The organism is Alteromonas sp. AWQ4_252, from assembly GCF_056158205.1.
The window spans coordinates 1,498,975-1,729,660 of the sequence record NZ_JBSWSV010000001.1 but is presented as its reverse complement, the minus strand read 5'-3'; the positions used below and the strand labels follow the sequence as shown (position 1 = coordinate 1,729,660).

The window sequence follows — 230,686 nt, the reverse complement described above, 5'->3', positions numbered from 1 at the left end:
AGCGTCACGCAACTGGTTGGCGAATTCTACGATCAGGATCCCGTTTTTCGCAGCTAAACCAATCAGCATAACAAGGCCTATTTGACTATAAATGTTTACCGTCATGTCAGATAAATACAAGCCAATAAATGCGCCTACCAGCGCCAATGGAACAGTAAGCATGATCACCAGAGGGTGGATCCAGCTTTCAAATTGCGCAGCCAAAATTAAGTAAGTAACTGCCAGGGCCAATGCAAATACAAAAATAAACGAGTTCCCTGCTTCATGATACAGCTGCGACTCCCCTTTGTAATCAATAGATACCTGATCCGGTAACTCAGTTCGGACGATCTCTTCCAGAAAGCTCAAGGCCTCACCTACAGTATATCCGGGTGCGAGATTGGCTGTTATGGTAATAGCCCGCATCCGATTATAGCGATTGAGCAGTGCCGACGTTGCTTGTTCTTCCACGGTAAGCAAGTTATCCATGGGAATAAGCTGGCCGGTGCGCTGTGAACGAACATAGAGGTTGTCGATACTGCTCGGACTGCGATAGTCAGCTTCTATCCCCTCCATGATGACATCGTATTCTTCACCTCTGTCGAGATAAGTCGACACTCTGCGCTGCCCCAGCATGACTTCCAGTGTGCGGCCAATGTCAGAAATAGACACGCCTAAATCTGCGGCCCTGTCCCGGTCAATGTTGATCAGAAGCTGTGGAGACGTGTCCTTGTAGTCTGAGTCCAGGCGAATAAGCCCAGGGTTTTCACCTGCCTTTTCCATAACAATATCCCGCCAGGCCACGAGGTTTTCATAGGTATCACCTTGCAGTACAAACTGAACCGGCCTTCCAGTTCCACCGCTGATACCACTGCGCATAATGGCAAATGCTCTGACGTCCGGCACGACCTCAAGCTTCTTGGATATCTCATCCATTAACTCAAAAGAGGTAAAGTCGCGCTCTTCCCACGGAATAACCCCGACTATTGCCACCCCGGCATTAGTTCCAAACCCTGGGGTTCTTACCAACAGACGGTTAATAACCCCTTCCTCGCGATAAGGCATAAGAATACTTTCTATCTGACTCAGGTTTTCAGCATTGCTTTCAAAAGACGAACCTTCCTGCCCTTGCATCAGAATAAAGAAATTTCCACGATCTTCGGTAGGTGTAAACTCGCTGGGGATTTTCGCTGACAGCTGCCAAATAAGCACCAGTGCAATGATGAATAGCAAGGTCATGACCCAGGGTTGATGAATAGTTTTATCAAGGCTGTTGTAGTAACCGCTCTCAATGCGTTTAAAGCGGTTATCCAGCCATTTGCCCAGCCCTTTTGAACGGGATTTTTTCTTCAGTAATTTGGATGCCATCATTGGCGATAACGACAGTGCCGTAAAGCTGGAAAATGCCACTGCTGCTGCCATAGCTAAGGCAAACTCGGTGAATAACCTGCCGATATTTCCCTCCAGAAATACCAGCGGGACAAATACGGAGATAAGCACCAACGTAGTCGCTATTACCGCAAATCCGACTTCCTTAGCTCCGCGGTATGCAGCCAGTAACGGCGGTTCTCCCAATTCAATCCTACGATAAATATTTTCCAATACAACGATGGCATCATCTACTACCAGGCCGATGCCAAGTACCATGGCGAGCAATGTCAGTAGGTTGATGGAAAAACCAAGCATGTACATCACGATAAACGCGCCGATCATTGAAATTGGTACTGTTACTGCCGGTATGAGAGTCGCTCTTACATTGCCAAGAAAGAGGTAAATCACCACGACTACCAGGATCATGGCGATAATTAGCGTGTTGTAAACTTCGTTTATGGATTCTTCTATGAAAACTGATGAGTCGTAACTTGGAACAATGAATATATTGTCAGGCAGGGTCTTTTCGATATTGGCAATTTGCGCTTTTGCTGAACGCACAACTTCAAGAGTATTGGCTTTCGACTGCTTGATAACGCCCATACCAATCATATTGACGCCATCACCGCGAAACTCGTTTTCGTCATCTTCAGGGGCCAGCTCTACTTTGGCTATTTCACCTAGTCGGACAAGATAGCCATCAGAACCCACCCCCACGGTAAGTTGTGAAAAGTCATCCGGCGTCAGATAAGAACGCGCTACCCTGACTTCAAAATCCCGATCGTTTGACTCAACTTCTCCAGCGGGCAACTCTACATTTTCAGAGCGGATCACCGATTCCACATCAGTGACAGTAATACCCCGCGCAGCCATGGCATTGCGATCAAGAAATACTTTCATTGCATACGTTCGCCCTCCCCCAAGCCTTACCCTGGCCACGCCGTCAGCAATGGACAAACGGTCTACTAAAAAACGTTCGGCATAATCGGTGAGTTCCATGGAGTTGAGGTTTGTACTGCGCAAGTTAAACCATACAACAACGTCTTCGTCGGAGTTTTCTTTCGACACTTCCGGCGGATCTGCCTGCTCAGGCAAGTTATTTAAAGCACGGCTTACCCGCTCTCTCACATCATTGGATGCCGCATCAATATCGCGACTAAGATTGAACTCAATGGATATAGAAGAGCGGCCGTTTCTGCTAGTAGAGGTGATATTTTTTATCCCTTCAATACCACTAATACGGTCTTCAAGCAGCTGAGTGATTCGGGTTTCAACAATATTGGCTGACGCGCCGTCGTAGTTGGTATTAATTGAAACAATAGGCGGGTCAATATCCGGGTATTCTCGCAGTGACAACATGCTAATTGCGACAATGCCAAAGATCACCACCAACAGGTTTATTACCGATGCAAAAACCGGCCTTTTCACTGAGACATCAGATAGCCACATAATTACTGTCCGCCCTGATTCAGAATACGAACCGCGGAGCCCTGCTGTACTCTCAAGGTGCCTTCGGTAACGATGACTTCACCTTCAGACAAGCCGCTGACTACTTGCACAATACCTGGCTTGCGCTCGCCGATAGTCACTTCTCTTTGCTCAACCGTGTCATCATTGACCACAAAAACATATTGCCTGTCTTGAACCGGCACAAGGGCTTTTTCCGGAATAACCAGGGTTTCGAGGACCCGTTTTTCAAGAGTAATTTGCAATAACATACCCGGGCGCAACTGCTTGTGGTCGTTGGCAATAATAGCCCTGACCATCACTGACCGGGACACCGGATCTATGCGAGAATCGATAGTACTGATGGCACCTTCGAATGAACGCCCTGGATAGGCCACAGAATGGGCAACTACACGCTGGCCGGGTAGTAAACTTGCCAGTTGCCCTTCGGCCACGCTAAAGTCAACTTTTATGACACTGATATCATCCAGGGTTGTAATCACATCACCGGGCTGAACCAAAGAGCCATTACTGATTTCACGTATGCCCAGCACGCCAGCAAAGGGCGCTTTAACCTGTAAATTATCAAGCTGAGCTTTAGCCACATCGCGCTGTGCCTGCAAGCTTTTCACCCGAGCTTGTTGCTCATCTACGATTTGCTCTGACGCAGCCCTCGTCTTCACCAGGTTTTCAACCCGTGCTAATTGTCTCTTTGCTTCGCTGATATTCGCTTCCAGCTCTACAATTCTGGCCAGTTCTTCGGCATCGTTGAGTTGCACGAGACGCTGGCCCGCTTTCACCTCTTCGCCATCGTCAAACAACACGCGTGTAACCCGCTCTGTTTGCTGCGCGGTGATGGTCACAGACTCATTAGCATTGGCTGTACCGAGCGCTTCTATGGTGATTGGAAAAGTTTGCAGATTGACGGTGGTCACTTTAACCGGCGTTGGTCGCTTTGCCCCACTTTGCTTTTCGGTGGTTTCGGGTAAATTGATGTAAACCAGGAAACCTCCCAACACAAGCGCACCCAAAATAAGCGGTGAGAGAATAGCTTTTTTAGACATGTAATGATTCCTATCAACAAACTCAGCCTTGGCGCATAAACGTTCTTAATCACCTTCAAATGCCTGGGCATCCTTACGGGAAAGTCCATGTATATTCGGGCTGGAAATATAATGTAAGTACGGTACGCAACTCGTTTTTTCTTGTTATACTGCCGCGCTTATTCTGTTACTTTAAAATTGCAGCGGCCCTCTTATTGTATGAGCTTTATTTTACCTACTCTTAAGTGTTTTAGGACGCGCTTATCAGTTGTATTGTTACTTTTACCGCTTTTTGGCTGCACAGAGCCTCCCGCCCCTGCGACATGCAGGAGTCAACAGCCGCCACAGCAAGTGAGTGGCACTGCTGCTTGTCTGTTGGTAGCAGACAATTCAGTTCTACTTTTGAAAGATCAGCAGTCGCTGTTGACCCTACCTTCTCTGAATACAACCCACGAACCAGATGCACAATGCGCCCTCCACCAACACATTTGGAATACAACCGGCATAAATGTTGAAGTGGGCAGTGCGCTTCTAATCACGAAAAAAGGGCTTACTATTTATCGCTGCAGTGAAGCGGCAGGACTCGCTGACATCACCGAGCCTTTTTCAACCCCTGGCTGGACGAATAACGATGTTACCTGGGTAAAACGCGACCCGTTTAATCTCACTATTAAAGCCATGCAAAACCGCGATCATTTAGTCCCACTGCGGGATGCCTTGATAAAACGGCAACAATCAAATGCACAAAAGAATAAGTCAGATGATTTCTGCGATTGTTGACCGCGACCTCGTCTGCTACTTTGTATAAATGAGATTGAGTAAGGAATCACTTCCATGTTTGAACTAAACCACAGCAGTTTGAAAGGTAAGGTTTCTGAGGAGGAATGGCAGACACGGGTCGACCTAGCTGCCTGCTATCGCCTCGTTGCCGATATGCGCTGGGGCGATCTGATTTACACCCATATTTCGGCGAAGGTACCTGGTACCGACCATTACCTTGTCAACGCTTTCGGCCTGACTTTTGAAGAGGTCCGGGCGTCCAACCTGGTGAAAGTAGACTTATCGGGTAATATTCTTGATGGTTCACCCTATTCTATCAACCCCGCCGGATTTACCATTCACAGTGCTATTCACGAAGTCAGGGAAGACGCAAAATGTGTTATCCACTTGCACACCAAGGCTACTATTGCTATCGCATCAGTAAAAGGTGGCCTTAAACCGTGGAGCCAATACTCAATGTTTTCTTTATCATCGTTGAGCTATCACGGATACGAAGGCCTTGCCGTTGATGACAACGAGCGTAAACGTCTGCAGGACGATCTCGGTAACACTAACCATATGTTGTTGCCCAACCACGGAGGACTTACCCTCGGGCCAACAGTAGGAGACGCTTTTATGCGCTTCTACGATTTGGAAAGGGCCTGTGACATTCAACTAGCACTGATGCAATCAGGTCAAGAGATTGTTGAAATTCCAGATGCCATTGTTCGCGGTATCTATGAGCAGGCCAATATTGTTCACTCTGGGGAAACAGGCGGTCAGAAAGCCTGGCCTGCTATGCTGAGAAAAGCGTACAAGCTTGACCCCACTTTTTGCGAGTAAGTATCAGGTTTCGAACGAGCGCAATATCTCGTTCAACCGTCGACTTCATATTCAGGATACAGACATGAAAATTACCAAAGTTGAAATATTTGATATTGATTGCCCGGAACGCCCGCCCTGGAACCCGGTATTTGTCAGAATTTACACCGACGAGGGGATAACTGGCGTGGGTGAAGCGGGGCTTGCCTATGACTGGGGGCACTCAGCAGCGGCACATATGATTAAAGAAATTGCAGAAGCCATGCTGATTGGTTGGAACCCTTTCAACACTGAAGGACTATGGGCAAAAATGCTGCGCGAGAGCTTCTGGGGTTTAGGTGGCGGCCCGGTGATCTACGCAGCGATGAGCGCCGTTGATACTGCATTGTGGGACATAAAAGGCAAAGCGCTGGGGTTACCGGTTTACGAACTACTCGGTGGGAAAACCAATGGCAAGCTGCGTAGTTATGCCAGTCAGTTACAATTTGACTGGGACAAAGACATCACCAAACTCATTCAGCCAGAAGAATATGGACGGGCGGCTGAAAAAGCCATGGCCGAAGGCTACACCGCAGTCAAAGTTGACCCAATCGTCTATGACAAAGATGGGAATACTCATTTCGATCGCACCAAAATCATCTCCAAAGCAGAAATGAAGTTGTTCCGCGCACGTCTTCAAGCTATTCGCGATGCCATGGGTGATGAAGGTGACATTATTTTTGAATGTCACAGCTTGCCAGGTGCAACCACCGCGATCCAACTTGGCGAGCTGGTAGAAGAAATTGGTTGTATGTACTATGAAGAACCGGTTAATTATTTGAATTCCAAGCTTCACGACAAAGTAGCCCGCAACGTAAAAGCCCCCATCGCAGGTGGCGAGCGCTTATACAACCGTTGGGGGATCCGCCCGTATCTGGAAGATCAATCCCTGGATGTATTGCAACCAGACGTAGGCTTGTGTGGTGGATTTACCGAGGCGAAGAAGGTATGTGATTACGCCGATATTTACGATGTGCGTATTCAGGCTCACGTATGTGGTGGCCCAGTAGCCACAGCTGCAAGCTTACACTTAGAAACTGCGATCCCCAACTTCCTTATTCACGAGCATCACACTTATGCCACGAAATCGTGGAACCGCGAGTTGTGTATACAAGATCCTCAACCGGTTAACGGCTTTATTGAAGCCCCGGACACACCGGGAATTGGCATCGAGCTCAACGATGACGTGGTGTACCGGTCTCCCAACATGTCAGTAACTGCGCTTAAGTAACCCCCTTCGCGCAATTTACCGCCGCTTATCATCTATAAGCGGCATTTGTTTTTTTAGTTTACTTGTGTTCTAGTTTGAATGACATATAAAGAAATTCTTATTTATTAATTTGACTACCCTGGGAGTAAACATGGCTAAATCTTATAAAACCATTACCAACGACTTAAACCCTTACCTTGCAGAGGTCAAAAAAGGTGTCCCTGAAGTAATGAAAGGCTTCTCACAGATGGCGAAAGCAGCCACCAGCGACGGCGCCTTAGACAAAAAAGCCAAGGAATTAATTGCATTGGCAATCGGCATCGCTACTCGTTGCGATGGTTGTATAGGTTTTCACACTAAAGCGCTGGTTGCGCTAGGCGCCACCCGGGCAGAAATTGAAGAAGTTTGTGGCATGTCAGTGTACATGGGTGGAGGCCCGTCGTTTATGTACGCCGCAGATGCCTTACGCGCGTTCGACGAATTCAGTGAAGACTGAATTTAGTTCATTGACTACACGTTGATGTTGGCTTATTCGACATCAACGCGATACCAGCGCTGGGTATTCAGATACGCGAGCTTCGATTGCAAAGAAGCAGAAATACAATTCAACATTACCATCCAATACTCTGCATATAACATGCGCCAGGTACAAAGTGGGAAATTGCTACCCAGCATAACTCTGTCTTCGCCGAATTGCTGAATAGCCTCGGTTATCCATGGCGCTATACTGGACGCATCCCAATGGCGATCATGCATTTCCCACCCTGATAATTTGATAGCAATATTTTCACAACTGGCTAATGCCTGAAGGCTTGTTTGCCACCCTTTCGCACTTCCTGATAACGGAAAGCCTGCATGATTAATTATCACTGCCAACGTCGGATGTTGTTTTGCAGTGTTAATAAGTGCTTCGACGCCTTCGCCATCCAGGAAGGAAAGCTGTGCATCGAAACTGTATCCGGCTTTCTCTAGCAGCTTGAAATTAACGGAAGCATTTGGGTGTGTCAGAATGTCTTTTGCATGCTCATCCAGAATATGACGAACGCCAACCACAGACTTGCGTTCAAGTAATTTATCCAGCGTTATGTCGCCCCGTCCATCCAGTAAATCAAACCCTGCAACGGCTGAAAAGGGCTTGTTACAGGTTGCCGATAAGTGATCGACTTCGCGCCAGGGCTTTTCGTTGTCAAAACCAGCTTCAACATGTACAAAGCCCGCTAAAGAAAAGGGGGCGTTTAGTGCTAAGTCTCTTTCACAAAAGTCCTTGGCGATGTGTGATTTATCTGGCCAGTAAGGCGGATTTTGGGGCGACAGCCAGGCATAATTACCTGCTTCTAAATCAAATAAATGCAGGTGTGAATCAATAATCTTCATTGCTAATCACTGTGCTGTGTAACCGCCATCAATACTATGCAAACTACCGGTAATGAATTTCGCTTCATCACTAGCAAGAAAGTATGTTAACCCAGCAACTTCCTCAGGCTGCCCCAATCGCCCCAAGGGCTGCGCAGCCTGCTCTTCAGCGTGTACCGCCTGTTTATCAGCACCACTTGTGGCGACGTATTTATCTATTGCGTTGTGATAAAGGGGTGTCTCTATGGTACCCGGGCACACAGCATTTGCACGGATACCATAACTGGCGTAATCCAAAGCCGTGGTTTTTGCCATAGATGCAAGAGCGGCTTTACTCAGGTTGTACGCAAATGAATTCCGTTTTCCCACTAAAGCCTGATCGGACGCCATAATGACAATGGCGCCGCCTAATGCTTTTTTCATCGTGGGCAGAACAGCGCGAATAGCGTGATACGCGCCTTTCACATTCAGTGAGAATACGCTGTCGAACATCTCTGGCGATGTGTCTTCTATGTTTGCAGAATAATGCTTACCTGCATTACTCACCAGACAATCAACCCGCCCTGTTTCTGCCACTATTTCATTTATGACAAGCTGCACTGCGTTGCCATCGGTCACATCACAGCTAACCCAGGTGGCTGGCTCGTCACTATCTTCGAACCCCCGAACATCAAGGTTAAAAACCCGGTAGCCATTTGCTGCGAACTTACGCACTACCGCTAAGCCAATACCCAGGCTTCCTCCTGTTACCACACATACCGAAGCAGGTTGATTCATCGCTTTACATTCCAACTTATTGCAACACTAGGGGCATATTACGCGCTGAAACCCTGAATGACAAAAAAGTAAAAAACATTCACAAAACCTACTCACCCGACAGGATTTGTGCATATAATGTTAAAATTCAAACACCCGTTTAAATTGGAGTGAATTATGCCTAAATATCAGGCTCCCCTCGCTGACTTTCAGTTTCTGTTACGGGACTGGTTGTCTCTGGATTCTCATTACCAGGCTTCAGGACTGGCTGATTTTGACTTCGAACTTGCCAATGAAGTGATGTCACAGGGCGCAAAGTTCGCACAAGACATTGTGGCACCGTTAAATCGCGAAGGCGATGAAACAGGTTGTGCAGTTAACGATGGCAAGGTTACCACACCACCAGGTTTTGCTTCTGCTTATCAGGATTACGTAGCAAATGGCTGGAATGCCATGCTAGGCCCCGTGGACTACGAAGGCCAAGGGCTTCCCTACACCATGGCTGTGCCGGTACACGAAATGCTTAACTCAGCAAACCTGAGTTGGCGCCTTACAACCATGCTTACGGAAAGTGCGGTACTGGCAATGACACGTCATGCCAGTGACGAACTAAAAAGCCAGTACTTGCCTAAACTGGTGTCGGGTGAGTGGACAGGCACCATGAACCTCACGGAACCTCAGGCAGGGACCGACCTTTCGTTGCTTTCTACCAAGGCTGAACCGCAACAAGACGGCAGTTATCGCATAACGGGTAACAAGATATTTATCACTGGCGGCGATCATGACTGGACCAGTAATATTATTCATATGGTATTAGCCAGACTACCTGATGCGCCGTCTGGTGTGAAAGGGATTAGCTTATTTTTGGTTCCCAAGTTTTTACTCAATGACGCTGGCGAACCCGACCAACCCAATAGCCTGTCAGTGGGCAGTATAGAACACAAGATGGGTATCAAAGCCAGCCCGACCTGTGTCATGAATTTCGACGGTGCCACAGGCTGGTTGATAGGTGAAGCAAATCAAGGCTTGGCGTGTATGTTCACCATGATGAATGATGCTCGCTTCCAGGTTGGTTTACAAGGGTTAGGTGCCGCTGAAGCTTCGTTTCAGGGCGCGTTAACCTACGCCAGAGAGCGTCAACAGAGCCGTGCCCCTCAAGGTATTCAACAGCCAAACAGCAAAGCCGATCCCATCGTCTATCAACCGGATGTGGCCAGAATGTTGTTAACCCAGAAAACCCTCACTGAAGGATGCCGGGCGCTGTCGGTACTCTATGCTAAATACATGGATATAGAACACTACGGTGATGACGACGCTAAAAAACATGCCGGCATGGTACTTCAATTTTTGACCCCTGTTTGTAAAGCTTTTTTCACTGACATGGGACTTGAAGCAACAAGCCTTGGCATACAGGTGTTTGGCGGCCATGGTTACATTCGCGAATGGGGCATGGAACAACTGATGCGAGATGTGCGGATTGCGCAACTTTACGAAGGAACAAATGGTATTCAGGCATTAGATCTCATTGGTCGCAAGCTGACACGGGACGGTGGAAAGATGCTAAACGCCACGCACCAGGTTTTTGCGGATATGGTTTCGGCCATCGAGGACGATAACGGGCGTCAGGAAGCTGAAGCTGTATTGGCCCACTGGCACGAACATTCCACGCAATGTTTAGCAATGGCTCCCGCCGACGTGGCCGCAGCTGCATGTGATTACCTTGCCTACACGGCTTACTCGCTACTGAGCATATGCTGGTATAGCATGGCTGATAGCGCACGACGCAGTGATAATGCAACTATTGCTGAGGCAAAATGCAAATGTGCAGAATTCTACAATACTCGTATTCTGCCTCGTCGCGATGCGCACCTGGCCGCAATGAAAAGTGGTGCAGAAAACGTGTTGTCAGTATCTGATAGCGAATTTGATTATCTTTGATACCTTGACGGGGTTCGGTTAATTAACCGAACCCTGCTATTAAAAAGCCATTAACTGTAAATTAAATCTTACTCTTTGTTTAACAACCAAATACGTTTAAAGACGTGTTATTTGTATACCATTTTGCTTATATCCTGCTAAAATCCGGCCCCGCTTTTTAAGCTCCATGTTGTGAATACTAATTCATCGTCTAAGCTTGAAGCGTTAATGTAAGTGCTTAGCCTGAAGCACACCCAACAACTTGATTATAATAATTCTGGTGACACTATGAAGACTCCGACCAAAGCTATGCTGGCACTTTGTGTGCAAGCTGCGCTTCTGAGCCACAATACCAACGCACAGGATTCTGCCAGCGCAGAAACCCAGCAAGCGCTGGAACAAATTACTGTAACTGCCCAAAAAAGGACACAAACCATCAAGGAAGTTCCTTCCAGCGTGGTGGCCATTTCCAACGATAGCCTGCAAGATTACCTTGGCGCAGGTGAAAACATTCGCGCCTTGGCCGGAAGAGTGCCAAGTTTACAAATTGAATCGTCAAACGGACGACAGTCACCGCGCTTTTACTTACGTGGCCTGGGAAATACCGATTTTGATGTTAACGCAAACCAGCCTGTATCTCTGGTTTTCGATGAAGTGGCTTTAGAAAACCCCGTACTCAAAAGTGTACCTTTATTTGATATCGGCCGCGTAGAAGTACTCACTGGGCCTCAGGGCACACTGTTTGGCCGCAACACACCTGCGGGTTTGGTTAAAATTGATAGCGCCGCGCCAGAATTTGATAATTACGGTTATGCACAGGGTGGCTATGGTAGCCGTGGTACAAAATTTGTTGAGTCCGCATACAACCTTGCAATATCTGATGAGTGGGCAGCCCGCGCCTCATTCAAATATCAGGAGCGTGATGCCTGGATAGACAACGTGGTTCGCGACGAGAAAGTGGGTGGTTACGATGAATTCGCCTACCGCTTGCAGTTCTTGTATGACGGCGGCGATACCCGAGCACTCTTCAAATTACACGGCTTCGACCAGGACGGCGACATGCCTCAGGTGTTCTACGGTAACGCGCTTGCCGTAGGTCAAGAAGGGCTTCGTGCAGGTTTTGACGAAACGGTTATCTATCACGATGGGCCAGCTGGCTTCGAGATGGATCACACAGGTATGAGCCTAAAAGTTGAACACGATTTTTCCAGCTTTAACTTTGTCTCTGTTACCGGGTATGACGAGGTGGAAAGCTTCAGTTATGCCGACATTGATGGTGGACAGGGTATTAACGGTACAACTTGTACCTTTGACGGCGTGATAGCTGGTCAGGAAGGCTGCTGGTTTGCTCACGCAGGTTCAGGTGATGGCTTATCCGATCACTACCAGTTCAGCCAGGAATTTAGAATTTCTGCTCAGCGGGACAACTTTTTCTATCAGGCCGGTGTGTTTTTCTTCCGTGAAGACTTCACCGTAGACAGCAAAGATTTCACTACCGAGCTGGACGTTTTGGCGTTTGCTCAGGTAGATCAACTAACAGAGTCACAGGCTATTTTCGGCCAGGTTGAGTATACCCTAAGCGAAGATACCGCGATTACAGCAGGTGTTCGTTATACGTCTGATGACAAAGAGCTCACTATAAACCGGATTGAAAATACCGACCCTGCTCTGGTAGGTACTTCTGAGTACCACGAGAAAGGTGATGATTACATCAACTTCGATATTTCTATCCGCCACGATATTAACGACGAATGGACGGCGTTTTCCCGCTTTGCTAACTCGTCACGTGGGCCGGTCACATTGGGCCGCTTTGGATTCTATTCTGAAGCAGATACAGAAACCCTTAACTCCTTCGAAGTTGGCCTGAAAAGTTTGCTGTGGAACGGCGGCGCTCGGTGGAACATTACTGCCTACACTTACCGCATTGATGATCACCAACTCACTGCCACTGGCGGTGAAGCCAATACGAACTCACTGCTGAACGCAGATAACACCTTCGGCGCGGGTGTTGAAACAGATTTTGAAGCTTACCTTTCTGACGAGCTTCGTCTGAACTTCAACATGAGCTACAACAAAACTGAAATTCGCGATGATGAATTAAAAGCTGAGCGCTGCGCCTCAACACCAACCTGTACTTCATCAGATGAAGTGGCCAATGTTGTACCAGGTCCGTTTGGTCCGGTTACCACGGTGTACATCGACGGAAACCCTCTGCCCCGAGCGCCTGAGTGGATCAGCAATATTTCACTGAATTATGAAACACCATTCCGCGATGGTTACGCTTACGCGCAGACCGATTGGAACTACCGCAGTGAATCTAACATTTTCCTGTATAACGCTGTGGAGTTTGTTGCTGAATCACGCTTAATGGGTGGCGTACGTTTTGGCTATAAGAACGATGATGGCCTCGATTTAGCGGTTGTGGGTCGCAACATTACTAACCAAATAACGGTTGATGGTGCGTTGGATTTCTTAAACCTGACGGCGTTTGTCAATGAACCCCGTTACTGGGGTGTGGAAGCCCGTATCGAGTTTTAAGTTTATCGCCAAAAAAAGCCCCGCAAAATGCGGGGCTTTTTAATTTCTACTAATAAATTAGCGAAGTAATACCGATCTATCTGATGGCGAATTATCGCTATCCTGTCCATCGCCTTCTGTTGCACAACGAGTGCGCGTGCACAACTTACGCATGGCGGCAATATCCCGCGTATTCACACGGCCATCACTGTTAAGGTCAAATGCCATATCAATAGACTCACGGGCAAAAATAGCCAGCATAAATGCGCGAATATCGTCTAAATCGATGTCGTTGTCGCCATCCCAGTCACCGACTAGCCCTTGGCCTGCAGCTTCCAGCGCGTATGTGGCAATAACAGGGTCGTGATCTGAGGCTCTGAAAACTAACTCATTGAGGAATGACGAATCTTTGTATTCCTCGTTGTAATCAAAGATTTCAGGTTCATCACTGTTAATGTGCCACTCTGTCACATCTACCAGCCATGACATTGCTTGCTCATTGGCGAACTGATAATCCAATGTACCCACAAGACCGTCAAAGGTGTAGCTATACGCATCTTCACCGTGAGTGTCCGCAACAATATCTACGAACCCTTCACTAACCAGCACCTGCACAGGATCTTCTTTCGCATATGCGTTGAAGTCACCTAACACAATTACTGCAGTATCGCCGTAAGTCTGCTTCAACCAGGCTGCAACTGCCGTAGCTGCACGCGTGCGTTTGCGGTTACAAGCGCCTTGCTGGAGATCACCGTTCTCTTCACAATCAGAGCTTGCGTTCTTCGATTTGAGGTGGTTCACATCAACCGCAAATTGCTCACCGGTTTCCTGGTGCACAAACAGCTGAGACAGCGAAGGACGGTTTCCAAAATCAACAAACAGTGGGCCTTCATCATCAACGATACTGTTGGCTTCCATAAGTATATCTGGCGAGCCGTCTGGTGTTACCACCGCTGGCTTGTAGATAATGCCCGTTGTGATTGCATCAGTACCTAATTGTTCACCACCTGCGTTTACATAAGCATAAGTGCCCTCACCAGCTTCAGCATTCAATGCATCCACGAGTTGTGCCACTGTACTCAGCGGACCAAAACCGTCATTTTCCAGTTCCATTAATCCAACTACATCGGCATCAATGGCTAACAGGGCGTTAACTATTTTTGCCAGTTGACGCTCATACTCGCTGTAACTATCGGCACCGCGTGAGGTGGGGAAACCACTTTGCGCGCCGTCACCGTTAAACAGGTTAAGTACGTTGAAGCTGGCAACTTTAAGGTTGCCTTCAGCCAGCACAGGTGCTTCTTCACGATAGTTAACTGTAAGCAAGGCTGGTACATCTGTGGGACGAATGCGATAAGCAGAAAAACCATAGTCCATAACACCTGTTACCGATGTAATCATATCGCCGGAACGCAGCGTGTTGTAAGGACTGAATCCACCTGCTGGCAACATCCAGGAAGAAGCAAACCCATCTGCGTTATCGTCGATGATCAGCTTATTCAGTGCATTGCTTTGTGCTAAATCGGCTGCATCCTGAGAACCTGGCGCAAAAACTTGCGTAGGCGTGTACAAACGTTCTGTTGATACCCAGATTTCACCGAAATCGCTGTACGGATAAATATTGCTGATGACCCAGTTTTCACTACTGGTTACCAACATCCCTTCAACGTGCTCAAAGCCTTCTTCATCGGTCATTGGCAGCGCGATTGCAACGGCAGCAACCGTATCTGAACCACAAATGCTTGCTTCTGAAGTAGCTGTAATCATTGTACGGCCGTAGTTCTCGCTTACCGTACCTGCCAGACGCACAACATCGCCGACGGCAACTGAATCAAGTAAGTCCGGCGCTTCTACAAACACACCTTCAGACGTCATGGCATCGCCATCTTCGTCGACAGATTCTTCCTGCAACCAGAACCCGTCAAGGGCTGGGGCAGTATGGGTGACAATCGCTTCAACAATGACGCTTTGACCAACCATAGGAGACGCACTGCCAGAACCCTGCACGGCACTGATATAAGTGGCAGCATCTGCACACATACCCAGCTCATCGCCACCGCCGTTATCATTTGAGCCGTAGCTGCCGATAAAGGTGAAGGTGTCCTGATCATAGGCATCCCACTCAACACTTGGGTCAAAGGCATTGTAAGCATCTTCATCACCAGCAGTTACTGCAGGCTTGCGAACCAATGTACGATTTTGTGTACGCACATCGCCGCCAGACCAGTATGAACCGGGGTCCACGCCAATTTGTCCAATGCTGTCCACAATGATGCCATCGTTGCGTAGCACAACTGCGTCATCACCATTAAACGCCAAAGAGCCTGTGCTGATATCAGCCTGATCTTTTAACGGTGCTTCAGCCGAACTATGGGTTACAACAAAAACGTCACCCGGCGCTAAAACACCAGACAGCGAAATTGTCTGCCCTGCTGTACTGCTTCCATTGAAGTAAACCTGAACGTCATAGAGGGAGAGATCAACGTCGCTCACACCTAAATTGACAATTTCCACGGCCTTGTTGTTGCCGCCGCCTTCAATGTATTCAGAGAAGAATAATTCTGTTGCAGGCAGCACGTAGGTACCCAGTGGCACAGGTGTCGCTGCAGTCGCATTATCAGACTCATTGTCTAACGCATTAGGGCCGGCAACCTGCCAGTTGTTAATATCAAATACAGCAGACGGACCGCCACTTACGCGGTATGCCCAGCTATCCAGATATTCCCAATCTTCGCCTGAGCCGTCAGTGTTAATATCACCGTACAGGTCGACAACAACTCCATCACAGAAGACTTCAATGGCGTCATCACCGTTTATAGATACAGCGTTAGATGTGTAATCCGGTGCAAATCCAAAGAACTCGGTGAAACCCGTTGTATCAGTGGCAATATAAATGAACTCACCGGCTGAAGCGGACACAGCAGGGAAAGTAAACTCTTCACCATCACTACCGCCACCGTTGTTGGCACCACCCACGCCACAAACGCTCAAATCGTCAACGTTCTGAGTTACCAATAACTCGACGCCCTTAGGCACACCACCAGACAGTGGACCGTCGAATACTGCAGTCAACATAACAGGCACGGAACCTGATGGGTTAGGTTCTGGATCTGGGTCCGGGTCCGGGTCTGGGTCCGGATCTGGATTAGTTCCGCCATCGTTACAATTATCTGCCGTGTAGAAAAGACTAATCCATTCAGGATGATCGACAAACGGGTTGCGGTTGCCCTGATATTCGTAAATGCGATCGTGACGGTTTGCTTCTAACTCATCAACCGGGTCAGCATCGCTCCACTGCAACAGTGTACAAAGCTTACCTAATTGAGGGTCACCGCTATTTGTCAGCGTGTTTACCAGCACCAAATCAGGCGTGCTATCACTACCACTGCCTTCATAGCGCATGTCCATGTAAAGCATCATACGTGCTACATCACCTTTCACTGCATCACGTGGCTCGAACGAGTCACTATCAAGGCGGTTTTCCGGTGCTTCAGATAACGGGTTGTCACTGTTGTCGAAATCGAGATTGCCCCGAGCACTGTTCACGGTAATATCTGAAGGTCGAAGGTGATGGATATCTGAATAGGCTTCAAAGCTTGTGCTGTCAAAACCATGGCTCTTAGGCCAGCTGTGTTCGCGGTTCCAGTAATCTGGTTGGCCGGAATCGGTTCCAGAGCCATTTTCAGCTTTAGGGATAGATTTACCAGAGTAAATGAGAAGAATATTATCTGCGTTTGCAGGGTCTTCATCGGTTTCAGTTAATGCTGACCATACTTCAGAATAAGTGAGTACTTTTTGCCCTGAAATGGTGTCACTCAAAACCTGTCGAATAACCGCAGCACTTGAGCCGGCATCAATTTCAGTTTGAACAGCTGCGTAATATGCAGCGGGGTCAAAGGTGCTGGCATCAGCAATTTTACTCAGGTTAGGACAGTTAGTGCAGACACCGCTAAAATCGCCGTCTTCACCTGGATCGCCACCACCGGTGTCACCGCCACCGTTATCGGAGCCAGTGCCATTGTGCATGCCTAGCCCGGAAAAATCATCCTGAGGCAAACCATCCCACTCGGTAGTGTCGTAAGTGTCATTCGGGTTTGTATCACCAGAGGTTACGCTGCTTTTTCTAACCAGCGTATCGTTGGCAGTGGTTACCCCATTGCTGCCCCATGATGAACCTGGGTCAAAGCCCACTTGTCCGATACTGTCAACCACAGCGCCGCCCGATGCAGACAACACAATAGCGTCATCTCCATTAAAGAAGCTTTGTGAGGACGTCACATCAGCCTTTGACAACAAATCAGCACTGCCGTTGTCGTCAGCGATTACCAGCGTTTCTCCAGACGCTAGTGAACCACTTAAACTGATATTGGTTCCCGGTGAGGTTCCCCCATTAAAATAAATGGATAGGGTATAACCTGCCAGTTGTACAGTTTGTTCTGTCGGGTTATAGATTTCTATTGCTTTGTTATTGCTACTTCCTTCTACGTATTCAGAGATGATCAACTCACTGCCTAAGACAGGTGCTGACATGCCTAACACGAGAGGGAGCAGGATTGGTGCTTTCATTATTCTTGCTCCAGCTTGTAATTAGAAACTATCCCAAAGTGCAGTTGAAGAGTATAAAGAATTTACTACAGAGAAATGACAACTTTTTGACCTCCACCGTCACTTTTTTGACCAATCAGTCAGTAACCCTATGGTATTACTGAAAAATCACAGGAAAATTTGACCTGTAAATTAAGCAATAATGTTGTTAGCGACGGTAAATGGCATTGAGTACATTGGTTTACACCCAGTCGTTGACGAGTATACTTCTGAGAATGGGAAACACGTTGTGTGTGAAGTGAATGCCAAAAACCAATAAACGAGAGCACCTTGTTGCTACTGCGCAGCGACTTTTTTACCAAGAGGGAATTAAAGGCACTGGTATTGACAGGATCATCGAGGAAGCCGCTGTGGCCAAGCGGACACTCTATAATCACTTCAATTCCAAAGATGAACTCATCATTGCAGCGCTTCATCGCCGTGATGCTGAGTTTATGACAATGCTAACTACGTTGGTTGAAAAGTATGAAAGTAAACAGTCTGGCGACGCCCGGTTCAATAAGATACTGGCATTCTTCGATGCCATCGAAGAATGGACTCAGTCTCGTCATTTCTCCGGATGCATGTTTATTAATGCCTCAGCGGAATACCCGTCCAGGAATGACCCGGTTCACGCTGTTTGCAGCAGCCACAAGAAATTGGTAATGGCATATCTTGAGGAACTCCTCGCGCCATTGGATATCCAAGAAACGCAACATCTATCGGTACAGCTAGCAATATTAGCTGATGGCGCTATTGTAAATGCACACACTGCGAACATTGCTAACGCCGCATCAATTGCTAAGGAAATGGCTCTGCAATTGTTGGAAGCAACAAAAAAGCGAGCCTGAAAACTCGCGATTCATTACGGGTGAACACTGTTCTAGTCCACCTGATTTTTCACAATAACATCAGCCATTTCTTCCCTGAACCAGTCACGCAACATCACTTTTTCGTAATCGAGAAAATCATTTTGTGCAATGCGGCGCGGATTGTCGATAAACCCCATATCCTTTAATTTAACTTCTGCACTCTTGCGCGCCTTGCCATTGGCATCCGTTAGCGTGTAGCTAAACGTCATCCGCGGTATATCTACTCTTTTAATAATGCGAACGTCTGCGCCAGTTGCGTTGCCGAAAACAAAACTGCTAGGCCAAACCTGGCCGGCCAGGTCCAGGTTGGTTACCGTTATCATGAGCTTCTCATCGGTGGGTAGTTTCTCAGCTAATTTCTCCAGATAATTTTCAAGCGCCTTAAAAGTCCGCTCTCTGAACCTTATTCTGCTTTCATTTGATGGTCGAACATCTGTGTACTTTTCAGGGTTTTCCCAGGTCACCTCAACGGAAGCGGCATTTGTCAGCCCAGAAAAAGACAGTGCCAGCAACAAAACACCCGTTGAAAACAAGCTAAACCAGTTCTTCATGTCGTCCACCCTCCCACTCAATGTTGGTACTAAAACTCTACGCATAACGGTTGGAACAGCAAAGCGCTAAAATGTTCCCCATTTGCAAAATAGAATAGCTGGACAAAGGTGAATGGAAACTGAATCAGTCTTTTCAGCAACGAACGAATGCTGATTTACCCTTTCATAAGAAGAATTTTGGTGTTTTCAATGGTGTGACAGAACTGGTCCAATTCAGCGCCTTTTAAAAACGGGTTAATGGCAGTTTTACCGCAATAGGTTGAATGAAAGCCTTTTATTTCATTACCGTCGTTTAGCAAGCCCACTACATAATCTTGTTGATAGGGGCGCAGCATTGACAGCTGAGGGGCGACTAATTGTTGTAAATCTTCCAGTTCTTTTCGCTCTTGCCAGGTAGCCAGATACTGGAACCACCCCGTAACTTCGATCTGAGCATCCTCAAACAAGTATTGTACAAAAGGCAAACGTAAAAATACTATCAGTAACGCAATCTCTAATAAAACCACTATACTGCGCCGCATGGCTTAGCTTTTCCTTTTCAATAATACAAAACGATAAATGCGAACTGGTATTCACAACCCAAGGAGCATAAATGTATAAAATGTCAACGAAAAAAGGTAGATCACATTTCATACTTATTTATGAAGTTCTATAATTCACTGTTAGTTTGCCCGTAAAATATTGATCTGCATTAAGGGCATGCTTTTTATTGCCCGTATAATGGGGTGCAGAATCACCCGTAGTCATAAGGTTTATCCATGAGCGAACAGATCGAGGTTAAAGACGTCACACCGATTAAGGTTCACAAACCCGCCGGTGGCATGCCGAAAAAGCGTCAGTCTTCCCGTAACCAGATTTATGTCCGCGCCGTTAAGGGGCCCATTGAGTCTTTCAGACGGTTTTTCGGATTTATTTTTCTCGCTGTGTTCGCCGTACTACCCTGGATACAGTACGACGGGCATCAGGCCATACTGTTAGATTTCGTTAGCCAGCGTTTCACTATCTTTGCGATGACCTTATGGCCCCAGGATCTTACACTTCTGGCGTATATCTTTATTGTTGGGGCCTTTGCGCTGTTTTTTGTGACCACTTTCGCAGGAAGGGTGTGGTGTGGCTTCATGTGCCCTCAAACCACGTGGGTATACATGTACATCTGGTGCGAAGAGAAAATAGAAGGGCCGAGAAATAAACGCATCAAGCTTGATGAGCGCGAGATGGATTTCGATAAGTTTTGGCGCAAAACAGCGAAGCATCTGGCCTGGCTGTCCATCGCCCTGTTAACCTCGTTAACTTTCGTCGGATACTTCACGCCCATTGGCCCTTTGTTTATCGACTTTTTTACCTTTAACGCAGGGTTCTGGGCAGTATTTTCTATCCTGTTCTTCACTTTTTGTACCTATGGCAATGCCGGATGGATGCGGGAAATCATGTGCACACATATGTGTCCCTATGCCCGTTTTCAATCAGCAATGTTCGACAAAGATACCTTTACGGTATCCTATGATTTTAACCGTGGTGAAAGCCGGGGCCCCCGTTCTCGTAAATTAAAGCACGAAGATTTAGCTGCAAAGAATTTGGGCGACTGTATAGATTGTAACTTGTGTGTACAAGTGTGTCCCACCGGTATAGATATTCGCAACGGCCTTCAATATGAGTGTATAAACTGTGGGGCTTGCGTTGATGCGTGCAATGGTGTGATGGAAAAAATGAACTATCCCAAAGGTCTCATCAGTTTCACCTCAGAAGAAAGATTGTCCGGTGGAACCACCCATATTGTCAGGCCCAAGCTTGTTGGTTACTTGGTTGTACTAATTGTTATGGTGGCCTTACTCATTGCCGATATAGTCACCCGAACACCTCTTGAAGTTGATCTGATCCGCGATCGCAATTCATTGTATAGAGAAAATGGCAGGGGCAATGTTGAAAATGTATACACTATCAAAATACTCAATAAATCTCAGGACACCCATACCTATACTATCGACGTAAAAGGATTAGCCAGTTACAACATTCTCGGTGAAACAGTGGTCACTGTGGGTGGCGGAGAAGTCTTCAGTATGCCACTATCACTGGAAACCTCACCCAAGAACCTCAGCGAAGCGGTTACGGAAATTTCATTCCACGTAATAACCACTGACGCAGAGGGCAATGTTGTGGAAGTCAATGAACCAACAAAATTCCTCTATAAATAGTGAAAAGCAAACGGATTTTGCTTTTGCAGGGTTAAGCCCGGATACCGTTTTGGATGCCCTTGAGAGCTGCCGGATTTACCCTGAATCCGGCTTGCTGGCTCTGAACAGTTACGAAAACCGGGTATACCAGTTCAAAGCACAAGACGCCGGTCGGTTAGTGGTGAAATTTTATCGTCCCGGTCGCTGGACTGACGAACAAATTCAAGAAGAACACGATTTTGCTAAAGAACTGGCAAACGCTGACATTCCCATGGTTGCACCTATGGAACTCGACGGTAAAACACTCCACCACGCATGCGGTTTTCGTTTTGCGGTATTTGCATCGGTAGGTGGCAGACAGTTCGAAGTAGATAACCTCGATCAGTTAGAATGGATGGGCCGTTTTATTGGTCGTATTCATCGGGTAGCACAGTCATCGCCATTTCAACATCGTCCTTCATTAACACCGTCAGCATTCCTGGACAAACCCCGGCAGATCCTTGCCAACAGCAGTCTTCTGCCCGGTCATTTGAAAACAGCTTTTTTTGCTATTCTCGACCCTCTTATTAATGAAACCCGTCAACGATATATTCAGCCTGAACACATTCGGCTACATGGAGACTGTCACCCCGGCAATATCTTGTGGCGTGACGGCCCTATGTTTGTGGATTTAGATGACTGTAGGATGGGTCCTGCCATCCAGGACATATGGATGATGTTGTGTGGCGACAGACAGCAACAATTGTTGCAACTCGATGTATTGGTTGAAGCATACGAAGAATTTAATACTTTCGACACGGCCCAACTACCTTTAATCGAACCCTTACGGGCCATGCGCATGGTTCACTACATGGCGTGGTTATCACAGCGCTGGGAAGATCCTGCTTTCCCGCGAGCATTTCCATGGTTTGCCGAGGATAAGTACTGGGAAGGACAAATTCTTGCACTAAAGGAACAGCTTGCAGCGCTTCATGAACCGCCGCTTAAACTTGGTTATTAACCTGCCTTTTGCGCGTCTTGTCGCGTATGCTAGTCGTGCGCGGACCACTGTGGTAATCTTTTTTTAATTGAATTATGACGGAAGTACTAACAATGAAAAAAATCTTTTTAGTTCTATTAGTTGCGCTGCTAATACCCTTACAGGCATGTGCAGATGATAGCAAATGGAAAGAAGGCACTCACTATAAAGTGCTTAACCACCCTGAAACAAAGAAGCCTGAAATCTACGAATTCGTTTCGTTCTGGTGTGGCCATTGCTATCGTTTCGAACCTATTGTTGCAGATATTAAAAGTTCATTACCTGAAGGCACTAAGTTCACAAAAATCCATGTAAATTTCATGGGAGGTGCATCTGTTGAGGTACAAGATGAAGCCACTCGTGCAATGATGATTGCCCGCGCCATAAAAGAAGAAGACAAGCTGGTAAACGCTATTTTTAAATACATTCATGAACAACGGGCTCCTGTTACCAGCCTTAATGACTTACGCAGCCTGTTTATTGTAAACGATGTTGATGCAGCCGAGTTCGACAAACTCGCCACCAGCTTCGGTGTAAATAATATGGTCAAGAAAAACAATAAATTACTGGCACAGTATCGCGCTGACGTGAATGCCACACCGTCATTTATTGTAAACGGTCGCTACCAGACAACTTTTGTAAAAGGTATGACGGCAGACGACATTAAAGAGTTGATTGTTTGGTTATCAAAACAATAATCTTATTCAGCTATAAGTAAAACGCGCCTGACGGCGCGTTTTTTATATCAACAAATCAATGCGGTTGAGATCTTAGAACTTGGTGTTAACCCACACCCACAGCTTGTCCGCATCTACTTTTATATCACCGGCTGAATAGCTGCCGTATTTCACACCCAGGGTAAAGTGCTCAGCTACTTTAGTAACGTATTGCACGTTGATTTCACTACCCAGGTCGCTAACTTCGGCTGATGACTCATCTGCCTCAAAGTTGTGATATGCCAACAGCCACTTACCACCTGCGAGGGTGCCACTCAATGAAAATGTGAGATCTTCCAAACCTTGCGCAGGCGTTGCCAGGAATTGGTCGGTCCAACCGTTGAATTTATGCAATGTTGCCAACGGTGTTGAAAATCCGTACATGCCATCATCAGAGCCCAGCACTTCGTACGTTACTTTACCGGTTATACCGGACACCACTGCCCCAGCTTCCAGTTTTAAATAGTCAGCATCAAAACTGTTGGTACCACTGTCAGACGTTTGCGTGGCAAACTCGGCACTGTACACTAACTTCATGCTATCTAACGCTGTACTACCCGCATAGCTAACACCATAAGTGTCCAAGCCATTGTCTGTATCGTTGTCGACTTCCAGTAAATAGGCATAAGCGGTAAATTTACCTATCTCAGACTTATATGACGCGTTGAGCAGGTGATCTTTGCTGTTTAAATCAGCAGCTTCAGCAAAAATTCGATTGCGCTGACTTACATAACCGTAAAACAATGACAAATTGTCCGTCGCATATTTAGCGGTTACTCCGTCAAAGGTTTGCCAATCTTGTCGCCAGCCCACGTGACCTACAAAGCGGTGGCCATCGAGGGTAATAATTTGACGACCACCTTTAATGGTGAGGTTATCATTTTTGTATTGTACAAAGCCCTGATGCAACTCTGTGGTTTCAGGGTCAGCGATCACCGAATACTCACCAGCTTTATAGCCTGCAGGCGGCACTGAGTAATCGCCCTGACCAAATGCTATTCTTACATCTTCCATTTCTGCGGTGATAGAGAAGCCGTTATAGCTTCCGGTGGTTACACCAACCATCGTTCTCAACGTCAACGCATCGGCATCTGCCAGCGCGTTGTCTTGATCGACGGACTCATATCGCAAGTTAAAATTCGCTGTCGCCGTGGTTTCTTTCATTGCCTCGTACCAGTCTGCTGCAGTAGCCGGAAATAGAATACCCGACAGCGCAACGACCAGAAGTGAACGTGTGTAGCGTGCTGATAGTTTCATTGTGTGTTCCTCTATATTTGAGACGAGAATAGCCCGCCCTTCACATCTAGAAGAGCTACCTCTTTGTTTTCTAATAAGTATCTAAACTGTTAAGCTGCGTCTGACTTATTGCCTGATTTACCGTTTTCAGAAGCCTTTGCTGACTTTTTGCTTCCCACCGGTTCTATCTTTTTTTGTTTTTCATACAGGAAGGTTAATACCTCATGGCGATAATGGTTATATTCCGGGTTATCAGCTAAGGCCAATCTATCTCTTGGTCTTGGCAACTTGATATCCAGAATTTCTCCAACAGTAGCTGCGGGGCCATTTGTCATCATTACAATGCGATCAGACAATAAAACCGCCTCATCCACATCATGCGTAATCATGATGACCGTATTGCCCAAGTCTGCATGAATTTCCATGAGTGAATCTTGCAAGTGAGCACGGGTTAAAGCATCAAGTGCCCCAAATGGCTCGTCCATTAACAGCACTTTCGGCTCCATGGCCAGGGCTCTGGCAATACCAACACGCTGTTTCATACCGCCGGATATTTCAGAAGGTAATTTGTCTGTGGCATGGGTCATATGTACAAGCTCAAGGTTGTGCATAACCCAATCGCGAATTTCTTTTTTGCTTTTTCCACGCAAAGTTTGCTTTACCGCCAGTTCCACGTTCTTGTAAACGCTTAGCCAGGGCAGCAGAGAGTGGTTCTGAAAAACCACCGCCCGCTCCGGGCCGGGCTCTTTGACCTCAGCGTTATCGAGAATAACGCCGCCGGTGGTAGCCTGATGTAAACCAGCAACAATGTTGAGAACTGTTGATTTACCGCAGCCCGAGTGACCAATCAGGGAAACAAACTCGCCCTTATCAATTTTAAGGTTCACGTCCGTTAGCGCTGTAAACGGGCCTTTCGGTGTGGGGAAATCAATACCAACCTGGGTTAATTCAAGGTGTTTAGGTGTCATGATTTTGTCTCCAGTTAATTAGCGCAGTACGCTATTTTTGTCCCAGCTCACTAAGCGCTGCAGCATGAGCATTACCCTGTCTAGGATAAAGCCGATAGCACCTATGGTAAGTACTGCCACCATTATTCTGGCCAGTGATTCCGAACTGCCGTTTTGGAATTCATCCCAAACGAACTTCCCAAGACCGGGGTTCTGCGCCAACATTTCGGCGGCGATCAGTACCATCCAGCCAATGCCGAGGGAAAGGCGTAAACCAGTAAAAATCATCGGAATTGAAGCAGGTAAGACAATCTTAGAAAGATGTGTTAGCGGCTTTAATCGCAGTACCCGGCTAACGTTCACCAAATCTTTATCAATATTGGAAACGCCTACCGCAGTATTGATTAGCGTAGGCCATAAACAACACAGGGATACAGTAAATGCTGACGTCACAAATGATTTGGAAAACATGGGGTCGTCCGACACATAAAGGGCACTGACTACCATTGTCACCAAAGGCAGCCAGGCCAAGGGAGAAACAGGTTTAAACAGTTGTATAAGCGGGTTTATGGCTGTGTACGCTGACTTACTTAGCCCACACAGGATCCCCACAGGTACGGCAATCAATGAGGCAATAAGAAACCCCACCATAACCGTATACAAACTAGTCCAAATTTGGTCGAAGAAAGTCGGCGCACCGGTAAACGGCCTGATTTTAGGCTGATAACTCGGATCCTGAGCTACCCGTTTCGCATTGCGCTCTTCCTGGCGAACGTAGAACGCTTCAGCCTGTTCTCGCTGAGCATTATGCTCGTCGATTAGGGTCAGTGTTTGCGTCCACACCTGAGCGGGCCCAGGGAATTGTCCCAATGATGTATCAATGTTTTTTGCTACACCGTTCCAGACAGCCAAAAAGAGCAGCAATCCAATAACGGGAAGCAATAACGCTTGAGTATTGCTCATTAGTGTTTTCAAAGGGTTACCCTCTTTAAGATGTCCGATAGAGGTTACCAGCGACGCCGACTTGCTCATGTTCTTCTCCTGATTCTTACTGTTAAAGGACTTTGTCGCCCTTCAGACCTATGCTGAAGCTTTCCAGATAGACATTAGGTTTAGTACCGTCATAGGTAACACCGTCAATGAATTCTGTTTGCGGGGGTTTAAAGCCTGATTCAGAGTCAAAATCAGGAAAGTCAGCGGCATTTGCTTTACCTTCTTCAATAAGCGCTTTGGCGGCAACTGCGTAGATGTCAGGACGATAGACTTTCTTCGCCATATCCATGTACCAGCTGTCAGGCTTATGCTCTGAAATTTGGCCCCAACGACGCATTTGTGTCAGATACCAAATAGCGTCGCTGTAGTACGGATAAGTGGCGTTGTAGCGGAAGAATACGTTGAAATCAGGAACGTCTCGCTTGTCACCTTTCTCATATTCAAATGTACCAGTCATGGAGTTCGCCAGAACAGCTTCATCGGCACCAACGTAAGTACTCTTCGCTAATATTTTCACAGCTTCAGGACGGTTAGCATTGTTGTTTTCATCCAGCCACATGGCTGCGCGGATCATCGCTTTAACAACGCGAATATGAGTGTTCGGATACTTCTCAGCCCATTCATTGCTCACACCGAATACTTTCTCCGGATTGTTTTTCCAAATTTCATAATCGGTAATAACGGGAACACCAATACCCTTGAATACAGCTTGCTGATTCCATGGCTCGCCAACGCAGTAGCCATAGATAGTGCCGGCTTCCATGGTGGCTGGCATTTGTGGCGGGGGTGTCACTGACAACTGCGCCTGAGCATCAATTAAGCCTGAATTATCATCTTTGTGAGGTGCGTAGTATCCGGGATGGATTCCACCAGCAGCCAACCAGTACCGCAATTCATAGTTGTGCGTAGATACAGGAAATACCATACCCATTTTGAAAGGTTTGCCCTGGGCCCGATAGCTATCTACTACTGGTTTAAGATAGTTAGCTTTAATAGGGTGAACCGGTTGTCCGTTTTCCATGGGAATATGTTTCTTCATCTCTTCCCATATCGTGTTTGAAACCGTAATGCCGTTACCGTTTAAATCCATACTAAATGCGGTAACAATATGCGCTTCGGTACCAAACCCGATAGTAGCGCCTAAGGGTTGACCCGCCAGCATGTGCGCACCGTCTAACTGCCCGTCGATGACGCGATCAAGCAGTACCTTCCAGTTTGCCTGCGCTTCTAAGGTGACATACAAGCCTTCATCTTCAAAAAAGCCTTTCTCGTATGCAATCGCCAAAGGCGCCATATCAGTGAGCTTGATAAACCCAAACTTGAGTTCTTCTTTTTCCGGCCAGCCAATGTCTTCTGCTGCCACACTTTGTGCGCTTAGCCCCACTGTGGTAAAAGCCAGAGTTAGCCCGCAAGCAATGGCTTTCATTTTTTTCTTTAAACCTGTTAAGGGTGTTGACGCAATCATGTGTATTCCTCGTTGCCAAAAAAAAACCCACCAGGTTAATGTTTGACCATTAACCTGGTGGGCTTCGTTGCCTAGCACCTTCTCGGTGTGCGAATTTATTTTTAAATCACCACAACCCTGTCACTTTTGAGCGGATTATTATTATGTTGCGATGAAATGCAAAACTGTGCGACTAATACAAAGCATCAACAATGCCAACATTTAAAACACATATAAATCATAAACTTAAAATAAATCACTATTCATCATTATCGATAATTGATTCATGATTGTGCAAAACCATTGCACTGAATGCGCTGTCATGATGCATGCCCTTTTATTAAGCACAAAGCAAGCGGCACGTTCGCGCAGCTTGCTTTACACTTATTAGCATTGAAATACGTATTGAATTATTTGGTTTTAGCAGGTTCTGTTTCCGGCCCCATCCGATAATCAAGTTGAACAAGCAAACCGGTTTGCCGCTGCGCTTTCCCGCCCTGGACACGGGGTTTGTACTTCCACTGTGCCAACGCTTGCTTCGCACTGTCGTCAAACACTGCCAATGGCTCCGATGACACCACCTCTATGTTTGCAGTATTTCCCTGTTCAGTAATATCAAATCGCAGCACAACCGCGCCTTCTACGCCATGAGCAACGGCGGCATCAGGATAAACTGGGTCAACTCGTTGCACCGGATGCGCTTTATTCACCTCAGCTTTGGGCATACTATCTACAGGTAATTTAGCTAATGCAGTATTACCAATGAGCAGTGCTGCGGCTGTAATAGCAGCGCCAATCATTGGCCTGGTGGTGATTCGAAAGCTTTGCAGCCCGTTTAATCGTTTTATCATAATAGTTTTTCCTCCAAAGGATGGGTAGGGATTGCCCCTGAACGACGCGCGCTCTGCACATAACACCAGTGCTTTTGCGTACGCCAATTTCTCTTTCACTGTTGCGCGATGCAACACGGATTCATCACACGCTCTTTCCTGTGACAACCGAAAAGCACGTAATCCAAACCACACTAAAGGGTTAAACCAAAAGCAGGTTACTACGATAAGTGCCACACCATTCCACAAGTGATCGCGATGCTGTATGTGGGTATGTTCGTGCTGTAATATAAGCGACTGCTGCTGCGCATCGAAAGACGTGTGAAAATGCTTGGGCAAAAGCACTCTGGGCCGAATTACGCCATATAACATGGGTGAATCTACCTCATGAGTTAGGTAGGTATTTTCTGCCACGGCCATACTTTGTGTTAACGCCCGCTTAAACATCCAGTGTTGATAGAGAAAATAGGCAATAAGCAGACTAACGCCACCAGAATATAAGTAACTAAAAAAATAACTATTATCGGACACAACATCAGCCGAAATACCGACGACATAACGGCTGATTTCATGATTATCTAATGCCGCTAGCGGCAGCGGAATATTGTTTAAAATTAACAGCAATGGCACCAACACCCATAACCAGTAGCTCAATCTGCCACTGATAAAGTCACTGCCTGAGTAGGTGATCAACGCAACTACCATTACAGTCGCGCTAACAACAAATTGCTGCTGAATTAACCATTCAATCATTGTTGTCTTCCCATTGCTCAATTAATGCCTTTAACGCCTCAACATCCTGTTTGGATAGAGATTGCTCATTCGCAAAACCCGCCACCATAGGCGCAACCTTGCCTTTAAAAAGGCGACTTATAAAACTAGCGGTTTCTTTTCGATTGTAGTCTTCACGGGCTATTAACGGGGAATACAGGTACTGGCGTTGCTGCTTCTCAAAACTCAATACGCCTTTTTTTAAAAGACGGCTAAGTAGCGTTTTCACAGTTTTCTCGTGCCAAGGCTTGCGACTATTCAAGCGCGCAATAATGTCGCCAGATGTTGCAGGATAACTTTCCCACAGTGCGTCGAGCACCTCGAATTCAGCATTAGAAATATCTGGCATATCTGCCATAGGCTCACCTTTAGGATTACACTTGTAGTCAAAATAAGATTACACATGTAATTCTTAAAAGCAAACATTTGTTTCACAGAAAATTGTAGTGGAGTTTTGAACCTGAAATCAGGTAAGTAAGGAGGAACGAGAATCCCGCCTTATCGCGACGGGAGAAAAAATTACGCCTTGACGCTAAATGGTAATGCGCTTTTATCCCGCTGTTGCCAATAGGTAGTAGCGAGATTAGTGGCGGCTTCGATAGATAACGACTGTGTGAGGATCAAATAGCTCGTCAGTGTCGCTTTAATCGATTGCTGAGCATAAGCGTGCGCTCGCTCTCCTCGCCAAAAGGACAACATGGATGATATATCCATATCTTTGTCTTTAAGCGCCCATGTTTCTGCCATTTCAGGTAGCGCAATGACATCTGTACTGCCACCTCGGGTAACGAAGAGTTCAGTGGGACGTTCTGCGTTCACCTCAGGGTCGCCGCCGTCGCCGCGAAAGCACAAAGACTGAAATTGAGGGAATGCTTCATTCACTCGCTGATGTTTATGATCAAGATGCATGTGATACACCCCCTGCACATTAAATGTCGAACCGGTTGGGTTGAGCAAACGCGCCAGGGTATTTGCACAAGAACGCAATCCAAACACTTCGCGTAATTTAATCAGGGTGTTTAAAGGCGGCAGTACTACGCCTAAATCCAAATACGCCGCATTGTAGGTATTGAGCTGCGCACTTGCTTCATCAACAGTGGATATAGCTGGCAAGCCGAGTTCGGGCAGCGCAAGTGAAGCGTATAGACGACCAGAGCCAGGCTCATGAGCACCGTGTAAAAAAACCCTGACACCCTGTTGTGCCAAACAGGCCACGGCTAATAAATACCAGGGCAATTGTCGGCGCTTGCCTGCATAGCATCCAATATCCAGATTTACACTAATCGTTTTAAAGGTAGCTGGGATGAGTTCCCTGCACGCTTCCACAAAGCCAATGACTTCTTCCGGCGTTTCTTCCCGGGTGCGAAGCAACATTAAAAATGCGCCCCGTTGATCACCCGTCACTTCTCCGGCAAGTAACATTTTCATTGCCGTGTAGGCTTCTTGCCTGGTTAAACTACGGCTTCCTTTTTGACCTTTCCCAATAATCTTTATGTACTGACTAAATTCCTGTGACATGGCTAACCTGTTGAAGAAGTGCTGGCGTGACGCTTTGCCGAGACTTTACCACCTCTCCGAAGATCAACAAAGCAGGACCTTGCAATTCTGCCTCCGCCACCTTTTGTGCAATAGAAAAAACCGTGGCAGTCAACACTTGCTGGTTGGGACAGCAAGCATTTTCTATGACAGCCACAGGAAAATCGTCTGGTAAACCCGCCTTTCGCAATTGTTCACAAATCAATGACAAACGCTTCAACCCCATATAAACCACCATGGTTTGGGACATCATTTGCGCCGCCATTTTACAAAAATCAGGCAGCACATCCTCATCTTTAAAGTGTGCAGTTGTCAGCGTAACAGATTGTGCACAATTGCGATCTGTAAGAGGAATACCGGTATAAGCTGAAGCCCCTGAAGCTGCGGTGATCCCGGGCACAATGGCAAAGGGAATCCCCGCCGATTCCAACGCCGTAGTTTCTTCTGTTGTACGTGCAAAAACGGCAGGGTCGCCACCTTTCAGGCGAACAACGTTAAGGCCAGACAGGGCCAATTCAACCATTCGCTCACAGATGGAATTTTGCGGCATTGAGTGCTTGCCTGAGCGCTTGCCAACGAACTCTGTCTTAACGTGGCGCGGGATCTCCGCTAAAACAGACTGATTCACTAACCAGTCAAACAACACAACGTCAGCTTGTTGCAAACACTTCCAGGCTTTTATCGTAAGTAACTCTGCGTCTCCAGGGCCCGCACCGATAATCATTACTCGTCCTGTTTGACGACGTTCTCTTGCCGTGAACGCGTCAGAGTGCTTATTGCCTTTTGTCGTGCTTTCCATTCCCCGGCGAAAGAGCAGCCCGGGTAATTTAAAAATAGCGGTGTTAATCATGGAGACTTACCCCTTTCTTAAAGAATTCTTCTTGAGAAGATGTTGCCATTTCAGACAAACAGCGTTTGAGCTCAGGTTTACATGACCCGCAATTGGTACCGCACTTGAGCTGTTCGCCCAACGCTTCTACCGATAACGCGCCCGCAGTGATAACATCATCAATAACTTTTCTGCGCACACTAAAACAGCTACAAACCACCGGCCCTTGTAAAAATGATTCGTCTGGCTGACGACGGAGCAAAGATGCCAAATCATCTTGCGTGAGCGCATCCCGGCCCAGGCAATCTTCCAGCCAGCTGTCTGGTAAATCTGTTTGCTGTGGAGCTGTCCATACACCAAGCTTCAACTGATTACTTTCTGTGGCAATCAATGATAATCCACGCTCACCCACTGTGTAAGTAAGCACCCACTTATCGGGTATTATCTGCAATATTTTATTGAGCAAATCAGAAGGCGCATCAGAGGTGGCAAGCATGGCGGATGTTCCACCGTTAAGTGGCAGCATTGCCCAATACTCAAAAATGTCACACACAGACTTCATCGTCTGCGATTCATGTACAACAGCTTTTCCATAGAATGGAAAAGTGACAGGCTTAAGCGCTACGGCTCCCTGCTTGAGTTCTGGTTGACCGGAGATCGGGTCGTGAGAACCGTCGAATAAAGCCCCGATGGTGAGATGTGAGCCCCAGGTTGCAGACCAGTGGATGGGCGCAAAACAGGCGCCTCTGCGCAGTTGGGGGTCAGCCTTTACTGGCAATATAACCGGGCGGTCAGAGCTACAACCACTGTTAACAGAAGTTAAGTCTCCTTCTGTCAGATCTAGTGCAGCCATATCGCTTGGAAACATGTGTAAAGCTGCATGAGGCGTATGCGCTAAAAGCGTTGGGGCACGTCCTGTTCTGGTCATGGTGTGCCACTGGTCACGCAATCTTCCCGTATTCAGAACAAAAGGAAATGCCGCGCTTGTTTGTTGCTGAGGCAAACGGGGAGAAATAGGGACAAAATGAGCCCGCTTATCTGCGGTATAAAAGCGCCCATCGCCAAATAATCGTGAGGGAACATTTGTATATTTTAGATTAACTGGCCACTGAACAGGCGTCAGTGAATCATAAGCTCGTCGACTTAAATCACACAGGCCACTGAGGTCTAGCGCCCGTTCGCCATTGTTCTCAAAGGCCGTTAACGCTGCGTGCTCGGCAAAAATATCTGCAGGGTGACTATAAGAGAACTGGTCTGCGTACCCGAGCTTTTTTGCAACATCGCACAAGGCTTGCCAGTCGTGGCGCGCTTCGCCTGGGGGTGGAATAAGTCCTCGCTGCCGGGAAATACGACGCTCCGAATTAGTTACGGTGCCGTCTTTCTCAGACCAGCCTGAGGCAGGCAACACCACATCGGCAAAGGCTAATGTGTCGTTTTTACTCACAATATCCGACACGACTACCATGTCGCATTTCGCCAATGCTTGCTCCACTTCTTTGCGGTTGGGCATGCTAACTACAGGGTTAGTTGCCATTATCCACACAAATTTTATTTTGCCCGAGGCCATTTGTTTGAACATATCAACGGCTTTAAGGCCAGGTTGCTGACAAATAGTTGGAGACTGCCAGAACCGTTGAACACGTTCCCGGTGAACCGGGTTGTCAATATCCATATGCGCGGCAAGCATATTTGCCAGCCCACCGACTTCCCTGCCTCCCATGGCATTAGGCTGACCTGTGATGGAAAATGGGCCACTGCCTGATTTACCAATTTTTCCAGTAGCCAGGTGGCAATTAATAATGGCGTTACCCTTATCCACGCCAGAAGTCGACTGATTGATACCCATGGAGAAAAAAGAAATCACTTTTTCATTAGCAGTAAAATGCTCGAAAAACTGCAGTACTGCTTGTAAGTCAACATCGCATTGTTCTGCTACTACTTCTGGGGTATAGCTTTCACTGGATTCAATTGCGTCACTGAAACCTGTCGTATGCTGGTCAATAAAACCGCTGTCCAGCGCATTTGATTTGACGGTGTAACGCAATAAACCGTTAAAAAGCACAGCATCGGTGCCGGGCTTTATCTTGAGGTGACAGTCGGCCAGTGTGGCAGTATCCGTTCCCCGTGGGTCTATCAATACGATTTCCAGGGCAGGATTGAGCTGCTTGGCCCGTTCAATTCGCTGAAAAAGTACCGGATGCGTGAAGGCCGCATTGCTGCCAATAAAAATAATACAATCTGCACTTTCTAAATCGTCGTACTGACAAGGAACGATATCTTCTCCAAACGCCCGTTTATGTGCCGCCACTGCAGAAGACATGCACAAACGAGAATTAGTGTCGATATTTGCCGTTCCCAGGAAACCTTTCATAAGCTTGTTGGCAACGTAGTAATCTTCGGTGAGTAACTGACCGGATACATAAAAGGCTACGGCTTTAGGACCATGTTCGCGAACAATGCTGGCTATCTTATCAGCAATGTGAGTGGTGGCTTTTTCCCAGCTTTCCCGCTTGCCATCTATAGCCGGGTACAACAATCGGCCATCCGGGCCGGTTGTTTCCAGCAAATTGGTTCCCTTTACACACAATCTTCCAAAATTAGCAGGATGTTCTGGTGTGCCTTTAAGGGATACAGCTTCAATCGTGCCTTTTTGCGACTGCAGTGTAATATCAACGCCACAGCCCACACCACAATACGGGCACGTCGTTTGCGCCAGAGCCGGTGTCCTGATTGGGTCTGCTAACGAACCTGATGTGTTAACCTGTGTGGTGCGGGCATGATTCATTACTGTGTCCTGTAAAGCGTATTATTACACTGCGACCAGAATGCGGCCATCGCGTAGCTGGATACCAAATGTTTGCAAGCTGACTTCATCTTTTTCAATACAAAGGCCCGTTTCAAGGCTGTAATGATCTTTGTAAAGGGGTGAAGCCACTACAGGTGTTTCACCCACAGAGCCAATAATGCCTCTGTAAATGACGTTCGCTTTTCCGATAGGGTCCCAGTTTGAAACAGCGTATAGCTGACGACTTCCCTGGGTTACCAGGGTGAAAATAGCAATTTGCTGATCTTCAATTAACGCACAGATCCCACTGTTATCAACGAGCTCTGACTCTGCACAGATATCGTGCCAACGAGGTTCTAATGCTGCTTGTGCCTGCATAATAATCTCCTTTATTTAATTTCGACGGGGATGCGCGCTGAGCCAGCAATTTTTTCTGCTTCAGTAGCAGGTCGAATTTGGCCTCGCTCATCCACAAATTGGATATTGGAATCTTCCTTCTTGCTGTTAACAAATTGACGGAAGCGTTTCCTTGCAGATTCAGATTCAAGGGTGGTTTTCCACTCGCACTGATAAGCGTCAACAATGGTTTGCATTTGCGCTTCCAATTCGTCTGCTATACCCAGAGAATCTTCAATAACAACAGACTTGAGGTAGTCGAGCCCACCTTCGAGGTTTTCCATCCACACAGACGTGCGCTGTAACCGGTCTGCGGTTTTCACGTAGAACATGAGTACTCTGTCGATGTATTTAACCAGTGTTTCGCCGTCTAAATCTGTGGCGAATAAGTCAGCGTGTCGTGGTTTCATACCGCCGTTTCCACAAACGTAAAGATTCCAGCCTTTTTCTGTGGCGATAATACCGATATCTTTACTTTGTGCTTCGGCACACTCCCGGGTACATCCGGAAACCGCAAATTTAATTTTGTGCGGCCCACGCAAACCTTTGTAACGATTTTCGATGTTAATGGCCTTGCCTACAGAATCTTGAACGCCATAGCGACACCAGGTACTTCCTACACACGATTTAACTGTTCTCAGCGCTTTCGCATAAGCGTGTCCGGTTTCAAAACCACCGTCAACCAGCGCCTGCCAGATATCTGGAAGCTGCTCAACGCGGGCGCCGAATAAATCGATGCGCTGTCCGCCGGTGATTTTTGTGTACAACCCGTACTGTTTAGCTACCTCGCCGATAAGGATGAGCCCTTCCGGAGTGATTTCGCCACCTGGAATGCGTGGAACAACCGAGTAGGTGCCATCTTTTTGCATGTTACCGAGGTACGTATCGTTGGTATCCTGAAGCGGAAGATTGTGTTGATTGAGAATATAATCATTCCATACAGAAGCTAGAATGGAGCCCACTGCGGGCTTACAGATATCACAGCCCAAGCCGCTTCCGTGTTTGGCTAACAGGTCGTCAAAGCTGCGTATTCCTTCCACTTTAACAATATGGAACAGCTCCTGTCGGGTATAGTTAAAGTGCTCGCAAATGGCCTTTGATACTTCTACGCCACGCTTCTCCAGTTCACTGTCTACTACGTTTTTCAGCAGTGCAGTACACCCGCCACAACCGGTGCTCGCTTTGGTAGCACTCTTAACGTCACCTAAGCTTGTACAACCGTTGTCTAATGCCTGGGTAATGTCGCACTTAGCCACATTGTGACACGAGCAAATGGTCGCAGAATCTGGCAACGCATCCGCGCCAAGCGCTGGCTGCTCCCCAGCTGACGGTAAAATAAGCGATTCCGGATGTTCAGGTAATGCGATGCCGTTCAGGCAATACTGTAACAAGGTGTCATAGTCGCTGGTGTCACCAACCAGAACCGCGCCTAATACGTGCTCTTGGGTGCCATCAACTACCAGCTTTTTGTACACGCCTTCTGGTTGATTGTGGTAGATATAACTCAATGAACCTGGCGTTTTACCATGGGCGTCGCCAATTGAACCAACTTCCACGCCCATGAGTTTTAGTTTGGTACTCATATCTGCGCCGGTAAAAGACGCTTCTTCACCACCAATGTGGCTAGCCACCGTACGAGCCATGGTATAACCCGGTGCGACCAGACCGAAAATTCGGTTATTCCAGAGAGCACATTCTCCTATGGCATAAATGCTTGGGTCGGAAGTCTGGCAATGATTATTGACGACTATGCCGCCCCGCTCCCCAACCTCAAGGCCGGTCTTTTTGGCGAGAAAATCTGAAGGGCGAATACCTGCTGAAAACAGAATCATATCGGTTTCCAGGTGAGTTTCATCGGCAAAATTCATTCGATAGCGACACTGACTGCCGGTCTCGATCACTTGCGTGGCTTTTTGGGTATGAACCGTTACCCCGAGATCTTCAATTTTGTCCTTGAGGACAGTTCCACCAGCTTGATCCAGTTGCACTGCCATAAGCTGGGGAGCAAATTCCACCACATGGGTTTCCACGCCAGCTTCTTTTAATGCATTTGCCGCTTCAAGCCCAAGTAGCCCCCCGCCGACAACCACACCAACTTTGCTGTCTTTCGCTGAGGCTTCGATAGCTTCGAGATCCTCAATAGTGCGATACACCAGACAATGAGGTTGTTCATTCCCGGGAATAGGCGGAACGAAAGGATAAGACCCTGTAGCCAGCACCAATACATCATAAGCAAAGGTTTCAGTAGCCGTAGACACGGTTTTATTTTCACGGTCGATATCTATGACCTGGGCGTCCAATTTGAAGTTTACGCCCCATTGCCGATAGGTGTCTTCGTCAGTCATTGCGAGGTCGTCGGCGGTGCTACCACTAAACCATGAAGATAAATGCACGCGGTCATATGCCAGCCGCTTTTCGCCGCTCAGAACGGTTATGTCACAACCCACCTGGCTGGTGACCAATTGTTCGACAAAGTGGTGCCCCACCATCCCGTTACCTACTACCAGGATTTTTGGATGCGGTGTTGATGTTGTCATTGTTGAACCCTTTTTTGAGCCAAAAAAAAACCCATGACCAGCTATCTGGTCATGGGCTTCGTTGCCTGTTGCACGTTCTTTCGTGCGCGAATTATTTACACAATAACGATTTTGTATGCCTTGTTGTGGTTAATGCGCAAATGCACGCCACTGCTATTATTTTCTTACTGTGATTGATGTTACTACTTACAACATTGATGCTTACAACTTTGATGCCAAATTTTTAAGACATTAAGTTTCAATAGGTTAACGTAAAAAGGGCGGCTACAAAGCCGCCCCTTTTGCACTCAAAAGTCGCACAATGCGCCAATTATGTGCATTTCCCTTACGCCAGTTTATCCGTCGCGACGCGATAACGTGGGTCTTCATTCACGTTAATTTCGACAAACTTATCTGCCTTCTTCAGCAGACTACGACACTCAGAACTAATATGACGGATATGCAGCTTTTTACCCTGTTGATCGTATTTATCGGCCAGAGTATCGAGGGCATCAATACCTGAAGAGTCCCAAATCCGGCTGTTGTGAAAGTCAATCACAACATCCTCGGGATCATTGGCTACATCAAACATTTCCTTGAAATGGCTGATTGAACCAAAGAACACCGGCCCCCTTAATTCGTAGACCTTCCAACCATCATTATCAATATGGGTTTTCGCCTCAATGTAACGTGCCGCTTTCCAGGCGAACACCAAGGCAGAAACAATCACCCCTACCACTACGGCAATGGCCAGATCAGAAATCACAGTGACTGCGGTTACCAGGAAGAGGACAAACGCATCTTCTTTATTTACGCCGCGTATAATACGGAACGATGCCCATTCAAAGGTGCCAATTACCACCACAAACATCACGCCGACTAACGCTGCTAACGGAATCATTTCGATCAAAGGCGCAGCAAATAAAATAAAACCAAGCAGTACCAACGCCGCTGTAATACCTGACAAACGGCCTCGACCACCAGAGTTTATGTTGATCATGGATTGCCCAATCATCGCACAACCACCCATACCGCCGAAGAACCCGTTAACGGTGTTAGCAACCCCCTGGCCGATACACTCTTTATTTCCGCGGCCGCGGGTGTCTGTCATTTCATCAATGAGAGTAAGGGTTAACAATGATTCGATAAGGCCCACTAAACACAGAATGACAGACGTGGGCAGAATAATCATCAGTGTGTCGAGGGTAAATGGCACCATGGGAATGGCGAAAGTCGGTAGTTCACCAGCCAGAGTTGCTGAGGCTTTCTGGTCTTCTGGTAACAGGTCGCGTACAAAGTCAATAACCGTTCTCGCTTCTAAATCGAGGCCGTGAACCAACGCGGTAATAGTAACAATGGCAACCAGTGAGGCAGGTACCGCCTTGGTCAGCTTTGGCAATAAATAAATAATAGCCATGGTAAGTGCGACTAAACCCAGCATGATATAGAGCATGCTGCCTTCCATCCACGTCAGATTGCCCGCTTCGCCTATCACCTTGAACTGACCGAGCTGTGCTAAGAAGATCACAATGGCCAATCCGTTCACGAAGCCAAGCATCACAGGGTAAGGCACCAGGCGAATAAATTTCCCCAACCTAAACACGCCACACAAAATTTGAAGCAAGCCGGCAAGAAGCACTGCCGCGAATAAGTACTGCACGCCGTGTTCCGCGACCAGCGCGACCATTACCACCGCCATGGCACCTGTGGCACCAGAAATCATGCCTGGACGCCCGCCAATAGCGGATGTGATAAGTCCCATCATAAAGGCGGCGTAAAGACCAATCATGGGTTCAACACCAGCCACGAATGCAAAAGCGACAGCTTCCGGCACCAATGCCAGCGCAACCGTGATCCCCGACAGAACATCATTTTTCACGTTGCTGTCTTTGTTATTAATTAAATCAAACATTACGATCCAATTCAGATTAAGGGTTGTTTAAAAAATGGGCGGGGATTCTACCACTAATGTTTTGTAAAGTCCTTTAATAGATTGTTAACACCGAGCGGGTGCCAGGCTGGTATGGCTTGCTGAAAGGTGAACTTCACCTGCACTGGTAAGGGAAATTTGCAATCTGCCGATCACCTATGCACACTGTTGAACTTTTTACCAACTTGGGGAATTGATTAATGGCATATCTGTTGGCGGCAGTAGCGCTAATTCTGGCCTTTGCAATAAATTGGGTAATGCCCCGGCCATTCTGGCGGGCAACGCTGGTATCGGCCGTATCAATTGTTGTGGTTACAACTCTGGGCTTACTCTACCTTCCTCTGGGGGCAGATATCGAAGCAGAAAAAGTGCGCAGATGGGTATGGTCAATACTTCCACTTCTTGGCTTTTTCGGCATTCTTATTTCCGTTTTTGTTGGCTGGTTCCTGCACGTAGTTCGACGATAACCAAACAGGCCCTGTTAATCAGAGCCTGTTGCTGAACCATTAGTAGGTTTTGTACGGCAAAAATTTTCCAGACATAATGACTTTTACCCGGTCGCCTTTTGGATCCGGCTCCCGCGTCAGGTCCATAGAAAAGTCAATGGCGCTCATAATACCGTCACCAAACTCCTCATGGATCAACTCCTTCAACGTTGTTCCATAAACATTAACCAGCTCGTACCAGCGGTAAATTAAGGGGTCAGTGGGTACCGCTGTTGGCAATGAACCTTTGTAAGGTGCAATTTGCAACCATGCTATCGCTTCATCACTCAGTTCAAATAATGCGCCTACGGCCTCAGCCTGCTCTTTTGTCATTGCCATCTGGCCCAAACACGCTGCTGTACTCCATTCTTTCGACTCACCGACCACCTCGGCTACCTGAGACCACTTGATCTGCTTACTGACTTTTGCACTCATGATCATAGCCGTCACTTGCTGTCTATCTGAAATCATAGGATTTTCCTCGGGTTAGTTAACAAAACGCTCTGTAATGAGCACAACAATAAGAATAAGTAATGCACCACTTACACCCTGCCAAAATGCCACTGGGTTTCGCTCAATGAGCGGTGGCCGTTGCTTGGAAACATAAGCAGGGTTTGGATGTCGCAAATCGTAAATAAACTCTGAAAGGGCGTCATAACGTCTGCTGGGGTCAGGGTTAAGGGCCTTTTTCAGCGTGTGATCCAGCCAAAAGGGAATATTTCTTTTTGGATCAAGCACACTGCGATAAACAAGTTTTTTCTGTGCCGATACACTCAATGCTTTGGCGACGTTAGCACCGTACGGATAACGCCCGCTGAGCAGGTAGTATGTCAGCACAGCAAGGGAGAATTGTTCGGAACGCTCACTGCCACCCTGCCCCAGAAAATATTCAGGGGCAGCGTATATCGCTGTACCAGGCACACACGTTTCCTGTTCAAGCCCGGTATTCAAACCAGCCACTGAGGCGGCACCCAAATCTATGAGCACTACTGCCAGATTGTCGTCTACCATAATATTTTCAGGCCGGATATCCTGATGTAAAACATCCTTCCTGTGTAACGCCATCAAGCCTTTCGCGACCTGTTCTACCAGTTGTCTAATGGTTTCCAGATCAGGCGCAGAATTGTCAGCAAGCCATTGGGCCAACGTAACACCTTTAACCCTTTGACTGAGGGTATAAAAAGCGGTTCGCGGGCCAGTATCAGATGGTGCAGCGACCACATGCTGACTACTGATACGCCGCATTACCCACTCTTCCATACAACACCCATTAAGGAATGCTGCGTCGTGGGCCATCTCAACAGATGGCGCTTTTAATATCATTTCCCGCCCGGTAGCTTCATGTCGTACCAGGTAAACGTGACTTCTCGCACTGTGGTATACCGGCCTCAAAACGGTAAGTGCATCAATGGTATCTGACGCTTTCATTACCGGCGGTATCGGCTGTGATGTCTCGCCAATTTCAAGTGGCTCATCTGCAGTACTTTCTACCCAAACCACTTGTACTGATAAGTTATCGTCGCTACCAGCCTGAAAGGCCAAGTCCACCAGTTCGTTCGCCGCAGTTTGTGGGTCGTTGCGATGTTTGCAGATCACATTTTTGATAACATCAGGCGCGATGTGCTCATAAACGCCATCTGTGGCCAGTACAAACCCATCTCCTTGTTGTAAAGGCAATTGAGCAGTGTCTGCTATCACTGGCTGATGAATGCCTAGTGCGTTACTTAAATAATGTCCTTCACCTGGCTTCGGCTGCCTGTGTTGTCGGGTTAGCGTTTCAAGTTGTCCATCTCGCAAGCGAAAAATACACGCGTCGCCAATGTGAAATAAGTAGGCCGTGGCATGACGAAGAATAAGGGCACTAAATGTACAAACATACCCTTTGTCCAACTCGCCGTTGAACGGACTTTCCCGGGTTTGCGCTACTAACCAACGATTTATAGCCTGTATAACCTGCTGGGCAGCACGGGGAACCGACAAGGTGTCAGACGTGCAATAGTAATCATCAAGAAATTGTTTAACCGCAACCTGGGAAGCAATATGACTGACGTCACTGGAACTGATCCCGTCTGCTAGCAGAACACATGCGCCTTTAAAATCCAGACGATCGTTGTTTGGCACGCATGCACCAATACTATCCTGATTTTGCGGTTTCTCGCCCGCGCTGGAAAACTGGCCTATGGAGAGTGTGAGCATGATCTGGATGCACGAGAAGTGTGAAAACAAGCTGATGGTGTCATTAACAACACCATCAGCTTAGCTTTGTTTTGCATTGTAAATTAGTTCGCTGCAACAGGTTTGGTTGCTGATTCAGACGTAACCGGCGGTGTGCCTGTAGCTAATTTACGCTTTGGCGCAGTACGGTAGTGGGTACTGTAAAGGGTTAATCCGGTAAACGCTAAACCGCCCACCAGGTTGCCAAGAGCGGTAGGGATTTCATTCCAAATGAAATAGTCCAAGACAGAGAAGTCACCGCCCATAATGATGCCGAATGGGAATAAGAACATGTTAACAACAGAGTGCTCAAAACCCATGAAGAAGAACAACATGATTGGCATCCACATAGCAAAAATTTTGCCGCTCACATGGGTAGATATCATGGCACCAACGACACCCATTGATACCATCCAGTTACATAGCATGCCGCGGATGAATATTGTCAGCCAGCCGTCAGCACCGTATTGGGCATAACCTAAGGTTCTGGCTTCACCGATACCAGCCACTTTTGAAGCAATAGCACCGCCATCAACGTTGTAACCGTAGGTAAATATAAAGGACATCATAAATGCCACCGTTAAGGCCCCGGCAAAGTTCCCGCAGAACACCAAGCCCCAGTTTCTTAATATCTGAGACCATGTCACCCCCGGACGTTTGGCCAGCCAGGCTAACGGACAAAGCACGAACACGCCTGTGAGCAAATCAAAGCCCATCAGATATAACATACAGAATCCCACCGGAAACAAAATTGCTCCAATGAGAAATACGCCGGTTTGCACCGCGATAGTAATTGCAAATACAGCAGCAAGTGCAAGGATAGCACCTGCCATATAACCTCTGACTAACGTGTCACGGGTAGACATGTAAATTTTGGATTCACCCGCGTCCACCATCTTGGTTACAAACTCGTTGGGTAATAAGTAAGCCATTGTGTATACCTTTAAAGTGAGTGTGTTGGATTATTGCGCGAGTCAACAACATCACAACAAAATGCGGGCACAAAAAAACGCCCAAACCATCGCTCTTCAGCGTGGTATTGGACGTCGTTATCCAAATTTCCATTTTGTTGTACTGCGTCGCACAAGACGCGCTTACTCGTTACAAACTTTCAGCAATTTGAATACAGCAAAGATAAGGCCAAATTTAACTTTTCATTACTTAACAGTGTGTTAGCTTTTTTTCCAACCTCTTGTTCTAATTTCAACCAGCCGTTTCGCACCATGAATGTGCAAGCGCGCACTGATTTGATCGTTTTTCTTCACTTTAACTTACTCAACGGCCACTTCGTCGCAATCAGCATAGTTTTGCAGTGCTTATTGCCAGAGGGTTGTCGGCGCTTTTATCTGCGAATTTAATGCCAGGTAATGAAACGGCACAAAATAAGCTTTACTCCATGTAAGGCATTACACCACCACCCACAAATAGCGTTTTATGGCAACCTATAGCGAAGCGACCAAGCGTTTTCTGCTAGCAGCGAAACACGCGGAAATCCATGCACTGAATCAGTTAGCGTCGAACTGTAAGTTAGTGATTACAGTGGCTGATATGATCCACGAATTACAAAAAGAAAGAGGGGTCAGCAATGTCTTCCTGGCTTCTAGAGGCACCCGCTTTAACACTACTCGAGCAAATCAGGTTAAAACCAGTGAGGAGGCAGAGCAAACACTGAGAAGTCAGTTAAAAGCCTTGTATCTGACTTCTGAAGAAAATACTGCCAACATGAGATTGCTCGCAAGCATTACCATGGCACTGCAAGGCCTAGATAACCTACCAGTTTTGAGAGAAAAAATTGGTTCGCAGGAGGTTACCGCATTATCATCTACCCAAGCGTATTGCCGCTTGGTGGGAGGTTTACTTACCGTTATATTTGAAGCTGCTGATGTGGCCAGTGATCCTAAAATCACCCGTTTACTGGTAGCACTGTTTAATTTCTTACAGGGTAAAGAGTTTGCCGGACAAGAACGGGCATGGGGTGCTATCGGTTTCGCAGAAACACACTTTAACACCTCGCTGTGTGAACGTTTAGTCACCTTGCAAGAAGATCAAAATCACAGTTTCGACATCTTTTGCAGTTTCGCACAAGAAGACGTGGCTACAAAGTGGGCACAAATTACCCAAAGCGATGTGCAACAGGATATATCCCGCCTCCGAAAAATGATTCAGCAACTGGCTGATGGTAGCCCCATCGATGGTCAAATAAGCGAAGTGTGGTTTGATGTTGCCACTAAACGCATAGATGCCATGCGTGACATAGAGGTGAGTTTAACCCGTTCGTTGGTTGAAATGGCAGCCCATCGGGTAGAGGAGGCAGACGCTGAGCTTAAAAATCACCGTAAACGGTTGCGCTACCTCGAACAACAACCCGCACCTTCGGGAAGCCCGCTGACCATGCTCTTCGACCCGCAAATCCCCGGCTTGCGAGGCAGTGATTCGTTAACAGCTCATCAGGTTGCTGAAGCCGAGAATCTCTCCGCCCATCGCTCTTTTTATGATTTGCTATGCGATCAATCTGCGCATATTAAAACCATGACCGCAGAACTCGATGAAGCAAGACAGGCCATTATCGATCAGAAAAATATCGACCGAGCTAAGTTACTCATCATGCAACAATGGCAACTGACGGAGGAGCAGGCCTACCGACGACTACAAAAATCTGCCATGGATCAGAATTGCAGATTAGCTGACGTTGCCCACAAGGTAGTAAAAGCCACCGCGCAAAAACCTAACTGCTAGTGCCCTCAAAACGCATCAATCTCAGTGCTGTTCGCCAGTGCGAGAGGTGAGCGATTTAAGCTTTTCCCCTAACATCAGCAAGGCCGGTGTCAGCAATAAAGTCAAAAAGGTGGCAAAGGTTAAGCCGCCTGCGATGGTGCTCGACAACACTGTCCACCATTGCGCTGAGGGCGCGCCTACAGAAATTTCTCTGCCTACAATGTCGATGGTCAGGGCAAACACCATGGGCAGCAAGCCCAAGATAGTGGTTACCGATGTCAGTAAAACAGGTCGGGCACGCTGTGCCGCTGTGCGCATGATGGCTTCCTGAGCTGACATGCCTTGCGCCTTTAAGGTGTTGTAAGTGTCAATTAATACAATATTGTTATTCACAACAATGCCGGCCAGCGCAATGGTTCCAATTCCGCTCATCACAACTACAAAGGGCTGCGCCGTTACCATTAAACCGATAAGCACACCTGCTGTTGAAAAAATGATAGCGCTCAGTACAACGAAAGCCTGATAAAAACTATTAAACTGCGTTACCAGAATGATCAGCATAAGAAATATTGAGCCGATAAACGCATTGCCCAGAAACGCCATGGATTGCTGGGTGTCTTCATCTTCCCCCTGAAACGAGAGCATAACCCCAGACGGCAGAGGCGATGCTTGCAGTTCATCACGCAATTGCGCCAACTTTTGATCGAGCTGCTCGCCTTTGGCAATTTCCGCTTTTACTGTGTAATTTCTCATGCCATCCAAACGGCTGATCCGGCCTGTTTTCGGAGCCGGTTCAATGGTGACAAAGTTCCCGATAGGTACTGCCCCGTCCGCCGAAGGAATACGCAGTTGATATAACTGCTCTACGTTGCGAAAGTCTTCGGTGAAACGCAGCCGGATTTCCACTTCTTCTTCGGCATCATCGGGGCGATATTCAGCAAGGAGTGCACCGTTGGTGATCAATTTCACCACATTTCCCAATAAGGTCACGTCGACATTGTATTTGGCAGCTTTTTCTCGGTCTACAATTAGCCGCCATTCCACGCTGGGTAATGGCCGGGAATCTTCCACGTCCACAAAGCCGCCTACTTTATCCATTAGCTGCAAGATGTGTTTCACGCTTTTAATTAACGTATCCTGATTGATACCGCTAAGGGCAATTTGCACCGGTTTACCTGCTGTTGGCCCCATATCCGGCAAGCGCACCTGCACCTTAATACCGGGAATGGTACCTACATAGGCGCGGATCTTCGCCATAATTTCAGACGCAGGAGGCCGGGTTTGCCAATCGCTCAACTCAAGTTGTATGACGCCGATGACATCTTCCGGAATATCAGACTGATTGTTACTGCCACCGCCAATGGTTCGCGCGTATACCGAATCAAGGTTATCTTGTTCCAGCAGGAATTGTTCTACTTTGCGAACGAGCTTATCGCGCTCGTAGATAGACAGGTCGCCTCGGGACTGTACCTGAACCTGCAGGTACTCAGGTTCAATGCTGGGGAAAAAGAGCACGCCCCTTCCCAGCGCGCCATAACACACGAAGGTAAGGATCATAATCCCGATAGCAGCCAGTGTGGATTTGCCAGGATGATTCACTATTACCTGTAAAAAACGCAAATAGCGCCCCAGCCATCCTTTGATGGCAGATAGCTCGCCTTTTTCTGCCAAACGAATGTATTTCACCGTGGTGGAATTGGGATCTACGCTGACTTTCCGGGTAATAATACCGCCCAATACCGGAATAAAAATAAGTGCCATGAACAAAGAAGCTGTTAAGGTAATAATAACTGTGAGTGGCAGAAAACTCATGAACTCGCCAACCAATCCGGGCCATACGAGTAACGGAAAAAATACAGTGAGCGTAGTAATGGTGGACGCAATAATGGGCCAGGCCATGCGCTTGGACGCCGAAGCAAAGGCCGTTTTGGGCGGTTCACCTTCAGAGATTTTTCTGTCGGCCAGTTCAATGGTAACAATTGCGCCGTCAACCAACATGCCTACGACTAAAATAAGGCTGAACAGCACAATGATATTCATTGTCATGCCGAAAAAATAGATAACCGTCATGGCCGCCAGGAACGAACCGGGAATAGCCAGGCCCACAAGAATACTCGGCCGAATACCAAGGGCAAACACAATAACAATCATCACCAGTATGATGGCTGTTATGACATTGTTTTCCAAATCCCCCAACATACTTCGAATATCATCGGATTTGTCTTGCAAGTAATCCACCTGAATGGTATCGGGCCATTGGGTTCGGCTCATTTCCACCAGGTTTCTCACCGCAGCAATGGTTTCAATAATATTCGCACCACTGCGTTTAGACACCTCAAGGGCAATGGCATTATCGCCCCGAAGGCGGGCAAAGCTAACCGGATCTTTAAAGGTTCTGCGAATGGTGGCCACATCGTCGAAGGTGATGATGGTATCGCCTACTTTCTTGACTGGCAAAGTAGCGAGATCCTGCATGGTTTCAATCACACCCGGCACTTTAAACACCATTCTTCCCGCGCTGGCATCAATAGCACCGGCAGCCACCAGCCGGTTGTTCTGACTCACGAAGTTAAGTACATCGGGAAAAGACAAGTTATAGGTTTCTAACGCCATTGGGTCGATAACAACCTCTAGTAGTTCTTCTCTGTCGCCGGCAATATCAACCTCCAGCACGCCGGAAAGGGCTTCTATTTCGTCCTGCAAGCGGCGAGCGAGGTTTATCAGTGTGCGTTCTGGCAATTCTCCTGACAACATCACCGTCAATACAGGAAACAGCGACAGATTCACTTCTGTTACTCTGGGTTCTTCACTGCCAGGGGGTAGCTCTGCTTTGGCTAAATCGACTTTTTCACGCACATCCAACAGCGCCTGGTCGGCGTCAAAGCCTGCATCAAACTCTAGGGTAACGGAAGCAAAACCCTGGGATGCGTTGCCTTTCATCTCCTTGAGCCCTTCGATCGACTGGAGTTCTTTTTCTAAGGGTCTTACCAACAAACGTTCACTGTCTTCCGGCGCAATGCCTTCATACACAACAGAAACATAGATAAAAGGAATGGTAATGTCGGGTTCTGACTCTTTGGGAATGGCGAAATAAGCACTGGCACCGGCAATGGTCAGTACGAAAAATACGAGCGCCACCGTGCGGGCGCGGGCAAATGCAGCATCAATAATGGCATTCATCACGGCGCCGCCTTTTCAACAGGCGTTACCGTGTTTCCGGCTTCTACAAATCCTTGCCCAGTGGTTATCAGGTTCACACTTTGGGGCAAGCCTGTAACCCAGACGCCGTCATTATCTGATTGCAGTAAAGTCACCTCGTGAAACACAACCTGGTTGTTGTCATCTACTGACTTCAAGCCGATTTTGCCATCTTCCGTTAGCGAGAAAAGCGCTGGGGAAACATAATGGGCCTTTTTGGTCTCAACCCTTAAGCTCACCGTGGCACTAGAGCCGGATTTCAATCGCCCATCAGCGTTGGGGATACCAATTTCAGCTAAATACGTTCGCGATGCACTGCTCGCCCGTGGCGCCACAAACCGCACCTCGCCGCTTACCTGTTCGCCAGTAGCCAAAGCAATGTCAGCAACAAGGCCCGTTCTCACCTGATTTATCTGCTGCTGGGCAATTTGAACCTCTACCACCAAAACCGAATTGTCAACCAGCTCTAACATTGGATCACCAATGCTCACCACATCCCCCACTTCAGCACTGAGTGATTGCACCACTGCATTAAATGGTGCGGTAGGTTTCACAAAACCGATGTCGGAACGAATGCGGGCGATGGCGGCTTCCGAAGCCTTAACATTGGCAAGGGCAGTATCGAGGTCAGACTCTGATTGATATTGTTTGTTGGCCAGTGTGGATAATCGTTGGTACGTTTTTTTCCGCGCTTCGTACAGGGCTTGTTGCTGTTCCAGTTGAATTAACCTGTCTTCCAGCTCAATGTTGAGAAGTTCATCACCGGCACTGACCTCGTCGCCTTCCTCCACCAGAATTTTTTCTATTCTGCCGCTGGTTTGCGCCTTTACCTGCAACGTGCGCTCGGGCACGGTTTGCCCCTGAATAACAATAGTAACAGGTACGTTTTGAGCTGTAGATGTCGATACTTCAACGGCAAAAGGTTGATCTTTGCTGACGGTTTCACTTTCCTGCTCGCTGTCTTCAACCAACATTCCCGATAGCATCCACCCCACGATTAAGCAGACAAATATCAACGCAAACAAAGAGGATTTATTCATACTACAACCATTCCTTTTGACATCAGTGAAAGCCGGCGACCACGAGTTTCATCACCAACATCCTATACAACCATGACATTATGACCGAACATGGCCGCAGAACCAATTTCAAAGGTCGGAATTGTGTAATTAATCGTGTCAATATGTGTCAGCCATATTCGCTGCAGTATAGCCTAAATAGCAACGCACTATTCCTCCAACTGCCCTTGATTAAAAACACCCATGCCCTGGATGATTTGGTATACTAGCGCCATCTCATTCCATTCGACGCCATTCATGTTTTCATTTGTTATCAGTACGTTAATACCAGTGCTCATTCTGTTGTTACTGGGTTGGTGGTTTTATCGCATCAAATGGCTCAATGAAGGCTTTGTCGAAGCTGGTTCCCGTCTTGTTTTCAATGTTGCACTGCCTGCCTTGTTGTTTTTATCCATAAGCCAGGCAGATTTTGCCAGCACGGCTAATCCGCCACTCATTGCAATTGGCGTTTCTGGCTCGTTGCTGATGTGCTTACTGCTGATGCTGGCGGTGAAATATCTGGTAACAGCGGATGCTGCCAAAGGCGTAGTGGTACAAGGGGGTTTCAGGGCGAACATGGGCATTATCGGTTTGGCCTATTGCGCGAACACCTATGGCAATGAAGGGTTGGCAGCAGCATCGGTTTACATGGGGTGCATCACCATTTTGTTTAATGTGGTGTCGGTTTTTGTCCTGAATTTTTATCAGGGACATCGCCGCTCGCCCATCAACCATCTCAAAGGTATTCTTCGTAACCCCTTGATAATTGCCATCACAGCGGCGTTGCCTTTTTCATATTTTCAATGGACTCTGCCTGCGGTTATTGCCACCACCGGCGAATATTTTGCCCAGCTCACCCTGCCCCTGGCCCTTATTTGTACCGGCGCGTCTTTGCAGTTTCGCTCATTTTCAGGTGACTGGAAGAATCTGGCACTAAGCACTGTAAGTAAATGCTTACTTTACCCAGCGCTATTAGTTTCAATGGCATACCTGGCGGGTTTTAGAGGCATGAACCTGGGTATCGTTTTATTACTTTCCATTGCACCTACAGCCGCAGCCAGTTACGTGATGGTAAGGAATTTAGGTGGCGATCATCGATTGGCTGCCAGCATTATTGCCGTCACCACCCTGGTATCGTTACCGGTGACGGCAATCGCATTTGGTGCACTATCTTCAATGGGGTTGGTGTAAAAAGGTAAGCCTTTTAGCCTTTCTTGCTACCACCTAAACAATCCGGCGATGCCACCACACTTTCCCCTCGTGCTTCCCACTCAGCGGGCGTGTAAGTGTGTAGTGCCAGTGCATGCACCGGGCCAGCTAAAGCATCGGCAAGCAACGCGTTCACTTTTTGATGCCGGGGTACGCGGCGCACATTGTCAAAGGCATCACTCACTACTGTCACATTAAAGTGACTTTGAGCGCCTGCTGGCACATTGTGCCCGTGACTCTCATCCACCACATTGAGGTACTGGGGTGATAGCGCGTTCGTAAGCTGTTCTTCAATAAAGGTTTTTACATCATTCATGGCAACTCCGGCATGGCGGGATAAACATAGCGAAAAGTGAGGTTAATTCTACCACCCAATGGTTTTCTGGTCTTGTTAATACCGTGGTGATAATACCGTTGGGTGTCTTTACTCATAATAAGCAGTGAACCAGGCTCCAGTAACACCCGGGTCGTCACTTTCGTTTTCTTATGACGAAATAAAAAAGGCCGGGCCTGGCCCAAGGTGACAGAGGCAATTATCGGCTGTGGCCCAAGTTCAGGCTCGTCATCGGCATGCATACCCATACTATCCTGGCCATCTCTGTACCAGTTTACCAGTACACTGTTGAAACGGGTTTGGGCTGTTACTTCACATCGCTGTTTTATATGAGCCAGTTCGTCGGTCCAGGGTGAAGGAACCATGGTGAGGCCAGAATAAGAATAGGTGGTGGTGCTATCACCGAACCACGCTTGTAAACGGGAAATTTTCACCGGCTTGCCAAACAGTTTAATGGTATCCTGTCGCCAGTTTACGTTACGACATAACGACGCATAAAGCGCCCTCGCCTCGGTGGCTTCCAGCCAATTGGGGTAATAGCACACGTGAGCACCGGGTAAATCCGGTAGTAATTGAGGCGCGTCGTTGTTGTCGAAAAGCGATTGTTGCATTGTTTTAAGAGCCAGAAACCTATGAGCGATAATACGAATTTTTCCTTTCGCGACCGTCAGTTAACCCTTATTCGCCATCCCGCCAAGCATCAGCATGTAAGCCTGCAGGCATGGGACAGCGCCGACGAACTTATTATTGATCATGTGGCTGAACAGTGCGATGGACAAGTCGGCAGATGCATTATTTTTAATGATGATTTTGGTGCACTGGGGTGCTGGTACGCCGAACAAAAGCCTACGTGGGTATCTGATTCGTGGATAGCGCACCGCTCGCTGGCAGATAACCTGCTTGCCAATACCCATGGAAATATTCAGGGTGTGGTACAAGACAGTGAAGGCAAGGTATATTCACCGGTTCAGGCGTTGGATTCCCTCGCCCCGCTTGCCTCGCCGGTAGACACGGTATTGATAAAGATACCCCGTACTCTGGCGTTGCTTGAACACCAACTTATTGCCCTGCAAGGTGTGATTGCTCCCAACACCCGTGTTGTGGCTGGCGCGAAAGTCAAAACCATTACCCGGGCCGTATTGAACTTATTTGAAAAATACATAGGGCCCACTATTACGTCGCTGGCGAAGAAGAAATCCCGGTTAATTTTCGCTACTGCCAGTGCTGATAAGCTTGCATCACCAACCCCCTCGCCTTTTCCTACCGACTGGCAAGTGCAATTAGCCGGTGGCAAAACCGTAGACATCAGTAATCACGCCAACGTTTTTTCAAGACAATCGCTGGATATCGGCGCCCGTTTTATGCTTGAGCATATGTCTGTGAGCGGCCATGAACGCATTATCGACCTTGGCTGTGGCAACGGCGTTTTAGGGCTGAACGCCCTGACCATTGCCCCGGAAGCTCATGTCACTTTTGTGGATGAATCTTTTATGGCGCTGGCCAGTGCCCGTGACAATGTGGCGCGCAATTTCCCTGATAAACTCGGCCAATGTGAATTTGTGCCTTCCAATTGCCTCGACGCCCTATTGCCGCTGGAAAACGGGCCGTACAACAAGGTGTTTTGCAACCCGCCTTTTCATCAGCAAAACGCCATTACCGACCATATCGCCTGGCAAATGTTTAACGACAGCAAGCAATGCTTAGCCAGGGGCGGCAGCCTGGTGGTGGTAGGCAACCGCCACCTCGATTATCACGTGAAACTCAAGCGCATTTTTGGGGGAGTAAATCAGCTGGCCAGCCATCAGAAGTTTGTTATTTTGCATTCGGCGAAGCGGTAATAAGATACATGATATTTCGCGGGTTGTTCGGGTGACTGCACTTAACTTCGGGTTGGCCACCGGCGCAAGCGCCGGAAAAAAGCAAAAGCTTAAGGGAAAAACGTGCCTGCGGCACAAAATGCGCTTCGCGCTAAAGGGAATGCGCCTGACGGCGCTAGTCCTGGGCCAAACGAAAACCGTAGGAAACTTTGCGATCGGCAACAACAAACCTATACCGGCCTGATGCACGCACGAACTGCGGACTATCGTTCCACGCACCACCGCGAAGCACGCGAAGACTGCCGTCGCCGCGCAACCAGGGGCTACCATTTACCGGCGCGCCACTATAGCTGTCATTCCAGTAATCCGCCGTCCATTCCCACACATTGCCATGCATGTCGTACAATCCGAGTGCATTGGGTTGATATTGGGCTACAGGTGCTGTAAACACATGACCGTCGTTACATTCGGCTTTACGACTCCAGCCACGACCATCAGGACGGGGTTTACTGTCTGCTACATTCCCGAAACGACAAAGCCCGCTACTGTCGTTTCCGAACGTATATTTGCTGCCACTCCCGGCCCGGGCAGCATATTCCCACTCGGCCTCAGACGGTAAACGGAAGGCTATGCCCGTTTCTGCGCTTAACCAGCGGATAAATTCTGTGGCATCGTTATGGCTAACACAAACCACCGGATGATTATCTGCTTGCTTCAGGCCTTTATACGCCGCATTACGCCAGTTAACACCCGCAGACCATTGCCATTGGTCATCTGAAAAAGCGTAGCAACCCGCATTTCCACCGGCGTTTTTCTCAGCATCGGTGCGGTAGCCAGTGGCATCAACGAAAGCGGTAAACTGCCCGCGGGTCACTTCTGTTGCCATCATTGAAAACGCTTTGATATTAACGTTATGCCGTGGCTTTTCGTCATCATCACATTCGCTATCGCCGGGGCTACAGCCCATCATAAAGCTGCCTGCAGGAATGGGTTTCATGCTATTTATTAAGACGATGATAGGTTCAGGTAGGGCTCGTTCTAAGGTATAGTTGAAACGATTATTGGAGTTTGTCAGTCGCACCGCTTCCATTTTTGTTTCGTACCCTTTTCGGCTAATTTTGACAGTGTATTCGCCGGGCAAAAGCTTAATACCGTTGATGTACTTATCTTTGATATTGGTAATTTGAATGGTTGCATCTGACGGTGTAGTCGTGATGATAAGCGGCACCTTGCTGTTTTCGATTTCAATGTTTTTGATAGCTGCATTAGCCTGGGCTACATACTGCCCCTGAGGCTGACCTGAAAGGTATTGATTATAAGCCTTAATGGTGTTGGCTGATTGGGCAGTGCGCCAGGCATTGTCGTCTTGTTGTTTAGCTGCTGCCAGTTCCGCTGCCCTTTGCTTTTCATCTGCTACCGTTTTTAGCTTGGTAATCAGTATGGTATCTACCGTGCCTGTGACCATGAGCTTTTCACTGGCTTCAAAGGCCTCAATGGCTTTTTGCGTGCGAGTATCAAGCTTTCCATTTTCGGCCACCACATAACCCAACTGCTTCAGGTAACCCTGCGCTTTTCTGACTTGTTCTGTACGCCGCTCTTCTGCACTAAGTTGTGCAAGCCTGGCCTGCTCTTCCAGCTCGGCTTTCGCCTGTTTTGCCAAATTCAGATGGCTACCCTGTGGCCAGTTCTTAAGGTAAAGGTCGTACGCTTGTACCGTGTTTAATTTTTTCGCCTGTTCCCACGCGCTTTGCTCATTCTTTTTCGCCACAGCAGCCTGCTTTTCCTGCTCTTGCATTTGCTGGTAGTAATCAAAACCAAAGTAGCCACCACTGCCAAGAATGATAAGCAGGGCGGCCATACCCAGCCATTTGCTTGCGCCGCGAGATCTTGATTCGGTTTGCGCTGTGGAAGTACTGGCCGTTATGCCTTTTTCTGTCAGAATGTCGCGTAGAGTGGCAGCGGGCTTATTCGTACTTGCCTCCCCGGCTTCAATTAATACTGCTTGTTGCTGTGGTGATAACGACTCACCCCGTGAAAGGGCACTGTTTATATTCGCCACCCACTGCTGAAACGCTTTTTGTTGTGGACTTTGGCTGGCTTGTTGCACAGAAACCTGCGTAATTAGCGCGTTCAGCTCTTCTGCACTTAATCCCGCCAGGTTGGCAAGGGCCTGCAATACGGGTAAATCACTTTCTCGTACTTCCCCCTGCTTTTCTAACAACTGAATAATTTTTTGCTCAAGGGGTTTAAGTTCAGGCTTTATCTCATCGGTGCCGCCTACCCAGGTGCCGGTGTTTTCATCAACACCGCTGCTTGTGTTCCCATCTAGGCTTCGCAAGGCGTTTACCATGGCGGCACCATCAGCGAAGCGGTCTTCTTTTTTCTGCTCAAGGGCAGTGAGGATAAGGTCGTTCAGGCCATCAGAAAGCGCTGGCTGATATTTTTTGGGTTCGGCAAACCGACCTTCCGGTAAGGTACCGGTAATCATGCGATAGGCAAGTACCCCAACGCTGTAAATATCGCTTCTGGCATCAACGTGCTTAGCACTTTGACGCTGCTCCGGGCTCATGTAATTGCGGCTGCCCATGCCAATACCGCTGTTGCTGTGTTCTGTATCCGGCACTTTGGCAATGCCGAAATCACAAAGTTGCACTTCTCCGTGTTCATTTATCAGCAGGTTGGCAGGTTTGATATCTCTATGCACCAGCCCGGCTTTGTGCACATCGCTTAAGCCCTTTAGCAGCTGTTCCAGATACCCTACGGCCGTAGCGACGGGTAACGGCCGTGGTTTATCTTCAGGGTCGAGTTCGGCAATGACAGACGTATCGGTAGCATCGCTGCCCAGCAGATTGCGAAGTGAACGAGGAAGGTAAGGCATGACGTAGTACGGCGTACCATTATCGAGTTCATCGAACTCAAACACATCAACAATATGGCCGTTGCGATTAAGTTTACGCAGGGTACGTGCTTCGTTTAAAAAGCGCTCTTTGAGTACGGTGCTGGCGTCACTGGTGGCACTGGTTGCCATGCGGGCGGCGTTATCATCACGAATTTCAAACACCTTGATGGCCACTTTTTCACTAAGGCGCGGATCTTCTGCTAAATACACCGCGCCAAAGCCGCCTGCCCCAAGTTCCCTGATGATTTTATACTTCCCGATTCGTTCCATAAAGATACTGCTTACATTCCGACGGATAATTTTTGACCAATCAAACTTACCTGATATTCATTAAAATTCAACAGTTAATCATAAAGATATGGCCTGCGTGCACTGCGCCCGGAGACAAAAGCAATACTGCACTCTAATTCACGTCATTTTCTGTTATACCCCAGCAATTAATTGACTGATAGTGGTGGGACGTTACCATCTCGATTATCATATAAAGCTTAAACGAATTATTCAGCTAAACCCTAAGGGAGTATTCTATGTTGCGCACGTTGTTTCTGGTTTTAACACTGGTTACCACCTCTGTAGTGGCGAAAACCAAAGAAGACGGCTCACACATCCAACCTGACAACTTTTATCCGCGGGTAAAAATGGAAACTTCCATGGGCGATATTGTGGTCGAGCTGTATCGTCGCCGCGCCCCTATCACCGTGAATAACTTTTTGCGTTATGCCAGTAAAAACGGTTTTAACGGCACGATTTTTCATCGTGTGGTGCCCGGTTACATTGTTCAGGGCGGCGGATACAATCAGGATTACGAAGAAAAGCCCAGCTACGCACCTATTTTCAACGAGTCTGGTAGTGGCATGAAAAATCGCAGCTACACCATTTCCATGGCCCGTGAAAACGACCCTCATTCAGCTACCCGTCAGTTCTTCTTTAACGTAAACGACAATGACAATCTCGACCCTGGCAAAGATTGGGGTTACGCCGTATTTGGTATGATTGTAGAAGGCGAAGAAGTGGTAGATAAAATGATGGAAGTGGAACGGGAATATTCCATGGAGCTGGGTTTACCCAACGCGCCGGCTGAACAGATAATTCTTAAGAAAGTGACCGTTTTGCCGCCGGTGTAGAGTTTATTTCAGAGGCCATACGCCTGATAAACAAAATCTGACGGGAGCCATCGGCACTGTACATGGTTCCCTGTTTTTGAAAACCCAGGCGGGTAAGCAGTGTTTTTGAATCGGCGTTATCTACGTGGGTCATTGCAGTTAGGTGCGACACGTTTAGTGTATTTGCGGCGAATTCAATGACGCCGCTGGCTGCTTCTTTACCAATTCCACGCCCTCGGGCTTCTGGCAGTAATGCAAACCCCAAATCCGGTACAGAAAAAAGTGGCCGGTTAATCAAGCCACATAAACCAAACGGGCGTTGTGTTAGTCTGCATTCCACGGCTAACAAGCCGTAACCATGCTCTTCTATATGTTCATGTGTGCTCTGAATATAACGCTTGGCGTCTTTAATGCTATGCACGCCCCGGTTACCGATAAACCGCAGCCAAAGTGGATCGTGGTTAAGGGCGAAAATCCAGTTGCAATCATTGTTGTTCGCCTGACGTAGATTCAAGCGCGGTGTCTCAATTTTCACTGGATCTCCTTCATTCAAAAAAAACTCCCGCTATGGAAAACCATGACGGGAGCCAGTATAGCGATTTGCTGTCTCAGCTTCATCCCTTACGGGATTTACACACACACCAGTGAGAACAGCAGGCCAGGGACTTAAAACACGGCGCGCACTCCCATAGAGAAGTTACGGCCTGGCAAAGGTGCCAAATCTTTCAGGAACGAAGTATGAACCCGCGCCTCTTCATCAGTGATGTTATCTGCACTGGCGAAAAATACCCAGTCTATACCACCAGCGGCGATATCGTACTCAACGCTGGCGTTAAGCAATGTATAGCCATCAGTAGTCGTTTCAAAAGGCGCTGTTTTGTCTTGATCGTCATACCATTCAACACCAATTTCACCGGATAAAGACTGGCTTTGATAACGCAAGGTTGAACCCAAACGCAGTGGTGGAATACGAGGAAGATCTTCGTTATCTAATTTCGCACGAATGTAGTCGCCATACACTTCAAGGCGCCATGATTCGTTCAGATTTACAAAGGTTTCCGCCTCAATACCGTAGAGATCAGCATCAGACTGCTGGAAGTAATAAACCGGGGTTCCTTCTTCCTCGTGCTCGTCATGGCCTTCTTCCTCTTCGTGTTCTTCCTCTTCATGCTCGTGCTCTTCGCTTACGGCAATCAGACCGGTACCACTTTCATAGATGTAGTTATCGGCCTGAGTATAGAACACAGACACTGTATAACCCCAGTCGCCACTAAACTTGCGGAAGGTTAGATCGAGGTTGGTGGTGACTTCCTCGTCCACACTGCGCAGTGTATTGAGCAACTCGCCGTCTTCATCTAACTGATAAACCAGGCCAATCTCGTAGGTTTGTGTAGCGATATGCTGGCCACCAGAGAACAACTCTTGCTGACTCGGTGCCCGTTCGTTACGAGACAGTGTCAGCGCCACCGCATGACCGGGCTGATATTCCCAGTTTGCACCAGCAGACAATGAAACACTGGTGAAGTCATATTCCGGAAAATCGAACGCGAGCGCTTCTTCGTGCTCTTCATCCTCATGATCTTCATCTTCATGATCATCGTCGTGATCATCATCATGCTCTTCGTCATGCTCTTCGTCGTGATCGTCGTCGTGTTCATCAAGGTGCTCAACGTGCAGTTCAATTTCTGCATCATCAGCGTCGTAAGTGGTGCGTTCAACACGACCACCTAGCTCAAAGGTCACATCGCCCACTTTTTTCTGTTCAATTAAAAACAGCGCCAATGCACTGGTATTAGTGGGAGGGGAAAACGCCTCTTCACCGTTGGCTTCATAGTCGCTGTCGTCAAACTGCAAACCGACAACGCCGTGCCAGCCCTGCACACCGGTGTGCGTAACTGCGAGTTTCATATTGGTACTTTCGTTCGTAAATTCGGTACCCACTTCCCCGTCTTCAATTTCAACGTGGGAATAATCGGTATATGCCGCTGAGAAACGCACATTGTCGATACCTTTCGACGGCGAGTGCCATTCACCAGCCATCTGATAGCGGGTCATGTCCACGTCTATCATGGTGCCTTCTTCTGCATGTTCTTCTTCGTCGTGCTCGTCGCCCTCATGCTCGTCTTCGTCGTGATCATCTTCATCATGTTCGTCTTCATGATGATGATGGTGACCAGGTACGCCATACAGATTATCGAGTTGTTCGACAGAAAAACCAATAAAGCCTTCATCCTGAATGTAACTCAGGCCTGCAGTAAAATTGGTGGTATCCATGTCACTGCTGTCCAGAACCCCAGGACTGTCCTCTTCATCCGGTTCTACTGACGCGTAACCAGGGATTTCCACATCATCAGTTTTGCGTTTAAAACCATCAAAGTGAAAAGCGAGGTCACCGGCTCCGGTTGTGACATCAACCTTACCAAATTTGCCATTGTCTACGGTGGAATAACGAAGTTCTGCCTCACCTTCTGTGCCATAGGGCATTTCCTGTGGGATTCGGTTATCCACTACATTCACTACACCGCCAATGGCACCGGAGCCGTATTGCAGCGTTGCCGGGCCACGCAACACTTCTACCTGCGTTGCGCTGGAAGTGCTGGCTGCCACATTGTGATCAGGGCCAATTCGAGAGACGTCTGACACATCCAGCCCATTTTGTACAATTTTAACTCTGGGGCCACCAGCGCCGCGAATAACCGGGCTACTTGAAACCGGCCCATAATAGCTGGAGTGTACGCCTGGTGTACTTTTGAGGGTTTCACCTAAGGTAGGTTGCTGTTTACGTCTTAACTCATCTGCGCTAATCACAGAAACAGGTGTAACGCTTTCAAGCACAGAATTTTGCATTGCCGTGGCAGTAACCACAATGTTCTCAATAGACGCTGGCGCTAAAGTGAAATTCACTACCTTGTCTTTTTCAACGATGCCTAAATCTTCGTCACCATGAAGGTACTTCGGCGAAGAAACGTGAATATGAACGTCGTTGTTGGCAATATCATTTATCGTGTAGCGCCCTTGCTCGTCAGTCGTAATAACGCGGCGAGAGCCTTCTAGCGTAACCTCTGCGCCGACAACCGGGTTACCCGCTTCGTCGACAACTTTACCAGAAATGGTGGTAGCAGCTGCGCTGCCAGAATATGCCGCTACGAGGGCCAGTGCGAGTGCGGTTCGTTTGTACATGTGATGTAAGATCCGTTTTTCTTTTTTGGAGTGTGCGATGTTATAACATTCTCGGACAATTAGAGTATGAGATCAACAGTCTTCCATCGTGTAAATATGTGATTCATCAAGATGATATATTATAACATTTGCCATATGCAAGACATTAGTAGCGGCAAGATAGGTAGTTGGTATTTATGCCCGGGGAATAGGAAAAGGAATGACGTCTTTTATGTGTTCGGCATTGAGTTTTAACATCAGCAGCCTGTCAATACCCATGGCGACACCGGCACAGTCTGGCAGGCCAGCATCAAGGGCGCTTAGGAAGTGCTCGTCTACCGGCAGTTCAGGTAAGCCTAGTTCGCGTCGTAAATCGTTATCACGAATGAACCTGTGGCGCTGCTCGTCACTGTCGGCCAATTCATAGAAGCCGTTTGCCAGCTCAACACCTTTAAAATACACCTCGAAGCGATCGGCAGTTCGTTTATCTGTGGAATTTACCCTTGCAAGCGCGGCCTGGCTAACCGGAAACCCAAACACGAAGCACGGGGCTTCTGCACCGATAGCCGGCTCAATTAATAAACTAAACAACAATTGCAGTAAAGTGTCGGTGTCATTGGGTAAACCAGATGGCATATCAATGTTGTGTGCTGTGGCTACAGCTTGCAACTCAGTAACACTGGCAGTGAGCGGGTCGATGCCAAGCTGCTGTAGGAATACCGCCTGATAACTAAGTTGCTGCGCGGGTTTGGTATTCAGTGTGAGCTGCAGCAAGGCATCCATTTCCATCATTAATTCGCGATGGGTAAAACCCAGGCGATACCATTCCAACATGGTAAATTCAGGGTTGTGGAAACGACCAGCAGCTTCGTGACGAAAAGCCTTACAAATTTGATAAATATCGCCGTATCCTGCGCAAAGTAGCCGCTTCATGGCATATTCAGGTGATGTTTGAAGATAGAGATCTTCCACTTTACCGGTATGACTTTCACTAAACGAGCTGGAGAATGCGGACAGGTGAACGTCAGTAACAGTGCCGTGACACAACAGTGGCGTATCCACTTCCAGCACATCCCGTGTTTCAAAAAACTGACGAATTTGCTTTAACAAGGTGGCTCGAGCTTTTAGGTTTTCAAGGCGTGCCGTTGGTTGCCAGTCGTGAAGATGAGAAGTCATATGAAATAAGGTGAGATTGTTTGTGTTGCTGAGTGTGGCTTCGCGTTGTTAGCGCATCGCCACACTCGAATCGTACATTACTAAAAAGCTATTCAGTAAGCCGTTTATTTCTGTGCGCGAGACACGTATTCCCCTGAACGGGTGTCAACGCGAATCACTTCACCGGTCTGAACAAATAGTGGAACGCGAACGACCGCACCGGTAGACAGGGTCGCAGGTTTACCGCCAGTTCCCGCAGTATCACCTTTAAGGCCTGGATCCGTTTCCGTTATCTCCAGCTCGACAAAGTTAGGAGGAGTAACCGTGATTGGTGAACCATTCCACAATGTGATGGTGCAGATATCGTTCTCTTTTAACCACTTTATGTTTTCGCCCACGGCTTTTTCATCCGCAGCAATTTGTTCGAATGTATCATTATTCATAAAGTGATAGAATTCGCCGTCGGTGTACAGGTAAGCCAGTTCCGTATCCATAACGTCTGCGCCTTCCACGGATTCACCGGAACGGAATGTTTTTTCTAAAACTTTACCGGAAATCAGTTTACGGATCTTCACTCGGTTAAATGCCTGGCCTTTACCGGGTTTAACGTATTCGTTTTCCAGAATGTTACAGGGTTCGCCATCAAGCATGATCTTGAGGCCGCCTTTAAATTCGTTAGTGCTGTAAGTAGCCATATTTTTCTCTGCCCATACAAAAAGGTGTAAATACGAAGTGGCGCAAATAATACCTAAAAATCCGCTGTCTGTAGAGACAAACTGGCAAAAAGAATTAGCCATGGCGTACACCACGCCGGAAGCCTTGCTAAATTTCCTGGAATTAGACGTTGAAAAGTTTGCTCCACACAGTGCAGCTCGTCGTCTTTTTCCCATGCGGGTACCCCGTCATTTTGCATCTTTGATGGAAAAGGGCAATTGGCACGACCCATTGCTCCGTCAGGTTATTCCGATGCTTCAGGAGTTTGAAACCGCCCCGGGTTACAGCACCGATCCATTAGAAGAACACAACACCGCAGGGCAAGGGTTATTACACAAGTACAAAAGCCGGGTATTGCTGATCATCAAAGGTGGCTGTGCCGTCAACTGTCGGTATTGCTTTCGCAGGCACTTCCCCTACCAGGAACACGCAGTTAGTAAGAATGAATGGCAGTCTGCCATCGACTATATTGCAAACGACGAGAACATCAATGAAGTCATTTTCTCAGGCGGCGACCCGTTAATGGCAAAAGATACTCACCTTGCCTGGCTTGCCGAGCAACTTGCCGCCATTTCTCATATTAAGCGGCTGCGTATTCACACCCGTTTGCCCGTGGTTATGCCTGCGCGTATAGATACAGCTTTTGAGCAGTGGTTTACAAATTTACCTCTGCAAAAAGTGCTTGTTTTGCACGCCAATCACAGCAATGAATTTAGTGCGCCATTAAAAATGCGAATGCATGCGCTGCGCAATAAAGGAGTAACCCTGTTAAACCAGGCAGTGCTGCTAAAAGGTGTTAACGACAGTGCCGATGCACTTTGTGATTTGCAAGAGGCCGCATTTGATGCCGGCGTATTGCCTTATTATTTGTACTTGCTCGACAAGGTACAAGGGGCGAGCCATTTTGAGGTCAGCGACGAGCAAGCGCGGACGCTTATGGCTGAGGTTATAAAGCGTCTACCGGGCTTTTTGGTACCAAAACTCACCAGGGAGATCGGCGGCCAGCCCGGTAAAACGCCTGTCGACTTACACATTCACCCGTAAATCACGCGAAGGTATCAACGTTGGCACCCAGCGACGGATTTCCGGATGATGGTTTTGGTACGTCAGCTGCTGATTCCAGCAGCTGAAGCGTCGCCTGTCCCTCTTGTTGTTGCTGGCTTTTTGCCATTTTAAGAGAGGCCAACTCAAGCGACGCACCGGACGCTCCCGAGGCACTTGTACCTTGTAGATCCATACCAGTTTCCTTTGTTACTTGTAGCAAAGTGAAAAAGTAGGCAGAATTGCCCACCTTCGAAGGTTATCGGCCTTACTCTGATTAACTTTAGCAAAAAAATAGGAATGTCATGCAGGCGATTAATGAACAACTCCGAGAAACCCTTCAGGTATTGCATAGAAAGGCCATAGATGCCGATGCCACACTAGACGCACTGCAACAAGCTCAAAAGGGGAAATTTCAATCTGTTTTTGCCGAAGATAGCGGGTTTACCACTAAAGCAAAGCGCTTTTTACCCTATGTGGAAGAAATCGCTCAGGACTGGCAGGACATCAAAGATGCCGACGAGGAGGCTTTCAAAGCGGGCCTGGCACCTTTGATCAAAAAAATAGAACTGGCTTTAAAAACGTTAAATCAGTTTCAGTCAGTTGGCAAAAACTAAAGCCCGGTACTCTGGTACAGGGGAATAGCGGATAAACGAGTTTTAATTTTTTCGACTTCCTGTAAATACGCTTCACTATCGACTTTTTCAAATTGCTTTACGAATTCCGCTTTTGACAACCCCTCTACGATGCCGTCGATAGGCGGCATAATGTCGTCTTCACCCTGTAACTCCGACAATACATTCTGAAAATCCATAGCAGTTTGTGGTGAGGTAGCAGCATCCGCAAAGGCGACACCCGCCATATCAGCAGTAAGATCGACAAAAGAGTAACCGCTGCCTCCCATCGCCCGGTCCATTAACTCTTTAAACTCGCCAATCGCCAGGGTCACCCCCTGTTCACTGAGCACTTTAAGCGCGGCGGAAATAATAAAGTGGCGGGCTAAATCGTTGCGTCCTCGCAAGGTGGGTGGAGACGCGGGCTTTAACGCTTTATCTGCGTTAGGCTGCACATCGCCAACGAAATTTGCCACTCTGTGATGGCCAACAAAAATTGCCAGCGCCAGAATAGCAGCGCGATTGTGCTCAACCGCATCACTGTCGCTACTTCGCTGTTTTACCCGCTTCATTAATAAGCGTATGTAATCACTAAGGGGCTGAGGTGTGTCTTTTAGGGCGATGTCCTGCCAGGAAATATAACGAAGATAGTAGGCTGTTAAGTCGCGCAGGGCATCATCCTGATCTACCGACAGGCCGTTTTTAACTTCATTGAGTTGTTTAAGAAAACCGTCCAGTGGTTGCAAGGAAACAGCCACTTGTTGATGAGTCATACTCACCCGCTCCACCTGCAGCCGGGCCTGAGTTGCAATATTGCTATCGGTCCAGCGATTCACTAACCATTCAACCAGACTAACGGCCATGTCACCAGGTACGCGCAGGTCGCCAATTTTCACATTATCCAGCGCGAAGCGATTTGCCGGCAGAACTGTTGAGTCGATATTCAAATAGCCGTCAAAAAAGACCATCGGCAAAGCGATACTTAATTGTACCCGTGTACCTTCCGGCTGAATGGCTACCGCGCCGCGAAAATCGGGTTTTGCTCGTTGAAGAAAGCCGACAATCGAGTCGAATTGCTGGCGATTTACAACAATATTGTGCGCCTGATGGCGATCGTTAATGCTCGATTCGATTTGGCTCAGCAGCGCGTGAACGGTATCGGCATCGGCCAATTGTTCAGCGCCCCTCGCCTCTAACGAGGGCGTGGTTTCCACCATTAAAACCAAGGTACCGATGACTAGCGCCACTAACAGGAGCACCACAATGAGTAAACTTCGACCAATCCGCAACGCTTTTGCCTCTTTTTCTCTGTACTACTATTTTTTGTTAATCGGAGAGCAAATACAACTACCAGCACGTAAAAACTGTTACAGGACTTTGCGATAAATAATTCAGAGCTGATAGATGCTTAGCTAACACTCCTTCGCGTACCACGCCTGCAACGAGTCATATTTAGCGGTAGCATCGGCAAAATCGTGATGAACTGAATGAACCGTGGGAATAACAACGCAGGGCACACCAGCTCGGACAGCCGCGCGCATCCCATGCTCCGTATCTTCAATTGCAATACACTCAGATGGGCTTCTGTTGAGCTTCTTCATGGCGAGTTGATAACAATCCGGCGCGGGCTTACTGTGAATGACATCCTCCACAGAAACAGTTGCAGAAAACATATGCTTAATGCCTCGCGCAGTGAGGGTGCGCTCGACTGATACTCCGCTACCACCGGTAACAATAGCCAACTGAAACCCTGCGTCGTAGCATTTTTTCACCGTTTCAACCGCATAGGGCATCAGCGGAAATGGCTGCTGTTTAAGATAAGCTCTGGTCAAAACATGCTTTTCTTCTGCAAGCTTCCGGGCTGATACAGCAAGAGAGAATGTATTGACCACATCAATGGCATTTTGCGCCACGGGTATACCGGCCATGACGTTAGAATAAAACTCGGCAGTGAGATGGGCACCATATCTCGCCAGGAGGGCTTGCCAAATTTCAAAATGGGCATGCTCAGAGTCAATAAGTGTACCGTCGTGATCAAATAAAATGGCTTTAGTGGCGTCACTTATCGCTGTTGCAGTTGACATTTTTCTCTCCATTGCTCTGCTGGTAACATTATTTTTGGACGCTTAACACTACCATACCTGCTCACAGAATATATCGACGACACTTCATCCCACAAAGACGATGTTCAGCGCAAAGTACCGAGAAAACTGTCAGTAAAATTTACGCTTAAGAAAGACTGCTCAAAAAACACACTTAAATTACAATAATTTAACCTTTGGCACGAGTAATGCTTCTGTCTCAATATTAATCCCCGAGCAGTGAAGTACGGGAAATAAAGTAAACAGGAGTTACACATGAAAAATATAAAACACTTTGCAACAGCAGCCGCGTTAAGTTTGTGCAGCTTTTTCTCTCAAGCTAACGTAATCACTCTTGATTTTGAAGATATTACAACATACCCAAATGCCAATAATGTTCTCATTCAAGAGTTTTACAATGGTGGAACGTCAAGCATAGGTACCAGTGGAACTGATTATGGGATCAGCTTTTCTGACAATTCACTATTGATTTGCCTTAACAGTACAACAGTTAGCTGTTCCAACACTTCACGCGGTGGTTTAGCTCCTGGTTCTGAAGAGGGCGGTCTGTTCTTCCTCAGTGGTTCAGCTTCAATCATGAATGTGGCTGCGGGTTTTGACACCGGCTTTTCATTCTTTTACTCCTCTTTAAGTCAGGCTGGTTCGGTTTCAGTGTTTGACGGTTTAGATGGTACAGGTAACACGCTTGCTACCATCAGCCTTTCGCCAAATGCTGGCAGCTGCCCGGGTTACGGCGCTGGTTTTTGTCCATTTGAAGCAATAGGTGTTGCCTTTACTGGCATCGCTCAGTCAGTGGCCTTTGCTGGTGTAGCAAACCAAATCGTGTTTGATGACATCACGTTCGGTTCTGTTACTCCAGGCCCAGGCCCGCAAGTTGGCGTTCCTGCACCGGCATCTTTAGGCTTGCTGGCAGCCGCTTTACTGGGTTTACGCTTACGCCGTAAAGCCTAAGCCTTACTTTTCTTACGACAAAAACGGAGCGCAATTGCGCTCCGTTTTGTTCTTTCAATATTGCGATTGGTTTCTATCAGCCCGGATAACTATCGCAGCCTAGGTAACCATAGATTCACTGTTACCATTTCCCTTCTCCCTATTCACAACGATGGCGATAATGCTTGAGCATGCTGAACTTGCGAAGGTACACTACCAAAGCCTGAACTCTGCGTTTAACACACTTGCATCAACAATAAGAGAATAATAATGCAACCTCACGACCATTCCCCTCTGGACGATTTCATCGCGTTTCCCGAACAGGATATGTTATCCCGCAGTGCGGACTTTTTATCAACGATGCGGCGACGTCATAGTATTCGCCAGTTTAGCGACCGACCGGTAGACCGAGCGGTTATCGAAAACTGTATTCTGACGGCGGGTACAGCACCAAGCGGCGCGAATCATCAGCCCTGGCATTTTGCCGCCATTCACTCTGCTGCGATGAAGCAGAAAATCCGACAGCAAGCAGAAGCTCATGAGCGAAGCTTCTACGATGGGCGAGCCGGTCAACAATGGTTGGATGATTTGAAGCCTTTGGGCACTGACGCGAATAAACCATACCTTGAACTGGCACCATGGTTAATTGCCGTTTTCAGCCAAAAATCAGGTGAAGCGGAGGCAGGTGAGAAACGTCAGAATTATTATGTGCATGAATCTGTGGGTATTGCTGTAGGAATGCTTATCACTGCTCTACACAATGCGGGATTAGCCACACTCACCCACACCCCTAAGCCGATGAACTTCCTGACTGAAGTGTGTCAGCGCCCTGACAACGAGCGTGCATACATGCTAATTGTTGCAGGTTATCCGGCTGCCGATGCGACAGTGCCTGCCCACGCAAGACAGAAAAAGAGCCTTGACGAGATCGCCAGCTTTCTCTAAAGAAACTACGCGCAGTTTTCACGACAATAAGAACGAGGATGAAATTATGCTTAAGTGGCAATGCGTTAGCTTCGATGAACTCTCAACTCATCAGCTTTACGCCCTATTGAAAGCAAGGGTGAACGTATTTGTAGTAGAGCAAAACTGTCCCTATCCCGAATTAGACGATAAGGACCTGCACCCTGAAACCCGTCACCTTATTGGTTACCACAATGACGACATTGCGGTTTATGCCAGGTTACTTCCGCCTGGAATAAGCTATCCCTCGGCCAGCATTGGCAGAGTGCTTACCACTGAAAAACACCGGGGAAACAAGCTGGGCTATCAACTTGTGGAAGAAGCAATTAACCAGTGCACTGTCATTTGGCCAAATGCCGCGATTGAAATTGGGGCCCAGGAACACCTTGCCCACTTTTATGAAAAATTCGGCTTTAAGGCCACCTCCACCATGTACCTCGATGACGGTATCCCGCACATTGACATGAAGCGGCAGGTTTAGGAATCCTACACTACCTCTGCCATGTCACCCTTGCTTTCCAGCCAGATTTTTCTGTCACCAGAACGCTTTTTCGCCAGCAGCATATCCATGGTTTCCAACATAGAGGTATCGTCGTCAATAGTCAGTTGAACCAATCTGCGCGTGTTCGGATCCATGGTGGTTTCCCGCAATTGAATAGGGTTCATTTCACCAAGACCTTTGAATCGTTGAACGTTGACTTTACCGCGTTTTTTCTCAGCCTCAATGCGGTCGAGAATGCCTTGTTTTTCACTTTCATCCAGTGCGTAAAACACTTCTTTGCCCACGTCGATACGAAACAATGGCGGCATTGCGACATAGACATGTCCGGCATCCACCAAGGCGCGGAAATGCCTCACGAATAAGGCACACAACAAAGTGGCGATGTGCAGACCGTCAGAGTCTGCATCTGCCAGAATGCAAATTTTACCGTAACGCAACCCTGATAAGTCTGATGAGTCCGGATCTATACCCAGCGCCACTGAGATGTCATGAATTTCCTGGGATGCTAATACCTGGGATGAGTCAACTTCCCAGCTATTCAGAATTTTCCCACGCAACGGCATAATTGCCTGAAATTCTCTGTCACGGGCTTGCTTCGCTGAGCCACCCGCAGAATCACCTTCCACCAGAAACAGTTCGGAATGATTGATATCCTGAGAAGAGCAATCGGTAAGTTTGCCCGGCAGTGCCGGACCTTGTGTGACCTTTTTACGTGCCACCTTTTTGTTTTGTCGCAGCCGGCGCTGTGCGTTGCTAATACACATTTCTGCCAGTGCTTCAGCGATGTCAGTATGTTGGTTTAGCCATAAGCTGAACGCATCTTTCACTACACCGGAAACGAAAGCCGATGCCTGACGGCTTGATAAACGCTCTTTTGTTTGCCCGGCAAATTGTGGATCTTGCATTTTGGTGGACAAAATATATGCACAGCGATCCCAAATATCATCGGGTGTTAACTTTACACCGCGAGGCATAAGGTTTCGAAACTCACAAAACTCCCGCATGGATTCCAATAACCCCTGACGCAGCCCGTTTACATGGGTGCCTCCCTGTGCCGTGGGGATCAGGTTCACGTAACTCTCTGTTACTAATTCGCCCCCTTCAGGTAGCCACATTACCGCCCAATCTGCTGCTTCGGCATTGCCGGAAAACGTACCTACAAACGGTGTGTCTGAAGGCAGCGTTTCAAACTCTTTTACCGCCTGATAGAGATAATCCCTCAGACCATCTTCGAAATACCACTCGGTAGTTTCACCGCTGATTTTATTGTCAAAGCGAATGCGCAACCCCGGGCAGAGTACTGCTTTTGCCCGCAAATTATGTGCTAAACGGGAAACTGAAAACTTCGCTGAATCGAAGTATTGAGGATCTGGCCAAAAGCGAACACGTGTGCCGGTGTTACGTCTACCGCAAGTATCAATGACTCGTAACTCTTCCAGCTTATCGCCATTGGCAAAGTCAATCTGATAAACGTTACTGTCTCGTCGAATGACAACTTCCACCTTTGTCGACAAGGCGTTGACCACTGAAATACCGACGCCGTGTAAACCGCCCGAGAACGCATAGTTTTTATTAGAAAACTTCCCGCCTGCGTGCAGTTTTGTCATGATCAATTCCACACCGGAAATCTTTTCTTCCGGGTGAATATCCACCGGCATACCTCGTCCGTCATCAATGACTTCTAATGATTGGTCTTCATGCAAAATCACTTTTATGTTACTGGCATGGCCCGCAAGCGCTTCATCCACACTGTTATCGATGACTTCCTGTCCCAGGTGGTTCGGACGCATGGTATCGGTATACATGCCAGGGCGGCGTTTTACCGGTTCTAAACCATTGAGAACTTCAATTGCTTCGGAATTGTATTGATTCGACATAATGCTGCTTATTTTAAGACGCTAATTATTATAGACACGGGCGTGTCACGTTTTGATGATGTTAGCAGGCCTTAGTGAAGGCGGCAATTGAAACACTTTTGTTATTGCTGTTGTCACCCTATTTATTGCAAATCGCTCACATACACCTCCCACCATTATTATTTAAACTATTGATGTGATAACTTGTTAACAGATCACTATATAGAGAACTACAAGGTTGTTACGGTTACTCATCGCCGCTTTTTTATTTTATTTTTTTGCTGGCATTGTCATCGCAGCAGAACCTGACCAATGCGTTAATTGTCACGGGGAAGTCGTCGCTGACTGGGCTATGTCTGACCACGGTAAAGCAATGTTACTCCCTTCAGCCGACACTGTTGTGGGAGATTTTAATCAAACCAGTGCCTCTCATTTTTCTCAGCAAGCCACATTTTTCATGGAAGGCGATAGATTTCGCATTTCATTTACCGAAGGTGATAAAACAACCGAATACGACGTGAGGTACACCTTTGGTCATTACCCGTTGCAGCAATACCTCATTGCAACGAATGACGGTAAATATCAGGTTTTTCCCTTCGCCTGGGATAGTCGCCCCGCCACAGAAGGCGGGCAACGCTGGTTCCCTAATTATCCCGATGAAGATATCGCCAGCAACGACCGTCTTCACTGGTTACAGCCCATGCAGAATTGGAACGGTATGTGTGCCGATTGCCACTCTTCGGGCCTTAAACGACAATTTAATATCGATACAGAAACATTTAATACAACTTATGACGACATCAATGTATCTTGTGCGTCATGCCACGGTGATATGAATGAGCATGCAGAAAACCCTTCATCTAAACCTCAGGGCGGACAACTTGCGTTATCATCAAAAGAACAGAAGGCGTTGGGTCAATGGTTGCTCAGTCCTGGCGAGAAAATAGCGCATTGGGAAGGTGAACCCAGAAATAATCAATTTATGGATACGTGTTATGGTTGCCACTCGTTGCGCTCACCATTGACTGACGGCATCGACCCATCGCAACCCTATCTCGACCAGTTTACGCCTTCTCTTCTCACGCCGCCTTTATATCACGCCAATGGTCATATCAAAGAAGAAGTTTACGTGTATGGCTCTTTCCAGCAAAGCAAGATGTTTGAAGCCGGGGTGAATTGCATTGATTGTCACAACCCACACACTATGAAAGTAAAAGTGGAAGGTAACGGCCTGTGCCTCCAATGCCATTCCGCTGAAGCGTACCAACAGGAAACACATACACATCACCCCCTTGATAGTGCTGGCAGTGAATGTGTGAATTGCCATATGCCGCAAACCACGTATATGACCGTGGACGCCCGACGGGATCACAGTTTCAGTATACCGAACCCCGCGGTCTCAGCCACAACCGGTGCGCCTAACGCTTGTTTAAATTGCCATGCTGAACAATCTAATGACTGGTCACAAAGTCATATCACGACATGGTTTAAAAACAGTACGCAGTTTACATCCGCGGAAGCCCAGTATGTTGCCGTCATGCACGGTCGTATTACGGATAAAAACGCGATCTTAAACCTGGCCAGCGATGAATCATTGCCCGTCATCAAGCGCGCTACTCTTCTTGCCATGCTGCCACGCTACGCAGAAACATTAAGTAACCGGGATTTAGCTGCGTTTATCTACGATGATGCACCGTTGCTTCGCTTAGCTGCAGCCCAAGCTGCGGTATTATTGCCAGATGCAGAAAAACAAAAATCATTGGTGCGTTTATTATCAGATAAATACCGTGCAGTACGTGTTGCAACGGTCAATCAACTTATTGGAAGTGGCCTTAAAACTACTGCTTACCATCAGGCTTTGAAAGAGCTGTTTGCTGCAAACGACATCAATAGCTGGCGTGGTGAAGGCAACCTGAACCAAAGCCTGGCTGCATTTGCTACAGGTGACATTACCACTGCAGAACAGCGCCTGAAAAAGGGAATTTCAGTCGACCCATACTTTGAAGCGAATTACGTCAATCTGGCCGAGCTTTATCGTGCACGAGGGGAAACAGATAAAGAAAAGTCGCTACTCACCTCTGCCATTGCAGCAATACCCACCAGCGATATTTTACACTACACCATGGGCATGCATTTGGTACGAAAAAAAGAGAAAATCAAGGCCGTTACTTACTTTAAACAAGCTGCACGCCTTGGCCCGGACAACCCGAGAAACTGGTACATCTATGCACTGGGTTTAGACAGTATTGGAAAAACCAAGGAAGCCATAGCTATCCTTAAGCGAGCGGTAGCGAAGCAAGTCGACCCATCATTGGTGCAGCTAGGGATGAGTTTAGCGCAAAGCAACAGTGATGAGGCGTCGCTGCGTTACTTTATGCGTTACCGGCAGTAATGACAATCGCTTACAAGCTAACGAATGCCCGTTATCATTCATTGATTTCGCTAGTCGAGAAACTGAAATATGGCGGGCAAATGTGACTCGAAGTTCACAAAGCTGTGATCGCCACCCTGCTCGACAATCAGATCACTGCCTTCGTACTTCGCTTCGGCCTGGCGGTAATCGAGAGTCTCATCACCGGTTTGCAATAACACTTTGTACCGTTCAGCTTGATTTAGCACAGGCGTATCCATAGCGCGCAGCACTGCCATATCATCGGGCACAATGGAAAAAGGCTCATTGGTGTAAGGGTTGGTATGTTCACCAATGTATTTAACCAACAATTCATATGGCCTGACTGCCGGGTTAACCAACACGGCCTTACCGCCGAATTTTTCTACCAGCCAGGTCGACAAAAAGCCCCCCATGGAGCTGCCAATGGCCCGTAAGCCCTGCTCTGTTAGCATTGGATTTTCAGCAATATATGCCTCCAGTTGACGACCAACACGAGACGGGAAATTTGATAATTGTGGGGTATGTAACTGAATATCCGGCCGGTGTGCTTCACACCAGGCTTTGGTTTGCTGCGCCTTCACTGAAAGCGGTGAACTTAAAAAACCATGTAGGTACAACACGTGCATTCAGGGCACTCTCCTAACTATTGATGACCACTCACCATACTGGCCCAAATGAAATTCCCGGTATCCTGGCGGCTGTTGCTCCACAGCAAACTCCGGGCTTAATTGCCATTGCCAGCAGGTGGACGGCGTACTAAGTACAGTTGCATAAGTGGAGCGAGAGCTGCGCTCGGCATGAATATGGCCATGTAATACGAGCAACACGTCGGGCATTTTATCAAGCCAATTCAAAAGTATTTCACCGTTTTCAAGTGCGTGCTTATCCATCCAACTTTGGGTTGGCACCAAGTGGTGGTGTAAGACGAGTATGTGTTTCACACTTTTTGGCGAAACATGGATACTTTTCTCAATTGCGCGCAATTCAGCCTCACGTATTTGCCCTTTGGCGCCTTCAAAACGGGTGTCCAAACCGTGAACGAGCCAATTTTGCAGCGCCCAGGGAGCATTTGCACGAAGCTCGGCTTCGCCCAGATAGTCGGAAAAACAACTGTTATTGTCATGGTTTCCGGCAATGACTTTCCAGGGTAAGCCAGGAAGGTATTCCGCCATAGCCTTTAGAAAATGGGAATAGCTCTCTGGAGAGTTATCTCCACTGATATCACCAGTAATTAACACAGCATCTGGCTGCTGTACTGCCACGAGCCGAAGCACTTTTACCAAACTTTGATAGGGGTTGACCTGATATAAACTCGCTTGTTTGTCAGCCAGTAAATGACAATCTGACAGTTGGGCCAGGCGCATTACACAGGGGCCGTTACAGTAGGTTTATTCTTCAGACAGAACTGTAACCACTCAGCTAGAAAAATATTAATCATCAATTTTTCATTGCGCTGGCGCATTTTGTTATTGGGATAATCGTAAGAGGGCTTAAACGCCCCCGTATTCTGGCTGGTTATCACTTCAGCCATTCTGGCGTCGTGATACAAGCGCACGGACATGGACGGCTTTAAGTAGGCAGGCGTGCCAGCGTTATCCTGTTCAACGGTAAGTGTGGTGGTATATCGCGCGGCTTCATCAATAGTTACACTATAGGTAAATTGATCTGCCACAGAAAACCGGTAAGTCAGCGAGGTAGTATCACAATCTGGCAGCATGCGAAGAAAGCGACTGTAATTTAACTCACAGAGCGCTTGCATACTTGGCAGGTGTGGTACGTACTTTCCGGTTGTCTGACTCAAGACTCACTCCACTGGTTTAACAGTTTTTCTTTGTGCATGAAGAACCATTGTAGCGCAATTATTGCCGCAGCATTATCAATGCGGCCACTTTCGAGCCATTCAAGGGCATCTTTTTCTTTCACCCTATGCACTTTTATGTCTTCTGCTTCATAGTCGAGCCCGTGTATACCGCTAGCTTTTGTTGCATCTGCTTGCGCCATAAAAATGTGAATACGCTCAGTTGTGCCTCCGGGACTTGCAAGATAACTCAAGGCCTTGGTGACTTTCTCAAGTTGTATACCAGCTTCTTCCTGTGCTTCGCGAATACACACGGACATTTGCGTTTCGCCCTCGTCAATTACGCCAGCAATTACCTCAATGAGCCAGGGACTTTCACAGGTAGCCATAGCGCCAATGCGCACCTGCTCAATAAGAACAAATTCTTCAAGCTCGGGGTCGTAAGGTAAAACTGCCACCGCATGACCCCGTTCAAATATTTCTCTTTTTACTGTGTCACTCCACCCACCGGCAAAAAGACGGTGACGAAAGTCATAACGCACCATTTTGAAAAAACCGTCGTATAAAGGAGTAACAGCCTCAATTTCTATGTCTTTTGAGGTAAACGTCTCGTTTTCTTTGCTCATTTACATTCACCCGCGCATGTAAAACGCCTATTATATGCATCAACTTGAAATTGGCTCAATAGCCACCATGATGTGGTCAGGAAAAAAGTGTTCACTGGAATCAAAGTGTAAACCCACTTTGTAACATATTCTGTTACAGTTAAACACGCCCTGTTACCACAACAGACTATCGGTTTGCGACGAGGTTTCATACACTTATTGGCTTATGAGTCCAGTGGACCGTCAAATTTTACAGGAAGGCACATTTAATGAAACGAACACTCTTATCATTGATGGTTGGATTGGGTGTCACAGTCGGTGTACCGACGTCAGCATTTGCGGATGATCTACTGCAAGTTTATCAGCAAGCCCTAGCCAACGATCCTGTGGTTAACCGAGCAAAAGCTCAAAAAGACGCAGCCTTTTCCGGTATTAAAATTAGCCGGGCATCTTTGCTACCACAAATTTCAGGCTCAATCGGTTACTCTACCTCATCATCGGAGAATGCTCAGTTTTTAGGTGAAGGCATCATCACTATCGACTCTGACAGAGATACCACAAGCTATGGTATTGATTTATCTATGTCGTTGTATGACCACGCAAACTGGGTTGGTTTAGACAGAGCAGAGAAAGTGGCTGAGCAAAGTGATGCTAACCTTGCTGCTGCCATGCAAGAACTGATAGTTCGTGTTACTACCGCCTATTTTGACGTGCTAAGAGCCAAAGACAGCCTCGAGTTTGTTAAAGCGCAGAAAAGTGCTATTGAACGTCAGCTGGAACAAACCAAACAGCGCTTTGAAGTTGGTTTAACCGCCATTACCGACGTGCACGAGGCACAGGCTAACTATGACAGCACTGTAGCCCAGGAAATTCAGGCAGAAAACGCAGTAGAACTAGCGTTAGAAGCGCTTCGCGTAATTTCTGGTAAATATCACGACAGACTCTACGTTCTGAACACAGAAAACTTCTCTGCCACTATGCCCCAGCCAACGACGCCTGAAGCCTGGCTGGAGACGGCTGAAGAGAAGAACCTGTCATTACTGGTAAATCGCCTGGCGATGGATATTGCTAAAGAAGATATACAGGCGGCACGGGCAGGTCATTACCCGACACTTGATTTGGTTGGCTCTGCTGGCAAATCTAAAACTGAAAGTACCACGACTGCAGGCGACACTGTTATTGATAACACGACGCCGTATCTCGATAGCTACAGTGCTGGAATTACACTTACCGTTCCAATTTTCCAGGGTTTGAGGGTAAGCGGACAAACCGAGCAGGCCAAGCACAACTACATTTCTGCAAGTCAGGATTTAGAGTTGTCTTATCGTCAGACCGTACAGTCAGTGCGCAGCTCGTTTAACGATGTAAAAGCCTCCATGTCGACCATACGCGCTTTAGAACAGGCCGTAGTGTCGGCACAAAGCGCACTTGAAGCAACAGAAGCAGGTTTTGATGTGGGTACAAGAACCATTGTTGACGTGTTGAACAGTACACAGAACTTATTCGATGCACGCAGAAACCTGGCAAGTGCCCGCTATGACTTCATTCAGGCAGTGGTTAATCTTAAGCAGGCTGCAGGTAACTTAACCGCACAAGACTTAGAAATGATAAACAAAGGGCTTCGCCCCGCAGAAATGGATAGCTAAGGCCCAAGGCCTTAGTTAAAAAGCCGCACAGTTTGTTTTTTCTGTGCGGCTTTTTTGTCTATTCCTCAACGCCACCGGCAGAGCGGCGAGACTGCATTGCGTTCAGCATGCCCAGCAACTCACGCAAATCGCCCTCTAATAAGGTAGCGTGGTAGTTGGTAGGCACAAAGTTTTCCAGTTTTTCGCTTGCATCAAGCAATTTTCCTTGCAAGCGAAGTAATTCGTCATCCATTATACGTGACCTTTATCATGCAACTGTCTTTTGCATTTTAGATAAGTTTAAAACGTAATTACAACAGATTTGGTTCTTAAAATTTATACTTAAGTAGCATACACACCGAAACCATGAAAGCTTCTGAACTTCAAACGCGTTTTGAACGCATCCGATCTAATAAAACTTTCGAAATATTCGTTATTTCGGTTATTGTTATTTCCGCCCTCCTCGTTGGAGCAAAAACTTATGATATGCCAAGGGGTTTTGCTTCAGTGACCCTGATCCTGGATTGGTTTATCAGTGCGTTTTTTCTCACCGAAATTACTATTCGCTTTTTGGGAGAAAAACAAAAGGCGCATTTCTTTAAAAGCTTCTGGAATTGGTTTGACACACTTATTGTAGTAATTAGCCTTATACCTGCTGAAAGCACAGATCTCGCCGTTATTGGCCGATTGGTTCGGGTATTCCGGGTACTGAGGATGATTTCGATAATTCCCGAGCTGCGCATTCTTCTGGTTTCATTGGTTAAAGCACTTCCGCAGCTGGGCTATGTCATGTTGCTCATGTTTATTATCTTTTATATCTATGCCGCTATTGGCAGTACGTTATTTGAAGATATTAACGGGGAGCTTTGGGGAGACATTACCATTTCAATGCTGACACTGTTTCGCGTCATGACCTTCGAAGACTGGACTGACGTGATGTACGAAACGATGGCCGTCTACCCCTTTAGCTGGCTTTACTACCTCACCTTTATCTTCTTCACCGCATTTGCATTTCTCAACATGGTGATAGGTATTGTGGTGGGCGTAATGGAGCAGGAAAATGCTGCAGCAAGAAGAGAAGCTGCCGCTGAGAACAACGAACCCACACTACAAGATGTCATGGACGAACTCAAAAGCCTAAAGGCGCAGATAGATTCCAAGGGACATAACTAAACTATGCCTATGCGCGCTGCTTAAACGCTATGAATGAAAAAGCCCGCATGACGCGGGCTTTTTTAGCTTTGCAAATAAGCGTTACAGACTGTAGCGAACGCGCATTCTCTCTGCCCGTTTTTTACCTTCGTCAGTCATAAAGTCTTTTCCCCGCATTTTTTGACGAGCTACTTCTTTTCTTCCCATGTCCAGTAGCAACTGAACGTAGTTTAAATAGACAATATCAGACACACGACTGTCGCCATCAATCACGGCATTGTACATAGACAGCGCCTCTTCGTACTTGTCTTGCTGAATGGTAATTTGCGCCAGCGTGTCCACGGAGTCCGCATTGCGTGGCTGTAAGCCTACCGCCCGTTTCGCCAGTGGCGCCGCTTTATCCAGCTCTCCATCCTGATAGTACAAATACGCCAGATTATTCAATACCACGAAATTATTTGGTGATTGCTCAAGAATGTTGTTGTAAACCGATTTTGCTTTGGCGTTGTCTTTATCGATAAAACGCTGGGCATACATCATTGCCACCCGCAAATCATCGGGCTTTTGCTCAAGGTGTTGCTCTATAAAAGCCTGCGCTTTATCTGACTGCCCTGCACTTTCATAAACCGCCACAACCAAAATAGCATTTTGCGCATTCGGCGTTGCCTCATATGCCGCAGTGGCATCATCAAGCGCTGCTATGCCCTTACCTTCAAGCAGTGCTATCCTCGCGTTGATACTACGTACCAATGGTAAAACCTTCACGCTGTCGGGCATATCATCCATGATCGCTTTTGCCGCCTTACCTTGTCTGCTAAGCGCCAGAAAGTGGGCTTTCAGCAAACGTATTTGTGAATCAGGCCTTTTGCTCAAAAACGTGTTGGTGAGAGTTAATGCATCACCGTACTTTTGTTCCGCGTCCAACAATAACAACATACCAAGCACGCCGGTTTTGTCCTGCGGATACAATGACAGCCACTGCTCGTAGTGCCCTATTGCACCTAACAGATCATTCATTCGCATGAGCGTCTGCCCCTTCAGGTTCCAGTACACTTTAGGGGTTTTGGACGTTTCTTCAACGGGCTCAAGTAAGTTAAGGGTTTCCTGATAGTCTCCCTTAGTGAACGTTACTCTTGCAGCCAAAATGCGCAATCCAAGATTGTCTGGCTGCTGTTTAAGCTGTGTGACAATTTGCTGTGCTACTTGCTCTGCGTCCGCAGCTTCATTTTGTGAAGCGATAGTGTAAAGCAGTGTTAACGCTGCCTCATCTCCCGGCGAAGTGGTCAAAGCGCGGTTGAGCATCTCAACTGCGCCCTCAAAATCGCTCTCGGTAACCAGTAACCTTGCCCGCACAACATCAATGTCAGCTTTTTCAGGTTGCAATGCTTCCGCTTTGTCTATCTCTTCCATCGCCAGAGCTTTATCGCCTTTTTTGAAAGCAATTTCCGCCAGGAACAAGTGCGGAACGTGATTATCAGGTTCTTTATCAGCCCACTCCTGTGCAGCAGCAGTGGCCTCTTCAAATTTTCCGGTGCCCATGTAGGCAGTGATAAGAGTGCGCTGGGTAACGATGGACTCTGGCGCTTGCGCTGCTGCAGCCTCAAGGTTTACCAAGCCTTCAATATCGTTCACTGATAACTGCAACACACCCAAACGGGCAAGATCTTCCGCGGTTTGCGACATCCCGCTTGATTTCTCAATCATAGCTTTGGCGTCAACCACATTGCCTTGTTGCAACAATTGGTAACCTGCTTTAGAGAATAAAGTGGCATCGCCCTCGTTCTTAGCATCTACTCTACTTAGAACCTGAGAGGCGCTTTCACCTTCACCCAACTGCAACAGGCTATCAGCATATAAACGCAGTGCCGGGTGCTCCGGGGGTAGTGAAGGCGCAACCTCTGCCAGATATTTGTTCGCCAGTACAAAATCCTGCATTTGATAAGCAGCATACCCTGCCACTAACTTGACAGCCGGGTTGTCCTGTCCGCCCTGAATAGCGGTTTTAAAGTGGGCTATGGCCTGCTCATAATCGCCACTGTTGGCTTTGATGATGCCTTTGTATTGATTAAGCAAAGGATGGACAGGGTTGAGGGTAAGCAGCTCATCCACCATAGGTGCGGCCTGTTCCGTTTTTCCCTGTTCAATTAATAGCGTGATGTACACAAACTTACTGGTGAGATCGTTAGGGTCAGCATCGACATAATCTTCAAATGCATCCTCAGCGGTTTCTTTATCTCCTGCTGCAATAGCAAGCTTGCCTAATTGCTGGAGCACATCTTTATTCTGTGGCGCTTGTTGGCGCAAGGTTTTCAACGACGCGATAGCAGCGTCTGTGTCGTTGTTGATGATATCGCGATAGGCCAGCGCAAGCCCGCGGTAAACCGAACTGGTATCCAGCTGTTCAAGATCATCAATCAAAGCCAATGCATCGTCGTTTTTGCCCAGCTGGGCCAGCGCCTGCATTTTGTAGAAGCCCACCTCTGCCGATTCCACGGCATTCATGCCTTCCATCCGATAATCTACATCGGCCAGGGCGTTCTCTGCTCCTGTTTTTTGATAGGCAACAGAAAGAAGGGGAATGACTTCAGACGCAGAGTGCCCGAGATCCATTGCGCGATTCAGCTCTTTCTCAGCGCCTTCATAATCGCCCATTTGCAAATAGAGTTTGCCCAGTTCAAAGCGAGGCAACGGTGCTTTAGGGTTACTTTTAACCGCATTCTTATATTCGATGATAGCTGCGTCACGATCGTTAGCCGCTACAAACTGTCGGGCCGCATCCATGTGTTCTTCGGTGCTTTTCTTTCCACAGCCACTTAAGCTCATGCTCAGGCATACTGAAACGGCCAGAGATACCAATAATTTCTTTCCTGCTCTGTTGTTCTTCATCCTTTTTACCCTTTTTTACTGGCTAAACTATCAATAAATTGTCAAATTGCTGTACTAAATCTATACAATGCGTATAATGCCGCCGCGATTGATACAGAAATTAGTACGAAATTCAAAAACTAGGCGTTTCTTCGCCACTCAGACACTATCCTGTCGAGTAATTCCGTGGCAACCGCCATGCGAATGGAATATAATATCCGTTTAGTTATACATGCCGGCAATTGCCGTGCCCGCCTTACATTCATTAGGATCCTTAATGACCAATACTGTCGAGCTGACATTTAAAGACCTCAACTTACCACCAAGCATCTTACAAGCTCTGGAGAAGGTTGGCTATGAAAAGCCTTCACCAATTCAGGCTGAAAGTATTCCGCTACTACTTGAAGGGCATGATCTATTAGGTCAGGCACAAACAGGTACCGGTAAGACAGCGGCCTTTGCGTTACCTATGCTCGCTAATATAGACCCAGAAGCAAAACTCCCGCAACTGCTGGTACTTGCTCCTACTCGCGAACTTGCCATTCAGGTAGCCGAAGCCTTTCAGGTTTATGCCAGCTTTTCACAAAAAATTAAGGTGCTGCCTGTATACGGTGGTCAGTCTTACGATAACCAAATACGCCAGCTTAAACGCGGTGTACAGGTTGTTGTAGGTACGCCGGGCCGTATTATCGACCACATTAAACGCAAAACATTAAACTTAAGTGAATTGCGTTTCTTAGTTTTAGACGAAGCTGACGAAATGCTGCGCATGGGCTTTATTGACGATGTGGAAACCATCCTCAGCAATGCGCCAGCTGAAAAGCAGACAGCGTTGTTCTCTGCCACCATGCCAGGGCCGATTAAAAAGATCACTCAGCGTTATCTGAAAGATCCAAAACACGTTAAAATTGCTTCTAAGGTTAGCACGGCGAGTACTATTCGTCAGCGCTACTGCCAGGTCGCTCCGCATCACAAGCTCGAAGCTCTTACACGTATCATGGAAGTTGAATCTTTCGATGGCGTAATTATTTTCGTAAGAACGAAAACCGCCACCGTTGAATTGTCAGACAAGCTGTCTGCACGGGGTTATGACGTAGAGCCGTTGAACGGAGATATTCCGCAAAATGCCCGGGAGCGCACGGTAGAAAAACTCAAACAAGGCAAAATTGACATTCTGGTTGCAACGGATGTCGTTGCACGTGGTTTGGACGTTGAGCGCGTTAGCCACGTTATTAACTTCGATGTGCCTTACGACACAGAATCATACGTTCATCGCATTGGACGTACAGGCCGTGCCGGACGAAATGGTGAAGCCATCTTGTTTATCTCGCACCGTGAAAAACGTATGCTTTTCGCCATAGAGAAAACCACTCGCCAGCCTATTGAGCGCATGCCAATTCCATCGATTAGTGAATTGAACGAAACTCGCTTGAGCAAGTTTAAACATGCTGTTAGCGAAGCAACTACAGATGACAGTCTTGAATCACTGATGCCCATTGTTGAGTCACTACAGCAGGAAACTGAGGCTTCACCAGAGCGTTTGATTGCAGCACTTATCAAATTGGCGCAAGGTGATGAACCTCTGTTGCTGAAAGAATCAGACCGTCCCGACTTACACAGCAAACCACAACGGGAAGACCGTGGTGACCGTGGTGATCGTCGAGGTGACCGCGGGAACCGGGGTGATCGCCCAGAGCGTGGCGACAGACGAGGTAAGCGCGGCAGCAGTAAACCTGAAGCAGGTATGCAGCGTTTCCGTATCGATGTGGGTCATACCCATGGCGCGAAGCCAGGAAATATCGTAGGCGCGATTGCCAACGAAGCCAATATCAACAGTAAAAACATCGGTGCTATTGAAATTTATGACCGATACAGCACTGTGGATTTACCAGAAGGCATGCCTCGGGAAACAAAAGAGCTGTTACAGAATACCCGCGTGGCAGGTCAGAAACTGGCAATTCGCGAATGGTCAGACACGCCGCCTAAAAAGCGAAGCCCACGTAAAAACTAAGCGCGCTAGAGCGAACTATGAAAAGGCAGGTGAATAAAACCTGCCTTTTTTATATCAAAAAGAAATATCTAGGCTGAAAAAGGATTTTTTAATTTTGCCGGAAAGGGGCAAAATATGTGCTTAGTTATCATGAGTAATTTTATACAGGTGTGGGGCTCTCATGCGTTATTTCCCGGTTTTTATCGACACTCAGACAATGCAGGTTCTCGTGGTTGGCGCCGGGGAAGTGGCCGCTAGAAAACTGGAATTAATTTTGAAGTCGGAAGCGTCTGTCACCGTGGTAGCCCCATGGATGTGTGACACGGTAAAGTCTTATGCCAATAATCAAAGAGTAACGCTGGTAGAACGCCCCTTCGCCGATGATGATCTCAATGATATAAACATGGTGTTTGTCGCTACCAATGACGGCGCGGTAAACGAATACGTCCACGACCAAGCGCGGGCTCGTGGTGTATTAGTGAACGTTGTTGATAATACACCACTGTGCCAGTTTATTACGCCATCAATCATCGACCGCTCTCCCATTGTTATTGCAATGAGCAGCGGCGGTGTTGCGCCAGTTTTGCTGCGCTATTTGCGTCAGAAACTGGAAACGGTTATTCCGGGCAATATTGCTCGTTTAGGCGCCTTTTCTGAAAAATTCCGAGAGAAAGTGAAAGCCACCCTTTCAGGGGTTACGGCCCGCCGCTATTTTTGGGAAGATGTCCTCGATGGTGACATTGCCGAAATGGTGGAAAAAGGTCAGGATGATAAGGCCCAACAGGCATTCCTTGAAGCACTGGACGCTGCCAAAGAAGAGAAGAAAACCCAAGGCCAGGTATATCTGGTTGGCGCTGGACCTGGCGACCCAGATCTACTTACTTTTCGAGCTTTGCGACTTATGCAAAAAGCCGATGTGGTGGTATATGACCGTTTAGTATCGCCAGCGATTCTGGAGTTGGTTCGTCGTGACGCGGAAAAAATTTACGTAGGCAAAGCTAAGAGCAACCATACATTGCCTCAAGAGCAAATTAATTCGTTGATGGTAGAAGAGGCAAAAAAAGGCAACCGTGTAGTTCGCTTGAAAGGCGGCGACCCATTTATTTTTGGCCGCGGTGGAGAAGAAATTGAAGAGCTTATTGCAGCCAACGTCGATTTTCAGGTTGTACCTGGCATCACTGCCGCATCAGGTGCAAGTACATACGCAGGTATTCCACTCACCCACAGAGATCACGCGCAATCAGTAACGTTCGCCACGGGCCACCTGAAAGACGGCACTATCGATCTCAATTGGCCAGCGCTCGCTCAAAAAGGGCAAACCCTCGTATTCTACATGGGCTTGACTGGCTTACCTATCATTTGCGAAAAGTTGATTGAATACGGACTTGATGCTAACACTCCCATCGCTTTGGTGCAGGAGGCAACCCGTGACGCACAAAAAGTGGTAACCGGCACATTAGCGACAATCAATGACGACCCGCAAACACCACTAATGCGCCCCCCTACGTTAATAATCGTAGGTTCGGTAGTGTCATTGCACTCACAGCTGGATTGGTTCACGCAACACAAGTAGTGGCCCTAAAAACTCGCCTGGTAACTGGTGAGCAGAGATGCTCTGTCATCATAGGGAAATAAAAAAGCGACGCTCCATGTTTCAGGAGATCGCTTTTTTTTACGCTTAATGACTCTTTTGCGTTAATGCATAAAGTACTGCTGTGCTAATTCCTGGTGGATATCAGCAAAGTCGATTTGTAGCTCGTCAATATAATCGTGAAGAGCTCGCCCCCTTAGGGTAGCCACTGGTTGCTTTTCCAAATCCTCAATACTGTGATCGATATGCTCAATTATTGCCTTACTGTCTGGTAAGTTCAAAAATAAACTCTTGAGTTTATACAAGCAAAAGAGAACGCTACGAGGGAATTCTTCACTGTGCAACATGAAAAGCAGTACGTCGCCAGGGCGGATCCGCACTCCCATTTTTTGCCGGTACATTTGGTAACCACTCAGCGAGCGAAGTACACTCATCCAGAGTATGTTCTCAAAAGGCAAGTCGCTCATATCTTCTGGTAGTGTTGCAGAGCGTACATCAATAATTCTTGATGTCATATCTGCCCGCTCTAGCACTGCACCGAAGCGCCAGAAGAAATAGCCTTCATCGTGGCTCATGCTCGCATCCATTGTTCCATATATGAGCAAACATTGGTTGATAACCTGTTTTAGACTGGAGAAACGCCCTCGTTTACTTAGAAAGCTGCTACTGTTTTCTTTCACAGACAAATGTAAGGCATTTAATGTCTCCCAGACTTCCCGGGGAATAACATCTCTGATGGTGCGCGCATTGTCTCTCGCATACTGAAGCGAACTGAGAATAGATGACGGATTTTTGCTATCTACTGTTAAGAATTTGAGAATATTTCTCTCGCTAAAATCTGAATAGGCAGATTCAAAAGCTTCTCTGTTGCCAGTGATATCTAATAACGGTTCCCAGCCGGGAGAAAAACCTTTGGGTAAATCCATTAGAAGAAGGTTATTCACATTGATTAAGCGAGCAAGATTTTCTGCCCGTTCAACATATCTCGCCGTCCAGTAAAGTGTTTCTGCAACTCTTGATAACATGACAATCCCTCCCCCTAATCTACAATCCAAGTATCTTTACTTCCACCACCTTGTGATGAATTGACCACGAGAGAACCTCTGACAAGCGCCACTCTGGTTAAGCCGCCAGTTGTCACATACGTATTGGTTCCCGATGAAAGAACAAATGGACGTAAATCTACGTGACGCCCTTCGATGACTCCGCCATCGAGGGTTGGAACCGTCGATAAATTAAGCGTAGGTTGTGCGATCCAGTTGCGAGGATCGGCTTTTATCTGAGCGAGGGTTTCCTGCTGCTGTTTCTTTGTCGATTTAGGGCCTATTAGCAAACCATAGCCACCAGATTCATTGGCGGGCTTAATAACCAGTTTATCTATGTTTGCCTCTACATATTCAAAATCTTCAGGCTCATAACACCGATAGGTTTTTACGTTGGGAAGTATGATCTCTTCATCTAAATAATACTTAATAAAGTCAGGCACATAGGTATACACCACTTTATCATCTGCAACCCCGGCTCCAGGGGCATTGACTAAAGTAACGTTACCCTGACTCCACGCTCGCATTAACCCCGGAACACCCAACATTGAATCTGGATCGAACACTTCCGGATCTATGAAAAGGTCATCAATGCGTCTGTAAATAACATCTACGCGACGCAAACCTTTAATCGTTTTCATATAGACGCAGTCGTCTTTTTCTACTGTCAGATCACTTCCTTCCACCAGCTCGCATCCCATTTCCTGCGCAAGGTAGCAATGCTCAAAGTAAGCAGAATTGTAGATCCCAGGTGTTAGCACCACGACTTCAGGCTTTTCATCCTGCCTCGGCGATAAGGTTGAAAGCATATCGAATAATTGTGAGGGGTAGTCGTTAACTGGAAGAATGTCCATTTTTTCGAACATGTCAGGAAAAACACGCTTAATTACGGAGCGATTTTCTAACATATAAGACACGCCGGAAGGCACGCGAAGATTGTCTTCCAGAACGTAAATGGTACCGTCTTTGTCTCTCACCAAATCAGAACCACATATGTGAGCCCATATGCCATTAGGCGGCGATATTCCAATACACTGTTTACGGAAATTAACCGATTTGTCGATTAACGCTTCTGGAAAAACCCCATCTTTTATGATTTTTTGATCATGATAGAGATCGTCGATAAACATGTTAAGCGCTTTGACTCTTTGTTTGAGCCCTTCTTCTACACGCTGCCATTCTTTGTTAGAAATAATGCGAGGAATAATATCGATAGGCCAGGCTCTGTCTATAGAGCTTCCTTCGCCGTACACCGTAAAGGTTATGCCCATTTCTTTAACGACCAATTCAGCGGCATTTTGCGCGTTTTTGAGTTCGTCTTCAGACAAGTGGGTTAAATAATCCATCAATGGCGCACAGTGTGGGCGTGCGACCCCATTCTCATCTATCAGTTCGTCATAAAATTCGGAAAAATTGCAGTGTGCTAAATTTACAGTATTTGATGAAGACTGACTTTGTTTTTGGTTACTCAAACTACACTCCTTATTATCCCCGATTCATATCCACTGAAACATCCAAAACCTGATTTCCACCTCCAAACATAATGCCTTTAAGTGGTGTGATGTCTGCAAAGTCCCGTCCGACCGCTAACGTAACGTGCTGGTCATAGGGTTTTAAATTGTTGGTTGGGTCATAATCAATCCAACCAGAGCCTGGTACAAATAGTGCGATCCACGCATGAGTGGCGTCTGCACCTGTAAGCTTTTCCTGTCCCGGCGGCGGAATGGTTTCGATATAGCCACTTACATAACGGGCCGCCAGACCAACACTTCGCAAGCAAGTTAACGTTAAATGTGCATAATCCTGACAAACGCCACGCTTGTGCTTAAATACATGGCTGACAGGTGTGTTAATTGTGGAAAAAGACGGGTCGAATGTGAAATCGTTAAAGATTCGTTCCATCAATTCATCGCAAGATTCCACGATAGATCGATTAGGCGTAAACGACGCCAGCGTGTATTTGTGAATGGCTTGATCTGCCTGGGTAAGACGAGTTGGAATACTGAAGAACTGGGCGGCTAACATGGACTTGTCCGCAGGATAGCGAATTTGGTCACGAACGTTTTCCCATTGCGTATTATGGGCAAATAAGCCTTGAAGAGGGGCACCCTGAATTTCTACTTCACTGCTTGCAATGACTTGCATTTCCTCATGCAAAGTAGGAATTTCAAAAATAGTGACAGTATTGTCGAAATAATCTACAAATTCAGACTGATAATCTGGCTCAGGAATAATAGTGACACTCGCACTGATTTGCTTCTGGTTGAGCGTATTAAGCGGAGTAAGCCTGGCGTGGTTTTGAGTAAGGCTGACTTTATCCGAATACTTATAGGTTGTGATGTGTTTAATTTTGTATTTCATTATTCCGCTTCTCCTTGCTCGCTAGTGCCCGAAGGTTCAACGGATGAATTTGTTTTAGGTAAAACCGGACTTTCTATAATTTGTGGCGTTGCTGTACCGATTCCAGACCAATGAAGTTGAGAAGCTGGCTTGGTGTGGCTGAAGTATTGGGTTTGCATCATTTCACTAAATTTTTGCAACTGCAATGTCACACTTTCCAGCAATGCCGCCAATTCTAAGGACGATTCCTGGGTGTGGATACTTAGCGTGTCTCTGTCTGTCAGCGCAAAACTCGCTTTAAGCTGTAACAGAATTTTTTCCGTGGTGCTGAGGAACCCGGGTTTTGCATTCACAGGGAGGCTGCCACACAGCTCAGTAATTTTCTGAATCTGATGAGCCAGAGAACGAGGGTATTCGGCATCCAATAACAGTAATTCCAGCCCTGTTTCTATGCTCTGAAATGCGCGATATCGCCTTCTGTGTGTAATGGCGCTGACCTGAGCAATAAGGACAATGTCCAGTACGTTTTGCTGTTCTGCGTCGGGTAGCGGGGATTGCAACAGGTTTTGGACCATGGAGACTAATTGATTACTGCGCTCTAAACGCTTGCCGATCTCTATCATAAACGCACCGTTGCTCTTTGACAGACTATCCTGAATAGAACCGTTGAAGGCCATTATTAATCCAATAAGTTTATCGAGAGTGGTCTGCAGTCTGTGAGTCGGTGTTTGTACTGTTATTGATGAAAAGTTGTGATGTTCTTCCTCTAAACTTTCAATGATCCGTAAGCTATCGTAGGAAAGCAGCTCTCTGACTTGCAACGCGCTTTGTACAACCATATTGATACTGCTGAAGAGCCCTCCAACAAACTGATTGGTGCTAATTAGCGCGACAACCAGCTCTTTGAACCCCGCGCCAGAATTGGATAAATCAGTGGTTGCTGCATGTTGATAAGGGTATATGAGCGCTTGATTTTCAAGGCCTACTTTAAATCGGAGTAATGCGTTTCTGTGTGCCTCGTCTGGATAAATCGCAAGCTCCGTGAACTTGTCGATAAATGCTCTTACTAAGCGAATAACGTTTTCACTTCGTTCAACAGCACAACCTAACCAAAACAAGTTTTCGGCAGTTCTGCTCGGCAACAATCCCTCGACCAAAGCTAAGTCGGCGTTCAACTGTAAAGATTTTGGAATAGATGGCGCTTGCCCCTCGGGCGGACCAATGGTTTCTACCCATGTGTCTTTAATTTCCACTTTACCCTCAGTACGCGCTGAACTAGGGGTATAACACATGGCTGAAGGTAATATAAATACCTGATCTTGAGAAAGTAATGCATAGCATCGCAAGATAACAGGCTTACTAACCACCCCGGTCTCATTCCAGAAGGGCGCCTGTGAAAGCACCAGCTTTTTACGCCAGTAAAGATCTTTTTGAGCGACATTATCAAGGCATTGTGCAATGGCGGCTTTGTCTCGTTCGCCATCGAGTTTCAATGCTGGATCTACATAACTCAGTAGTTCATAGTCAGCCCAGTCTTGCTCTAACACAGCTTCAACGGAAAAGGTTTCCTGCTGACGCATTAGCAAAGGCTCACCGTTTAAATAGTCAGCAGCGCGGTGTAAATTGTTTCGAATGGCGGGAATTTGTATAGTGCCGTTACCTAATGGGTTCAGCAAAACCACATTCTGTGAACGTACCGCATGAATAAGACCGGGTATACCAAAAGCTGAGTAATCCACCTGCTCCAGAGAATCCAGGTGTCTGTCTTCAATCCAGCGCAGAATAACGTCTACTTTGCGCAATCCATCAAGCGCTTTTAACCAGACTTGCCCCTTTCTTACCGTTAAATCTGCACTTCGAACAAGGGTATATCCCATATAAGTGGCTAAATAAGCTTGTTCGGAATAATACTGATCATCAGGACCCCGACATAAAATAACGATACGAGGATCGCTCAACCCGCTAGTTTCTTGAGAAATCGCACGTTGAAGTTGTTCAAAGAACCCAGCAATGCGCAATACGCCACACTCTGTAAACTCTTCACTCATCACTCTTCGCGCAACAATACGATTTTCTAGCAAAAGACCAAGTCCTCTGGGAAACTGACAATGGTCATTTAGAACGAAGTACTCCCCATCGGTATTTTGCCCGATGTCAATCGCACATAAAAAGACACCCTTGTTTTGCGCAGGTACGGTATGACTATCAGCTAAATAATAGGGGTGACGCATTAGGTGTTCGGTAGAAAAAATACCCTGGGTCAACGTGCTTTTATCGTTATTGAGATCGAGTAATACATCATTTAAGAGTAATACCCGTTGCTTTATCCCACGACTGATAGTGTCCCAATCCTGGCTTGAGACCATCATTGGTAATGGGTCTAGTTGCCAGTTTTGTTGCTCATCAATATCCGCAAAACCACTGTTTCGCATGAGCCGGCGAATTTCGTTTGCTCTGAAGGTGACTTCTTCGCTGTTTAGTGCTGCCAGGCGCGAGAACAAGGTGTTGAGAAGACGCTTGTTCTCATCTGGCAGCGTGCTAGATGCTGTATAGCTATTTAGCCATTCTGGCATGGAGAGATCTTCGCTCATAAACTTAATAGACACCTGAACTATAAAGTAGGGGGCCGTCGTAAATCCAGCGTATTTGGATACTCTTCATTGTCCGACTCCTCCAAAGGTAAGTCATAGTCATTTTGCCCCTCATGGTTGACTACTCGTTGGGTGGCTAAATGGGGTGACCACTGCGGCATTGTGTCCGGTTTAAACGAAGGTGTGTGGCCATGGTCCCAGAAGCGGGCAATGCGCCTACCTTCAGCTTCAAAAGCATTGACGGGTACAGTTGAGAAGTTACGGCCTCCAGGGTGACTGACATGATAGGTAAAGCCCCCAAGAGAACGGCCAGCCCAGGTATCGTAAACATCAAACACAAGTGGTGCATGCACACCAATAGTCGGGTGAAGAGCAGATGCAGGGTGCCATGCCCTGAACCGAACGCCAGCAACATGCTCACCGCGAACATTCGTCGATTTCAGTGGCAATCTACGTCCATTACATGAAACGATGTATCTGTCCGTATGCATATTTGACACGGTTAACTGAACCCGCTCAAGGGAGCTATCTACATAACGAGCGGTGCCACTGCCAGACGCTTCTTCACCAAGTACGTGCCACGGCTCGATAGCGCTGAACAAATCAAGTTTAATTTGACCCACTTCACGGCTTCCACATCGTGGGAACCGAAATTCAAAAAACGGCTCAAACCAATCTAATTTTATTGGGAAATTAGCGGCGTTTAGATCACTACACACTTCTGCTATATCTTGTTTAACGTAGTGCGGCAACATGAAGCGATCATGTAACTCTGTCCCCCACCGAACCAGCTTCTTCTTGTAAGGTTGTTTCCAGAACCAGACAAGTAACGTACGTAGCAGCAACATTTGCATTAGACTCATGCGTGCGTGCGGCGGCATTTCAAACCCGCGAAACTCCACGATACCTAAACGACCAGTAGGTGAATCGGGGTTAAACAGCTTATCGATACAAAATTCAGCCCTGTGGGTATTTCCAGTCAAATCAGTGAGTAAATGCCGGAGTAAGCGGTCTACCAACCACGGCGCTGGTACTTCACCATCAGGTATCTGGGAAAAGGCTATTTCAAGCTCATATAAGGTTTCATCCCGTGCCTCGTCTACACGAGGTGCCTGGCTGGTGGGGCCAATAAAGAGACTTGAAAACAAATAAGACAGACCCGGGTGATGCTGCCAATAAGTAATGAAGCTTCGCAGTATATCGGGTCTTTTCAAAAACGGGCTTTCGAGGGGTGTCGGTCCACCCATGGTAACGTGATTTCCCCCTCCGGTACCGGCATGACGCCCGTCGAGCATAAATTTTTCAGTACCAAGCCGACATGTTCTGGCCATTTCATAAAGGGCGTGGGTGTTGCTGACAAGCGTTTTCCAATTTGTCGCCGGGTGCACATTAACCTCGATAACACCCGGATCCGGGGTAACGGCAAACTTCTCTACCCGGCTGTCGTATGGCGGTGTGTACCCTTCTAAAATTACGGGGATTTTCAGTTTTTCAGCAACGACTTCCACAGCGTTTAAAAGCAAAGCGTAGTGCTCAAAATAACTGGCAGGAGGCATGAAAATACAAAGCTGACCATCGCGAACTTCAATACAAAGCGCTGTTAATACAGATTCTTCGCCTACGTAGCCACGTTGCTTAGTAATAGAAGCGAGTGAGTCCGTCATGTCAGCGGGATCACGTTCAAATATCTGTTTTGGTTTCCCAAGACTATTTAGCGGCAAGCGATATCCCATTGGCGAGTCACCTGGGAGCAAAAAACAATGCCCCCTTTTAAACGTCCACTGGTTACTTTGCCATCCTCCAAACACCGTGTCGTAAGTAAGAGGGATTACAAAGCCCACTGGCTTATCTAACCCTTTTTCCAGTTTGGCCAGAAAGCCCTTACGGGTCATTGCATCGAGTAACTCCGGCGCATCAGGAGACGGATCCTGAGGTAAACTTCCTTCCTGCCATAAATGATAAAGCACATCTTCATAAGCAGTGACGACAACGGATTTATCAAGACCGAGTGCGATAGAAAGGTGGCTGGCAAATGCTTCAGCGTCTGACGCTTTAGCCGAAGCGTTGTTAATTTTATCCGCAAGCAAAGCCTGATTTGACCAAATCGGCGTGCCATCTTTGCGCCAATAGCTTGCATATTGCCAGCGAGGCAAGGGCTCACCTGGATACCATTTACCTTGCCCATAGTGCCTGAAACCACCTTGACTAAAAGCGTCCACCATTTTCATAAACAAGGTGTGAGCCAGTTCGCGCTTTTCTTTGCCGTCAGCAGCGGTGTTCCATTGGTCACTTTCCATATCGTCGATAGAAATGAAGGTTGGCTCGCCGCCCATGGTTAAATTAATACCCGCGTCGTGAAGCTCGTTGTCAATCACTCCGCCTAAACGGTCTATTGCCGCCCATTGTGCATCACTATAAGGTTTGGTTACGCGTGGAGGTTCGTGAAGACGCTGCACGTTGTTGTAGAAACTAAAGGTTGATTCACATTCATCGATAGCGCCGGTTACAGGAGCTGCAGACATAGGTTCAGGCGTGCACGCCAAAGGTATATGCCCCTCACCGGCAAATAACCCTGATGTTGGGTCCAGCCCAATCCAGCCTGCACCGGGAATGTATACTTCACACCACGCATGCAAGTCGGTAAAATCTTTTTCCGGTCCGCTGGGTCCGTCAAGACTTTTTTCATCTGGCGCTAACTGCACCAGGTAACCTGACACGAACCGTGATGCAAGGCCGAGATGTCTGAACATCTGCACCGATAACCAGGCTGAATCCCGACAAGAGCCGCCTTTTTTCTCAAGGGTTTCATCAATACTCTGGACGCCTGGCTCCATGCGAACCCCATATTCAATGAGGTCATATACGGCTTGATTAACCGCCACCAGAAAGTCAACGGTGGCAACAGGTTTATCTGGAATTTGCTCGTTAATTAACGCTGAAAACACCGATGACGCTTTTTCCTTTTCCAGATAAGGGGCCAGGTCACGGGCAATCCGTTCTTCGTATTTAAAAGGGTACTTCTCAGCGTATGACTCCAAAAAGAAATCAAATGGATTGATAACTGTTAGTTCTGCGACCAGATCGACTGTAAACCAAAACTTTTTCGTTTTTTCAGGAAATACGACCCGGGCAAGATAATTGCCGAAAGGATCCTGTTGCCAGTTTATAAAGTGATCTTCAGGGTAAACTTTTAATGAATAACTCTTTATAGGTGTTCGGCTGTGGGGTGCTGGTCGAAGTCGGAACGTGTGTGGAGACATACTGATACTTTTATCATAGTGGTATTCAGTATGGTGTGTTATCCCAACAGTTATGGTCATGCTTTGACTCCATTGACAACAATTGTTTACAGAACAAAAAATCACCTTATAGACAATAGTATAAAGTTACAAGACATTAGGAATAGTTATTATATAAAGAATGCAAATTGTCGGTTGAGTCAGAAAGGATTGGCCTGGCTTTGGATGATAAATCTTTGCTTTATTGTATAAAAATTGATTTTATTCTCTATTTTACCGTTATTCAGCTACTATCAATGTTCATTGAATGTTCAATTTATTAAGGAGCCAGTTTGCGTATTCTTGCTCTGTTGCTATTGCTGTGTTTTGCATATCACGCTTGTGCAGAACAACTGTCTTTTAACCGTTCCGAGCAAAATGGTACCCTGACTTACCAGTATGAATGGCTGGACGTGGACGAAAAAAAGCAAGAGATCAGCTTTAATCTTAATGCCGAAAAGTTAGCCTCCAGCCCTGCAGAGCAAAAAAATTATCGTCCTGTGCTGGCCATGCGTTATGTAACCGTTGAGTTACTCAAAGTTGCCAGGGGATACGACCCCAGAGAAGCGACTATTTCGGTTCGCCAACAAGGTGAAAAGGTGGCAATAAGTGTGCGCTCCAGGGACGAGGTAAAACTAAAAGCTGTGCAAACCCATTTGGCACGAGCAAAGGAAAAAGCATTTACCGACTACCTCACTGAGCATTACTACACCCGCTATCGCACATCGTTTAACGAAAAAGCCATCAAACCTGACCACGTTCGATATATGAAGGAACTCACTGATGTGTTGATCCCCTTATCACAGGCGTTTTACGAAAAAGTCGTCGTGACTTCTGATGCCAGAGAGTACTTTAATTTATTACTGGGGTGGGTGCAGAGTATACCCTATGACGCATTGGACAATCGCGCGCAAAGCAACGGTTCAGGCTTCGCACCGCCCGCACAGCTATTGAATGAAAACCGGGGCGATTGCGACAGTAAGTCTGTGCTCACTGCGTCCATTGCCAGGGCTTTTTTACCTGACACCTCCATGGTCCTCATTCTTCTTCCCGACCACGCCCTGCTCGGTGTTGCTCTTACACCTCGAAAGGGAGAGAAAACCCTTGATGCCAACGGCGAAACTTACGTACTTATTGAGCCTACAGGCCCTGCAAAGCTCAAAATTGGCGAAGTAGCAGACAATACCGCTTTAGCGCTCGCGCAGGGAAAATACACATTAGAAGAAATTCAATAACAGGCATGAAAAAGCCCGAGATAACTCGGGCTATATTAAAGCAAATTGTTGCTCATTACTGTGTTTTTTCGGAATGCTGGCGCAATTAGGAATACGCGCCACTTGCATAGTGAAGCTCATAACTGTGGCTGTAAATTTCCAGAATATTGCCGAACGGGTCTTCCATATAAATCATACGATAAGGTTTTTCTCCCGGGTAATAGTAGCGTGGCGCTTTCATGCGCTTTTTCCCGCCAGCTGCGACAATTTTATCAGCGAGCCCTTCAACATCCGGGTCCTGAACACAGAAGTGGAAAATGCCTGTCTTCCAGTATTCAAAGTTGTTCTCCGGGTTTTCCTGGCCTTTAAACTCGAAAATTTCAACGCCAACTCTGTCTCCTGTAGACAAGTGTGCGATGCGAAATGACTCCCAGCCAGGTCCGAATACGTCAGTACACATTTCACCAATCGCTGAATCGTCTTCTGTAATTACCGTAGGTTTCATAATAAGGTACCAACCCAACACTTCGGTATAAAACTTTACTGCTGCGTCGAGGTCGGGCACAGAAATACCAATGTGTGAGAAAGTACGAGGATACGGGGTGTTCACTTTGTTCGTCATAGTTAACTCCTTGATCAATTGATGAGCAAAGTTTACCTGGACGAAAACAAAACATGAAATTATCATATATTCTAATTTTGATAATATAAATTTATACCATGTTAAGTCCTAAGCTTTTACAAACCTTTATTACCCTTGTGGAAACCGGAAATTTTACCCGTACTGCTGAAACCTTATTCATGACACAACCCGGTGTGTCGCAGCACATAAAAAAACTAGAAAGCGTTTGTGATTGCAACTTACTAACGAGACAAGGGAAAGGTGTCCAACTAACCGAACAGGGACGACGGCTTTACCAGTTCGCCTTGGAATCAAAGAAGAAGCAAGCAAAGTTCATTGAAGCGTTAAAATTCGACGCGCCTTTTGAGGGGAAGTGCTCAATAGGTTGTTCAGGCGCAATAGCGCAACGGGTTTATCCCGCCTTGACAAGTCTTCAGCGAGATCATTGCAAACTGAATATACAAGTTGAAGTCTCTCCGCAACGTCGAATTTTAACGGCTGTGGAAAACGGTGATATTGATATTGGTGTTGTCACGCACAAACCGGATGATGCGTTATACGTATCGCGGTATTTGGGCGAGGAACCGCTTAGTCTATTTCTACCCTCACAGACAGACCCAAAAGTACCTATTCGTGAAACGCTGAATACTTTAGGGATCATTAATCATCCAGACGCGAACTATTATGTGCAACTGTACTTTAACCATTGCGGCGAGACAACTCTTGCAGATTTACCGGTAACTCAACTTGTTCAAGCAGGGTATATCAATCAGTTGTCTCAGATCCTGCTACCTGTGAGCCAAGGCGTAGGTTTTACTGTTTTGCCAACCAGTGTAAAGCAGTTCGTACCTTTTGCAGATTCGCTTACAGTTTACTCACCGAAGAAAGATGTGTCGGAACCTCTCTATTTAATTCAATCGCGCTATCGTGATTTACCAAAGCGATACGAGCTAATAATGGATACCATTCAGCCTGTCATCTGAATGAAAACCTTTCAGCACTTAGACAAAATGCAATTTCATAAGCAACATTAACTTTTACCATTTTTTTTAACAGAATAAAGCGAAGCCAGCACTAAACCCAACGTTCAAAAAACCAATTAATTAGCCACGAGAAAACCAGAAAATATAGTTTTATATCATCATAAAAAACACGCAAACAAAAATTATCAATATTGATAAATACGTATCTGCAAGTATAATAACTTCTTGCACTTCTTAAAGGATCACCACATGAAAAACCTTTATAAATTAAGTCTTATACCACTAAGCATATTAATGATAACAGGCTGCAATAAAACGTCAGAAAGCAATTCCACACCGCCCGTAAAAACCGGCTATAATATTACGACGTTGACTTATAAAAAAACTGAACAAAAGAATCTACAACTTGATTTATATTTACCTGATGAAAAAGAAACGGATATCTTACCCCTGGTAGTCTGGGTTCATGGAGGTGCATGGTTCAGAGGCTCAAAAGACGAGTTCGTGCCTAAAAATGGAACGCTCGTGAATGCGCTGGTTAAAGAGGGATACGCAATTGCGGCGGTTAATTACAGGTTAAGTGGTGATGCGATATTTCCTGCACCGGTAGCTGATATTAACGACGCGATTAACTATCTGGTAGATCATTCGAATGATTATGGCATAGATGCAAAAAATGTTGGCATGATGGGGCGCTCCGCAGGAGGACACCTTGCCTCTCTTATTGCAACATCTAATAATGATACCGATACAAAGTTTTACATTAAGGGCCATCAGCCCAAATATACCGTTGCTGTGGTACTTGATTTTTTTGGGCCTAGTGATATCAATGCAATGCGCGGTAACAGCGGAAAGGTTGATCACGACGCTCCTGATGCAGCAGAAGCAAAATTGCTGGGTGCCTCGCCCATAGAGAGGCCTGACCTGGCCGAATGGGCGTCGTCAACTACATATATTGATGCGAATACTCCTCCATTTATCATTATGCACGGTGCAAATGATCAAATCGTGCCGGACAGTCAAAGTAAATTGCTAAAAGCGAAGCTTGATTCTGTAGATATTCCAAATAAGTTGATTATCGTGACAAATGCACGGCACGGGGATCCTGTGTTTGACACGCAAGAATATGTTAATGCCGGTGTGGAATTTATTAAAAAATACCTACCTGTTAAAAATTAAATGCATATAGATAATTAAATTTCACTTAACCATTAATGCGATCAATAAAAATCTAAAATAAACAGTACAATTAAATATACAGAATATAAAAAAGCCCGTAAAAACGGGCTTTATACATACTCTTGCTTTAATATATTCTTTCTAACCTTACCGGCACCTGTTCGGGGCAAGGCGTCCATAAGTTTTATTTTTTTAGGTAATTTATACCGTCCAAGTGAAGCTTCGAGCTTATCATTTAAATGACCCATATCAAATTGCTCAGCTGGGCACTTAGGTACGATAAATAAACATCCTACTTCACCCCATTTTTCATCTGGCACACCAATGAGAGCACACTCTTTAACGTTATCCACACTAAGGGCAACGGCTTCAATTTCGGCAGGATAAACATTTTCACCGCCGGAGATAAACATGTCCTTTATCCTGTCGACTATGCGATAAAAACCATCCTTGTCACACAGTGCAATATCGCCGGTCTTAAACCACCCATCGACTGTGAAACACTCAGCGTAAGCGTCGTCTTTGTTCCACAAACCAATAAATAAATTCGGACCTTTTAACTGCACTTCTCCAGCTTCGTTAACTCCCGCTACATCACTGGAACCTTTCATCAAACGAACCTGGATTCGGTGAGTAGCCACTCCAACAAAACCTGCCTTTTCATCGAGAATGTTGAGGTCAAACGGCATGCCAAAAACGGTACCGGCTTCACTCATACCATAACCATCTACGATAGGTATCCCGTCGTTAAGCCATGCGCGAATTTGTACAGCCGGATGTGGTGCTCCACCGGTCAAAATTCCTTTTAGACTTTTCAGCTTGCCAGGATCAAAAGCTTCTTCGTGACGCAACGCGTTGGCCATTTGGGGCACACAGAAATAATGTGTAATTTCAAGCTGAGGATCTGCCAGTCTAAGCAATGTACGTTCAGGAATAAATCCATCAGATATAAGCAGTGTTCCACCTTGATACAACGCAGGTCTGACACAGGAAATCAGGCCAATGACGTGGAACATTGGTGCTTCGCACAGGAACACACTTCCCTCATCAACCTGGCCGAGCAACGCCATATTTAACGTCGTTTCCATGATCGTATTTTCAGAATGAAGCACGCCTTTGGGTAAACCTGTTGTCCCCGATGTATATAATATCAATGAAGGACTGTCCTGATGTTTTCCAACAAGTTTCAGGCACTCACCATTTTCGACACTTTCACTTAGTTTATCTAAATTAAAGTAGGCTTGTCCTATACCTTCTGCAAGCTCATCACCCACAATAAGGGCCGGCTTGCAGTCGTGAATTAACGTGTTGATCTCGTCTTTTGACAACCGCCAATTCAGTGGAACAAATAACACACCAGCCTCAGCAGTCGCAAAATGCATCGCTACCAATTCGGCACAGTTTTTAGCCACGCAGACCACTCGGTCACCTGACTTCAAACCTTGCTCGCGTAACCAGAAAGCGGTTTTACCAATAAACTCTTCCCATTCTGAATATGTCCAAGAACGACCTGAAGTCAGGTCGTTAATGGCCACTTTCCGGGGTCTGAGTCTTGCTTGCAGGGTTAAAGCATGCATTCTAGCCCCCTTACTCAACCTTGTTTGGATTTGTCGTAAGCGCCCAGACCTGGCTTGTACGTTTTATCGTCGATAAACTGTTTAATTCCCTCTTTACGGCCATCATTGTCAAAGCTATTTGCAGCTTCCTGAGCTCGTACAAGGTAATCCTCAGCATTGTCGTATGTCATTTCCTTCACACGACGAATTGCGTCCTTGGTAGCCTTCAACGCCACCGGATTTTTCTCTTTCAAGACATCACATACCGCTGTAACGCGATCTTTCAGTTGTTCGAGAGGTACAGCTTCATTGACCAGACCCCATTCCGCTGCTTTTTTACCATCGATGTTTTCACCCATCATCGCGTGATACATGGCATGACGTAAAGGAAGCAGATCAGCAACCACTTTACTTGCTCCGCCACCTGGTAAGATTCCCCAGTTGATCTCACTCAAGCCAAATGTTGCTTCTTCAGCTGCAAACGCCAGGTCACAACTGAAAAGTGGCCCATATGCTCCACCAAAACACCAACCATTGACCATGGCAATTGTAGGTTTCTGGAGCCAACGTAACCGGCGCCACCAACCATAGGCTTCTCGCTGAGCCTGACGGGTAGCCCCCAGGCCTTTCGCCTCATTTTCGCGAAAGTACTCCTTCAAATCCATTCCAGCACTGAATGATTCACCGTTGCCAGAGAGCACTACAACGGATACATCATCGCGGTATTCTATGTCATCCAGCACCCGCATCATCTGGCGATTAAGCTTTGGATTCATACAGTTACGCTTTTCTGGCCGGTTTAAATTGACCCATGCGATCTGGTTCTCAATAATAACTTCAACTGTATCTTCTTCTATTCTTTCGTTACTCATATTAATTCCTTAACCTTCGTACATATTCTAATTTGGTACCTAAAATCGCACTCACTTTTTGTCTTTAAAAACGGAGCACAATTAACACTACTAGTGGTCTAAATCGGATAATGGCCGGCTTCTGTTTCTACTGTTATCCAACGCAATTCTGTAAATTGCTCAATTCCCGCTTTTCCTCCAAACCTTCCATATCCAGACGCGCCTACTCCGCCAAAGGGCATTTGTGCTTCGTCGTGCACCGTAGGGCCGTTAACATGACAGATACCTGAATTAATTTGATTGGCGACCTTCATTCCTTTCGCTGTATCCTGAGTGAAAACAGCGGCACTTAAGCCATAGTCAGAATCATTAGCAATGCGTATGGCATCAGCTTCATTCTTAGCACGAATAACTGCTACCACCGGCCCAAAGCTCTCTTCTGAATAGATGGCCATGTCTTTGGTAACGCCGTCAACAACCGTCGCGTCCATCAGCACACTCTCGCCTTGTCCACCGGCAACCACCTTCGCCCCTTTTGAAACAGCGTCTTCAATCAATGCATTCACTTTGTCTACCGTTTTTTGATCGATCACCGACCCAAGTGGCGTTTTACCTTCTCGTGGATCTCCAGCGCGCATTGTTTTCACTTTCTTAGCGAACTGAGGAACAAATTCATCAGCAATGGCGTCTACGACAATTAGTCGTTCAGTTGACATACAAATTTGTCCCTGATTCATAAAAGCGCCGAAAGATGCTGCTTTTACCGCTTCATTGAGGTCTGCGTCTTCCAATATTAAGCAAGGCGCTTTGCCACCAAGCTCAAGCAAGCAAGGCTTGAGATGTTCTGCTGCGCGCTTGGCAATAATTCGCCCGACTTCAGTAGAGCCTGTGAAATTAATGCGCTTAACATGCTTTGTATCAATCAAAGCTCCAACCACAGCAGGAGCATCCTCCGGAGCATTGGTTACAATATTTACGGTATTGTCAGGAAAGCCTGCCTCGGACAATGCTTCAATAATCAGAGAGTGAGTTTGAGGGCACACTTCAGAAGCTTTGAGAATAACCGCGTTCCCACAAGCCAACGCGGTGGAAATGGCCCTTACCCCAAGGATGATGGGCGCGTTCCAGGGTGCGATCCCCAGAATAACGCCTACGGGATGACGCTGGGCCATGGCCAGGCAGCCAGGCTTGTCGGAAGGAATGACCTCACCACTGATTTGAGTAGTCAGTGAAGCTGCTTCTCGAAGCATTGATGCACCAAGCATGAGATTAAACATTGCCCACCCTGCAGTTGAGCCAGTCTCTGCCATCATGGCATTTACAAAAGCATCTTTTTTACTTTCCAGCGCTTCAGCCGCTTTCAGTAAAACGCCGCGGCGCATATTTGGACCTTGTTGAGACCAAATTGAAAAGGCAACTTGTGCTTTTTCAGCAATATCATCTATCATTTCAGGCTTCATTGCTTCCGCTTCACTGGCGATTTCGCCTGTAAGTGGATTTATTCGGGTAAATTTCATAAGTTCATCTTCACCGTTATTGTTAGTTTGTTATTTCATCGGGTGCAGCAGAGATATGTTCCCTGGCTGGTCGCCCCAACAGATATACCGCTATCGCAGCGATTAATGCACCTGCCCCCATTACCGCAGCGACTGCGAGCAAGCTCAATCCACCGCTAAACAAAATTCCGGCTAAAATAGGACTTAAGGCTGCACCACCCCGGCCAAATCCAATTACCACTCCGGTTCCGCTGGCACGCACTTCGGGGGGAAAAACCTTTGCCATTAAACCGTAAAGACCGACCACACCAGCATTGGTAAAGAAGCCTGTCGCGGCTGAAATTATCGCAATCTGCGTCAGTGAGTCGTAGCCAATTCCAAATACTGTAACCATGACGAACCCCATTACCAGAACGGGTAAAAGTACCTTGCGAAGATCAAACTTACTTGCAACAAGGCCCAGTAGTATTGCACCTGTCCCGCCACCTAGATTTGCATAAACTAAGACCTGACCAGCTTCACTTGCCGGGAAACCCATATCGACAACAATTTTTGGGATCCATTTGAGAATGAAATAGAACGTCATAATTTGCGCAAAGTATGCAATCAGCAACAAAATAGTCAGCCGTTTTAAGTTGGGAGAAAACAATTCAGCGAAGCGAAATTTGCGTCTCATAACCGCTTTATCAGTGATGACATCCACAACGGGTTTACCCATCTTGCGAAGCGTCTTATTAATTTTTTCTAACTTGTTTGTTGCACCACTGGATGCAAGATAAATAACTGACTCGGGCAATAGCAGCCAGACTATGAGGATAAACACACCTGTCACGGACCCACCGAAGAAAAAGACAGCACGCCAGGAATAGGTAGTAAGTAACTCAGATGCAACCGTTCCGCCAAGTACCGCGCCTATGGGATAACCTGTGGCCATAATAATCACGCACAGATTACGGTATTTTGCATTGGCAAATTCCGCGACCATAGCATTGGTCGACGCCAGCATTCCGCCAATGCCTAACCCGGTAATGAAGCGAACTATGAGCAGTTGAGGTATGCTGGACACCATCGCCGCTGCTAACATACCGAAGGTCATCAATAGCAAGCAGAATTGAATGGTTGGCTTTCGTCCATATTTATCTGCCGAACCACCCAAAACAATTGATCCAATTGCCATGCCGATGAGTTCCATAGCAAGTACGACTCCTAACTCGGCTTTCGTAATTCCCCATTCTGCGGCAATCCCCGGCGATGCAAAACTGATGGCCAAGACGTCAAAACCATCGAGCGCATTAAGTGCTACACAAATAGTGATGGCGAGTAGTTGAAACCTGCTGATGTCGCTGTTGTCGATAATCTTCGCTATAGGTTGGTTCATATTTGTCCAAATTCAGTTTGTGTGAAACGCCGTTAAGGCATGCCTTAGGCGACATGAAAACCCGGGGACGTTAAACTGATGTTTACAACTTGAAACCAATTGTTAATGAATTGATGTGCATTGTGAATGGCAGAACGCGACTAAAAATATGACAAAAAGTGACAGCTTTGTAATTAATGCAAAGTGCGCTTAGTCTTCTTGCAGGAGTCTGACCCGGTAAGCGCGGGGTGTTTCCCCTGTCCACGCGCGAAATGCGCGGGTGAATACAGTAGGATCCGAGTAACCGACACGCTCGGCTACTTCGTTAATGGGAATAGCTGTTTGTGCAAGCAGATACATCGATCGGTCTCGCCGAATAATATCTTTGAGTTGTTGGAATGATGTGCCTTCGTCTTTTAACTTACGCATTAGTGTGCGGGTGGTCATGTGCATTTTGTCTGCGCAATTGTGGATTGTCGCCGATCCGTTTTGAAGGCCTGACTTTATCAGCGCTTTAAGTTCACCACTTAAACTGTAATCAGCTTTATACTGACGAAATAACTCCAACGGACACCGGTTCATAAAAACTTTAAGACTAGCGCTGTTCTGCCTCACTTCTTTATCCAGATATCGAGTGGGAAACACTAACGAAAGTTCGTCAGCCTCAAATACGTGAGGGCCTGGGTACAGGTAGTTGTACTCTGCGATATGTGCAGGTGTGGGATATGGAAAACGGCATTCAACGATCGGCAATTCATCAGCAATTAACCACGCTGCGTAACGATGCCAAGACAATAGACAAATTTCGGCAAAAAGGTGTTGATAATCCAGTTCAGGCTTGTGAAGCCTTGTGCGAAGAACCGTTGTTTTGCCGGCTTCCTGCAACGTTATCTGCTCTCTTCGAAACAACAAATTATAAAACCGGATCCCCAGTTTTAGTGCTTTTTTTAATGTGGGTTGCCCAACCGTCAATTGCCCCATCATAAAGTACGAGCCAAAAGGAATTGGGACATCGTTCAACCCCATGCTCTCATCATCCATCCAGCGCCAGATTGCTTTTTGGATCTCAGCAAGTTTTTCAGTGGGAATGCGGTGTTCAGGTCTAAACAGATCGTTTCTTGACAAGCCTATGCCTTGCATCAGAATATCAACGTCAACACCTTTGAGCGCAGCGGCCTCGACCAGTGCAGTCAAGTAATGATTAGCAGCGGACCCATACTCCATTTTATCAGTGTTCACCGTCTGACTCTCCTAGATTCCTGGTACATTTCTAACTTAAATAAGAAGGCAAAGTCATTTAATCCACAAGAATAATGCGTATGTCGTTCACATTAGTCAACGTTGGTCCGGTGATAAATAAATCCCCCATCTCTTGAAAAAATGAATAGCTGTCATGCTTCTTAAGATATTCCTCAAGATCCAGATTATTTTCCATAGCTCTGAATTGACTATCTGAGAGTAAAAATGCCCCTGCGGCATCTTCGGTACCATCTATGCCATCGCTGTCTACGGCTATTGCACCGACACCTTGAAGATTTTCCAATTCATTCATCAGCGCCAGAACAAATTCCGTGTTTCGGCCACCCCGTCCATATGATTCACCTGAAATGGTAACCGATGTTTCTCCACCACTGATGATAGCCAAAGGAGGTTTATCAGGATGACCGGCTGTTTGAGCGGACTTCACTATGGCAGCCATGATACTGGCCAGGACTTGGCTATCGCACTCAATTTGATCACTTAGCACGACAGGCTTATAACCGTATTTCTTTGCTTCTTCCGCGGCGCGTTGCAGAGCCTGTCGGGGAGATGCGACAATCGTGTACTCTATGTTTACATCATCGCCCGACTCTTTGTGCTGGTGAAGAGGAACGAATTGGTTCCACTCGGATAACCCATATTTCTCGAGTATTTTTTGTGCACACAATGGTCTTCTCGTGCTTGTCATTGTGGGGCCGGAAGCCACATCCTCCGGTATATCTCCGGGTATATCACTCACTATCAGGTTAAATACCCGTGCAGGCGCGGCAGCTTTTGCAAGCTGGCCGCCTTTGACCTGACTCAGTGCTTTCCTGACTGCATTCATTTCACTGATAGATGCGCCACTTCTCAATAACGATTGGGTAATTTTCTGCTTCTGAGAAAGATGAATACCTTCAACAGGTAATGCACAGCACGCTGAGCCACCACCGGATATCAAACTAATGACCAGATCATCTTTTGACAAGTTAACTACGGCATCCAGCATTGCCCTGGCAGCACGTTCGCTATTCTCGTCGGGTACCGGATGTCCTGCTTCGATTACTGCAACTCGTCCCGCACAGACACCATGTCCATATCGGGTTGCAACTACGCCAGAGAGCGGCACCCCCTCCCAGTAGCTGTTTAATTCCGCCGCCATCAATGCGGACGCCTTACCTGCCCCTATCACAACACACCGCCCCTTGGGCGGTGCGGGCAAACAAGCAAACCAGTCAGCGGATGGAACCACGCTATCAATAGCTACCTGCGCAATAGCTGTTAATGTTGCTTTTTGTACATCTGCATTCATTTCGCGTGATCACGAATATAGTGAATGACGGCTTCAGTAACGTCTTTTGTCGTTGCTTTACCACCTACATCAGGAGTCAGTTTTCCTACACCCGTGGCGTGCTCTATTGCTTCCATCAGTAAGGCTTCGAGCTCAAACTCCCCGAAGTGATTCAACATTTGTGCTGCACTCCAGAAGCATGCAACCGGGTTAGCTATTCCTTTTCCGGTAATGTCAAACGCTGAGCCGTGAATTGGCTCAAACATCGACGGAAAGCGACGCTGAGGATCGATATTGGCAGTCGGTGCAACACCCAGACTTCCCGCTAAAGCACCGGCTAAATCAGATAAGATGTCTGCGTGAAGGTTCGTTGCAACAATGGTATCCAAAGATTCTGGTTTTAGCGTCATACGCATTGTCATAGCATCAACCAGCATTTTGTCCCAGATTACATCGGGAAATTCCTGCGCCACTTCGGCCGCTATTTCATCCCACATAACCATACCATGTCGCTGTGCATTGGATTTGGTGACGACCGTTAACTGCTTCCTTGGACGGCTTTGCGCCAACTCAAAGGCATATCGCATAATACGGGTCACGCCCACACGGGTAAAAATAGACACTTCTGTCGCAATTTCCTCTGGCATTCCGCGGTGAGATCGCCCTCCCTGACCCGAATATTCACCCTCAGAGTTTTCCCTGACTATTACCCAGTCCAGATCCCCGGGCTTACAATTTCTTAACGGAGAACTAATTCCGGGCAATACACGGGTTGGTCGCACATTAGCGTATTGATCAAAATTCTGGCAAATATTTAATCGCAGGCCCCACAGAGTTATGTGGTCTGGTACGTCTGGTGCCCCCACCGCTCCAAATAATATGGCATCGTGTTTCTTTAACTTTTCTAAGCCATCATCTGGCATCATTTCGCCGTGCTTTTTATAGTAGTCTGATCCCCAGTCGAAAAACTCAAAATTAAAGGTCGCTTTTTTGGTTTCCTCCTGTAATACATTGAGAACGTCAACGGTTTCGTTGATGACTTCTATACCTATACCGTCCGCCGGTATCGCCGCAATTGAATAGTTTTTCACATTTACCCCTTATGCACTTACTTAAGCGCTGTTGAATTAATAGAAGTATGGGTTTGGGTTGGCTTTCCTGTTAAAAACAACACGATACATGCTGAGGCCACCAGACTAATACCAACGCCAATCAGTCCCCACGTATAGTCTCCGGTTGACATCTTGATGTAGCCGATTAACGTTGGCCCGAAAAAGCCGCCAAGATTGCCGATAGAATTGATTGCAGCAATACCCGCTGCAGCCCCTGAGCCTGTCAAAAACTGAGTAGGAATTGCCCATAAAGGTGGTTTAGCAGAACTCACTCCCACGTTGACGACAATGAGTGCCAACACCGCAGCCAGCAGAGATGTTGTAAAAGCTGCGGCAAACAGGCCTACGGAAGCAACAATACACGCGACGAATACGTGGGTTGTACGCTCGCCCGTTTTATCTGAGTGTTTTGCCCAGAAAACCATTGCTACTACAGCAAAGACAGGGGGAATCGCATTAACCAAACCAATCTGGGTTAAGGTTAGATCGTATTGCGCCAGTATTTGTGGGGCCCATATCCCTATTGTGTAAAGCCCGGCAGATGTGCCGAAATAAACCAGTGCCAACGCCAGAATTCGCGGGTTAAGCAGCGCAGAGAAAACGGCTGAAGCACCATGACTTGCTGCAACGGCTTTTCTCTCTTTGCTCATTTCTTCCACAAGCCACTGTTTTTGCTCTTCAGGCAGCCATTTCGCCTTTTCCGGCCTGTCAGTAAGAAAGAGTAGAACTGCAGCAGACAATAACACAGCAGGTAGGGCTTCAATGAGAAATAGCCACTGCCAGCCTTTCATTCCCATGATGCCGTCGAAAGACAGCAGCCATCCGGATATTGGCGAACCAAGGCCGATTGAAATTGGCACTGCTGCCATAAACATTGCCGTGATCCCCGCGCGATATCGACATGGAAACCAATAACTTAAATACAGAATTATGCCGGGAAAAAAACCCGCTTCTGCAGCCCCTAATAAAAATCTGAGTATGTAGAAACTGATGGGCCCCTGTACAAAGGCCATGGCGCCGGAAACAAGACCCCAGGTTAACATAATCCTCGCTATCCACCTGCGGGCGCCAACTTTGTGAAGAATGAGATTAGAAGGGACTTCAAAAAGAAAATAGCCGATAAAAAAGATACCTGCCCCCAATCCAAACGCAGCCTTGGACAGGCCAATATCATCGTTCATCGTGATTGCAGCAATACCGACGTTTACCCGATCCAGATAAGCAACAAAGTAAAGCAACATAATGAAAGGGACGATTCTCCAAGCAACCCTTTTCATCGTTAATTGTTCAGTTGACAACACCATCACCATTTTCATTAATTTAACAATGAAAAAGGACATTACACTCAAAATAAAAGTTGAACAATATGCAATTTTTTTTACAAAAAAGTAAAAAATCATCTGTAAATTTAAACTTTACTGGTGTTTTCAAGTGCAAAAAAACCAAGATTAAATCACAATAAAATATATATATTTCATAACCTTAAAAACCATACCAACCAATATAGAAGCACTTTATCAGACATCAATAATTTCTTTGCATAAACTTCCTAGTGTCACATTATGCAAAAAAAATAGTCATCATCTGCCATTTAATAATTTAAACATTTAATTAACACTTCAGTTAACAAATTTGCCTGTACCGGTTCGCCGAGCTAACGCACTAAGACTGATTATATTAAAAGACACACTGGAGCATTTATGACTGAATCACACGCTAGAACGAAAATTGCCGTATTGATTGGAGCTATGTTAAGTCCAGCAATGGTTTTCGCACAGGAGCCGCAAACGACAGAAGCTCAGGAAGAACAACTAGTCGAGACAATTTCCGTAACAGGTACCAGAATTAAGCGTAAAGATCTCGTCTCTTCCAGCCCGACAGTGACAACCGACGCAGAAGATTTTGCCCGTGCCGGCGACGTAACGCTGGACAATTATCTGCGTCAGCTTCCTCAGTTTCAGCCTGGCCAGGGTAGCTTCAGTAACAGCAGTTCCGGGGGAACTGTTGGGCAGTCTACACTGAATCTCCGCGGCTTAGGGCCTCAGAGAAACCTTGTGTTACTCGATGGTCGCCGCATGCAGTCTTCTAATGCAAACAGTGCCATTGATATAAACACGCTTCCTTCCAATGCTATAGGTGGTGTAGAGATTGTCAGTGGCGGGGCTTCTGCAACTTACGGCTCAGACGCAATGTCAGGTGTCGTAAATTTCCAGACCCGAACAGATCTTGACGGGCTGGAACTATCTGCGAAACTAACTCAACCCAAAGATGGTGATGGCCAAACCACACTATATGGTATCGCTTATGGTTCGGATTTTTCTGATTCTAAGGGTAATGTGTTTATTAGTGCTGAATGGGTAGACCGGGAAGGGATTTCTATTCAGGACAGGCCGTTCTTCTTAGATCAACCAGCTAGTGGATTTACACCTTTCAGCAGAACGTTACCTGACGTACCACCAAGTGCAGATGCTGTTAATGAACTGTTCGCCGGCTATGGGTTTGAGGGTGTGAGTAACAGAAGCTTTTTCGGGGTTAATGATGACGGCTCAATTTTCGCAGTCAGTCGCGGCCAGGCGATCAATTACCGAGGCCCTACAGAAGCTCCTTTCCTGGTGAGTGATTCTGGTTATGGTTACCACCCTGGTTACTATAACTATGTGCAGGTTCCTCTTGAAAGAAAAGCCATATTTGGTAAAGCAAATTATATTCTGGATGACGACCTGACACTTTATGGGCATTTCCAATACTCAGATAGTGAAGCTCAAAATATAGGGTCAGAGCCCGTACTGGCAGCTCCCTGGAGTGTGTTCGTTCCGGTAACCAATCCGTATATTGTTGCAAATGAAGCCTTCTCTGATTTGCTTGCTTCAAGGAGCCAGCCGGATTTACCGGTAGAATATCAGGTACGTTTAGGTGCGGCTGGCCCGCGAACCTATAATACCGACTCAACAGTATGGCAAGGTTTAATAGGGTTGAACGGCTATGTTGAATCCATGGATTTGTCCTGGGACGTGTTTGTTTCAAAAGGCCGTACCAAGAATACCGACTCTACAACATCTGGTTCGGTGAGTTATGTTGCAATGCAGGAACTGGTTGATGCACCTGATGGTGGTAACAGTATTTGTAGTGGCGGCTACCAGGTATTTAACGGTCTCAACCAATTATCTGATGACTGTCTGTCATATATCTCCCGCACACCAGTCAATGAAACGATAATGGAGCAAACAGTTATTGAAGGTGTCGTCGAAGGTTTGATAACCGAGCTTGATGCCGGTGAGGTACGATTCGCTCTTGGTGCCCACTATCGCGAAAACACATATGACTTTAACCCGGATGATGACATTGCAGCTAACAGGCTCGCTAGTTTATCCGCAACACAACCTACTTCAGGTAGTATTGATGTAAAAGAAATTTCCGCGGAAGTTTATGTTCCTTTATGGGCATCGAGTGATATGGACCAGGCAGTGAATATGACTGTCGGTTACCGTTTTTCTGACTACAACCTGGCTGGTACAGCAAACACATATAAAGCAGAATTAGACTGGCGGGCGAATGAACACGTGTTGTTCAGAACCGGCTTCCAGCACGCATTACGAGCTCCAAATGTTGAAGAATTCTTTAACGCAGGGACTCAGCAAGTTTCCGGAATAGGCTCACCAACTAGTGGCGGCGGTGATCCCTGTGACTACCGCCATCCGGGTCTGAGCGGTGAAAATGCAGACGCGATAGGGGCACTTTGTATAGCAACAGGGCTGGATCCATCCCTTCTGGGTAGATTCAGACAGCCCTCAAACTCGCTGGTTACAACAACCTTCGGTGACAGAACATTGGATCCGGAAGAGGCAGAGTCATTCACGTTAGGTATGGTGCTGGAATCCCCCTTTGACAGTGAATACTTCGAGGATATGTCGTTAACCCTGGATTACTATGATCTGGAAATAGAGAAGGCAATTGCGGCTATACCGGCCGACCAGTCTTTGGCGAAATGCTATAACCTGGACGGCTCAAACCCTGAATACAGCACAGAAAACTTTTTCTGTCAGCAGTTCGACAGAAATAACAACGGTATTTTCCAGTACGTTAATCAGCCATATCTAAATCTGGGTGGTTATAAAACAAGTGGCCTGGATATATCTTTTAACTGGACAGTGCCAGCTAAGTTCGTAAACGACTCATCGAAATTAGTCTTTAATAGTTTTGCTAATCACTTAACTAAGTTTGACATTGCGGTATTTGAAGACAGTCCTTATCAGGATTACGCCGGAACAGTTTCGGGTACAGAAAGCTATCCTGAATGGAAACTGGTCAATAGCCTGACACTCGTTAGCGAAGATTTCTCTGTTACAGCACGCTGGCGTTATATTTCTAGTATGGATGACGTTAGCGTGGTTTCAAACCCAGCCTCAACAACGCCTGGCAGTAGCAGTTATAGCTATATTGACTTGTCTGCCAGCTATACATTTGAAGAAGCAGTAACATTCAGAGCAGGCGTTAACAACTTATCAGACAAAGCACCTCCAGTCATAGGTGGCACCAGCGGAACAACAAACCAGGGTGTATTTGACGGTATAGGCCGCACCTTGTATGTCCAGGCAAACTGGAAAATATAAAGATAAGGGGCGCTTAGGCGCCCTTTTTTAAGGAACCTACAATGTTACTTCGTTACACGTTTTTTTTTACTCTCCTTTATATACTTAACTCTTCTGTCTTCGCCCATGAAAACTCAGACACCGATGCTTTCCCGGCCCCTCATATTCAATCTGCGCCTGTGCTACAAGTACATGTTGAACTCGGGACTAAAATTGATGTCGGTGAAACTGACGACGGCCACAGATACATAGTTCCTATTACTGGCGGGCATTTCACAGGTCACAATATTTCAGGAAGCGTAATTCCCGGCGGCGCCGACTGGCAGGTGAATCGCCAGGACAATGTAAAGAATATTGAAGCTATTTATGCACTTAAGACAGATGATGGTGTTACTATTGTCGTTCACAATAAAGGTATTGTTCACACACTGACCGGCCAGCGATACGCATTTACCCGTCCAGAGTTTCATGTGGCTACCGGAAAATATGACTGGCTCAATAAAGACTTTTATATTGGAACCATTGAGTCAATTAAATCCCCAAGAGCGGTAAATATTCGTATATACCGCGTGGAATAACTACATAGAAGGATCCTGTATGCAAGCTCATCGTTCGCTGCTATTTGTTCTCCTCATTGGCGTAGTGTTTTGCAGCCAAGCAGAGGAAGCAAAAACTAAAGCGGAACAACTCGCAAAAAAAGGTATTTCTGCCGGCTCGTACTTTCCTGGTTATACCAATCTCTGTGACTTAACAATGACCTTCCGCGATGTGAATCCCCCCAGAGACCGTGCCGCCCCCCCTCGCAGGAAGGATAGCGCCGACGCTAAAAAGTCTCCGCGAGAACGTTCTCCCGGAAAAGAGATAGGCCCCATGCAAGTCTTCGACAACTTGTATTTTGTTGGAAACGCGGGTGTATCTGCATGGGTATTGGGAGATGAAGATGGCTATATTTTAATTGATGCCCTGACCAGCAATAAAGAAGCACGTGAAACCATTATTGGCGGGATGAAAACACTGGGACTTAAACCTGAAAAAATTGCGTATTTAGTAATTACTCATGCGCATGGCGACCATTACGGCGGTTTCAGATACCTGGCACAAGAATATGGTATGCCCGTGGTGATGAGTGAAGCAGATTGGAAGCTTGCTGAAATCATGCCCGAGCACCCCAGATTCGGGCCAGCTCCGGCGTTAAAAGGTAACATTGCAGTAACAGATGGTACTATACTTTCAGCAGGTAACGCTGAGATGGAAATTCGAGTGACTCCGGGACATACAATGGGTACGATTTCTCCCCTTTTTACGGTGTATGACAACGGACAACCATTCAGAGCCGCATTATGGGGTGGAACCGGATTTAACTTTGGCGTTAAACCAGCCCAATTTGCTGCTTATGCAAAGTCTGCGAGTAACTTTAAAGCGCTGGCGGAAGAGCAAGACGTGACTGTTTTTCTATCGAATCATGGAAAAAGGGATGACTCAATTAGAAAAATGGAGATGCTTGCCAATCGTACTAAAGGGGAACCTCACCCTTTTATAATGGGCGAGCATGCCAGGGATGTGTATGACGTCCTGTCTAATTGTGCTTCAGCACAATACAACAGGATTATCAGCCAATAGTCACAGGCTGTCAGTCTTTAAAAGGTTATCTTCAAGTCTACGGGAAGATAGATTTGATTACGCTGTTTCGCTATGCCCTGACTCAACAGTCAGGGCATAATACTTCATTCTATTACAATTCTTGCTCAGCAAACTCCGCCAAGCGTGAGCGCACTACACCATCCAGATTAATGGTGGCACTACCCGAGAAGTTTTTGAAACGCTCAACCAGGTATGTCAGGCCCGATGTCACCGCTGATAAATAATTGCTGTCAATTTGCGCCAGGTTTCCGGAACAAATTAACTTTGTGCCCTCACCGCAGCGCGTAATAATGGTTTTTAATTGTGCCGCCGTGAGGTTTTGTGATTCGTCCAAGATCACAATGGAGTTTTGAATGCTGCGGCCTCGCATAAAGTTCACCGATTTAAACTGGATATTGGCTTTTTCCATAATGTAGTTCATAGAGCTCTTTGCGTTCTCATCGTGTTTGTGAAGCACTTCCAGCGAATCCGTAATGGCGGCCAGCCAGGGCGCCATTTTTTCCTCTTCGGTACCGGGTAAAAAACCAATAGACTCTGCAATCTCAGGTGTCGAACGGGTTACAATAATCTTATCGTACATGTTCTTTTCTACCACCATTTCCAGCGCCGCCGCTAGCGCCAACAGAGTTTTACCGCTTCCCGCCGGGCCTGTGAGGATAACAAGGTCAACATGTGGGTCGAGAAGAGAATGCAGTGCCATCGCCTGACCAATATTCTTAGGTGAAATCCCCCACGCGTGGCGACTCATGAGTCGTTCGTAGCCCAAATCCAACACTTCCAGCGTGTCAGATGTCATGGCTTCCACAATACCGGCAAACTGCTTTGATTCATCGAGTAAATATTCGTTGATGTAGGGGTCGGCCATCACCGAGCGGGGAATAGTGTGAATAGTGTCACGGCCCTCGCTTCTGCTTTCAACAGACTTAACCTGCTCCCAAAAATTCCCTTCAAACTGATGGTAACCTTTCGAGAGATATTTGATGTCGCTAATAAGCTGGTCAGTACGATAATCTTCCACATGTGCAAGGCCAGCGCCTTTAGCTTTGAGCCGCATGTTAAGATCTTTGGTGACCAGTACGACCTGTTGTGGCGCATAGGTTTTCTGAAGATGCAGGGCAACGTTGATGATGCGGTTGTCATTTTCGTTACTGGTAAAAATCTGTTGTGATTCTGCCATGTTTAAGTCGGCAAAAATTGACAACGAACCGGATGGTTTATTATCCCCTGCCCCCATCCCTTCCATAGAAACGCCAGCCAGCATATCTTCTGGTGTGGCGTCGTGGAGTAAATCTTCCATGGACCGAATAGAGACGCGCGCATCTCTGGCTACATCTTTCTTGCTGTCTTTGATGTAATCAAGTTCTTCTAACACAGTCATTGGTACAACAACGTCGTGTTCTTTAAAAGAGAGGAAAGCAAGAGGTTCGTGTAGCAGGATATTCGTATCTAAGACATAAATTTTGGTGTCTGTGGATTTTTTTCTTGGCATCCTTCGCTCCGACAAGAGAAATCTAAGCCCGTCGATTACTGACGTGCAGCAAAGAGCCTCGCTCAACAGAGATGGATACCGTCGAACCGGATTATCTACTCCGTATCGCGTCGACTTTCAATTCCACCATAATCCAGTTTTGCCAACTTATCACTTTTTTTTGCTATTTTTTTATAAGCCCCCCCTGAACTTCGAAGAATTACCCTAAATACGGTAGTTCACCTTTATTCGTATCAGGAGTGTCAGTACAATACCGGCCGCAAAAATTTGAGGTATCGATATGAGTTCAGTAAATACATTTTCCGCTGGTCAGCGCTGGTTGAGCAACACCGAATCCGAACTGGGTTTAGGCGCAGTGATGAGTGTCGATTTTCGCTCGGTAGAAATCTTCTTCCCTGCCACCGGCGAAAACCGGATGTATACCAAGGAAAATGCCCCACTTACCAGACTCATCTTCAGCGAAGGCGATACTGTGACTAGCCAGGAAGGCTGGACATTACAAGTGCAGGAGGTTGAAGAATCCAACGGCGTGCTGGTGTATCACGGTCTTCGCGAGGACACTAAGGCCTCTGTGCGACTGCCAGAAATGCAGTTGGACAATCACATTAAGTTGAATCAACCGGAACAACGGCTTTTTAACTTTCAAACCGATGCGCCCAAGTGGTTCGACATGCGCTTAAACGCACTTCTTAACCAGCACGCTTATCTGAAATCCTCCACCATTGGTTTGTCTGGCGCCCGAATCGAGCTCATCCCTCACCAGCTTCACATTGCTTCAGAAGTAGGAAGCCGGCATGCTCCCCGCGTATTGCTGGCAGACGAAGTTGGTTTGGGGAAAACCATTGAGGCGGCATTAATTATTCATCGCCAGATAAAAACCGGGAAAGCGCAGCGAGTCCTTATCGTGGTGCCTGACTCTCTGGTGCATCAGTGGCTGGTCGAAATGTTGCGCCGGGTTAACCTGCCATTTGCCATTTTTGATGAGAGCCGCTGCGAAGCACTCGACGATGCCGGCGGAAATCCATTTGAAAGTGATCAATTAGTATTGTGTAGCATCAACTTTTTAACAGATAATCCCAAGCGCCATCAACAAGCCTTAGAGGCAAGCTGGGACATGCTGGTAGTTGACGAAGCTCACCACCTTGCCTGGTCAACAGAGGCACCGTCAAAGGAGTACCAGCGCATTGAGTCACTGGCTAAGATCACCCCTAGTGTATTGCTGTTAACGGCGACACCTGATCAACTTGGCCATGAAAGTCACTTCGCTCGCCTGCGCCTGCTCGACCCTGCCCGGTTTCACGACTATGGCGCTTTCCTGGAAGAAGAAAGCCAGTACTGTGCGCTGGCTGATGCGGTTTCACCTTTACTGGATGACGAGCCATTATCCGACGAAGCTGTGAATGCGCTAAACACTGTAGCACCGGAAATAATGGCTCGATTTGAAAATATCGATAGCTCCGAATCCCGCCAGGCAGCAATTAGTCAACTTATTGATACCCACGGTACCGGTCGTTTGCTATTCCGCAACCGCCGTGCCGGTATTGAAGGGTTTCCCATCAGGCAACTTAGTTCGTACCCCCTTGCGCTCCCTGAAATATACGACAGCGCCGTGTATGGCGGCGAACTTTTCGATGCACTCTATCCGGAACGCCAGGCCACACTGGTAAACAGTTGGTATGAGCACGACCCCCGAGTGGAATGGTTGTTAGACTTTTTGCCCACCGTTCGCCCAGAAAAAGTGCTACTTATTTGTGCCGATAAAATCACGGCCCAGCAACTAGGCGAAGTCATTCGTTCCCGAAGTGGGATTCGTCATAGTGTTTTTCACGAAGGTATGACTATTGTCGAACGTGACAAAGCCGCCCATTACTTTTCTGATCCTGAAGAAGGTGCGCAAATTCTTTTATGTAGTGAAATTGGCAGTGAAGGCCGTAACTTCCAGTTTGCACATCATTTGGTGCTATTTGATTTGCCCCTCACCCCGGATTTACTCGAGCAACGCATCGGGCGTCTAGACAGAATAGGACAATCCAAAGACATTCAAATTCACGTTCCGTTTATTCAGCAAACGGCACAATCTGTATTGTTAAAATGGTATCGCGACGGCCTCGACGCATTTGAGCATACCTGCCCTACCGGTTCGGGTGTGTTTGACAAAGTACAGGACAAATTGGTTGAAGCTTGCCTTGACCCAGAGAACGATGCACTGGTGAATAACCTGGTGGAAAGCAGCCTTTCACTAAACCAAACCTTAAAAGCGCAACTAGATGCTGGCCGGGATCGCTTATTAGAATTAAATGCATCCGGTGAAGGGCGTGTTGATGGTCTCATCGAAGACATTGTAGAACAAGACACTTCCGTTGAATTATCACGCTTTATGGGCAGGCTTTTTGATGCATTGGGCGTCACTCAGGAAGAAAAAGGCAATGACTGTTTTATTCTTACTCCTTCTGAATCAATGGTGAATCATTTGCCGGGGCTCGACCCAGAGGGTATGACAGTAACCTACCGCCGTCGTATCGCAACGACGCTGGAGCACGTTCATTTTCTTAGCTGGGACCACCCGCTTGTGCACAATGCTATTGACATGGTGCTTTCTGACACCCTCGGCAAAGCCAGTGTTGGCTTTATTGCCGACAAAGCGCTGCCCAAGGGCGCATATTGGCTCGAAGCCTTGTTTGTGTTGCAAGCTAATGCGGAGAAAAAGCTACAACCCGGTCGTTTTTTACCCGCCACACCAATACGATTGTGTTTAGATGCGCAGGGAAACCAGGTTGACCTCTCCTTTGATGTGGGTCGTCCGGTAGGCAGAAAAATTGCTCACCAGTTAATAAAGGCGCTTCAGCAGCCTCTTACCCAACACATTGAGAAAGCAGCCCTATTGGCCCAGCGTCTTGCAAATCAAATACAGCATGATGCCATTACAACAATGACAGACACCCTGTTGGCTGAAGCCCAACGCCTGCGTGATTTGCAAGCTCATAACCCTGCAGTACGTGACAGTGAAATAGTCTTTATTGAGTCACAACGTCAGGCGCTAACAGAAGCGTTACAGCAAGCTTCCGTGCAATTAGACGGGTTGCGTATCGTGGTGAATAATCCGTAGCGACTTATGAAAAAGACCTTTGTTTACCAACCGCCTTACACGCCTTATTTGCAGTTGATCCATCACGATGACGATATCGTGGTGGCAAACAAACAAAGCGGCCTATTGAGTGTTACAGGCATACAACCCGCCCACAAGGACGCGTTGATTACCCGGGTGCAGCGTGTTCTGCCTACTGCAACGGTCGTCCATCGTCTGGACATGGCGACCTCTGGGGTAATGGTAATGGCGTTAAACAAAGAGGCACATAGAAAGTTATCTAAACAGTTTCAGGATCGGATAACGAAAAAACGCTACTATGCGCGAGTTGATGGAATCGTTGAACCCGACGAAGGCAGTATCGACATCCCGTTAATTGTAGACTGGCCGAATCGTCCAAAACAAAAAATCGATTATGAAAACGGTAAACCGTCACTTACACATTTTAAGGTGGTAAAACGTTTAGACAATGAAACCTGGATGGAACTGTTACCGGTTACCGGGCGGTCACATCAGTTGCGGATGCATATGTTGGCCCTGGGCCACCCTATTTTAGGTGATCGACTTTACGCTCATGAGGAAGCAAGGGCCCGCGCACCACGGCTACAACTACACGCTGAAACATTAATGCTGCAACATCCGCAAAGTGGAGAATGGCAACGTTTTACTTCTGCCGTACCGTTTATGTCCCACATTCCGGCTCCTCTGGACATCAATAACCCTTAAAACACCATTAAGTTTCCCCATTACACGCCGATAAACGATGTAGTACCTTGTGATTATGGTGAAGACAAAAAGGTGAAATCGTGCTTCGTATAATGTTGCTTATGCTATGGGTTGGATGCGCAGGCAGCGCTTCAGCACTGCAGATTGACGACATAAAACAACAGTATTTGCCTGAAGAATATACCACTCTACTAGTGGGCGAACAGCTAGTGCCTGCCTTTCCCGGACAACCCACGGTAAGTTTAAGCCGAGGTGTGGCGCTTATATTTTTAGATACTGGTCAGCGCGGTCTAACCCTAAGTAATGCCAATTCTCTTGCTAAAAAACTAAACCACTCTGGGTGGCATACACTTATCGTTCCTTCACTGTTATCAATAACCGAGTCAGAGCAATTGCAGGAATCAGACATTGACCTCGTATATGCTATGCACCCCCGTGCGTCTGCCTCACCCCGTATCATCAATATTGAAACCGCCCAGAATGAAGCTGTCTTGCTTGCGCAAGCAGCATTTAACGAGGTTAACAGCATCAGTGGTTTCCGACTTCTTATAACTCAGGGTATGCAAGCATCACTGCTGACGGGACTTCTTGCTGATGAACGTATTCCCCCAGTAGATTCCATTGTTTTATTAAATTCCTTTTGGCCACAACCAGAGCTAATTAATAGTGTTAGTGAAAAAATGGCTAACTCCTCAACTCCTACCTTTGATATTGCCATTGCTCAGCAAAACTCATCATTGTTGAAATCTCTAGAAATACGGCAGGCGGCGGTAAATAAAGCATTAAAAATGCATTATCGACAAAAACGCCTGAGCGAAATGACACTAGTATCCAATAGCCAGAATACATCTGATTTTACTTCGGTCATTTATAAGGAAATACAGGGTTGGATCCGGTATCTGGGCTGGTAATTCCATTAAAACCTTATAAAAAGTAAGCCATTTATTTTATTTAGTGAATATTCAATAACATGTTTACTTTTTATTCTAATTAAATGAAAATCTTCACTTACCAACTATAATAATTATATTAATAAGGTATCTGACGGCCACTTACTATGCTTAATTCTTTCGTTGATACCAAGGCCGCACAACTATGCTTTTATCTTCGCGGTTTTTGGCAAGAGGAAATACCACATACTGAATTAGAGATTTTCTTCTGGGATACGATGGAAGAATGGAGCTTGGTTGATTATCAACAAGATCAGCCATATACACCTAAAGAGCGTGTATTTTGGCATGTACTTCATCAATTGCATTATTGGTCAGAAGAAAAGCTCCGCCACGACCCAACTATGGTCAATGAACTTTCAAATTGTCTGGTGTTTCTTGAGGGTAAAGGTGTTTGCCCTCTGGATTGTGTAGGGATCCGACCGTAATATCAATGCAACGTCGATTTGCAACCTTTGTGATGCAATACAAATGAGCACCATATGACAAGTTTTGAGCAGTTGCAGAAGAAAATTAAACAGACCTACTTGACTACCCTTAGTCTCGCCCTTGTCTTACTTACTTTTTGGTTTTTCTGGACGCAGCACTATTTCTACTCTTTAGAAAGCCAGCCCTATATTATTAATATAGCAGGTAAACAGCGTATGCTGTCCCAGCGAATAGCACTCGTTAGTAGTGCCTTTACCTTAGCGTCATCCCCAGAGGAAGCTGAATCCCTTAAACTAGAACTCGTTGCACTTACCCGGGAATTTCTGGATAACCATGAAGTATTAACAGGACGTGTACCAGAAAAAGGGGAATTCACCGAACTCACCAGTGATCTTGAAGCGCTGTATTTTGCTCCTCCAGCTATGCTGGACACGCAGGTTAGCGAATATGCAGAACAAGCGCTCCACCTGGCCAGTTTGCCTCACCCGCTGCCCGAAATCGCACGCCCCATTCAGCCAGGAACAGCAAAAAAAATTCTTAGTGATTTAGATCTTGCGGTGTCGTTTTTCGAGCAACAACTCTCAAATAACCTACAGGGCAATCGCTGGTGGCTCGGGGTAACCTGGTTTGTTACCCTAATTTGCGCGATTTTCGCCATAAGAATGTTATTTACCCCGCTTACACGATTAGTTCATGATCAGTTTGAACAAGTCAAAGAGGCCCAGCAACGGGCGCGACAGGAAAGCGAACAGGCAAGCAAACTGATGGCAACAAAAGAAGAATTTCTGGCCAGCATGAGCCATGAATTTCGCTCTCCAATTTCCGCTATTATCGGAGCCCTTGAACTGATCCCCAATATACGTGAAAAACAAGAGCAGCTAGTTCAACGTGCAGAACAATCCTGCTATCGCCTGCTGATGCTAACCAACAATCTGGTCGACAGCATGCAGAACCGACAACTCGAAGAAAGCGACAGCAAAGAAGAGTTCGACTTAGTTCGCCTTCTTGACGATGCGCTCAGTCACTTTTTTTATCAATGTCATGAAAAGGGTTTAAATTGCGAAGTATTTAACGAAACGAGCTTACCTCATCTCGTGATTGGCTCACCTTCAAAATTGAGTAAAGCACTTAAAAACTTGTTAGACAATGCGATTAAATTTACCAATCAGGGTATGGTTTCCGTGTATAACCGAGTGGCAGTGAATGATGGCAAACTCTTACTGCAAATTCGAATTGTAGATACCGGCATTGGGATTGATGATGCCGAAAAAGAGAAAATTTTTGAGCGCTTTTACAAAGCACACGATAAACCCAAATTATACAGTGGCGCAGGAGTAGGGTTATATGCAGCAAGACGGCAAGTTCGGGAGATGGACGGGGACATCACCGTTGTAAGCGCACTTGATTCTGGCTCAGAATTTTGCCTCACTGTTCCACTACAAATGCGTGACGAGACTTCTAAACCGCCAATAAATAAGCCAAAAGGGAAGTTTGCCATTGTAGATGATCAGGAAATCACTCGCTTACACCTGTCATATATGATTGAGCATGAAGGTTTTGAAGTACACTCGTACAAATCCGGCGCTGAATTACTCAGTAATCAAGATGCTATTCAACATTATGATGCTATCATAACCGACTATTTAATGCCGGGAATTAGCGGCATCGAGCTTGCGAATTACCTAAAAGCAATGCTAGGAAAGAATACACCTCCTCTCATTTTAGTATCTGCGGCACCGCAAATTGCCAATATCATTGCAAACTCAGAAATTGACGCCTGGCAGGTTTTTGTTAAGCCTATCGATAAGAACCGGTTTATCGATGCCTTAAACTACCTCGCCACCCCAGAATTGGCAACGAGTCAATCCCCCTCATCTGCCTCAGTGCTAATTGTGGAAGATGAAACCATTAATGCAGAAATTCTGTATGATATGATTGTAAACCTCGGCTATCGCGCGGATATTGCGGAAGATGGTGAAAGAGCACTCTCTAAAGCTGGGGTAAACCACTATGACGTCATTTTAATGGATCTAAACCTACCTGATATGAGTGGATTTGAAGTGGCGTCCATCCTGAAAGAGCAGGGTCAGCAGGCTCAAATGGTTGCTGTTACCGCAAGTGATTACGAAACCGACCGCGCCAAATCACTGGCTATAGGTATGCGATATCACTTGGTTAAGCCCGTTGCTTATCAGGAACTAAAGAATACGCTTAAGCTTCTTCTGCGAAAATCGGCAAACTAAATCGTTATAAATGATTACGCTTCACAAGTCCTATTGTCGGCACAGACTACACGATTCCTTCCGTCTGTTTTGGCACGATATAATGCTTGATCGGCTTGCTCCAACCACGCCATCGCTGTAGAAAATACAGGGTTAAATTCACAAAGCCCAATACTAATCGTGAACTGTATTTGCCGCCCTTCAAACTCCACACGCATAGCTTCACTTAGCCGGCGGATGCGTTCTGCAACGCTTTTAGCATTATCTGCCGAAGAATCCTCCAGGACAATGGCGAACTCCTCTCCCCCATAGCGCCCAGGTAAATCAGTTTCTCTTACGCTTTTACGAATCACTTGTGCCAAGGTTTTAATTACTTCATCGCCAGCCTGGTGTCCGTACGTATCATTAATTTTCTTAAAATGATCGATATCCAGCATAAGGGCAGTTGATGGTGTTTCTCTCCTTCGTCCCAGCTTAAAAAGCCGTTCAAAACGCTCTTGCCAGTACCGACGATTAAAAAGACCGGTGAGGCCATCGGTTCGGCTTAACTGTTTTAAGTCATCATTTAACCGCTCCACCCGTAATTTCCCGAGTGCCTGGTCGGTCACATCATAAACCAGCATGCACATTCGCTCTACGTTACCGTTTGGAGACGTTAGCGGAAACATAGTGATATTCTGAAACATTTGTGTCGCGTCTGAGGTAATAGGTCTGGAGGTAGAAAAATTAAACAGATATGGCCGCTGCTCCCAAATGATGAAAACCGGGGTCTTTAAGTTGAATACAGGCTGTGCTTTTCTGAATAACCAAGAGCGATCAATTTCCGGAAACAATGAAAATAGCGATTTGCCTATCACCTCACTGGGCAATTTGTCGGCGTGGTTCTCCATAAACTGATTCCACACCTCAATACAAAAATCACTATCCAGTACCACAATTCCTACTTCAATCGAACTAAGGAGATCATTTTGTAAATGCATATGCATTATAACGTCATCGGTCATGCTACATACGCCTCTTCAACTAAGCGACTAAATATCTTATCCATTGCCGTTTGCGGAAAGAGAAGCAGCATATCAAAACTGATGTCTTTGTGCTTGATAGCATAAGCAATTTCCACCGCCAATACTTTCCCCCACCGCATACCATTACCACTTAACAGCGCGTCGAGCCCGTTATGCTGACCAAGTAAAATTGGGTGACTGTGGCTAAACGAGACATTCAACTGTGCTGATAACGCGTTTAAACAAGCGCCTGTAAGGATATTAGACACATCCATAAGCGCTTCGAGCTGTTGCTGTTCACCGTCACTTTGTCCACCATAGTTAAGTAGCTCAATGATATTCTCAACTTTCGTGTCGCTAAATATCACCAGGGCTTCGCCGCGAATACCAGCGCTGGTGAACCCTTTCGACACAGCAGAAACACTCTCATTCCGGTCGATTTCGGCAATAGCCATATGTAGTTCATTAGACTCTATCAGGTTAACGTTAGGCACTGGTAAATCGATGAACTCACCTAGTAAGCGGGCCAGACTTTCACCCGCCCGACCCATTGCAACATTAACTAATTCCCTGTAGGCATCCAACTTTTCATTAAGTGACGCCACGGGCCTTTGCTGTACAGAAATTGCACGCCTTGTTGCCGTACCATCACCCGTGTAAATACCGTATTGGGACAGAAGCGACACCAGCTTATGGTTGTCGATAGGCTTACGAATAAAATCGAGTGCCCCTAGCGCTAACATACGCTCGCGAGCGGTTGGTTGCACATCACCGGAGACTACAATCACTAAACACGGTAGGTCGTGTTGTCGAATATATTGCATGGTCTCGTAGCCATCCATAACAGGCATGTTCAAATCCAAAAACATGACATCGGCTTTTCCAGAGCGGATCCCGCGAATGGCTTCTTTGCCATTGCTGGCAAAAGAAATAGCGACATCCCAACCATCGGGAATAGCCCTGGCCATTTGCTTTTGAGCAAATGCGGAATCGTCACAAATAAGAACAGGGGTGGTCATCCTTATCTCCTGGAGACAGGTACTAACTGCGCTCAATAGCTGGGCAGAGTATACAAAGTGTTATTATTATAAAAAAGAAAGCACATACCGCCTTTCTATGCATAAGGAATAGCTAGCATAAACAACTTATTGTTTTAGATCTACTTTGTATAACAAAAAGCCTATATTGGCCAAGCCAAAAAATTCGTATCAGAAATATCCGGTACAAAAGAACCATAACGTGCGCGGCCCAATGTATAATTCATTCAAAGGCCACGTTAAATTGCATTCAGGTGACAGGTCTGAGATTTGACGCTAAAAATTAAAGACTAAACCGCTACAGGCGCAGATATTGCCGGATGGGGGTCGTAGCCTTCCAATTCAAAGTCATCAATTGAGTACTCAAATAGTGAAGGTGGTTTACGCTTTATTTTCAGTGTAGGAAAAGCTTTAGGCTGTCGTTCTAATTGCTTATTTACCTGTTGGATGTGATTCATATAAATATGAACATCCATACCGAACCAGACTATTTCACCCACGTCATAACCTGTTTGATGGGCGAGCAAGCTTGTTAAAAATGCTAAATTGGCAACGTTAAATGGTTGTCCTAAAAATCCATCCGCAGAACGTTGTACCATCGCTCCGGATAACTTTTGGGTATTTGGGTCAACGAAGAACTGATAATGTTTGTGGCAGGGTGGTAATGCCATTTGGTCCAACTCCCCAACATTCCAACCATCAAATAAAATTCGCCTTGAAAACGGATTATTTTTGAGCAGATCAATAACCTGGGATATTTGATCTATTTCCTTTCCATCCTCTGTGCGCCAACGACGCCATTGTTTGCCATAAACGGGGCCGAGGTCGCCCCACATTTCAGCAAACTCATCACTGTCAAGCACCCGTTGTTCAAACTCTGCCATTGACAAGGACTTATCCGCACTACCTTCGGGCTGAGCATCAATAAATTTTTTGTAGGGCCAGTCACTCCAGATGTGCACATTCTGTTGAACCAGTTCCCGAATATTTGAGCCACCAGATAGCATCCATAGCATTTCTTTAAACGCCGTTTTCCAAAAAACACGTTTAGTAGTAAATACTGGAAAACCTTCTGACAAATCAAACCGCATGGTATGGCCGAAGATGGCTTTGGTTCCTACCCCGGTTCGATCCACCCTTTCACTCCCCGTATCAAGGATCAGTCGCAGCATATCCAGGTATTGTTCTTCAGGGTGTAAATGCTTCATTTCGTTTCGCTACCTTTATAAATCCTAAAATTGCCTGTCTTTACCACGAGTCTGCCGCCAAATTCAGGCATTAATCATTCAAATTACTGCGCCCGGCAATGTCAGCTTTATTTTTCCTGCTTTACAGGCCGGTACTTGTAGGCCCAGGCAATCAACCCGATTCCTGATAAAATCATGGGGATGCACAACAACTGCCCTTGGCTAAGTCCCATGGAATAGAGCCCAATGTGCTGATCGGGCTCGCGGAAATACTCCACAATAAACCGGAAACTGCCATACCCTAATAAAAACAGTCCACCCACAGAACCGGTTGGTCTGGGCCTGGCTGAGTAAAGCCAGAGAATGGCAAACAGCACTACCCCTTCCAAAGCAAACTCATAAAGTTGAGACGGGTGCCGTGGTAGCTCACCTGCTCCGGGGAAGATTATTGCCCAAGGTACATCCGTTGTCCGTCCCCACAATTCAGCATTGAGAAAATTTCCTATTCGTCCGGCACCTAAGCCAATGGGCACCAAGGGCGCCACGAAATCGCCGATCTGTAAGAAAGTCGCGTTCATGCGTTTAGCTTGCCATGCAAGGGCCACCAAAACTCCAAGAAGACCACCGTGAAACGACATCCCACCGGTCCATATGCGAAACAGGTAAGTAGGATCTTCCAGGAACATCCCGAATTGATAGAACAGTACATAGCCAATGCGGCCACCGAGAATAACGCCCACAAAACTCCAAAACAACAAATCGCTAAGTTGTTCGCGGCTCCAGTTGGTCTGAGAGAGACGTTTCTGTGCCAGCATGTAGGCAGCAATAAAGCCCACCAGATACATCATACCGTACCAGCGCACACTTAAAGGCCCGAGGCTGAAAATGACCGGGTCAATATTTGGAAATACCAGATAACTGCTTTCTGTCATGGTTTATTCTAATCCTACAATCATTCGTATACTCACCAGCACCAGCAGACCAGCAAGTATTCGTTTCAATAAATTTGTATTCATTTTCTGGCCTAACTTAGCGCCAATATTCGCGGTAAATACCGACGTCACTACAATGCCCAGCGTTGCCGGCCAGTACACATAACCTATGGCATGGGCTGGCAGGTTATCCTCGCCATGCCCACTGACAATAAAACTTGCACTGCCAAACAGCGCCACTACCAGCCCGCTGAATGCAGCACAACCTATGGCCTGACGAACATGTACCTGTAGCCAGACTAATGCAGGAACCAGCAATGCTCCACCACCGATCCCCATCAGCGCGCTGACACCACCAGTGCCGGCACCCACGGCCATTAAACTGTATCTACCAGCTGAATGGGCTGAGGGTTGTCTTTTGCCAAACAGCATGTGCATGGCAACTGCAATGACAAGAACCGCAAAAATATTTTTGAGTGTATGCCCGGAAATAGATGTCGCAACTAATGCGCCACCAACCGAACCTACAGCAATGCCCAATCCACACCAGAGCATGATAAATGGGTCTAAATTACCCAGTCGGTAATGTGCCCTGGCTGATGAAATACTAGTAAAAATAATGGTCGACAAAGATGTGCCTATTGCCAGGGGCATCACTGTGTCGGTATCAATACCGAGAAAATGTACCATGAGGTACGACAACGCCGGGACAATGATAAGTCCGCCGCCGATCCCCAACATGCCCGCCAGAAGTCCAACTCCCAACCCTATTCCCATACAGGAGACAACGATTATCGCAATGGGATCCATTTGGCCTCATCCTTAAAAAAACGGGTGTAGCGTAACACAAAAAAATGGGCTGGATGATGCAGAAATGTCTGGAATAGATGAATTACCATTTGGCTGAGAGTACCAGAGCGCCAACTAAGACCCTGCTCTTATCAAGCCACCGAGGCCACGTTGCTCAAGGTACTGGTTTAAATGGCTAAAAACTTCTTCATGAGTAGAAGCAGTAAGGGCTTTATTCAATAAAGCACGGGAATCTATGAGGCTGACATTGCGAATCACCCAATTTATTTTTCTAAGGTTGTGGGCGTTCATACTGAGTTTTCGATACCCCATAGCAACGAGTAAGATGGCACCACCGGGCTCACCAGCAATTTCGCCACACACTGTCACCGGCACCTGGTTAGCGTCAGACTGCTTGACGATATCATAAAGTGCACTTAACACCGCGGGATGATAACTGTTGTATAGACCGGCCACACGCGTATTGTTTCTGTCAACCGCAAGCAGGTACTGGGTAAGGTCATTGCTTCCTACTGAAAAGAAATCAACATGTTTAGCAAGTTGCGGCAGTTGGTAAAGTACTGACGGCACTTCCAACATGATGCCAAGTCTTGGCCTGCTCAGCATCATATCGGTATTCTTTATCTCATCGATGATTTCATCGAAGGCCTGTTCAATAAGACGGCGAGCTTCTTCAACCTCCGACACAGAGGAGATCATTGGCAACATGATTTGCAAATTGGTGAGGCCAATACTGGCCCTTAACATTGCGCGGATCTGCACCAGGAAAATGTCGGGATGATCGAGTGTAAGCCTTATTCCACGCCACCCCAAAAAAGGATTTTCTTCGTTAATGGGGAAATAAGGTAAGGGTTTATCGCCACCGACATCCAGCGTGCGCATAGTTATCATCTGCTCGGGCGTTGCCATCAGAATTTGACGGTACAACTCAACCTGCTCTTGTTCCGACGGAAAGCGCTGCCGCAACATAAAAGGAATTTCCGTTCGATAAAGGCCAATGCCGTCAGCGTTAGCAAACTGTGTAGCTTCGATATCCGCAGACAAGCCGGCATTGACGTATAGAGCAATGCGGCATCCATCCTGGGTTTCACTGGCCAGGTTCGCATCAGCATCTATGCGTTTAGAGAGAATTTTTTCTTCTTCTATGAGCTGTACGAAATCACTGCGAATCGTGGCATCAGGAGAGACAATCACTTCGCCGGAATAACCGTCTAATAGCAATTCTTTGCCATTTAACAGTGCAGGTGACACATTTTGGCAGCCCATTACAGCTGGCACGCCCATAGCCCTGGCTAATATAGCAGCGTGGGAGTTATTTGACCCGCGAATAGAAATGATACCCTGCAAATATTGGCGGGGAAATTCCGCCAACATTGATGCACTGACTTCTTCGGCGACTAATATACTTGGTTGTGTAGCTTCCCGGGCAGCTGGCTGCTCGCCTGTTTCATCGTAGAGAATATTCATGAGAATGCGATTGGACAAATCTACGATATCAATAGCGCGCTCTTGCATGTATGGGTCTTCCATGCTTTGAAAGCGTGCGGCGTAATCCTCTACCACCATTTTCAACGACGACGCAGCATCCCACCCTTCACGGATCTTTGCTTCCACTTCCCTGCCCAAACTGTTGGCATCCAGAAGGTGATGATAGAGCTGAAAAATAGATTTTACGTCATCCGGAATACTCATATCCAGGCGTTCCGACAATCCATCTACGTGTTTGCGCGTTAACTCAACGCCCCGGCGATACAAGCGAATTTGCAGATCCGTATTACCCCCGCGTTTTACCACCCAGTTTCTAAGCGTTATAGAACTGTCAGTGGAGAACCCCTTGCCAATTGCGAGACCAGGTGACCCGGCAATGCCACGCACATTTTTTTGTACAGGCAGTGATTCCAATGAGGAACTGTTACTCAAAGCGCCTCGGATTTCCGCATTAGTTATTTCCAAAGCCAGCTGCGCGGCAAGGGTGACAAGAAAAGCCTCCTCATTTTCGCTGAAGCGACGCATGGCCTGCTGTTGCATGGTGATCACGCCTAATACGCGGCGCTGATGAATAATGGGCGTTCCGAGAAATGCGTTGTAGCTCTCTTCCCTTACTTCCGGGTAGTGTTTAAATCGGGGGTGTTTGTGGGCGTTTTCAATATTGAGCGGCTCTTCCCTTTGACCAACCAGGCCAATCAACCCTTCGGAAAAGCCGATTCGTACTACCTCAACAGCATCAGGGTGCAAACCATCTGTGGCCTTTAAGACAAAAACCTGGTTTTCCCCGTCAGTGAGATAAATAGAACAGGAGTCCACTTCCATGGCTTGCTTAACCCGGCTCGCCACGCGAAAAAGCGCCTGATCCAATTCTGGGATCTGGTTCATCTCCTGAACTATGCGTTTTAATGTGGTAAGGATATTCCCGGTTTCGGCCACCTGACAGTCTCCCTGAGTATTACCCGTTGCGTCTGCGTTTGCGGTTACGCTTAGCGGAACCTGTGGATTGTGGTCGTTGGCCCGCCGGCATTGCTACGCCTGCAAATTCTTTCATCACTTTGCGATAAACATCGCGTTTAAAAGACACAACATTGCGGATTGGGTACCAGTAACTCACCCACCGCCAGTCATCAAATTCCGGATGTCCGCTTTTTAGCACGTCGACATCTTTCTCCTGACAGTCAAGCTGAAGTAAAAACCACTTTTGCTTTTGTCCTATGCACACCGGAGAACTCCCCTGGCGTATTAGCCGCTTGGGCAGTTTGTATCGCAACCAGTTGCGGGTAACACCCAGGATGGTTACATCCTTCTTTGTTAACCCTACTTCTTCGTGCAACTCCCTGTACATAGCTTGTTCTGCAGTTTCCCCTTCATCAATTCCGCCTTGTGGAAACTGCCATGAATGTTGACCATAACGTCTTGCCCAAAACACCTGACCCATTTTGTTGCAAATCACTATGCCCACATTCGCACGGAATCCGTCGGCATCTATCACATAGACTCCCGGGCACGATAAACTTTTCTATTTCTGCATTCTTCCATAAACTATAGCCCTTTCAAAGCATTAATACACATTCGCCGGATATTAACTGGAGCTACTCTTTGCAACCGCCAACTCAACCACCTGCAGACGCGGGGGAATTATTACAACGAAGCCATCAAATTGCCGGGCTTTCTTTGGGCGAACTCGCCCGTATGGCAGGCGTGGTAGCACCAGAAAACCTCAAGCGCCACAAGGGTTGGCCGGGCATGCTCATTGAAAAATGGTTAGGCGCAACAGCAGGTTCCAAACCACAACAGGATTTCCCCGAGCTTGGTATTGAACTTAAAACTATTCCAATCGACAAACACTTTTCACCACTGGAAACTACCTATGTTTGTTTTGCTCCGCTTATTAATCAACCAGGTGTAACGTGGGAAACATCGAATGTGAGAAACAAATTACAACGGGTACTTTGGGTTCCACTGGAAGGAGACCGTCAAATACCTCTGTCGCAAAGACGCGTTGCCACTGCATTTTATTGGCACCCCAACCAAGAAGAAGACGGGTTGCTGAGAAAGGACTGGGAAGAGCTTACGGAATTAATCACACTTGGGAGATCTGAAGCAATAACGGCACGCTTGGGCGAGGCGTTACACATTCGCCCAAAAGCAGCCAGTGGGCAGGTACTCACCGATGCACTGGGCCCGAATGGAGAGAAAATTAAAACAAGACCGCGGGGATTTTACCTGAGAACCTCGTTTACCCACGCATTATTGCAGCGTCAGTTTGCCTGACATAAGTAAGGTTTAACCAGCAGGCTTATTAACACCTCTCTGGCCGGTAGCTATAAACAAACTGCCGGAAATCTTTTTTCTCCAGCAGACGCAATGCAATAATGAGAACGGTAGGATCGACGCCGGAATCTAAGGCAAAGCGTTTTAACGTGAGGCCAGGTAAATCATAAGCCTTTTTTGCTACCATTGTCCGCTCTGCTCGCTGCAATACTTCACGCATTACACCAGGCTCGGCTTTAAGCTCATCAAGACGCTCGTAATCCAGCGGTGATGGTGACACATTCTGAGGCCTGATTAGAGCAATGAATACCTGCAACATAGCTACGGCAAAAAGCACGGTATACAATGGTTGCCAGAAAATCAGATTTATAAAACCAAACGCGCCACCTGTGGTAAGCAAAATACAGCAAAAAGAAAGCCCGGCAGTTATGCCCATAGCGCCGCCCACCCAACGCAACTTGTGCGCATGCACGTCCACTACCTGACTGGACAAGTGGCGATGGTAGTTTTGCACCAATTCTGTAATCAGAATACTGAGGATCAACATACCGAACCCTGTGATCATATATACCAGATAAATATTCCAGTTATCAATTGGGTGACCAACTGGCGATTTACTAAGCCAGGTTGAACGTTCGGTTTTGGCAATAAATAACACAGGTATCTGACTGATAATGGCCAAACCTACTGGTATCCAGAGTAACAACTTAGATGCCGGAGGGTTATCAATAACCATGTTTTTGACACAGCGATAGAGAAAAGAGAGGCAAAGTAAAGGGACGAACACTGTCATTCCGGTTAAAGCGCCCAACTCCATGTCAAAGGCGCGTATAACTTCGTCGACTAAAATAAATGGCCAGCAGAACAACGCAGCCCACACCCACCGAACAGCAATAATACGCTTTCGCTCCACGATGCTGGTGATCAGCAAAAAACAATAACACGCAGCAAGAACAGCCAGTGTGTAGCGATGCAACATTTGCCCTTTACTCCTTTTCCTTGTGAAGTTGGATAGTGTCTGGTGTCACCAGTATATATCGCCCTGCATTCCCGCTTGGCGGGTTCGTTCCATAACACGCATCAAGCTAATGAGTTTATCTTCTACCCACACAAGCACCTCATCAATATCATCCAGCTCGGACTCGCTGGCCATGGCCCGCAGCATGAGTAGTGCTTTCATTTCATCAATACCCGTCAAGATATCCAGCCACGGGGCGCGAAAATGGTGTCGCTCCTCGTCGAACAAACCCGCTAACAAAAAGCCGTTCCAAAGTGTTTGGCGCAGTAAAACTTCAATAGATATATAGTTTTCTGGTGTCATATTGCGGCTTTTCGGGAGTGTTTGCTGAACGGTTTGCCACCCCTGAGACAGCCAGCCTTGGGCGTGTTCCATTACGGGAACGTCATAGGCCTTTGAATGTTCACGCCAGGGCTTTAAGGCAATTATCTCTGCCAGTGCTAACTTCAGACCATTGCTTTGTGCACTGAAGAACAGCGCTTCTGGGTCATGGGCGTGGATCAGACCGGCCTTTCGGCCCTGCAAATAGCTAATTAATGCGGGATACTTATTCAGACACTTGTTGAACAAACTTTTTTTAGATAACAAATAGCGCAAAGCTTGTAAGTCGTCCTGCCACAGCCACTCCTGCATGTAATTCATCAATAACTGGTGCACGGTCAACAGCTGTGGACATTGTAAGACGGGTAAATACAGTGACACAGTTTGCATTAGTAATCGGGCGCTTTTGACTATCTCAGCAAGTACCTTTACTGACCCTGTTTCATAAAACAAATGTTCGTGTTTTTGCCAGTGCGACAATGCTTGTTGTACAGCTTTGCAAAACGCAGCTTCAGTGGTCTGCTGTGTTTCCAATGGCAAATAAGCAGCCAGCGGCACAACAGTGGGGGAAATACCGCTGAGTAACTGATATCCCTGTGCGGCCTTAGAGACGTCACTTAACCTTACTTGCATGTGACTGGCAATAATATTTGCCAGTGCAAACAAGGCATCTACATTGCCCGCTTTAAGCTCCAATTCCACTTCGCGAATAGGAGAACTGTTTTTCCCCGTAGTAGCCTCGCCCTCGTCGACCACCACTTCCACAGAAGCGTTTTGCAGGGTGATATTAAACGCGGTGCGAACAAAGTGGGTACTAAATTGCCGTTCCAATGCATTATTAACCTCTTCAACCCGCCAACCCGATGGCCATACCCCTTTATCAAACAAAGTGAGATCCGGTTCTGGATTTGCTAAATCAACATTGTGTTCCGCCCGCTGATGTAACCCCCCACTGACTTTGCCGTGAGTTTTCATGGTTTGTTCAAAAAACCCATTACACCCGCGCACGCGAAAGCCCATCTTTTCTTTTTGAAAATGGTGTTCCGGCGTATCGTAGTAATCGTTTTGTAAACGCACTTCGGGTTCTTTGTTTATCTGGTAACCAGCTTTTTCTATGGCAGGCAGTACACTGGCGATAAACGGCGCAAGAGGACGTTCACGGGAGACAAATTTTATTTCAATTTCCGACATAGAATCCGTGGAAAATGATAAGAAAGTATGGATAACACAATACCTTTGTCTACGTTTTTTAGCAATGGACCCGCATTGATATCCTCAGTTTTTCTCTATCTATTGGGAACTGTCGGCTATGATTCAGGTCGAAGCCGCAAGCGTGCACTTGCCTTTCTGGTAAGCAGCCCATACCATCACAGAGTTTTTATCACGATAACGGACGCATTATGTTACGAAAGTGGCTGACAATCACACTGATTTGTCTATCTTTTCACGCTTTTGGCCAGCAAGACTCCATTGAAGAGTCATTGCAGCTAAACGCATCTTCAGAAAATTATATCCGCGACGACCTCTTCGTCTTCCTCCACACAGGTCCGGGCAGAAATTACCGCATCCTCGGCTCTATTGGGGCGGGATCGCCAATTACCGTATTGGATACCGATGCAGACGCGGAATTTACTCAGGTAAAAGACAGTGAAGATCGCACCGGCTGGGTTGAATCCCGCTTTGTTAGCGATACTATGTCCCGAGCTGAGCAGCTCCCCCTTCTAACTCAAAGACTAGCCGATAGTGAAGCGAGTGTACAAGGATTGCAATCAGAGAATGCTCGCTTAAAACAACAACTAAGCACTGCTCAGCAAGAATTGACGTCGCTGAAAAAAAGTACTGGTGTACAGGAGCGGGAAATTAAAAATCTGGCTGAACAACTGGATGCTCAGAGTAAAGACGAGATGATCAAGTGGTTTACCTGGGGTGGTATCGTGGCTGGAAGCGGCGTTCTACTTGGCGTTATTCTCACTTTCCTGCCTCGTAAGCGCAGGCGCAATGATGAGTGGATGTAGATTTTCACACTCTTAAAGATTATTTGAACAGACTCTTTATATAAAATAACCCGTCACACTGGGTGTGCCGGGTTATTTTGCTTACCACTACTCGTCGTCTTCAACTAATGTCATCAGTGACGTGTTGCCACCTGAAGCGGTTGTATCAATACTGATTGTCTTTTCTGTTACCAGGCGCTGAATAAGGTTGTCGTTGTATTCAGCGGTAATCACCGGCAGGATTGCTCCTTCACGAGAAGACAACATGGCGGTGATCTGAGCGGTTCTTTCCGTATTTGAATCGACCACAACACCGGCAAGATGCTCATGCATAAGCAGGTCATTGAGGTGACTCAATCTCGCTACCTGAAACACACCTTCCGCCGCACCCGTTTTATTGAAGTTCTTCTGAAAAGCCAGCGCCTCTTCATAGAACAGGTCGGAAACTACCGACACCACCACATTTCCAGTCGCCAGTGCAGTAACAATAGACAAAGTCCAGTATTCAAAGGTTACCCCTTTGTCAGCAAAGCAAACCAGCACGCCACGGGGTTCAAGATATAACTTGTTCGACTCGCCCGTGGGCCCGGGCAACTGTTTAGGTTTAGCCAGTCTGCGTTCCACACTGGTTAACTGCTGTCTTGAAGTAGCAAGGGTGCGATTTAAATCGTCAGCCAATTCGTCAACGATGTCTTCTTTTGCCAGTTTAGCCAACAATTGGCGAACCATAGAAATACGGTCGTTTAATGGTGTATGACGCCAAATTGACTCCACACTCACGCCTTTGTCCATTAACCGAATAGCGGCTTCCCTGTCTTGCTTTTCACCACTTAAGGCTGCGTCCAGATTATCCAAATCGTCTACTTGTGACGGTTTTGGTGTGGCTCGCTCCTGCATTAAACGACGCAAATAGTTTGGTCCGCCGGCTTTAGGACCGGTGCCAGATAACCCGCGTCCACCAAAAGGTTGCACGCCAACAATAGCGCCAATCATATTGCGATTAATATAAACGTTACCAGCCCGGCTTTTGCCCGCAAGTTCGTTGGCCCGCTCTTCAATGCGCGAATGTACACCCATGGTTAAACCGAAGCCCGTACCGTTAATTTGGTCTATGACTGCATCGAGATTTTTACCATGGAAGCGAACAACATGAACGACCGGACCAAAGACTTCCCGCTTCAATACGTTGATGTCGCTAATTTCATAGAGCGTTGGCGAGAAGAAATAGCCATTTTTGTATTGTTCCGGAACCTCAACACGGTGTAACAAGGTTCCATGACTCTTCATGTACTCTTCGTGTTCTTTTAAACTGTTGAAGGCTTTCTCATCGATCACTGGGCCCACATCAGTACTCAGCAAGGCCGGATCGCCCAACGCCAGCTCCTTCATTGCCCCTGTGAGCATGTCGATGAGATCGTCGGCAATATCTTCTTGAACGAAAAGCACACGCAGCGCAGAACAGCGTTGGCCGGCGCTTTGGAAGCCGGAATGAATGACGTCATCAACGACCTGTTCGGGTAAGGCCGTAGAGTCGACAATCATACAGTTTTGCCCACCGGTTTCGGCAATAAGGGGCACCTGTTCACCGCCTCGCTCTGCCAATAATTGCGAAATCAATGTACCTGTTTGTGTCGACCCGGTAAACATGACAGCTTTAATACGTTCGTCAGGCAGTAACGTACTGCCGACGTGCTTACCCGGCGCAATGATAAGTTGCAGCGCGTCTTCCGGTAAGCCAACAGTGTGCATAATTTCTACCGCTCGCTTAGCAATAATACTGGTCTGTTCAGCCGGTTTTGCAACCACGGTGTTTCCGGTAACCAGCGCAGCTGCCACCTGCCCCATAAAGATGGCTAAGGGAAAATTCCAAGGACTGATACAAAGTACAACACCACGAGGTCTGAACCGTTGATCTTCATCCAGCTCGCGAGCACGAACGGCATAGTAGCGGCAGAAGTCGACCGCTTCTCTTACTTCATCAATGCTATCCTGTGTTACTTTTCCGGCTTCGCGAATACAGATGGCAATAAGCTCGCCCATATGTCGTTCCAAGGCGTAGGCGGTGCGTTCGAGAATCTCTGCCCGTTCATCCACAGAACGCTTCGACCAAGCCGAAAAGCCATCGTGAGCAGTATTCAGTGCCGCTGTCATATCTTCCGGGTTGGCATAATGGTGATAACCCACTACATCCTGAAGATTGGCTGGATTGTTTACCGCGGCGCTACCCTGGGGCAAAGCATCACCCGCTATAGTATATGTATCTTTCCAGCGTGCGAGTTCATGCTGTAATGCATTCACTGCATTGACGTCAGTCAGGTCCAAGCCCCTGGAGTTATCACGCTCCGGCGCATATAAATCCCTTGGAGCACTAATTTGCTTGTTATAGCGCACCTTCAGACGCTGAGTCTTTTCAACAGGATCTTCAAGCAGCGATTCAACCGGTTTTTCATCGTCGACGATGGCATTCACAAAAGAAGAGTTAGCGCCATTTTCCAATAATCGCCGAACTAAATAAGCCAGCAAATCTTCGTGTTCGCCCACTGGCGCGTAAACCCGACATTGTATTTTTTCTTCAGTGACAACCTGATCATACAGCGTGTCCCCCATGCCGTGGAGACACTGAAATTCAAAACCATCTTTGTCTTCACCGGCTAGCTCAATAATGACCGAAGCCGAGTAAGCGTTGTGAGTGGCAAATTGAGGGTAAATGGTATCTCTGTAATCGAGCAAACGGTTTGCGCAGGCGTGATAAGATACATCTGTCGATGATTTGCGTGTAAATACCGGGAAACCGTCTACACCAGATTGTTGAGTAAGCTTAATTTCCGTATCCCAATACGCCCCTTTTACCAATCGCACCATCATAGAACGACCAACGTCAAGGGTGAGTGTTCGCAACCACTCGATGACGTGAATACTGCGCTTTTGATAAGCCTGTACAGCCAAACCAAAGCCGGTCCAGCCATTTAAGTCTGGATCGCGGAAAACAGCCTCAATTACATCAAGAGAAATATCGAGCCGATCAGCTTCCTCGGCATCTACCGTCAAGCCTATGTCGTACTCTTTGGCCAACATACACAGCGCTTTTAGTTTAGGAGGAATTTCTTCCATGACTCGTTTGGCATGCAAAAACTCATAACGGGGATGTATGGCCGATAACTTCACTGAAATTCCCGGAGAACGCTTTGGACCCCTGCCCCCGGCCGCCTTGCCGATCACGTGAATTGCATTCTTGTAAGAATCGTAATAGCGGCCAGCGTCTTTCATTGTGCGGGCACCCTCACCCAGCATGTCATATGAATAGACGTAGCCCTTTTTCTCTTTTTCTTTGGCTCGCTCTACAGCATCGTCAATGGTCTCGCCCATAACAAACTGACGACCCATTACGCGCATAGCAATATTCATAGCCCGGCGAATAACCGGCTCACCCAAGCGCCCCAATGTTTGTTTCAGCAACCCGAACTGCTCTTTGCGGCGCTTATCAGCATAATTAATCATGTTGCCTGTAAGCAACAAACCCCAGGCTGACGCATTCACAAACATGGAGTCAGAGTTACCCAAATGCGGCGTCCACTGACCTTTTGACAGTTTATCGCGGATCAGCTCATCCTGCGTGGCTTTGTCTGGCACTCTCAGCAAGGCTTCCGCAAGACACATTAACACTACGCCTTCAGCAGTAGACAGGGAGTACTCATTAAGTAAGGCATCAACGCCCCCATGACCTTCCTGTTCCCGCCTTATTTGTAATACCATCTTGCGGGCGCGCTCCCAGGCCCGACTTCGAGCACGAGGATTGACTTCAGCAATGGGGAGGATCTGATCGATAGCAGTAGACTCATCGATGCGATAATGGTCGCGTATCCGCTGACGGATAGACGGTAATGTGTTGAGATTGTCGTGACTTAGCATTGACACCTTCTTCAATTAGTTCGCTGGAATTTACCTGATTGGTTAACGTTTGATCGCACGTTGCACCAGACATGCTTAAATAGCAAGTGAAGTCGCTAAACAGGCTGCAAAATTGTGTAAACTATGATGGTTTATAGCGACGCTGAGCAAGAAAGATCAGCCAGATCGCCATATGTGGCAGATGCAATGCAACCATGGGGCTTTCGCTTGCTGAACAGGTGTTAAAAAACTCGCTATAATGGAGTTTACAGACAGTCCCGATGAAAAGACCCTGCGGCCGGTAGACCACCGCGCGTAGAGTGGGCATAATAACAAACAGGCAGAATAACAGGTAAAAACTGTGTGGCAGGAAAAATGGGTTACTCTCGTACTGGTCGTGTTGCTGGGTTTACTCCAGTATCGTTTGTGGTTTGGTAAAAATTCCATCCCCGATTATCTCCAGCTTGAAGGTGAGGTAGAGCAGCAATCTTTGCAAAATGCCAACCTTCTCCAGCGGAATGACTTGTTAAAGGCCGATATTAACGACTTAAAAATCGGCCTGGAATCTATCGAAGAACGCGCGCGAAACGAACTGGGTCTGATTAAAAAAGGCGAGACCTTTTATCGCATTCTTCCTGCAGAAAACGAATAATAGTTATGCTAAAACAACCCGTTGTTGCTGTAGTACCGGCAGCAGGTATTGGCAGCCGCATGCAAGCAGACAGACCTAAGCAATATCTTACCCTTGCGGGGAAAACCATACTGGAACATACCCTGTACACCCTTCACGACCATCCTGCAGTGGATAGCGTAGTGGTGGCGATTAGCCCGGACGACCCGTATTTCCATTCTCTTGATGTTGCAAATGCATCCTGGCTCAAGGTTGTTCATGGCGGCGATAGCCGCGCAGATTCTGTGTTAGCCGGTGTGAGTACGCTGCCAGCGGAAAACTGGGTTATGGTGCACGATGCGGCTCGCCCCTGTGTCAGCCACAGTGATATAGATAACCTGCTCGCAGTGCGAGAAAGAACTGATGTAGCCGGCGGGATCCTGGCAACGCCGGTGAGAGACACCATGAAACGCGCCGTTGACGGCTCCAGCGAGATATCCCATACGGAATGCAGAGAAAATCTCTGGCATGCACTCACGCCACAATTGTTTAAGGCGGGAGAGTTAAAAGCGGCACTGCTACAAGGCTTCCACAAGAAAGTGACAATAACCGACGAAGCTTCTGCCATGGAGGCTGCCGGGTATGCCGTGGCTTTAATTAACAGTAATCCGGCGAACATTAAAATTACTCACCCTGCTGATATGCCATTGGCAGCATTTTATTTTCAGCAGTTAACCAAACAGAGGTAAGCAATGCGAATAGGGCACGGTTTCGATGTTCATAAATTTGGTGGACAAGGCCCAATAGTTGTAGGCGGTGTTAGTATTGACTATGAACAAGGCTTGTTAGCACACTCAGATGGGGACGTGTTGATCCACGCATTGTGTGACGCGCTACTAGGCGCGGCGGCCATGGGTGATATTGGCAAGCACTTCCCCGATACAGACGACGAATTCTCTGGCGCCGATAGCCGGGGCTTGCTTCGTCATGTAGTCGGCCTATTGAAAAAAGAGGGTTATATTCTTGGTAATGCTGACATGACGATAGTTGCCCAAGCGCCCAAAATGGCCCCGCACATCGCCACGATGCGCACGCTTCTGGCTGAAGACTGCCAATGTGATATAAGTGCAGTTAATGTGAAAGCCACAACCACAGAAAAACTAGGCTACACAGGTCGCAAGGAAGGCATAGCAGCACACGCCGTCGTTCTCATCAACAGGGTAGCGTCTTAATGCTCTCAACATCAAACTGGCGCCATGCCGATGATGATAATAGCCGTCCATCAGGCATTTTAAAGCAGGAACCCGAAGACTTTAAGGTAACCGAAGAACTGGGCTATGCGCCTTGCGGGGAAGGTGAACATCAGTACCTTTGGGTAGAAAAGACGCTTGCCAACACAGCCTGGGTTGCAGAGCAACTTGCTAAATACACAGGGTTGCCACTGCGGCAAGTGACCTACGCTGGTCGCAAAGACAAATACGCTGTTACCCAACAATGGTTTGGAATACATGCGCCTGGCAAGACAGACTTTGACTTTTCCTCATTTAATTGTGACGGCGTAAAAATCCTCAGCCAACATCGACACAATAAAAAGCTGCGTACAGGGCAACTGCGAGGAAACCGGTTTGCGATTACCTTAAAGCAGGTATCAGACCCTGAGACCCTGATTAAAAACCTCAATCGCGCTGCTGTTGATGGTGTCCCCAATTATTTTGGTGAGCAACGCTTTGGCACTGTTCGTGTTGACGAAAACGGACAGCGCCAGGAAGGTGGCAATTTGCAACTGGCAGAGAAAATGCTAAACGGCGAAGTTATTCGCAATCGCAATAAGCGCAATATGGCTATGTCTGCACTACGCAGTTGGTTGTTTAATGAAATTATCAGTCAGCGCATTACCAACGGTCAGCTCAACGTTTTGCTTGCAGGCGATGCACTTATGCTAAACGGCTCAAATAGCTTTTTCATTAACGATTTAAGTGACGATTTACCAGCCCGCTATGCACAACAAGACCTGGCTCCCACAGCCGCATTATGGGGGAAGGGCAAACCACCCTGCCTTGATGATGCCCTTGCTCTGGAAATGTCAGTTGCCAACACCGCCCCAAAGGTCTGTGACTATTTACAGGATGCCGGGCTTAGACAGGAACGCCGGCCAGTGAAAATTTGGCCTCAGCAACTTGAATGGCAACATAGGGGTGATACAGTGAAGGTTGAATTTAGTTTGCCTTCGGGGTGCTATGCCACCACTGTGCTCAGGGAATGTATAGATTTTTAATTGCTTTTGTGACTTCGCGGTAACCCAAACCATAAAGGATAGCTAATGCGAATTTTATTGAGTAACGATGACAGCGTGTTTGCAAAGGGCATAAACGTATTGTTCAAAACCCTGTCGGAAAAGCATGATGTAACGGTAATTGCACCTGATCGCAATTGCAGTGGCGCCAGTAATGCGTTATCGCTTCACGACCCACTTCGCATTCAGCAACTCGACAACGGATTCTACTCAGTGAATGGCACACCATCGGACTGTGTTCATCTTGGGGTGAATTGTTTTTTGGACGATGACCCCGAATTAGTGGTGTCCGGAATTAACCATGGACCAAACCTCGGTGATGATGTCATATACTCTGGTACCGTGGCCGCCGCGACCGAGGGACGTTATATGGGTTTACCGGCGATTGCGGTGTCCCTGGCGAGCCATAATGGTAAGCACTTTGACACCGCCGCTAAAGTGGTGCTGCAAATCATAGATAAATTACAAGCTCACCCCTTGCCGTCGAATCAAATACTCAACATTAATGTTCCCGATATCCCCTTCGATCAACTCGCTGGTATAAAAGTAACACGTCAGGGCAGAAGACACAGAGCAGAAGCAATGGTTAAATCTACCGACGCATTTGGCCGGGAAATATACTGGTATGGCCCGGCAGGCGCTGAGCAGGACGCTGGCCCGGGTACCGATTTTCACGCTGTTGCCAATGGTTTTTGTTCCGTAACACCCTTGAGCGTAGATATGACAGCCCATAACAGTCTTGCCGAGATGGAAGACTGGATGAACAAAGATATTAATTAAACCGCAGACAGGAACACACCACTACAATGAGAACAACAAGAAAAGGTGAAATGCTCGCTGAGTTGCTATTTAGCGAGGGCGTCAGAGATCAAAACGTGCTGACTGCCATTGCGGCAACACCAAGAGATTTATTTCTGCCCGACGCACTAAAGCACAAGGCATATCAAAATACAGCCCTGCCTATTGGGCAAGGACAAACTATCTCACAGCCATATATCGTGGCAAAGATGACTGAGTTATTGCTTAAAGCGCCAAACAAGCCACAGAAGGTACTTGAGATTGGTACCGGCTCGGGTTATCAAACCGCGGTTCTAGCACAGTTATTTGAACACGTTTACTCAGTTGAACGAATCAAGTCGTTACAGTTTCAGGCTAAGCGCAGAATGAATCACCTGAATCTTCACAACATCTCTATGAAACACGGCGATGGATGGAAAGGCTGGCCCAGCAAAGGGCGTTACGATGCAATTCTTGTCACCGCAGCTGCAACCTCCTTACCGCAGGATTTATGCGATCAGCTCAATGAAGGCGGTCGACTGATTATTCCCGTGGGCAGTGACCAGCAAAATTTACTCTGTGTAGACAATATTGATGGCGAACTACAATCGGAAACCATCGAAGCGGTGCGCTTTGTCCCCCTTGTAGCCGGAGAACTTCAGTGAAGCTATTTCAACCTTGTTATGATATGGCACTTCGATGGGCAAGACACAGGCACGCTAGTCGCTATCTCGCCGGTTTAAGCTTCGCAGAATCGATGTTCTTTCCAATTCCTCCTGATGTTATGTTAGCCCCCATGTCTATGTCACAACCGCAAAAGGCCTGGTTTTTCGCATTTCTGACGACTATAGCTTCAGTACTGGGGGGTATAGCAGGCTTTGCCCTCGGTTATTTTGCTTTTGAGGTTTGGATAGAACCTCTTGTCATCTCTGCCGGTTACGAGCAAAAGTTAGACACAACCGTAGGTTGGTTTGAGCAATACGGCGTATGGATAGTGTTTCTCGCAGGCTTTTCTCCCATTCCCTATAAAGTTTTTACGATCAGTGCTGGCATGTTGAGTATGGCCTTTGTTCCCTTCGTTATTGCGTCTGCCATAGGTCGTGGAGCGCGTTTTTTCTTAGTGGCGGCCCTCATGCGATGGGGAGGTGCAGCCATGGAAGCGAAGCTAAGGGAGTATGTTGAGATCCTCGGTTGGGTTACTGTGGCACTTGCAGTTATTGCCTATTTTGCACTTAGACACGGATAATTATGCTGGGGAAGCATAGGTACATACTCCTCACATTAGTGATTTCCGTCATAAATTTGACGGCTTGCAGCACCAGAAGTGGGCCTGCCCCAGTGACTTTGTTAAATAGCCAACCACAAAAAAATGATTCGGGCTTTGTAAGTGATACCTACGTAGTAAAAAAGGGCGATACCCTTTTTGCTATCGCTTGGTACACTGGCAATGACTATAGGGACATAGCAAATTATAACAACCTTTCAGCGCCTTACGCGATTTTCCCAGGTCAAACTCTTCAACTTACAGCCATAAAAATGGTTGATAAAGAGCCAAATGTTAAAAAAAAGTATTATCCAAAAGTGCAAGAAAAAACTGGTACGACCACACCAATATACGACGAAAGGAGTGTTGACCCCCCCCCTGACCAAGCGTACGATAAACGTGAAATTAATGTTAACAACCAAGAAGTTACGACCGTCAAACCTTTGACGCAAAACGCCAAAAAGGTGACACGAAAGAGCTTTGCAGAAAAAGTGTCACAGTGGCACTGGCCAGCAGTTGGTAACATAATTGCAACATTTAATAATAGTGAATCCGGCAACAAAGGTATAGATATAAGCGCCCAAAGAGGCTCACCTGTTTTTGCTGCTGCCGATGGTAAAGTTGTTTATGTTGGTAACGCTCTTCGAGGCTACGGTAATCTGATAATTATCAAGCATACCGATGCGTTACTCAGTGCATACGCACACAACGCTGACTTTAGGGTCGAAGAACAACAATGGGTATCAGGCGGCGAGCAAATAGCCACTATGGGAGATAGTGGTGCCGACACTGTTAAGCTTCATTTTGAAGTGAGATACCGCGGTAAATCGTTAGATCCGCTTCGGTATCTGCCAAAAAATAATAATAATAAATAATAATAATAAAGTTGTTTAGGAGAACATCGCAGGGTAACCAACAACGCAGGAGATGCAGTCGTGGGTCAACAAAAAGCCGCTGTAATCGAAAGTCCGTCTCATCAAGATGAGATAAATATGCCAGTGAGCATGAAAGCTGGTGAAGTTTTAACCGAAACCCTTGATGAGGCCGCAGATGATGCTGTACTCACTCAGGAAGATCATCCTAAAAACCTGGACGCCACCCAACTTTATCTCGGCGAAATTGGCTTTTCCCCTCTGCTTTCAGCAGAAGAGGAAGTGTATTTCGCGCGGCGAGCACTAAAGGGCTGTGAACCCTCCCGAAAACGAATGATCGTGTCTAATCTGAGACTCGTGGTAAAAATTGCCCGTCGCTATAACAATCGTGGGCTGGCACTGCTCGACCTCATCGAAGAAGGCAACCTTGGCCTTATTCGCGCAGTGGAAAAGTTTGACCCTGAACGAGGATTCCGCTTTTCAACCTATGCTACCTGGTGGATTAGACAAACCATAGAACGGGCTATTATGAATCAAACCCGTACCATTCGTTTGCCTATTCACGTAGTCAAAGAACTTAATGTTTATTTGCGATGCGCACGAGAGCTTTCACAAAAGCTCGATCACGAGCCTACTGCTGAAGAAATAGCAGCAGAACTGGACAAGCCAGTAAGTGAAGTGAGCCGAATGCTTAGGCTGAACGAACGCATCACTTCGGTAGACACCCCCATTGGTGGTGAGAACGACAAAGCGCTGCTGGATATTCTTTCGGATAGCAATGACTACAGCCCTGAAGATAATCTTCAGGACAGCGACATGAAAGCTAACATTGTGAAGTGGCTTGAAGAGTTAAACCCAAAGCAACGTGAAGTGTTAGCCAGACGGTTTGGGTTGTTGGGTTATGAGCCATCCACACTGGAAGACGTTGGTGCAGAAATTGGACTCACCAGGGAGCGAGTTCGCCAAATCCAGGTTGAAGCGCTACGACGCCTAAAAGATATGCTTGGCCATCAGGGGTTAACACTGGAAAGCATGTTCGACCAAATGGGCGAATAAGCACTTTTCCACAGATACTAAAAGCCATGTTTTTGAACATGGCTTTTTTGTTTGGCCTATTTTCTAAGCAGTTTTTCGAATCTGTACTTATGTGGGTTCTTCTCGTCTTCTTCGTGAGAAGATGTCCATACACATTCCCATTTGCTTTCGGCCTGGTAATCAGGGAACTGAGTATCGCCCTCTACGTTTAAATCAATGTGAGTCAGATACAGCACATCCGCCCGGGGTAGAAAGGCAGCGTAAATTGTACCGCCACCAATGATCATTACTTCATCACTGCTGTCATTCACCATTCCCGATGCTATTTCCAGTGCTTCTTCAGGAGACGCTACTACGTAAGCCTGTTCGGGTAAGTCATGGGTTTGTTGACGGGTAATAATGATATTGGGTCGCTCGGGAAGTAGCCTGCCAATTGATGCATATGTTCGCCTGCCCATAATCACTGGTTTACCCAGGGTCACAGCTTTAAAGTGCTTTAAATCGGCAGGAAGATGCCACGGCATGTCGTTATCAGCACCAATGACACGATTATTTGCCATGGCGGCTATCATTGCAATTTTCACTCTGCTACCTTACTGACTACTCGGGGCTTTATTCTTTTGTGTACACAACGTTAGGATGATCATCCCACTCGTCATCATCATCGTCGTCATCAAATTCATCGCCGTCGTACTCAATGGCTTCTTTGTGGTAAGTGTCCCACTTGAATTCGACATCGTCTTTTTCTTCTTCCGAAGCGATTTCGGTAGGCAGGGTTTCGATGAAGTTCATGATGTCATGACACAGGGGAGCTGTGTTTAATTTCTGGAACGCCGATATTTGATAGACAGGTCCGTCCCATTCCAATTGCTCAACGATACTTTTAACCAGTGCGTCCGCTTCTTCTTCAAGCAGCAAATCAACCTTATTGAAGACAAGCCAGCGGGGTTTAGCAGCCAGTTTAGGGCTGTACTTTTCCAATTCAGAAATAATTTTCTTTGCATTTTCAGCCGGATCGCTTTGATCAGCTGGCAATAAATCAACCAAATGCAACAATACCCGACAGCGTTCGAGATGTTTCAAAAACCGAATGCCTAAACCTGCGCCTTCTGCAGCCCCTTCAATTAGCCCCGGAATATCAGCAATGACGAAGCTGCGCTGAGCATCTTGCCGTACCACACCCAGGTTAGGCACCAGGGTAGTAAAGGGATAATCTGCCACTTTGGGTTTAGCCGCTGATACAGAGCGAATGAAGGTGGATTTACCGGCATTTGGCATACCAAGCAAGCCAACATCAGCTAACAACATCAATTCGAGTTTTAAGTTGCGTATTTCCCCGGGCGTACCATCGGTTTTCTGCCGAGGCGCACGGTTAGTACTACTTTTAAAGCGCGCATTACCGAGACCGTGAAAACCACCTTGTGCTACTTTCAGGCGCTGACCGTGTTTGGTGAGATCGCCCAAAACCTCAGCAGTTTCTACATCGGTAGCACGGGTACCAACAGGTACACTTAATGTTAAGTCTTCGCCGCCGCGACCAGTACAGTCACTGCCCTGACCATTCTGCCCTCTCTGTGCGCGATGGAAACGCTCGAAGCGATAATCGATGAGTGTGTTGAGGTTTTCATCGGCTTGCAAATAAACCGAGCCACCATCTCCACCATCCCCGCCGTCTGGTCCGCCTTTAGGGATATATTTTTCTCGTCTAAAGCCTATTACGCCGTTACCACCGTCTCCGGCTTCAACACGAATTTCAGCTTCATCAACAAATTTCATTTATCACTCCGAGTCGCAATTATCGACTGTATATATTGTGTTAGTTTACACCATTGAACATAAGTTCGACAGGCTCACTAAAAGTGATCAGAATGCCTCGCTGCTGAGCCATGTGATCACCCTTTCCCGCTTACTCAGGTATTCAAAAAAAAACCCCGCTTGCGCGGGGTTTTTCTAAGCCTGTTCGGCGAGAAGCTTTCGCGCTTACTCAGCTACGATGCTTACATATTTACGGTTCTTCGGCCCTTTAACGTCGAACTGAACTTTACCGTCTTTTAGTGCAAACAACGTGTGGTCTTTACCGATACCCATGTTGTCACCAGCGTGGAAACGAGTACCACGTTGACGAACAATGATGTTACCAGCAAGAACAGATTCGCCACCAAAGCGCTTAACACCTAGGCGTTTACTCTCTGAATCACGACCGTTTTTGGTACTACCACCAGCTTTTTTGTGTGCCATGTGTTCGTGCTCCTATTATGCGTTGATACCAGTGATTTTCACTTCTGTGAACCACTGACGGTGACCCGCTTGTTTGCGAGAATGCTTACGACGACGGAACTTGACGATTTTTACTTTATCGCCACGACCGTGTGTAACCACCTCTGCAGTCACCTTACCACCAGCAACGACAGGTGTGCCGATTTTTACATCGTCACCGTTGCTTACCATTAAAACTTTGTCAAATTCAACCGTTTCGCCTGGGGCTACTTCGATCTTTTCAAGACGAACGGTTTGGCCTTCGGCCACACGGTGTTGTTTACCGCCACTTTGGAAAACCGCGTACATAGTTAACTCCGCTCTGCGTCCAATGACGCTTCAATTCAAAAAACAGGGCGCGAATTGTACGTGAAGCATCCTAAAATCACAACCCCGAAAAACATAAAATTTGATTATTTTTCGCTCTTCGCCGAATTTTCTCTCCCCAGGCCCGAAAACAAGGCTTTTTTGGGTCAAATAAATACGATTTTAACAGCATATTTGCGATTGGCTCACGGGTTTTTCAGTTATCTGGGTGGATACCCATAGAGTTTCAGGTACAATCACCCCTTTATACAAAAAGTAACTAATTAGCACGCACATAATGTCAATGGAAATAAACACCATTCGCGATCTGGCAGCCGACGATATGAAAGCGGTCAATGCCCTTATCCAGCAACAGGTTGATTCTGATGTTTCTCTTATTAATCAGCTCGGCTTTTACATAGTCAACAGTGGTGGTAAAAGACTTCGTCCACTACTGTCAGTGCTTGCTGCGCGGGCCATGGGGATTACCTCAAATAAACATCACACACTGGCTGCTATTATTGAATTTATTCACACTTCCACTCTACTTCACGATGACGTTGTAGACGAATCTACGCTTCGCCGTGGGCAGGAAACAGCCAACGCGATATTTGGCAACCAGGCCAGTGTGTTAGTCGGCGACTTTTTGTACTCCCGATCTTTCCAAATGATGGTCAGTTTAAACAGTATGCGAGTCATGGAAATACTGTCTGATGCTACCAATCGTATTGCCGAAGGCGAAGTGTTACAGCTCATGAACTGCAACGACCCTGAAACCACAGAAGCCCGTTACTTTGACGTGATTTACGGCAAAACAGCACGCCTGTTTGAAGCTGCCACACAACTGGCTGCAGTACTTACAGATCAGCCCCGTGATATCGAAACCGCCATGCAGGATTACGGCAAGCATCTTGGCACTGCATTTCAACTTGCCGACGACATACTCGACTACGCGGCAGATGCCGACGAAATGGGAAAAAATACCGGTGATGACTTAGCTGAAGGCAAGCCCACCCTGCCATTACTTTATGCCATGTGGCACGCAAAAACGGCAGATGACAAAGCGCTCATCCGCGAAGCAATTGAAGAGGCCAACGGCTTGCCGCACCTTGCCAGAATTCAAGGGATCATGAAGGAAACCGGCGCGCTCGACTACACGCGATCGTGTGCCGACGGGGAAAAGGAAAAAGCGATTAGCGCATTGTCGGTGATCCCTGAATCGCCATTTAAAGAAGCCCTAATCGGGCTGGCGCATATTGCTGTAGAGCGCACCAAATAGTTTTTGCTTTTTTTAATGAGCAATAGTAGCGGACTTAGTCGAGCATGAAACCTATCATGCCTATCAAAAAGCCCGCTATCGCGCCTAAGGGCGGCAGCCACTTGTTTTCCATGCGAATTTGCGGCGCCATGTCCTGAAAAACAGAATACAAAATTCCCCCGGCGGCAAACAGCATGACCCCGCCGATTATGGCAGGATAGTCAGAAAGCCAAATATATCCGGCCCATGCGCATAGTGGTCCAAGCAAAGCCAGCGTAGTAAATTTTAAAACTAAGGCTTTGGGGTTAGATGCTTTAGAACTTGCCATTTCCCTGTAAGCGTTAAAACCCTCTGGCAAGTTTTGCACCGCGATAAGAATACCGAGTAAAAAAGTGCTTCCGCCCATAGCAGCCGTAGTGCCCAACGCTAACGATTCAGGAATAAAATCGCTAAGCATTGCCGCCAGTTGGCTGGCTGGCGTTTGGTTTTTTGCCAAGTAAATATCCAACGCCATAAAAGCAAGTGCGCCTGATACAAAACACAAAGTCGCGCTCACCACATTATGATGAGCAATGCCATCTGGAACGAGCACCAATGCCACTGCTGAAAGTAGTGCACCGGCTCCTAAGGCAATCACTCCATGGCGTATTTCTTGTTCAAGCCAGCGGGGTTGAATAGCATCATTAAATGCTAAGAGTGCCCCAACAGGCATTGCCATACCTGCGGCCAGAGCAATTAGCACAACATTGAGTAATTGTCCGTCTTCAAACACTATTTCAGCCCCAAATCCCGTGTCATATTCTCATTTCTGTCTCTGTGGACAATAATGTTGTCCTCAATGCGGATCCCGCCATAAGGACGAAACTCGTCGACGACACCCCAGTTAATAAATTTTGATGCTTCCGACGCTTTGAGATCAGCCAATAAGCTATCGATAAAATAAAGCCCGGGTTCAATAGTAAATACCTGGCGCGCTTCCACTAACCTGGTACATCGCAAAAACGGGTGTTCTTCCGGCGGAGGCTTAGGTGTACCGCGGTCATCATTAACCTGCCCGCCTACATCGTGTACCTGCAATCCGAGGAAGTGACCAATACCGTGAGGAAAAAACGTTTTGGTTATCTTATTCGCAACGATGTCTTGTGGGCTCAGGTTGACCACGCCGGCATCATGCAAAAGCTGAGCAATACCGTCATGGGCCAATAAGTGAATATCAGTGTAAGCCACGCCTGGTTTTAATGCATCTGCCAGCGTAACGGTGATGTTGTCAATCTGAGCGATGAGCTCAGCGAACCGGCTGCCGCCGTTCTCGTACGTGCGAGTAATATCTGCGGCATAACCATTAAACGTTGCTCCGGCATCAATTAAGAAAGAGCGGGCTTCGCCAGGTGCATCCAAGTCGCAATGCATATAGTGTAAAATTGAGGCATGTTCGTTTAATGCCACGATGCTGGTATATGGCAAATCATTATCGCCATGTCGAGCAGCGCTGTTATACGACTGCTTGATAGCGAACTCGCTCTCTCCATTGAGAAATGCCTGCTTTGCAGCCTTGTGACCGAGTACTGCCAGGCGGTTTGCCTCACGCATGCACATAAGCTCGTAATCGGTTTTATACGCCCGTTGATAATGCAGATAGTGTAGAGCGCGGTCAGGGTTTACGTTTGCGAAACCCAGTGCACTGGCGACCTCAATATATTCACCGACATAAGCGTAGTTTTTCTTGTCATAGGGCAAATACTTCTCAACAGCGTCTGCCTGCTTTAACAGCACAATTTCAAAGCTATCGGTCCAGAAATCATTTGGCTCGGGAGGAACTTTATGCCAGAAATCCACTGGCCGATAAAAAATGAGTTTGGGTTTATCAACGCCATTGACGACTAACCAACAGTGTGGGTTGTCAACCACAGGCACCCAGGCTTTAAAATGAGGATTCACTTTAAAGGGGTAGTCGTTATCGTCTAAAAACAAGCGCTTGCTTTGCCCTGCATGAATCACCAACCCTTCCAGACCTTCGCGCTGCAACGCTTCTGCCGTTCGCTGCTGAAGTGTTGCTATATGTTCACGGTAAGCATCAGATAATAATGTCATAAACCCTCGGTATCTTTTAATCAGACTGTTTTTTCATTGCTGATGAGTAGCTTAACACGTCAGGTGCGCTATAGTTAAAGCAGAAGCCTTAGAGACATGTTAAGTTACTATTACGTACTCTTTGTATTTTTTGTTTAACGAAGTGCTTGTTTCATGAAAATATATGCAGCGTCCTCCTCCCTTGATATTAGCCAGGAAATGGCAGCGGATGTACTCGCTCAGTTATCCTTCGATGATTCTCCGTCGTTGTTGTTTGTCTTTCTCAATGCCAATTACGATGCAGACCTCATTCGACAGCTACTACACGACGCTTTGCAATGCCCAATACTTATAGCCACATCCAGTCACGGTGGGTTTATTTGTTCGCCGCACGCGTGTGATGCTTCGGCCTCACTCACCGTGTTTGCAATAGTTGACCCCAACGGGAGTTACGGGGTAGGCATGGCACACGTGGGTGAGATAGATGGCAGACAGGCTGCATCAATGGCAACGCAACGAGCCCTTCAAAATTCAGCAACGCCCTTTGAGTCACCGTCTCTTATTTGGTGTGTTCCCACTCCGGGTACAGAAGAGCAGATGATAGAAGGTGTCGCAGATGTTGTCGGGCCTAATATTCCCGTATTTGGTGGCTCTTGCGCCGATAATGACGTCACTGGTAACTGGCAAGCAGGAGATCAGGGCGAGGTTGGCCCTTCCACTATTTCTGTGGTTGTGATGACACCGTCTTCCCCATTGGGCATGACATTCAGTTCTGGTTACCAACCGACAGAAACCGCGGTAACGGTTACAGAGGCAGCCAATCGCACACTATTCGCATTAGATGATGAACCTGCGGCATTGCGATACAACACTGTTACAAACGACGCAATAAAAGCAGCGCTTGGCGGTGGACAAATACTCGATCAGTCGTCGCTACACCCGCTCGGACTGGAAATCACCTCGCCAGTGGGTATACCTGAATTCCTGCTAATCCATCCGGCCAGTATTAACCAGGACAATAGTTTGCAGTTATTTGCTGATGTGACCACAGGTACCAGGCTACAAGTGATGGAAGGAAGCATCAGTGGCCTGGTAAATCGCGCCGAGAAAGTTATTCAAAATGCGATAGATTTAGTGCCGCAATATCGCACTGTTGAAGGAGTTCTTCTTGTATATTGTGCCGGGTGTATGATGACAATAAATGAACAACTTCCGTTGATGTGTAGCCGGGTTCAATCCCGGTTTCCCCACTTACCTGTAGTGGGTATGTATTCTTTTGGTGAACAGGGGCGCTTTCTTGACAATCAGAATCGTCACGGCAACCTCATGATATCAGCAATCGCATTTTCCTCATGAAACAAGATCAAGAAGAGCTAAGAGAACAGTTAAACCTCGTATACCGGCTCAAAGAGCAGGCCGAGACCCTTGAATATCGTACCCGGCATATGCTTGCGGGGATGAAAGATATTCTTGAAGCACAAGATGCTGACGACCTATACAGCCGCATGTTCTCTCATTTCAGAACGCTATTACCCTATGATGTTTGCATTGTTTTAGAACAGCAAGAACCGGGGTACATGAAGTGTAGTGCTGCCACGTTGCCTGCAGTGAGAGAAACCCGCTGGGAGGTGGGTGACATCCTCAAGCGCGTCTTAGCCGGGCATTCTGTCGCCTTATTCAATATAACTATTCACCCGGAAGCCAATGCGCTTGATTTTCTGCAAGACGCCGGGATTAGCAGCTTACTTCTTACACCTTTTCAGGTAAATGAAGTCGATGCAGTTGTTGTTTTTGCCCGCAAAGAGATTGGTTTTTACACCCAGGAACACGTACAGATTGCAGATGCTCACAGAGCCTTCACCGAACAAGCGCTGTTGAGCGTTAATGCTCGCCTGCTGGCATTGGAGTCTGAGCAGCTTCGGCGTGAAAAAGAACGCGCAGAACAGTCATTACTGATGTCGGAAAAAATGGCATCGGTGGGTTTATTAGCGGCAGGTGTTGCCCATGAAATCAATAACCCAGTGGGGTTTATCAGCAGTAACATCAGCTATTTAAAGTTGCACATCCCCGAGCTAGAACGTTTTTCAACATTACTCACCCGTTTATTTGCTGCTCATTCAGATGATGATATTCAAGCGGCGTTAGATGCGTGTAAAGCCTGGTATGAGTCAAACCACTTCCCTCACTTAATCAACGACATCCGAGACATTTGTGAAGAGTCTGATGAGGGGTTGAAACGGGTTGCCGATATCACTACCAGTCTCAAATCATTTACCCGTGCAGACTCATCGACAGAAGACAGTTCTTTTGATGTTAATCAGTGCATCGAAGATACGATGCCACTGGTTAATCCAGAACTAAAACACCATGTTACAACACAACTTACCTTAACTGATGTGCCAGAAGTACAGGGAAGTCCAAGAAAGCTTAGCCAGGTAATGATCAACCTTATGGTAAATGCCGGACAGGCCATTAAAAGCAATGGACATATTGTGATCAGCACCCGAACAGTAGTCGAAAAGGGAGAAGACACTGTTGTTATTAAAATAACCGATGATGGTTGTGGGATAAAACCCGCAGATCTTGAAACAATTTTTCAACCCTTTTATACCACTAAACCGGTAGGACAAGGCACTGGCTTAGGGCTGTATATTTCCCTAACCATTGTTGAGTCACTCGGCGGTAAAATTTGGGTGGAAAGCAAGCTTAACCGAGGCACAACGTTTACCATTCAACTGCCTGCCGCCAAGCACAAGACGCTCATTTAGGAGCATATAAACCGCCCTCAACCTGCTGCGGCGATGCCAGACCTGTGACAGAGGGAATTGCCGATGCCGCCAGTTGCAAAAACAATTCGGAACTCTCCCCCAATTGTTGTTCGTAAATGTAGCGGTATGCCATTACGGCTTTGACGTAGTTTCGCGTTTCTTTGTAGGGAATGGTTTCAATCCAAATGTCTGTTTCTACATTTGAATCTGCCGGCAACCATTTCATGACCCGCTGCCAACCCGCATTGTAAGATGCTGATACTAACACAGGGTTATCGCCCATCTTGTCCATCAAATATCGCAGATATTGCACGCCAAACTGCACGTTTTGTCCCGCGTCAAACAAATCATCGGTTGCCACTTTTTTCTGTGCAATATATCGCGCAGTACCGGGCATAAGCTGCATAAGACCTCGCGCTCCAGCAGGAGAAACGGCATCAACCATAAATGAACTTTCACGGCGAGCAATTGCCATGGCAAAAGCCGGATGAACATCGTAAGCTTGCCCTACGGTGGCAAACTCCTCACTGTATGCCAGAGGGAAGCGCTTCTCTACGTCATCCATAAACCCGCTTTGAGAAAAGTTGAAAATAGCCTGATCAAACCATCCCCACTCGCTGGCTAATAGTGCTGCGTCTTTTACTTGAGAACTATCGAGGGAGTTCACCAAAAAACGCCACTCTCTTCTTGCATCCACTGATCTACCCAGTGCCAGAAACTCTTTTGCTCGCTGAGCGGCTGGCCGCTGAGCGATCATAGCTATATTACTCTCGTCCCGAGGGGCGCTTTGATGTTGCAGAGCAGGTTGGCGGTTTACTTTAGCGCTGGCCAGAAAACCGTAGTAATGTCGCTCATTGGCTAACGTGTCATACAATGAAAGCGCCTGCTCAGTTTGCCCTAAGGCTTCCAGACTCCGAGCCCGCCAGTACCGGTAACTATCTTGTTTTTGTATGTGAGCAGGAGCTTGCTCTATTAACGCCAGCACCGCCTGCCATTGCTTATGCCTCAGTAAATACGCTACATGCCAGCGTTTGACGTCTTCTTTTGCCCCCGTCACATCAGCCCGTTGAAGCCATGCAACAGATTGAGGTTTGTCGTCAATGGCCAAACTAAGGGCTATCGCTCGATTAATAGTGAGGAGTTGAGCAGTGGAAAACTGTTTTTTAGGTTGCCAATAACGATGCGCCTTGATGGCCCTTTCCGCATCTTTCCACGCCAGCTTTTCCAGGCCGTATGTCAGAATTTTCATTTCTGACTCAGGCTGTTTTAACGGAAACCTGGTGTGGTTCAAAACCAGTTCAGGCTTGCGACGCACGTCATACCAAAGATCTGCCAAGTACTGATGAGAGGCCGGAAGTTGCTTTTTTAAATAAGGGACCAATTTTGGATTGCCAGAAATAGCAGCTTTTTCGATGCGCCCTAAAACATGGTCGATGGTCATCATGCCGGCTTTTTGCCACTGCTTAAACAAAGGATCACATTCGTCGGGTTGCGAATATCCTGCTAACCAAAGGGCCTCTACTTTCTCTAACCAATAATCTGGCTGTGTGGCGTCTTCGAGTTGATACTGTAGATACTGACAGGTAATGGTAGCGCCCATACCATCGCGATAGTTTGCCAAAAACGCTTTTTTCTCTCCATGTTTTGCCAGATAACGCAGCCAACGACCGCGCAACCCGTAAGTAAAAGGCTGATTGTGATAGGTGAGTAAAAACGCTTCAATTTCTGCCCGATGACTGATGTCCATAGTGGCATCAATTTGCTGTCTGACCAGATACGGATGTAACGGATAAGCAGACAAAGCCTGCACTTCGGAACGTAATTCAGCAACTTTTCGTGGCGTAGCCCGGCCCAGCTGTTTTTCAAGCTCAATAAATTGCGCCCTGGCTTCTTCCTTAACTGACACATTGTTGTTTGAAGACGCAGAGGCTTGTACGACCGCTGTGTTGCACAAGCACACAGCAGCGCAGAGAAAAAAGCCAATAGGTTTCCGAAAATTTACTGCGGCTGTTCCCATAGTACCATCCGAAAAAATTGAAAATGTGACACCCTGACTGATGATCACATCCTAATGAAAAATAAAACCATCCTAAAGGTTAATTTACACTGGCGAATCGTCTTATCTCTTACCATTATACAAAGGTGTTTTGAACTTTGCCGCGCAATTTTAAGCAAAATTCACAGCCTCCAGCCCAGTTATTGAATAAGGAGTCATTGAAAACTGTGTTAACGCTTGAATTTACTCACTTACATCGCCATATAATAAAAAAAATGTAAACACTTGTTTGAATTTTTATTGCAACTTGTGTGTGGCATTGTCAAAATCAACGCACCCTAACCTGTCAGGATTGGACGCCGATATACGATATCGGTTCCATAAATCCTGATTCCTCGCCATTGCCGAAGGAGAAGAGAATGATTTACGAAGGCAAAAGTCTGACCGTTTCGCTGTCAGACGATGGTATTGCTGAGCTGGTATTCGATGCTGCTGGTTCAGTAAACAAATTCGATCAGCAAACCGTTCTAGAGCTGGACGAAGCCACATCAGCTATGGCCGCCCATAGTGGTATTCGCGCAGCTGTAGTGCGAAGCGCCAAACCCGCCTTTATCGTAGGAGCAGACATTACCGAATTTACAGGTATGTTTGAAAAAAGTGATGAAGAGATTCTAGGCTGGGTAGCAAAAACCTCACAAGTATTCGACCGCTTTGAAGACCTACCTTTCCCTACCATTGCTGCTGTTAATGGCTTCGCGCTTGGCGGTGGCTGTGAAATGGCTTTGGCGTGTGACATGCGTATTGCCGACACCACCGCTTCAATTGGTTTGCCAGAAGTTAAGTTAGGCCTTATGCCTGGTTTTGGTGGTACAGTTCGTCTACCTCGTCTTATTGGTGCAGACAATGCCCTTGAGTGGATGACCACTGGCCGCGACAGAAAAGGCGCGAAAGCCCTTGCTGAAGGCGCAGTTGATGCCGTTGTTGCACCAGAAGCACTTGTTGAAGGCGCGCTTTCAATGGTGAAAGACGCTGCTGACGGTAAATTTGACTGGCAAGCACGTCGTGCAGTTAAGAAAGCCCCACTACAGCTAAACAAAAACGAAGCCATGATGAGCTTCAGCACTGCCCAAGCCATGGTATTTGCACAAGCTGGCAAACACTACCCAGCGCCGCACAAAATGGTTGAGACAGTGCAAAAAGCTTCTGTGCTAGACCGTGAAGGTGCACTTAAGCTTGAAAACGAAGGCTTTGTGGCGTTAGCGAAAACCGACGCAGCGACAGCGCAAATTGGTATTTTCCTTGCCGACCAGCTAGTAAAGAGCAAAGGTAAAAAGCAAGCGAAAGCCGCTACTAAGCAATCTAAGCTTAACGCTGTACTAGGTGCAGGCATCATGGGCGGCGGTATCGCATACCAAAGCGCTGTGAAAGGCACGCCAGTTATCATGAAAGACATTAACCAAGGTGCACTAGACCTTGGCCTTTCAGAAGCAGCTAAAATACTTGGCAAAGGTATGCAGCGCGGTAAAGTTGATGCGACTAAAATGGCGCAAACACTTAACGCGATTACACCTACCCTTGAGTACAGCACGCTTAAAGACGCAGACCTTGTGATTGAAGCGGTTGTAGAAAACCCGAAAGTAAAAGGTATTGTACTTAAGGAAGTAGAAGACAACGTAGCAGACGACGCTATCATCACTTCAAACACTTCAACTATCTCTATCAATCAGCTAGCTGAAAGCCTAGACAAGCCAGAGCGCTTCTGTGGTATGCACTTCTTCAACCCAGTGCACCGCATGCCGCTTGTTGAAATTATTCGTGGCGAAAAAACGTCAGAAGAAACCATCAATGCAGTAGTAGCCGCTACCCTTAAAATGGGCAAAACCCCAATTGTGGTTAACGACTGCCCTGGGTTCTTGGTAAACCGCGTATTGTTCCCATACTTTGCGGGCTTCAGTAAGCTTCTTATCGACGGCGCAGACTTCGTTGCAGTTGATAAAGTAATGGAAAAAATCTTCGGCTGGCCTATGGGACCTGCTTACCTAATGGACGTTGTAGGTATCGACACGGGCGATCACGCAGCAGACGTGATGGCAGCGGGTATTCCAGAGCGTATGGCGCGCCTAGACAACGACCCTGTAACCCTGTTCTACAAAGAAGAGCGTTTAGGTCAGAAGAACGGTAAAGGTTTCTACAACTACGGTGTTGATAAGCGCGGCAAGCCGTCTAAAACACCTGCTGAAGAAGCATACGCACTAATGGCGCCGCACGTAGCTGACAAGACAGACTTTGAAGCAGACGACATTATTGCACGCCTTATGATCCCTATGGCAAACGAAGCAATTCGCTGCCTGGAAGAAGGCATTGTAGATAGCGCAGCTGAAGCAGATATGGCGCTACTTTACGGCTTAGGTTTCCCTCCATTCCGCGGTGGTATTTTCCGTTGGATTGAAACCATTGGCTTGGCGAACTTTGTTGCAATGGCAGACAAGTACGCTGAACTTGGTCCAATTTATCAGATTTCAGATGGCGTTCGTGAAATGGCCGCTGCTGGTAAATCCTATTTCGCATAAGACCCGGAGGACAAACTAATGAAAGAAGTGGTCGTAATCGATTGCGTACGTACCCCAATGGGTCGTTCAAAAAACGGTGTTTTCAGAAATGTGCGCGCAGAAGACCTATCTGCTGCGCTAATGACCGCGCTACTAGAGCGTAATCCTGGCGTAGACCCAGCGGAAATTGAAGACATCATTTGGGGCTGTGTTCAGCAAACTAAAGAACAAGGCTTCAACGTTGCACGTAACGCGCAACTACTCACAAAAATTCCACGCACTACAGGCGCGGTAACGGTTAACCGTTTATGTGGTTCATCAATGCAAGCCCTTCACGATGCAACAAGCGGCATCATGAGCGGCCGTGGTGACATTTACATGATTGGTGGTGTTGAGCACATGGGTCACGTACCGATGAACTACAACATCGACTTCCACCCAGGTCTTGCTAAATACACCGCGAAAGCGTCGGGCATGATGGGTATGACTGCCGAATTACTTGGTCGTCAAAACGGCATTACTCGTGAGCAACAAGACGCATTTGGCGCGCGTTCGCATCAGCTAGCACACAAAGCACACCTTGAAGGCCGTTGGGCTAACGAGATTGTGCCTGTTGAAGGCCACGATGCGAACGGCGTGTTAAAGCTAATTGACTACGATGAAGTAGTACGCCCAGAGAGCACTACTGAGAGCATGGCCGCGCTTCGCCCTGTGTTTGACCCAGTAAACGGTACAGTTACTGCAGGGACATCTTCTGCGCTATCTGACGGCGCATCAGCAATGCTTGTGATGTCGGCAGACCGTGCGAAAGAGCTTGGCCTAACACCACGTGCGAAAATTCGCTCGATGGCAGTGGCTGGATGTGATGCAGCAATTATGGGTTACGGCCCAGTGCCAGCAACACAAAAAGCCCTTAAGCGCGCTGGCCTTACTATGGACGACATTGAACTTGCTGAGTTTAACGAAGCGTTCGCGGCTCAGGCACTTTCGTGCATTAAGCAACTAGGTTGGATGGACCACCTAGATACTAAAATTAACCTTAACGGTGGTGCGATTGCACTTGGTCACCCACTTGGTTGTTCTGGTTCACGTATCTCAGGTACGCTTATCAACCTAATGGAATCACAAGACGTAAGCCTAGGCTTAGCGACAATGTGTATTGGTTTAGGCCAAGGTATCGCTACCGTATTTGAGCGTGTATAAGCGTTTGACTAAGCACTTGAATCAATAAATTTGAAAGGGCCTACGGGCCCTTTTTTGTTGGCTTTGGTTAAAATAATGACTATTGCATGCGGTTTAAAAACGTAACACAGAGATCAAATCGCCGTTTCGATTACTACTTTAACACCCTGGATAGAGGACTTACCACGCCTTGCGCACCTTGCTGAAGCACATGGGTATAGATTTGCGTGGTTTTTACGTCCGAATGCCCTAACTGTGTTTGCACAGTTCTAATATCAGCACCTGCTTGCAGCAAGTGTGTTGCAAAAGAATGGCGAAGTGTATGAGGCGTGACTTTCTTTTTTATCCCGCAAGCTTTAGCCGTATTTCGTATCGCTTTTTGAATACTCGACTCATCAATATGATGCCGTCTCACTTTTTTGTTTTCAGGATCGACAGACAAACGTGGAGAGGGAAATAAATAATGCCATCCTAATTCCCTCGGTGCACTTTTATACTTCTCTCGCAATCTGTGAGGTAAATAAACACCTGCATATTTCGGGTTCTCTAAATCAGCCGCCAAAAAGTTTTCAACCATAGCTATTTGCCGGGTAAGTCCAGGCTTCAATTCTGCAGCCAAAGTTACAATACGATGCTTACCACCTTTCCCGTCCCAAATGCGAATAGCGTTGTAATCGAAGTCAATGTCTTTGACTCGTAGCCTAACCGCTTCCATTAGTCTTAGTCCGCTGCCGTATAACAAAGATATGGGCAATTTAAGGTTGGCAGGGATTTGCTCAAAAAGAGAAACGACCTCTTCCTGCGTTAATACAACCGGAAGCTTAGCTTGCCTTCGACTTGCAACAAAGTTGAGCTCTAACGATAAAGGAATTTCCAGTATGTCGCGATACAGGAAAGCCAATGCGTTAAGCGCACTCGCTTGCGTAGCGGGAGCGACATCTTTAACGTTAACCAGGTGAGACAAAAATGCCTCAACCTCTTCATCCCCCATTTCAGATGGGTGCCTATTGTTGTTGAAGCGAATAAAGCTAATAATCCATTTAGTATATAACTCAATTGTACGTTTAGCATAGCGACGACTTCGCATATGCTCGACAACCATTTGCATGAACATTGATTTCATTTTTTAACTTCGAAACTGTAAATGAATACAGCATTACTGTTTTTATTCTAATCGTAAAATAAAAAGGAAAGATTCCGTACTTAAGTACAGCATTTTCAGACACTAAGTGTAGGATATTGAAGAAAGTGAATTTACATGCGAAAGTAGAACAATTCTCAAAGTGATATACGGACTTTATCCACCTTGCATAAAGGATTTTTTCCGTACATTAAATTGTTAAATTCTATGAAATATTACGTGCTACTTTTCATACTAGTATCTGGATCATCTGTAGCTGGGATCGATCTCGTTAAGGTCAATAAGTCTGAGAATAAAATGTACCTTATAGAAGAAGGAAACGTGGTTAAGCAATACCATGTTGCTTTTGGTGCTAATCCTAAAGGCCATAAGCAACAGGAGGGTGATGAGAAAACTCCGGAAGGTACGTATACTCTAGATTACAAAAAAGAGGATTCGTCTTTTTACGAAGCTATGCATATAAGCTATCCAAATTCAAAGGATATCGAGAGCGCCAAAAAACGTGGAGTTTCTCCTGGAGGTTTCATTATGGTTCATGGTCAAAGAAATTGGTTTGGCTGGCTATCGTTTGCAACTCAAAGATTTAACTGGACAAATGGTTGTATCGCGTTAACGAACGCTGAAATGGATGAATTTATGAAATTGGTAAAAGTGGGCACTCAAATAGAGATTGAATGGTAAAAATTTAACAATTCGGTCAAGCCGGACGCTCAAAGCTTCGTTTCGTTTTTGCAATTGCTACGCAATTTTAATACAAAAACTGCACTCCCGCTTTGGCGCCGCTTACCGAGGCGTTATACGCTTCAGGACGGTTATGATTCCAGATTTTAATACAATCAATGACATTTTCGCCAAGATGGATTCAAATGGTTGGGATACTTTAAATGACTTGAAGTGGGGATTCTTTTTCCTCAGCTCTGAGAAGGAACACCTAGAGGGGATATTTTCAGAGTTAAAAGAGTATAAATACACAATCGAAAATATTCATCTAAATGGAAACTTTGAATGGGTTTTACAGGTCACAAAAACTGAAATACTTGGAGCTGATAAACTTTACCGACGATGCATCGCCTTTAATGAGTTAGCAGACACTTACAGTTCATATTTTGACGGCTGGGATGTGGGTAAAAGCGTATAACAAACACATTAAGTCGCTTCGCTGGGACAGTAACACGTGGGCTCTGTCGCTGCGCTCCTATTTTAGCCCACATATTACTGCCCCTTATGTGGGTGTTAGCTGTCATTTGTGCCTTGTAGTCTGTGAGCTTATTTAACAAGTCACATTGTTTTTTTATTTCTTCATGAAACAGGAGGTTTTATGCAACAAAGGGACTTGCCGGTTCTCACGCGGGGAGAGCACGGCATTATCGCAGGCGTATGCTCAGGACTTTCTCAATATTATGGGTTCCGTAAAACGGGGCTTCGAATAGCGTTTCTTGTATTTTCATTTTTCTTTGCCTTGCCAGTTATTTTGTATATTGTTTTGTGGCTGATTTTGCCCAAGTACCCAACTACTCAGGCAATGGCACGGCAGCTTCGAAGGCAAAGTGGTCGTTTGGGAAAAGACAGCTAACAAACAAATTAAGTCACTCGCTTCGCTCGCTGGGACACAAACATGGCGGCTGTGTCACTTCGTTCCGATTTTAGCCGCCATGTTTGTGCCCCTTATTTGGGTGTTATGTGCCTAAGGTGGTAGCTTGAAAATTATTGATGCAATTAAATCTGCTTGGGGCTGGGTTGGCATAGATCCCGTAAAAGTAGTTGCAGAAAATGAATTTGGAAATTTGATAATTAGAGATTCTGCTGGAAAATATTGGCGCTTATGCCCAGAAGATAGCTATTGCTCGTTAATCGCGCATGATCGAAGTGCACTCGATGAAGTACTCGCAGACCCAGAGTTCATTGAAGACTGGGTGATGGCAAATCTGGTAAACGATGCAAAGGTAAAATTAGGTGAACTAAAATCAGGTTACAAATATCACCTAACAATTCCAGGGGTGTTGGGCGGAGAATACTGCGTCGCTAATATCGTATCAGTCCCTCAAATTGAGCAACTTACTTTTTCCGGAGATGTAGCAAGGCAAATAGAAACGTTACCAAATGGAGCTCAAATTGAGCTTAAGGTAATTTCGTAGCGGCACATAACAAACGCATTAACACTCGCTTCGCTCGCTGGGACGCTAACACATGGGCTGCGTCACTTCGTTCCTAATTTTAGCCCATGTGTTAGCGCCCCTTAGTGGGGTGTTATGTGCCACTGATTCTCAACATAGTGTCATGTGGCTTTAACTTTATATTTTCAAACAGTTTCAATTCACAAGGAAATAGTAATGTCAGAAGGAATTGCAAATAGCAGCCAGTATTTTGTCGGGTGGGGAACACTGGCTCTGATCAATGCAGGTTTAGCACAGTCCAAATGCCGTAGGGGCCTAATTTGGTTTCTAATCTCTCTTTTTCTAGGGCCTGTGGCTACTTTTTTACTTGTTGTCTTACCCAAAGGTGATGTTTAAGGAATGTCACCTAACAAAAAAATTATGTCGCCCGCTAGAGCGGGCTGGGACACAAACACGCAGGCGGCTTCGCCATTATAGCCTGCCTGTTTGTGCCCCATATTTAGGTGTTATACACAATGCGCAAAATCAGGAAGATTAAAGTGAATAAAACCAAAACGTCTCTTCTATTTTCTGCTTTCATAGGCACTTGTTTAGTAACGATAAGTGCATTTGCTTCATCAACAATAGAAGGCGTTTGGAAACATGCAACAAAACCAGCTCTAATCGAATTCAATTTAAAAACTGGTGTAGCAAGTGTCAAAGAGCACCAAATTCATAAACAAAACTCTGGCCTCACAATCATCAAAAATATTGTGCAATCAACAGAAACTGAGTGGTTTGGGGAAATGTACAATGGCTACAAAGAGAAATATGTATTCGTTACAATCAAGTTAAATGGCACATCGCTATCAGTCTTCGACTCCGAAAACAGTGAAGTGCTTAAACTTATCAAGGAGTAGCCTTGTGTATAACAAAAAAATCAAGCTCGCCCGCTGCGCGGGCTGGGACGCAAACACGCAGGGCGGCTTCGCCATTATGCCCTACGTGCCTGCGCCCCTTATTTAAAAGTTATAAGCCACTGGAATTTTGGCAATGAAATCGATAATCGGAAAACTTGATGTATTGAGCGTATTCACAGCATGGGTACTTTTGGTGGTTTTCTTTTTATTATTGGCTTATGAAAAAATGTTTTCTGATCCTGAAACTAGCGCTCACCATTTAGTTTATTTGTTCATTGCATTTATTGGTGCAGTCTTAGTCCATGTAGTTTTGGCATTTTTTAACCGTTGCCCTCATTGCAATAAGTGTTTAACTGTAAAAGGTTTTAAAGAACCACATCCAGCTTCTAGTGGTAGTTGGGATAGAGTTGTCTTACATTGGTTCTCTGGTTCAATTGTTTGTATCCACTGCGGTCAGAAAGTGGTAACTAATGGCTTATAACAAACCACTCAAGGCTCTCGCTTCGCTCGCTGGGACGCTAACACATGGGCTGCGTCACTTCGTTCCTAATTTTAGCCCATGTGTTATCGCCCCTTAGTGGGGTGTTAGAAGCTTATAGGAATAAATACATGGAAAAGGTTTTATTCGCTCTTGATATTGAAGACGGATGGCCGCCTGTTGGAACTGAGAGTATTTGGTGTGAACGGATTGGTGACCACTACAAGTTAAAAAATGTCCCCTTTTTTATAGAGGGCTTGGCTAATGACGATATATTTAGTGCTTCTCCTGATCCTGTAAATGAACACATATTCGAATTCGAGATCTTAAAGGAGTCAGGACATTCGGTAATTTCTCTTTTGAACAATATTGATTTGGACTTGAATGCGTTCTTCGGAGAGCTGATTTCTATTGGTTGTACCTACGAAGGCTTAAAACAATACAATCTATTTGCCATAGATGCTCCGCCAAACATAGATATAGTAAAACTAAACCATTTAATAGACACATACGAGGATCTCGGTATAGATTTCGCGTTTCCAGTGTGGCGCTTCGACTAAGAACGCTTCTAACAAACCAAGTAAGCGGGACAATAACACGTGGGCTCCCGTCACCTCGTTCCGTATTTTAGCCACGTGTTATTGCCCCTTCTTGGGGCGTTAGTTGCCTACAGGAAATTTTTGCTTTTGGTGTAAAACTCGAAGAATGTGAATAATGTCGTCTTTTATGAAATATGAAACAATCATTGAAACCTCTGGAATTATTAACAGTCTTCCCGGTATACCCTCTCTCTCCACTCCCATACGAGGTTGCTGGTTCAGGTTTTCAACTTTCTTCTCAATTATATCATCAGTTTTTTCTGCTGCTAATGGGTTAAATTCGTATAAAAACTCGAAAATAGCCTCACGATCGTCCAACGAACTTTTTTCCCATAAGATCATTTTTTGGCTTTATTCCTAATTTTCATTTTTCGAGCTTCCATGTCCAAGTTCGCTTCTTCATGACTGACAAACTTGCTTTGCCCACTCTCTAATTTACTGAACGCAGCATTAACCTCTTCAGTAAGCCACTGATCATGAGTAATTATTTTTCGTTGCTGTTCAGCGAGCTCTTCCGTAAGCTCTCTACAAGCGTCACTTAAAGTGCGTCCTTGGCTTTCGGCCATTATCTGAGCTAGCCGTTTAGTTTCTTCATCTACTCTAAACTGAATACGGGTATCCATGGTAAACTCCTTATGAAATGTACACACAAATGTTAGCACGCTTATTGAATTTACGGCAACTAACAAACGCATTAACTCAGTCGCTGGCGCTCCTTGGGACAAAAACACGTAGGCTCCTTGCGCTTCGCTTAGTATTGTAGCCTACGTATTTTTTCCCGTTATGCGGGTGTTATGTGCCCAAGGAGAATTTAAATAACATGAAGTTTTTAAATTTATCTCTTTTTCTTTTGTTGCTTGCTGGTTGCACGACTGGTCGTTTGGAATATGTGACTCCTGAAGGAGAAACAAAGTATGCCTGTGAAGTGGAATACACTTGGGAACCAAGCGTAGATAAATATGCAGTAGAGTACATTTTAAGTCATTGTGCTAAACAGGCTGAAGAAAATGGTAATACCGTAGTCCGAAAAGAATTGGTCAGTTTAGACTTATCAATTCCAGAAGCGCCAAAAGGTATGCACTGGAGCTTCGATTTAGCAAAATCGTTACATAAACAAGGACAACTCACCGACAAACAGTACGGATATATCATCGCGCACATGGACTTAGGCCATGACAAAAGTTAGTGTTTTGGCAGGGTCACATAACAATCCGCTGTAGTTCGCTCACTGCGTTCGCTGGGACAAATACTCGCTGGCTCCCGGCGCTTCGCTTGGTATTATAGCCAGCAAGTATTTGCCCCTAAGCGGGGCGTTAGCTACTAAAAATGAAAATACATCGCTGGTATATTCAAATACCCATAGTTACATTTCCTTTTGTTGCTATAAGCATATTCTTTCCAACTATAGGTTGGTTTTTGACCTTGCTTATTGCACATTATGTTGAATCAATAACCGGAATAAATATCCCATTGACCCGTTATGATGAAAATGTCAATTTGGGGGCTGTAATCGTTACAATCATTTACTTTGGTGTTTGTATCTATGCATTTACTGTGCTTTACAAGTCTAATCTTAAATTAGGGGCGGCTGTCGTTGGTGTAGGGACTATGTGTTTCTGCATATACTGTTACTCTTTGGTTAGTTCGTTGGCTTGGTTGTAACGTAGCTAACAAACACATTAAGCCGCTCGCAAACTCGCTGGGACAGTAACACGTGGGCTCTGTCGCTTCGCTCGGATTTTAGCCCACGTGTTACTGCCCCTTATGTGGGTGTTAGCTGCCAAAGTGTGAATCAAGCTTATCTAGAAGTTCCAAACCTTTGTTTTTGTCTCCAGTAGCAGCAATCGCCTTAAATCTTACCTCAGTATCAAATTCAGCTATCGCTTGCGTAGACAATTCTTCTATCAATTTATTTAAGCTCAACTTTTTATGCGCCGCCAAAGCCTTCAATCGATTATGCTTATCGTCTGGTAAACGTACCGTTAAAGTGGACATATTAAACTCCTCTCAGATAATCTTCAGGCGCTAACACTTTCAAACCATCAAATTGTAATTCCGCATTTCTCAGGTCTTTTAGGTTATTCGTAATAATGCCCTCGGCATTTCCTGCCACTGCAAGCTCTATAAGAAAATTATCGCCTTCATCTTTTAAATTTGGCCGCCACAAATAATGTATCTGCACCCATTCGCAAACACTAAAAAATGCTGCTAGCAACTCGCTCACTTCGTCCTCGGTAAGCGGGCACAACTCTTTAATTTTGTCTCGCTTGCTTACTGCTTCGTACTCCAAGAATAAGGTCGTGCTAATCAGTGGCTTTAAATCCCCCAACAAGCATTGCCTTATCACTTCTCGGGCTGGCCCTGTTTTGCCAATCAGGGCGCTAATAAGTACACTGGTGTCAATAACTACTTTACTCATAGATTATATGCTAGCGTATACGCTATCACTTTTCAATTTGACAATGGCAGCTAACAAACAAATTATGGCACTCGCTGTCGCTCGTTGGGACACAAACACGTGCGCGGCTTCGCCATTATTGCACACGTGTTTGCGCCCCATATTTGGAAGTTATAAACCATGGCGCAATTTGGGCTTAAACCCTTTTTTCAGTAGTCAGTAGATTCACGTTTTACTTTTCAATTTACGGCATCAATTCTCAAACATTCTACTGCGTAAACAACACGCTCTTTTCGGCCTCTCTTCGCAGATAATTCAAGAACGGCTACGACCAGGAAAGTGAAAGGCTGTTTCCTGTTCTACAGTTGCTGCATCAGTGCTTACTTGCGGCCGCAAATCTCTTTTTATCGCCGCTTAAGCTCAGCATGCGCCATGGCCGGTCGTTAAAAACATCGCAAACAAAAACAAAACCGCACCCTTTTTACTTGCAGCTTTATCCACAAATCATTTATAACAAACAAATTAAGTCGTGCGCTAGCGCGCACTGGGACGCAAACATGTGGGCGGCTTCGCCATTCTCGCCCACATGTCCGCGCCCCTTATTTGGGCGTTATGTGCTTCAAGGTCGAACCATTACTGATCTGCTAATATTAAGCGGTGAACTGTAAAAAGGAGTTTGATTTGGGTTATAAAGTTAATTTTTTTGCTAGACCATTAAATTCGAATTATAAGCTTGCTTGGGAGTCATTCCTCATCGAATTTTCTTTGTTTGTCATAAGCAGTGTTATGGCACTCTATGGATTCAAAAATGGCTCATTGCTTATGGCTGTACCTTCTGCTGTAGTGGCTACAGCATGTTTTGGCCTTGTGTCTTATGCTTTATTTAGCCTATTCGCAAATCGAAAGTAAGCGCAATCAATTAGTTCTTCCCAACTTTCGACAAGGTTGTGAAATGCGCGCACATAACAAACAAATTAAGTCACTCGCTCCGCTCGCTGGGACGCAAACACGTGGGCTGACTCGCTTCGCTCGGGATTTTAGCCCACGTGTTTCCGCCCCTTATTTGGGTGTTATGTGTCGGGGATAAGAATTAGCTTTGAAATGTAAAAAATGCGACAGTTTGATTCGTCCCGTAGAAATACCCGTGCCGGGCAATCATTCAAGGTTCAAATGTCCAGTTTGTGGTAATAGTGTTTCTGGCAGCAGGCGCGGAGGCTTAATCGCATTACTTGCCATTGTGGTCGTTTGCTGGAGTGTCGCATTCAGTTATTATCACTTAAAGAACTAACTCGATCCGAGCGATAATTATATTAAATCAAGGTTGTTTTGCCTTAGCCACATAACAATCAAATTAAGTCACTCGCTCCGCTCGCTGGGACACAAACATGGCGGCTGTGTCACTTCGTTCCGATTATAGCCGCCACGTTTGCGCCCCTTATTTGGGTGTTATATCCGTAATTAATTATGACTATCTTTTTTTATACAAAAACTGACGCTTACGGTGATTTCTCTAACTTCTCAAAACATGGGATAGAAGTAGATGGATTGTGGTGGCCGACAGTAGAACATTACTTTCAGGCGCAGAAATTCGAAGACAAGGAATATCAAGAACAAATTAGAACTGCCCACTCATCCAAGCAAGCCGCTGAATTAGGGCGGAGCAGAAAAGTTCCCATTCGAGAAGACTGGGAGAAAGTAAAAGATGAAATAATGTTCAGCGCTGTTTTGAAAAAATTCAAAACTCACCCCAAATTAGCTGAATTACTTTTATCGACAGAAGATCAGGATATAGTTGAGAACGCTCCAGGTGATTACTATTGGGGCATTGGTAAAAACGGTACAGGTCTAAATAAATTAGGGAAAATCCTTGTCTCTGTTCGGCAGCAAATCAAGATATAACAAACCACTGTAGTCACTCGCTGGCGCTCGTTGGGACACAAACACGCAGGCTCCCATCGCTTCGCTCTGTATTATAGCCTGCGTATTTGTGCCCCTAAGTGGGGTGTTAGGTAACTGTCATGCTTGATCTCACGAGCAGTAATTTTAGACTCAGAGACCTGAGAAAAATTATTGAGCCATCTCTTCATGAAGTCGAATGGCAGCAAGAAACGGGCAATAGCGAGTGGATTCACATTGAAAACAATTCATTGCTCAAAAATTGGGTTTCAAATTTACCAATCAAATCTAGCGAATCAGTTATTGTTACTGACAAATCGTGGTCTAAATCTGCTATACATGATTGGCAGTTTGTCAGTGCGAACCTATTAGGATTAAAAGAAGATCGTTTTTCTCTTTTTATTTCCCAGCACAAGTTGTGGGTTATAGAAGTTAACCTCATAGGTGTCGCTCGGTTTGGCTTTTGGCGGTAGGTTACCTAACAATCTGCTGTAGTCGCTCGCAGGCTCGCTGGGACGCAAACACATGGGCTGCGTCGCTTCGCTCCTAAATTTTAGCCCATGTGTTTCCGCCCCTAAGCAGGGCGTTATGTCTCAGAAGGAATTGATAAATGCGGTTAATTTTTTTATTACTTCTATTAGTCAATTTTGGCTGTCTTGCCTCATCCTGCATAGTAACAGATGAAATGCGCGAACAGTTCAATTCCAAACATGTCGAAGACTTTGCTATTGATACAACCCTTAGAGATTCAAATTTCTCTGTAACTATTAAATTGCCAGAGAGCATTGAAGGTCAAAGTTCTTATTCAGTATGGCTGTTATCAGACAGCCTTGAAGAACCAACATTCATCTTCCCTCTAGACTTGTATGAAGAAGATAACCAAACAAAGGCATGGTATGAAATAGATGCTGGGCTTGTGAGAAAGCACTTCGTAGTGGTCAGCTTAAATGACTATTGTGCTCCTAGCATATTCAAGGAAGTTTTTTACCAATGAGACATAACAAAAAAATCAAGTTCGCCCGCTGCGCGGGCTGGGACGCAAACATGTGGGCTGCTCACTTCGTTCGGATTTTAGCCCACATGCCTGCGCCCCTTATTTAAAAGTTAGGTTTTCAATTATGCCTATTAAAATATCTGATCATTTAAACAAAGATGACAATGGTAAAAGCACAGATGTCGCTTGGCTTTTACCAGACAACTGGCGTCTACCAGATCAGATGAAAGCATTTGATATTTGGTTACAAGAAAATCAGAATTTAGCGCCAGGTGAATATTCAGCAGATATTGGTTTCTGTCCTAGAGAAGATGCTTTCGGTGGCGGTGGGAAAGTGTCAATTAAATCCATGGAAATCATGCTTCGTTTAGGTTTAGAGTTATATTTATCAGAGTATCCTGAGGACTAGGATGTTTAACCACAAACCTAACAAACCGCTGTAGTCGGTCGCAAGCTCCCTGGGACAATAACACGTGGGCTCAGTCGCTGCGCTCCAATTTTAGCCCACGTGTCATTGCCCCTAAGCGGGGCGTTATAAACCATGGCGCAATTTGGGCTTAAACTCATTTCTAATTCGTCGGTAACTTCTCGTCTTGCTTTTCAATTCACAGCACTAGTACTTGAACATTTCACTGCGTAAACAACCCATTCTTTTCGGCCTTTCTTCGCGGACAATGCAAGAACGGCTACGACCAGGAAAGTGAAAGGCTGTTTCCAGTTCTACAGTTGCTGCATCAGTGCTTACTTGGGGCCACAAATCTCTTTTTATCGCCGCTTAAGCTCAGCATGCGCCATGGCTGGTTTTTAAAAACTTCATCAGCAAAAACTAAAACCACACTCTTTTTACTTGCAGCTTTATCGGTAAATCATTTATAACAAACAAATTAAGTTCGCCCGCTACGCGGGCTGGGACGCAAACATGTGGGCGGCTTCGCCATTCTCGCCCACATGTCCGCGCCCCTTATTTGGGCGTTATAAACCATGGCGCAATTTGGGCTTAAACCCTTTTTTCAGTAGTCAGTAGATTCACGTTTTACTTTTCAATTTACGGCATCAATTCTCAAACATTCTACTGCGTAAACAACACGCTCTTTTCGGCCTCTCTTCGCAGATAATTCAAGAACGGCTACGACCAGGAAAGTGAAAGGCTGTTTCCTGTTCTACAGTTGCTGCATCAGTGCTTACTTGCGGCCGCAAATCTCTTTTTATCGCCGCTTAAGCTCAGCATGCGCCATGGCCGGTCGTTAAAAACATCGCAAACAAAATCAAAACCGCACCCTTTTTACTTGCAGCTTTATCCACAAATCATTTATAACAAACAAATTAAGTCGTGCGCTAGCGCGCACTGGGACGCAAACATGTGGGCGGCTTCGCCATTCTCGCCCACATGTCCGCGCCCCTTATTTGGGCGTTATAAACCATGGCGTAATCTGGGCTTAAACTTATTTCTAATTCGTCGGTAACTTCTCGTCTTGCTTTTCAATTCACAGCGGCAATACTCGAACATTTTACTGCGTAAACAACGCGCTCTTTTCGGCCTCTCTTCGCAGATAATTCAAGAACGGCTACGACCAAGTACGTGAAAGGTTGTTTCCAGTTCTACAGTTGCTGCATCAGTACTTAATTGTGGCCGCAAATCTCTTTTAATCGCCGCTTAAGCTCAGCATGCGCCATGGCTGGTCGTTAAAAACATCGCAAACAAAATCAAAACCGCACCCTTTTTACTTGCAGCTTTATCCACAAATCATTTATAACAAACAAATTAAGTCGCCCGCTGCGCGGGCTGGGACGCAAACATGTGGGCGGCTTCGCCATTTTCACCCACATGTCCGCGCCCCTTATTTGGAAGTTATAAACCATGGCGCAATTTGGGCTTAAACTCTTTTTTAAGCCGTCAGTAACTTCTCGTTTTGCTGTTCAATCAGCTGCGCCTGCACTCATACATTCTACTGCGTAAACAACGCGCTCTTTTCGGCCTCTCTTCGCAGGTAATTCAAGAACGGCTACGACCAGGAAAGTGAAAGGCCGTTTCCAGTTCTACAGTTGCTGCATCAGTACTTACTTGTGGCCGCAAATCTCTTTTAATCGCCGCTTACGCTCAGCATGCGCCATGGCTGGTCGTTAAAAACATCGCAAACAAAATCAAAACCGCACCCTTTTTACTTGCAGCTTTATCCACAAATCATTTATAACAAACAAATTAAGTCGTGCGCTGGCGCGCACTGGGACGCAAACATGTGGGCGGCTTCGCCATTTTCGCCCACATGTCTGCGCCCCTTATTTGGGCGTTATATTCGTTGAGGAAACATGGATATTCTTATTTATCTAATCATTGGACTGGCTTTCTTATTTATATTTCTTCATTTTTTCTCAAACGAACGAAAGCTAGCCCAGCGATTTAAAAATATTAAAAGACAGAATTACTCAAGCTTAAAAGATGCAAACACAGTACATGTATATGGTCGAACAAAACTCACCAAGGAACTGCTCTCTCCTCTAACTCAAAATAATTGCTGCTATTATGAATCTATAGTTTATGAGACGAATAGGTTTGGAAAAGATGATGTAATAAAAAATGAAGCTGACTGGAGTATATTGAAAAAGGAGATACAAAGTGCCAACTTTTTGCTAGAAGTCGATATGAATCCGATATTCATTATAAATTCGAGCCCTGAGGTTTTAATAAAAAAGACAGTTGATACACATAGCGAACAGCTCTTAAGTAAGTCTGAGTACGAAAGTTACTGGCCTAACATTAAAAACTTTCTTGAAAAGCATGGTTTTCGAGTCAGTAATATTTACGATAAAAATGAAAAGCGAATAAAAGAATCGCTTATCGGAGATAATGAACCTATGGCAGTAATAGGTTGTGGCAAGTGGGTTAAAACTGCTGAGTATCCAGAATTACTTGAGATTGTAAAACAGGATGATATATACGTAATATCGGCTTCTGATAAATCACCGCTAATTCTCACAAACCAAAATTCGTTATTGTGGGGTTAGCCGGCGAAGAGTGGTCAACGAACATAACAAACACATTAAGGCGCTTCGCTGGGACAGTAACACGTGGACTCTGTCGCTTCGCTCGGATTTTAGCCCACGTGTTACTGCCCCTTATGTGGGTGTTATGTGGCAAAGGAACATGCAGAGATATAAGGTAAGCCTCAAGCTCAAAAATTCTCACGGCGACAGAAACTTTGAATTTCTGGGTACATGGATTGGGTTTTCGGGAATGCTCTTTGTCATAGGTTGCATATCTTTTTATGAATATCCTAAACCCGCATTAGCTGACACTGTTCCGGTAGTTACTGTCGCTTTTGCATTCTATTGGTTTGCTAGTCAAATTCGTTGGTTAATCATAGTCTTTTGTGTTTTTTCCTTGCTCGCTTCATGTCTATTTTTAGCTTCTTCAATTTTCTCAAATATCGACTGCGCTCAACTAATAAACCCACGCCAGCAACTACATTGCGTACAGGACAATCTTTACCCAAGGGTAGCTTTTGGTTATCTTCTTAGTTTGTTTTTGGTCAGTTTGTATTACTGTGTAGGTTATTTTAAACGTGCCACATAACAAAAAAATTATGTCGCCCGCAAGCGGGCTGGGACACAAACAGGCAGGCGGCTTCGCCATTATCGCCTGCCTGTTTGTGCCCCATATTTAGGCGTTATATGCTTCAAGGATGACAAACAATGATACAGTTTTTTCTTGGAATAATTCTGCTTACGATTGGAATGTATGGTTTATACACAGGCTTTAATGCCTATTTAAACAGCGCAATATTATTGGCAAGTACCTTATTGATTTTTATCAGCTTCAGAAAAAAAGCGGCTTTAAAGAAAGTTAGGAACAAAGATGCATTTGTAACAACACAATCTGGACTAGAAGGTAGCGATTCGGGGTGTTCAAATACTGTAGGCGCTGACTTTAACGATTGCTAGGCGGGTTTTGTAAGCACGCACATAACAATCAAATTAAGTCACTCGCTCCGCTCGCTGGGACACAAACATGGCGGCTGTGTCACTTCGTTCCGATTATAGCCGCCATGTTTGTGCCCCTTATTTGGGTGTTAGGCGTCATTTACTTACAGCATTAAAATGTGGGTTTAACCGTGACACTCCAGCATCAAGGTTGTTTCGCTAGGGTGTCTTTACAGCTTACTTTTTCGGTAGTTTCAACGGCTTTAGCAACGTGCTTTTCATCAACACCGCAACGCCAACATTCTGCATCACCAGCCTTCTAAACTCGCTCTTTTATCCTGCAATGTCCTTAACATCTGGCATTTCGCACAGGGTTGTTTTATCTTAAATTCAATAATTTAAACAAGCGGCCTATTTGGCTAGTGGTGGCAGCAAAGCTGCGTACTTTCCTTTGTACGCCTAACAAAACGCTGTTGGCACTCCCTTCGGTCGCTGGGACGCTAACACGTGGGCTGACTCACTTCGTTCGGATTTTAGCCCACGTGCTAGCGCCCCAAAGCTTAGCGTTATAAGCCTTAACCAGAGCTGAGCTATGGAAATTGAAATCTCTTCTGATAAAACGAAGCTCGACGTTGAGTTCATTCATCGTTTCTTGTCTCAAGAGTCGTATTGGGCGAAAGGCCGTTCTCTAGAAACAGTGGTTAACACTATCCAAAACTCTTTTTGTATTGCAGCCCATTCAAAGGGACGTCAGGTTGCATTTGCAAGGGTAGTAACAGACTATTGTACTCATGCATACATTATGGACTTCTTTATTTCAGATGGTCTGCGAAATACCGGAATTGGTAGTTCATTGTTAACGGCATTACTTGATGCGCCTGAGTTGGCTGCAGTTAACAAGTTTACTTTAAGTACAGACTCAGCTTCGCAGTTTTATTGTCGTGCGGGTTTTAAACCAGTAGCGAAATCAGTATTAGCTTGGGAGCGGGGCGGCTTATAACAATCGCATTAAAACGCTCGCAGGCTCGCTGGGACGCTAACACATGGGCTGCGTCACTTCGTTCCTAATTTTAGCCCATGTGTTATCGCCCTTTATGCGGGTGTTATGTGTCGGTGGATTAGAATTAGCTTTGAAATGTAAAAAATGTGGAAGCTTGATTCGCCCTTTAGAAGTCAGGGGGTCAGGCAGACATTCAATATTCAAATGTCCAGTCTGTGGTAACAGGGTTTCCAGTGGCTCGCGGAAAGGCTTTATAGCGTTAATTGGTATTGCGGTCGTTTGTTGGGCTGTCGCATTCAGTTATTATCACTTAACCAACTAGCTTACGCCGAGCTAAAACTATCTAAAATCAGAGTTGTTTTTAGCTTCGCCACATAACAAACACATTAAGTCGTTCGCAGGCTCGCTGGGACAGTAACACGTGGGCTCTGTCGCTTCGCTCGGATTTTAGCCCACGTGTTACTGCCCCTTATGTGGGGTGTTATGTGTCACTATGAAATTGAGTCTTATTGTCGTATTTTATCTTTTTTCTTGGGATGTTATTGCAATGGAGCGCAACACCGGCGTCATTGATAAATTAATTCAAAATAACAATTACTCAGTGGAACTTTGGGAGCCTCGCGGGTTAATACCATCTCCAACCGCAGTCATTATCTCTCTTGAAAAAACAACGAATGAGTTTTTGATTTCGCTAAGGAAAATCCATCTCAATGACGGCCTTACTAGCGAGCAAAAGAAAGAACAAATTCAATTGTTAGTTGATCAGCTTCCATGGCTTGATTTTGATACTGAAGAAAGGGAGTTTCTTGCAGACACCATAGCGCCCGCTATTCAGTCTGTTGGGTTCAACCCTTGGAGCATCATTTGAGTAAAACACATAACAAACACATTAAGTCGGTCGCAAGCTCCCTGGGACAGTAACACGTGGGCTCTGTCGCTTCGCTCGGATTTTAGCCCACGTGTTACTGCCCCTTATGTGGGTGTTATGTGTTCTGAGGTAGACAAATAATTAAACGGATTTTTTTAACAGTTATTTTTTTCTTAGTTGTAATGCCCGCTTATTCTTATGGTACAGCGTCAGGCTGCAATTCAGAATGCCAAGAACTTGCTAGAAATATTTCGTCCAACAACCCTTTGATTGGGTTAAGCTACCTCTTTGCTCCAATTGTAGGGCTAGTAGTGTTCATTGAATGGAAGGGAAAGCCAAATAAAGTAAGCTCAGGGCAACACCAGTCTTTAGCAAAATTGCTTTATACCCTTGCGCTCATTTCGCTGATTTTATTGCTTTTGTTATAGACAAACACACATAACAAACGCATTAAATCGCTCGCAGGCTCGCTGGGACGCTAACACATGGGCTGCGTCACTTCGTTCCTAATTGTAGCCCATGTGTTAGCGCCCTTTATGCGGGTGTTAGGTGCGCAACGGAGTATTTATGCCGCCAAGTAGGTTTTGGGATAAAGATAGAAAAATCCAGGAAAGGTGGTTCCGCTATAAACTCCACAAAAGATATGGAAAGCGGCTTCAAAATTTACTTCTATCGAGACTTCATAGAAAGTTAGTAAAGGAATATCGGGTTACGGATGAGGCTATAGGTAATACTATCAGTGTTACAGTCACTCAGCTTAAAAAGATAGATGGGAATCTATTCCCCGCAACAAAAGAGTTTTTTAATATTTGCTTGTATTTCTTACTGGCTGAACGGGATATACAGGCTTTAAAGCCAGACGCTTTTGCTCACCCCAATGAGACAAAGAGAAATATAGCTCTGAGAGCATTGCTATTAACTATTTACGAATGGGATATGGGAAAAGTTACAGGCAAGAATATGAAGAATATTTATGAAGTAACTGGCATCTCTGCACAGGGTAAAAATAGATTAGTCAATAGTCTGAAAGAAGTGCGAAAATCAAGGAAGAACATAATAAGCCAATTTTCAGAGCTGCGTCATAATACTATTGCGCATCGAGATTCTGATGCATTGCAGCAATTTGAAATAATCTCAAATTTGAACGTACTAAAATACAAATCTTCTATAGAGAATTTCTATATAGCGACAAAAGAGCTATTTAGAGCAATGATCGATGCATTGTTAGAAATTGGTACGTTACCAAACCTGTTCTATCAAGTAATTAATGGTAGCAAGCGCACCTAACAATCACATTAAGCCGCTCGCAGGCTCACTGGGACAGTAACGCGTGGGCTCTGTCGCTTCGCTCGGATTTTAGCCCACGCATTACTGCCCCTTATGTGGGGTGTTAGCTGTCAGTAGGTAACCATGACTCAAAAGTCTTTACCAAGAAGAGCTGTTAAATATGCAGTAATATCATCTTCGATAATTATGCTTTTGGTTCTGTATGCAATGCTAACCAGAGAGGTTGTAGGTACACCTTTAGAAATCGTTTTCCGTTTGGTTGTCAGTGCTATTGGCGTATTTGGTGCAATGTGGCTGGTTTTTATTTTTTATCTGTTCACAAACCCAGATGCAGAAAAGCCCAGAGAAAAGGACTTTTAATACAATGGATCGTAACCAGCAATTCTTTCTTCGGTTAGCAATGCCAGCTAACAAAAAAATCATGTCGCCCGCAGGCGGGCTGGGACACAAACAGGCAGGCGGCTTCGCCATTGTAGCCTGCCTGTTTGTGCCCCATATTTAGAAGTTATAAACCATGGCGAAATTTGAGCTTAAACTCTTTTTTCAGTCATCAGTAACTTCAAGTTTTTCTTTTCAATCAGCAACGTCTGCACTCAAACTTTCGACTGCGTTAACAACGCGCTCTTTTCGGCCTCTCTTCGCAGATAATTCAAGAACGGCTACGACCAGGAAAGTGAAAGGCCGTTTCCAGTTCTACAGTTGCTGCATCAGTACTTACTTGTGGCCGCAAATCTCTTTTAATCGCCGCTTAAGGTCAGCATGCGCCATGGCTGGTCGTTAAAAACATCGTAAACAAAATCAAAACCGCACTCTTTTTACTTGCAGCTTTATCCACAATTCATTTATAACAAACAAATTAAGTTCGCCCGCTGCGCGGGCTGGGACGCAAACTTGTGGGCGGCTTCGCCATTTTCGCCCACATGTCTGCGCCCCTTATTTGGAAGTTAGCCACTTATGTATAGAATGGATGTTGTACAAACAATCAGGGATGAGAAACTTACTCTAAAAACCCCTTGGGCCTTAGGGCATTTTCATGTTTCCTTTCAGGTGCTTTTCAACGGCCTGCCTTTTGTTCTTATTAGTATATTGGCAACTGAGCTTCTTCAGCCATATATACAACAACAGTTCGCTCTTTTCAGTCTATTGATTGCAAGTCTAGCGGTCAGCTATTTCTTTGTTAGAAAGCAGTATTACCCAACAGTAATATCAGGAATTACTCGCGAGCAATTTCAACAAGCTGTAGAACCAGCTCTAAAAGAGCATGGTTTCAATATTGTTCAAGATAACAAGAAGTTCTTATCCGCCACCCGTACTGCAAACCGCGTACATATTTCCGATAATTTTTATGCTGCATACACACAACATAGCATTCTTATATTTTGTATTTGCGAACTGCCGCTTCCATTTTCTTACATTAAATCAAAAGCCGTTATTGCTTCTATTGTGACACGGTGTAAAAGTGGCTAACAAACGCATTAACCACTCGCTGCGCTCGCTGGGGACAAAAACACGTAGGCTCCCTCGCTTCGCTTGGTATTGTAGCCTACGTATTTTTGCCCGTTATGCGGGCGTTAGGCGTCATTTAATTACAGCATTTAAAAGTAGGTTCAGCCGTGACATTACAGCATTAAGGTTGTTTCACTAGGATGTATTTACGGCTGGCTTTTCCGGTAGTTTCAACGGCTTTAGCAACGCGCTTTTTATCAACACCGCAACGCCAACATTTAACATCATCAGTCTTCTAAACTCGCTCTTTTATCCAGCAATGACCTTAACATCTAGCATTTCGTACAGGGTTGTTTTATCTTAAATTCAATAATTTAAACACGCGGTCTATTTGGCTAGTGGTGGCAGCAAAGCTGCGTACGTTCCTTTGTACGCCTAACAAAACGCTGTTGGCACTCCCTTCGGTCGCTGGGACGCTAACACGTGGGCTGACTCGCTTCGCTCGGATTTTAGCCCACGTGCTAGCGCCCCAAAGCTTAGCGTTATATTTTTTAGGAGACATCGGTGGAAACCTGTAACACATGGCAGTGTATTAATAGCTTCGCGCCCTGGCTTTCTGCTGTGGGCACAATAACTATTTCGGGTATTGCACTGTGGCTGTCACTAAGGGATAAATTTATTCGACTCCGAAGTAATTTCAGTGGTGGATTAATCCCTAGTTATGATCCTCAAAAACTAGATACCTATGTTTATATTTTGGATTTTGTGAATATAGGTGCAAGGGAAGTCCAAATTGTTAACTTTGAGTGGCATAGTAGAAAACTTCCTGTTTTTAAAAAAATACGCAGTGTCATTCATCCATATCAAGATGAAAGAGTAGCTAGGTTTAGCTCAAAATTTCCAGTAAGGCTCAAAGACGGAGAGTCTGGCCAAATAGTTTTCGCGAATGACTTTATCGAGGTGTTGGAGCAACCAGAGTTATTTATCTTTTCTCAAAACTCAGTTGAGGCTTTCATTCAGATATTTTCTTCGAATATCTACCTCTGTACCTCTGTAGGTAAGAAAATTAAAGTAACAATGAAAACAGGCATCCGTAAGGAATTGTGGAACAAGTATAAAAAATATAACAAACCGCTGTAGGCGGTCGCAGGCTCCCTGGGACAATAACACGTGGGCTCAGTCGCTTCGCTCCAAATTTTAGCCCACGTGTTATTGCCCCTAAGCGGGGTGTTAGAAACCATGGCGCAGTTTAGGCTAAAACTCATTTTTAATTCGTCGGTAACTTCTTGCTGTTCTTTTCAATCAACAACATTTGTACTCAAACATTCTACTGCGTAAACAACGTGTTTTTTTCGGCCTTTCTTCGCGGATAATTCAAGAACGGCTACGACCAGGAAAGTGAAAGGCTGTTTCCAGTTCTACAGTTGCTGCTTCAGTGCTTACTTGCGGCTGCAACTCTCTTTTAAACGCCGCTCAAGCTCAGCATGCGCCATGGCTGGTTGTTAAAAACATCAAAAACAATTTCAAAGCCGCACTCTTTTCACTTGCAGCTTTGTCCACAAATCATTTATAACAAACAAATTAAGTTCGCCCGCTACGCGGGCTGGGACGCAAACATGTGGGCGGCTTCGCCATTTTCGCCCACATGTCCGCGCCCCTTATTTGGGCGTTATAAACCATGGCGAAATTTGGGCTTAAACTCTTTTTTCAGTAGTCAGTAGATTCACGTTTTATTTTTCAATTTACGGCATCAGTTCTCAAACATTCGACTGCGTAAACAACGCGCTATTTTCGGCCTTTCTTCGAGGATAATTCAAGAACGGCTACGACCAGGAAAGTGAAAGGCCGTTTCCAGCTCTACAGTTGCTGCACCAGTGCTTACTTGCAGCCGCAAATCTTTTTTTATCGCCGCTTAAGCTCAGCATGCGCCATGGCTGGTCGTTAAAAACATCGCAAACAAAATCAAAACCGTACTCTTTTTACTTGCAGCTTTATCCATAAATCATTTATAACAAACAAATTAAGTCGCCCGCTGCGCGGGCTGGGACGCAAACACGTGGGCGGCTTCGCCATTTTCGCCCACATGTCTGCGCCCCTTATTTGGAAGTTATAAACCATGGCGAAATTTGGGCTTAAACTCTTTTTTCAGTAGTCAGTAGATTCACGTTTTATTTTTCAATTTACGGCATCAGTTCTCAAACATTCGACTGCGTAAACAACGCGCTATTTTCGGCCTTTCTTCGAGGATAATTCAAGAACGGCTACGACCAGGAAAGTGAAAGGCCGCTTCCAGCTCTACAGTTGCTGCACCAGTGCTTACTTGCAGCCGCAAATCTTTTTTTATCGCCGCTTAAGCTCAGCATGCGCCATGGCTGGTCGTTAAAAACATCGCAAACAAAATCAAAACCGTACTCTTTTTACTTGCAGCTTTATCCATAAATCATTTATAACAAACAAATTAAGTCGTGCGCTGGCGCGCACTGGGACGCAAACATGTGGGCGGCTTCGCCATTTTCACCCACATGTCCGCGCCCCTTATTTGGGCGTTATAAACCATGGCGCAGTTTAGGCTTAAACTCTTTTTTCTGTAGTCATTTAATTCACGTTTTACTTTTCAATTTACGGCATCAGTTCTCAAACATACGACTGCGTAAACAACGCACTCTTTTTGGCCTTTCTTCGGTGTTAAGACAAGAACGGCTACGACCAAGTACGTAAAAGGTTGTGTCCAGTTCTACAGTTGCTGCTTCGGTGCTTACTTGGGCCCACAAATCTCTTTTAATCGCCGCTTAAGCTCAGCATGCGCCATGGCTGGTCGTTAAAAACATCGCAAACAAAATCAAAACCGCACTCTTTTTACTTGCAGCTTTATCCATAAATCATTTATAACAAACAAATTAAGTTCGCCCGCTACGCGGACTGGGACGCAAACATGTGGGCGGCTTCGCCATTTTCGCCCACATGTCCGCGCCCCTTATTTGGGCGTTATACCCTAAAAGGAATTTATGAAGATCTGTTCTCTCGAAAATGCTGAACATTACGTTTGGGGAAATGGCTGCGACGGCTGGCACCTAGTCAAATCCGAATCGCTTAGCGTGATACAAGAACGTGTTCCTTCTGGGTGCAAAGAAACTCGACATCTTCATCAGTTCTCTGAACAGTTTTTTTATGTCATTAGTGGCGTCGCATCGATAGAAGCCGACAAAGAGATTTTCCATTTAGAAAAAAATCATGGGCTTCATTTACCAGCAAATACGCCTCATCAGTTGTGGAACGAGCAGGAGTGTGATTTGATTTTTATAGTTACTTCAACACCACCTAGTCACGGAGATCGTATTGAGGTACGGGTATAACAACCCAATCAACACACTCACTACGTTCGCTGGGACGCATACACGCGGGGCGGCTTCGCCATTATGCCCCACATGCCTGCGCCCGTTATTGGAAAGTTATAAGCCACTATGAAAACAGTAACTTCACTGCCAGATGATGTAATAAACGAAGGAACATTCTTCGTAGAGACTTACAAACGGAAAATGCTCGGATTTATTGCGCCAGCTTTTCTTTATTTTCTAATGCCACTTTATTTAAATGTTGAGATGGTTGTATTCGTTTGCATTTTTTACGTGTACGTTTTGTTTTTTTCAAAACTATCAAGAGTTCTGTGGAAGTTTGGACGTTTAACTTGGTTTAAGTTATTTGGTTCTTTGTTGTTTGGTTTGGCGGCTGTTACATTCTTCAGGTTTTTTGATATTGGCCATTGGTTAATACATGAGGTAGGTTACATACCCGAGGGAGAAGTGAAGCATTACTTTGCTGCTGTTTTCTTTGTTCCTTTTGTCGCAGCATATTTTGATTCTTTTAAAAATGTAGAATTAGCCTTTTACAGGTCAAAAGGGTTTGATTATCAAGGATGGCTGGGTGGTTATTTTGGTGGCTTATAACAAACACATTAAGCCGCTCGCAGGCTCGCTGGGACAGTAACACGTGGGCTCTGTCGCTTCGCTCGGATTTTAGCCCACATGTCTGCGCCCCTTATTTAAAAGTTATGTGCCTAAGGTGGTAGCTTGAAAATTATTGATGCAATTAAATCTGCTTGGGGCTGGGTTGGCATAGATCCCGTAAAAGTAGTTGCAGAAAATGAATTTGGAAATTTGATAATTAGAGATTCTGCTGGAAAATATTGGCGCTTATGCCCAGAAGATAGCTATTGCTCGTTAATCGCGCATGATCGAAGTGCACTCGATGAAGTACTCGCAGACCCAGAGTTCATTGAAGACTGGGTGATGGCAAATCTGGTAAACGATGCAAAGGTAAAATTAGGTGAACTAAAATCAGGTTACAAATATCACCTAACAATTCCAGGGGTGTTGGGCGGAGAATACTGCGTCGCTAATATCGTATCAGTCCCTCAAATTGAGCAACTTACTTTTTCCGGAGATGTAGCAAGGCAAATAGAAACGTTACCAAATGGAGCTCAAATTGAGCTTAAGGTAATTTCGTAGCGGCACATAACAAACGCATTAACACTCGCTGCGCTCGCTAGGGACAAAAACACGTAGGCTCCCTGCGCTTCGCTTGGTATTGTAGCCTACGTGTTTTTGCCCGTTATGCGGGCGTTATGTGCCCAAGGAGAATTTGGATAACATGAAGTTTTTAAATTTATCTCTTTTTCTTTTGTTGCTTTCTGGTTGCACGACTGGTCGTTTGGAATATGTGACTCCTGAAGGAGAAACAAAGTATGCCTGTGAAGTGGAATACACTTGGGAACCGAGCGTAGATAAATATGCAGTAGAGTACATTTTAAGTCATTGTGCTAAACAGGCTGAAATAAATGGTAATACCGTAGTCCGAAAAGAATTGGTCAGTTTAGACTTATCAATTCCAGAAGCGCCAAAAGGTATGCACTGGAGCTTCGATTTAGCAAAATCGTTACATAAACAAGGACAACTCACCGACAAACAGTACGGATATATCATCGCGCACATGGACTTAGGTCATGACAAAAGTTAGTGTTTTGGCAGGGTCACATAACAATCCGCTGTAGTTCGCTCACTGCGTTCGCTGGGACAAATACTCGCTGGCTCCCGGCGCTTCGCTTGGTATTATAGCCAGCAAGTATTTGCCCCTAAGCGGGGCGTTATGAGACAGGGATATGCTCGTTCTTCGAAATTTTGAAATAGCCGACAAACCGGTAATCATCGATATATTAAACGATCCAGAAGTCACAAGGTTTCTGTCTTCTCGTATTCCTTTCCCTTACGCTGACAGTGATGCTGATTGGTGGCTCAGCGTTGGTTGCAAAAATGGAATTATCCGAGCAATAGAAGTGGACGGTAATTTTGCTGGTTGTATCGGTATCGAGCCAGGTCAAAATGAGTATGCATTCACTGGTGAACTTGGTTATTGGCTCGCTCGCGAACACTGGGGCAAGGGCATCGTAACGGAAGCATTACGTACACTTCTAGCTCAAATTAAACGCAATAATTTTGCGCGTGTTCAAGCTACAGTTTTTCAAGGGAACACCGCATCAGAATCCGTACTTTTAAAATGTGGTTTTAAGAAAGAAGGCAACCTTGAGAAAGCAGTGTATAAACGTCAGGCATTCTACAATGCTGTTTTATATGGCAAAGTAATCTCATAACAAGCGCATTAACACTCGCTGCGCTCGCTGGGGACAAAAACACGTGGGCTCCTTGGCGCTTCGCTTGAAATTGTAGCCCACGTGTTTTTGCCCGTTATGCGGGTGTTATACGAACGCAGGATAATTCGTGCTATATAGGTTTAATTTTAATCACTACATTTTATTGTCTGAAAAATGGCTAACGAAGATAGCCTTATTATGGTGCGGTTTTTCAGTATTATTGGGCTTTGTTGTTCAAGTAGAGATTGCTTTAATTATTGCGGCCCCGCTGATGACACTATGTATGTTCTTCGCGGGCATGATTTTGTCAAGCACTCTAATTGGATTTCAGAAGATAAATCCGTTTGCTAAATCAAATCCTAACTTCATCAAGTTTGCTATTTTGTTTTTTTGGTCTTTTGGAATTATTGCAGCGTTGTATTTCTTGTCCTCAGGAATTTTTCAGATAGATGAAAAAAATAGTACACGCTATTTCCTTGTTGTTGCAGCAGTCTTTCCATTAGGTCCAACGTTAGGAGCAGCAAAAGAATGGAACAAGGACTAATCAAGAGTTCGCATAACAACTCAATAAACACACTCACTTCGTTCGCTGGGACGCATACACGCGGGGCGGCTTCGCCATTATGCCCCACGTGCCTGCGCCCGTTATTGAAAAGTTATATGACAAAGGTACTTTTGTGTTTCCAGTCTTCTTTTTGATTTCATTTCTTCTTGGAAATTTCATAGGTTTTCGAATTGTTCTCCACCTACTCAAAGTGACTGAAAATGTAAACAAGCGTAGTATGTTACTTACTGGTTTATTTTTAATTACGCAGGCTTTTTCAGCTTCAATTACCTATTTGACGGGTTTAGTAGAGCCAGCGTCAGTTGTAATATCTATAGTGTTGTTTTCGTTCATTTTAAAGCGCTTTATGGTTTTGAAACTATGGCAAGTTATCTTGATCCCCATCGGCGTATCATTAGTCTCTGGGCTTATATTGGCTATCTTGCTAATGTCTACAGTGCAATTATGGGGTGGTTCAAGGGTTTAATCAGCATGTCATATAACAACCCAATCAACACACTCACTTCGTTCGCTGGGACGCATACACGCGGGGCGGCTTCGCCATTATGCCCCACATGTCTGCGCCCGTTATTGGAAAGTTATGTGCTAAAAGGACTCTCGCACTATGAGTTTTAAAAGCTGGAAAACAGGATTTTGGTTTTGCTTTGTTCTTTTACTTTTTTCAAATGGGTATTGGTTCTTGGTTGTGGTTGACCAAGCAGTAACTAATAAATATACATCAATGGAACTCTACTCTCAGGAAGAAGCTGTAACTGAGCTAGGAAAGCTCATCGTTGCTGGAATAGAGTCCAAGTCTAAAAAAGATGTTATTTTCCTTTTACGTCAAGCAAATCCTGACGCATTCATCGTGGACGGCGAGGATGTAATTAGCTATCAAAACATAAGTTTTTACTTTAAAAATGATAAGCTTGTAAGTATTGGTGAGCCACGCACATAACAAACCACTCAAGGCTCTCGCTTCGCTCGCTGGGACGCTAACACATGGGCTGCGTCACTTCGTTCCTAATTTTAGCCCATGTGTTATCGCCCCTTAGTGGGAAGTTATGCACTACTTTATGAATCGAATATTTTTAGGTATTTTCTATAGCACGCTGACAGTATTTACAGTCACCTTTCTCGTTGGTGTTCTTGATTCAATGTATAACGAAAATACCATGATAGAAATATCAGCTTTTATTGCATGCGTTGCCGCACTGGTAGCATTAATTGTCACAACCTTCCTTGGGTTGCCCATTCATTTCCTCTTGGCAAAATTTAATAGAACTAACTTAATCTGGTACGTCTGCGCGGCAACAATTCCTAGTGTATTATTTGTTTATATTCTAAAGCCGTTTGGGCAAGACGCAGAGAGTGTTATTTTTTACCAAGCACTTTTTTGCAGTGTCTGTGGTATGTTAGGTGCGACAGCTTTTTGGTATGTGGTTGTTTTCAAACGCGCATAACAAACAAATTAAGTCGCCCGCTGGCGCGGGCTGGGACGCAAACACGTGGGCTGCTTCGCATTATAACCCACGCGTCTGCGCCCCTTATTTGGGCGTTAGGCGTCATTTACTTACAGCATTAAAATGTGGGTTAAACCGTGACATTCCAGCATCAAGGTTGTTTCGCTAGGTTGTCTTTACCGCTGGCTTTTTCGGTAGTTTCAACGGCTTTAGCAACGTACTTTTCATCACACAGCAACGCCGACATTCTGCATCACCAGTCTTCTAAACTCGCTCTTTTATCCAGCAATGTCGTTAACATCTGGCATTTCGCACAGGGTTGTTTTATCTTAATTTCAACAATTTAAATAAGTGGCCTTATCGGCTCGTGGTGGCAGCAAAGCTGCGTACTTACCTTTGCACGCCTAACAAAACGCTGTTGGCACTCCCTTCGGTCGCTGGGACGCTAACACGTGGGCTGGCTCACTTCGTTCGGATTTTAGCCCACGTGCTAGCGCCCCAAAGCTTAGCGTTAGGTGTCAATTGAGCAATGGTTCCTTTATCAAAGCACGACCTCAACTCTGTAGAAAAACTCTCAACCGCCTCAGACGATGAAGTAATGCAAGTTTTACCTCAACTTCTTGAATGGCTACAAGATTACAATTGGCCTGTTTTTCCCATAATTTGCAATAGAGTCGCAGTGTTAAATAAAGGTCAAGAAGAACATATTAGAAGTATTCTCAAAGGAAATGACATCATTTGGAAATGCAATATTGTTGGCCTGTTATTCCCATTGATGCCTTTAGAAAAAGTTGTAATTTACAAGGATGTTTTGCATAGCCTCATTGATAACCCATCAAGAGAAGGTGCCGAAGAAGGGCTAATTGACTATGCTGAAGAGCAATTATCAAGAATCAAAGGAAACACCTAACAAAACGCTCAAGTCGCAACCCGCTGCGCGGGTCGCTGGGACAAAAACACAATGCGGCTTCGCCATTTTCGCATTGTGCTTTTGCCCCTTAGCTTAGTGTTAGCTGTCATTTGTGCCTTGTAGTCTGTGAGCTTATTTAACAAGTCACATTGTTTTTTTATTTCTTCATGAAACAGGAGGTTTTATGCAACAAAGGGACTTGCCGGTTCTCACGCGGGGAGAGCACGGCATTATCGCAGGCGTATGCTCAGGACTTTCTCAATATTATGGGTTCCGTAAAACGGGGCTTCGAATAGCGTTTCTTGTATTTTCATTTTTCTTTGCCTTGCCAGTTATTTTGTATATTGTTTTGTGGCTGATTTTGCCCAAGTACCCAACTACTCAGGCAATGGCACGGCAGCTTCGAAGGCAAAGTGGTCGTTTGGGAAAAGACAGCTAACAAACAAATTAAGTCACTCGCTTCGCTCGCTGGGACACAAACATGGCGGCTGTGTCACTTCGTTCCGATTTTAGCCGCCATGTTTGTGCCCCTTATTTGGGTGTTAGCCACTTATGTATAGAATGGATGTTGTACAAACAATCAGGGATGAGAAACTTACTCTAAAAACCCCTTGGGCCTTAGGGCATTTTCATGTTTCCTTTCAGGTGCTTTTCAACGGCCTGCCTTTTGTTCTTATTAGTATATTGGCAACTGAGCTTCTTCAGCCATATATACAACAACAGTTCGCTCTTTTCAGTCTATTGATTGCAAGTCTAGCGGTCAGCTATTTCTTTGTTAGAAAGCAGTATTACCCAACAGTAATATCAGGAATTACTCGCGAGCAATTTCAACAAGCTGTAGAACCAGCTCTAAAAGAGCATGGTTTCAATATTGTTCAAGATAACAAGAAGTTCTTATCCGCCACCCGTACTGCAAACCGCGTACATATTTCCGATAATTTTTATGCTGCATACACACAACATAGCATTCTTATATTTTGTATTTGCGAACTGCCGCTTCCATTTTCTTACATTAAATCAAAAGCCGTTATTGCTTCTATTGTGACACGGTGTAAAAGTGGCTAACAAACGCATTAACCACTCGCTGCGCTCGCTGGGGACAAAAACACGTAGGCTCCCTCGCTTCGCTCGTAATTGTAGCCTACGTATTTTTGCCCGTTATGCGGGCGTTAGGTGACAAGTGGAGAGCCTGAGAACAATTCTTTTTTTATGTGGCGCTTTCTCTTATTTGTATTTTTTATATAAATACGTCAATGCACTCGACCTAGTTTGCAAAGAGTTGAAGTCGCAAGACAATTTAAAAGTTTTTGGTATAACGGTAGAGCCGACAAAGTTAATTTTACTTGCAACTCCCAAGCTGACTGCTACGTTGATAAGTCGCTCGTATATGAAAGGCCGTCAAAGTGGTTCGAGTTTTGTGTGCGCTCATAATTTGGCAAGAAAATACTTTTTAGCTATGGCTTTCTCTGCGCTTTCTTCGTTTTTATTGGTAGTTTTGCTCAAGGATGTTTGAGATGTCACCTAACAACTCAATAAACTCGCTCACTACGTTCGCTGGGACGCATACACGCGGGGCGGCTTCGCCATTATGCCCCACGCGCCTGCGCCCGTTATTGAAAAGTTAGCTGCCTTTGGAAAGATTCATGGATGTAATAGATATAAAAACATTTGTTCCAAGTAAGGATTACGAGATTTCTAAATCTTTCTACTCGGAAATTGGATTCAAATCAGAATACGTAACCGATGACCTCACGCTTTTTAAAAACGGAGAATGCCTTTTCTTTTTGCAGCGCTTTTACAATGAGGACATGGCCAAGAACTTCATGTTGCAAATCTGCGCTTCAGACATATACGATGCGTATGAGATATGTTCTAAGTCGGAAAACAAATCCAAGATTACGCCAATACAACAAGAATCTTGGGGCAAAGTTTTTTATTTATGGGGGCCAGTAGGTGAACTGTTGCACATTACGCAGTTGGGCAGCTAACAAAACGCTCAAGCCACTCCCTTCGGTCGCTGGGACGCCAATACGCGGGGCGGCTCCGCCATTATGCCCCACGTATCTGCGCCCCTTAGCTTAAAGTTATAAACCATGGCGCAGTTTAGGCTAAAACTCATTTTTAATTCGTCAGTAACTTCTCGCTGTTCTTTTCAATCAACAGCATTTGCACTCGAACATTAGACTGCGTAAGCAACCCACTCTTTTCGGCCTTTCTTCGCTGACAATTCAAGAACGGCTACGACCAGGAAAGTGAAAGGCTGTTTCCAGTTCTACAGTTGCTGCATCAGTGCTTACTTGGGGCCACAAATCTCTTTTTATCGCCGCTTAAGCTCAGCATGCGCCATGGTTGGTTTTTAAAAACTTCATCAGCAAAAAATAAAACCACACTCTTTTTACTTGCAGCTTTATCGGTAAATCATTTATAACAAACAAATTAAGTTCGCCCGCTACGCGGGCTGGGACGCAAACATGTGGGCGGCTTCGCCATTTTCGCCCACATGTCCGCGCCCCTTATTTGGGCGTTATAAACCATGGCGCAATCTAGGCTTAAACTCGTTTCTAATTCGTCAGTAATATCTCGTTGCTCTTTTCAATTTACAGCATCAGCTCTCAAACATTCTACTGCGTAAACAACCCACTCTTTTCGGCCTCTCTTCGCAGATAATTCAAGAACGGCTACGACCAGGAAAATGAAAGGCCGTTTCCAGTTCTACAGTTGCTGCATCAGTGCTTACTTGTGGCCGCAAATCTCTTTTAATCGCCGCTTAAGCTCAGCATGCGCCATGGCTGGTCATTTAAAACATCGCGAACAAAATCAAAACCGCACTCTTTTTACTTGCAGCTTTATCCATAAATCATTTATAACAAACAAATTAAGTCGCCCACTGCCGTGGGCTGGGACGCAAACATGTGGGCGGCTTCGCCATTTTCGCCCACATGTCCGCGCCCCTTATTTGGGCGTTAGGTTTAAAGGAGTAAAATTTGAAACTCTGGATGTCGTTTTTAGCGCTTATTTGCCCTAGTGTTTTTGCCGCTGGTGATTTAATGTCCACTTATCTCGAATTTGAAAATTCGTACATGAGTAACTCCGTAGAAAAGTACGAACCTTGGCTAGCTAAGCAATATAAGATTGTTCAAACCTTGCATGTTCCTGGCATGGGGTCTGATAGTAGGGAAGTTACGGGAGAGCAAATGCTAGCCGTAATGAAAAGTATGAAACTTGCAAATTCAACGCCACACTCCACGCCTGAAAATACGGAAATTGAAGTTATATCTACAAATAATTTTTGCGCTACATCCACTACGATATCGGAGACAAAAGTTGGCGGTAAAGATTATGAAGAAAAAGAAGTTCGCAATGTTTGCTTTACCAAAAAGTCAGCTAATTATTTAGCAACAAGTCATAAAATCGATGTGTATTATTCAGAGATTTAAACCTAACAAACCGCTGTAGTCGGTCGCAAGCTCCCTGGGACAATAACACGTGGGCTCAGTCGCTTCGCTCCAAATTTTAGCCCACGTGTTATTGCCCCTAAGCGGGGTGTTATGCGCCAAAGCGTACAGGATTTACATCCATACTTTTATGAAGGATTCTTATGATCAGTATTTCCTGACTGCCCGTTTGCTTGTAGTAAATCACATGGCTACCTTGAGGAAATTTTCTGTATCCATCTCTTATTTCGTCTCAGCTTTTACCAATATCAGGATTTTCAGACAACATCCAAAATGAATCGTCGAATTGTTTAAGATATACATTACGCTGTTCTCGGCCCCATTTCCGTTGCGTAAACAATGCTATATCTTTTAGATCTGATTTTGCTAGTACGGTTAATTTAAACGGTTTCACTCTTTTAATTCACCGTCTAGTTCTGATATCAGATGCTCAAGGTCGTATTCAGCTTCACCGCTTTCTTCACCTGCTACAAGTAATTGACGCAGAGTGTTTAATTTGGTTTCCTGTGTTTCTAGCAAGCGAAGAGCTGAACGAATCACCTCACTTGCTGAACCATACCGACCAGTTTGAATTTGGCTAGCAATAAAGCCATCAAAGTGGTCTCCAAGGGTAATGCTGGTGTTTTTAGCCATCTGATTCCTCCAAGTACCAATATATACCTAATTATGGTACTTGCGCGTTGTAAGTCAATAGCGCATAACAATCACATTAAGCCGCTCGCAGGCTCGCTGGGACAGTAACACATGGGCTCTGTCGCTTCGCTCGGATTTTAGCCCATGTGTTACTGCCCCTTATGTGGGTGTTATATTTCAAAGTTGGAGATGAGCTATTTTTCGCAGTTTTAAGGTAATCGCTTGGATTTATATTACGTTTGGTAGCTTTGCTGCGTTGACTGGACTCGGCTATGTACTAGCTGCTACTCATAATGGTGCCGGCAACCCTACAGGTGCTTTGGTGCAGGTTGCATTGTCTATTTGCTTAGTTGTAGCCAGCATATTTTTCCTTAAAAAATCAGCACGCGCACTGTTAGCTTTAAAGCTTCTCACTGCTTTAACTATTGTATTTCTGGTATATACCTCTGCCACATCAGAATTCATATCTGTTCCCGCTAGTATATTTGGCTTACTTTTCTATATTGCACCTCTAGCGGTAATAATGTTTAAACTCTGCTCTTCGAGCGCTAAGCTCTTCGTTGACACAAATGAAATATAACAAGTCAATTAACGCGCTCACTTCGTTCGCTGGGACGCATACACGCGGGGCGGCTGCGCCATTATGCCCCACATGTCTGCGCCCGTTATTGGAAAGTTAGGCGTAAATGGATTTAAACGATGATTATCGAGGCATTATCAGAATTCGGTCTAGGAATAGTGAGGTTCATCAGCTATTGCGTCACTGAGGTCATAGTTGAGATTTTGTGCCGTGGTGCGGGCTACCGTATATGTCGATTGTTTTCTTCCAACGTCAACCGAGAAAGCTTTAGAGTGTTCTTTGTCGGTCTGATATTTTGGGGCGTCATGTTTGCGTTGGTTACAATGTTCTTCAATTCTAGTTCGCAAGCACTGGAAATAGATAAGTGCTTGGACCGTGGCGGAAGCTTTAATTACCAAACCAAGACTTGTCGATATGAATAACATTCAAACTAGGTTGTACAAGCATTACGCATAACAAACCGCTGTAGACGCAAGCGGAGCTTGCTGGGACAAAAATACGTGGGCCGTCCTCGCTTCGCTCGTTATTATAGCCCACGTATTTTTGCCCCTAAGCGGGGTGTTATAAACCATGGCGCAATTTCAGCTTAAACAAATTTTTAAGTAGTCAGTCACTTCACGTATTTCTTCTCAATCAGCAACGTCTGCGCTCAAACATTCGACTACGTAAACAACGTGCTCTTTTCGGCCTTTCTTCGCAGATAATTCAAGAACGGCTACGACCAAGTACGTGAAAGGTTGTTTCCAATTCTACAGTTGCTACACCGTAGGTTGCTCGTCATTCAACCCTCTTTTTAAAGTCGCTTAAGCTCAATGCGCGCCATGGCTGGTTTAAAAAAGCATCACCACGAAAAACAAAACCACGCTCTTTTTACTTGCAGCTTTATCCGCAAATCATTTATAACAAACAAATTAAGTCGCCTGCTGGCGCAGGCTGGGACGCATACACGTGGGCTGCTTCGCATTATAGCCCACGCGCCTGCGCCCCTTATTTAAAAGTTATAAACCATGGCGCAATTTGGGCTTAAACGCTTTTCCAGGTAGTCAGCAAATCCCTGTTCTTCTTTTCAATTCACAGCGGTAATACTCGAACATTAGACTGCGTAAGCAACCCACTCTTTTCGGCCTTTCTTCGCTGACAATTCAAGAACGGCTACGACCAGGTAAGTAAAAGGTTGTTTCCAGTTCTACAGTTGCTGCATCAGTACTTACTTGTGGCCGCAAATCTCTTTCAAACGCCGCTTAAGCTCAGCATGCGCCATGGCCGGTCGTTAAAAACATCGCAAACAAAATCAAAACCGCACTCTTTTTACTTGCAGCTTTATCCATAAATCATTTATAACAAACAAATTAAGTCGCCCGCTGCGCGGGCTGGGACGCAAACATGTGGGCGGCTTCGCCATTTTCGCCCACATGTCCGCGCCCCTTATTTGGGCGTTATAAACCATGGCGCAATTTGGGCTTAAACGCTTTTCCAAGTAGTCAGCAAATCCCTGTTCTTCTTTTCAATTCACAGCGGTAATACTCGAACATTCTACTGCGTAAACAACGTGCTCTTTTCGGCCTTTCTTCGCAGACAATTCAAGAACGGCTACGACCAAGCACGTGAAAGGTTGTTTCCAATTTTACAGTTGCTGCTTCGGTGGCAGCTTGTAGTTACAAACCACTTTTAAACGCCGCTTAAGCTCAGTATGCGCCATGGCTGGTTTTTAAAAACTTCATCAGCAAATTCAAATCCGCACTCTTTTCACTTGCAGCTTTATCCATAAATCATTTATAACAAACAAATTAAGTTCGCCCGCTACGCGGGCTGGGACGCAAACATGTGGGCGGCTTCGCCATTTTCGCCCACACGTCTGCGCCCCTTATTTGGGCGTTATAAACCATGGCGAAATTTGGACTTAAACCCTTTTTTCAGTAGTCAGCAAATCCCTGTTCTTCTTTTCAATTCACAGCGCTAGCACTCGCACATTCTACTGCGTAAACAACGCGCTCTTTTCGGCCTCTCTTCGCAGATAATTCAAGAACGGCTACGACCAAGTACGTGAAAGGTTGTTTCCAGTTCTACAGTTGCTGCTTCGGTGCTTACTTGGGGCCACAAATCTCTTTTAATCGCCGCTCAAGCTCAGCATGCGCCATGGCTGGTCGTTAAAAACATCGCAAACAAAATCAAAACCGTACTCTTTTTACTTGCAGCTTTATCCATAAATCATTTATAACAAACAAATTAAGTCGCCCGCTGCGCGGGCTGGGACGCAAACATGTGGGCGGCTTCGCCATTTTCGCCCACATGTCTGCGCCCCTTATTTGGGCGTTATGCGCCAAGGAGGAAGTTTTGAAAATATTTATCGCACCGATAATGGTTTTGTTTTGCATTGGTTGCGTCACGATTCCAGATACTGAAGAAGAATTGAAAACCAATGCGTACAAAGTAGATAAATATTGCTCTCCTCTCAACTTTACTAGTACGTACAAAGTTGTGGCAAAAAACACAGCCAGATGCCACGCCCAAAATGATGATGCTCTCGTTCCGGTCGCAGGAATGTTTATCCCTTTATCAACACAAGATAATGTAAAAGGTGAGATAACAGTTCCAAATCAAACGGCCAAGATTTTAGTCGAATATAAAAATCCTGTTGAGGGCGGCTTTCTGCAGGCAATAGATATCGAAGCAACTACATCATGTGCAGCAGAAGTATCTGTATTCGTATTGAATGATACAAAAAAGTGGCAAACTGCCAGTGAATCTATTCCAAAGTGGCTAAACGGTGATACTGAAAGTTGTTTTGACCTTTTCTGACGCATAACAAACCACTGTAGTCACTCGCTGGCGCTCGTTGGGACACAAACCCGCAGGCTCCCTTCGCTTCGCTCCGTATTATAGCCTGCGTATTTGTGCCCCTAAGTGGGGCGTTAAATGCCAATGGAAGCTACAAAGACAACATCATTTATAGCTGGTGCATTAATAGTACTCAGCCAAGTCTTTATTGAGTTGTACTCTTTTCCCGGGGGAGTTTTCGCATTTATTTTTTTCTTCTTAATATTTTTTCTAGTCATCGGTAAGCAAATTTTTAGAGAGTATGAGAGACAATTACGAAATAGTAACGAATTTGACAGGTCCTGTTGGAACGATCCAGAAGGTAAACGTTTTGCTGTTCGCCTTATTACGCGTATGTTGTTTTTGATTTTTGGTTGGTTGTCTGTGGCAACTGTGATCGATTTGGTAAATGTCATTTAACAAAAAAATTATGTCGCCCGCCAGGGCGGGCTGGGACACAAACAGGCAGGCGGCTTCGCCATTATCGCCTGCCTGCTTGTGCCCCATATTTAGGTGTTAGGCGTCATTTACTTACAGCATTAAAATGTGGGTTAAACCGTGACATTCCAGCATCAAGGTTGTTTCAATAGGTTGTCTTTACAGCTTGCTTTTCCGGTAGTTTCAACGCGCTTTTTATCAACACCGCAACGCCCACATTTAACATCATCAGTATTCTAAACTCGCTCTTTTATCCAGCAATGTCGTTAACATCTGGCATTTCGCACAGGGTTGTTTTATCTTAAATTCAATAATTTAAACAAGCTGGCTAATTGGCTAGTGGTGGCAGCAAAGCTGCGTACTTTCCTTTGTACGCCTAACAAAACGCTGTTGGCACTCCCTTCGGTCGCTGGGACGCTAACACGTGGGCTGGCTCGCTTCGCTCGGATTTTAGCCCACGTGCTAGCGCCCCAAAGCTTAGCGTTAGGTAAACCAGTACATGGAAATTTTGGTTGCTGTAATTAGCTTACTTGTTTTCGGAGTATTTCTCGCTGTAGCCATAGTGCTATCCAGAATTCCCGTTTTAGGCGACGCTTTAGATTTCTTTGCAGAATTAGCCAGCGGACCTCGCTTTGTATATCTTGCTTGGCCGTTTCTACTATCAAGCTCTTACAGAAAAGAGTTAATTATCGAGCATAAAAATAGAATTAAGTGGTTAGCTTGGGTAGAGTATTTTTTGGCAACAATTGTGTTTCTTGCAATTTGCGCCATTGGGCTTTTAGTCATACATCACAATGTTAATAGGCTCTTGCTACAAGGCGCTTTTTTAGAGTAATTTACCTAACAATCGCATAAACTCGCTCGCAAGCTCGCTGGGACAAAAACACGTAGGCTCCCTTCGCTTCGCTTGGTGTTGTAGCCTACGTGTTTTTGCCCGTTATGCGGGCCGTTATACGCTACAGAAAATTGAGATATGGAAGATTTAAAATTAATACAGGAGCAATGCTGTAGTCACTATGAGGTCAAGCCTGACTTTGTCTTAGATACTCAAATGGTTGTCATTTCCAAAGGAATTTACGAAGGAGTAGTTCCTGTTGAAGGAGTTAGGTATGCATCGCCAACGCATATGAGCGGTTGGTGGCTTACTACAGATGAATATAACGGTGACATCAATAGCCTAAATACAGTGCACTTCAAACATGTTCTTGAGCAGCGGCCCGAATTAGCTATTTATATGGCACTGCCTAAAGGCTATCGCTTTCTGCTGGGTGGTGAATCAGAGCACGTTTGGTTTGACAAGGATGTTGCAAGCGAAAGCGTATAACAAAACACTAAAGGCGCTCGCGCTGCTCGCTGGGACGCTAACACATGGGCTGCGTCACTTCGTTCCTAATTTTCGCCCATGTGTTATCGCCCCTTAGTGGGGTGTTATGCGCCGTAGTTTATTTTTCAAATGTTTGGTCCGGCTATAACTATTCAGGGCAAGGTTGTTTCGCCAGGTTGTATTGGTGTCTGGCAGCGTCAGTTTTCAGAACAGTATTATCAGCCCTTCAACTTTCAACTCAGCAACGCCAGCGTTGTTGCTAAGCGGCTTTCTTTGCTAGTTCATTTCTCAGACGTCCGCTTTATCATCTGGCATTTCGCACAGGGTTGTTTTAGTGTTGTATTTAATTGTTTAATCAGTACGTTTTGGTGACAGGCGCTGGCGGCAAAGCCGCGTAGGGCAGACACCTCGTAACGCATAACAAGCGCATTAACACTCGCTGCGCTCGCTAGGGACAAAAACACGTGGACTCTCGGCGCTTCGCTTAAAATTGTAGCCCACGTGTTTTTGCCCGTTATGCGGGTGTTAGGTTTTCAATTATGCCTATTAAGATATCTGATCATTTAAAAAAAGATGCCAATGGTAAAAGCACAGATGTAGCTTGGCTTTTACCAGACAACTGGCGCTTACCAGATCAGATGAAAGCATTTGATAATTGGTTACAAGAAAATCAAAATTTAGCGCCAGGTGAATATTCGGCAGATATTGGTTTCTGTCCTAGGGAAGATGCTTTCGGTGGCGGTGGCAAAGTGTCAATTAAATCCATGGAAATCATGCTTCGTTTAGGTCTGGAACTTTATTTATCAGAGTATCCAGAGGACTAGGATGTTTAACAACAAACCTAACAAAAAAATTATGTCGCCCGCAGGCGGGCTGGGACACAAACAGGCAGGCGGCTTCGCCATTGTAACCTGCCTGTTTGTGCCCCATATTTAGAAGTTATGTGCTAAAAGGACTCTCGCACTATGAGTTTTAAAAGCTGGAAAATAGGATTTTGGTTTTGCTTTGTTCTTTTACTTTTTTCAAATGGGTATTGGTTCTTGGTTGTGGTTGACCAAGCAGTAACTAATAAATATACATCAATGGAACTCTACTCTCAGGAGGAAGCTGTAACTGAGCTAGGAAAGCTCATCGTTGCTGGAATAGAGTCCAAGTCTAAAAAAGATGTTATTTTCCTTTTACGTCAAGCAAATCCTGACGCATCTATCGTGGACGGCGAGGATGTAATTAGCTATCAAAACATAAGTTTTTACTTTAAAAATGATAAGCTTGTAAGTATTGGTGAGCCACGCACATAACAAACCACTCAAGGCTCTCGCTTCGCTCGCTGGGACGCTAACACATGGGCTGCGTCACTTCGTTCCTAATTTTAGCCCATGTGTTATCGCCCCTTAGTGGGGTGTTATATTCCAGTGATAGCGAAGTCTATTGCATCTATCAGCAGTTCTCTGGATTGCTCCAGCGAACCAATGCGGTCCTTGAGCACGTCTTCGGGTATAGAACTAAGCTGTTGTGCTAGAAATAAGTATGTTGTGCCTTCGAATTCTATTTCCGGCGTCAGCTTGTTCATGTAAAAACTGTTTTTAGAATTACTAGTTGTTAACGGTACAACCAGCCTTGTTGCCAATTGGTCAATTACAGAGTTTTGAACATCAACAAGAAAAGGGTAAGCTTCGCTAGTTTTCTTGCTTGGGTTTCTGTAAACATCAAATTGCGCCATTAGAAGTTCCTGTACTCATCACCTATACAACCGTTCTCAGCAACAAACTCGTTGTATGCAGCTATGGCAGCTTTGTTTTCTTTTTTCCATTTTTCGGCTTCAATACTTTTTAGCTTGTCTCTAAGTGCTTGTTCTAAGGTCGCAGACAGGTTAACTTTTAAAATTCGAGCTTTTTGCAATAGGTCGCTATTTAAGCTTAGATTTGTCGCTTTCTTGGGGGCATGGACGTCATATAAATCTTGCATTTTATCACTCCAACTAATTTTACCACCAAGTATACGCATGCAAATGCGCATTGCAAAGCATGGTTGGAATATAACAATCACATTAAGTCGGTCGCAAGCTCCCTGGGACACAAACATGGCGGCTGTGTCGCTTCGCTCCGATTATAGCCGCCACGTTTGTGCCCCTTATTTGGGTGTTAACTTCCATCATGATTGACATCTTAACAGCCATAGCCTTTCTACTTTTATTGACTTACGTAATGTGTGTGGAATACAAAAATCCACTTTGGAACGAATTTGTTACTAGAAGTACGTACATCCCTGCGGCCAATGGAAACCGGCGCTCAGTTGAAATGGTTTTTTTCTGGAAAAATTGCTCAACCTATAAAGAATCAAATGAAAATGATTACTGGAACTCAATGGCCGTATATTGTCTCGAAGATGGCATCTTAATTAGACGTCCCTTTTTTCTTTTTGCTCGAAAGGCTGTTTTCTTTAAGTGGTCAGAGATTGAAGCCGGAAGCTGTTTCAGGGAATGGATGGCCAAGCGAAGAGAAATTCATATTAAAGACACGCACCTATATTTAAGTATTTCTGAAAAGGTTTACCAACTCGGCCTTGAAATGGTAAAAGATGGAAGTTAACAAACCGCTGTAGCCGGTCGCAAGCTCCCTGGGACAATAACACGTGGGCTCAGTCGCTTCGCTCCAAATTTTAGCCTACGTGTTATTGCCCCTAAGCGGGGCGTTATGCGCCGTAGTTTATTTCTCAAATGTTTGGTGAGGCGTTAGCTTGTCAGGGCAAGGCTGTTTCGCAAGGTTGTATTGGTGTCTGCCGGCGTCAGTTTTCAAAGCTGCATTATCAACGTCCAAGTTTTCAACTCAGCAACGCCAGCACTTGTACTAAGCAGTTTTGTTAGCCGGTTCATTTCTCAGGCGTCCGTTTTATCATCTGGCATTTCGCACAGGGTTGTTTTAGTGTTGTCTTAAACCATTTAATTAATTTGTTGTGTTGGCTGGCGTTGGCGGCAAAGCCGCGTAGGGCAGGCACCTCGCAACGCATAACAAGCGCATTAACACTCGCTGCGCTCGCTGGGGACAAAAACACGTGGGCTCCTGGCGCTTCGCTTGAAATTGTAGCCCACGTGTTTTTGCCCGTTATGCGGGTGTTAGTTCTCTCGAGGAAGATTAATGAAAAAGGAAGTTTTACCCTTTTTAATTTCAGCCTTAGTTGCTGTGTGTGTCTCAACATATTGCTTTGGTAGTGAGGCTGCAACAAACTTAGATAACGAAACAAATAAGGCACTTGAAGGCTGGGTTCGCATGTCTTTTGACATAACTGAATCCGGAACTACTGATAACATAAAAATCTTAGATTCATCGCCATCTGGAAAATTTGATAGCGAAGCGGTCAAAGCACTTTCAAAATGGAAGTACAAGCCCAAGGTCGTTGATGGCATTGCAGTACGGCAAACTGACTTAAAGGTACAACTTGATTTCGTTTTAGAAGACAATGAGAACTAACAAACAACTGTTGGCGCTCACTGCGTTCGCTGGGACACAAACACGTAGGCTCCCTTCGCTTCGCTCCGTATTTTAGCCTACGTATTTGTGCCCCAAAGTTGGGCGTTAGGCGTCATTTACTTACAGCATTAAAATGTGGGTTCGTACGTGACATTTCAGCATCAAGGTTGTTTCGCTAGGTTGTCTTTACGGCTGGCTTTTTCGGTAGTTTCAACGGCTTTAACAACGCGCTTTTTTTCAAAACCGAAACGCCATCATTCAACATCAGCAGCTTTCTAAGCTGGCTCTTTTATCCAGCATTACCCTTAACATCTGGCTTTTCGCACAGGGTTGTTTTATCTTAATTTCAATTATTTAAATACGCGGTCTATTTGGCTAGTGGTGGCAGCAAAGCTGCGTACGTTCCTTTGTACGCCTAACAAAACGCTGTTGGCACTCCCTTCGGTCGCTGGGACGCTAACACGTGGGCTGGCTCGCTTCGCTCGGATTTTAGCCCACGTGCTAGCGCCCCAAAGCTTAGCGTTATATTTCAGGGAAGGGTTATGAGTAGAAAGGATGACTTGAGAACAAAGCTATTACAGCTACGTAAACTGTCTGATAGTGGTGAACATAAAGAGAGCAGCGTTAAAACTGAAATCGCCTTTTTAGAAGACTTATTGGAAAAAGAAGACGAACAAAGCTTAGATGCAATTGACGACTTAATTATACACCTTCCTTCTGAAGAACACGATCCATCGTTGATTGTTCTAAAAGGTCATCTCCTCATAGAGAAATTAATTAGAAGGTTCGTTACTAGTAGGTTAGTTAATCCTGAACCGTTTGAAAAATCACAAATAAACGCATCATCGTGTATTACTATTGCGGAAAGCATGTGCCTATCGAATGAAGAGCCCAAATGGCTTTGGGCACAGATAAAAGAGCTAAATGCAATAAGAAACAAGCTCGCTCATAACCTTCCTAATGAAAGGATAGAACAGCGCATTAATAACTTTGTTTCAACAGTATCTATTCGTGAAAATTTACATAGTAAAACTCTCACAGGTTGCATAGCTAGATTATACGGCATGTTGAAAGGACTTTGTGAAGTGGCTGAATCCAGTGAATTCAGGTTGTACAAGCGATGAAATATAACAAAAAAATTAAGTCGCTCGCGGGCTCGCTGGGACACAAACATGGCGGTTGTGTCGCTTCGCTCCGATTATAACCGCCATGTTTGCGCCCCTTATTTGGGTGTTAGATTCTGTTTAGTTCTTTCGTTTTTCTGTTTGGTTCTTTGTGCGCCTAGCCGCGCTAGGTTGTTTCTTCTGGGGCTAATTCATAATTTAACGGCATCGGTTTTGTCAGCGACAAGCCAACTATCGTCGTTTCAGAAATCGCAAAGCCAACAACCAGGCATTTTGCATTTCTCAGCATCGCTATGTTGTTTCGGCACGAACATCAGTGCCCTTTTGGTTTCAGGCTTTAAAAGCGCTTCTCTGTTCAGCCGCATTTAAAAGTACCAGCCAACGTTTTGCCGTTGTATCAGCATCCCCTTCTCTCCGGCAGCTTTTTCACATCTGGCTTTTCGTATTAGGTTGTTTTAAAGTCAGTTTATGTTTTGAGCTGACCGCATTTTCAAACTAGCGGTGGCAGCAAAGCTGCGTTCGTTTATTTCTCCGGTATCTAACAATCTGCTGTAGCCGCTCGCGGGCTCGCTGGGACACAAACACGGCGGCTGTGTCACTTCGTTCCGATTATAGCCGCCGTGTTTGCGCCCCTAAGCAGGGTGTTATAAACCATGGCGAAATTTGGGCTTGAACGCTTTTTTCAGTCGTCAGTAAATTCACGTTTTATTTTTCAATTTACGGCATCAGTTCTCAAACATTCGACTGCGTAAACAACGCGCTCTTTTCGGCCTCTCTTCGCTGACAATTCAAGAACGGCTACGACCAGGAAAGTGAAAGGCTGTTTCCAGTTCTACAGTTGCTGCATCAGTGCTTAATTTCGGCGGCAAATCTCTTTTTATCGCCGCTTAAGCTCAGCACGCGCCATGGCTGATTTAAAAATGCATCACTACAAAAACTAAAACCACGCTCTTTTTACTTGCAGCTTTAACCGTAAATCATTTATAACAAACAAATTAAGTCGCCCGCTGCGCGGGCTGGGACGCAAACATGTGGGCGGCTTCGCCATTTTCGCCCACATGTCCGCGCCCCTTATTTGGAAGTTAGATTCTGTCGAGTCTTTCGTTTTTTTGTCTGATTCTTGTGTGCCTAGCCGCGCTAGGTTGCTTCTTCTGGGGCTAATTGAGAGTCTGGCGCATCGCTTCTATCTGCGACAAGTCAACGCTGGGTGTTTCATAAATCGCAAAGCCAGCAGCCAGGTATTTTGCATTTCTCAGCATCGCAATGTTGTTTCGGCACGAACATCTGTGCTCTTTTGGTTTCAGGCTTTACAAGCGTTGCGCTGTTTAACATCATCTAAAAAGTAACAGTCAACGGTTTGCCGTCGTATCAGCATCCCCTTCTCTCCGGCAGCTTTTTCACATCTGGCTTTTCGTATTAGGTTGTTTTAAAGTCAGTTATTACTTCGAGTTTGCAGCGTTTTCATACCGGCGGTGGCAGCAAAGCTGCGAACGTTGGTCTCTGCGGCATCTAACAATCGCATTAAATCGCTCGCAAGCTCGCTGGGACGCTAACACGTGGGCTGCGTCACTTCGTTCCTAATTTTAGCCCACGTGTTATCGCCCTTTATGCGGGTGTTATAACTCAAGGATAGTTCGGTGAAATATAAGAACTTCAAGCCACTGGTTCATAATTTTACTCACTCATTTGTGGGTGGCTGTAACTACCTTGATGGTAAATTTATATTCGAAGATCTTTTCGAGTTAGCAGAGCAACGACAAGGTCGAAAGGTAATTGTGCAATGGCTACCTTTTACAGAGCAGCAAGATCCCGAACTTTCAACACGAGTTAAAAGTTCTATAGGTTTTTACTTGGATTGGCTGCCCAAAATGGCCTCAAGTTTGGGCGTAGAATTGGAAAAACTCATCGATTACCGAACTGAAGTCTATGTGACACTTCTTCGTAAGATTTGTGTTAAAGCGATTGCACACGATGATCGTGGAAAAGAATATTCCTACATCGTCAGCTATTGAGTTATAACAAACTGCTGTAGTCGCTCGCAGGCTCGCTGGGACGCAAACACATGGGCTGCGTCGCTTCGCTCCTAAATTTTAGCCCATGTGTTTCCGCCCCTAAGCAGGGTGTTATGTGCTATTAGTAAGTTTTTATATCGAGGGTTTTATGGCTTTAAGGAAAGAAGACTTTTTGACTTCAATTTGGGCGTTTGACAATAGGAAGAAAGTACATCCGTATAAAGGTGAGAGAGGTGCGAAAAAGGGATTTTTCTCAGTAAATTTCACTAACGACACTAACAACTTTAACCCTATGACTGAAGAACAGCTAATAGAAGCCGTTGAAGCTGGTAAATTTAAAGATCGTGGCACAATTAGAATGCTGCCTTTGGATTATAAACCGGGCGATGAGCGAAACGCCTTTGCTCCAGTGTATTTTGATAATAAGCCAGTAAAATCATTCGGTTGACTTTTGTTAGCACATAACAATCACATTAAGTCGCTCGCAGGCTCGCTGGGACAGTAACACGTGGGCTCTGTCGCTTCGCTCGGATTTTAGCCCACGTATTACTGCCCCTTATGTGGGTGTTATGTGGCAAAGGAACATGCAGAGATATAAGGTAAGCCTTAAGCTCAAAAATTCTCAGGGTGACAGAAACTATGAATTTCTGGGTACATGGATTGGGTTTGCAGGAATGCTCTTTGTCATAGGTTGCATATCTTTTTATGAATATCCTAAACCCGCATTAGCAGACACTGTTCCTGTAGTTACTGTCGCTTTTGCATTCTATTGGTTTGCTAGTCAAATTCGCTGGTTAATCATAGTCTTTTGTGTTTTTTCCTTGCTCGCTTCTTGTCTATTTTTAGCTTATTCCATTTTCTCAAATATAGACTGCGCTCAATTAATAAACCCACGCCAACAACTACATTGCGTACAGGACAATCTTTACCCACGGGTAGCTTTTGGTTATCTTCTTAGTTTGTTTTTGGTCAGTTTGTATTACTGTGTAGGTTATTTTAAACGTGCCACATAACAAAAAAATTATGTCGCCCGCAGGCGGGCTGGGACACAAACAGGCAGGCGGCTTCGCCATTATAGCCTGCCTGTTTGTGCCCCATATTTAGGCGTTATAAGCCTTAACCAGAGCTGAGCTATGGAAATTGAAATCTCATCTGATAAAACAAAGCTCGATGTTGAGTTAATTCATCGTTTCTTGTCTCAAGAGTCTTATTGGGCGAAAGACCGCTCCCTAGAAACAGTGGTTAACACTATCCAAAACTCCTTTTGTATTGCAGCTTATTCAAAAGGGCGTCAGGTTGCATTTGCAAGGGTAGTAACAGATTATTGTACTCATGCATACATCATGGACTTCTTTACCTCAGATGGTCTGCGAAATACTGGAATAGGTAGTTCATTGTTAACTGCATTACTTGATGCGCCTGAGTTGACTGCAGTAAAGAAGTTCACTTTAAGTACGGACTCAGCTTCGCAGTTTTATTGTCGGGCGGGTTTTAAACCAGTAGCGAAATCACTATTAGCTTGGGAGCGGGTCGGCTTATAACAAACAAATTAAGTCACTCGCTTCGCTCGCTGGGACACAAACATGGCGGCTGTGTCACTTCGTTCCGATTATAGCCGCCATGTTTACGCCCCTTATTTGGGTGTTAGGTGCTAAAGGAATGTTTGACCTATATGGAATGAAATGGCCTAGATCTTTTGAATTCGTTGCAGTTCAAAGAGCTGTTAGCGAACTTAAGGTTACAATTTTTGCTCTTGGTGTTTTGCTGACGCTTATCATCATTATTCTTGGCCTGCTGCATAAAACTCACTTTAAAGTCTATGCGGCTTTTTCTTTCGCTTTTGCCAACGTTTATCTGCTTTTTTCTAGTTGGGTAGAAGACTATCCCAAATTTGCTTGCTCATGCATCTTTGTCATTAGTTACACAGTAGTAATTATATCGGTCTATCTAACTACACATTCACTAATATTGGTAGGCTTCAGCCTGTATACTGCTTTTAACATTTTTATTTGGCTTTACGCGCTAGCGGTTTCATTAATGGCAGTCCGCCCTTTATTGGCACTACGCACCTAACAAACCGCTGTAGTCGGTCGCAAGCTCCCTGGGACAATAACACGTGGGCTCAGTCGCTTCGCTCCAAATTTTAGCCCACGTGTTATTGCCCCTAAGCGGGGTGTTATATGCAAAAGGAATTTGTACAATGAATATAAATGCAACACTCTTCGGCCAAGTTGTTATCGTTCTGGCAGTTATAATGGCTGTACTTGGGTACTATTTGGGTAAAAGAAAAACTCAAACTCCTGTTCTTACAGCGGTAATCGCATTCTTCACTGCACTATTACCGCCTGTAGCACTCATTTTTTTAATTGTTCTAGTGGTAAAAAACGATGTCCAATCTACTACTAGCAATTGACTGTATTTTTGCATATAACAAACAAATTAAGTTCGCCCGCTACGCGGGCTGGGACGCAAACATGTGGCCGGCTTCGCCATTTTCGCCCACATGTCCGCGCCCCTTATTTAAAAGTTATAAACCATGGCGAAATTTAGGCTTAAACTCTTTTTCAAGTTGTCAGTAGATTTACGTTTTACTTTTCAATTTACGGCATCAGTTCTCAAACATTCGACTGCGTAAACAACGTACTCTTTTCGGCCTATCTTCGCTGAAAATTCAAGAACGGCTACGACCAAGTGCGTGAAAGGTTGTTTCCAATTCTATAGTTGCTACACCGTAGGTTGCTCGAAACCACAAACCTTTTTTTAAGGTCGTTTTAGCTCAGTGCGCGCCATGGCTGGTTTAAAAAAACATCACCAACAAAATTCAAAACCACACTCTTTTTACTTGCAGCTTTATCCACAAATCATTTATAACAAACAAATTAAGTCGCCCGCTGGCGCGGGCTGGGACGCAAACACAGGCGCTGCTTCGCATTATAGCGCCCGCGTTCGCGCCCCTTATTTGGGCGTTATATTTTTTGGAGTAATGCTGAAATGAAATGGATTTTTTTAGTTCTGCTTTTTCCTTTTCAAGCTTATTCATCAACGTGCATTAGCACTGAAGATAATTCCTTTGCCTGGAATCAAAAATTCGCTGACGAAATTTCAATAAGCACTGAGTTTTTTGATGGGAGCTATACCGTTGCAATAGAAGCTCCCATTGAATTAGAGGGCTACGCTTTTAATGGTATATCTTTATCCGTTGATAACATCGAAGATCCGACTTTTTATACAATGCTGTTTACTGGTGAAGTAAATTATACTCATAGGGCATGGTATTCCGTGAGAGCTGAAATGGTTAGAAAGCATTTCATAACAGTCAGTTTTGGGTTTCACGGTTGTGAAGGTATTGCAGTTACCAAGCAGGTAGTTTTCAACTAAAAATATAACAAACACATTAAGCCGCTCGCAGGCTCGCTGGGACAGTAACACGTGGGCTCTGTCGCTTCGCTCCTATTTTAGCCCACGTATTACTGCCCCTTATGTGGGTGTTAGCAGCCAATGAGCCCTTTATTTAGACTACTAATAATTGTTGAAACTGTCGTTTGCTTTGGCCCTTTGACCATATTGCTGGCTATGTCTTTAATTCTGGTGCCTGTGGTATTTTCTGAGGCTTTCAACGGTTCGTTTTGGTTGCTGCCTGTTCTTGCGCTACCGGTCTTTGGCTTTTTGGGGCTATTCGCTATTATTAGTTTGGTTTTGCATATTTTTGAACCAACTAAAGTATTTTTAAAAAGGTCCAAGTTATTTTTATTCACCGCGGTGGGGATAGTGGCTTTATTATCAATAATTCCACTCTTCGAAGGGGCTTTTTACAGTTATATAATGGTATTTCTTCCGCTGCTGGCCACAATGCACTTATTTTACCTTTCGCGTGCGGTTTGGCATATTGGCAGCTAACAAACAAATTAAGTCACTCGCTTCGCTCGCTGGGACACAAACATGGCGGCTGTGTCGCTTCGCTCCGATTATAGCCGCCATGTTTGCGCCCCTTATTTGGGTGTTATATGCAAAAGGAATTTGTACAATGAATATAAATGCAACACTCTTCGGCCAAGTTGTTATTGTTCTGGCAGTTATAATGGCTGTACTTGGTTACTATTTGGGTAAAAGAAAAACTCAAACTCCTGTTCTTACAGCGGTAATCGCATTCTTCACTGCACTATTGCCGCCTGTAGCACTCATTTTTTTAATTGCTCTAGTGGTAAAAAACGATCTCCAACCTACTACTAGCAATTGACTGTATTTTTGCATATAACAAACAAATTAAGTTCGCCCACTGCCGTGGGCTGGGACGCAAACATGTGGGCGGCTTCGCCATAATCGCCCACATGTCTGCGCCCCTTATTTAAAAGTTATACGCTTATGAGATTATTTGCTTCTGTATTTTTATTAGCTTCACCTGCATTAGCTGGCGAGCAAAATTTGAATGAAATTTTTGGTAATGACAGGTTTCTGAACTCAGAACTAGTTTTGACAGGGTATTTGAGTGCAGTTGAAGATGAAAAAATGTCGCAGACAGCTTCGAATCATTATCCAATTATGTACTTTTATGGTTCAAAACAAGATTATTTGAAATCTAGTAAGCGTTTTATATTTTTTGATACACAGAGCGAGTATTGCCAACAAACAGACTGCACTGAGTTTGTAGGCCAAACTATTAAAATAACCGGCTCAATACGTTACATTGGTGAACCTGTAAACTTCCACTCAATTACAGATATAAAAAGTATCATAGTCGTAAGGTAGTACGCATATAACAAACCACTCAAGGCACTCGCTTCGCTCGCTGGGACGCTAACACATGGGCTGCGTCACTTCGTTCCTAATTTTAGCCCATGTGTTATCGCCCTTTATGCGGGTGTTATGTGACTTATTAATTATGGAAGCCCTTTTTAACAAAAACGGAATCAAGTTTAAGCTTCCAAGCGGAATACAAGTCTTGGAGGAGTCTTGGCATGAGCAACTCTCAAGTATAAACCTTGACTGCGAGGGAACCGAACTTAGTATCGACATATATCATAAAAAGAAGTCGAAAGACTTGGATAGCTATATCGGTTCCGAAATAGTTCATTTTGAGCGTGAACTTCCTTTCTCATTCAGTCTTTCTGAAGCTCCGGCCATCTCACCACTACAAACCAATAGGAACGCTAATAATGTCACCGGAAAACAGGTTGCATTGAATATAAGAGCATTCTTTTTCATGAAAACACAATACACTCTATATTGTTACCGGCTGGAATTTGAACAAGATTTATGTTTCATCTCCTGTGTGTTTGCCGACGAGAGAAAGTCACTTATAAAGGACTCAATTGACCAAATTATGGGTAGTATTAAACTTGGGAGTTAGTCACATAACAAACGCATTAACACTCGCTGCGCTCGCTAGGGACAAAAACACGTAGGCTCCCTGCGCTTCGCTTGGTATTGTAGCCTACGTATTTTTGCCCGTTATGCGGGCCGTTATGCGTAATTGAGATGAAGAATATAGTTATATCCAGCTTGGCTCTGTTGATTACAGTATTTATGCTGGTGTTTTCAATCGCGTTAATTGATTCAATTGGCAATGATTTTGGTGGGTTTGCAATTTCAGCTATGGTTGCTGGCGTAGCAACAATGGTTGCTTCAATTGTATTGTTAGTGTGGGCAATTCCCATACATTTAGTTTTGGTAACGTTAAATCGAGCTAAACTAATATGGTATATAACATCAGCATTAATACCGGGATTTATCTTTGTTTACTGGCTAACTCCGTTCGGCCGAGACCCAGATATACACCTATTTTTTCAGGCACTGTTTTGTAGTTTTATAGGGGCAGTATCGGCATCTGTATTTTGGTATCTCGCCGTATACAGGGTGCAGCGCATAACAAAACAATCAACCGGACTTCGCTAAGCGTGGTTCGCTTTGCTCACAATACCACGCTTAACTCCGCTCGGTTATTGTGGCGTTAGCTGTCATTTGTGCCTTGTAGTCTGTGAGCTTATTTAACAAGTCACATTGTTTTTTTATTTCTTCATGAAACAGGAGGTTTTATGCAACAAAGGGACTTGCCGGTTCTCACGCGGGGAGAGCACGGCATTATCGCAGGCGTATGCTCAGGACTTTCTCAATATTATGGGTTCCGTAAAACGGGGCTTCGAATAGCGTTTCTTGTATTTTCATTTTTCTTTGCCTTGCCAGTTATTTTGTATATTGTTTTGTGGCTGATTTTGCCCAAGTACCCAACTACTCAGGCAATGGCACGGCAGCTTCGAAGGCAAAGTGGTCGTTTGGGAAAAGACAGCTAACAAACAAATTAAGTCACTCGCTTCGCTCGCTGGGACACAAACATGGCGGCTGTGTCACTTCGTTCCGATTTTAGCCGCCATGTTTGTGCCCCTTATTTGGGTGTTAGGTGCCAATGGACATTCTAATTTTGCTCTACTTTTTAACAACTTTAGTTGTTGGCGCTATCGCTATTTATTCGTACATTAAGGCAATTAAAGCTGTTTTTGGCTCTATTTTTATTGGTGTTGACCTTTTTGAATTTATTGGTGTTTTTGTCTTAAATTCGCGTGGTTCTCTAAGTGAAAAGCAATTACAAAAGAGGAACCATGCTGGCATATGGATTTTACTTTTATTTATTCTAGTAATGTCTTCACAAATTATTGTGTAAGCCATATAAATATAAAGAGCGAGATCAAGGTTATATAAAAATGTCACCTAACAACCCAATCAACTCACTCACTTCGTTCGCTGGGACGCATACACGCGGGGCGGCTGCGCCATTATGCCCCACATGTCTGCGCCCGTTATTGGAAAGTTATAAGCCACAGGGAATTTGAGTTTGGCAATATTATTTTTAAGCGTATTTGTTTGTACATTTTTATGGATTGAACTTCATTACTATGTAATCAGTCGGTACGGAAACAGGGCGGCACTCGTTTTGTCGTTAGTAGGGGTGCTTTTGGGATTTCTCTACTCATATTTTTCCTCGTCATCAATGTACGCGCGAGAGACAAAGCAAATAGCCCTCATAAGCTTCAGCGTAATAGTATTTGTAGTTCCAATTATCGTATGTCATTTTTTAACATGGCTTACGCAAAAAAATAGTGCCAATACACGTCATGTGATTTCTGCTTTCTTAGCATTTATTAATTGTTTTTTATGGCCATTTTTTGCTTTGGTTACCGGTTGTTATGTGCAACTAGATTGTATTTAATACGGCTTATAACAAACGCATTAACCACTCGCTGCGCTCGCTGGGGACAAAAACACGTAGGCTCCCTCGCTTCGCTCGTAATTGTAGCCTACGTATTTTTGCCCGTTATGCGGGCGTTATGTTCTTTGGTGAATTATGAGCTTTGAAAAGCCAACAATTTGGGGGAACGGCTCATTGGTTGCGTCGGCTAAATGTCCACAGTGCAAGCTTCTAATGTACCTCGGAAACCAATGTCCTCATTGCAAACATTGGCTTTCAGAAAAGGAAAAAGACGAACAGAATCGTTTTTGGAAAAAGCGCAGAAACAAAGAAATTGTGAAAGGTCTTATTTTCTTCCCTACATTACTATTGTTGCTGTTTTGGCTTTTTGTATAGAGTTGGAAATAGGCGGTTATGTTTAGTTAGTTTTTTTAAACCCAATAGGTAAACATAACAAAAAAATCAAGTTCGCCCGCTGCGCGGGCTGGGACGCAAACATGTGGGCTGCTCACTTCGTTCGGATTTTAGCCCACATGTCTGCGCCCCTTATTTAAAAGTTAGCCACTTATGTATAGAATGGATGTTGTACAAACAATCAGGGATGAGAAACTTACTCTAAAAACCCCTTGGGCCTTAGGGCATTTTCATGTTTCCTTTCAGGTGCTTTTCAACGGCCTGCCTTTTGTTCTTATTAGTATATTGGCAACTGAGCTTCTTCAGCCATATATACAACAACAGTTCGCTCTTTTCAGTCTATTGATTGCAAGTCTAGCGGTCAGCTATTTCTTTGTTAGAAAGCAGTATTACCCAACAGTAATATCAGGAATTACTCGCGAGCAATTTCAACAAGCTGTAGAACCAGCTCTAAAAGAGCATGGTTTCAATATTGTTCAAGATAACAAGAAGTTCTTATCCGCCACCCGTACTGCAAACCGCGTACATATTTCCGATAATTTTTATGCTGCATACACACAACATAGCATTCTTATATTTTGTATTTGCGAACTGCCGCTTCCATTTTCTTACATTAAATCAAAAGCCGTTATTGCTTCTATTGTGACACGGTGTAAAAGTGGCTAACAAACGCATTAACCACTCGCTGCGCTCGCTGGGGACAAAAACACGTAGGCTCCCTCGCTTCGCTCGTAATTGTAGCCTACGTATTTTTGCCCGTTATGCGGGCGTTATATGCAAAAGGAATTTGTACAATGAATATAAATGCAACACTCTTCGGCCAAGTTGTTATTGTTCTGGCAGTTATAATGGCTGTACTTGGTTACTATTTGGGTAAAAGAAAAACTCAAACTCCTGTTCTTACAGCGGTAATCGCATTCTTCACTGCACTATTGCCGCCTGTAGCACTCATTTTTTTAATTGCTCTAGTGGTAAAAAACGATCTCCAACCTACTACTAGCAATTGACTGTATTTTTGCATATAACAAACAAATTAAGTTCGCCCACTGCCGTGGGCTGGGACGCAAACATGTGGGCGGCTTCGCCATAATCGCCCACATGTCTGCGCCCCTTATTTAAAAGTTAGGTGAAACCGGAATGTTTACCTTTGGATTGAAGAAAAAAGATATAGCATGTTGTTTGCTCTGTTACAGTGAAGCTGAATATGTTTTTTCAAAGAGCGTGTGGAACGCGGTTTTGCATATTCTAGTCGTTGCTTATGTTGTGGCTTTTTTCTCAGCAATACTTATTGCACCATCAGCGCTATATAAAATCATCGCCTTTTTTGTCACTTCAGCATTAGGTATTTTCACTAAGCTTCTCATGGATGTAGAGCTGAAATGTAAGAAATGCGGTAATTCTCTACTCATCAAGCCATAGGTTGTGTTAGCTTTTCACCTAACAATCAAATGTTGGGGACACAAACACGCGGGCTCTGCTTCGCAGTATAGCCCACGGTTTGTGCCGCCAAATTAGGGCGTTATATTCCAGTGATAGCGAAGTCTATTGCATCTATCAGCAGTTCTCTGGATTGCTCCAGCGAACCAATGCGATCCTTGAGCACGTCTTCGGGTATAGAACTAAGCTGTTGTGCTAGAAATAAGTATGTTGTGCCTTCGAATTCTATTTCCGGCGTCAGCTTGTTCATGTAAAAACTGTTTTTAGAATTACTAGTTGTTAACGGTACAACCAGCCTTGTTGCCAATTGGTCAATTACAGAGTTTTGAACATCAACAAGAAAAGGGTAAGCTTCGCTAGTTTTCTTGCTTGGGTTTCTGTAAACATCAAATTGCGCCATTAGAAGTTCCTGTACTCATCACCTATACAACCGTTCTCAGCAATAAACTCGTTGTATGCAGCTATGGCAGCTTTGTTTTCTTTTTTCCATTTCTCGGCTTCAATACTTTTTAGCTTGTCTCTAAGTGCTTGTTCTAAGGTCGCAGACAGGTTAACTTTTAAAATTCGAGCTTTTTGCAATAGGTCGCTATTTAAGCTTAGATTTGTCGCTTTCTTGGGGGCATGGACGTCATATAAATCTTGCATTTTATCACTCCAACTAATTTTACCACCAAGTATACGCATACAAATGCGCATTGCAAAGTATGGTTGAAATATAACAATCACATTAAGTCGGTCGCAAGCTCCCTGGGACAGTAACACGTGGGCTCTGTCGCTTCGCTCGGATTTTAGCCCACGTATTACTGCCCCTTATGTGGGTGTTAGAGTTCGAGGTTTTATGAATAGGATGTTTTACAAATGCTCAGTGGATGGCCCTTCAGATATTGAGCATGTTGATTCTGCTAAAGCTCAAGACATAACGAGCCAGTTTATTGAAAATCAAAAAGACTTTTATGAAGATGCCGACTTGGCAATACTCGAATCGATGTTCGGATTTCATGAAACACCACATGATTTCATAGAGATTTCAATTGATTCAAAAGAAGATTATAGAATACGTCTTGAGTGCAAAGTACCAAAATCGCTATGGTTCATCTCTTATAACTCGATTTACCAAAAAGAGTATAAAATGAAGTCTCCCACAAAGCTGAACATCATAATCAACGAGTTTTTTAAACGTGAAATATTGGACTTTAAAAACTATTTCGATTGTTTAGAGCTTGAAGAATCTCCTCCTTTGAGGTTCAGTTGAAGAACTCTAACAAAACGCTCAAGTCGCAACCCGCTGCGCGGGTTGCTGGGACAAAAACACAATGCGGCTTCGCCATTTTCGCATTGCGCTTTTGCCCCTTAGCTTAGTGTTATACGCCTCGGAGAAACAAGTGACGCTCATAGACGACGTAAGCAACGCTTGGGGATGGACTGGAATTGAACCCGAACAAATTGTTGGGGAAAACGAATTTGGCAATCTCATGGTGAAGGCTGAAGACGGCCGATATTGGCGAATCTGTCCTGAAGAACTTTATTGCAAAGTTGTTGCAAACACCCGGGGAGAGCTCGACGAGCTCTCAGCCGACCAAGAGTTCCTTCACGATTGGAGGATGGATGAATTGATCAAGATCGCGGAAAATGAACATGGTCCCCTTGAACCAGGCCGTAAGTTCTATCTAGTAACACCTAGCCCACTTGGCGGTTCATATGGGCCCGAGAATATTAAATCACTACCTATCAACGAACTAATTCGCTGGTCAGGTGACATAGCGCAACAAATAGAGGGTCTTCCCGAAGGCGCTCAAGTTTCGATCAAAATCGTTGAGTGAGTCGGCGTATAACAAAGTGTTGAACTCGCTCCAGGCTTCGTTTGCGCAGCAAACGCTGCCTTCCGCAGTACGCCCCTTAACAAGGTGTTATGTGCTAAAAGGAAAAGGAATTCGCAAGTGACTCAGATAAAAACACCAAGACCTCTATTAATCTTAGTCATTATTTACATTGCCTGCTCACTCATATCTCTCATAACCATGTCGAGCATTTACCTCTCTATCATACTGTTCGCAATAGTAATTGGTATAAGTGCAAGATATAGTGGTGTACTTATTGCGCTGCGCTTATTGGTCATTTTACAAGTTTCAATGGGTGCCATTGTATTTATGTTTCTCGTAGTTTTTTCAAACATCGAGATACCAGAGAGCTTCAAAAAAATTAGTGAATTATCAGCTACCGAAACAACAGCTTTCTTTTTGTTTTTGGTTTTTCAGTGCTTCGTAGTTTTCTCAAAAAACACGAGGTTGTATGTTGAACGCACATAACAAAAAAATTAAGTCGTTCCCTTCGGTCACTGGGACGCAAACATGTGGGCGGCTTCGCCATTTTCGCCCACATGTCTGCGCCCCTTATTTAAAAGTTAGTTGCCTACAGGAAATTTTTGCTTTTGGTGTAAAACTCGAAGAATGTGAATAATGTCGTCTTTTATGAAATATGAAACAATCATTGAAACCTCTGGAATTATTAACAGTCTTCCCGGTATACCCTCTCTCTCCACTCCCATACGAGGTTGCTGGTTCAGGTTTTCAACTTTCTTCTCAATTATATCATCAGTTTTTTCTGCTGCTAATGGGTTAAATTCGTATAAAAACTCGAAAATAGCCTCACGATCGTCCAACGAACTTTTTTCCCATAAGATCATTTTTTGGCTTTATTCCTAATTTTCATTTTTCGAGCTTCCATGTCCAAGTTCGCTTCTTCATGACTGACAAACTTGCTTTGCCCACTCTCTAATTTACTGAACGCAGCATTAACCTCTTCAGTAAGCCACTGATCATGAGTAATTATTTTTCGTTGCTGTTCAGCGAGCTCTTCCGTAAGCTCTCTACAAGCGTCACTTAAAGTGCGTCCTTGGCTTTCGGCCATTATCTGAGCTAGCCGTTTAGTTTCTTCATCTACTCTAAACTGAATACGGGTATCCATGGTAAACTCCTTATGAAATGTACACACAAATGTTAGCACGCTTATTGAATTTACGGCAACTAACAAACGCATTAACTCAGTCGCTGGCGCTCCTTGGGACAAAAACACGTAGGCTCCTTGCGCTTCGCTTAGTATTGTAGCCTACGTATTTTTTCCCGTTATGCGGGTGTTAGCAGCCAATGAGCCCTTTATTTAGACTACTAATAATTGTTGAAACTGTCGTTTGCTTTGGCCCTTTGACCATATTGCTGGCTATGTCTTTAATTCTGGTGCCTGTGGTATTTTCTGAGGCTTTCAACGGTTCGTTTTGGTTGCTGCCTGTTCTTGCGCTACCGGTCTTTGGCTTTTTGGGGCTATTCGCTATTATTAGTTTGGTTTTGCATATTTTTGAACCAACTAAAGTATTTTTAAAAAGGTCCAAGTTATTTTTATTCACCGCGGTGGGGATAGTGGCTTTATTATCAATAATTCCACTCTTCGAAGGGGCTTTTTACAGTTATATAATGGTATTTCTTCCGCTGCTGGCCACAATGCACTTATTTTACCTTTCGCGTGCGGTTTGGCATATTGGCAGCTAACAAACAAATTAAGTCACTCGCTTCGCTCGCTGGGACACAAACATGGCGGCTGTGTCGCTTCGCTCCGATTATAGCCGCCATGTTTGCGCCCCTTATTTGGGTGTTAACTTCCATCATGATTGACATTTTAATAGCCATAGCCTTTCTACTTTTTTTCACTTACGTAATGTATGTGGAATACAAAAATCCACTCTGGAACGAGTTTGTTTCTAGAGGTGCAAACATCCCTGAAGTCAACGGAGATCAACATTCCATTGAAATGGTATTCTTCTGGAAAAATTGCCCAACTTATAAAGAATCAACTGAAAGTGATTACTGGAACTCAATGACTGTATATTGTCTCGAAGACGGCATTTTGATTAAACGCCCCTTTTTTCTTTTTGGGCGAAGGTCTGTTTTCTTTCAGTGGTCACAGATTGAAGTCGGAAGCTGTTTCAGGGAATGGATGGCCAAGAGAAGAGAAATTCACATAAAAGATACGCACCTTTATTTGAGTATTTCTGATAAGGTTTATCAACGCTGCCTTAAAATGGTAAAAGATGGAAGTTAACAAACCGCTGTAGTCGGTCGCAAGCTCCCTGGGACAATAACACGTGGGCTCAGTCGCTTCGCTCCAAATTTTAGCCCACGTGTTATTGCCCCTAAGCGGGGTGTTATATTTTCTGAAGGATTTTCCAAGTGAAACGGATTTTTCTCATAGCAATAGTGCTTCTTTCTCTTACAGCATGTGATTTTGGTGTCTTTCCAGAAGCTGATACCACATTCGGTACCCAGAATTTCGTTTCTGCAATATCAATTATTGAGTTGCATAAGGTTCGTAATGGCACTTACCCTGAATCGTTAGAGGAATTAGAATTTCTTGGGCAGTGGGATGCAATTTGGTTAGGTGCAGTCCGTTACGAAAAAACGGACTCTGGTTATAACTTGTTTGTTGAGCGCGGTTGGGTAAACGAACCTAGCCTCGAATTCCCAATTAAATTCAAACAGGGTTTGGGCATCCAGAAAACAAATGTTCAGTGGATTGAATAACCACAAATATAACAAACCGCTGTAGACGCAAGCGGAGCTTGCTGGGACAAAAACACGTGGGCTGTCCTCGCTTCGCTCGTTATTATAGCCCACGTATTTTTGCCCCTAAGCGGGGCGTTATACGCTAGGAGTTTAAATGGAACTTAACCAAGTTACGTTACCAGTAAAAGATATGGATATTGCTGCTAACTTTTACCTAAATCTCGGCTTCACACAAATTGTCGATACGCCTCATTATGCAAGGTTTTCTTGCCCAGATGGGAATTCTACCTTTTCCTTATCACTCGAAACCGGTGAATTTGAAAACAGTTCTGTGATTTACTTCGAGCATGAAAAACTTGACGAACTGTGTGCTGAGTTAACTAAAAAAGGTTTTCATTTTGAACAACTGCCCACAGAGCAACGGTACTTGTGGAAAGAAGCCATACTTAAAGATCCGTCTGGTAACAAAATCAAACTTTACTGGTCAGGTGAAAACCGCTTAAATCCTCCTTGGAAAGTTGAGAAACGCGTATAACAATCTGCTGTAGTCGCTCGCAGGCTCGCTGGGACGCAAACACATGGGCTGCGTCACTTCGTTCCTAATTTTAGCCCATGTGTTTCCGCCCCTAAGCAGGGTGTTATATTTTCGGAGTAAGTTCAAATTGAGATGGATTTTATTAAGCTTGTTATTTTGTGGGGCTTCCAACGCGACTACTTGCATTGTGACTGAAGAACAAGAGTTTCTTTGGAATGAAAAATATCGTCAGCTTTTTAAAGTTAATACCGATTATTTTGATGGAAGTTACTCAGTAGAAATTGTGATTCCGAACAAAATTGATAATCGAGAATATCAAAATTCGGCACTTTTTATCGATAGCCTTGAGGAACCTTCTCTGTTTATGCCAGCGGAAGCTTTCGAGCATGATGATGGAAAAGTAGTGTGGTATACAGTTGGAAATGAATTGGTTAGAAAACACTTTTTTGTCTTTTCATACGGTGAAGGCTGTGGGATTTCGGTAACTTTACCGGTTATTTTTAACTAAAAATATAACAATCACATTAAGGCGCTTCGCTGGGACAGCAACACGTGGGCTCTGTCGCTTCGCTCCGATTTTAGCCCACGTATTACTGCCCCTTATGTGGGTGTTAGCTGCTTCAATGAAATCAAAATGCCTTTTGTTTAATAAACAATTATACTAATAGCACTACATATATTAGGAGACCTGCTATGAAAATAGAGAACCTCTCAACTATAGAAAAAGTTGAACTCGCCCAGAGAATTTGGGACTCAGTAGCTGCTGAACAAGTTTCTATTGAATTATCAAAAGAGCAAGCTCAGCTTCTTAACGATAGACTAATGTCTTTCGAAGCTGACCAGAACTTTGGTTCAAGTTGGAGCGACGTTAAGAGCAGAATCACTGGCTGATGAAATTTATCTTATCAATCAGGCCAGAAGCAGAAGAAGATATCAAAGAGGCATATTCTTATTATCAACAATGCCAAACTGGGCTAGGAAATGATTTTATTACCTCTGTAGAATCAGCAATGATTAACATCACAGAAAACCCAGAGATTTACCAGAAAGTGTACCGAGATTTTCGCCGCGTACTTATCGGACGCTTTCCATTCGGCATTTTTTACAAAATGTTTGACAATAAAGTTCTGGTATTTGCTGTCATGCATACAAGCAGAGCACCAAGAACGTGGCAAAAGCGCAGCTAACAAAACGCTGTTGGCACTCCCTCCGGTCGCTGGGACGCTAACACGTGGGCTGACTCACTTCGTTCGGATTTTAGCCCACGTGCTAGCGCCCCAAAGCTTAGCGTTATAAACCATGGCGCAATTTGGGCTTAAACCCTTTTTTCAGTAGTCAGTAGATTCACGTTTTACTTTTCAATTTACGGCATCAATTCTCAAACATTCTACTGCGTAAACAACACGCTCTTTTCGGCCTCTCTTCGCAGATAATTCAAGAACGGCTACGACCAGGAAAGTGAAAGGCTGTTTCCTGTTCTACAGTTGCTGCATCAGTGCTTACTTGCGGCCGCAAATCTCTTTTTATCGCCGCTTAAGCTCAGCATGCGCCATGGCCGGTCGTTAAAAACATCGCAAACAAAATCAAAACCGCACCCTTTTTACTTGCAGCTTTATCCACAAATCATTTATAACAAACAAATTAAGTCGTGCGCTAGCGCGCACTGGGACGCAAACATGTGGGCGGCTTCGCCATTCTCGCCCACATGTCCGCGCCCCTTATTTGGGCGTTATATGCCACCAGGAAAACCTAACTTATGGTTTACTTATTAGCTGGAATTGTTTGTGTTCATTTGGCTTGGGCATTTTTTAATACACTAGCTGTTAACAACACATTATTCATCAATAATAGCTCTCGAGTTATTACGTTACTTGTTAATTGGCTTATTCCAGTAGGTGGCCCAGCTATTACTTTGCTTGTCCTTCGCTCAATAAACCCTAAAGTAAATGCCGGCAATCCTGTTGCGGACGGTTCTGATAGTAGTAACTTATATTCGGGTAATGAGGGTTCAGATTCTGGTGGCGGCTGTGGTGATTAATTTAGCTAAACTAGGTCGTATTAAAAGTGGCTTATAACAAAAAATTAAGTACGCCCGCTGCGCGGGCTGGGACGCATACATGCGGGGCGGCTTCGCCATTATGCCCCACATGCCTGCGCCCCTTATTTAAAAGTTATAAACCCTAAGGGAATGATTCCGATTCATTTAACAAGGACTGTACTTGAAAATTAACGAAACCGTACGACATTACTTGGGTATGTTCTTAGGCTTTGGATTGTTCTTTCTGCTTGCGTTTGGTGGCTGGGAACTTTCGGAGCACTCCGAGTGGTTTGGAAATCTATGGGCATCTGAACTTAATCGATGGTTACTTCTCCTTAGCGGAGTTGTTTTGATTCCTATGTTACTCCTAAAGATCTATTCTTTTTTCTGGGGTAGAGGAAAGTTAATTAGAACGTTTAAACAGAAGGCTAGATCTAGAATATCCAACTGTAAAGATAATGATATTGTGCGTATTCAGGGGAATCTTGTTTCTTTGGCAAAGCCACTAATTGCCCCATTAACTCAACGAGAATGTTCAGCCTATACATTCAGATTTTCAGAAAAGGTGCAAAGAGTTAATGCTCGGTCTAGGACAGAGGAAGCGTGGCAAACTTCGAAATATGTAGAAACTTCAAAACCATTCTTAATAAAGTGTGAGGATGCTCTGGCTCTAATCCGCACGGATGAGGCAAAAGTAATTGTACATGTAGGTAAAGTGCATGATGAGAGTACTTACATGAAAGATAGCGGTGGATTTCTGACAAAAGAGGAAAACGAAAACCGTGCGTTGGTGTTACAGTCTATAGGCTCTGAGCCAAAGCGATTTATTGGTGTCTATGCTGAAGATTTAAAATTTGAAGAGGGCGTTCTACAACCTAACGAGCAAGTTACGGCTTTAGGTCAAGGAAGATGGATTAAAACTTGTAATGACCATGAACTAAATTACTTACACGATGAAGGCATTGAAAATGTCTTTGAATTGAAAACGAGTGAGGCCCAACAACTTATAGTTAGCGATGCTAAATATTTGTTAGATGATGTAAAAGCTCAGTATGATTTTCAAAAAAATAAATAGAGGTCGGGTTTATAACAAACCACTCAAGGCTCTCGCTTCGCTCGCTGGGACGCTAACACATGGGCTGCGTCACTTCGTTCCTGATTTTAGCCCATGTGTTAGCGCCCCTTAGTGGGGTGTTATGTGGCAATAGGATAATTTGACTATGCATCTTCGATTTTCTTTAAAACTGCTTTTATTAGTGAAACTGTTAGTTTCTTCAGGGCTCTGTATAGCTGGCGGTATAGAAGTGAAAGAAATTGTATTTGATGGTGTTAGTATCTACGAAGCTCAAACTAATGATCCTGAAATTCTTGGCGTTTCTGTGCAGCCAGCTGAAAACGAAAATACTTGGTATGTCTTTTTGCCAGTCGCAGAATTTGTTAGAGACGAGCCGTTAGAAACTAAGTTTAGGCGATTGATAGACGAGACGTTAACTAATATAGCCGGTGTTAAATCAGTCGAGGAAGCAGATAGAGAAGTTTGGTATGTCGAAGGCAAAGTATCAGGTGAGGAACTCGTTATTAAAACGGTTGAAGCACTTAACTCCATTTATCCTGAACTCAACGATTACATCAATTCGTTTTAACAGGCGGCCACATAACAAACAACTGTAGTCGTTCGCTGGCGCTCACTGGGACAATAACACGTAGGCTCAGTCGCTTCGCTCCAATTTTAGCCCACGTGTTATTGCCCCTAAGTTGGGCGTTAGGCATTTCGCGATATGACCATAGTAATGATGCTTAAAAATGAACGACAATCACTACCTAAGTGTTGTTGTACAGACATGGAAGATGCAGTTAAAGATGCTGAACACCCAATTTATTACAGTGGGGCTTATCAAGAGTATGGGCTGAGATTGAATAGTGGTTATGAATATTCAATCATGAAATACTGCAATTGGTGTGGTGCAGAATTGCCGTCATCCCGGAGAGAACAATGGTTCGACTCATTGGAAAAACAAGGTATAGATCCTTGGGAAAACGACATTCCAATTCATTATTTAAGCTCTTCGTGGTGGGAACATGCCTAACAAAACGCTGTTGGCACTCCCTTCGGTCGCTGGGACGCAAACACGGGGCCGCTTCGCGATTATAGCCCCGCGCCTGCGCCCAAAAGCTTAGTGTTATAACCCATGGCGCAATTTGGACTTAAACTCTTTTATTCATTAGTTAGTAAATCCCCGCTCTTCTTTTCAATTTACAGCAGTAATACTCGAACATTCTACTGCGTAAACAACGCGCTCTTTTCGGCCTCTCTTCGCAGATAATTCAAGAACGGCTACGACCAGGAAAGTGAAAGGCCGTTTCCAGTTCTACAGTCGCTGCATCAGTGCTTACTTGCGGCCGCAAATCTCTTTTAATCGCCGCTTGAGCTCAGCATGCGCCATGGCTGGCTGTTAAAAACATCAACAGCGAATTCAAATCCGTACTCTTTTTACTTGCAGCTTTATCCACAAATCATTTATAACAAACAAATTAAGTTCGCCCGCTGCGCGGGCTGGGACGCAAACATGTGGGCGGCTTCGCCATTTTCGCCCACATGTCTGCGCCCCTTATTTGGAAGTTAGCTGCTTCAATGAAATCAAAATGCCTTTTGTTTAATAAACAATTATACTAATAGCACTACATATATTAGGAGACCTGCTATGAAAATAGAGAACCTCTCAACTATAGAAAAAGTTGAACTCGCCCAGAGAATTTGGGACTCAGTAGCTGCTGAACAAGTTTCTATTGAATTATCAAAAGAGCAAGCTCAGCTTCTTAACGATAGACTAATGTCTTTCGAAGCTGACCAGAACTTTGGTTCAAGTTGGAGCGACGTTAAGAGCAGAATCACTGGCTGATGAAATTTATCTTATCAATCAGGCCAGAAGCAGAAGAAGATATCAAAGAGGCATATTCTTATTATCAACAATGCCAAACTGGGCTAGGAAATGATTTTATTGCCTCTGTAGAATCAGCAATGATTAACATTACAGAAAACCCAGAGATTTACCAGAAAGTGTACCGAGATTTTCGCCGCGTACTTATCGGACGCTTTCCATTCGGCATTTTTTACAAAATGTTTGACAATAAAGTTCTGGTATTTGCTGTCATGCATACAAGCAGAGCACCAAGAACGTGGCAAAAGCGCAGCTAACAAGACGCTGTTGGCACTCCCTCCGGTCGCTGGGACGCTAACACGTGGGCTGACTCACTTCGTTCGGATTTTAGCCCACGTGCTAGTGCCCCAAAGCTTAGCGTTAGCTGCCAAAGTGTGAATCAAGCTTATCTAGAAGTTCCAAACCCTTCTTTTTGTCTCCAGTAGCAGCAATCGCCTTAAATCTTACCTCAGTATCAAATTCAGCTATTGCTTGTGTAGACAATTCTTCTATCAACTTGTTTAAGCTCAACTTTTTATGCGCCGCCAAAGCCTTCAATCGATTATGCTTATCGTCTGGTAAACGTACCGTTAAAGTGGACATATTAAACTCCTCTCAGATAATCTTCAGGCGCTAACACTTTCAAACCATCAAATTGTAATTCCGCATTTCTCAGGTCTTTTAGGTTATTCGTAATAATGCCCTCGGCATTTCCTGCCACTGCAAGCTCTATAAGAAAATTATCGCCTTCATCTTTTAAATTTGGCCGCCACAAATAATGTATCTGCACCCATTCGCAAACACTAAAAAATGCTGCTAGCAACTCGCTCACTTCGTCCTCGGTAAGCGGGCACAACTCTTTAATTTTGTCTCGCTTGCTTACTGCTTCGTACTCCAAGAATAAGGTCGTGCTAATCAGCGGCTTTAAATCCCCCAACAAGCATTGCCTTATCACTTCTCGGGCTGGCCCTGTTTTACCAATCAGGGCGCTAATAAGTACACTGGTGTCAATAACTACTTTACTCATAGATTATATGCTAGCGTATACGCTATCACTTTTCAATTTGACAATGGCAGCTAACAAACAAATTATGGCACTCGCTGTCGCTCGTTGGGACACAAACACGTGCGCGGCTTCGCCATTATTGCACACGTGTTTGCGCCCCATATTTGGAAGTTAGGCGTCAAGTTGCACCGCGTTGCGCAATGCGCTACACTCTTCCCATGATTAAGTCATTTAAACATAAGGGCCTGAAGCTGTTTTTCGAAAAAGGGAAAACTTCAGGCGTACAGACTAAGCACGCGAAAAAACTTCGCATGCAGTTAGCTGCTATCCATACCGCACAAGAAATCGATGACATCAATTTACCTGGCTTTTCTCTACATCAACTTAAAGGGGAAAGGTCAAACATTTGGTCGATATCAGTTAACGGCAACTGGAGAGTAACTTTCGAGTTCACGGATGGTAATGCTTACATCTTAAATTACGAGGATTATCACTAATGAATATGCATAACCCACCACATCCCGGTGAATTTATTGAGTCCATCTACATGGAACCACACGGCATCAGTTGCAGGACACTTGCTACCCACCTTGGTGTTGCCGCTTCAACACTAAATCGTGTCGTTAAGGGGAAAAGTGCAGTAACACCAGAAATGGCATTAAGGCTATCAAAGGTATTAGGGCGCAGCCCTGAAAGTTGGCTTAGCATGCAAGACAATTACGAGCTTTGGCAGGCAAAGCAGAACATCAATTTGGATAACGTGCAGCCCATAGATCTGCATGCCGCCTAACAAACAAATGTTGGGGACACAATCACGCGGGCGCTGCTTCGCAGTGTAGCCCACGCGTTTGTGCCGCCAAATTAGGGTGTTATGTTTCATTGAGGGATTTTTGCTCATTATGAAAAAAAATATCAAAATTCATGGTTCTCTAAAGTCGGCAAACTTTAGAAAAGTGGTGGCTGTTGCACGATATTTGGGAATCGAATATTCACACGCAAGCAACGATGTATATAAGGGAGAAGGTCAGACAGAGAGTTATTTGTCTATTAATAAACTTGGGCAAATTCCTACTCTAGTAGTTGATAATGACATCATTACTGAATCTAACGCAATTATTATTTATCTTTCAGAATATTCTCGTACAAACGAGCTGTATTCATCAAATCCTTCTAGTCAGACAGCTATAAATCAATGGCTATTTTGGGAAAGTAGTCAGTGGCAACCTGTATTGAGTAAAGTAATGGGTACTCATGTAGGCCATAAGTTATTGCCGTCAGTGCTTCCAGCACCTACCTCACCGGTCGATTGGGACTCCCCCGATTGCATGAAACAGATGTCTTACTTAGAAAGTAGCCTGAAAAATGATTGGCTTACGGGAGCTAATATTTCACTGGCCGATTTTTCCATTGCGGCTATGACAACCTACTTTAAAGTATGCGAATTCCCTTTTCATGCTTACCCAAATATAAACCGCTGGTACGTTTCAATGAATGATCTTCAATCATGGAAGTCTACCGAAAGTCAAACTTGGAGTTGCTGAAATGAAACATAACAAGTCAATTAACTTCGCGCCTTCAGCGCCGGACAGCTAAAAGCGTGGCTTCCCCACAACGCTGCCGGTTATTGAAACGTTAGAACTCAATGGTGCTCTTGATGGAACCGGATTATTCAAAATACGCTACGTCAGAACTTTTAGATGCTTTGGAATCGATTAATCACGATGAGTTCCCGGAACGGGTGAAACTAATTAAATCTCAACTGGAGCGACGAGAAGTTAACAATAATTTAGTAGAGGATGATGAAGCTCTTTCTTCTAAAGAAATAAAACTTGGTGCAGGTGGACAAGTTGTTCTGATAATTGCTGCACTGTTCTTCGTATGGCTAAGCTTAGATGCGGTAAATACTGGTACAGTTAGTTTGAGGAGAAGCACCTATAGATATGAAACATCGCCATTCATCTTTTTATCCATTCTTGCGGCATATATATTTGCTATTGTCGTATGTGTAAATCGTGTAATCAAAGCTAGGCGGGTATCTAAGCAATAAGTTCTAACAAACCACTCAAGACTCTCGCTTCGCTCGCTGGAACGCTAACACATGGGCTGCGTCACTTCGTTCCTAATTTTAGCCCATTTGTTATCGCCCCTTAGTGGGAAGTTAGCTGCCAAGGAGGTAGGTTTGGCAATAGATAGAGATGCATGGATTTTTGGTTTAGCCGTTGCGGCGATTGCTGTTTTATTTAGTCTTACTTCACTAGCTAAACAAGGAAGTATCACAGCGTATTTCTTGGTGTTTTTCTTGTGTGGCATTCCTGCTGGTGTTGGTTTCTTTATTGGGCAGCGCACACACAAAAAATCCTTAAAAATTCAGCACATTTTGGTTGCTGCTTTTATTACGTACTTCATTACCGACAATAGTGTAAAGCTTATCGGCCTCACTCAAGAGTACTGGTATCTAACTTTTGCCGTATTGCTTGTATTATCAGGGCTTGTTAGTTGGCGCTCACCAAAAATGTTTAACAAAAGTGGCAGCTAACAAAAAAGTCATGTCGCCCGCAGGCGGGCTGGAACACAAACAGGCAGGCGGCTTCGCCATTGTAGCCTGCTTGTTTGTGCCCCATATTTAGAAGTTATAAGCCACTATGAAAACAGTAACTTCACTTCCTGATGATGTAATAAACGAAGGTTCATTCTTCGTAGAAACTTACAAGCGTAAGATGTTAAGTTTTATGGCTCCAGCATTCGCATATTTTTTAATCCCTAAGGACTTAAATATCGAAGCTGTTTTATTTGTTGTAATTTTTTACTTTTACGTTTTATTCCTGTCAAATGTCTCAAGAATTCTTTGGCAGTTTGCCCGTTTAACTTGGGTAAAACTGTTTGGTTCTTTAATATTTGGGTTACTTGCCGTCACATTCTTCAGGTTCTTCGATATTAACCATTGGCTCATCCATGAGGTAGGATACATACCTGAAGGTGAGGTAAAGCAATACTTTGCAGCCATATTCTTTGTGCCATTTGTCGCTGCATACTTTGATTCTTTCAAAAACGTAGAGTTAGCCTTTTATCGTTCAAAGGGTTATGAGTATCAAGGATGGCTAAGTGGTAATTTTGGCGGCTTATAACAAACGCATTAAATCGCTCGCCAGCTCGCTGGGACGCTAACACATGGGCTGCGTCACTTCGTTCCTAATTTTAACCCATGTGTTATACGCAATTGGTCAGAATAACTTTTTAACATCGCGATAAAAGTTTTCATGAGAGCCAAGAGCTATCAATTCAAGTATTACAGTTCCATCCTCGTAGCTGTAACCAAGTAAAGTTAACTGCTTGACCATCTTGAATTTATACACACGAAGAAAGGCTAGGTCGCCTTTTTTCTGCTCGCCTAGAAGAGGATCGGCCATTAGCTCCTTAATAGCTTTATCCAAGTCTTTTTTTTGATTCTGATGTAACTTTTTTACTGCTCTCTTAAAATTAGCTGTCTGTAAAACACTGGTAATCTTAGCCAAAATCGTAAGGCTCCAATTTTCCTGCCTCTTTTTCAGCTTTGGAAATAATTGCTTGTTTCACGAATTCGTATGGTAAATCAGGATTATCTTCCATCATTTCACCTATTTTTGCCCAATGCTCAATCTGTTTTGGCATCGTTCGGTTTAGTGCTTTACCCATAATGGTAGCTTTCTCAACTAGATCTTGGTCTAGTCTTACGCTCGCGGTTGCCATAATATGTCTCCTTATAGTTCATTATCACATTGTAGCAATGTGCTACATTTGTGGCAAATTGCGTATAACAAACGCATCGTCTCAGTCGCTAGCGCTCCTTGGGACAAAAACACGTAGGCTCCCTGCGCTTCGCTTAGTATTGTAGCCTACGTATTTTTGCCCGTTATGCGGGTGTTATGCGCCCGAGAGACCCACAAACTTAGGAAATGAAAATGGCAGATTCTGTAGAAACATTTTTTGATGCTTGGAAAGAAGAAGACGCTAAAACTCGACTTGCAATGATAAGTAGTGCAGTAATAGAAAGCGTAAGATATAGTGATCCTAGAACACCAGAACCACTCATTGGTACTGAAGCCTTGAATACTTACTTGGGTATGTTTAGCGATAATGCGCCTGGTTGGTCTGCGAAAGTTTTGAAAAGCGACGTCACCGAAGACGTAACTCGGGTTACTGTTGAGTTTGGTGGTCCAGGCCCAGATGGTTCTCATAAAGTACAGCTTGGCCAATATTTCATAGAAAAGAAGGGTGATCTAGTATCCCGCATGGTGGGTTTTGTTGGGACTGGTGAGTAGATAATATGTCATTAATAAAATGGCATAACAAAGTGCTCCAGCGGACATTTTCTCCGTCGCTTGGTTTTGTGGTTGTTACCACAAAACAGCTCCTCCAAAAATGCCTCTGAGCACGGCGTTAGCTTCAAGGAAGAATATGAATTCAAGTCACAAACCCATTTTCAGCATAATAATATGTGTATTAACGATAACAGTTTCTATTTTTGTCGCTTTTCAGGTTTCAGGCTCGCTATTCGGTAAATCTAGAATCATTTATCTCGCTGATTACGGCGGGTTAACAATAGATGGTCTAAAAAATTTTGAATTTTGGCGCCTATTCACTTCTCAGTTTATTCACGTCCATCAAAAGCATATGCTTTATAACGTGTTAAGTATCGCCATTTTATGTGCTCTTATAGAGCGTAAGACAGGCTTTTGGTATGTATTTTCAATTTGGTTAGTTGCCGGTTCACTAGGTACATTTTTCACTACACAGTTTGGTTCAGCTCCTTGGAATACTGGTACAGGTGCTTCACAGGCTGCGCTTGGTTTTGCTGGTTTTGGGTTATTATTTTATCTATTCAGGTTTAAACGAGATTACTTACTATTATTTTGTGTTTTGTTCTCCACATTACCCGCGATGTACCTTGACTTAAGAACGTCCGGCTACCCTAAACCAGGACATACTTTAAGTTTTGCAATTGGGGCATTAATGGCACTATATTTTCTCTTCGGACAATCAAGTAAAGTTCAGAGGGATGAAAGAAGCTAACAACCCAATCAACCGGACAAATACTCGCTGGCTTTGCTCGTACCTCGCTAATTTTAGCCAGCAAGCATTTGCCGTTTATTAGGGGCGTTATATGCAAAAGGAATTTGTACAATGAATATAAATGCAACACTCTTCGGCCAAGTTGTTATTGTTCTAGCAGTTATAATGGCTGTACTTGGTTACTATTTGGGTAAAAGAAAAACTCAAACTCCTGTTCTTACAGCGGTAATCGCATTCTTCACTGCACTATTGCCGCCTGTAGCACTCATTTTTTTAATTGTTCTCGTGGTAAAAAACGATGTCCAATCTACTACTAGCAATTGACTGTATTTTTGCATATAACAAACAAATTAAGTTCGCCCGCTGCGCGGGCTGGGACGCGGACATGTGGGCGTTACACGGCAGGAGAATTTAGTTGATACCTGATGGAATAGAAAAGAAACATTTAGAGCTAGCAGTTCAAGAAATTATTAGGGATGGGATTCCGGTTTCTAGAAAGTCTGTCCATTATGACTATCTGCATGGCAATAAACGCTATCCTCCAAAGTATGTCATTTCAATGGCCGCTAAATATGCTTTTGGGAATGAGCTTTCCGCTAATGATTTTAACGCAGTGAGGGCAAGAGACTATCTAAGAAGTAGAGGTTATACGGTTATAGATCGTCGTGAAGGCGCTCTAGATGTAATTGTCAGTGATGAGGATGAGTCTTCATTCGCAGAAGGAAAAGAAAAATACCTCCTTCATCGCTCAAGGGAGCGCGACTCTAGTATTTCGAGAAAGGCTAAGGCGGCAAGACTCAAAGAAACTGGAGAATTATCCTGTGATGTTTGTGAATTTGATTTTTATAAAAAATATGGAAAGCTGGGCTTGGGATTTATTGAGGCGCACCGCAAGGTTCCAGTTTCCAAGCTAGATGGAAATACGAAAACAAAAGTATCTGATTTGGCTCTAGTTTGCTCGAATTGCCACAGAATGCTGCATAGACAAAACGAAACGATGGATATCTATGATTTAAAGAAAATAATTAAGTCCTATGAAGCTTCCGTGTAACAAGCCGCTCAAATTCGTTCCGGCCACAAAAAGCGTGGCCTCCACCGGACTCGCTAACGCTCGCCGTTTAGCGGGGCGTTATACGCGCCGAAAACTCCACTAGCAAACCGTAACCCATGAGGTTACAATGGCCGTATGATTAAGAGTTTTATACATAAAGGCCTTCAGAAGTTTTACGCTAAAGGAACCACATCAGGAATTCAGAAGAAGCATGAAAATAAGCTTCGTCTGATCCTGTCCAATCTCGATCAAGCTGAAACGCCTGATGACATGGATTTTCCCGGTCTCTATATGCATAAACTCAAAGGTAACAGAAATGATATTTGGTCTGTCAGAGTGAGTGATAACTGGAGAGTTACATATCGCTTTGTTGGACGAGATGTCGAAATCGTTAACTACGAGGATTATCACTAATGAATATGCATAACCCAGCGCATCCCGGTGAGATACTCAAAGAACTTGTTATTGATGCTCTAGAACTCACTATCACTGATGTCGCTCAGCATTTAGATGTTAGCCGCAAAACACTGTCAAAAGTTCTTAATGGCAAAGGAGCCATCACCCCAGAGATGGCACTTCGCTTAGAGCTGGTCTTTGGTAAGCCTTCAGCTGACCATTGGCTACGTTTGCAAAATGCTTTTGATTTATGGCAAACGCGGCAACATCAAAGTTCTTTACATGTCTCACCTTATAACCTAGCGGCGGTATAAAGGCGCGTATAACAATCACATAAGGGGCAGTGAAATCAGCATTGCCAACCAACGGTAAATAATTTTTACAATCCGCTAGGTAAAGTGTCAGATTATTTTGCACTTGGCGAAGCATTTCGATTGAGAAAAACAAATCCCTAATAAATACAATAAGATACATATTTGGCCTCTTTTTTGCTCTATCAGCTATAACTTTAAATCTTTTTAACTGGGTTAGAAAAAAATGAAAAAAATCGCATTGATAGCGCTGGGTTTAGTTTTGAGCGGAAGCGCACTTGCCAGTCCCATCATCAATAACACAGGTTTGGCTAGCCCGGTAAACACGATAACATTTGATGAATTTGTCTTCGCTCAAAACACCGTCGTTGATACTCAGTACTCCTCCCTAGGTGTTACTTTCACTACTGGTTTGCAATACGATACACAAGGCTCTTCTTCATTCCCTGGAATAGATGGTCATTACTTAGGTAATTTCAGCCCTCTAATAAACCCTTTCTCAATGTTTTTTAGTACAGACCAAACAGACGTTGCTTTTGGTTTTGCAACTAACCCACAAACAACAACATTCACTGCTCTGTTAAATGGAAGTGTAGTAGAGTCATTTTCGGAGAGTACAACTTTCGATGACCCCTCAGAAGGGTTTTATGGATTTTCTAATATCCTTTTTGATGAGATTCAAATTAGTAATACTAGTTCAGCGTTAATTGATAATATCCAACTGGGTAGTTCAGTATCCGTTCCTGAACCTGCGTCTATGGCATTATTGGGGCTTGGATTAGCAGGCATTGGTTTCTCAAGAAGAAAGAAATCTGCGTAGAATTTTGGTAGCCAGTATTGTTAGAAGCCCTGGTAATTTCCGGGGCTTTTTTATGCCTAACAAAAAAATCCACTCGGACAAATTAAAGCTTGGCTCCTATCGTCGCAAAGCTTTAATTTGCCGGTAATTTAGGCGTTAGGTACTCTTGAGTAAAAATTAGCCCAAATGACGTTTTGACGCTATAATGTTTTGATGTTACTTATTTGAGGACTTACCCATGAGTACTTTATCAAAACGATCAACTGTCTATTTCGAGCCAGCAATTCATAATGCGCTGAAGCTGCGGGCAGCATCATCAGATACCTCAATATCAGAACTGATTGATGAAGCTGTGAGACTTCTAATGAAAGAAGATCAGGAAGATTTGGCTGCGGTAAAACAGAGGGCTAAAGAGCCAGTAATTTCCTATGAGGACTTGCTAAACAGTTTGGAAGCTGATGGAAAAATATAGAGTCACTTTCAAGAAATCTGTAGCAAAAGATTTTAGGACAATTCCCAAATCAGACATTAAAAAGATCCTCGCAAAAATTGACTTATTAGCTGAAAACCCGCGAAGGGATGGAGCAATTAAGCTTAGTGGACTCGACTTGTATCGTATCCGACAGGGTCTTTATAGAATAATTTATGAAATCCGAGAAACCGAGCTTATAGTACAGGTGATAAAATGTACTAGCTCAGACCTGATCTGACAGTTACCCAGTTTTTCTGGTGCCAGCGTCAGATTAGATTTGAGCTAAATTCTTCTCAGCCCAAATCTGTTTCCCATCAATTAATGTTTCCATCGGCGTTCTGCCACAGCACATTTTGCCCTGATGAGTTCGTTCATTGTTGTAATAATCCAGCCACTCGTCCAGATCTTTCTGCAACATTTCCAGTGAATCATAGAGTCTCTTGCGGAACGTAACCTGATAAAACTCGTTTAGAATGGTTTTGTGGAAGCGTTCACAGATACCGTTTGTCTGGGGATGACGGGCTTTTGTTTTGGTGTGGTCGATATCGTTTATCGCCAGATAGAGCTGGTAATCATGCTGTTCGACCTTCCCACAATATTCCGTGCCTCTGTCGGTAAGAATTCTTAGCATCGGCAGCTCCTGTGTCTCGAAGAACGGCAATACGCGATCATTCAGCACATCTGCTGAGGTGATAGGCGTCTTCGTTGTGTAGAGCTTGGCAAACGCTATTTTGCTGTAGGTATCAACAAACGTCTGCTGGTAAATCCGACCAACACCTTTTAAATTCCCAACATAAAACGTGTCCTGAGAGCCAAGATAGCCTGGATGATGTGTTTCAATTTCACCGCAGGCTTCATCATCCTGCTTCTTCTTTTCCAGTGCTGCAACTTGCTCATCGGTTAGTATAATTCCTTCCTTCTCGACCTTCTCCTCAAGCGCAGCCAGTCGCTTTTTAAAGTTCTCAAGGTTATGACGAAGCCAGATAGAACGCACGCCACTGCCGGACACGAATACGCCTTGCTTGCGAAGTTCATTACTGGTTCTGGCTTGGCCGTGTGCGGGAAAATCGACAGCGTGAACGAGTACAGCTTGCTCGGTCTGTTCATCAACGCGATTCTTTAAATTAGGGGTTCTTCTGGATTTGCTGATGAGCGAATCAACACCGCCATCTTCAACTAACTC

General features: G+C 45.4%; 232 protein-coding genes and 1 pseudogene (2 of these 233 running past the window's edge). 141 read left to right on the top strand and 92 right to left on the bottom strand.

Translation table 11 applies throughout. The features are described from left to right. Both ACXACM_RS07730 and ACXACM_RS07725 read right to left on the bottom strand, forming a co-directional pair. Positions 1–2,799, bottom strand: the 5' portion of a protein-coding gene (locus ACXACM_RS07730; RefSeq protein WP_474820881.1) for an efflux RND transporter permease subunit. It extends 309 nt beyond the left edge of the window; the window shows 2,799 of its 3,108 coding nt (coding positions 1–2,799); the start codon lies at positions 2,797–2,799; its stop codon lies off the left edge, out of view. Positions 2,800–2,801: 2 nt separating this feature from the next. Further along, positions 2,802–3,860, bottom strand: coding sequence for an efflux RND transporter periplasmic adaptor subunit (locus ACXACM_RS07725; RefSeq protein WP_474820879.1), 1,059 nt, complete (start codon positions 3,858–3,860; stop codon positions 2,802–2,804). 330 nt (positions 3,861–4,190) lie between these two features. Here ACXACM_RS07725 and ACXACM_RS07720 point away from each other — a divergent pair, with 330 nt between their 5' ends. From ACXACM_RS07720 to ACXACM_RS07705, 4 genes are all read left to right on the top strand, one after another. Continuing rightward, complete coding sequence (locus ACXACM_RS07720; protein ID WP_474820878.1) at positions 4,191–4,619, top strand: hypothetical protein; 429 nt, start codon at positions 4,191–4,193, stop codon at positions 4,617–4,619. 54 nt (positions 4,620–4,673) lie between these two features. Then, positions 4,674–5,441: a class II aldolase/adducin family protein gene (locus tag ACXACM_RS07715; RefSeq protein ID WP_474820876.1), complete on the top strand. Its 768-nt coding sequence runs from the start codon at positions 4,674–4,676 to the stop codon at positions 5,439–5,441. Between the two features lie 64 nt (positions 5,442–5,505). After that, on the top strand, positions 5,506–6,690 hold the full coding sequence (locus ACXACM_RS07710) for a mandelate racemase/muconate lactonizing enzyme family protein (protein ID WP_474820875.1): 1,185 nt from the start codon (positions 5,506–5,508) through the stop codon (positions 6,688–6,690). A gap of 130 nt (positions 6,691–6,820) precedes the next feature. After that, a complete protein-coding gene (locus tag ACXACM_RS07705; protein ID WP_474820874.1) occupies positions 6,821–7,165 on the top strand; it encodes a carboxymuconolactone decarboxylase family protein in 345 nt (114 codons plus the stop codon). Between the two features lie 32 nt (positions 7,166–7,197). Here the strand turns inward: ACXACM_RS07705 and ACXACM_RS07700 are convergent, their stop codons facing one another. Beyond that, entirely contained in the window at positions 7,198–8,043 is an 846-nt protein-coding gene (locus ACXACM_RS07700; protein ID WP_474820872.1) for an amidohydrolase family protein, read from the bottom strand. Between the two features lie 6 nt (positions 8,044–8,049). Beyond that, a complete protein-coding gene (locus ACXACM_RS07695) occupies positions 8,050–8,799 on the bottom strand; it encodes an SDR family NAD(P)-dependent oxidoreductase (protein WP_474820871.1) in 750 nt (249 codons plus the stop codon). Between the two features lie 156 nt (positions 8,800–8,955). Here ACXACM_RS07695 and ACXACM_RS07690 point away from each other — a divergent pair, with 156 nt between their 5' ends. Both ACXACM_RS07690 and ACXACM_RS07685 read left to right on the top strand, forming a co-directional pair. Beyond that, positions 8,956–10,716: an acyl-CoA dehydrogenase family protein gene (locus tag ACXACM_RS07690; RefSeq protein WP_474820870.1), complete on the top strand. Its 1,761-nt coding sequence runs from the start codon at positions 8,956–8,958 to the stop codon at positions 10,714–10,716. A gap of 267 nt (positions 10,717–10,983) precedes the next feature. After that, a complete protein-coding gene (locus ACXACM_RS07685) occupies positions 10,984–13,233 on the top strand; it encodes a TonB-dependent receptor (protein ID WP_474820868.1) in 2,250 nt (749 codons plus the stop codon). A gap of 57 nt (positions 13,234–13,290) precedes the next feature. On the opposite strand, the gene ACXACM_RS07680 is transcribed toward ACXACM_RS07685, so the two are convergent. Continuing rightward, a complete protein-coding gene (locus ACXACM_RS07680; RefSeq protein ID WP_474820867.1) occupies positions 13,291–17,778 on the bottom strand; it encodes an ExeM/NucH family extracellular endonuclease in 4,488 nt (1,495 codons plus the stop codon). Between the two features lie 281 nt (positions 17,779–18,059). Here ACXACM_RS07680 and ACXACM_RS07675 point away from each other — a divergent pair, with 281 nt between their 5' ends. Further along, the gene (locus ACXACM_RS07675) at positions 18,060–18,647 is read left to right on the top strand and encodes a TetR/AcrR family transcriptional regulator (protein WP_474820865.1); all 588 of its coding nucleotides are present in this window, start codon (positions 18,060–18,062) and stop codon (positions 18,645–18,647) included. 32 nt (positions 18,648–18,679) lie between these two features. Here ACXACM_RS07675 and ACXACM_RS07670 read toward each other — a convergent pair whose 3' ends face one another. Both ACXACM_RS07670 and ACXACM_RS07665 read right to left on the bottom strand, forming a co-directional pair. Continuing rightward, a complete protein-coding gene (locus tag ACXACM_RS07670) occupies positions 18,680–19,219 on the bottom strand; it encodes a DUF3016 domain-containing protein (protein ID WP_474820864.1) in 540 nt (179 codons plus the stop codon). 155 nt (positions 19,220–19,374) lie between these two features. Continuing rightward, positions 19,375–19,740, bottom strand: coding sequence for a hypothetical protein (locus ACXACM_RS07665; protein ID WP_474820863.1), 366 nt, complete (start codon positions 19,738–19,740; stop codon positions 19,375–19,377). Between the two features lie 237 nt (positions 19,741–19,977). On the opposite strand from ACXACM_RS07665, the gene ccoG reads away from it, so the two are divergent. The 3 genes from ccoG (at position 19,978) to ACXACM_RS07650 (ending at position 23,106) form a co-directional block, all read left to right on the top strand. After that, a complete protein-coding gene (gene ccoG / locus ACXACM_RS07660) occupies positions 19,978–21,411 on the top strand; it encodes a cytochrome c oxidase accessory protein CcoG (protein ID WP_474820862.1) in 1,434 nt (477 codons plus the stop codon). Beyond that, positions 21,383–22,390: a serine/threonine protein kinase gene (locus tag ACXACM_RS07655; RefSeq protein ID WP_474820861.1), complete on the top strand. Its 1,008-nt coding sequence runs from the start codon at positions 21,383–21,385 to the stop codon at positions 22,388–22,390. Before ccoG ends, ACXACM_RS07655 begins: the two co-directional genes overlap by 29 nt. Before the next feature lie 92 nt (positions 22,391–22,482). Continuing rightward, the gene (locus ACXACM_RS07650; RefSeq protein ID WP_474820860.1) at positions 22,483–23,106 is read left to right on the top strand and encodes a thiol:disulfide interchange protein DsbA/DsbL; all 624 of its coding nucleotides are present in this window, start codon (positions 22,483–22,485) and stop codon (positions 23,104–23,106) included. A gap of 72 nt (positions 23,107–23,178) precedes the next feature. Here the strand turns inward: ACXACM_RS07650 and ACXACM_RS07645 are convergent, their stop codons facing one another. The 12 genes from ACXACM_RS07645 to ACXACM_RS07590 form a co-directional block, all read right to left on the bottom strand. Next, positions 23,179–24,381 carry an alginate export family protein gene (locus ACXACM_RS07645; protein WP_474820859.1) on the bottom strand — a complete coding sequence of 401 codons (1,203 nt, stop codon included), beginning with the start codon at positions 24,379–24,381 and terminating at the stop codon, positions 23,179–23,181. A gap of 89 nt (positions 24,382–24,470) precedes the next feature. Continuing rightward, a complete protein-coding gene (locus tag ACXACM_RS07640; protein ID WP_474820857.1) occupies positions 24,471–25,328 on the bottom strand; it encodes an ABC transporter ATP-binding protein in 858 nt (285 codons plus the stop codon). 18 nt (positions 25,329–25,346) lie between these two features. Continuing rightward, on the bottom strand, positions 25,347–26,270 hold the full coding sequence (locus ACXACM_RS07635) for an ABC transporter permease (protein ID WP_474824269.1): 924 nt from the start codon (positions 26,268–26,270) through the stop codon (positions 25,347–25,349). A gap of 91 nt (positions 26,271–26,361) precedes the next feature. After that, positions 26,362–27,726 carry a CmpA/NrtA family ABC transporter substrate-binding protein gene (locus ACXACM_RS07630; protein ID WP_474824267.1) on the bottom strand — a complete coding sequence of 455 codons (1,365 nt, stop codon included), beginning with the start codon at positions 27,724–27,726 and terminating at the stop codon, positions 26,362–26,364. A 428-nt stretch (positions 27,727–28,154) separates the two neighbouring features. Beyond that, complete coding sequence (locus tag ACXACM_RS07625) at positions 28,155–29,327, bottom strand: TonB family protein (RefSeq protein ID WP_474820856.1); 1,173 nt, start codon at positions 29,325–29,327, stop codon at positions 28,155–28,157. Further along, the gene (locus ACXACM_RS07620; RefSeq protein ID WP_474824265.1) at positions 29,320–29,694 is read right to left on the bottom strand and encodes a BlaI/MecI/CopY family transcriptional regulator; all 375 of its coding nucleotides are present in this window, start codon (positions 29,692–29,694) and stop codon (positions 29,320–29,322) included. Before ACXACM_RS07620 ends, ACXACM_RS07625 begins: the two co-directional genes overlap by 8 nt. 170 nt (positions 29,695–29,864) lie before the next feature. Next, entirely contained in the window at positions 29,865–30,863 is a 999-nt protein-coding gene (locus ACXACM_RS07615; RefSeq protein ID WP_474820854.1) for a glycosyl transferase family protein, read from the bottom strand. Then, positions 30,847–31,731, bottom strand: a complete 885-nt coding sequence (cobA, locus tag ACXACM_RS07610) for a uroporphyrinogen-III C-methyltransferase (protein WP_474820853.1) — start codon at positions 31,729–31,731, stop codon at positions 30,847–30,849. Before cobA ends, ACXACM_RS07615 begins: the two co-directional genes overlap by 17 nt. Continuing rightward, positions 31,724–34,495 carry a nitrate reductase gene (locus ACXACM_RS07605; RefSeq protein ID WP_474820852.1) on the bottom strand — a complete coding sequence of 924 codons (2,772 nt, stop codon included), beginning with the start codon at positions 34,493–34,495 and terminating at the stop codon, positions 31,724–31,726. Before ACXACM_RS07605 ends, cobA begins: the two co-directional genes overlap by 8 nt. Positions 34,496–34,519: 24 nt before the next feature. Further along, positions 34,520–34,873 (bottom strand): nitrite reductase small subunit NirD, encoded by a 354-nt coding sequence (gene nirD / locus ACXACM_RS07600; RefSeq protein ID WP_474820850.1) that lies wholly within the window; start codon positions 34,871–34,873, stop codon positions 34,520–34,522. Positions 34,874–34,884: 11 nt separating this feature from the next. Beyond that, the gene (nirB, locus tag ACXACM_RS07595; RefSeq protein ID WP_474820849.1) at positions 34,885–37,428 is read right to left on the bottom strand and encodes a nitrite reductase large subunit NirB; all 2,544 of its coding nucleotides are present in this window, start codon (positions 37,426–37,428) and stop codon (positions 34,885–34,887) included. Between the two features lie 325 nt (positions 37,429–37,753). Beyond that, complete coding sequence (locus tag ACXACM_RS07590) at positions 37,754–39,319, bottom strand: SulP family inorganic anion transporter (protein WP_474820848.1); 1,566 nt, start codon at positions 39,317–39,319, stop codon at positions 37,754–37,756. A 218-nt stretch (positions 39,320–39,537) separates the two neighbouring features. Between ACXACM_RS07590 and ACXACM_RS07585 the strand changes: the two genes are divergently transcribed. Continuing rightward, on the top strand, positions 39,538–39,804 hold the full coding sequence (locus ACXACM_RS07585) for a hypothetical protein (RefSeq protein ID WP_474820846.1): 267 nt from the start codon (positions 39,538–39,540) through the stop codon (positions 39,802–39,804). 39 nt (positions 39,805–39,843) lie between these two features. Here ACXACM_RS07585 and cynS read toward each other — a convergent pair whose 3' ends face one another. The 3 genes from cynS to ACXACM_RS07570 all read right to left on the bottom strand — a co-directional run bounded on the left by cynS (position 39,844) and on the right by ACXACM_RS07570 (position 42,968). Further along, positions 39,844–40,293, bottom strand: a complete 450-nt coding sequence (cynS, locus tag ACXACM_RS07580; protein ID WP_474820845.1) for a cyanase — start codon at positions 40,291–40,293, stop codon at positions 39,844–39,846. 15 nt (positions 40,294–40,308) lie between these two features. After that, positions 40,309–42,018, bottom strand: coding sequence for a bifunctional protein-serine/threonine kinase/phosphatase (locus ACXACM_RS07575; RefSeq protein ID WP_474820843.1), 1,710 nt, complete (start codon positions 42,016–42,018; stop codon positions 40,309–40,311). A gap of 83 nt (positions 42,019–42,101) precedes the next feature. Continuing rightward, positions 42,102–42,968: a formate/nitrite transporter family protein gene (locus tag ACXACM_RS07570; RefSeq protein ID WP_474820842.1), complete on the bottom strand. Its 867-nt coding sequence runs from the start codon at positions 42,966–42,968 to the stop codon at positions 42,102–42,104. 502 nt (positions 42,969–43,470) lie between these two features. Here ACXACM_RS07570 and ACXACM_RS07565 point away from each other — a divergent pair. Beyond that, entirely contained in the window at positions 43,471–44,772 is a 1,302-nt protein-coding gene (locus tag ACXACM_RS07565) for a nitrate- and nitrite sensing domain-containing protein (protein WP_474820840.1), read from the top strand. Between the two features lie 21 nt (positions 44,773–44,793). Here ACXACM_RS07565 and ACXACM_RS07560 read toward each other — a convergent pair whose 3' ends face one another. Both ACXACM_RS07560 and ACXACM_RS07555 read right to left on the bottom strand, forming a co-directional pair. After that, positions 44,794–47,931 (bottom strand): efflux RND transporter permease subunit, encoded by a 3,138-nt coding sequence (locus tag ACXACM_RS07560; protein ID WP_474820839.1) that lies wholly within the window; start codon positions 47,929–47,931, stop codon positions 44,794–44,796. Next, a complete protein-coding gene (locus ACXACM_RS07555; protein WP_474820837.1) occupies positions 47,931–48,989 on the bottom strand; it encodes an efflux RND transporter periplasmic adaptor subunit in 1,059 nt (352 codons plus the stop codon). Before ACXACM_RS07555 ends, ACXACM_RS07560 begins: the two co-directional genes overlap by 1 nt. Positions 48,990–49,265: 276 nt before the next feature. Between ACXACM_RS07555 and ACXACM_RS07550 the strand changes: the two genes are divergently transcribed. Further along, positions 49,266–50,198, top strand: coding sequence for an AEC family transporter (locus ACXACM_RS07550; RefSeq protein ID WP_474820836.1), 933 nt, complete (start codon positions 49,266–49,268; stop codon positions 50,196–50,198). Between the two features lie 13 nt (positions 50,199–50,211). Here the strand turns inward: ACXACM_RS07550 and ACXACM_RS07545 are convergent, their stop codons facing one another. Further along, entirely contained in the window at positions 50,212–50,532 is a 321-nt protein-coding gene (locus tag ACXACM_RS07545) for a BolA family protein (RefSeq protein ID WP_474820835.1), read from the bottom strand. Then, positions 50,529–51,161, bottom strand: a complete 633-nt coding sequence (locus ACXACM_RS07540; RefSeq protein WP_474820833.1) for an alpha-ketoglutarate-dependent dioxygenase AlkB family protein — start codon at positions 51,159–51,161, stop codon at positions 50,529–50,531. Before ACXACM_RS07540 ends, ACXACM_RS07545 begins: the two co-directional genes overlap by 4 nt. 21 nt (positions 51,162–51,182) lie before the next feature. Between ACXACM_RS07540 and ACXACM_RS07535 the strand changes: the two genes are divergently transcribed. After that, positions 51,183–52,388 (top strand): methyltransferase, encoded by a 1,206-nt coding sequence (locus ACXACM_RS07535; protein WP_474820832.1) that lies wholly within the window; start codon positions 51,183–51,185, stop codon positions 52,386–52,388. A 154-nt stretch (positions 52,389–52,542) separates the two neighbouring features. Here the strand turns inward: ACXACM_RS07535 and ACXACM_RS07530 are convergent, their stop codons facing one another. Then, a complete protein-coding gene (locus ACXACM_RS07530; RefSeq protein WP_474820831.1) occupies positions 52,543–55,536 on the bottom strand; it encodes an SUMF1/EgtB/PvdO family nonheme iron enzyme in 2,994 nt (997 codons plus the stop codon). Positions 55,537–55,793: 257 nt separating this feature from the next. On the opposite strand from ACXACM_RS07530, the gene ACXACM_RS07525 reads away from it, so the two are divergent. Then, the gene (locus ACXACM_RS07525) at positions 55,794–56,390 is read left to right on the top strand and encodes a peptidylprolyl isomerase (protein WP_474820829.1); all 597 of its coding nucleotides are present in this window, start codon (positions 55,794–55,796) and stop codon (positions 56,388–56,390) included. Here the strand turns inward: ACXACM_RS07525 and ACXACM_RS07520 are convergent. The 4 genes from ACXACM_RS07520 to efp form a co-directional block, all read right to left on the bottom strand. Further along, a complete protein-coding gene (locus ACXACM_RS07520) occupies positions 56,359–56,904 on the bottom strand; it encodes a GNAT family N-acetyltransferase (RefSeq protein WP_474820828.1) in 546 nt (181 codons plus the stop codon). The genes ACXACM_RS07525 and ACXACM_RS07520 overlap by 32 nt on opposite strands. Positions 56,905–57,035: 131 nt before the next feature. Further along, positions 57,036–59,549, bottom strand: a complete 2,514-nt coding sequence (locus ACXACM_RS07515) for a TonB-dependent receptor (RefSeq protein WP_474820827.1) — start codon at positions 59,547–59,549, stop codon at positions 57,036–57,038. 174 nt (positions 59,550–59,723) lie between these two features. Then, the gene (gene epmA / locus ACXACM_RS07510) at positions 59,724–60,704 is read right to left on the bottom strand and encodes an elongation factor P--(R)-beta-lysine ligase (protein ID WP_474820825.1); all 981 of its coding nucleotides are present in this window, start codon (positions 60,702–60,704) and stop codon (positions 59,724–59,726) included. Positions 60,705–60,808: 104 nt separating this feature from the next. Beyond that, complete coding sequence (gene efp / locus ACXACM_RS07505) at positions 60,809–61,378, bottom strand: elongation factor P (RefSeq protein ID WP_474820824.1); 570 nt, start codon at positions 61,376–61,378, stop codon at positions 60,809–60,811. A 37-nt stretch (positions 61,379–61,415) separates the two neighbouring features. Between efp and epmB the strand changes: the two genes are divergently transcribed. After that, positions 61,416–62,441, top strand: coding sequence for an EF-P beta-lysylation protein EpmB (gene epmB / locus ACXACM_RS07500; protein WP_474820823.1), 1,026 nt, complete (start codon positions 61,416–61,418; stop codon positions 62,439–62,441). A gap of 1 nt (position 62,442) precedes the next feature. On the opposite strand, the gene ACXACM_RS07495 is transcribed toward epmB, so the two are convergent. Further along, a complete protein-coding gene (locus ACXACM_RS07495; RefSeq protein ID WP_474820821.1) occupies positions 62,443–62,634 on the bottom strand; it encodes a hypothetical protein in 192 nt (63 codons plus the stop codon). Positions 62,635–62,743: 109 nt separating this feature from the next. Between ACXACM_RS07495 and ACXACM_RS07490 the strand changes: the two genes are divergently transcribed. After that, positions 62,744–63,055, top strand: coding sequence for a hypothetical protein (locus ACXACM_RS07490; protein ID WP_474820819.1), 312 nt, complete (start codon positions 62,744–62,746; stop codon positions 63,053–63,055). Here ACXACM_RS07490 and ACXACM_RS07485 read toward each other — a convergent pair. Continuing rightward, entirely contained in the window at positions 63,052–64,341 is a 1,290-nt protein-coding gene (locus ACXACM_RS07485; protein WP_474820818.1) for a hypothetical protein, read from the bottom strand. The genes ACXACM_RS07490 and ACXACM_RS07485 overlap by 4 nt on opposite strands. Positions 64,342–64,464: 123 nt before the next feature. After that, a complete protein-coding gene (locus tag ACXACM_RS07480; RefSeq protein ID WP_474820817.1) occupies positions 64,465–65,136 on the bottom strand; it encodes an HAD family hydrolase in 672 nt (223 codons plus the stop codon). Between the two features lie 273 nt (positions 65,137–65,409). Here ACXACM_RS07480 and ACXACM_RS07475 point away from each other — a divergent pair, with 273 nt between their 5' ends. The 3 genes from ACXACM_RS07475 (at position 65,410) to ACXACM_RS07465 (ending at position 67,528) form a co-directional block, all read left to right on the top strand. Then, complete coding sequence (locus tag ACXACM_RS07475; protein WP_474820815.1) at positions 65,410–66,105, top strand: PEP-CTERM sorting domain-containing protein; 696 nt, start codon at positions 65,410–65,412, stop codon at positions 66,103–66,105. A gap of 249 nt (positions 66,106–66,354) precedes the next feature. Continuing rightward, positions 66,355–67,029, top strand: a complete 675-nt coding sequence (locus ACXACM_RS07470) for a nitroreductase family protein (RefSeq protein ID WP_474820814.1) — start codon at positions 66,355–66,357, stop codon at positions 67,027–67,029. Positions 67,030–67,075: 46 nt separating this feature from the next. Continuing rightward, positions 67,076–67,528: a GNAT family N-acetyltransferase gene (locus ACXACM_RS07465; protein WP_474820812.1), complete on the top strand. Its 453-nt coding sequence runs from the start codon at positions 67,076–67,078 to the stop codon at positions 67,526–67,528. Positions 67,529–67,533: 5 nt separating this feature from the next. On the opposite strand, the gene parE is transcribed toward ACXACM_RS07465, so the two are convergent. Beyond that, on the bottom strand, positions 67,534–69,426 hold the full coding sequence (gene parE / locus ACXACM_RS07460; RefSeq protein WP_474820811.1) for a DNA topoisomerase IV subunit B: 1,893 nt from the start codon (positions 69,424–69,426) through the stop codon (positions 67,534–67,536). A gap of 217 nt (positions 69,427–69,643) precedes the next feature. On the opposite strand from parE, the gene ACXACM_RS07455 reads away from it, so the two are divergent. Further along, the gene (locus ACXACM_RS07455; protein WP_474820810.1) at positions 69,644–71,797 is read left to right on the top strand and encodes a cytochrome c3 family protein; all 2,154 of its coding nucleotides are present in this window, start codon (positions 69,644–69,646) and stop codon (positions 71,795–71,797) included. Positions 71,798–71,847: 50 nt separating this feature from the next. Here the strand turns inward: ACXACM_RS07455 and ACXACM_RS07450 are convergent, their stop codons facing one another. The 4 genes from ACXACM_RS07450 to nudF are packed head-to-tail and all read right to left on the bottom strand — an operon-like array spanning position 71,848 to position 74,221. Next, positions 71,848–72,423, bottom strand: a complete 576-nt coding sequence (locus tag ACXACM_RS07450; RefSeq protein WP_474820808.1) for a YqiA/YcfP family alpha/beta fold hydrolase — start codon at positions 72,421–72,423, stop codon at positions 71,848–71,850. Further along, positions 72,424–73,161, bottom strand: a complete 738-nt coding sequence (locus tag ACXACM_RS07445) for a metallophosphoesterase family protein (RefSeq protein ID WP_474820807.1) — start codon at positions 73,159–73,161, stop codon at positions 72,424–72,426. Then, positions 73,161–73,556, bottom strand: coding sequence for a DUF1249 domain-containing protein (locus ACXACM_RS07440; protein WP_474824263.1), 396 nt, complete (start codon positions 73,554–73,556; stop codon positions 73,161–73,163). Before ACXACM_RS07440 ends, ACXACM_RS07445 begins: the two co-directional genes overlap by 1 nt. 38 nt (positions 73,557–73,594) lie before the next feature. Further along, positions 73,595–74,221, bottom strand: coding sequence for an ADP-ribose diphosphatase (nudF, locus tag ACXACM_RS07435; RefSeq protein WP_474820806.1), 627 nt, complete (start codon positions 74,219–74,221; stop codon positions 73,595–73,597). A 248-nt stretch (positions 74,222–74,469) separates the two neighbouring features. Between nudF and tolC the strand changes: the two genes are divergently transcribed. Then, the gene (gene tolC, locus ACXACM_RS07430; protein ID WP_474820804.1) at positions 74,470–75,846 is read left to right on the top strand and encodes an outer membrane channel protein TolC; all 1,377 of its coding nucleotides are present in this window, start codon (positions 74,470–74,472) and stop codon (positions 75,844–75,846) included. A gap of 58 nt (positions 75,847–75,904) precedes the next feature. Here tolC and ACXACM_RS07425 read toward each other — a convergent pair whose 3' ends face one another. Continuing rightward, positions 75,905–76,078: a hypothetical protein gene (locus ACXACM_RS07425; RefSeq protein WP_474820802.1), complete on the bottom strand. Its 174-nt coding sequence runs from the start codon at positions 76,076–76,078 to the stop codon at positions 75,905–75,907. A 113-nt stretch (positions 76,079–76,191) separates the two neighbouring features. Between ACXACM_RS07425 and ACXACM_RS07420 the strand changes: the two genes are divergently transcribed. Then, positions 76,192–76,998, top strand: a complete 807-nt coding sequence (locus ACXACM_RS07420; RefSeq protein ID WP_474820800.1) for an ion transporter — start codon at positions 76,192–76,194, stop codon at positions 76,996–76,998. 81 nt (positions 76,999–77,079) lie between these two features. Here ACXACM_RS07420 and prsT read toward each other — a convergent pair whose 3' ends face one another. Further along, the gene (gene prsT, locus ACXACM_RS07415; RefSeq protein ID WP_474820799.1) at positions 77,080–79,863 is read right to left on the bottom strand and encodes an XrtA/PEP-CTERM system TPR-repeat protein PrsT; all 2,784 of its coding nucleotides are present in this window, start codon (positions 79,861–79,863) and stop codon (positions 77,080–77,082) included. 256 nt (positions 79,864–80,119) lie between these two features. Here prsT and ACXACM_RS07410 point away from each other — a divergent pair, with 256 nt between their 5' ends. Both ACXACM_RS07410 and cysG read left to right on the top strand, forming a co-directional pair. Next, positions 80,120–81,853: a DEAD/DEAH box helicase gene (locus tag ACXACM_RS07410; RefSeq protein WP_474820797.1), complete on the top strand. Its 1,734-nt coding sequence runs from the start codon at positions 80,120–80,122 to the stop codon at positions 81,851–81,853. A gap of 160 nt (positions 81,854–82,013) precedes the next feature. Then, a complete protein-coding gene (cysG, locus tag ACXACM_RS07405) occupies positions 82,014–83,405 on the top strand; it encodes a siroheme synthase CysG (protein ID WP_474820795.1) in 1,392 nt (463 codons plus the stop codon). 122 nt (positions 83,406–83,527) lie between these two features. Here the strand turns inward: cysG and ACXACM_RS07400 are convergent, their stop codons facing one another. From ACXACM_RS07400 to ACXACM_RS07380, 5 genes are read right to left on the bottom strand one after another with little or no spacing between them, the layout of a single operon-like run. Continuing rightward, complete coding sequence (locus tag ACXACM_RS07400; protein ID WP_474820794.1) at positions 83,528–84,448, bottom strand: alpha-E domain-containing protein; 921 nt, start codon at positions 84,446–84,448, stop codon at positions 83,528–83,530. Positions 84,449–84,462: 14 nt separating this feature from the next. Then, positions 84,463–85,938, bottom strand: a complete 1,476-nt coding sequence (locus ACXACM_RS07395; RefSeq protein WP_474820792.1) for a circularly permuted type 2 ATP-grasp protein — start codon at positions 85,936–85,938, stop codon at positions 84,463–84,465. Positions 85,939–85,951: 13 nt separating this feature from the next. Beyond that, complete coding sequence (locus ACXACM_RS07390) at positions 85,952–86,827, bottom strand: transglutaminase family protein (protein WP_474820791.1); 876 nt, start codon at positions 86,825–86,827, stop codon at positions 85,952–85,954. Beyond that, the gene (locus tag ACXACM_RS07385) at positions 86,827–89,397 is read right to left on the bottom strand and encodes a circularly permuted type 2 ATP-grasp protein (RefSeq protein ID WP_474820790.1); all 2,571 of its coding nucleotides are present in this window, start codon (positions 89,395–89,397) and stop codon (positions 86,827–86,829) included. Before ACXACM_RS07385 ends, ACXACM_RS07390 begins: the two co-directional genes overlap by 1 nt. A gap of 20 nt (positions 89,398–89,417) precedes the next feature. After that, positions 89,418–92,717, bottom strand: coding sequence for a transglutaminase family protein (locus ACXACM_RS07380; protein ID WP_474820788.1), 3,300 nt, complete (start codon positions 92,715–92,717; stop codon positions 89,418–89,420). 251 nt (positions 92,718–92,968) lie between these two features. Here ACXACM_RS07380 and ACXACM_RS07375 point away from each other — a divergent pair, with 251 nt between their 5' ends. Then, positions 92,969–93,910 (top strand): hypothetical protein, encoded by a 942-nt coding sequence (locus ACXACM_RS07375; protein WP_474820787.1) that lies wholly within the window; start codon positions 92,969–92,971, stop codon positions 93,908–93,910. Between the two features lie 85 nt (positions 93,911–93,995). Here the strand turns inward: ACXACM_RS07375 and ACXACM_RS07370 are convergent, their stop codons facing one another. Next, complete coding sequence (locus ACXACM_RS07370; protein WP_474820786.1) at positions 93,996–94,511, bottom strand: lactoylglutathione lyase family protein; 516 nt, start codon at positions 94,509–94,511, stop codon at positions 93,996–93,998. A gap of 98 nt (positions 94,512–94,609) precedes the next feature. Here ACXACM_RS07370 and ACXACM_RS07365 point away from each other — a divergent pair, with 98 nt between their 5' ends. Both ACXACM_RS07365 and ACXACM_RS07360 read left to right on the top strand, forming a co-directional pair. Next, positions 94,610–95,494, top strand: a complete 885-nt coding sequence (locus ACXACM_RS07365) for a LysR family transcriptional regulator (RefSeq protein WP_474820784.1) — start codon at positions 94,610–94,612, stop codon at positions 95,492–95,494. A 249-nt stretch (positions 95,495–95,743) separates the two neighbouring features. Further along, complete coding sequence (locus ACXACM_RS07360) at positions 95,744–96,673, top strand: alpha/beta hydrolase fold domain-containing protein (protein WP_474820782.1); 930 nt, start codon at positions 95,744–95,746, stop codon at positions 96,671–96,673. A 110-nt stretch (positions 96,674–96,783) separates the two neighbouring features. Here ACXACM_RS07360 and ACXACM_RS07355 read toward each other — a convergent pair whose 3' ends face one another. From ACXACM_RS07355 to ACXACM_RS07320, 8 genes are all read right to left on the bottom strand, one after another. Next, the gene (locus tag ACXACM_RS07355; protein WP_474820781.1) at positions 96,784–98,250 is read right to left on the bottom strand and encodes an AMP-binding protein; all 1,467 of its coding nucleotides are present in this window, start codon (positions 98,248–98,250) and stop codon (positions 96,784–96,786) included. Positions 98,251–98,264: 14 nt separating this feature from the next. Further along, the gene (locus ACXACM_RS07350; protein WP_474820780.1) at positions 98,265–99,101 is read right to left on the bottom strand and encodes a p-hydroxycinnamoyl CoA hydratase/lyase; all 837 of its coding nucleotides are present in this window, start codon (positions 99,099–99,101) and stop codon (positions 98,265–98,267) included. Between the two features lie 98 nt (positions 99,102–99,199). Continuing rightward, positions 99,200–100,597 (bottom strand): aldehyde dehydrogenase, encoded by a 1,398-nt coding sequence (locus ACXACM_RS07345; RefSeq protein WP_474820778.1) that lies wholly within the window; start codon positions 100,595–100,597, stop codon positions 99,200–99,202. Between the two features lie 22 nt (positions 100,598–100,619). Continuing rightward, positions 100,620–101,954 carry an MFS transporter gene (locus tag ACXACM_RS07340; protein ID WP_474820777.1) on the bottom strand — a complete coding sequence of 445 codons (1,335 nt, stop codon included), beginning with the start codon at positions 101,952–101,954 and terminating at the stop codon, positions 100,620–100,622. A 189-nt stretch (positions 101,955–102,143) separates the two neighbouring features. Beyond that, a complete protein-coding gene (locus ACXACM_RS07335; RefSeq protein ID WP_474820776.1) occupies positions 102,144–103,172 on the bottom strand; it encodes an AraC family transcriptional regulator in 1,029 nt (342 codons plus the stop codon). 58 nt (positions 103,173–103,230) lie between these two features. After that, positions 103,231–104,484 carry a glycerate kinase type-2 family protein gene (locus ACXACM_RS07330; protein WP_474820774.1) on the bottom strand — a complete coding sequence of 418 codons (1,254 nt, stop codon included), beginning with the start codon at positions 104,482–104,484 and terminating at the stop codon, positions 103,231–103,233. Next, positions 104,481–105,554 (bottom strand): tartrate dehydrogenase, encoded by a 1,074-nt coding sequence (locus tag ACXACM_RS07325; protein WP_474820773.1) that lies wholly within the window; start codon positions 105,552–105,554, stop codon positions 104,481–104,483. The genes ACXACM_RS07330 and ACXACM_RS07325 overlap by 4 nt, the downstream gene beginning before the upstream one ends. A gap of 17 nt (positions 105,555–105,571) precedes the next feature. Next, on the bottom strand, positions 105,572–106,852 hold the full coding sequence (locus ACXACM_RS07320) for an MFS transporter (protein WP_474820772.1): 1,281 nt from the start codon (positions 106,850–106,852) through the stop codon (positions 105,572–105,574). Between the two features lie 423 nt (positions 106,853–107,275). Here ACXACM_RS07320 and ACXACM_RS07315 point away from each other — a divergent pair, with 423 nt between their 5' ends. Genes ACXACM_RS07315 through ACXACM_RS07305 form a run of 3 tightly spaced genes read left to right on the top strand, consistent with a single transcriptional unit; the run spans position 107,276 to position 111,784 of the window. After that, positions 107,276–110,185, top strand: coding sequence for a TonB-dependent receptor domain-containing protein (locus ACXACM_RS07315; RefSeq protein WP_474820770.1), 2,910 nt, complete (start codon positions 107,276–107,278; stop codon positions 110,183–110,185). Positions 110,186–110,226: 41 nt separating this feature from the next. Further along, positions 110,227–110,742 carry a DUF3237 domain-containing protein gene (locus ACXACM_RS07310; RefSeq protein WP_474820769.1) on the top strand — a complete coding sequence of 172 codons (516 nt, stop codon included), beginning with the start codon at positions 110,227–110,229 and terminating at the stop codon, positions 110,740–110,742. A gap of 19 nt (positions 110,743–110,761) precedes the next feature. After that, entirely contained in the window at positions 110,762–111,784 is a 1,023-nt protein-coding gene (locus tag ACXACM_RS07305) for an MBL fold metallo-hydrolase (protein WP_474820768.1), read from the top strand. A gap of 112 nt (positions 111,785–111,896) precedes the next feature. Here ACXACM_RS07305 and ACXACM_RS07300 read toward each other — a convergent pair whose 3' ends face one another. Further along, positions 111,897–113,294 (bottom strand): PhoH family protein, encoded by a 1,398-nt coding sequence (locus ACXACM_RS07300; protein WP_474820766.1) that lies wholly within the window; start codon positions 113,292–113,294, stop codon positions 111,897–111,899. A 280-nt stretch (positions 113,295–113,574) separates the two neighbouring features. Between ACXACM_RS07300 and rapA the strand changes: the two genes are divergently transcribed. The 5 genes from rapA to ACXACM_RS07275 all read left to right on the top strand — a co-directional run bounded on the left by rapA (position 113,575) and on the right by ACXACM_RS07275 (position 120,727). Further along, complete coding sequence (rapA, locus tag ACXACM_RS07295; protein WP_474820765.1) at positions 113,575–116,400, top strand: RNA polymerase-associated protein RapA; 2,826 nt, start codon at positions 113,575–113,577, stop codon at positions 116,398–116,400. Positions 116,401–116,406: 6 nt separating this feature from the next. After that, the gene (locus ACXACM_RS07290; protein ID WP_474820764.1) at positions 116,407–117,105 is read left to right on the top strand and encodes a pseudouridine synthase; all 699 of its coding nucleotides are present in this window, start codon (positions 116,407–116,409) and stop codon (positions 117,103–117,105) included. Positions 117,106–117,185: 80 nt separating this feature from the next. Continuing rightward, a complete protein-coding gene (locus ACXACM_RS07285) occupies positions 117,186–118,016 on the top strand; it encodes a DUF3530 family protein (protein ID WP_474820762.1) in 831 nt (276 codons plus the stop codon). A 146-nt stretch (positions 118,017–118,162) separates the two neighbouring features. Further along, the gene (locus ACXACM_RS07280) at positions 118,163–118,483 is read left to right on the top strand and encodes a hypothetical protein (RefSeq protein WP_474820761.1); all 321 of its coding nucleotides are present in this window, start codon (positions 118,163–118,165) and stop codon (positions 118,481–118,483) included. A 54-nt stretch (positions 118,484–118,537) separates the two neighbouring features. Next, positions 118,538–120,727: a response regulator gene (locus ACXACM_RS07275; RefSeq protein WP_474820760.1), complete on the top strand. Its 2,190-nt coding sequence runs from the start codon at positions 118,538–118,540 to the stop codon at positions 120,725–120,727. Positions 120,728–120,741: 14 nt separating this feature from the next. Here the strand turns inward: ACXACM_RS07275 and ACXACM_RS07270 are convergent, their stop codons facing one another. From ACXACM_RS07270 to rppH, 7 genes are all read right to left on the bottom strand, one after another. After that, the gene (locus ACXACM_RS07270; protein WP_474820758.1) at positions 120,742–121,710 is read right to left on the bottom strand and encodes a sensor domain-containing diguanylate cyclase; all 969 of its coding nucleotides are present in this window, start codon (positions 121,708–121,710) and stop codon (positions 120,742–120,744) included. Next, positions 121,707–122,729: a response regulator gene (locus ACXACM_RS07265; RefSeq protein WP_474820757.1), complete on the bottom strand. Its 1,023-nt coding sequence runs from the start codon at positions 122,727–122,729 to the stop codon at positions 121,707–121,709. The genes ACXACM_RS07270 and ACXACM_RS07265 overlap by 4 nt, the downstream gene beginning before the upstream one ends. Before the next feature lie 308 nt (positions 122,730–123,037). Then, positions 123,038–123,955, bottom strand: coding sequence for a thymidylate synthase (thyA, locus tag ACXACM_RS07260; RefSeq protein WP_474820755.1), 918 nt, complete (start codon positions 123,953–123,955; stop codon positions 123,038–123,040). Between the two features lie 107 nt (positions 123,956–124,062). Further along, positions 124,063–124,866, bottom strand: coding sequence for a prolipoprotein diacylglyceryl transferase (gene lgt, locus ACXACM_RS07255; RefSeq protein ID WP_474820754.1), 804 nt, complete (start codon positions 124,864–124,866; stop codon positions 124,063–124,065). A 3-nt stretch (positions 124,867–124,869) separates the two neighbouring features. Beyond that, entirely contained in the window at positions 124,870–125,676 is an 807-nt protein-coding gene (locus tag ACXACM_RS07250) for a sulfite exporter TauE/SafE family protein (RefSeq protein ID WP_474820753.1), read from the bottom strand. A gap of 114 nt (positions 125,677–125,790) precedes the next feature. After that, on the bottom strand, positions 125,791–128,082 hold the full coding sequence (gene ptsP / locus ACXACM_RS07245; protein ID WP_474824261.1) for a phosphoenolpyruvate--protein phosphotransferase: 2,292 nt from the start codon (positions 128,080–128,082) through the stop codon (positions 125,791–125,793). Positions 128,083–128,119: 37 nt separating this feature from the next. After that, the gene (rppH, locus tag ACXACM_RS07240) at positions 128,120–128,656 is read right to left on the bottom strand and encodes an RNA pyrophosphohydrolase (protein ID WP_474820752.1); all 537 of its coding nucleotides are present in this window, start codon (positions 128,654–128,656) and stop codon (positions 128,120–128,122) included. A 107-nt stretch (positions 128,657–128,763) separates the two neighbouring features. Between rppH and mutH the strand changes: the two genes are divergently transcribed. After that, positions 128,764–129,438: a DNA mismatch repair endonuclease MutH gene (mutH, locus tag ACXACM_RS07235; protein WP_474820751.1), complete on the top strand. Its 675-nt coding sequence runs from the start codon at positions 128,764–128,766 to the stop codon at positions 129,436–129,438. A gap of 28 nt (positions 129,439–129,466) precedes the next feature. Here mutH and ACXACM_RS07230 read toward each other — a convergent pair whose 3' ends face one another. Both ACXACM_RS07230 and ACXACM_RS07225 read right to left on the bottom strand, forming a co-directional pair. Continuing rightward, on the bottom strand, positions 129,467–130,417 hold the full coding sequence (locus tag ACXACM_RS07230) for a hypothetical protein (protein ID WP_474820750.1): 951 nt from the start codon (positions 130,415–130,417) through the stop codon (positions 129,467–129,469). Between the two features lie 45 nt (positions 130,418–130,462). Beyond that, entirely contained in the window at positions 130,463–131,968 is a 1,506-nt protein-coding gene (locus ACXACM_RS07225) for a CYTH domain-containing protein (protein WP_474820748.1), read from the bottom strand. A 209-nt stretch (positions 131,969–132,177) separates the two neighbouring features. On the opposite strand from ACXACM_RS07225, the gene ACXACM_RS07220 reads away from it, so the two are divergent. After that, positions 132,178–132,792 carry a TIGR04211 family SH3 domain-containing protein gene (locus ACXACM_RS07220; RefSeq protein ID WP_474820747.1) on the top strand — a complete coding sequence of 205 codons (615 nt, stop codon included), beginning with the start codon at positions 132,178–132,180 and terminating at the stop codon, positions 132,790–132,792. A gap of 87 nt (positions 132,793–132,879) precedes the next feature. Here ACXACM_RS07220 and putA read toward each other — a convergent pair whose 3' ends face one another. After that, on the bottom strand, positions 132,880–136,680 hold the full coding sequence (gene putA, locus ACXACM_RS07215) for a bifunctional proline dehydrogenase/L-glutamate gamma-semialdehyde dehydrogenase PutA (protein ID WP_474820745.1): 3,801 nt from the start codon (positions 136,678–136,680) through the stop codon (positions 132,880–132,882). 340 nt (positions 136,681–137,020) lie between these two features. On the opposite strand from putA, the gene ftsB reads away from it, so the two are divergent. From ftsB to rpoS, 9 genes are all read left to right on the top strand, one after another. Next, on the top strand, positions 137,021–137,311 hold the full coding sequence (ftsB, locus tag ACXACM_RS07210) for a cell division protein FtsB (RefSeq protein ID WP_474820743.1): 291 nt from the start codon (positions 137,021–137,023) through the stop codon (positions 137,309–137,311). 5 nt (positions 137,312–137,316) lie between these two features. After that, positions 137,317–138,018: a 2-C-methyl-D-erythritol 4-phosphate cytidylyltransferase gene (gene ispD, locus ACXACM_RS07205; protein ID WP_474820742.1), complete on the top strand. Its 702-nt coding sequence runs from the start codon at positions 137,317–137,319 to the stop codon at positions 138,016–138,018. A 3-nt stretch (positions 138,019–138,021) separates the two neighbouring features. Further along, on the top strand, positions 138,022–138,501 hold the full coding sequence (gene ispF, locus ACXACM_RS07200; RefSeq protein WP_474820740.1) for a 2-C-methyl-D-erythritol 2,4-cyclodiphosphate synthase: 480 nt from the start codon (positions 138,022–138,024) through the stop codon (positions 138,499–138,501). Beyond that, positions 138,501–139,544 (top strand): tRNA pseudouridine(13) synthase TruD, encoded by a 1,044-nt coding sequence (gene truD, locus ACXACM_RS07195; RefSeq protein ID WP_474820739.1) that lies wholly within the window; start codon positions 138,501–138,503, stop codon positions 139,542–139,544. The genes ispF and truD overlap by 1 nt, the downstream gene beginning before the upstream one ends. 45 nt (positions 139,545–139,589) lie before the next feature. Beyond that, the gene (gene surE / locus ACXACM_RS07190) at positions 139,590–140,342 is read left to right on the top strand and encodes a 5'/3'-nucleotidase SurE (protein WP_474820738.1); all 753 of its coding nucleotides are present in this window, start codon (positions 139,590–139,592) and stop codon (positions 140,340–140,342) included. 26 nt (positions 140,343–140,368) lie between these two features. Next, complete coding sequence (locus ACXACM_RS07185) at positions 140,369–141,004, top strand: protein-L-isoaspartate(D-aspartate) O-methyltransferase (protein WP_474820737.1); 636 nt, start codon at positions 140,369–140,371, stop codon at positions 141,002–141,004. After that, complete coding sequence (locus tag ACXACM_RS07180; RefSeq protein ID WP_474820735.1) at positions 141,001–141,585, top strand: YqaA family protein; 585 nt, start codon at positions 141,001–141,003, stop codon at positions 141,583–141,585. Before ACXACM_RS07185 ends, ACXACM_RS07180 begins: the two co-directional genes overlap by 4 nt. Before the next feature lie 92 nt (positions 141,586–141,677). Then, on the top strand, positions 141,678–142,478 hold the full coding sequence (locus ACXACM_RS07175; protein ID WP_474820733.1) for a peptidoglycan DD-metalloendopeptidase family protein: 801 nt from the start codon (positions 141,678–141,680) through the stop codon (positions 142,476–142,478). Positions 142,479–142,607: 129 nt separating this feature from the next. Continuing rightward, positions 142,608–143,531, top strand: a complete 924-nt coding sequence (gene rpoS, locus ACXACM_RS07170) for an RNA polymerase sigma factor RpoS (protein ID WP_474824259.1) — start codon at positions 142,608–142,610, stop codon at positions 143,529–143,531. 56 nt (positions 143,532–143,587) lie between these two features. Here the strand turns inward: rpoS and folA are convergent, their stop codons facing one another. From folA to rplU, 4 genes are all read right to left on the bottom strand, one after another. Further along, positions 143,588–144,082, bottom strand: coding sequence for a type 3 dihydrofolate reductase (gene folA, locus ACXACM_RS07165; protein WP_474824257.1), 495 nt, complete (start codon positions 144,080–144,082; stop codon positions 143,588–143,590). Between the two features lie 40 nt (positions 144,083–144,122). Further along, positions 144,123–145,286: an Obg family GTPase CgtA gene (gene cgtA, locus ACXACM_RS07160; protein WP_474820732.1), complete on the bottom strand. Its 1,164-nt coding sequence runs from the start codon at positions 145,284–145,286 to the stop codon at positions 144,123–144,125. A gap of 204 nt (positions 145,287–145,490) precedes the next feature. Then, positions 145,491–145,748 (bottom strand): 50S ribosomal protein L27, encoded by a 258-nt coding sequence (gene rpmA, locus ACXACM_RS07155; RefSeq protein ID WP_216024708.1) that lies wholly within the window; start codon positions 145,746–145,748, stop codon positions 145,491–145,493. Between the two features lie 15 nt (positions 145,749–145,763). Further along, positions 145,764–146,075 (bottom strand): 50S ribosomal protein L21, encoded by a 312-nt coding sequence (rplU, locus tag ACXACM_RS07150; protein WP_130637722.1) that lies wholly within the window; start codon positions 146,073–146,075, stop codon positions 145,764–145,766. A gap of 301 nt (positions 146,076–146,376) precedes the next feature. Here rplU and ispB point away from each other — a divergent pair, with 301 nt between their 5' ends. After that, positions 146,377–147,351: an octaprenyl diphosphate synthase gene (gene ispB, locus ACXACM_RS07145; RefSeq protein ID WP_474824255.1), complete on the top strand. Its 975-nt coding sequence runs from the start codon at positions 146,377–146,379 to the stop codon at positions 147,349–147,351. A gap of 34 nt (positions 147,352–147,385) precedes the next feature. Here ispB and ACXACM_RS07140 read toward each other — a convergent pair whose 3' ends face one another. Both ACXACM_RS07140 and pepQ read right to left on the bottom strand, forming a co-directional pair. Beyond that, positions 147,386–148,048 (bottom strand): ZIP family metal transporter, encoded by a 663-nt coding sequence (locus ACXACM_RS07140; protein WP_474824253.1) that lies wholly within the window; start codon positions 148,046–148,048, stop codon positions 147,386–147,388. A gap of 53 nt (positions 148,049–148,101) precedes the next feature. Further along, positions 148,102–149,421 carry a Xaa-Pro dipeptidase gene (pepQ, locus tag ACXACM_RS07135; protein WP_474820730.1) on the bottom strand — a complete coding sequence of 440 codons (1,320 nt, stop codon included), beginning with the start codon at positions 149,419–149,421 and terminating at the stop codon, positions 148,102–148,104. 153 nt (positions 149,422–149,574) lie between these two features. Here pepQ and ACXACM_RS07130 point away from each other — a divergent pair, with 153 nt between their 5' ends. Next, on the top strand, positions 149,575–150,756 hold the full coding sequence (locus ACXACM_RS07130) for an FIST signal transduction protein (RefSeq protein ID WP_474820728.1): 1,182 nt from the start codon (positions 149,575–149,577) through the stop codon (positions 150,754–150,756). Next, positions 150,753–152,168 (top strand): sensor histidine kinase, encoded by a 1,416-nt coding sequence (locus tag ACXACM_RS07125; RefSeq protein ID WP_474820727.1) that lies wholly within the window; start codon positions 150,753–150,755, stop codon positions 152,166–152,168. The genes ACXACM_RS07130 and ACXACM_RS07125 overlap by 4 nt, the downstream gene beginning before the upstream one ends. Here the strand turns inward: ACXACM_RS07125 and ACXACM_RS07120 are convergent. Continuing rightward, entirely contained in the window at positions 152,161–154,185 is a 2,025-nt protein-coding gene (locus ACXACM_RS07120) for a transglycosylase SLT domain-containing protein (RefSeq protein WP_474820725.1), read from the bottom strand. The two genes, ACXACM_RS07125 and ACXACM_RS07120, sit on opposite strands and share 8 nt — an antisense overlap. Positions 154,186–154,583: 398 nt before the next feature. On the opposite strand from ACXACM_RS07120, the gene fadB reads away from it, so the two are divergent. Together fadB and fadA are read left to right on the top strand one after the other, a co-directional pair. Further along, the gene (gene fadB / locus ACXACM_RS07115) at positions 154,584–156,734 is read left to right on the top strand and encodes a fatty acid oxidation complex subunit alpha FadB (RefSeq protein ID WP_474820724.1); all 2,151 of its coding nucleotides are present in this window, start codon (positions 154,584–154,586) and stop codon (positions 156,732–156,734) included. Between the two features lie 18 nt (positions 156,735–156,752). Next, positions 156,753–157,916 carry an acetyl-CoA C-acyltransferase FadA gene (gene fadA, locus ACXACM_RS07110; RefSeq protein ID WP_474820723.1) on the top strand — a complete coding sequence of 388 codons (1,164 nt, stop codon included), beginning with the start codon at positions 156,753–156,755 and terminating at the stop codon, positions 157,914–157,916. 133 nt (positions 157,917–158,049) lie between these two features. Here the strand turns inward: fadA and ACXACM_RS07105 are convergent, their stop codons facing one another. Then, positions 158,050–159,018 carry an integron integrase gene (locus ACXACM_RS07105; protein WP_474820721.1) on the bottom strand — a complete coding sequence of 323 codons (969 nt, stop codon included), beginning with the start codon at positions 159,016–159,018 and terminating at the stop codon, positions 158,050–158,052. 225 nt (positions 159,019–159,243) lie between these two features. Here ACXACM_RS07105 and ACXACM_RS07100 point away from each other — a divergent pair, with 225 nt between their 5' ends. The 8 genes from ACXACM_RS07100 (at position 159,244) to ACXACM_RS07065 (ending at position 163,087) form a co-directional block, all read left to right on the top strand. Continuing rightward, positions 159,244–159,717: a L,D-transpeptidase family protein gene (locus tag ACXACM_RS07100; protein WP_474820720.1), complete on the top strand. Its 474-nt coding sequence runs from the start codon at positions 159,244–159,246 to the stop codon at positions 159,715–159,717. Between the two features lie 133 nt (positions 159,718–159,850). After that, positions 159,851–160,174: a ribonuclease E inhibitor RraB gene (locus tag ACXACM_RS07095; protein WP_474820719.1), complete on the top strand. Its 324-nt coding sequence runs from the start codon at positions 159,851–159,853 to the stop codon at positions 160,172–160,174. Positions 160,175–160,354: 180 nt separating this feature from the next. Next, positions 160,355–160,609, top strand: a complete 255-nt coding sequence (locus ACXACM_RS07090) for a PspC domain-containing protein (RefSeq protein ID WP_474820653.1) — start codon at positions 160,355–160,357, stop codon at positions 160,607–160,609. A gap of 124 nt (positions 160,610–160,733) precedes the next feature. Then, a complete protein-coding gene (locus ACXACM_RS07085) occupies positions 160,734–161,171 on the top strand; it encodes a T6SS immunity protein Tdi1 domain-containing protein (protein WP_474820694.1) in 438 nt (145 codons plus the stop codon). 195 nt (positions 161,172–161,366) lie between these two features. Beyond that, complete coding sequence (locus ACXACM_RS07080) at positions 161,367–161,546, top strand: antitermination protein NusB (RefSeq protein WP_474820717.1); 180 nt, start codon at positions 161,367–161,369, stop codon at positions 161,544–161,546. Between the two features lie 143 nt (positions 161,547–161,689). After that, a complete protein-coding gene (locus ACXACM_RS07075) occupies positions 161,690–162,049 on the top strand; it encodes a DUF2147 domain-containing protein (protein WP_474820716.1) in 360 nt (119 codons plus the stop codon). 133 nt (positions 162,050–162,182) lie between these two features. After that, positions 162,183–162,530, top strand: coding sequence for a hypothetical protein (locus tag ACXACM_RS07070; RefSeq protein WP_474820715.1), 348 nt, complete (start codon positions 162,183–162,185; stop codon positions 162,528–162,530). A gap of 128 nt (positions 162,531–162,658) precedes the next feature. Continuing rightward, on the top strand, positions 162,659–163,087 hold the full coding sequence (locus ACXACM_RS07065; protein WP_474820713.1) for a DUF4265 domain-containing protein: 429 nt from the start codon (positions 162,659–162,661) through the stop codon (positions 163,085–163,087). 99 nt (positions 163,088–163,186) lie between these two features. Here the strand turns inward: ACXACM_RS07065 and ACXACM_RS07060 are convergent, their stop codons facing one another. Together ACXACM_RS07060 and ACXACM_RS07055 are read right to left on the bottom strand one after the other, a co-directional pair. After that, positions 163,187–163,468, bottom strand: coding sequence for a type II toxin-antitoxin system RelE/ParE family toxin (locus tag ACXACM_RS07060; RefSeq protein ID WP_474820641.1), 282 nt, complete (start codon positions 163,466–163,468; stop codon positions 163,187–163,189). Beyond that, positions 163,465–163,749: a type II toxin-antitoxin system TacA family antitoxin gene (locus ACXACM_RS07055; protein WP_013783738.1), complete on the bottom strand. Its 285-nt coding sequence runs from the start codon at positions 163,747–163,749 to the stop codon at positions 163,465–163,467. Before ACXACM_RS07055 ends, ACXACM_RS07060 begins: the two co-directional genes overlap by 4 nt. Before the next feature lie 197 nt (positions 163,750–163,946). On the opposite strand from ACXACM_RS07055, the gene ACXACM_RS07050 reads away from it, so the two are divergent. Continuing rightward, complete coding sequence (locus ACXACM_RS07050) at positions 163,947–164,312, top strand: hypothetical protein (protein ID WP_474820712.1); 366 nt, start codon at positions 163,947–163,949, stop codon at positions 164,310–164,312. A 587-nt stretch (positions 164,313–164,899) separates the two neighbouring features. Here ACXACM_RS07050 and ACXACM_RS07045 read toward each other — a convergent pair. Together ACXACM_RS07045 and ACXACM_RS07040 are read right to left on the bottom strand one after the other, a co-directional pair. Next, positions 164,900–165,121 (bottom strand): toxin-antitoxin system HicB family antitoxin, encoded by a 222-nt coding sequence (locus ACXACM_RS07045; RefSeq protein WP_013785563.1) that lies wholly within the window; start codon positions 165,119–165,121, stop codon positions 164,900–164,902. Between the two features lies 1 nt (position 165,122). After that, positions 165,123–165,545, bottom strand: coding sequence for a putative toxin-antitoxin system toxin component, PIN family (locus tag ACXACM_RS07040; RefSeq protein WP_474820624.1), 423 nt, complete (start codon positions 165,543–165,545; stop codon positions 165,123–165,125). Between the two features lie 1,443 nt (positions 165,546–166,988). On the opposite strand from ACXACM_RS07040, the gene ACXACM_RS07035 reads away from it, so the two are divergent. From ACXACM_RS07035 to ACXACM_RS06915, 25 genes are all read left to right on the top strand, one after another. Beyond that, a complete protein-coding gene (locus tag ACXACM_RS07035; RefSeq protein WP_474820710.1) occupies positions 166,989–167,423 on the top strand; it encodes an NADAR family protein in 435 nt (144 codons plus the stop codon). Positions 167,424–167,542: 119 nt separating this feature from the next. Next, positions 167,543–167,893: a hypothetical protein gene (locus ACXACM_RS07030; RefSeq protein ID WP_474820709.1), complete on the top strand. Its 351-nt coding sequence runs from the start codon at positions 167,543–167,545 to the stop codon at positions 167,891–167,893. Between the two features lie 137 nt (positions 167,894–168,030). Further along, the gene (locus ACXACM_RS07025) at positions 168,031–168,414 is read left to right on the top strand and encodes a hypothetical protein (RefSeq protein ID WP_474820708.1); all 384 of its coding nucleotides are present in this window, start codon (positions 168,031–168,033) and stop codon (positions 168,412–168,414) included. Positions 168,415–168,538: 124 nt separating this feature from the next. Continuing rightward, a complete protein-coding gene (locus ACXACM_RS07020) occupies positions 168,539–168,823 on the top strand; it encodes a hypothetical protein (RefSeq protein ID WP_474820707.1) in 285 nt (94 codons plus the stop codon). 1,898 nt (positions 168,824–170,721) lie between these two features. Further along, positions 170,722–171,417, top strand: coding sequence for a hypothetical protein (locus ACXACM_RS07015; RefSeq protein ID WP_474820705.1), 696 nt, complete (start codon positions 170,722–170,724; stop codon positions 171,415–171,417). Positions 171,418–172,104: 687 nt separating this feature from the next. Then, the gene (locus tag ACXACM_RS07010; RefSeq protein WP_474820704.1) at positions 172,105–172,353 is read left to right on the top strand and encodes a hypothetical protein; all 249 of its coding nucleotides are present in this window, start codon (positions 172,105–172,107) and stop codon (positions 172,351–172,353) included. A gap of 571 nt (positions 172,354–172,924) precedes the next feature. Beyond that, on the top strand, positions 172,925–173,332 hold the full coding sequence (locus tag ACXACM_RS07005) for a GNAT family N-acetyltransferase (protein WP_474820702.1): 408 nt from the start codon (positions 172,925–172,927) through the stop codon (positions 173,330–173,332). Positions 173,333–173,825: 493 nt separating this feature from the next. Further along, positions 173,826–174,200 carry a hypothetical protein gene (locus ACXACM_RS07000; RefSeq protein WP_239247973.1) on the top strand — a complete coding sequence of 125 codons (375 nt, stop codon included), beginning with the start codon at positions 173,826–173,828 and terminating at the stop codon, positions 174,198–174,200. 567 nt (positions 174,201–174,767) lie between these two features. Then, positions 174,768–175,487 carry a hypothetical protein gene (locus ACXACM_RS06995; protein WP_474820700.1) on the top strand — a complete coding sequence of 240 codons (720 nt, stop codon included), beginning with the start codon at positions 174,768–174,770 and terminating at the stop codon, positions 175,485–175,487. A gap of 123 nt (positions 175,488–175,610) precedes the next feature. Next, the gene (locus ACXACM_RS06990) at positions 175,611–175,847 is read left to right on the top strand and encodes a hypothetical protein (RefSeq protein WP_474820699.1); all 237 of its coding nucleotides are present in this window, start codon (positions 175,611–175,613) and stop codon (positions 175,845–175,847) included. A gap of 594 nt (positions 175,848–176,441) precedes the next feature. Then, positions 176,442–176,954 carry a hypothetical protein gene (locus ACXACM_RS06985; protein WP_474820650.1) on the top strand — a complete coding sequence of 171 codons (513 nt, stop codon included), beginning with the start codon at positions 176,442–176,444 and terminating at the stop codon, positions 176,952–176,954. 543 nt (positions 176,955–177,497) lie between these two features. Next, complete coding sequence (locus tag ACXACM_RS06980; RefSeq protein WP_474820698.1) at positions 177,498–178,073, top strand: hypothetical protein; 576 nt, start codon at positions 177,498–177,500, stop codon at positions 178,071–178,073. 1,865 nt (positions 178,074–179,938) lie between these two features. After that, complete coding sequence (locus ACXACM_RS06975; RefSeq protein ID WP_474820696.1) at positions 179,939–180,286, top strand: cupin domain-containing protein; 348 nt, start codon at positions 179,939–179,941, stop codon at positions 180,284–180,286. 108 nt (positions 180,287–180,394) lie between these two features. Further along, positions 180,395–180,877, top strand: a complete 483-nt coding sequence (locus ACXACM_RS06970) for a hypothetical protein (protein ID WP_474820695.1) — start codon at positions 180,395–180,397, stop codon at positions 180,875–180,877. 123 nt (positions 180,878–181,000) lie between these two features. Next, positions 181,001–181,438 carry a T6SS immunity protein Tdi1 domain-containing protein gene (locus tag ACXACM_RS06965; RefSeq protein WP_474820694.1) on the top strand — a complete coding sequence of 146 codons (438 nt, stop codon included), beginning with the start codon at positions 181,001–181,003 and terminating at the stop codon, positions 181,436–181,438. Positions 181,439–181,580: 142 nt separating this feature from the next. Beyond that, on the top strand, positions 181,581–181,946 hold the full coding sequence (locus tag ACXACM_RS06960; protein WP_474820692.1) for a hypothetical protein: 366 nt from the start codon (positions 181,581–181,583) through the stop codon (positions 181,944–181,946). Positions 181,947–182,088: 142 nt separating this feature from the next. Beyond that, on the top strand, positions 182,089–182,577 hold the full coding sequence (locus ACXACM_RS06955) for a GNAT family N-acetyltransferase (RefSeq protein ID WP_474820691.1): 489 nt from the start codon (positions 182,089–182,091) through the stop codon (positions 182,575–182,577). A gap of 127 nt (positions 182,578–182,704) precedes the next feature. Further along, the gene (locus ACXACM_RS06950; protein ID WP_474820690.1) at positions 182,705–183,121 is read left to right on the top strand and encodes a hypothetical protein; all 417 of its coding nucleotides are present in this window, start codon (positions 182,705–182,707) and stop codon (positions 183,119–183,121) included. Between the two features lie 625 nt (positions 183,122–183,746). Continuing rightward, complete coding sequence (locus tag ACXACM_RS06945; protein WP_474820688.1) at positions 183,747–184,079, top strand: hypothetical protein; 333 nt, start codon at positions 183,747–183,749, stop codon at positions 184,077–184,079. 118 nt (positions 184,080–184,197) lie between these two features. Then, entirely contained in the window at positions 184,198–184,584 is a 387-nt protein-coding gene (locus tag ACXACM_RS06940) for a hypothetical protein (protein ID WP_474820687.1), read from the top strand. A 529-nt stretch (positions 184,585–185,113) separates the two neighbouring features. Then, a complete protein-coding gene (locus tag ACXACM_RS06935) occupies positions 185,114–185,494 on the top strand; it encodes a DUF5071 domain-containing protein (protein WP_474820686.1) in 381 nt (126 codons plus the stop codon). 184 nt (positions 185,495–185,678) lie between these two features. Further along, complete coding sequence (locus ACXACM_RS06930; protein ID WP_474820653.1) at positions 185,679–185,933, top strand: PspC domain-containing protein; 255 nt, start codon at positions 185,679–185,681, stop codon at positions 185,931–185,933. A 113-nt stretch (positions 185,934–186,046) separates the two neighbouring features. Next, positions 186,047–186,559, top strand: a complete 513-nt coding sequence (locus ACXACM_RS06925) for a hypothetical protein (protein WP_474820650.1) — start codon at positions 186,047–186,049, stop codon at positions 186,557–186,559. Positions 186,560–187,137: 578 nt separating this feature from the next. After that, positions 187,138–187,482, top strand: coding sequence for a VOC family protein (locus ACXACM_RS06920; protein ID WP_474820684.1), 345 nt, complete (start codon positions 187,138–187,140; stop codon positions 187,480–187,482). A 996-nt stretch (positions 187,483–188,478) separates the two neighbouring features. Then, complete coding sequence (locus tag ACXACM_RS06915; protein WP_474820682.1) at positions 188,479–188,931, top strand: hypothetical protein; 453 nt, start codon at positions 188,479–188,481, stop codon at positions 188,929–188,931. 109 nt (positions 188,932–189,040) lie between these two features. Here the strand turns inward: ACXACM_RS06915 and ACXACM_RS06910 are convergent. From ACXACM_RS06910 to ACXACM_RS06900, 3 genes and pseudogenes are all read right to left on the bottom strand, one after another. Beyond that, a pseudogene (locus tag ACXACM_RS06910) lies at positions 189,041–189,343 on the bottom strand (type II toxin-antitoxin system RelE/ParE family toxin). Continuing rightward, positions 189,340–189,582, bottom strand: a complete 243-nt coding sequence (locus ACXACM_RS06905) for a type II toxin-antitoxin system ParD family antitoxin (RefSeq protein WP_014978218.1) — start codon at positions 189,580–189,582, stop codon at positions 189,340–189,342. Before ACXACM_RS06905 ends, ACXACM_RS06910 begins: the two are co-directional and overlap by 4 nt. Positions 189,583–189,870: 288 nt before the next feature. After that, entirely contained in the window at positions 189,871–190,047 is a 177-nt protein-coding gene (locus ACXACM_RS06900; RefSeq protein ID WP_474820681.1) for a hypothetical protein, read from the bottom strand. A 2,449-nt stretch (positions 190,048–192,496) separates the two neighbouring features. Here ACXACM_RS06900 and ACXACM_RS06895 point away from each other — a divergent pair. From ACXACM_RS06895 to ACXACM_RS06870, 6 genes are all read left to right on the top strand, one after another. Then, positions 192,497–192,961: a hypothetical protein gene (locus ACXACM_RS06895; protein WP_474820680.1), complete on the top strand. Its 465-nt coding sequence runs from the start codon at positions 192,497–192,499 to the stop codon at positions 192,959–192,961. Between the two features lie 117 nt (positions 192,962–193,078). Beyond that, a complete protein-coding gene (locus ACXACM_RS06890; protein WP_474820678.1) occupies positions 193,079–193,399 on the top strand; it encodes a hypothetical protein in 321 nt (106 codons plus the stop codon). A 517-nt stretch (positions 193,400–193,916) separates the two neighbouring features. After that, positions 193,917–194,252, top strand: a complete 336-nt coding sequence (locus tag ACXACM_RS06885; protein ID WP_474820676.1) for a hypothetical protein — start codon at positions 193,917–193,919, stop codon at positions 194,250–194,252. A gap of 138 nt (positions 194,253–194,390) precedes the next feature. Beyond that, a complete protein-coding gene (locus tag ACXACM_RS06880) occupies positions 194,391–194,741 on the top strand; it encodes an immunity protein Imm33 domain-containing protein (protein ID WP_474820674.1) in 351 nt (116 codons plus the stop codon). Between the two features lie 539 nt (positions 194,742–195,280). Then, positions 195,281–195,565 (top strand): hypothetical protein, encoded by a 285-nt coding sequence (locus ACXACM_RS06875; protein ID WP_474820672.1) that lies wholly within the window; start codon positions 195,281–195,283, stop codon positions 195,563–195,565. Between the two features lie 141 nt (positions 195,566–195,706). Continuing rightward, positions 195,707–196,039: a hypothetical protein gene (locus ACXACM_RS06870; protein ID WP_474820671.1), complete on the top strand. Its 333-nt coding sequence runs from the start codon at positions 195,707–195,709 to the stop codon at positions 196,037–196,039. A gap of 104 nt (positions 196,040–196,143) precedes the next feature. Here ACXACM_RS06870 and ACXACM_RS06865 read toward each other — a convergent pair whose 3' ends face one another. Both ACXACM_RS06865 and ACXACM_RS06860 read right to left on the bottom strand, forming a co-directional pair. Beyond that, positions 196,144–196,461 carry a CcdB family protein gene (locus ACXACM_RS06865; RefSeq protein ID WP_474820646.1) on the bottom strand — a complete coding sequence of 106 codons (318 nt, stop codon included), beginning with the start codon at positions 196,459–196,461 and terminating at the stop codon, positions 196,144–196,146. Beyond that, positions 196,461–196,745 (bottom strand): type II toxin-antitoxin system CcdA family antitoxin, encoded by a 285-nt coding sequence (locus tag ACXACM_RS06860; protein WP_474820669.1) that lies wholly within the window; start codon positions 196,743–196,745, stop codon positions 196,461–196,463. Before ACXACM_RS06860 ends, ACXACM_RS06865 begins: the two co-directional genes overlap by 1 nt. Positions 196,746–196,894: 149 nt before the next feature. On the opposite strand from ACXACM_RS06860, the gene ACXACM_RS06855 reads away from it, so the two are divergent. From ACXACM_RS06855 to ACXACM_RS06765, 19 genes are all read left to right on the top strand, one after another. Further along, positions 196,895–197,329 (top strand): hypothetical protein, encoded by a 435-nt coding sequence (locus ACXACM_RS06855; protein WP_474820668.1) that lies wholly within the window; start codon positions 196,895–196,897, stop codon positions 197,327–197,329. Positions 197,330–197,875: 546 nt separating this feature from the next. Then, complete coding sequence (locus tag ACXACM_RS06850; protein WP_474820667.1) at positions 197,876–198,208, top strand: energy transducer TonB; 333 nt, start codon at positions 197,876–197,878, stop codon at positions 198,206–198,208. Positions 198,209–198,750: 542 nt separating this feature from the next. Then, positions 198,751–199,332 carry a hypothetical protein gene (locus tag ACXACM_RS06845; protein WP_474820665.1) on the top strand — a complete coding sequence of 194 codons (582 nt, stop codon included), beginning with the start codon at positions 198,751–198,753 and terminating at the stop codon, positions 199,330–199,332. A 1,637-nt stretch (positions 199,333–200,969) separates the two neighbouring features. Continuing rightward, a complete protein-coding gene (locus ACXACM_RS06840) occupies positions 200,970–201,344 on the top strand; it encodes a hypothetical protein (RefSeq protein ID WP_474820664.1) in 375 nt (124 codons plus the stop codon). Positions 201,345–201,459: 115 nt separating this feature from the next. Continuing rightward, positions 201,460–201,792, top strand: coding sequence for a hypothetical protein (locus ACXACM_RS06835; RefSeq protein ID WP_474820663.1), 333 nt, complete (start codon positions 201,460–201,462; stop codon positions 201,790–201,792). 685 nt (positions 201,793–202,477) lie between these two features. Beyond that, positions 202,478–202,885 (top strand): GNAT family N-acetyltransferase, encoded by a 408-nt coding sequence (locus ACXACM_RS06830; protein WP_474820661.1) that lies wholly within the window; start codon positions 202,478–202,480, stop codon positions 202,883–202,885. A 118-nt stretch (positions 202,886–203,003) separates the two neighbouring features. After that, entirely contained in the window at positions 203,004–203,417 is a 414-nt protein-coding gene (locus ACXACM_RS06825) for a hypothetical protein (RefSeq protein ID WP_474820660.1), read from the top strand. A gap of 127 nt (positions 203,418–203,544) precedes the next feature. Next, the gene (locus ACXACM_RS06820; protein WP_474820614.1) at positions 203,545–203,757 is read left to right on the top strand and encodes a hypothetical protein; all 213 of its coding nucleotides are present in this window, start codon (positions 203,545–203,547) and stop codon (positions 203,755–203,757) included. A gap of 375 nt (positions 203,758–204,132) precedes the next feature. Further along, a complete protein-coding gene (locus ACXACM_RS06815; protein ID WP_474820658.1) occupies positions 204,133–204,339 on the top strand; it encodes a hypothetical protein in 207 nt (68 codons plus the stop codon). Further along, positions 204,336–204,722, top strand: coding sequence for a hypothetical protein (locus tag ACXACM_RS06810; protein WP_474820657.1), 387 nt, complete (start codon positions 204,336–204,338; stop codon positions 204,720–204,722). The genes ACXACM_RS06815 and ACXACM_RS06810 overlap by 4 nt, the downstream gene beginning before the upstream one ends. Positions 204,723–204,842: 120 nt before the next feature. Further along, the gene (locus ACXACM_RS06805) at positions 204,843–205,241 is read left to right on the top strand and encodes a hypothetical protein (protein WP_474807861.1); all 399 of its coding nucleotides are present in this window, start codon (positions 204,843–204,845) and stop codon (positions 205,239–205,241) included. Positions 205,242–205,368: 127 nt separating this feature from the next. Then, positions 205,369–205,581: a hypothetical protein gene (locus tag ACXACM_RS06800; protein WP_474820649.1), complete on the top strand. Its 213-nt coding sequence runs from the start codon at positions 205,369–205,371 to the stop codon at positions 205,579–205,581. 125 nt (positions 205,582–205,706) lie between these two features. Next, positions 205,707–206,090, top strand: a complete 384-nt coding sequence (locus ACXACM_RS06795) for a hypothetical protein (protein ID WP_474820656.1) — start codon at positions 205,707–205,709, stop codon at positions 206,088–206,090. Positions 206,091–206,819: 729 nt separating this feature from the next. Then, complete coding sequence (locus tag ACXACM_RS06790; protein WP_474820654.1) at positions 206,820–207,236, top strand: hypothetical protein; 417 nt, start codon at positions 206,820–206,822, stop codon at positions 207,234–207,236. 140 nt (positions 207,237–207,376) lie between these two features. Beyond that, the gene (locus tag ACXACM_RS06785) at positions 207,377–207,631 is read left to right on the top strand and encodes a PspC domain-containing protein (RefSeq protein ID WP_474820653.1); all 255 of its coding nucleotides are present in this window, start codon (positions 207,377–207,379) and stop codon (positions 207,629–207,631) included. A gap of 113 nt (positions 207,632–207,744) precedes the next feature. Further along, positions 207,745–207,999 (top strand): hypothetical protein, encoded by a 255-nt coding sequence (locus tag ACXACM_RS06780; protein ID WP_474820652.1) that lies wholly within the window; start codon positions 207,745–207,747, stop codon positions 207,997–207,999. Positions 208,000–209,091: 1,092 nt separating this feature from the next. After that, positions 209,092–209,604 (top strand): hypothetical protein, encoded by a 513-nt coding sequence (locus ACXACM_RS06775; RefSeq protein ID WP_474820650.1) that lies wholly within the window; start codon positions 209,092–209,094, stop codon positions 209,602–209,604. 128 nt (positions 209,605–209,732) lie between these two features. Then, a complete protein-coding gene (locus ACXACM_RS06770) occupies positions 209,733–209,945 on the top strand; it encodes a hypothetical protein (protein ID WP_474820649.1) in 213 nt (70 codons plus the stop codon). Between the two features lie 130 nt (positions 209,946–210,075). Next, a complete protein-coding gene (locus ACXACM_RS06765; protein WP_474820648.1) occupies positions 210,076–210,357 on the top strand; it encodes a hypothetical protein in 282 nt (93 codons plus the stop codon). Between the two features lie 100 nt (positions 210,358–210,457). Here ACXACM_RS06765 and ACXACM_RS06760 read toward each other — a convergent pair whose 3' ends face one another. Continuing rightward, positions 210,458–210,775: a CcdB family protein gene (locus ACXACM_RS06760; protein ID WP_474820646.1), complete on the bottom strand. Its 318-nt coding sequence runs from the start codon at positions 210,773–210,775 to the stop codon at positions 210,458–210,460. Beyond that, positions 210,775–211,020 carry a type II toxin-antitoxin system CcdA family antitoxin gene (locus ACXACM_RS06755; protein WP_474820645.1) on the bottom strand — a complete coding sequence of 82 codons (246 nt, stop codon included), beginning with the start codon at positions 211,018–211,020 and terminating at the stop codon, positions 210,775–210,777. Before ACXACM_RS06755 ends, ACXACM_RS06760 begins: the two co-directional genes overlap by 1 nt. Before the next feature lie 193 nt (positions 211,021–211,213). Here ACXACM_RS06755 and ACXACM_RS06750 point away from each other — a divergent pair, with 193 nt between their 5' ends. Then, positions 211,214–211,627: a hypothetical protein gene (locus ACXACM_RS06750; protein WP_474820644.1), complete on the top strand. Its 414-nt coding sequence runs from the start codon at positions 211,214–211,216 to the stop codon at positions 211,625–211,627. Positions 211,628–211,688: 61 nt separating this feature from the next. Continuing rightward, entirely contained in the window at positions 211,689–212,195 is a 507-nt protein-coding gene (locus ACXACM_RS06745) for a T6SS immunity protein Tdi1 domain-containing protein (RefSeq protein ID WP_474820642.1), read from the top strand. 581 nt (positions 212,196–212,776) lie between these two features. Here ACXACM_RS06745 and ACXACM_RS06740 read toward each other — a convergent pair. Both ACXACM_RS06740 and ACXACM_RS06735 read right to left on the bottom strand, forming a co-directional pair. Beyond that, entirely contained in the window at positions 212,777–213,058 is a 282-nt protein-coding gene (locus tag ACXACM_RS06740) for a type II toxin-antitoxin system RelE/ParE family toxin (protein WP_474820641.1), read from the bottom strand. Then, a complete protein-coding gene (locus tag ACXACM_RS06735) occupies positions 213,055–213,339 on the bottom strand; it encodes a type II toxin-antitoxin system TacA family antitoxin (protein WP_013783738.1) in 285 nt (94 codons plus the stop codon). The genes ACXACM_RS06740 and ACXACM_RS06735 overlap by 4 nt, the downstream gene beginning before the upstream one ends. Positions 213,340–213,518: 179 nt before the next feature. On the opposite strand from ACXACM_RS06735, the gene ACXACM_RS06730 reads away from it, so the two are divergent. From ACXACM_RS06730 to ACXACM_RS06670, 13 genes are all read left to right on the top strand, one after another. Then, on the top strand, positions 213,519–213,917 hold the full coding sequence (locus ACXACM_RS06730) for a hypothetical protein (RefSeq protein ID WP_474807861.1): 399 nt from the start codon (positions 213,519–213,521) through the stop codon (positions 213,915–213,917). Beyond that, entirely contained in the window at positions 213,907–214,467 is a 561-nt protein-coding gene (locus ACXACM_RS06725; RefSeq protein ID WP_474820640.1) for a hypothetical protein, read from the top strand. Before ACXACM_RS06730 ends, ACXACM_RS06725 begins: the two co-directional genes overlap by 11 nt. A gap of 128 nt (positions 214,468–214,595) precedes the next feature. Then, positions 214,596–214,946 (top strand): hypothetical protein, encoded by a 351-nt coding sequence (locus ACXACM_RS06720; protein WP_474820638.1) that lies wholly within the window; start codon positions 214,596–214,598, stop codon positions 214,944–214,946. Positions 214,947–215,082: 136 nt separating this feature from the next. Further along, positions 215,083–215,463: a VOC family protein gene (locus tag ACXACM_RS06715; protein ID WP_474820637.1), complete on the top strand. Its 381-nt coding sequence runs from the start codon at positions 215,083–215,085 to the stop codon at positions 215,461–215,463. A gap of 187 nt (positions 215,464–215,650) precedes the next feature. Next, entirely contained in the window at positions 215,651–215,971 is a 321-nt protein-coding gene (locus tag ACXACM_RS06710; RefSeq protein WP_474820635.1) for a hypothetical protein, read from the top strand. A 185-nt stretch (positions 215,972–216,156) separates the two neighbouring features. Further along, on the top strand, positions 216,157–216,354 hold the full coding sequence (locus ACXACM_RS06705) for an addiction module protein (protein ID WP_474820628.1): 198 nt from the start codon (positions 216,157–216,159) through the stop codon (positions 216,352–216,354). Continuing rightward, positions 216,354–216,650, top strand: a complete 297-nt coding sequence (locus tag ACXACM_RS06700) for a type II toxin-antitoxin system RelE/ParE family toxin (RefSeq protein WP_474820634.1) — start codon at positions 216,354–216,356, stop codon at positions 216,648–216,650. Before ACXACM_RS06705 ends, ACXACM_RS06700 begins: the two co-directional genes overlap by 1 nt. 569 nt (positions 216,651–217,219) lie before the next feature. Next, on the top strand, positions 217,220–217,501 hold the full coding sequence (locus ACXACM_RS06695) for a hypothetical protein (RefSeq protein ID WP_342326365.1): 282 nt from the start codon (positions 217,220–217,222) through the stop codon (positions 217,499–217,501). Between the two features lie 181 nt (positions 217,502–217,682). Further along, the gene (locus ACXACM_RS06690; protein ID WP_474820632.1) at positions 217,683–218,576 is read left to right on the top strand and encodes a hypothetical protein; all 894 of its coding nucleotides are present in this window, start codon (positions 217,683–217,685) and stop codon (positions 218,574–218,576) included. Positions 218,577–218,721: 145 nt separating this feature from the next. Beyond that, complete coding sequence (locus ACXACM_RS06685; RefSeq protein WP_474820631.1) at positions 218,722–219,144, top strand: hypothetical protein; 423 nt, start codon at positions 218,722–218,724, stop codon at positions 219,142–219,144. A 135-nt stretch (positions 219,145–219,279) separates the two neighbouring features. Continuing rightward, positions 219,280–219,588: a DUF6980 family protein gene (locus ACXACM_RS06680; protein ID WP_474820629.1), complete on the top strand. Its 309-nt coding sequence runs from the start codon at positions 219,280–219,282 to the stop codon at positions 219,586–219,588. Positions 219,589–220,203: 615 nt separating this feature from the next. After that, a complete protein-coding gene (locus ACXACM_RS06675) occupies positions 220,204–220,401 on the top strand; it encodes an addiction module protein (RefSeq protein ID WP_474820628.1) in 198 nt (65 codons plus the stop codon). Further along, on the top strand, positions 220,401–220,697 hold the full coding sequence (locus ACXACM_RS06670; RefSeq protein ID WP_474820626.1) for a type II toxin-antitoxin system RelE/ParE family toxin: 297 nt from the start codon (positions 220,401–220,403) through the stop codon (positions 220,695–220,697). Before ACXACM_RS06675 ends, ACXACM_RS06670 begins: the two co-directional genes overlap by 1 nt. Before the next feature lie 103 nt (positions 220,698–220,800). Here ACXACM_RS06670 and ACXACM_RS06665 read toward each other — a convergent pair whose 3' ends face one another. Then, positions 220,801–221,022, bottom strand: a complete 222-nt coding sequence (locus ACXACM_RS06665; RefSeq protein WP_012517112.1) for a toxin-antitoxin system HicB family antitoxin — start codon at positions 221,020–221,022, stop codon at positions 220,801–220,803. A gap of 1 nt (position 221,023) precedes the next feature. Beyond that, positions 221,024–221,446 carry a putative toxin-antitoxin system toxin component, PIN family gene (locus tag ACXACM_RS06660; RefSeq protein WP_474820624.1) on the bottom strand — a complete coding sequence of 141 codons (423 nt, stop codon included), beginning with the start codon at positions 221,444–221,446 and terminating at the stop codon, positions 221,024–221,026. A gap of 197 nt (positions 221,447–221,643) precedes the next feature. Here ACXACM_RS06660 and ACXACM_RS06655 point away from each other — a divergent pair, with 197 nt between their 5' ends. The 6 genes from ACXACM_RS06655 to ACXACM_RS06630 all read left to right on the top strand — a co-directional run bounded on the left by ACXACM_RS06655 (position 221,644) and on the right by ACXACM_RS06630 (position 224,550). Further along, positions 221,644–221,922 (top strand): type II toxin-antitoxin system RelE/ParE family toxin, encoded by a 279-nt coding sequence (locus ACXACM_RS06655; protein ID WP_159119719.1) that lies wholly within the window; start codon positions 221,644–221,646, stop codon positions 221,920–221,922. Then, positions 221,922–222,215: a HigA family addiction module antitoxin gene (locus tag ACXACM_RS06650; RefSeq protein WP_032095616.1), complete on the top strand. Its 294-nt coding sequence runs from the start codon at positions 221,922–221,924 to the stop codon at positions 222,213–222,215. Before ACXACM_RS06655 ends, ACXACM_RS06650 begins: the two co-directional genes overlap by 1 nt. Positions 222,216–222,324: 109 nt before the next feature. Further along, on the top strand, positions 222,325–222,966 hold the full coding sequence (locus tag ACXACM_RS06645) for a glutathione S-transferase family protein (protein WP_474820623.1): 642 nt from the start codon (positions 222,325–222,327) through the stop codon (positions 222,964–222,966). A 113-nt stretch (positions 222,967–223,079) separates the two neighbouring features. Further along, positions 223,080–223,472, top strand: a complete 393-nt coding sequence (locus ACXACM_RS06640) for a hypothetical protein (RefSeq protein WP_474820621.1) — start codon at positions 223,080–223,082, stop codon at positions 223,470–223,472. A gap of 132 nt (positions 223,473–223,604) precedes the next feature. Next, on the top strand, positions 223,605–223,961 hold the full coding sequence (locus ACXACM_RS06635; protein ID WP_474820619.1) for a hypothetical protein: 357 nt from the start codon (positions 223,605–223,607) through the stop codon (positions 223,959–223,961). A 106-nt stretch (positions 223,962–224,067) separates the two neighbouring features. Next, positions 224,068–224,550 (top strand): hypothetical protein, encoded by a 483-nt coding sequence (locus ACXACM_RS06630; protein ID WP_474820618.1) that lies wholly within the window; start codon positions 224,068–224,070, stop codon positions 224,548–224,550. A 96-nt stretch (positions 224,551–224,646) separates the two neighbouring features. Here the strand turns inward: ACXACM_RS06630 and ACXACM_RS06625 are convergent, their stop codons facing one another. Beyond that, a complete protein-coding gene (locus tag ACXACM_RS06625) occupies positions 224,647–224,937 on the bottom strand; it encodes a type II toxin-antitoxin system RelE/ParE family toxin (RefSeq protein ID WP_474820617.1) in 291 nt (96 codons plus the stop codon). Next, a complete protein-coding gene (locus tag ACXACM_RS06620) occupies positions 224,930–225,151 on the bottom strand; it encodes a TA system antitoxin ParD family protein (protein ID WP_012518669.1) in 222 nt (73 codons plus the stop codon). The genes ACXACM_RS06625 and ACXACM_RS06620 overlap by 8 nt, the downstream gene beginning before the upstream one ends. A 212-nt stretch (positions 225,152–225,363) precedes the next feature. Here ACXACM_RS06620 and ACXACM_RS06615 point away from each other — a divergent pair, with 212 nt between their 5' ends. From ACXACM_RS06615 to ACXACM_RS06575, 9 genes are all read left to right on the top strand, one after another. Further along, positions 225,364–225,723: a hypothetical protein gene (locus ACXACM_RS06615; RefSeq protein WP_348477755.1), complete on the top strand. Its 360-nt coding sequence runs from the start codon at positions 225,364–225,366 to the stop codon at positions 225,721–225,723. Between the two features lie 136 nt (positions 225,724–225,859). After that, the gene (locus ACXACM_RS06610) at positions 225,860–226,474 is read left to right on the top strand and encodes a rhomboid family intramembrane serine protease (protein ID WP_474820615.1); all 615 of its coding nucleotides are present in this window, start codon (positions 225,860–225,862) and stop codon (positions 226,472–226,474) included. A 111-nt stretch (positions 226,475–226,585) separates the two neighbouring features. Continuing rightward, positions 226,586–226,798, top strand: coding sequence for a hypothetical protein (locus tag ACXACM_RS06605; RefSeq protein WP_474820614.1), 213 nt, complete (start codon positions 226,586–226,588; stop codon positions 226,796–226,798). A 91-nt stretch (positions 226,799–226,889) separates the two neighbouring features. Continuing rightward, entirely contained in the window at positions 226,890–227,525 is a 636-nt protein-coding gene (locus ACXACM_RS06600; RefSeq protein WP_474820612.1) for an HNH endonuclease, read from the top strand. A gap of 135 nt (positions 227,526–227,660) precedes the next feature. Beyond that, entirely contained in the window at positions 227,661–227,939 is a 279-nt protein-coding gene (locus ACXACM_RS06595; RefSeq protein ID WP_474820611.1) for a type II toxin-antitoxin system RelE/ParE family toxin, read from the top strand. Next, positions 227,939–228,235 carry a HigA family addiction module antitoxin gene (locus ACXACM_RS06590; RefSeq protein WP_474820609.1) on the top strand — a complete coding sequence of 99 codons (297 nt, stop codon included), beginning with the start codon at positions 227,939–227,941 and terminating at the stop codon, positions 228,233–228,235. Before ACXACM_RS06595 ends, ACXACM_RS06590 begins: the two co-directional genes overlap by 1 nt. A gap of 223 nt (positions 228,236–228,458) precedes the next feature. Continuing rightward, positions 228,459–229,052, top strand: a complete 594-nt coding sequence (locus ACXACM_RS06585) for a PEP-CTERM sorting domain-containing protein (RefSeq protein WP_474820608.1) — start codon at positions 228,459–228,461, stop codon at positions 229,050–229,052. Positions 229,053–229,269: 217 nt separating this feature from the next. Further along, a complete protein-coding gene (locus ACXACM_RS06580) occupies positions 229,270–229,503 on the top strand; it encodes a ribbon-helix-helix domain-containing protein (RefSeq protein ID WP_474820607.1) in 234 nt (77 codons plus the stop codon). After that, complete coding sequence (locus ACXACM_RS06575; RefSeq protein ID WP_474820605.1) at positions 229,490–229,741, top strand: type II toxin-antitoxin system RelE family toxin; 252 nt, start codon at positions 229,490–229,492, stop codon at positions 229,739–229,741. The genes ACXACM_RS06580 and ACXACM_RS06575 overlap by 14 nt, the downstream gene beginning before the upstream one ends. Positions 229,742–229,774: 33 nt before the next feature. Here ACXACM_RS06575 and ACXACM_RS06570 read toward each other — a convergent pair whose 3' ends face one another. Then, a protein-coding gene (locus ACXACM_RS06570; RefSeq protein ID WP_474820604.1) for an IS481 family transposase crosses the window boundary here: on the bottom strand, positions 229,775–230,686 show its 3' portion. 129 nt of this gene lie beyond the right edge of the window; only the last 912 of its 1,041 coding nucleotides appear in the window; its start codon lies beyond the right edge, outside the window; its stop codon occupies positions 229,775–229,777.

What these genes read in the sequence shown, in the direction of transcription:
- parE (WP_474820811.1), bottom strand. Translation starts at nt 69,426, where the DNA reads ATGTCGAATCAATACAATTCCGAAGCAATTGAAGTTCTCAATGGTTTA.
- ACXACM_RS07685 (WP_474820868.1), top strand. Translation starts at nt 10,984, where the DNA reads ATGAAGACTCCGACCAAAGCTATGCTGGCACTTTGTGTGCAAGCTGCG.
- ACXACM_RS07265 (WP_474820757.1), bottom strand. Translation starts at nt 122,729, where the DNA reads ATGACCACCCCTGTTCTTATTTGTGACGATTCCGCATTTGCTCAAAAG.
- ACXACM_RS07450 (WP_474820808.1), bottom strand. Translation starts at nt 72,423, where the DNA reads ATGCACGTGTTGTACCTACATGGTTTTTTAAGTTCACCGCTTTCAGTG.
- ACXACM_RS07605 (WP_474820852.1), bottom strand. Translation starts at nt 34,495, where the DNA reads ATGAATCATGCCCGCACCACACAGGTTAACACATCAGGTTCGTTAGCA.
- rpoS (WP_474824259.1), top strand. Translation starts at nt 142,608, where the DNA reads ATGAAAGCTGGTGAAGTTTTAACCGAAACCCTTGATGAGGCCGCAGAT.
- lgt (WP_474820754.1), bottom strand. Translation starts at nt 124,866, where the DNA reads ATGACAGAAAGCAGTTATCTGGTATTTCCAAATATTGACCCGGTCATT.
- ACXACM_RS07345 (WP_474820778.1), bottom strand. Translation starts at nt 100,597, where the DNA reads ATGAAATTTACCCGAATAAATCCACTTACAGGCGAAATCGCCAGTGAA.
- ACXACM_RS07185 (WP_474820737.1), top strand. Translation starts at nt 140,369, where the DNA reads ATGAGAACAACAAGAAAAGGTGAAATGCTCGCTGAGTTGCTATTTAGC.
- ACXACM_RS06620 (WP_012518669.1), bottom strand. Translation starts at nt 225,151, where the DNA reads ATGGCAACCGCGAGCGTAAGACTAGACCAAGATCTAGTTGAGAAAGCT.
- ACXACM_RS06685 (WP_474820631.1), top strand. Translation starts at nt 218,722, where the DNA reads ATGCATCTTCGATTTTCTTTAAAACTGCTTTTATTAGTGAAACTGTTA.
- ACXACM_RS06815 (WP_474820658.1), top strand. Translation starts at nt 204,133, where the DNA reads ATGGCTGGTTTAAAAAAACATCACCAACAAAATTCAAAACCACACTCT.
- ACXACM_RS06860 (WP_474820669.1), bottom strand. Translation starts at nt 196,745, where the DNA reads ATGCGTATACTTGGTGGTAAAATTAGTTGGAGTGATAAAATGCAAGAT.
- ACXACM_RS06855 (WP_474820668.1), top strand. Translation starts at nt 196,895, where the DNA reads ATGATTGACATCTTAACAGCCATAGCCTTTCTACTTTTATTGACTTAC.
- ACXACM_RS07340 (WP_474820777.1), bottom strand. Translation starts at nt 101,954, where the DNA reads ATGAACCAACCTATAGCGAAGATTATCGACAACAGCGACATCAGCAGG.
- surE (WP_474820738.1), top strand. Translation starts at nt 139,590, where the DNA reads ATGCGAATTTTATTGAGTAACGATGACAGCGTGTTTGCAAAGGGCATA.
- ACXACM_RS07065 (WP_474820713.1), top strand. Translation starts at nt 162,659, where the DNA reads ATGGAAAAGGTTTTATTCGCTCTTGATATTGAAGACGGATGGCCGCCT.
- ACXACM_RS06790 (WP_474820654.1), top strand. Translation starts at nt 206,820, where the DNA reads ATGAAGAATATAGTTATATCCAGCTTGGCTCTGTTGATTACAGTATTT.
- ispD (WP_474820742.1), top strand. Translation starts at nt 137,317, where the DNA reads ATGCTAAAACAACCCGTTGTTGCTGTAGTACCGGCAGCAGGTATTGGC.
- ACXACM_RS07440 (WP_474824263.1), bottom strand. Translation starts at nt 73,556, where the DNA reads ATGCAAGCGCTCTGTGAGTTAAATTACAGTCGCTTTCTTCGCATGCTG.
- ACXACM_RS07305 (WP_474820768.1), top strand. Translation starts at nt 110,762, where the DNA reads ATGCAAGCTCATCGTTCGCTGCTATTTGTTCTCCTCATTGGCGTAGTG.
- ACXACM_RS07545 (WP_474820835.1), bottom strand. Translation starts at nt 50,532, where the DNA reads ATGAATGATGTAAAAACCTTTATTGAAGAACAGCTTACGAACGCGCTA.
- ACXACM_RS06800 (WP_474820649.1), top strand. Translation starts at nt 205,369, where the DNA reads ATGAATATAAATGCAACACTCTTCGGCCAAGTTGTTATTGTTCTGGCA.
- ACXACM_RS07560 (WP_474820839.1), bottom strand. Translation starts at nt 47,931, where the DNA reads ATGAATGCCATTATTGATGCTGCATTTGCCCGCGCCCGCACGGTGGCG.
- ACXACM_RS06675 (WP_474820628.1), top strand. Translation starts at nt 220,204, where the DNA reads ATGAAAATAGAGAACCTCTCAACTATAGAAAAAGTTGAACTCGCCCAG.
- ACXACM_RS06765 (WP_474820648.1), top strand. Translation starts at nt 210,076, where the DNA reads ATGTTTACCTTTGGATTGAAGAAAAAAGATATAGCATGTTGTTTGCTC.
- ACXACM_RS06875 (WP_474820672.1), top strand. Translation starts at nt 195,281, where the DNA reads ATGCCTATTAAGATATCTGATCATTTAAAAAAAGATGCCAATGGTAAA.
- nudF (WP_474820806.1), bottom strand. Translation starts at nt 74,221, where the DNA reads ATGAGCAAAGAAAACGAGACGTTTACCTCAAAAGACATAGAAATTGAG.
- prsT (WP_474820799.1), bottom strand. Translation starts at nt 79,863, where the DNA reads ATGAAGAACAACAGAGCAGGAAAGAAATTATTGGTATCTCTGGCCGTT.
- ACXACM_RS07355 (WP_474820781.1), bottom strand. Translation starts at nt 98,250, where the DNA reads ATGCATGCTTTAACCCTGCAAGCAAGACTCAGACCCCGGAAAGTGGCC.
- ACXACM_RS07540 (WP_474820833.1), bottom strand. Translation starts at nt 51,161, where the DNA reads ATGCAACAATCGCTTTTCGACAACAACGACGCGCCTCAATTACTACCG.
- ACXACM_RS07710 (WP_474820875.1), top strand. Translation starts at nt 5,506, where the DNA reads ATGAAAATTACCAAAGTTGAAATATTTGATATTGATTGCCCGGAACGC.
- ACXACM_RS07045 (WP_013785563.1), bottom strand. Translation starts at nt 165,121, where the DNA reads ATGTCCACTTTAACGGTACGTTTACCAGACGATAAGCATAATCGATTG.
- ACXACM_RS06670 (WP_474820626.1), top strand. Translation starts at nt 220,401, where the DNA reads ATGAAATTTATCTTATCAATCAGGCCAGAAGCAGAAGAAGATATCAAA.
- ACXACM_RS06975 (WP_474820696.1), top strand. Translation starts at nt 179,939, where the DNA reads ATGAAGATCTGTTCTCTCGAAAATGCTGAACATTACGTTTGGGGAAAT.
- ACXACM_RS07490 (WP_474820819.1), top strand. Translation starts at nt 62,744, where the DNA reads ATGCAGGCGATTAATGAACAACTCCGAGAAACCCTTCAGGTATTGCAT.
- ACXACM_RS07095 (WP_474820719.1), top strand. Translation starts at nt 159,851, where the DNA reads ATGATTCCAGATTTTAATACAATCAATGACATTTTCGCCAAGATGGAT.
- ACXACM_RS06640 (WP_474820621.1), top strand. Translation starts at nt 223,080, where the DNA reads ATGGAACCGGATTATTCAAAATACGCTACGTCAGAACTTTTAGATGCT.
- ACXACM_RS07315 (WP_474820770.1), top strand. Translation starts at nt 107,276, where the DNA reads ATGACTGAATCACACGCTAGAACGAAAATTGCCGTATTGATTGGAGCT.
- ACXACM_RS07635 (WP_474824269.1), bottom strand. Translation starts at nt 26,270, where the DNA reads ATGAGCAATACTCAAGCGTTATTGCTTCCCGTTATTGGATTGCTGCTC.
- ACXACM_RS07590 (WP_474820848.1), bottom strand. Translation starts at nt 39,319, where the DNA reads ATGTTTGATTTAATTAATAACAAAGACAGCAACGTGAAAAATGATGTT.
- ACXACM_RS06905 (WP_014978218.1), bottom strand. Translation starts at nt 189,582, where the DNA reads ATGGCTAAAAACACCAGCATTACCCTTGGAGACCACTTTGATGGCTTT.
- ACXACM_RS07050 (WP_474820712.1), top strand. Translation starts at nt 163,947, where the DNA reads ATGAAGTTTTTAAATTTATCTCTTTTTCTTTTGTTGCTTGCTGGTTGC.
- ACXACM_RS06605 (WP_474820614.1), top strand. Translation starts at nt 226,586, where the DNA reads ATGAATATAAATGCAACACTCTTCGGCCAAGTTGTTATTGTTCTAGCA.
- ACXACM_RS07525 (WP_474820829.1), top strand. Translation starts at nt 55,794, where the DNA reads ATGTTGCGCACGTTGTTTCTGGTTTTAACACTGGTTACCACCTCTGTA.
- ACXACM_RS07365 (WP_474820784.1), top strand. Translation starts at nt 94,610, where the DNA reads ATGTTAAGTCCTAAGCTTTTACAAACCTTTATTACCCTTGTGGAAACC.
- ACXACM_RS06880 (WP_474820674.1), top strand. Translation starts at nt 194,391, where the DNA reads ATGGAAGATTTAAAATTAATACAGGAGCAATGCTGTAGTCACTATGAG.
- ACXACM_RS07400 (WP_474820794.1), bottom strand. Translation starts at nt 84,448, where the DNA reads ATGTTATCAAGAGTTGCAGAAACACTTTACTGGACGGCGAGATATGTT.
- ACXACM_RS07655 (WP_474820861.1), top strand. Translation starts at nt 21,383, where the DNA reads ATGAACCAACAAAATTCCTCTATAAATAGTGAAAAGCAAACGGATTTT.
- ACXACM_RS06680 (WP_474820629.1), top strand. Translation starts at nt 219,280, where the DNA reads ATGACCATAGTAATGATGCTTAAAAATGAACGACAATCACTACCTAAG.
- ACXACM_RS07350 (WP_474820780.1), bottom strand. Translation starts at nt 99,101, where the DNA reads ATGAGTAACGAAAGAATAGAAGAAGATACAGTTGAAGTTATTATTGAG.
- ACXACM_RS07300 (WP_474820766.1), bottom strand. Translation starts at nt 113,294, where the DNA reads ATGCCAAGAAAAAAATCCACAGACACCAAAATTTATGTCTTAGATACG.
- ACXACM_RS07090 (WP_474820653.1), top strand. Translation starts at nt 160,355, where the DNA reads ATGCAACAAAGGGACTTGCCGGTTCTCACGCGGGGAGAGCACGGCATT.
- ACXACM_RS07465 (WP_474820812.1), top strand. Translation starts at nt 67,076, where the DNA reads ATGCTTAAGTGGCAATGCGTTAGCTTCGATGAACTCTCAACTCATCAG.
- ACXACM_RS06885 (WP_474820676.1), top strand. Translation starts at nt 193,917, where the DNA reads ATGGAAATTTTGGTTGCTGTAATTAGCTTACTTGTTTTCGGAGTATTT.
- ACXACM_RS07230 (WP_474820750.1), bottom strand. Translation starts at nt 130,417, where the DNA reads ATGTTGCATCGCTACACACTGGCTGTTCTTGCTGCGTGTTATTGTTTT.
- nirD (WP_474820850.1), bottom strand. Translation starts at nt 34,873, where the DNA reads ATGCAGGCACAAGCAGCATTAGAACCTCGTTGGCACGATATCTGTGCA.
- ACXACM_RS06740 (WP_474820641.1), bottom strand. Translation starts at nt 213,058, where the DNA reads ATGATCTTATGGGAAAAAAGTTCGTTGGACGATCGTGAGGCTATTTTC.
- ACXACM_RS07220 (WP_474820747.1), top strand. Translation starts at nt 132,178, where the DNA reads ATGTTACGAAAGTGGCTGACAATCACACTGATTTGTCTATCTTTTCAC.
- ACXACM_RS06845 (WP_474820665.1), top strand. Translation starts at nt 198,751, where the DNA reads ATGAGTAGAAAGGATGACTTGAGAACAAAGCTATTACAGCTACGTAAA.
- ACXACM_RS07670 (WP_474820864.1), bottom strand. Translation starts at nt 19,219, where the DNA reads ATGAAGAACTGGTTTAGCTTGTTTTCAACGGGTGTTTTGTTGCTGGCA.
- ACXACM_RS06935 (WP_474820686.1), top strand. Translation starts at nt 185,114, where the DNA reads ATGGTTCCTTTATCAAAGCACGACCTCAACTCTGTAGAAAAACTCTCA.
- ACXACM_RS07020 (WP_474820707.1), top strand. Translation starts at nt 168,539, where the DNA reads ATGCCTATTAAAATATCTGATCATTTAAACAAAGATGACAATGGTAAA.
- ACXACM_RS07060 (WP_474820641.1), bottom strand. Translation starts at nt 163,468, where the DNA reads ATGATCTTATGGGAAAAAAGTTCGTTGGACGATCGTGAGGCTATTTTC.
- ACXACM_RS07665 (WP_474820863.1), bottom strand. Translation starts at nt 19,740, where the DNA reads ATGCGGCGCAGTATAGTGGTTTTATTAGAGATTGCGTTACTGATAGTA.
- fadA (WP_474820723.1), top strand. Translation starts at nt 156,753, where the DNA reads ATGAAAGAAGTGGTCGTAATCGATTGCGTACGTACCCCAATGGGTCGT.
- ACXACM_RS07120 (WP_474820725.1), bottom strand. Translation starts at nt 154,185, where the DNA reads ATGGGAACAGCCGCAGTAAATTTTCGGAAACCTATTGGCTTTTTTCTC.
- ACXACM_RS07030 (WP_474820709.1), top strand. Translation starts at nt 167,543, where the DNA reads ATGCTTGATCTCACGAGCAGTAATTTTAGACTCAGAGACCTGAGAAAA.
- ACXACM_RS07080 (WP_474820717.1), top strand. Translation starts at nt 161,367, where the DNA reads ATGTCAGAAGGAATTGCAAATAGCAGCCAGTATTTTGTCGGGTGGGGA.
- ACXACM_RS06700 (WP_474820634.1), top strand. Translation starts at nt 216,354, where the DNA reads ATGAAATTTATCTTATCAATCAGGCCAGAAGCAGAAGAAGATATCAAA.
- cysG (WP_474820795.1), top strand. Translation starts at nt 82,014, where the DNA reads ATGCGTTATTTCCCGGTTTTTATCGACACTCAGACAATGCAGGTTCTC.
- ACXACM_RS06865 (WP_474820646.1), bottom strand. Translation starts at nt 196,461, where the DNA reads ATGGCGCAATTTGATGTTTACAGAAACCCAAGCAAGAAAACTAGCGAA.
- ACXACM_RS06775 (WP_474820650.1), top strand. Translation starts at nt 209,092, where the DNA reads ATGTATAGAATGGATGTTGTACAAACAATCAGGGATGAGAAACTTACT.
- ccoG (WP_474820862.1), top strand. Translation starts at nt 19,978, where the DNA reads ATGAGCGAACAGATCGAGGTTAAAGACGTCACACCGATTAAGGTTCAC.
- ACXACM_RS07515 (WP_474820827.1), bottom strand. Translation starts at nt 59,549, where the DNA reads ATGTACAAACGAACCGCACTCGCACTGGCCCTCGTAGCGGCATATTCT.
- ACXACM_RS07100 (WP_474820720.1), top strand. Translation starts at nt 159,244, where the DNA reads ATGAAATATTACGTGCTACTTTTCATACTAGTATCTGGATCATCTGTA.
- ACXACM_RS07055 (WP_013783738.1), bottom strand. Translation starts at nt 163,749, where the DNA reads ATGGATACCCGTATTCAGTTTAGAGTAGATGAAGAAACTAAACGGCTA.
- ACXACM_RS07130 (WP_474820728.1), top strand. Translation starts at nt 149,575, where the DNA reads ATGAAAATATATGCAGCGTCCTCCTCCCTTGATATTAGCCAGGAAATG.
- rplU (WP_130637722.1), bottom strand. Translation starts at nt 146,075, where the DNA reads ATGTACGCGGTTTTCCAAAGTGGCGGTAAACAACACCGTGTGGCCGAA.
- ACXACM_RS07000 (WP_239247973.1), top strand. Translation starts at nt 173,826, where the DNA reads ATGAAATTGAGTCTTATTGTCGTATTTTATCTTTTTTCTTGGGATGTT.
- ACXACM_RS07330 (WP_474820774.1), bottom strand. Translation starts at nt 104,484, where the DNA reads ATGAATGCAGATGTACAAAAAGCAACATTAACAGCTATTGCGCAGGTA.
- ACXACM_RS06770 (WP_474820649.1), top strand. Translation starts at nt 209,733, where the DNA reads ATGAATATAAATGCAACACTCTTCGGCCAAGTTGTTATTGTTCTGGCA.
- ACXACM_RS06925 (WP_474820650.1), top strand. Translation starts at nt 186,047, where the DNA reads ATGTATAGAATGGATGTTGTACAAACAATCAGGGATGAGAAACTTACT.
- ACXACM_RS06810 (WP_474820657.1), top strand. Translation starts at nt 204,336, where the DNA reads ATGAAATGGATTTTTTTAGTTCTGCTTTTTCCTTTTCAAGCTTATTCA.
- ACXACM_RS06930 (WP_474820653.1), top strand. Translation starts at nt 185,679, where the DNA reads ATGCAACAAAGGGACTTGCCGGTTCTCACGCGGGGAGAGCACGGCATT.
- ACXACM_RS07015 (WP_474820705.1), top strand. Translation starts at nt 170,722, where the DNA reads ATGGATATTCTTATTTATCTAATCATTGGACTGGCTTTCTTATTTATA.
- ACXACM_RS07570 (WP_474820842.1), bottom strand. Translation starts at nt 42,968, where the DNA reads ATGGCTTACTTATTACCCAACGAGTTTGTAACCAAGATGGTGGACGCG.
- ACXACM_RS07010 (WP_474820704.1), top strand. Translation starts at nt 172,105, where the DNA reads ATGATACAGTTTTTTCTTGGAATAATTCTGCTTACGATTGGAATGTAT.
- ACXACM_RS06750 (WP_474820644.1), top strand. Translation starts at nt 211,214, where the DNA reads ATGAATAGGATGTTTTACAAATGCTCAGTGGATGGCCCTTCAGATATT.
- ACXACM_RS06630 (WP_474820618.1), top strand. Translation starts at nt 224,068, where the DNA reads ATGAAAACAGTAACTTCACTTCCTGATGATGTAATAAACGAAGGTTCA.
- nirB (WP_474820849.1), bottom strand. Translation starts at nt 37,428, where the DNA reads ATGACAACATCAACACCGCATCCAAAAATCCTGGTAGTAGGTAACGGG.
- ACXACM_RS07625 (WP_474820856.1), bottom strand. Translation starts at nt 29,327, where the DNA reads ATGATTGAATGGTTAATTCAGCAGCAATTTGTTGTTAGCGCGACTGTA.
- ACXACM_RS07270 (WP_474820758.1), bottom strand. Translation starts at nt 121,710, where the DNA reads ATGACCGATGACGTTATAATGCATATGCATTTACAAAATGATCTCCTT.
- ACXACM_RS06735 (WP_013783738.1), bottom strand. Translation starts at nt 213,339, where the DNA reads ATGGATACCCGTATTCAGTTTAGAGTAGATGAAGAAACTAAACGGCTA.
- ACXACM_RS06645 (WP_474820623.1), top strand. Translation starts at nt 222,325, where the DNA reads ATGAAAAAAAATATCAAAATTCATGGTTCTCTAAAGTCGGCAAACTTT.
- ACXACM_RS07585 (WP_474820846.1), top strand. Translation starts at nt 39,538, where the DNA reads ATGGCATATCTGTTGGCGGCAGTAGCGCTAATTCTGGCCTTTGCAATA.
- ACXACM_RS06780 (WP_474820652.1), top strand. Translation starts at nt 207,745, where the DNA reads ATGGACATTCTAATTTTGCTCTACTTTTTAACAACTTTAGTTGTTGGC.
- fadB (WP_474820724.1), top strand. Translation starts at nt 154,584, where the DNA reads ATGATTTACGAAGGCAAAAGTCTGACCGTTTCGCTGTCAGACGATGGT.
- ACXACM_RS07620 (WP_474824265.1), bottom strand. Translation starts at nt 29,694, where the DNA reads ATGCCAGATATTTCTAATGCTGAATTCGAGGTGCTCGACGCACTGTGG.
- ACXACM_RS07695 (WP_474820871.1), bottom strand. Translation starts at nt 8,799, where the DNA reads ATGAATCAACCTGCTTCGGTATGTGTGGTAACAGGAGGAAGCCTGGGT.
- ACXACM_RS07535 (WP_474820832.1), top strand. Translation starts at nt 51,183, where the DNA reads ATGAGCGATAATACGAATTTTTCCTTTCGCGACCGTCAGTTAACCCTT.
- ACXACM_RS07640 (WP_474820857.1), bottom strand. Translation starts at nt 25,328, where the DNA reads ATGACACCTAAACACCTTGAATTAACCCAGGTTGGTATTGATTTCCCC.
- ACXACM_RS06660 (WP_474820624.1), bottom strand. Translation starts at nt 221,446, where the DNA reads ATGAGTAAAGTAGTTATTGACACCAGTGTACTTATTAGCGCCCTGATT.
- ACXACM_RS06945 (WP_474820688.1), top strand. Translation starts at nt 183,747, where the DNA reads ATGAGTTTTAAAAGCTGGAAAACAGGATTTTGGTTTTGCTTTGTTCTT.
- ACXACM_RS07680 (WP_474820867.1), bottom strand. Translation starts at nt 17,778, where the DNA reads ATGAAAGCACCAATCCTGCTCCCTCTCGTGTTAGGCATGTCAGCACCT.
- ACXACM_RS07070 (WP_474820715.1), top strand. Translation starts at nt 162,183, where the DNA reads ATGAAATCGATAATCGGAAAACTTGATGTATTGAGCGTATTCACAGCA.
- ACXACM_RS06590 (WP_474820609.1), top strand. Translation starts at nt 227,939, where the DNA reads ATGAATATGCATAACCCAGCGCATCCCGGTGAGATACTCAAAGAACTT.
- ACXACM_RS07370 (WP_474820786.1), bottom strand. Translation starts at nt 94,511, where the DNA reads ATGACGAACAAAGTGAACACCCCGTATCCTCGTACTTTCTCACACATT.
- ACXACM_RS07705 (WP_474820874.1), top strand. Translation starts at nt 6,821, where the DNA reads ATGGCTAAATCTTATAAAACCATTACCAACGACTTAAACCCTTACCTT.
- epmA (WP_474820825.1), bottom strand. Translation starts at nt 60,704, where the DNA reads ATGACTTCTCATCTTCACGACTGGCAACCAACGGCACGCCTTGAAAAC.
- ACXACM_RS07225 (WP_474820748.1), bottom strand. Translation starts at nt 131,968, where the DNA reads ATGTCGGAAATTGAAATAAAATTTGTCTCCCGTGAACGTCCTCTTGCG.
- ACXACM_RS07280 (WP_474820761.1), top strand. Translation starts at nt 118,163, where the DNA reads ATGCTTAATTCTTTCGTTGATACCAAGGCCGCACAACTATGCTTTTAT.
- ACXACM_RS06960 (WP_474820692.1), top strand. Translation starts at nt 181,581, where the DNA reads ATGAAGTTTTTAAATTTATCTCTTTTTCTTTTGTTGCTTTCTGGTTGC.
- efp (WP_474820824.1), bottom strand. Translation starts at nt 61,378, where the DNA reads ATGGCTACTTACAGCACTAACGAATTTAAAGGCGGCCTCAAGATCATG.
- ACXACM_RS07445 (WP_474820807.1), bottom strand. Translation starts at nt 73,161, where the DNA reads ATGCGCCTGGCCCAACTGTCAGATTGTCATTTACTGGCTGACAAACAA.
- ACXACM_RS06995 (WP_474820700.1), top strand. Translation starts at nt 174,768, where the DNA reads ATGCCGCCAAGTAGGTTTTGGGATAAAGATAGAAAAATCCAGGAAAGG.
- ACXACM_RS06990 (WP_474820699.1), top strand. Translation starts at nt 175,611, where the DNA reads ATGACTCAAAAGTCTTTACCAAGAAGAGCTGTTAAATATGCAGTAATA.
- ACXACM_RS06650 (WP_032095616.1), top strand. Translation starts at nt 221,922, where the DNA reads ATGAATATGCATAACCCACCACATCCCGGTGAATTTATTGAGTCCATC.
- rpmA (WP_216024708.1), bottom strand. Translation starts at nt 145,748, where the DNA reads ATGGCACACAAAAAAGCTGGTGGTAGTACCAAAAACGGTCGTGATTCA.
- ACXACM_RS06715 (WP_474820637.1), top strand. Translation starts at nt 215,083, where the DNA reads ATGGAACTTAACCAAGTTACGTTACCAGTAAAAGATATGGATATTGCT.
- ACXACM_RS06760 (WP_474820646.1), bottom strand. Translation starts at nt 210,775, where the DNA reads ATGGCGCAATTTGATGTTTACAGAAACCCAAGCAAGAAAACTAGCGAA.
- ACXACM_RS06655 (WP_159119719.1), top strand. Translation starts at nt 221,644, where the DNA reads ATGATTAAGTCATTTAAACATAAGGGCCTGAAGCTGTTTTTCGAAAAA.
- putA (WP_474820745.1), bottom strand. Translation starts at nt 136,680, where the DNA reads ATGCTAAGTCACGACAATCTCAACACATTACCGTCTATCCGTCAGCGG.
- ACXACM_RS07555 (WP_474820837.1), bottom strand. Translation starts at nt 48,989, where the DNA reads ATGAATAAATCCTCTTTGTTTGCGTTGATATTTGTCTGCTTAATCGTG.
- thyA (WP_474820755.1), bottom strand. Translation starts at nt 123,955, where the DNA reads ATGAAGCATTTACACCCTGAAGAACAATACCTGGATATGCTGCGACTG.
- ACXACM_RS06595 (WP_474820611.1), top strand. Translation starts at nt 227,661, where the DNA reads ATGATTAAGAGTTTTATACATAAAGGCCTTCAGAAGTTTTACGCTAAA.
- ACXACM_RS07025 (WP_474820708.1), top strand. Translation starts at nt 168,031, where the DNA reads ATGCGGTTAATTTTTTTATTACTTCTATTAGTCAATTTTGGCTGTCTT.
- ACXACM_RS06695 (WP_342326365.1), top strand. Translation starts at nt 217,220, where the DNA reads ATGGTTTACTTATTAGCTGGAATTGTTTGTGTTCATTTGGCTTGGGCA.
- tolC (WP_474820804.1), top strand. Translation starts at nt 74,470, where the DNA reads ATGAAACGAACACTCTTATCATTGATGGTTGGATTGGGTGTCACAGTC.
- ACXACM_RS06575 (WP_474820605.1), top strand. Translation starts at nt 229,490, where the DNA reads ATGGAAAAATATAGAGTCACTTTCAAGAAATCTGTAGCAAAAGATTTT.
- ACXACM_RS07385 (WP_474820790.1), bottom strand. Translation starts at nt 89,397, where the DNA reads ATGAGCGAAGATCTCTCCATGCCAGAATGGCTAAATAGCTATACAGCA.
- cobA (WP_474820853.1), bottom strand. Translation starts at nt 31,731, where the DNA reads ATGATTAACACCGCTATTTTTAAATTACCCGGGCTGCTCTTTCGCCGG.
- ACXACM_RS06820 (WP_474820614.1), top strand. Translation starts at nt 203,545, where the DNA reads ATGAATATAAATGCAACACTCTTCGGCCAAGTTGTTATCGTTCTGGCA.
- ACXACM_RS07040 (WP_474820624.1), bottom strand. Translation starts at nt 165,545, where the DNA reads ATGAGTAAAGTAGTTATTGACACCAGTGTACTTATTAGCGCCCTGATT.
- ACXACM_RS06755 (WP_474820645.1), bottom strand. Translation starts at nt 211,020, where the DNA reads ATGCAAGATTTATATGACGTCCATGCCCCCAAGAAAGCGACAAATCTA.
- ACXACM_RS06985 (WP_474820650.1), top strand. Translation starts at nt 176,442, where the DNA reads ATGTATAGAATGGATGTTGTACAAACAATCAGGGATGAGAAACTTACT.
- ACXACM_RS06825 (WP_474820660.1), top strand. Translation starts at nt 203,004, where the DNA reads ATGTTTGACCTATATGGAATGAAATGGCCTAGATCTTTTGAATTCGTT.
- ACXACM_RS07410 (WP_474820797.1), top strand. Translation starts at nt 80,120, where the DNA reads ATGACCAATACTGTCGAGCTGACATTTAAAGACCTCAACTTACCACCA.
- ACXACM_RS06805 (WP_474807861.1), top strand. Translation starts at nt 204,843, where the DNA reads ATGAGCCCTTTATTTAGACTACTAATAATTGTTGAAACTGTCGTTTGC.
- ACXACM_RS06850 (WP_474820667.1), top strand. Translation starts at nt 197,876, where the DNA reads ATGAAAAAGGAAGTTTTACCCTTTTTAATTTCAGCCTTAGTTGCTGTG.
- ACXACM_RS07310 (WP_474820769.1), top strand. Translation starts at nt 110,227, where the DNA reads ATGTTACTTCGTTACACGTTTTTTTTTACTCTCCTTTATATACTTAAC.
- ACXACM_RS06665 (WP_012517112.1), bottom strand. Translation starts at nt 221,022, where the DNA reads ATGTCCACTTTAACGGTACGTTTACCAGACGATAAGCATAATCGATTG.
- ACXACM_RS06745 (WP_474820642.1), top strand. Translation starts at nt 211,689, where the DNA reads ATGCGGCTTCGCCATTTTCGCATTGCGCTTTTGCCCCTTAGCTTAGTG.
- cynS (WP_474820845.1), bottom strand. Translation starts at nt 40,293, where the DNA reads ATGATTTCAGATAGACAGCAAGTGACGGCTATGATCATGAGTGCAAAA.
- ACXACM_RS06580 (WP_474820607.1), top strand. Translation starts at nt 229,270, where the DNA reads ATGAGTACTTTATCAAAACGATCAACTGTCTATTTCGAGCCAGCAATT.
- ACXACM_RS07290 (WP_474820764.1), top strand. Translation starts at nt 116,407, where the DNA reads ATGAAAAAGACCTTTGTTTACCAACCGCCTTACACGCCTTATTTGCAG.
- ACXACM_RS07645 (WP_474820859.1), bottom strand. Translation starts at nt 24,381, where the DNA reads ATGAAACTATCAGCACGCTACACACGTTCACTTCTGGTCGTTGCGCTG.
- ACXACM_RS06830 (WP_474820661.1), top strand. Translation starts at nt 202,478, where the DNA reads ATGGAAATTGAAATCTCATCTGATAAAACAAAGCTCGATGTTGAGTTA.
- ACXACM_RS07035 (WP_474820710.1), top strand. Translation starts at nt 166,989, where the DNA reads ATGACTATCTTTTTTTATACAAAAACTGACGCTTACGGTGATTTCTCT.
- ACXACM_RS07140 (WP_474824253.1), bottom strand. Translation starts at nt 148,048, where the DNA reads ATGGCAATGCCTGTTGGGGCACTCTTAGCATTTAATGATGCTATTCAA.
- ACXACM_RS07480 (WP_474820817.1), bottom strand. Translation starts at nt 65,136, where the DNA reads ATGTCAACTGCAACAGCGATAAGTGACGCCACTAAAGCCATTTTATTT.
- truD (WP_474820739.1), top strand. Translation starts at nt 138,501, where the DNA reads ATGCTCTCAACATCAAACTGGCGCCATGCCGATGATGATAATAGCCGT.
- ACXACM_RS07320 (WP_474820772.1), bottom strand. Translation starts at nt 106,852, where the DNA reads ATGAAAAGGGTTGCTTGGAGAATCGTCCCTTTCATTATGTTGCTTTAC.
- ACXACM_RS06785 (WP_474820653.1), top strand. Translation starts at nt 207,377, where the DNA reads ATGCAACAAAGGGACTTGCCGGTTCTCACGCGGGGAGAGCACGGCATT.
- ACXACM_RS07495 (WP_474820821.1), bottom strand. Translation starts at nt 62,634, where the DNA reads ATGGATCTACAAGGTACAAGTGCCTCGGGAGCGTCCGGTGCGTCGCTT.
- ACXACM_RS06940 (WP_474820687.1), top strand. Translation starts at nt 184,198, where the DNA reads ATGAATCGAATATTTTTAGGTATTTTCTATAGCACGCTGACAGTATTT.
- ACXACM_RS06585 (WP_474820608.1), top strand. Translation starts at nt 228,459, where the DNA reads ATGAAAAAAATCGCATTGATAGCGCTGGGTTTAGTTTTGAGCGGAAGC.
- ACXACM_RS07715 (WP_474820876.1), top strand. Translation starts at nt 4,674, where the DNA reads ATGTTTGAACTAAACCACAGCAGTTTGAAAGGTAAGGTTTCTGAGGAG.
- cgtA (WP_474820732.1), bottom strand. Translation starts at nt 145,286, where the DNA reads ATGAAATTTGTTGATGAAGCTGAAATTCGTGTTGAAGCCGGAGACGGT.
- ACXACM_RS06870 (WP_474820671.1), top strand. Translation starts at nt 195,707, where the DNA reads ATGAGTTTTAAAAGCTGGAAAATAGGATTTTGGTTTTGCTTTGTTCTT.
- ispF (WP_474820740.1), top strand. Translation starts at nt 138,022, where the DNA reads ATGCGAATAGGGCACGGTTTCGATGTTCATAAATTTGGTGGACAAGGC.
- ACXACM_RS07630 (WP_474824267.1), bottom strand. Translation starts at nt 27,726, where the DNA reads ATGAAAGCCATTGCTTGCGGGCTAACTCTGGCTTTTACCACAGTGGGG.
- ACXACM_RS06920 (WP_474820684.1), top strand. Translation starts at nt 187,138, where the DNA reads ATGGATGTAATAGATATAAAAACATTTGTTCCAAGTAAGGATTACGAG.
- ACXACM_RS07360 (WP_474820782.1), top strand. Translation starts at nt 95,744, where the DNA reads ATGAAAAACCTTTATAAATTAAGTCTTATACCACTAAGCATATTAATG.
- ACXACM_RS07105 (WP_474820721.1), bottom strand. Translation starts at nt 159,018, where the DNA reads ATGAAATCAATGTTCATGCAAATGGTTGTCGAGCATATGCGAAGTCGT.
- ACXACM_RS06610 (WP_474820615.1), top strand. Translation starts at nt 225,860, where the DNA reads ATGAATTCAAGTCACAAACCCATTTTCAGCATAATAATATGTGTATTA.
- ACXACM_RS07675 (WP_474820865.1), top strand. Translation starts at nt 18,060, where the DNA reads ATGCCAAAAACCAATAAACGAGAGCACCTTGTTGCTACTGCGCAGCGA.
- ACXACM_RS06705 (WP_474820628.1), top strand. Translation starts at nt 216,157, where the DNA reads ATGAAAATAGAGAACCTCTCAACTATAGAAAAAGTTGAACTCGCCCAG.
- ispB (WP_474824255.1), top strand. Translation starts at nt 146,377, where the DNA reads ATGGAAATAAACACCATTCGCGATCTGGCAGCCGACGATATGAAAGCG.
- ACXACM_RS06795 (WP_474820656.1), top strand. Translation starts at nt 205,707, where the DNA reads ATGAGATTATTTGCTTCTGTATTTTTATTAGCTTCACCTGCATTAGCT.
- ACXACM_RS07420 (WP_474820800.1), top strand. Translation starts at nt 76,192, where the DNA reads ATGAAAGCTTCTGAACTTCAAACGCGTTTTGAACGCATCCGATCTAAT.
- ACXACM_RS07380 (WP_474820788.1), bottom strand. Translation starts at nt 92,717, where the DNA reads ATGACCATAACTGTTGGGATAACACACCATACTGAATACCACTATGAT.
- ACXACM_RS07650 (WP_474820860.1), top strand. Translation starts at nt 22,483, where the DNA reads ATGAAAAAAATCTTTTTAGTTCTATTAGTTGCGCTGCTAATACCCTTA.
- ACXACM_RS07550 (WP_474820836.1), top strand. Translation starts at nt 49,266, where the DNA reads ATGTTTTCATTTGTTATCAGTACGTTAATACCAGTGCTCATTCTGTTG.
- rapA (WP_474820765.1), top strand. Translation starts at nt 113,575, where the DNA reads ATGAGTTCAGTAAATACATTTTCCGCTGGTCAGCGCTGGTTGAGCAAC.
- ACXACM_RS07250 (WP_474820753.1), bottom strand. Translation starts at nt 125,676, where the DNA reads ATGGATCCCATTGCGATAATCGTTGTCTCCTGTATGGGAATAGGGTTG.
- ACXACM_RS07690 (WP_474820870.1), top strand. Translation starts at nt 8,956, where the DNA reads ATGCCTAAATATCAGGCTCCCCTCGCTGACTTTCAGTTTCTGTTACGG.
- ACXACM_RS07700 (WP_474820872.1), bottom strand. Translation starts at nt 8,043, where the DNA reads ATGAAGATTATTGATTCACACCTGCATTTATTTGATTTAGAAGCAGGT.
- ACXACM_RS06890 (WP_474820678.1), top strand. Translation starts at nt 193,079, where the DNA reads ATGCCAATGGAAGCTACAAAGACAACATCATTTATAGCTGGTGCATTA.
- ACXACM_RS06730 (WP_474807861.1), top strand. Translation starts at nt 213,519, where the DNA reads ATGAGCCCTTTATTTAGACTACTAATAATTGTTGAAACTGTCGTTTGC.
- ACXACM_RS06615 (WP_348477755.1), top strand. Translation starts at nt 225,364, where the DNA reads ATGGCAGATTCTGTAGAAACATTTTTTGATGCTTGGAAAGAAGAAGAC.
- folA (WP_474824257.1), bottom strand. Translation starts at nt 144,082, where the DNA reads ATGATAGCCGCCATGGCAAATAATCGTGTCATTGGTGCTGATAACGAC.
- ACXACM_RS07390 (WP_474820791.1), bottom strand. Translation starts at nt 86,827, where the DNA reads ATGAAATACAAAATTAAACACATCACAACCTATAAGTATTCGGATAAA.
- ACXACM_RS07565 (WP_474820840.1), top strand. Translation starts at nt 43,471, where the DNA reads ATGGCAACCTATAGCGAAGCGACCAAGCGTTTTCTGCTAGCAGCGAAA.
- ACXACM_RS06970 (WP_474820695.1), top strand. Translation starts at nt 180,395, where the DNA reads ATGAAAACAGTAACTTCACTGCCAGATGATGTAATAAACGAAGGAACA.
- ACXACM_RS07425 (WP_474820802.1), bottom strand. Translation starts at nt 76,078, where the DNA reads ATGGATGACGAATTACTTCGCTTGCAAGGAAAATTGCTTGATGCAAGC.
- ACXACM_RS06955 (WP_474820691.1), top strand. Translation starts at nt 182,089, where the DNA reads ATGCTCGTTCTTCGAAATTTTGAAATAGCCGACAAACCGGTAATCATC.
- ACXACM_RS07530 (WP_474820831.1), bottom strand. Translation starts at nt 55,536, where the DNA reads ATGGAACGAATCGGGAAGTATAAAATCATCAGGGAACTTGGGGCAGGC.
- ACXACM_RS07615 (WP_474820854.1), bottom strand. Translation starts at nt 30,863, where the DNA reads ATGTCACAGGAATTTAGTCAGTACATAAAGATTATTGGGAAAGGTCAA.
- ACXACM_RS07470 (WP_474820814.1), top strand. Translation starts at nt 66,355, where the DNA reads ATGCAACCTCACGACCATTCCCCTCTGGACGATTTCATCGCGTTTCCC.
- ACXACM_RS07725 (WP_474820879.1), bottom strand. Translation starts at nt 3,860, where the DNA reads ATGTCTAAAAAAGCTATTCTCTCACCGCTTATTTTGGGTGCGCTTGTG.
- ACXACM_RS07005 (WP_474820702.1), top strand. Translation starts at nt 172,925, where the DNA reads ATGGAAATTGAAATCTCTTCTGATAAAACGAAGCTCGACGTTGAGTTC.
- ACXACM_RS07275 (WP_474820760.1), top strand. Translation starts at nt 118,538, where the DNA reads ATGACAAGTTTTGAGCAGTTGCAGAAGAAAATTAAACAGACCTACTTG.
- ACXACM_RS07575 (WP_474820843.1), bottom strand. Translation starts at nt 42,018, where the DNA reads ATGCTCACACTCTCCATAGGCCAGTTTTCCAGCGCGGGCGAGAAACCG.
- ACXACM_RS07475 (WP_474820815.1), top strand. Translation starts at nt 65,410, where the DNA reads ATGAAAAATATAAAACACTTTGCAACAGCAGCCGCGTTAAGTTTGTGC.
- ACXACM_RS06900 (WP_474820681.1), bottom strand. Translation starts at nt 190,047, where the DNA reads ATGAATTCTGATGTGGCAGAGGTATATACCAGAAATACAATAGTTAAA.
- ACXACM_RS07125 (WP_474820727.1), top strand. Translation starts at nt 150,753, where the DNA reads ATGAAACAAGATCAAGAAGAGCTAAGAGAACAGTTAAACCTCGTATAC.
- pepQ (WP_474820730.1), bottom strand. Translation starts at nt 149,421, where the DNA reads ATGACATTATTATCTGATGCTTACCGTGAACATATAGCAACACTTCAG.